At 72.5% G+C, this 225,962-nt stretch carries 228 protein-coding genes, 1 tRNA gene, 3 pseudogenes and 1 riboswitch (1 of these 233 running past the window's edge); of the genes and pseudogenes, 143 read left to right on the plus strand and 89 right to left on the minus strand.

The features are described 5' to 3' along the window. Positions 1-750 (plus strand): class I SAM-dependent methyltransferase (locus ETU37_RS12435; protein WP_206053909.1); only part of this gene is annotated, 750 nt, incomplete at its 5' end. Then, a complete protein-coding gene (locus ETU37_RS12440) occupies positions 740-1,828 on the plus strand; it encodes a glycoside hydrolase family 15 protein (RefSeq protein WP_129987664.1) in 1,089 nt (362 codons plus the stop codon). The genes ETU37_RS12435 and ETU37_RS12440, both read left to right, overlap by 11 nt. 15 nt (positions 1,829-1,843) lie before the next feature. Here the strand turns inward: ETU37_RS12440 and ETU37_RS12445 are convergent, their stop codons facing one another. Genes ETU37_RS12445 through ETU37_RS12460 form a run of 4 tightly spaced genes read right to left on the minus strand, consistent with a single transcriptional unit; the run spans position 1,844 to position 5,779 of the window. Then, positions 1,844-2,248 carry a hypothetical protein gene (locus ETU37_RS12445; protein WP_129987665.1) on the minus strand — a complete coding sequence of 135 codons (405 nt, stop codon included), beginning with the start codon at positions 2,246-2,248 and terminating at the stop codon, positions 1,844-1,846. Between the two features lie 30 nt (positions 2,249-2,278). Further along, positions 2,279-2,935, minus strand: a complete 657-nt coding sequence (locus ETU37_RS12450; protein ID WP_129987666.1) for a class I SAM-dependent methyltransferase — start codon at positions 2,933-2,935, stop codon at positions 2,279-2,281. Then, positions 2,932-4,218: an alpha/beta hydrolase gene (locus tag ETU37_RS12455; protein ID WP_129987667.1), complete on the minus strand. Its 1,287-nt coding sequence runs from the start codon at positions 4,216-4,218 to the stop codon at positions 2,932-2,934. The genes ETU37_RS12450 and ETU37_RS12455 overlap by 4 nt, the downstream gene beginning before the upstream one ends. 52 nt (positions 4,219-4,270) lie before the next feature. Next, complete coding sequence (locus ETU37_RS12460; RefSeq protein WP_240755699.1) at positions 4,271-5,779, minus strand: cation:proton antiporter domain-containing protein; 1,509 nt, start codon at positions 5,777-5,779, stop codon at positions 4,271-4,273. 280 nt (positions 5,780-6,059) lie between these two features. Between ETU37_RS12460 and ETU37_RS12465 the strand changes: the two genes are divergently transcribed. From ETU37_RS12465 to ETU37_RS12485, 5 genes are read left to right on the plus strand one after another with little or no spacing between them, the layout of a single operon-like run. Next, the gene (locus ETU37_RS12465; protein WP_206053910.1) at positions 6,060-7,037 is read left to right on the plus strand and encodes a sensor histidine kinase; all 978 of its coding nucleotides are present in this window, start codon (positions 6,060-6,062) and stop codon (positions 7,035-7,037) included. Then, a complete protein-coding gene (locus ETU37_RS12470; protein ID WP_129987669.1) occupies positions 7,030-7,683 on the plus strand; it encodes a response regulator in 654 nt (217 codons plus the stop codon). The genes ETU37_RS12465 and ETU37_RS12470 overlap by 8 nt, the downstream gene beginning before the upstream one ends. A gap of 50 nt (positions 7,684-7,733) precedes the next feature. Further along, positions 7,734-8,723, plus strand: coding sequence for a GNAT family N-acetyltransferase (locus tag ETU37_RS12475; protein WP_129987670.1), 990 nt, complete (start codon positions 7,734-7,736; stop codon positions 8,721-8,723). 39 nt (positions 8,724-8,762) lie between these two features. Then, complete coding sequence (locus ETU37_RS12480) at positions 8,763-9,851, plus strand: PP2C family protein-serine/threonine phosphatase (RefSeq protein ID WP_129987671.1); 1,089 nt, start codon at positions 8,763-8,765, stop codon at positions 9,849-9,851. A gap of 13 nt (positions 9,852-9,864) precedes the next feature. After that, on the plus strand, positions 9,865-10,254 hold the full coding sequence (locus tag ETU37_RS12485; RefSeq protein ID WP_129987672.1) for a hypothetical protein: 390 nt from the start codon (positions 9,865-9,867) through the stop codon (positions 10,252-10,254). Here ETU37_RS12485 and map read toward each other — a convergent pair. Then, on the minus strand, positions 10,214-10,981 hold the full coding sequence (map, locus tag ETU37_RS12490) for a type I methionyl aminopeptidase (RefSeq protein WP_129987673.1): 768 nt from the start codon (positions 10,979-10,981) through the stop codon (positions 10,214-10,216). The two genes, ETU37_RS12485 and map, sit on opposite strands and share 41 nt — an antisense overlap. Before the next feature lie 21 nt (positions 10,982-11,002). Then, entirely contained in the window at positions 11,003-11,359 is a 357-nt protein-coding gene (locus ETU37_RS12495) for a collagen-like protein (protein WP_129987674.1), read from the minus strand. A gap of 259 nt (positions 11,360-11,618) precedes the next feature. On the opposite strand from ETU37_RS12495, the gene ETU37_RS12500 reads away from it, so the two are divergent. Further along, positions 11,619-12,806, plus strand: coding sequence for a phospholipase D-like domain-containing protein (locus ETU37_RS12500; protein WP_165372512.1), 1,188 nt, complete (start codon positions 11,619-11,621; stop codon positions 12,804-12,806). 1 nt (position 12,807) lies between these two features. On the opposite strand, the gene ETU37_RS12505 is transcribed toward ETU37_RS12500, so the two are convergent. Then, on the minus strand, positions 12,808-13,398 hold the full coding sequence (locus ETU37_RS12505) for an MBL fold metallo-hydrolase (RefSeq protein ID WP_206053923.1): 591 nt from the start codon (positions 13,396-13,398) through the stop codon (positions 12,808-12,810). Positions 13,399-13,463: 65 nt separating this feature from the next. After that, on the minus strand, positions 13,464-14,189 hold the full coding sequence (locus ETU37_RS12510) for a maleylpyruvate isomerase family mycothiol-dependent enzyme (RefSeq protein ID WP_129987676.1): 726 nt from the start codon (positions 14,187-14,189) through the stop codon (positions 13,464-13,466). 92 nt (positions 14,190-14,281) lie between these two features. Between ETU37_RS12510 and uvrA the strand changes: the two genes are divergently transcribed. The 11 genes from uvrA (at position 14,282) to ETU37_RS12565 (ending at position 26,809) form a co-directional block, all read left to right on the plus strand. Further along, the gene (uvrA, locus tag ETU37_RS12515) at positions 14,282-17,308 is read left to right on the plus strand and encodes an excinuclease ABC subunit UvrA (RefSeq protein ID WP_129987677.1); all 3,027 of its coding nucleotides are present in this window, start codon (positions 14,282-14,284) and stop codon (positions 17,306-17,308) included. A 90-nt stretch (positions 17,309-17,398) separates the two neighbouring features. Beyond that, positions 17,399-17,896, plus strand: coding sequence for a Rieske (2Fe-2S) protein (locus ETU37_RS12520; RefSeq protein WP_206053911.1), 498 nt, complete (start codon positions 17,399-17,401; stop codon positions 17,894-17,896). 64 nt (positions 17,897-17,960) lie between these two features. After that, positions 17,961-19,946 (plus strand): excinuclease ABC subunit UvrC, encoded by a 1,986-nt coding sequence (uvrC, locus tag ETU37_RS12525; protein WP_129987678.1) that lies wholly within the window; start codon positions 17,961-17,963, stop codon positions 19,944-19,946. A 2-nt stretch (positions 19,947-19,948) separates the two neighbouring features. After that, positions 19,949-20,854, plus strand: coding sequence for an RNase adapter RapZ (gene rapZ / locus ETU37_RS12530; protein WP_129987679.1), 906 nt, complete (start codon positions 19,949-19,951; stop codon positions 20,852-20,854). 1 nt (position 20,855) lies between these two features. Further along, positions 20,856-21,839: a gluconeogenesis factor YvcK family protein gene (locus ETU37_RS12535; protein ID WP_129987680.1), complete on the plus strand. Its 984-nt coding sequence runs from the start codon at positions 20,856-20,858 to the stop codon at positions 21,837-21,839. An 88-nt stretch (positions 21,840-21,927) separates the two neighbouring features. Then, positions 21,928-22,914 carry a DNA-binding protein WhiA gene (gene whiA / locus ETU37_RS12540; RefSeq protein WP_129987681.1) on the plus strand — a complete coding sequence of 329 codons (987 nt, stop codon included), beginning with the start codon at positions 21,928-21,930 and terminating at the stop codon, positions 22,912-22,914. Between the two features lie 130 nt (positions 22,915-23,044). Further along, complete coding sequence (gene gap, locus ETU37_RS12545; RefSeq protein WP_129987682.1) at positions 23,045-24,049, plus strand: type I glyceraldehyde-3-phosphate dehydrogenase; 1,005 nt, start codon at positions 23,045-23,047, stop codon at positions 24,047-24,049. A 14-nt stretch (positions 24,050-24,063) separates the two neighbouring features. Beyond that, positions 24,064-25,251, plus strand: coding sequence for a phosphoglycerate kinase (locus ETU37_RS12550; protein ID WP_129987683.1), 1,188 nt, complete (start codon positions 24,064-24,066; stop codon positions 25,249-25,251). A 57-nt stretch (positions 25,252-25,308) separates the two neighbouring features. Beyond that, on the plus strand, positions 25,309-26,106 hold the full coding sequence (gene tpiA, locus ETU37_RS12555) for a triose-phosphate isomerase (RefSeq protein WP_129987684.1): 798 nt from the start codon (positions 25,309-25,311) through the stop codon (positions 26,104-26,106). 55 nt (positions 26,107-26,161) lie between these two features. Continuing rightward, on the plus strand, positions 26,162-26,398 hold the full coding sequence (gene secG, locus ETU37_RS12560; RefSeq protein WP_129987685.1) for a preprotein translocase subunit SecG: 237 nt from the start codon (positions 26,162-26,164) through the stop codon (positions 26,396-26,398). Positions 26,399-26,449: 51 nt separating this feature from the next. After that, positions 26,450-26,809 (plus strand): RNA polymerase-binding protein RbpA, encoded by a 360-nt coding sequence (locus tag ETU37_RS12565; RefSeq protein WP_129987686.1) that lies wholly within the window; start codon positions 26,450-26,452, stop codon positions 26,807-26,809. A 136-nt stretch (positions 26,810-26,945) separates the two neighbouring features. Here ETU37_RS12565 and pgl read toward each other — a convergent pair whose 3' ends face one another. The 6 genes from pgl to tkt all read right to left on the minus strand — a co-directional run bounded on the left by pgl (position 26,946) and on the right by tkt (position 35,025). Continuing rightward, positions 26,946-27,683, minus strand: coding sequence for a 6-phosphogluconolactonase (gene pgl, locus ETU37_RS12570; protein ID WP_129987687.1), 738 nt, complete (start codon positions 27,681-27,683; stop codon positions 26,946-26,948). After that, positions 27,680-28,588 carry a glucose-6-phosphate dehydrogenase assembly protein OpcA gene (locus tag ETU37_RS12575; protein ID WP_129987688.1) on the minus strand — a complete coding sequence of 303 codons (909 nt, stop codon included), beginning with the start codon at positions 28,586-28,588 and terminating at the stop codon, positions 27,680-27,682. The genes pgl and ETU37_RS12575 overlap by 4 nt, the downstream gene beginning before the upstream one ends. Positions 28,589-28,591: 3 nt before the next feature. Beyond that, positions 28,592-30,133 carry a glucose-6-phosphate dehydrogenase gene (gene zwf / locus ETU37_RS12580; RefSeq protein ID WP_129987689.1) on the minus strand — a complete coding sequence of 514 codons (1,542 nt, stop codon included), beginning with the start codon at positions 30,131-30,133 and terminating at the stop codon, positions 28,592-28,594. After that, positions 30,130-31,767: a glucose-6-phosphate isomerase gene (locus ETU37_RS12585; protein ID WP_240755700.1), complete on the minus strand. Its 1,638-nt coding sequence runs from the start codon at positions 31,765-31,767 to the stop codon at positions 30,130-30,132. The genes zwf and ETU37_RS12585 overlap by 4 nt, the downstream gene beginning before the upstream one ends. Further along, positions 31,764-32,864, minus strand: coding sequence for a transaldolase (gene tal, locus ETU37_RS12590; protein ID WP_129987690.1), 1,101 nt, complete (start codon positions 32,862-32,864; stop codon positions 31,764-31,766). The genes ETU37_RS12585 and tal overlap by 4 nt, the downstream gene beginning before the upstream one ends. Before the next feature lie 61 nt (positions 32,865-32,925). After that, positions 32,926-35,025: a transketolase gene (tkt, locus tag ETU37_RS12595; protein WP_129987691.1), complete on the minus strand. Its 2,100-nt coding sequence runs from the start codon at positions 35,023-35,025 to the stop codon at positions 32,926-32,928. A 236-nt stretch (positions 35,026-35,261) separates the two neighbouring features. On the opposite strand from tkt, the gene ETU37_RS12600 reads away from it, so the two are divergent. Both ETU37_RS12600 and ETU37_RS12605 read left to right on the plus strand, forming a co-directional pair. Further along, positions 35,262-36,185 (plus strand): heme o synthase, encoded by a 924-nt coding sequence (locus ETU37_RS12600; RefSeq protein ID WP_240755701.1) that lies wholly within the window; start codon positions 35,262-35,264, stop codon positions 36,183-36,185. Continuing rightward, positions 36,182-36,685 carry an NUDIX domain-containing protein gene (locus tag ETU37_RS12605; RefSeq protein WP_129987693.1) on the plus strand — a complete coding sequence of 168 codons (504 nt, stop codon included), beginning with the start codon at positions 36,182-36,184 and terminating at the stop codon, positions 36,683-36,685. Before ETU37_RS12600 ends, ETU37_RS12605 begins: the two co-directional genes overlap by 4 nt. Positions 36,686-36,885: 200 nt before the next feature. On the opposite strand, the gene ETU37_RS23485 is transcribed toward ETU37_RS12605, so the two are convergent. The 4 genes and pseudogenes from ETU37_RS23485 to ETU37_RS12620 all read right to left on the minus strand — a co-directional run bounded on the left by ETU37_RS23485 (position 36,886) and on the right by ETU37_RS12620 (position 38,741). Beyond that, positions 36,886-37,092 carry a hypothetical protein gene (locus tag ETU37_RS23485; RefSeq protein ID WP_206053940.1) on the minus strand — a complete coding sequence of 69 codons (207 nt, stop codon included), beginning with the start codon at positions 37,090-37,092 and terminating at the stop codon, positions 36,886-36,888. Between the two features lie 141 nt (positions 37,093-37,233). Beyond that, a pseudogene (locus tag ETU37_RS23960) lies at positions 37,234-37,293 on the minus strand (hypothetical protein); the annotation flags it as partial. 59 nt (positions 37,294-37,352) lie between these two features. Next, positions 37,353-37,838: pseudogene (locus tag ETU37_RS23965) on the minus strand (AAA family ATPase); the annotation flags it as partial. A gap of 588 nt (positions 37,839-38,426) precedes the next feature. Beyond that, positions 38,427-38,741 carry a DMT family transporter gene (locus ETU37_RS12620; protein ID WP_129987696.1) on the minus strand — a complete coding sequence of 105 codons (315 nt, stop codon included), beginning with the start codon at positions 38,739-38,741 and terminating at the stop codon, positions 38,427-38,429. Between the two features lie 11 nt (positions 38,742-38,752). Next, a riboswitch (guanidine-III (ykkC-III) riboswitch) is annotated at positions 38,753-38,816 on the minus strand. A 46-nt stretch (positions 38,817-38,862) separates the two neighbouring features. Between ETU37_RS12620 and mug the strand changes: the two genes are divergently transcribed. After that, positions 38,863-39,462, plus strand: coding sequence for a G/U mismatch-specific DNA glycosylase (gene mug / locus ETU37_RS12625; protein ID WP_206053912.1), 600 nt, complete (start codon positions 38,863-38,865; stop codon positions 39,460-39,462). 39 nt (positions 39,463-39,501) lie between these two features. Next, on the plus strand, positions 39,502-40,410 hold the full coding sequence (locus tag ETU37_RS12630) for an AraC family transcriptional regulator (RefSeq protein WP_129987698.1): 909 nt from the start codon (positions 39,502-39,504) through the stop codon (positions 40,408-40,410). Between the two features lie 125 nt (positions 40,411-40,535). Here the strand turns inward: ETU37_RS12630 and ETU37_RS12635 are convergent, their stop codons facing one another. The 3 genes from ETU37_RS12635 to ETU37_RS12645 are packed head-to-tail and all read right to left on the minus strand — an operon-like array spanning position 40,536 to position 43,197. Then, a complete protein-coding gene (locus ETU37_RS12635; RefSeq protein ID WP_240755702.1) occupies positions 40,536-41,450 on the minus strand; it encodes a COX15/CtaA family protein in 915 nt (304 codons plus the stop codon). 2 nt (positions 41,451-41,452) lie between these two features. Continuing rightward, on the minus strand, positions 41,453-42,241 hold the full coding sequence (locus ETU37_RS12640) for an ABC transporter permease (RefSeq protein ID WP_338068613.1): 789 nt from the start codon (positions 42,239-42,241) through the stop codon (positions 41,453-41,455). Beyond that, complete coding sequence (locus tag ETU37_RS12645; protein ID WP_240755703.1) at positions 42,238-43,197, minus strand: ABC transporter ATP-binding protein; 960 nt, start codon at positions 43,195-43,197, stop codon at positions 42,238-42,240. Before ETU37_RS12645 ends, ETU37_RS12640 begins: the two co-directional genes overlap by 4 nt. A 142-nt stretch (positions 43,198-43,339) precedes the next feature. Between ETU37_RS12645 and ETU37_RS12650 the strand changes: the two genes are divergently transcribed. From ETU37_RS12650 to ETU37_RS12695, 10 genes are all read left to right on the plus strand, one after another. Next, positions 43,340-44,029 (plus strand): helix-turn-helix transcriptional regulator, encoded by a 690-nt coding sequence (locus tag ETU37_RS12650; protein ID WP_129987700.1) that lies wholly within the window; start codon positions 43,340-43,342, stop codon positions 44,027-44,029. Positions 44,030-44,054: 25 nt separating this feature from the next. Next, a complete protein-coding gene (gene sufB / locus ETU37_RS12655) occupies positions 44,055-45,455 on the plus strand; it encodes a Fe-S cluster assembly protein SufB (RefSeq protein ID WP_129987924.1) in 1,401 nt (466 codons plus the stop codon). Between the two features lie 101 nt (positions 45,456-45,556). Next, positions 45,557-46,738, plus strand: a complete 1,182-nt coding sequence (gene sufD, locus ETU37_RS12660) for a Fe-S cluster assembly protein SufD (protein WP_206053913.1) — start codon at positions 45,557-45,559, stop codon at positions 46,736-46,738. Further along, positions 46,735-47,070 carry a non-heme iron oxygenase ferredoxin subunit gene (locus ETU37_RS12665; protein ID WP_129987701.1) on the plus strand — a complete coding sequence of 112 codons (336 nt, stop codon included), beginning with the start codon at positions 46,735-46,737 and terminating at the stop codon, positions 47,068-47,070. The genes sufD and ETU37_RS12665 overlap by 4 nt, the downstream gene beginning before the upstream one ends. Then, a complete protein-coding gene (gene sufC / locus ETU37_RS12670) occupies positions 47,067-47,819 on the plus strand; it encodes a Fe-S cluster assembly ATPase SufC (protein WP_129987702.1) in 753 nt (250 codons plus the stop codon). The genes ETU37_RS12665 and sufC overlap by 4 nt, the downstream gene beginning before the upstream one ends. Before the next feature lie 7 nt (positions 47,820-47,826). Next, positions 47,827-49,107 (plus strand): SufS family cysteine desulfurase, encoded by a 1,281-nt coding sequence (locus tag ETU37_RS12675; RefSeq protein WP_276319688.1) that lies wholly within the window; start codon positions 47,827-47,829, stop codon positions 49,105-49,107. Further along, complete coding sequence (sufU, locus tag ETU37_RS12680; RefSeq protein WP_129987704.1) at positions 49,108-49,578, plus strand: Fe-S cluster assembly sulfur transfer protein SufU; 471 nt, start codon at positions 49,108-49,110, stop codon at positions 49,576-49,578. Further along, positions 49,575-49,949: a metal-sulfur cluster assembly factor gene (locus ETU37_RS12685; RefSeq protein ID WP_129987705.1), complete on the plus strand. Its 375-nt coding sequence runs from the start codon at positions 49,575-49,577 to the stop codon at positions 49,947-49,949. The genes sufU and ETU37_RS12685 overlap by 4 nt, the downstream gene beginning before the upstream one ends. A gap of 23 nt (positions 49,950-49,972) precedes the next feature. After that, the gene (locus ETU37_RS12690) at positions 49,973-50,635 is read left to right on the plus strand and encodes an acVLRF1 family peptidyl-tRNA hydrolase (RefSeq protein WP_129987706.1); all 663 of its coding nucleotides are present in this window, start codon (positions 49,973-49,975) and stop codon (positions 50,633-50,635) included. 94 nt (positions 50,636-50,729) lie between these two features. Beyond that, a complete protein-coding gene (locus tag ETU37_RS12695) occupies positions 50,730-51,212 on the plus strand; it encodes a GNAT family N-acetyltransferase (RefSeq protein ID WP_206053914.1) in 483 nt (160 codons plus the stop codon). A 127-nt stretch (positions 51,213-51,339) separates the two neighbouring features. Here ETU37_RS12695 and ETU37_RS12700 read toward each other — a convergent pair whose 3' ends face one another. From ETU37_RS12700 to ypfJ, 8 genes are all read right to left on the minus strand, one after another. Beyond that, entirely contained in the window at positions 51,340-51,696 is a 357-nt protein-coding gene (locus ETU37_RS12700) for a hypothetical protein (RefSeq protein WP_129987707.1), read from the minus strand. Positions 51,697-51,724: 28 nt separating this feature from the next. Further along, the gene (locus ETU37_RS12705) at positions 51,725-52,345 is read right to left on the minus strand and encodes an energy-coupling factor transporter transmembrane component T family protein (protein ID WP_129987708.1); all 621 of its coding nucleotides are present in this window, start codon (positions 52,343-52,345) and stop codon (positions 51,725-51,727) included. Continuing rightward, a complete protein-coding gene (locus ETU37_RS12710) occupies positions 52,342-53,043 on the minus strand; it encodes an energy-coupling factor ABC transporter ATP-binding protein (protein WP_129987709.1) in 702 nt (233 codons plus the stop codon). Before ETU37_RS12710 ends, ETU37_RS12705 begins: the two co-directional genes overlap by 4 nt. Then, positions 53,034-54,176 carry a thiolase family protein gene (locus ETU37_RS12715; protein ID WP_240755704.1) on the minus strand — a complete coding sequence of 381 codons (1,143 nt, stop codon included), beginning with the start codon at positions 54,174-54,176 and terminating at the stop codon, positions 53,034-53,036. Before ETU37_RS12715 ends, ETU37_RS12710 begins: the two co-directional genes overlap by 10 nt. A gap of 9 nt (positions 54,177-54,185) precedes the next feature. Beyond that, a complete protein-coding gene (locus ETU37_RS12720; protein WP_129987710.1) occupies positions 54,186-55,007 on the minus strand; it encodes an AMP-binding enzyme in 822 nt (273 codons plus the stop codon). A 133-nt stretch (positions 55,008-55,140) separates the two neighbouring features. Further along, positions 55,141-55,770 (minus strand): biotin transporter BioY, encoded by a 630-nt coding sequence (locus ETU37_RS12725; protein ID WP_240755705.1) that lies wholly within the window; start codon positions 55,768-55,770, stop codon positions 55,141-55,143. 55 nt (positions 55,771-55,825) lie between these two features. Next, positions 55,826-56,461, minus strand: a complete 636-nt coding sequence (locus ETU37_RS12730) for a transcriptional regulator (protein WP_129987711.1) — start codon at positions 56,459-56,461, stop codon at positions 55,826-55,828. A 29-nt stretch (positions 56,462-56,490) separates the two neighbouring features. Beyond that, positions 56,491-57,426, minus strand: a complete 936-nt coding sequence (gene ypfJ, locus ETU37_RS12735; protein WP_129987712.1) for a KPN_02809 family neutral zinc metallopeptidase — start codon at positions 57,424-57,426, stop codon at positions 56,491-56,493. 278 nt (positions 57,427-57,704) lie between these two features. Between ypfJ and ETU37_RS12740 the strand changes: the two genes are divergently transcribed. Further along, on the plus strand, positions 57,705-59,303 hold the full coding sequence (locus tag ETU37_RS12740) for an ABC-F family ATP-binding cassette domain-containing protein (protein ID WP_129987713.1): 1,599 nt from the start codon (positions 57,705-57,707) through the stop codon (positions 59,301-59,303). 8 nt (positions 59,304-59,311) lie between these two features. Here ETU37_RS12740 and ETU37_RS12745 read toward each other — a convergent pair whose 3' ends face one another. Further along, on the minus strand, positions 59,312-60,226 hold the full coding sequence (locus tag ETU37_RS12745) for an alpha/beta hydrolase family protein (protein ID WP_129987714.1): 915 nt from the start codon (positions 60,224-60,226) through the stop codon (positions 59,312-59,314). Positions 60,227-60,466: 240 nt separating this feature from the next. Here ETU37_RS12745 and ETU37_RS12750 point away from each other — a divergent pair, with 240 nt between their 5' ends. The 3 genes from ETU37_RS12750 to ETU37_RS12760 all read left to right on the plus strand — a co-directional run bounded on the left by ETU37_RS12750 (position 60,467) and on the right by ETU37_RS12760 (position 66,369). After that, positions 60,467-61,267 carry an enoyl-CoA hydratase/isomerase family protein gene (locus ETU37_RS12750; protein WP_129987715.1) on the plus strand — a complete coding sequence of 267 codons (801 nt, stop codon included), beginning with the start codon at positions 60,467-60,469 and terminating at the stop codon, positions 61,265-61,267. A 64-nt stretch (positions 61,268-61,331) separates the two neighbouring features. After that, positions 61,332-63,200: an ABC transporter ATP-binding protein gene (locus ETU37_RS12755; protein WP_129987716.1), complete on the plus strand. Its 1,869-nt coding sequence runs from the start codon at positions 61,332-61,334 to the stop codon at positions 63,198-63,200. 100 nt (positions 63,201-63,300) lie between these two features. Continuing rightward, the gene (locus ETU37_RS12760) at positions 63,301-66,369 is read left to right on the plus strand and encodes a S8 family serine peptidase (protein ID WP_129987717.1); all 3,069 of its coding nucleotides are present in this window, start codon (positions 63,301-63,303) and stop codon (positions 66,367-66,369) included. Here the strand turns inward: ETU37_RS12760 and ETU37_RS12765 are convergent, their stop codons facing one another. Beyond that, positions 66,370-67,128 carry an SURF1 family cytochrome oxidase biogenesis protein gene (locus ETU37_RS12765; protein ID WP_240755736.1) on the minus strand — a complete coding sequence of 253 codons (759 nt, stop codon included), beginning with the start codon at positions 67,126-67,128 and terminating at the stop codon, positions 66,370-66,372. Between the two features lie 99 nt (positions 67,129-67,227). Between ETU37_RS12765 and moaA the strand changes: the two genes are divergently transcribed. The 3 genes from moaA (at position 67,228) to ETU37_RS12780 (ending at position 69,345) form a co-directional block, all read left to right on the plus strand. After that, positions 67,228-68,232: a GTP 3',8-cyclase MoaA gene (gene moaA / locus ETU37_RS12770; RefSeq protein ID WP_240755706.1), complete on the plus strand. Its 1,005-nt coding sequence runs from the start codon at positions 67,228-67,230 to the stop codon at positions 68,230-68,232. Between the two features lie 123 nt (positions 68,233-68,355). Beyond that, entirely contained in the window at positions 68,356-68,928 is a 573-nt protein-coding gene (locus ETU37_RS12775; RefSeq protein ID WP_129987719.1) for a 2'-5' RNA ligase family protein, read from the plus strand. A gap of 75 nt (positions 68,929-69,003) precedes the next feature. After that, positions 69,004-69,345, plus strand: a complete 342-nt coding sequence (locus ETU37_RS12780; RefSeq protein WP_129987720.1) for a hypothetical protein — start codon at positions 69,004-69,006, stop codon at positions 69,343-69,345. A gap of 304 nt (positions 69,346-69,649) precedes the next feature. On the opposite strand, the gene ETU37_RS12785 is transcribed toward ETU37_RS12780, so the two are convergent. From ETU37_RS12785 to ETU37_RS12795, 3 genes are all read right to left on the minus strand, one after another. Next, entirely contained in the window at positions 69,650-72,013 is a 2,364-nt protein-coding gene (locus ETU37_RS12785; RefSeq protein ID WP_129987721.1) for a putative bifunctional diguanylate cyclase/phosphodiesterase, read from the minus strand. Between the two features lie 88 nt (positions 72,014-72,101). Further along, positions 72,102-72,305 (minus strand): hypothetical protein, encoded by a 204-nt coding sequence (locus tag ETU37_RS12790; RefSeq protein ID WP_129987722.1) that lies wholly within the window; start codon positions 72,303-72,305, stop codon positions 72,102-72,104. 246 nt (positions 72,306-72,551) lie between these two features. After that, positions 72,552-72,851 (minus strand): DUF3099 domain-containing protein, encoded by a 300-nt coding sequence (locus ETU37_RS12795; RefSeq protein WP_129987723.1) that lies wholly within the window; start codon positions 72,849-72,851, stop codon positions 72,552-72,554. Between the two features lie 65 nt (positions 72,852-72,916). Here ETU37_RS12795 and ETU37_RS12800 point away from each other — a divergent pair, with 65 nt between their 5' ends. The 4 genes from ETU37_RS12800 to ETU37_RS12815 all read left to right on the plus strand — a co-directional run bounded on the left by ETU37_RS12800 (position 72,917) and on the right by ETU37_RS12815 (position 76,504). Continuing rightward, on the plus strand, positions 72,917-73,129 hold the full coding sequence (locus tag ETU37_RS12800) for a dodecin (protein ID WP_129987724.1): 213 nt from the start codon (positions 72,917-72,919) through the stop codon (positions 73,127-73,129). Between the two features lie 84 nt (positions 73,130-73,213). Then, positions 73,214-73,918 (plus strand): 3-oxoacyl-[acyl-carrier-protein] reductase, encoded by a 705-nt coding sequence (gene fabG, locus ETU37_RS12805; protein ID WP_129987725.1) that lies wholly within the window; start codon positions 73,214-73,216, stop codon positions 73,916-73,918. Positions 73,919-74,017: 99 nt separating this feature from the next. After that, positions 74,018-74,788 (plus strand): enoyl-ACP reductase FabI, encoded by a 771-nt coding sequence (fabI, locus tag ETU37_RS12810; RefSeq protein WP_129987726.1) that lies wholly within the window; start codon positions 74,018-74,020, stop codon positions 74,786-74,788. Positions 74,789-74,815: 27 nt separating this feature from the next. Beyond that, a complete protein-coding gene (locus tag ETU37_RS12815) occupies positions 74,816-76,504 on the plus strand; it encodes a Mur ligase family protein (protein WP_129987727.1) in 1,689 nt (562 codons plus the stop codon). 13 nt (positions 76,505-76,517) lie between these two features. Here the strand turns inward: ETU37_RS12815 and cphA are convergent, their stop codons facing one another. Both cphA and ETU37_RS12825 read right to left on the minus strand, forming a co-directional pair. Then, the gene (gene cphA, locus ETU37_RS12820; protein WP_240755707.1) at positions 76,518-79,298 is read right to left on the minus strand and encodes a cyanophycin synthetase; all 2,781 of its coding nucleotides are present in this window, start codon (positions 79,296-79,298) and stop codon (positions 76,518-76,520) included. Continuing rightward, entirely contained in the window at positions 79,291-80,298 is a 1,008-nt protein-coding gene (locus ETU37_RS12825; RefSeq protein ID WP_129987729.1) for a cyanophycinase, read from the minus strand. Before ETU37_RS12825 ends, cphA begins: the two co-directional genes overlap by 8 nt. Before the next feature lie 61 nt (positions 80,299-80,359). Here ETU37_RS12825 and ETU37_RS12830 point away from each other — a divergent pair, with 61 nt between their 5' ends. Next, a complete protein-coding gene (locus tag ETU37_RS12830; RefSeq protein WP_276319689.1) occupies positions 80,360-80,839 on the plus strand; it encodes a SixA phosphatase family protein in 480 nt (159 codons plus the stop codon). A gap of 9 nt (positions 80,840-80,848) precedes the next feature. Here the strand turns inward: ETU37_RS12830 and serB are convergent, their stop codons facing one another. Together serB and ETU37_RS12840 are read right to left on the minus strand one after the other, a co-directional pair. Beyond that, the gene (gene serB / locus ETU37_RS12835; protein WP_129987731.1) at positions 80,849-82,060 is read right to left on the minus strand and encodes a phosphoserine phosphatase SerB; all 1,212 of its coding nucleotides are present in this window, start codon (positions 82,058-82,060) and stop codon (positions 80,849-80,851) included. Positions 82,061-82,070: 10 nt separating this feature from the next. Further along, complete coding sequence (locus ETU37_RS12840) at positions 82,071-82,802, minus strand: hypothetical protein (protein WP_129987732.1); 732 nt, start codon at positions 82,800-82,802, stop codon at positions 82,071-82,073. A 596-nt stretch (positions 82,803-83,398) separates the two neighbouring features. Here ETU37_RS12840 and ETU37_RS12845 point away from each other — a divergent pair. From ETU37_RS12845 to ETU37_RS12865, 5 genes are all read left to right on the plus strand, one after another. Then, positions 83,399-83,944 carry a hypothetical protein gene (locus tag ETU37_RS12845; protein ID WP_129987733.1) on the plus strand — a complete coding sequence of 182 codons (546 nt, stop codon included), beginning with the start codon at positions 83,399-83,401 and terminating at the stop codon, positions 83,942-83,944. Between the two features lie 174 nt (positions 83,945-84,118). Further along, positions 84,119-84,931, plus strand: coding sequence for an ABC transporter ATP-binding protein (locus ETU37_RS12850; protein WP_129987734.1), 813 nt, complete (start codon positions 84,119-84,121; stop codon positions 84,929-84,931). Positions 84,932-84,940: 9 nt separating this feature from the next. Next, complete coding sequence (locus ETU37_RS12855) at positions 84,941-85,408, plus strand: NfeD family protein (RefSeq protein ID WP_129987735.1); 468 nt, start codon at positions 84,941-84,943, stop codon at positions 85,406-85,408. Positions 85,409-85,420: 12 nt separating this feature from the next. After that, a complete protein-coding gene (locus ETU37_RS12860) occupies positions 85,421-86,572 on the plus strand; it encodes an SPFH domain-containing protein (RefSeq protein ID WP_129987736.1) in 1,152 nt (383 codons plus the stop codon). After that, the gene (locus ETU37_RS12865) at positions 86,569-87,336 is read left to right on the plus strand and encodes a sulfite exporter TauE/SafE family protein (protein ID WP_129987737.1); all 768 of its coding nucleotides are present in this window, start codon (positions 86,569-86,571) and stop codon (positions 87,334-87,336) included. The genes ETU37_RS12860 and ETU37_RS12865 overlap by 4 nt, the downstream gene beginning before the upstream one ends. Before the next feature lie 22 nt (positions 87,337-87,358). On the opposite strand, the gene ETU37_RS12870 is transcribed toward ETU37_RS12865, so the two are convergent. The 4 genes from ETU37_RS12870 to ETU37_RS12885 all read right to left on the minus strand — a co-directional run bounded on the left by ETU37_RS12870 (position 87,359) and on the right by ETU37_RS12885 (position 90,406). Next, complete coding sequence (locus ETU37_RS12870) at positions 87,359-87,706, minus strand: COG4315 family predicted lipoprotein (protein WP_240755709.1); 348 nt, start codon at positions 87,704-87,706, stop codon at positions 87,359-87,361. A 194-nt stretch (positions 87,707-87,900) separates the two neighbouring features. Beyond that, positions 87,901-88,509: a hypothetical protein gene (locus ETU37_RS12875; RefSeq protein WP_129987738.1), complete on the minus strand. Its 609-nt coding sequence runs from the start codon at positions 88,507-88,509 to the stop codon at positions 87,901-87,903. Positions 88,510-88,605: 96 nt separating this feature from the next. Further along, entirely contained in the window at positions 88,606-89,352 is a 747-nt protein-coding gene (locus ETU37_RS12880; RefSeq protein ID WP_129987739.1) for a maleylpyruvate isomerase family mycothiol-dependent enzyme, read from the minus strand. Positions 89,353-89,440: 88 nt separating this feature from the next. Continuing rightward, on the minus strand, positions 89,441-90,406 hold the full coding sequence (locus tag ETU37_RS12885; RefSeq protein ID WP_129987740.1) for an alpha/beta hydrolase: 966 nt from the start codon (positions 90,404-90,406) through the stop codon (positions 89,441-89,443). 51 nt (positions 90,407-90,457) lie between these two features. On the opposite strand from ETU37_RS12885, the gene ETU37_RS12890 reads away from it, so the two are divergent. The 3 genes from ETU37_RS12890 to ETU37_RS12900 all read left to right on the plus strand — a co-directional run bounded on the left by ETU37_RS12890 (position 90,458) and on the right by ETU37_RS12900 (position 92,171). Continuing rightward, positions 90,458-90,850 carry a nuclear transport factor 2 family protein gene (locus ETU37_RS12890; protein WP_165372514.1) on the plus strand — a complete coding sequence of 131 codons (393 nt, stop codon included), beginning with the start codon at positions 90,458-90,460 and terminating at the stop codon, positions 90,848-90,850. Position 90,851: 1 nt separating this feature from the next. After that, positions 90,852-91,262, plus strand: a complete 411-nt coding sequence (locus ETU37_RS12895; RefSeq protein ID WP_129987742.1) for a hypothetical protein — start codon at positions 90,852-90,854, stop codon at positions 91,260-91,262. A gap of 69 nt (positions 91,263-91,331) precedes the next feature. Next, on the plus strand, positions 91,332-92,171 hold the full coding sequence (locus tag ETU37_RS12900) for an SDR family oxidoreductase (protein ID WP_129987743.1): 840 nt from the start codon (positions 91,332-91,334) through the stop codon (positions 92,169-92,171). A gap of 7 nt (positions 92,172-92,178) precedes the next feature. Here the strand turns inward: ETU37_RS12900 and ETU37_RS12905 are convergent, their stop codons facing one another. Genes ETU37_RS12905 through ETU37_RS12915 form a run of 3 tightly spaced genes read right to left on the minus strand, consistent with a single transcriptional unit; the run spans position 92,179 to position 94,758 of the window. Beyond that, positions 92,179-93,138: an ABC transporter ATP-binding protein gene (locus ETU37_RS12905; protein WP_206053916.1), complete on the minus strand. Its 960-nt coding sequence runs from the start codon at positions 93,136-93,138 to the stop codon at positions 92,179-92,181. Between the two features lie 5 nt (positions 93,139-93,143). Continuing rightward, positions 93,144-93,968 (minus strand): ABC transporter permease, encoded by an 825-nt coding sequence (locus tag ETU37_RS12910; RefSeq protein WP_240755710.1) that lies wholly within the window; start codon positions 93,966-93,968, stop codon positions 93,144-93,146. After that, positions 93,961-94,758: an ABC transporter permease gene (locus ETU37_RS12915; RefSeq protein WP_129987744.1), complete on the minus strand. Its 798-nt coding sequence runs from the start codon at positions 94,756-94,758 to the stop codon at positions 93,961-93,963. Before ETU37_RS12915 ends, ETU37_RS12910 begins: the two co-directional genes overlap by 8 nt. Positions 94,759-94,902: 144 nt before the next feature. On the opposite strand from ETU37_RS12915, the gene ETU37_RS12920 reads away from it, so the two are divergent. Then, positions 94,903-95,415, plus strand: coding sequence for an NUDIX domain-containing protein (locus ETU37_RS12920; RefSeq protein ID WP_240755711.1), 513 nt, complete (start codon positions 94,903-94,905; stop codon positions 95,413-95,415). 63 nt (positions 95,416-95,478) lie between these two features. Here ETU37_RS12920 and ETU37_RS12925 read toward each other — a convergent pair whose 3' ends face one another. Then, on the minus strand, positions 95,479-96,003 hold the full coding sequence (locus tag ETU37_RS12925; protein ID WP_129987745.1) for a YbhB/YbcL family Raf kinase inhibitor-like protein: 525 nt from the start codon (positions 96,001-96,003) through the stop codon (positions 95,479-95,481). Between the two features lie 111 nt (positions 96,004-96,114). Between ETU37_RS12925 and cobT the strand changes: the two genes are divergently transcribed. Genes cobT through ETU37_RS12945 form a run of 4 tightly spaced genes read left to right on the plus strand, consistent with a single transcriptional unit; the run spans position 96,115 to position 100,841 of the window. Next, positions 96,115-97,194 carry a nicotinate-nucleotide--dimethylbenzimidazole phosphoribosyltransferase gene (gene cobT, locus ETU37_RS12930; RefSeq protein ID WP_206053917.1) on the plus strand — a complete coding sequence of 360 codons (1,080 nt, stop codon included), beginning with the start codon at positions 96,115-96,117 and terminating at the stop codon, positions 97,192-97,194. After that, entirely contained in the window at positions 97,191-98,444 is a 1,254-nt protein-coding gene (cobA, locus tag ETU37_RS12935; protein WP_129987747.1) for a uroporphyrinogen-III C-methyltransferase, read from the plus strand. Before cobT ends, cobA begins: the two co-directional genes overlap by 4 nt. Further along, entirely contained in the window at positions 98,444-99,247 is an 804-nt protein-coding gene (locus ETU37_RS12940) for a TrmH family RNA methyltransferase (protein ID WP_129987748.1), read from the plus strand. Before cobA ends, ETU37_RS12940 begins: the two co-directional genes overlap by 1 nt. A gap of 52 nt (positions 99,248-99,299) precedes the next feature. Further along, a complete protein-coding gene (locus ETU37_RS12945; protein ID WP_129987749.1) occupies positions 99,300-100,841 on the plus strand; it encodes a SpoIIE family protein phosphatase in 1,542 nt (513 codons plus the stop codon). On the opposite strand, the gene ETU37_RS12950 is transcribed toward ETU37_RS12945, so the two are convergent. Continuing rightward, on the minus strand, positions 100,831-101,433 hold the full coding sequence (locus tag ETU37_RS12950) for a TetR/AcrR family transcriptional regulator (protein ID WP_165372515.1): 603 nt from the start codon (positions 101,431-101,433) through the stop codon (positions 100,831-100,833). The genes ETU37_RS12945 and ETU37_RS12950 overlap by 11 nt on opposite strands. A gap of 72 nt (positions 101,434-101,505) precedes the next feature. Here ETU37_RS12950 and ETU37_RS12955 point away from each other — a divergent pair, with 72 nt between their 5' ends. After that, positions 101,506-102,021: a cupin domain-containing protein gene (locus ETU37_RS12955; RefSeq protein ID WP_129987751.1), complete on the plus strand. Its 516-nt coding sequence runs from the start codon at positions 101,506-101,508 to the stop codon at positions 102,019-102,021. A gap of 139 nt (positions 102,022-102,160) precedes the next feature. Here ETU37_RS12955 and def read toward each other — a convergent pair whose 3' ends face one another. After that, positions 102,161-102,775: a peptide deformylase gene (def, locus tag ETU37_RS12960; RefSeq protein ID WP_240755712.1), complete on the minus strand. Its 615-nt coding sequence runs from the start codon at positions 102,773-102,775 to the stop codon at positions 102,161-102,163. A 105-nt stretch (positions 102,776-102,880) separates the two neighbouring features. Between def and ETU37_RS12965 the strand changes: the two genes are divergently transcribed. From ETU37_RS12965 to ETU37_RS12990, 6 genes are all read left to right on the plus strand, one after another. Next, entirely contained in the window at positions 102,881-104,239 is a 1,359-nt protein-coding gene (locus ETU37_RS12965) for an acyl-CoA dehydrogenase family protein (RefSeq protein WP_129987753.1), read from the plus strand. Continuing rightward, complete coding sequence (locus ETU37_RS12970; RefSeq protein WP_129987754.1) at positions 104,239-105,459, plus strand: acyl-CoA dehydrogenase family protein; 1,221 nt, start codon at positions 104,239-104,241, stop codon at positions 105,457-105,459. Before ETU37_RS12965 ends, ETU37_RS12970 begins: the two co-directional genes overlap by 1 nt. Positions 105,460-105,513: 54 nt before the next feature. Then, positions 105,514-105,714, plus strand: coding sequence for a hypothetical protein (locus ETU37_RS12975; RefSeq protein WP_129987755.1), 201 nt, complete (start codon positions 105,514-105,516; stop codon positions 105,712-105,714). Between the two features lie 49 nt (positions 105,715-105,763). After that, complete coding sequence (locus ETU37_RS12980; protein ID WP_129987756.1) at positions 105,764-106,393, plus strand: hypothetical protein; 630 nt, start codon at positions 105,764-105,766, stop codon at positions 106,391-106,393. A gap of 98 nt (positions 106,394-106,491) precedes the next feature. After that, complete coding sequence (locus ETU37_RS12985) at positions 106,492-107,694, plus strand: EAL domain-containing protein (RefSeq protein ID WP_129987757.1); 1,203 nt, start codon at positions 106,492-106,494, stop codon at positions 107,692-107,694. Between the two features lie 36 nt (positions 107,695-107,730). Beyond that, a complete protein-coding gene (locus ETU37_RS12990; RefSeq protein ID WP_129987758.1) occupies positions 107,731-109,053 on the plus strand; it encodes a DUF2252 domain-containing protein in 1,323 nt (440 codons plus the stop codon). Here the strand turns inward: ETU37_RS12990 and ETU37_RS12995 are convergent. Continuing rightward, positions 109,040-109,996, minus strand: a complete 957-nt coding sequence (locus ETU37_RS12995) for a LysR family transcriptional regulator (RefSeq protein ID WP_129987759.1) — start codon at positions 109,994-109,996, stop codon at positions 109,040-109,042. The two genes, ETU37_RS12990 and ETU37_RS12995, sit on opposite strands and share 14 nt — an antisense overlap. Before the next feature lie 72 nt (positions 109,997-110,068). Between ETU37_RS12995 and ETU37_RS13000 the strand changes: the two genes are divergently transcribed. Next, on the plus strand, positions 110,069-110,671 hold the full coding sequence (locus ETU37_RS13000) for a LysE family translocator (RefSeq protein ID WP_165372516.1): 603 nt from the start codon (positions 110,069-110,071) through the stop codon (positions 110,669-110,671). A 69-nt stretch (positions 110,672-110,740) separates the two neighbouring features. Here ETU37_RS13000 and galK read toward each other — a convergent pair whose 3' ends face one another. Then, a complete protein-coding gene (gene galK / locus ETU37_RS13005) occupies positions 110,741-111,916 on the minus strand; it encodes a galactokinase (RefSeq protein ID WP_129987761.1) in 1,176 nt (391 codons plus the stop codon). Between the two features lie 104 nt (positions 111,917-112,020). On the opposite strand from galK, the gene ETU37_RS13010 reads away from it, so the two are divergent. The 6 genes from ETU37_RS13010 to ETU37_RS13035 all read left to right on the plus strand — a co-directional run bounded on the left by ETU37_RS13010 (position 112,021) and on the right by ETU37_RS13035 (position 119,419). Next, positions 112,021-113,484: a S8 family peptidase gene (locus ETU37_RS13010; protein ID WP_129987762.1), complete on the plus strand. Its 1,464-nt coding sequence runs from the start codon at positions 112,021-112,023 to the stop codon at positions 113,482-113,484. Positions 113,485-113,617: 133 nt separating this feature from the next. Continuing rightward, the gene (locus tag ETU37_RS13015) at positions 113,618-114,925 is read left to right on the plus strand and encodes an SAM-dependent methyltransferase (protein WP_129987763.1); all 1,308 of its coding nucleotides are present in this window, start codon (positions 113,618-113,620) and stop codon (positions 114,923-114,925) included. Then, entirely contained in the window at positions 114,925-115,728 is an 804-nt protein-coding gene (locus ETU37_RS13020; RefSeq protein WP_129987764.1) for a DUF1295 domain-containing protein, read from the plus strand. Before ETU37_RS13015 ends, ETU37_RS13020 begins: the two co-directional genes overlap by 1 nt. Before the next feature lie 37 nt (positions 115,729-115,765). Beyond that, on the plus strand, positions 115,766-116,215 hold the full coding sequence (locus ETU37_RS13025) for a peroxiredoxin (protein ID WP_129987765.1): 450 nt from the start codon (positions 115,766-115,768) through the stop codon (positions 116,213-116,215). A gap of 79 nt (positions 116,216-116,294) precedes the next feature. Continuing rightward, positions 116,295-117,947, plus strand: a complete 1,653-nt coding sequence (locus ETU37_RS13030; protein ID WP_129987766.1) for a sulfatase family protein — start codon at positions 116,295-116,297, stop codon at positions 117,945-117,947. A 32-nt stretch (positions 117,948-117,979) separates the two neighbouring features. Further along, positions 117,980-119,419 carry a GuaB1 family IMP dehydrogenase-related protein gene (locus tag ETU37_RS13035; protein WP_129987767.1) on the plus strand — a complete coding sequence of 480 codons (1,440 nt, stop codon included), beginning with the start codon at positions 117,980-117,982 and terminating at the stop codon, positions 119,417-119,419. A gap of 41 nt (positions 119,420-119,460) precedes the next feature. Here ETU37_RS13035 and ETU37_RS13040 read toward each other — a convergent pair whose 3' ends face one another. The 8 genes from ETU37_RS13040 to ETU37_RS13075 form a co-directional block, all read right to left on the minus strand. Further along, on the minus strand, positions 119,461-121,239 hold the full coding sequence (locus ETU37_RS13040; protein WP_129987768.1) for a BCCT family transporter: 1,779 nt from the start codon (positions 121,237-121,239) through the stop codon (positions 119,461-119,463). 114 nt (positions 121,240-121,353) lie between these two features. Then, on the minus strand, positions 121,354-121,977 hold the full coding sequence (locus ETU37_RS13045; RefSeq protein ID WP_129987769.1) for a LysR substrate-binding domain-containing protein: 624 nt from the start codon (positions 121,975-121,977) through the stop codon (positions 121,354-121,356). Continuing rightward, positions 121,974-122,483, minus strand: a complete 510-nt coding sequence (locus tag ETU37_RS13050; RefSeq protein WP_129987770.1) for a mycothiol transferase — start codon at positions 122,481-122,483, stop codon at positions 121,974-121,976. The genes ETU37_RS13045 and ETU37_RS13050 overlap by 4 nt, the downstream gene beginning before the upstream one ends. 241 nt (positions 122,484-122,724) lie before the next feature. Further along, positions 122,725-123,735, minus strand: coding sequence for a zinc-dependent alcohol dehydrogenase (locus ETU37_RS13055; protein ID WP_129987771.1), 1,011 nt, complete (start codon positions 123,733-123,735; stop codon positions 122,725-122,727). A 130-nt stretch (positions 123,736-123,865) separates the two neighbouring features. Then, positions 123,866-124,183, minus strand: coding sequence for a 2TM domain-containing protein (locus ETU37_RS13060; RefSeq protein WP_240755713.1), 318 nt, complete (start codon positions 124,181-124,183; stop codon positions 123,866-123,868). Positions 124,184-124,262: 79 nt separating this feature from the next. After that, positions 124,263-125,486 carry an MgtC/SapB family protein gene (locus ETU37_RS13065; protein ID WP_129987772.1) on the minus strand — a complete coding sequence of 408 codons (1,224 nt, stop codon included), beginning with the start codon at positions 125,484-125,486 and terminating at the stop codon, positions 124,263-124,265. Positions 125,487-125,504: 18 nt separating this feature from the next. After that, positions 125,505-125,777, minus strand: coding sequence for an SHOCT domain-containing protein (locus tag ETU37_RS13070; protein ID WP_129987773.1), 273 nt, complete (start codon positions 125,775-125,777; stop codon positions 125,505-125,507). A gap of 46 nt (positions 125,778-125,823) precedes the next feature. Beyond that, a complete protein-coding gene (locus ETU37_RS13075) occupies positions 125,824-126,327 on the minus strand; it encodes a flavodoxin family protein (RefSeq protein WP_129987774.1) in 504 nt (167 codons plus the stop codon). A 213-nt stretch (positions 126,328-126,540) separates the two neighbouring features. Here ETU37_RS13075 and ETU37_RS13080 point away from each other — a divergent pair, with 213 nt between their 5' ends. Beyond that, a complete protein-coding gene (locus tag ETU37_RS13080) occupies positions 126,541-126,951 on the plus strand; it encodes a pyridoxamine 5'-phosphate oxidase family protein (protein ID WP_129987775.1) in 411 nt (136 codons plus the stop codon). A 20-nt stretch (positions 126,952-126,971) separates the two neighbouring features. On the opposite strand, the gene ETU37_RS13085 is transcribed toward ETU37_RS13080, so the two are convergent. The 5 genes from ETU37_RS13085 to ETU37_RS13105 all read right to left on the minus strand — a co-directional run bounded on the left by ETU37_RS13085 (position 126,972) and on the right by ETU37_RS13105 (position 130,905). Next, on the minus strand, positions 126,972-127,562 hold the full coding sequence (locus tag ETU37_RS13085) for a CBS domain-containing protein (protein WP_129987776.1): 591 nt from the start codon (positions 127,560-127,562) through the stop codon (positions 126,972-126,974). Positions 127,563-127,611: 49 nt separating this feature from the next. After that, the gene (locus ETU37_RS13090; protein WP_129987777.1) at positions 127,612-129,132 is read right to left on the minus strand and encodes a DUF4389 domain-containing protein; all 1,521 of its coding nucleotides are present in this window, start codon (positions 129,130-129,132) and stop codon (positions 127,612-127,614) included. Positions 129,133-129,164: 32 nt separating this feature from the next. After that, positions 129,165-129,443 carry a DUF1876 domain-containing protein gene (locus tag ETU37_RS13095; protein ID WP_129987778.1) on the minus strand — a complete coding sequence of 93 codons (279 nt, stop codon included), beginning with the start codon at positions 129,441-129,443 and terminating at the stop codon, positions 129,165-129,167. Positions 129,444-129,573: 130 nt separating this feature from the next. Continuing rightward, on the minus strand, positions 129,574-130,377 hold the full coding sequence (locus ETU37_RS13100; RefSeq protein ID WP_129987779.1) for a hypothetical protein: 804 nt from the start codon (positions 130,375-130,377) through the stop codon (positions 129,574-129,576). A 105-nt stretch (positions 130,378-130,482) separates the two neighbouring features. Beyond that, the gene (locus ETU37_RS13105) at positions 130,483-130,905 is read right to left on the minus strand and encodes a hypothetical protein (RefSeq protein ID WP_129987780.1); all 423 of its coding nucleotides are present in this window, start codon (positions 130,903-130,905) and stop codon (positions 130,483-130,485) included. A gap of 449 nt (positions 130,906-131,354) precedes the next feature. Between ETU37_RS13105 and ETU37_RS13110 the strand changes: the two genes are divergently transcribed. Both ETU37_RS13110 and ETU37_RS13115 read left to right on the plus strand, forming a co-directional pair. Next, positions 131,355-132,806, plus strand: a complete 1,452-nt coding sequence (locus tag ETU37_RS13110) for an MBL fold metallo-hydrolase RNA specificity domain-containing protein (RefSeq protein ID WP_129987781.1) — start codon at positions 131,355-131,357, stop codon at positions 132,804-132,806. 109 nt (positions 132,807-132,915) lie between these two features. Then, positions 132,916-133,878 carry a universal stress protein gene (locus ETU37_RS13115; RefSeq protein ID WP_129987782.1) on the plus strand — a complete coding sequence of 321 codons (963 nt, stop codon included), beginning with the start codon at positions 132,916-132,918 and terminating at the stop codon, positions 133,876-133,878. On the opposite strand, the gene ETU37_RS13120 is transcribed toward ETU37_RS13115, so the two are convergent. Genes ETU37_RS13120 through ETU37_RS13130 form a run of 3 tightly spaced genes read right to left on the minus strand, consistent with a single transcriptional unit; the run spans position 133,791 to position 136,741 of the window. Beyond that, positions 133,791-134,795 (minus strand): zinc-dependent alcohol dehydrogenase family protein, encoded by a 1,005-nt coding sequence (locus ETU37_RS13120; protein WP_129987783.1) that lies wholly within the window; start codon positions 134,793-134,795, stop codon positions 133,791-133,793. The genes ETU37_RS13115 and ETU37_RS13120 overlap by 88 nt on opposite strands. 3 nt (positions 134,796-134,798) lie before the next feature. Beyond that, positions 134,799-135,842 (minus strand): Acg family FMN-binding oxidoreductase, encoded by a 1,044-nt coding sequence (locus tag ETU37_RS13125; protein WP_129987784.1) that lies wholly within the window; start codon positions 135,840-135,842, stop codon positions 134,799-134,801. Then, positions 135,839-136,741 (minus strand): universal stress protein, encoded by a 903-nt coding sequence (locus ETU37_RS13130; protein ID WP_129987785.1) that lies wholly within the window; start codon positions 136,739-136,741, stop codon positions 135,839-135,841. The genes ETU37_RS13125 and ETU37_RS13130 overlap by 4 nt, the downstream gene beginning before the upstream one ends. Positions 136,742-136,866: 125 nt before the next feature. Here ETU37_RS13130 and ETU37_RS13135 point away from each other — a divergent pair, with 125 nt between their 5' ends. From ETU37_RS13135 to ETU37_RS13155, 5 genes are all read left to right on the plus strand, one after another. Continuing rightward, positions 136,867-138,657 carry a sensor histidine kinase gene (locus ETU37_RS13135; protein WP_240755714.1) on the plus strand — a complete coding sequence of 597 codons (1,791 nt, stop codon included), beginning with the start codon at positions 136,867-136,869 and terminating at the stop codon, positions 138,655-138,657. A gap of 63 nt (positions 138,658-138,720) precedes the next feature. Then, the gene (locus ETU37_RS13140; RefSeq protein ID WP_129987786.1) at positions 138,721-139,374 is read left to right on the plus strand and encodes a response regulator; all 654 of its coding nucleotides are present in this window, start codon (positions 138,721-138,723) and stop codon (positions 139,372-139,374) included. Positions 139,375-139,407: 33 nt separating this feature from the next. Continuing rightward, entirely contained in the window at positions 139,408-139,848 is a 441-nt protein-coding gene (locus tag ETU37_RS13145) for a pyridoxamine 5'-phosphate oxidase family protein (RefSeq protein ID WP_129987787.1), read from the plus strand. A 72-nt stretch (positions 139,849-139,920) separates the two neighbouring features. Beyond that, a complete protein-coding gene (ppk2, locus tag ETU37_RS13150; RefSeq protein ID WP_129987788.1) occupies positions 139,921-140,889 on the plus strand; it encodes a polyphosphate kinase 2 in 969 nt (322 codons plus the stop codon). Positions 140,890-140,911: 22 nt separating this feature from the next. Next, a complete protein-coding gene (locus tag ETU37_RS13155) occupies positions 140,912-141,214 on the plus strand; it encodes a hypothetical protein (RefSeq protein WP_129987789.1) in 303 nt (100 codons plus the stop codon). Here ETU37_RS13155 and ETU37_RS13160 read toward each other — a convergent pair. Beyond that, entirely contained in the window at positions 141,159-143,807 is a 2,649-nt protein-coding gene (locus ETU37_RS13160) for a cation-translocating P-type ATPase (RefSeq protein WP_129987790.1), read from the minus strand. The genes ETU37_RS13155 and ETU37_RS13160 overlap by 56 nt on opposite strands. Positions 143,808-143,955: 148 nt before the next feature. On the opposite strand from ETU37_RS13160, the gene ETU37_RS13165 reads away from it, so the two are divergent. Further along, complete coding sequence (locus ETU37_RS13165) at positions 143,956-144,330, plus strand: hypothetical protein (RefSeq protein ID WP_129987791.1); 375 nt, start codon at positions 143,956-143,958, stop codon at positions 144,328-144,330. A gap of 49 nt (positions 144,331-144,379) precedes the next feature. Here the strand turns inward: ETU37_RS13165 and ETU37_RS13170 are convergent, their stop codons facing one another. After that, on the minus strand, positions 144,380-144,856 hold the full coding sequence (locus ETU37_RS13170) for a GyrI-like domain-containing protein (RefSeq protein WP_129987792.1): 477 nt from the start codon (positions 144,854-144,856) through the stop codon (positions 144,380-144,382). A gap of 173 nt (positions 144,857-145,029) precedes the next feature. On the opposite strand from ETU37_RS13170, the gene ETU37_RS13175 reads away from it, so the two are divergent. From ETU37_RS13175 to ETU37_RS13200, 6 genes are all read left to right on the plus strand, one after another. Beyond that, a complete protein-coding gene (locus ETU37_RS13175) occupies positions 145,030-145,263 on the plus strand; it encodes a DUF1918 domain-containing protein (protein WP_129987793.1) in 234 nt (77 codons plus the stop codon). A gap of 12 nt (positions 145,264-145,275) precedes the next feature. Then, a complete protein-coding gene (locus ETU37_RS13180) occupies positions 145,276-147,762 on the plus strand; it encodes a cation-translocating P-type ATPase (protein ID WP_129987794.1) in 2,487 nt (828 codons plus the stop codon). A 292-nt stretch (positions 147,763-148,054) separates the two neighbouring features. Beyond that, complete coding sequence (locus ETU37_RS13185) at positions 148,055-149,077, plus strand: thiamine pyrophosphate-dependent dehydrogenase E1 component subunit alpha (protein ID WP_129987795.1); 1,023 nt, start codon at positions 148,055-148,057, stop codon at positions 149,075-149,077. A gap of 9 nt (positions 149,078-149,086) precedes the next feature. After that, positions 149,087-150,130, plus strand: a complete 1,044-nt coding sequence (locus ETU37_RS13190; RefSeq protein ID WP_129987796.1) for an alpha-ketoacid dehydrogenase subunit beta — start codon at positions 149,087-149,089, stop codon at positions 150,128-150,130. Further along, a complete protein-coding gene (locus tag ETU37_RS13195; protein ID WP_240755715.1) occupies positions 150,127-150,363 on the plus strand; it encodes a lipoyl domain-containing protein in 237 nt (78 codons plus the stop codon). The genes ETU37_RS13190 and ETU37_RS13195 overlap by 4 nt, the downstream gene beginning before the upstream one ends. Before the next feature lie 74 nt (positions 150,364-150,437). Continuing rightward, a complete protein-coding gene (locus tag ETU37_RS13200) occupies positions 150,438-151,280 on the plus strand; it encodes a universal stress protein (protein WP_129987797.1) in 843 nt (280 codons plus the stop codon). 12 nt (positions 151,281-151,292) lie between these two features. Here ETU37_RS13200 and ETU37_RS13205 read toward each other — a convergent pair whose 3' ends face one another. Continuing rightward, on the minus strand, positions 151,293-151,859 hold the full coding sequence (locus ETU37_RS13205) for a GAF domain-containing protein (protein WP_129987798.1): 567 nt from the start codon (positions 151,857-151,859) through the stop codon (positions 151,293-151,295). A 112-nt stretch (positions 151,860-151,971) separates the two neighbouring features. Continuing rightward, positions 151,972-153,018, minus strand: a complete 1,047-nt coding sequence (locus ETU37_RS13210) for an alcohol dehydrogenase catalytic domain-containing protein (RefSeq protein ID WP_129987799.1) — start codon at positions 153,016-153,018, stop codon at positions 151,972-151,974. Between the two features lie 173 nt (positions 153,019-153,191). Here ETU37_RS13210 and ETU37_RS13215 point away from each other — a divergent pair, with 173 nt between their 5' ends. Both ETU37_RS13215 and ETU37_RS13220 read left to right on the plus strand, forming a co-directional pair. Further along, positions 153,192-154,640 carry a glycosyltransferase gene (locus tag ETU37_RS13215; RefSeq protein ID WP_129987800.1) on the plus strand — a complete coding sequence of 483 codons (1,449 nt, stop codon included), beginning with the start codon at positions 153,192-153,194 and terminating at the stop codon, positions 154,638-154,640. Between the two features lie 99 nt (positions 154,641-154,739). Beyond that, positions 154,740-154,976, plus strand: a complete 237-nt coding sequence (locus ETU37_RS13220) for a hypothetical protein (protein WP_129987801.1) — start codon at positions 154,740-154,742, stop codon at positions 154,974-154,976. A gap of 16 nt (positions 154,977-154,992) precedes the next feature. Here the strand turns inward: ETU37_RS13220 and arcA are convergent, their stop codons facing one another. After that, on the minus strand, positions 154,993-156,294 hold the full coding sequence (gene arcA / locus ETU37_RS13225; protein WP_129987802.1) for an arginine deiminase: 1,302 nt from the start codon (positions 156,292-156,294) through the stop codon (positions 154,993-154,995). After that, positions 156,291-157,772: an arginine-ornithine antiporter gene (gene arcD / locus ETU37_RS13230; protein WP_129987803.1), complete on the minus strand. Its 1,482-nt coding sequence runs from the start codon at positions 157,770-157,772 to the stop codon at positions 156,291-156,293. The genes arcA and arcD overlap by 4 nt, the downstream gene beginning before the upstream one ends. 177 nt (positions 157,773-157,949) lie before the next feature. On the opposite strand from arcD, the pseudogene ETU37_RS13235 reads away from it, so the two are divergent. Beyond that, positions 157,950-158,633: pseudogene (locus ETU37_RS13235) on the plus strand (ABC transporter ATP-binding protein); the annotation flags it as partial. A gap of 50 nt (positions 158,634-158,683) precedes the next feature. After that, a complete protein-coding gene (locus ETU37_RS13240) occupies positions 158,684-160,243 on the plus strand; it encodes an ABC transporter permease (protein ID WP_129987804.1) in 1,560 nt (519 codons plus the stop codon). A gap of 4 nt (positions 160,244-160,247) precedes the next feature. Here the strand turns inward: ETU37_RS13240 and ETU37_RS13245 are convergent, their stop codons facing one another. Next, positions 160,248-160,841 (minus strand): C40 family peptidase, encoded by a 594-nt coding sequence (locus ETU37_RS13245; RefSeq protein ID WP_129987805.1) that lies wholly within the window; start codon positions 160,839-160,841, stop codon positions 160,248-160,250. A gap of 804 nt (positions 160,842-161,645) precedes the next feature. On the opposite strand from ETU37_RS13245, the gene ETU37_RS13250 reads away from it, so the two are divergent. From ETU37_RS13250 to ETU37_RS13260, 3 genes are read left to right on the plus strand one after another with little or no spacing between them, the layout of a single operon-like run. Further along, positions 161,646-162,494 (plus strand): CPBP family intramembrane glutamic endopeptidase, encoded by an 849-nt coding sequence (locus ETU37_RS13250; protein WP_240755716.1) that lies wholly within the window; start codon positions 161,646-161,648, stop codon positions 162,492-162,494. Positions 162,495-162,506: 12 nt separating this feature from the next. Further along, positions 162,507-163,073 carry a hypothetical protein gene (locus tag ETU37_RS13255; RefSeq protein WP_129987806.1) on the plus strand — a complete coding sequence of 189 codons (567 nt, stop codon included), beginning with the start codon at positions 162,507-162,509 and terminating at the stop codon, positions 163,071-163,073. Between the two features lie 58 nt (positions 163,074-163,131). Further along, complete coding sequence (locus tag ETU37_RS13260) at positions 163,132-164,034, plus strand: hypothetical protein (protein WP_129987807.1); 903 nt, start codon at positions 163,132-163,134, stop codon at positions 164,032-164,034. Positions 164,035-164,097: 63 nt separating this feature from the next. Here ETU37_RS13260 and ETU37_RS13265 read toward each other — a convergent pair. Further along, positions 164,098-164,185: transfer RNA gene (locus tag ETU37_RS13265), tRNA-Leu, on the minus strand. Between the two features lie 124 nt (positions 164,186-164,309). Between ETU37_RS13265 and ETU37_RS13270 the strand changes: the two genes are divergently transcribed. Further along, positions 164,310-165,653: a M20/M25/M40 family metallo-hydrolase gene (locus ETU37_RS13270; RefSeq protein WP_129987808.1), complete on the plus strand. Its 1,344-nt coding sequence runs from the start codon at positions 164,310-164,312 to the stop codon at positions 165,651-165,653. Between the two features lie 20 nt (positions 165,654-165,673). Here ETU37_RS13270 and ETU37_RS13275 read toward each other — a convergent pair whose 3' ends face one another. Next, on the minus strand, positions 165,674-165,916 hold the full coding sequence (locus ETU37_RS13275) for a DUF5703 family protein (RefSeq protein WP_129987809.1): 243 nt from the start codon (positions 165,914-165,916) through the stop codon (positions 165,674-165,676). A gap of 48 nt (positions 165,917-165,964) precedes the next feature. Then, complete coding sequence (locus ETU37_RS13280) at positions 165,965-166,912, minus strand: aldo/keto reductase (protein WP_129987810.1); 948 nt, start codon at positions 166,910-166,912, stop codon at positions 165,965-165,967. 92 nt (positions 166,913-167,004) lie between these two features. On the opposite strand from ETU37_RS13280, the gene ETU37_RS13285 reads away from it, so the two are divergent. After that, complete coding sequence (locus ETU37_RS13285; RefSeq protein ID WP_129987811.1) at positions 167,005-167,829, plus strand: undecaprenyl-diphosphate phosphatase; 825 nt, start codon at positions 167,005-167,007, stop codon at positions 167,827-167,829. Positions 167,830-167,841: 12 nt separating this feature from the next. Here ETU37_RS13285 and corA read toward each other — a convergent pair whose 3' ends face one another. Then, positions 167,842-168,822, minus strand: a complete 981-nt coding sequence (corA, locus tag ETU37_RS13290) for a magnesium/cobalt transporter CorA (RefSeq protein ID WP_129987812.1) — start codon at positions 168,820-168,822, stop codon at positions 167,842-167,844. 33 nt (positions 168,823-168,855) lie between these two features. Here corA and ETU37_RS13295 point away from each other — a divergent pair, with 33 nt between their 5' ends. The 4 genes from ETU37_RS13295 to mshC are packed head-to-tail and all read left to right on the plus strand — an operon-like array spanning position 168,856 to position 172,295. Next, positions 168,856-169,605, plus strand: coding sequence for a histidine phosphatase family protein (locus tag ETU37_RS13295; RefSeq protein WP_129987813.1), 750 nt, complete (start codon positions 168,856-168,858; stop codon positions 169,603-169,605). Positions 169,606-169,615: 10 nt separating this feature from the next. Continuing rightward, complete coding sequence (locus tag ETU37_RS13300; protein ID WP_129987814.1) at positions 169,616-170,197, plus strand: DUF3090 domain-containing protein; 582 nt, start codon at positions 169,616-169,618, stop codon at positions 170,195-170,197. A 10-nt stretch (positions 170,198-170,207) separates the two neighbouring features. Continuing rightward, entirely contained in the window at positions 170,208-171,011 is an 804-nt protein-coding gene (locus ETU37_RS13305; protein WP_129987815.1) for an SCO1664 family protein, read from the plus strand. 48 nt (positions 171,012-171,059) lie between these two features. Next, complete coding sequence (gene mshC, locus ETU37_RS13310; RefSeq protein WP_129987816.1) at positions 171,060-172,295, plus strand: cysteine--1-D-myo-inosityl 2-amino-2-deoxy-alpha-D-glucopyranoside ligase; 1,236 nt, start codon at positions 171,060-171,062, stop codon at positions 172,293-172,295. 93 nt (positions 172,296-172,388) lie between these two features. Here mshC and ETU37_RS13315 read toward each other — a convergent pair whose 3' ends face one another. Continuing rightward, positions 172,389-173,240 carry a PAC2 family protein gene (locus ETU37_RS13315; protein WP_129987817.1) on the minus strand — a complete coding sequence of 284 codons (852 nt, stop codon included), beginning with the start codon at positions 173,238-173,240 and terminating at the stop codon, positions 172,389-172,391. 165 nt (positions 173,241-173,405) lie between these two features. Between ETU37_RS13315 and metH the strand changes: the two genes are divergently transcribed. The 6 genes from metH to ETU37_RS23220 all read left to right on the plus strand — a co-directional run bounded on the left by metH (position 173,406) and on the right by ETU37_RS23220 (position 181,702). Further along, positions 173,406-177,131 (plus strand): methionine synthase, encoded by a 3,726-nt coding sequence (gene metH / locus ETU37_RS13320; protein ID WP_165372517.1) that lies wholly within the window; start codon positions 173,406-173,408, stop codon positions 177,129-177,131. A 7-nt stretch (positions 177,132-177,138) separates the two neighbouring features. Then, positions 177,139-177,831, plus strand: coding sequence for an HAD family hydrolase (locus ETU37_RS13325; protein WP_129987818.1), 693 nt, complete (start codon positions 177,139-177,141; stop codon positions 177,829-177,831). 79 nt (positions 177,832-177,910) lie between these two features. After that, a complete protein-coding gene (locus tag ETU37_RS13330; RefSeq protein WP_129987819.1) occupies positions 177,911-178,312 on the plus strand; it encodes a hypothetical protein in 402 nt (133 codons plus the stop codon). An 88-nt stretch (positions 178,313-178,400) separates the two neighbouring features. Further along, positions 178,401-179,678, plus strand: coding sequence for a sensor histidine kinase (locus ETU37_RS13335; protein ID WP_129987820.1), 1,278 nt, complete (start codon positions 178,401-178,403; stop codon positions 179,676-179,678). Then, positions 179,675-180,334, plus strand: a complete 660-nt coding sequence (locus tag ETU37_RS13340; RefSeq protein ID WP_129987821.1) for a response regulator — start codon at positions 179,675-179,677, stop codon at positions 180,332-180,334. The genes ETU37_RS13335 and ETU37_RS13340 overlap by 4 nt, the downstream gene beginning before the upstream one ends. Before the next feature lie 90 nt (positions 180,335-180,424). After that, positions 180,425-181,702, plus strand: coding sequence for a sensor histidine kinase (locus ETU37_RS23220; RefSeq protein WP_165372518.1), 1,278 nt, complete (start codon positions 180,425-180,427; stop codon positions 181,700-181,702). 39 nt (positions 181,703-181,741) lie between these two features. Here the strand turns inward: ETU37_RS23220 and ETU37_RS13350 are convergent, their stop codons facing one another. Next, complete coding sequence (locus tag ETU37_RS13350; RefSeq protein ID WP_129987822.1) at positions 181,742-182,668, minus strand: RecB family exonuclease; 927 nt, start codon at positions 182,666-182,668, stop codon at positions 181,742-181,744. 62 nt (positions 182,669-182,730) lie between these two features. Here ETU37_RS13350 and ETU37_RS13355 point away from each other — a divergent pair, with 62 nt between their 5' ends. From ETU37_RS13355 to ETU37_RS13370, 4 genes are all read left to right on the plus strand, one after another. Next, entirely contained in the window at positions 182,731-183,864 is a 1,134-nt protein-coding gene (locus tag ETU37_RS13355; protein WP_129987823.1) for a site-2 protease family protein, read from the plus strand. Between the two features lie 34 nt (positions 183,865-183,898). After that, positions 183,899-184,849, plus strand: coding sequence for a tRNA (adenine-N1)-methyltransferase (locus ETU37_RS13360; protein WP_129987824.1), 951 nt, complete (start codon positions 183,899-183,901; stop codon positions 184,847-184,849). 133 nt (positions 184,850-184,982) lie between these two features. Beyond that, a complete protein-coding gene (arc, locus tag ETU37_RS13365) occupies positions 184,983-186,734 on the plus strand; it encodes a proteasome ATPase (RefSeq protein ID WP_129987825.1) in 1,752 nt (583 codons plus the stop codon). 29 nt (positions 186,735-186,763) lie between these two features. Next, positions 186,764-187,141 carry a hypothetical protein gene (locus ETU37_RS13370; RefSeq protein ID WP_129987826.1) on the plus strand — a complete coding sequence of 126 codons (378 nt, stop codon included), beginning with the start codon at positions 186,764-186,766 and terminating at the stop codon, positions 187,139-187,141. Here ETU37_RS13370 and ETU37_RS13375 read toward each other — a convergent pair. Continuing rightward, positions 187,101-187,604: an aminoacyl-tRNA deacylase gene (locus tag ETU37_RS13375; RefSeq protein ID WP_129987827.1), complete on the minus strand. Its 504-nt coding sequence runs from the start codon at positions 187,602-187,604 to the stop codon at positions 187,101-187,103. The genes ETU37_RS13370 and ETU37_RS13375 overlap by 41 nt on opposite strands. Positions 187,605-187,907: 303 nt before the next feature. On the opposite strand from ETU37_RS13375, the gene ETU37_RS13380 reads away from it, so the two are divergent. Then, entirely contained in the window at positions 187,908-188,138 is a 231-nt protein-coding gene (locus ETU37_RS13380; protein WP_129987828.1) for a hypothetical protein, read from the plus strand. Between the two features lie 10 nt (positions 188,139-188,148). Here ETU37_RS13380 and ETU37_RS13385 read toward each other — a convergent pair whose 3' ends face one another. After that, a complete protein-coding gene (locus ETU37_RS13385; protein ID WP_129987829.1) occupies positions 188,149-188,700 on the minus strand; it encodes a hypothetical protein in 552 nt (183 codons plus the stop codon). A 188-nt stretch (positions 188,701-188,888) separates the two neighbouring features. Here ETU37_RS13385 and dop point away from each other — a divergent pair, with 188 nt between their 5' ends. The 11 genes from dop (at position 188,889) to ETU37_RS13440 (ending at position 198,716) form a co-directional block, all read left to right on the plus strand. Further along, on the plus strand, positions 188,889-190,397 hold the full coding sequence (gene dop / locus ETU37_RS13390; RefSeq protein ID WP_129987830.1) for a depupylase/deamidase Dop: 1,509 nt from the start codon (positions 188,889-188,891) through the stop codon (positions 190,395-190,397). A gap of 63 nt (positions 190,398-190,460) precedes the next feature. Further along, positions 190,461-190,658 (plus strand): ubiquitin-like protein Pup, encoded by a 198-nt coding sequence (locus ETU37_RS13395; RefSeq protein WP_129987831.1) that lies wholly within the window; start codon positions 190,461-190,463, stop codon positions 190,656-190,658. A gap of 7 nt (positions 190,659-190,665) precedes the next feature. After that, positions 190,666-191,508 (plus strand): proteasome subunit beta, encoded by an 843-nt coding sequence (gene prcB / locus ETU37_RS13400; RefSeq protein ID WP_129987832.1) that lies wholly within the window; start codon positions 190,666-190,668, stop codon positions 191,506-191,508. Positions 191,509-191,604: 96 nt separating this feature from the next. Further along, on the plus strand, positions 191,605-192,477 hold the full coding sequence (prcA, locus tag ETU37_RS13405) for a proteasome subunit alpha (RefSeq protein WP_129987833.1): 873 nt from the start codon (positions 191,605-191,607) through the stop codon (positions 192,475-192,477). Between the two features lie 94 nt (positions 192,478-192,571). Beyond that, positions 192,572-193,933, plus strand: coding sequence for a Pup--protein ligase (gene pafA, locus ETU37_RS13410; protein WP_129987834.1), 1,362 nt, complete (start codon positions 192,572-192,574; stop codon positions 193,931-193,933). Between the two features lie 122 nt (positions 193,934-194,055). Next, on the plus strand, positions 194,056-195,006 hold the full coding sequence (locus tag ETU37_RS13415) for an FKBP-type peptidyl-prolyl cis-trans isomerase (protein WP_129987835.1): 951 nt from the start codon (positions 194,056-194,058) through the stop codon (positions 195,004-195,006). Positions 195,007-195,038: 32 nt separating this feature from the next. Further along, positions 195,039-196,004 (plus strand): helix-turn-helix transcriptional regulator, encoded by a 966-nt coding sequence (locus ETU37_RS13420; RefSeq protein ID WP_129987836.1) that lies wholly within the window; start codon positions 195,039-195,041, stop codon positions 196,002-196,004. Between the two features lie 73 nt (positions 196,005-196,077). Next, the gene (locus tag ETU37_RS13425; RefSeq protein ID WP_129987837.1) at positions 196,078-197,049 is read left to right on the plus strand and encodes a helix-turn-helix transcriptional regulator; all 972 of its coding nucleotides are present in this window, start codon (positions 196,078-196,080) and stop codon (positions 197,047-197,049) included. A gap of 52 nt (positions 197,050-197,101) precedes the next feature. Beyond that, positions 197,102-197,383: a Sec-independent protein translocase subunit TatA gene (gene tatA / locus ETU37_RS13430; protein ID WP_129987838.1), complete on the plus strand. Its 282-nt coding sequence runs from the start codon at positions 197,102-197,104 to the stop codon at positions 197,381-197,383. Between the two features lie 89 nt (positions 197,384-197,472). After that, positions 197,473-198,315, plus strand: a complete 843-nt coding sequence (gene tatC / locus ETU37_RS13435) for a twin-arginine translocase subunit TatC (protein WP_240755717.1) — start codon at positions 197,473-197,475, stop codon at positions 198,313-198,315. Between the two features lie 2 nt (positions 198,316-198,317). Then, a complete protein-coding gene (locus tag ETU37_RS13440; RefSeq protein ID WP_129987840.1) occupies positions 198,318-198,716 on the plus strand; it encodes a hypothetical protein in 399 nt (132 codons plus the stop codon). A gap of 6 nt (positions 198,717-198,722) precedes the next feature. Here the strand turns inward: ETU37_RS13440 and ETU37_RS13445 are convergent, their stop codons facing one another. Further along, positions 198,723-199,613, minus strand: coding sequence for an alpha/beta fold hydrolase (locus ETU37_RS13445; RefSeq protein ID WP_129987841.1), 891 nt, complete (start codon positions 199,611-199,613; stop codon positions 198,723-198,725). A gap of 81 nt (positions 199,614-199,694) precedes the next feature. Here ETU37_RS13445 and ETU37_RS13450 point away from each other — a divergent pair, with 81 nt between their 5' ends. The 3 genes from ETU37_RS13450 to ETU37_RS13460 all read left to right on the plus strand — a co-directional run bounded on the left by ETU37_RS13450 (position 199,695) and on the right by ETU37_RS13460 (position 204,163). Beyond that, positions 199,695-200,570, plus strand: coding sequence for a diacylglycerol kinase (locus ETU37_RS13450; RefSeq protein WP_129987842.1), 876 nt, complete (start codon positions 199,695-199,697; stop codon positions 200,568-200,570). After that, the gene (locus tag ETU37_RS13455; RefSeq protein WP_129987843.1) at positions 200,570-203,377 is read left to right on the plus strand and encodes a DEAD/DEAH box helicase; all 2,808 of its coding nucleotides are present in this window, start codon (positions 200,570-200,572) and stop codon (positions 203,375-203,377) included. The genes ETU37_RS13450 and ETU37_RS13455 overlap by 1 nt, the downstream gene beginning before the upstream one ends. Before the next feature lie 153 nt (positions 203,378-203,530). Continuing rightward, positions 203,531-204,163, plus strand: coding sequence for a cyclodeaminase/cyclohydrolase family protein (locus tag ETU37_RS13460; RefSeq protein ID WP_129987844.1), 633 nt, complete (start codon positions 203,531-203,533; stop codon positions 204,161-204,163). 63 nt (positions 204,164-204,226) lie between these two features. Here ETU37_RS13460 and ETU37_RS13465 read toward each other — a convergent pair whose 3' ends face one another. After that, complete coding sequence (locus ETU37_RS13465; protein ID WP_129987845.1) at positions 204,227-204,664, minus strand: Lrp/AsnC family transcriptional regulator; 438 nt, start codon at positions 204,662-204,664, stop codon at positions 204,227-204,229. Between the two features lie 75 nt (positions 204,665-204,739). On the opposite strand from ETU37_RS13465, the gene ETU37_RS13470 reads away from it, so the two are divergent. The 4 genes from ETU37_RS13470 to ETU37_RS13485 all read left to right on the plus strand — a co-directional run bounded on the left by ETU37_RS13470 (position 204,740) and on the right by ETU37_RS13485 (position 207,762). Then, a complete protein-coding gene (locus ETU37_RS13470; RefSeq protein WP_338068614.1) occupies positions 204,740-205,693 on the plus strand; it encodes a 5'-3' exonuclease in 954 nt (317 codons plus the stop codon). 93 nt (positions 205,694-205,786) lie between these two features. After that, positions 205,787-206,323: an RNA polymerase sigma factor gene (locus tag ETU37_RS13475; RefSeq protein ID WP_240755719.1), complete on the plus strand. Its 537-nt coding sequence runs from the start codon at positions 205,787-205,789 to the stop codon at positions 206,321-206,323. Next, a complete protein-coding gene (locus ETU37_RS23225; protein WP_165372519.1) occupies positions 206,316-207,023 on the plus strand; it encodes a hypothetical protein in 708 nt (235 codons plus the stop codon). The genes ETU37_RS13475 and ETU37_RS23225 overlap by 8 nt, the downstream gene beginning before the upstream one ends. A 40-nt stretch (positions 207,024-207,063) precedes the next feature. Continuing rightward, entirely contained in the window at positions 207,064-207,762 is a 699-nt protein-coding gene (locus tag ETU37_RS13485; RefSeq protein WP_129987847.1) for a hypothetical protein, read from the plus strand. Here ETU37_RS13485 and ETU37_RS13490 read toward each other — a convergent pair. Next, entirely contained in the window at positions 207,724-209,187 is a 1,464-nt protein-coding gene (locus tag ETU37_RS13490; protein ID WP_129987848.1) for a KamA family radical SAM protein, read from the minus strand. The two genes, ETU37_RS13485 and ETU37_RS13490, sit on opposite strands and share 39 nt — an antisense overlap. Before the next feature lie 165 nt (positions 209,188-209,352). Between ETU37_RS13490 and kdd the strand changes: the two genes are divergently transcribed. The 8 genes from kdd to ETU37_RS13530 all read left to right on the plus strand — a co-directional run bounded on the left by kdd (position 209,353) and on the right by ETU37_RS13530 (position 218,237). Further along, positions 209,353-210,423, plus strand: coding sequence for an L-erythro-3,5-diaminohexanoate dehydrogenase (kdd, locus tag ETU37_RS13495; RefSeq protein ID WP_240755720.1), 1,071 nt, complete (start codon positions 209,353-209,355; stop codon positions 210,421-210,423). A gap of 15 nt (positions 210,424-210,438) precedes the next feature. After that, a complete protein-coding gene (locus ETU37_RS13500) occupies positions 210,439-212,100 on the plus strand; it encodes an amidohydrolase (protein ID WP_129987849.1) in 1,662 nt (553 codons plus the stop codon). Next, positions 212,100-213,701, plus strand: a complete 1,602-nt coding sequence (kamD, locus tag ETU37_RS13505; protein ID WP_129987850.1) for a lysine 5,6-aminomutase subunit alpha — start codon at positions 212,100-212,102, stop codon at positions 213,699-213,701. Before ETU37_RS13500 ends, kamD begins: the two co-directional genes overlap by 1 nt. Continuing rightward, a complete protein-coding gene (gene kamE / locus ETU37_RS13510; RefSeq protein ID WP_129987851.1) occupies positions 213,698-214,495 on the plus strand; it encodes a lysine 5,6-aminomutase subunit beta in 798 nt (265 codons plus the stop codon). Before kamD ends, kamE begins: the two co-directional genes overlap by 4 nt. Beyond that, entirely contained in the window at positions 214,492-214,911 is a 420-nt protein-coding gene (kal, locus tag ETU37_RS13515; RefSeq protein ID WP_129987852.1) for a 3-aminobutyryl-CoA ammonia lyase, read from the plus strand. Before kamE ends, kal begins: the two co-directional genes overlap by 4 nt. A gap of 515 nt (positions 214,912-215,426) precedes the next feature. Continuing rightward, the gene (lnt, locus tag ETU37_RS13520) at positions 215,427-216,965 is read left to right on the plus strand and encodes an apolipoprotein N-acyltransferase (RefSeq protein ID WP_129987853.1); all 1,539 of its coding nucleotides are present in this window, start codon (positions 215,427-215,429) and stop codon (positions 216,963-216,965) included. Further along, a complete protein-coding gene (locus ETU37_RS13525; RefSeq protein WP_206053918.1) occupies positions 216,952-217,737 on the plus strand; it encodes a polyprenol monophosphomannose synthase in 786 nt (261 codons plus the stop codon). Before lnt ends, ETU37_RS13525 begins: the two co-directional genes overlap by 14 nt. Positions 217,738-217,763: 26 nt before the next feature. Continuing rightward, complete coding sequence (locus ETU37_RS13530) at positions 217,764-218,237, plus strand: FxsA family protein (protein ID WP_129987854.1); 474 nt, start codon at positions 217,764-217,766, stop codon at positions 218,235-218,237. Positions 218,238-218,250: 13 nt separating this feature from the next. Here ETU37_RS13530 and ETU37_RS13535 read toward each other — a convergent pair whose 3' ends face one another. Further along, a complete protein-coding gene (locus tag ETU37_RS13535; protein ID WP_129987855.1) occupies positions 218,251-218,634 on the minus strand; it encodes an RNA polymerase-binding protein RbpA in 384 nt (127 codons plus the stop codon). 276 nt (positions 218,635-218,910) lie between these two features. Between ETU37_RS13535 and ETU37_RS13540 the strand changes: the two genes are divergently transcribed. After that, complete coding sequence (locus ETU37_RS13540) at positions 218,911-219,225, plus strand: DUF2087 domain-containing protein (RefSeq protein ID WP_129987856.1); 315 nt, start codon at positions 218,911-218,913, stop codon at positions 219,223-219,225. Here ETU37_RS13540 and ETU37_RS13545 read toward each other — a convergent pair. Both ETU37_RS13545 and ETU37_RS13550 read right to left on the minus strand, forming a co-directional pair. Next, positions 219,218-220,579: an MFS transporter gene (locus tag ETU37_RS13545; RefSeq protein ID WP_129987857.1), complete on the minus strand. Its 1,362-nt coding sequence runs from the start codon at positions 220,577-220,579 to the stop codon at positions 219,218-219,220. The genes ETU37_RS13540 and ETU37_RS13545 overlap by 8 nt on opposite strands. Beyond that, positions 220,576-221,388 carry a glycerophosphodiester phosphodiesterase family protein gene (locus ETU37_RS13550; RefSeq protein WP_129987858.1) on the minus strand — a complete coding sequence of 271 codons (813 nt, stop codon included), beginning with the start codon at positions 221,386-221,388 and terminating at the stop codon, positions 220,576-220,578. The genes ETU37_RS13545 and ETU37_RS13550 overlap by 4 nt, the downstream gene beginning before the upstream one ends. A 122-nt stretch (positions 221,389-221,510) precedes the next feature. On the opposite strand from ETU37_RS13550, the gene ETU37_RS13555 reads away from it, so the two are divergent. Continuing rightward, positions 221,511-221,789: a TFIIB-type zinc ribbon-containing protein gene (locus ETU37_RS13555; RefSeq protein WP_129987859.1), complete on the plus strand. Its 279-nt coding sequence runs from the start codon at positions 221,511-221,513 to the stop codon at positions 221,787-221,789. A gap of 6 nt (positions 221,790-221,795) precedes the next feature. Here ETU37_RS13555 and ETU37_RS13560 read toward each other — a convergent pair whose 3' ends face one another. Further along, positions 221,796-223,322, minus strand: coding sequence for a helix-turn-helix domain-containing protein (locus tag ETU37_RS13560; protein ID WP_129987860.1), 1,527 nt, complete (start codon positions 223,320-223,322; stop codon positions 221,796-221,798). Positions 223,323-223,384: 62 nt separating this feature from the next. Beyond that, positions 223,385-223,819, minus strand: coding sequence for a hypothetical protein (locus ETU37_RS13565; RefSeq protein ID WP_129987861.1), 435 nt, complete (start codon positions 223,817-223,819; stop codon positions 223,385-223,387). 48 nt (positions 223,820-223,867) lie between these two features. On the opposite strand from ETU37_RS13565, the gene ETU37_RS13570 reads away from it, so the two are divergent. The 4 genes in view from ETU37_RS13570 to ETU37_RS13585 are tightly spaced (at most 52 nt apart) and all read left to right on the plus strand, a layout consistent with a single transcriptional unit that may run on beyond the window. Next, entirely contained in the window at positions 223,868-224,884 is a 1,017-nt protein-coding gene (locus ETU37_RS13570; RefSeq protein WP_129987862.1) for a zinc-dependent alcohol dehydrogenase family protein, read from the plus strand. Positions 224,885-224,936: 52 nt separating this feature from the next. Continuing rightward, positions 224,937-225,461 carry a pyridoxamine 5'-phosphate oxidase family protein gene (locus ETU37_RS13575; protein ID WP_129987863.1) on the plus strand — a complete coding sequence of 175 codons (525 nt, stop codon included), beginning with the start codon at positions 224,937-224,939 and terminating at the stop codon, positions 225,459-225,461. Continuing rightward, a complete protein-coding gene (locus ETU37_RS13580; protein ID WP_129987864.1) occupies positions 225,458-225,868 on the plus strand; it encodes an MmcQ/YjbR family DNA-binding protein in 411 nt (136 codons plus the stop codon). Before ETU37_RS13575 ends, ETU37_RS13580 begins: the two co-directional genes overlap by 4 nt. Before the next feature lie 9 nt (positions 225,869-225,877). Continuing rightward, positions 225,878-225,962 carry the start of an HAD family hydrolase gene (locus tag ETU37_RS13585; protein WP_129987865.1) on the plus strand. The gene runs 548 nt beyond the window's last position, so 85 of the gene's 633 nt are visible here — the first part of the coding sequence; its start codon is at positions 225,878-225,880; the stop codon falls past the right edge of the window.

The following is a 225,962-nucleotide window of genomic DNA, read 5'->3' on the forward strand; positions in this document are numbered from 1 at the left end:
ACCGTCGACTTCGACCGTCTGGGCCTGCGCGCCGGCGAGCGCGTGCTCGACATGGGCTGCGGCGCGGGCCGTCACGCCTACGAGATGTACCGGCGCGGCGCCGACGTGATCGCCTTCGACCAGGACGGCGACGAGCTGGCCCAGGTGCTGGAGGTGTTCGGCGCGATGAAGGTCGCCGGCGAGGTCCCCGCCGGCGCCGAGGCCGACATCAAGCAGGGCGACGCGCTGGCGATGCCGTTCGCCGACGAGGAGTTCGACCGCGTCGTCGCGGCCGAGGTCCTCGAGCACATCCCCGACGACGAGCAGGCGATCTCCGAGCTGGTCCGGGTGCTCCGGCCGGGTGGCACCATCGCGGTGACGGTGCCGCGCTGGCTGCCCGAGAAGGTGTGCTGGGCGCTGTCCGACGCCTACCACGAGGTCGAGGGCGGCCACGTCCGCATCTACACCGGGCACGAGCTGGTCGGGAAGCTCGAGGCGGCCGGCCTGGAGTACGTCGGCCGGGCCCACGCGCACGCGCTGCACGCGCCGTACTGGTGGCTCAAGTGCGCGGTCGGGGTCGACGACGACCGCCACCCGCTGGTGAAGGCGTACCACCAGGTGCTCGTCTGGGACATCATGAAGCGGCCCGGCTACAGCACCGCGACCCGGCTGGCCGAGCGGGCGCTCAACCCGCTGATCGGCAAGAGCCTGGTGCTCTACCTGCGCAAGCCCGCTGGAGACCGGAACGACGGGGCCGCCCATGGCGGCTGAGCTGCCCGCTCTCCCCGGCCTGCTGGACCGCGACCAGGTCGCCGCGTCCGTCGCGGTCATCGCCGCCCAGCAGGAGCCCGACGGCGCGCTGCCCTGGACCACCGGACAGCACACCGACACCTGGAACCACGTCGAGTCCGCGATGGCCCTGCTCGTCGGCGGCCGCGCCGACGCCGCCCACCGGGCCTACGACTGGTGCCTGGCCACGCAGCGCGCGGACGGCTCCTGGCCGATGCGCACGGTCGCCGGGACGGTCGAGGACGCGTCGGCGGAGAGCAACATGAGCGCCTACCTCGCGGTCGGCGTCTGGCACCACTGGCTGGTGCGCCGCGACGAGCGGTTCGTCCGGCGGACCTGGCCGGCGGTGCGCGCCGCACTCGACTTCGTCGTCGGGCTGCAGCTGCCGTTCGGTGGCATCTCCTGGGTGCGCGGCGAGGCGGGCGTCGTCGACGACGGGGCGCTGCTCGCCAGCAGCTCCAGCATCTTCCACGCGCTCCGCGCCGGTCTCGCGCTGTCGGAGCTGATGGGCGAGCCGCAGCCCGACTGGGAGCTCGCCGCGGGCCGCCTGCGGCACGCGCTCCGGCACCACCGCGACACCTTCCTGGACAAGTCGACGTTCTCGATGGACTGGTACTACCCGGTGCTGGGGGGTGCCGTCGTCGGAGCCGAGGGCGACGCCCTGGTCGACGCGCGCTGGGACGACTTCGTCGTGCCCGGTCTCGGCGTGCGTTGCGTCGACACCAACCCTTGGGTCACCGCCGCGGAGACGTGCGAGCTCGCGATGGCGCTCGACGCGCTCGGCCGGCGCGACGAGGCGCTCGCGCTGCTGCGCGACGTCCAGCACCTGCGGTCGGCGCGGGGCGGCTACTGGACCGGCTACGTGTGGCCGGACGACGCGGTCTGGCCGCGCGAGGAGACGACCTGGACCGCGGCGGCGATGGTGCTGGCCGTCGACGCGCTGTCCGGGACGACGCCCGGGTCGGACCTGTTCCGTGGCTCGACGCTGCCACGGGAGTTCCCGGAGATCGGCCTGGAGTGCGGCTGCGCCGACCGCACGGTCCGGCAGCGCGTCGGATAAGGCCGACGCCCGCGGTCACGGACCGCAGGCGCCGCCGGGAAGGTCGTCGAAGGGGCGGTCGCCGTCGGCCGAGTCGTAGGTCCACGACCGGATCTCCGGGTCGACGTTGTGCACCCGGATGCAGATCCCGTCCGGCTTCACCTGGCTCACCACGTGGTTGCCGGCGCTGGCGCGGAACGTCTCGTCACCGATCTGCACCGGTTCGCCCGGCCCGCTCTCGAAGGCGACGGGCTGCTTGTCCTCCTCGACGAGGACGTTCTGCATCCGCGCGAGGGTGGAGGCGTCGTTGTACCCCGATCGCTGCTTGTCGATGCTGTTGTCGTACGCGAGTGCGAACGGGAAGCTCAGCGCGATCAGCAGCCCGACGCCGACGAGGACGGCGACGAGGACGCGGTGGGTGCCGAAGCGGGGGGACGCCATGAGGGCAATTCTGCGTGGGTGGCCGCCCGCTCAGTCCACCGGGTCGCCGGCGTCGCCGGCCACCCGCCGCAGCACCCGCAGCGACCCGAGCGCGTCGACCTCCTCGAACCCCGAGGCCAGCGCGCGCCGGTAGACCCGGTACGGCGCCTGGCCGCCGTCGGCCGGGTCGGGGAACACGTCGTGGACCGCCATCAGTGCGCCTCGGGCGACCCAGCGACCGAAGCCCGTGTAGTCGTTGCCGGCGTGCTCGTCGGTATGGCCGCCGTCGACGAACAGCAGCGACAACGGGGTGCGCCAGTGCGCGCTGATCACGGTGGAGCGCCCGACGACCGCGACGACCTGCTCCTCGAGGCCGGCGTCGGCGAGCGTGCGCCGGAAGGTCGGCAACGTGTCGAGGCGGCCGAACACGGGGTCGGCCAGGTCGGGGTCGTGGTACTCCCAGCCGACCTGGTTCTCCTCGGAGCCGCGGAAGTGGTCGACGCTGAACACGGTGCCGCCGACGGCCAGCGCGGCGGCGCCGAGGTAGACGGCGGACTTGCCGCAGTAGGCGCCGACCTCGAGCACCGGGCCGTGCGGCAGCCGCTCGACCGCCAGCCGGTGCAGCAGCTCGCCCTCGTCGTCGGGCATGAAGCCCTTGGCCGCGCGGGCCTTGGCGAGCAGGTCGGCCGGCATGGTGACCGCGGTCATCGGGCCGCCACCCCCTCGACCGGCTCCGCGACGGGCTCCTGGGCGGCGGCCGCACGCGTGGCGGCGTCGTACGTCCAGCGGAGGAAGCGGTCGACGCCACGGACGACCGCCGCGCTGCGGATCGAGGGGAACACGTCGAAGGCGTGCTGGGTCCCGGGCAGCTCGGCGTAGGCGACCGGCTGGCGCGACACCGCGCGGAGCGCGCGCACGAAGTGCCGGGCCTGCTCGACCTCGACGAGGGAGTCCCGGGCGCCGTGGATGACGAGCATCGGGGGCGCATCGGCGTTCACACGGGCCAGGGGAGAGGCCTCCTCGAACGGCGTGAGGCAGTCGCTGGGGTCGGCGAACATCACTCGTCCGGCCAGGAACTTGTCCCGCAGGTCGGCCGAGCGCCGGGTGCCGATCGCGCCGGCGAAGTCGTAGACGCCGTAGAACGGGACGGCCGCCTGGACGGTCGTGTCGGCGTCCTCGAAGCCGGGCTGGTACGTCGGGTCGTTCGGCGTGAGCGCGGCGAGCGCCGTGAGGTGGCCGCCGGCCGACCCGCCGGTGATCGTGACGTAGCCGGGGTCGCCGCCGTACTCCGCGGCGTGCTCCTTGACCCAGGCGAGGGCGCGCTTGACGTCGACGATGTGGGCCGGGAACGGGTCGCGCGGGCTGAGCCGGTAGTTGATCGCGAAGCACACCCAGCCGCGCGCCGCCATGTGCCGCATCAGCGGGACGCCCTGCTCGTCCTTGCTGCCGACCGACCAGGCGCCGCCGTGCACCTGCACGAGCACCGGCGCGTCGCGCACGTCGGTGCCCCGGCGCCGGTAGACGTCGAGCAGGCCGCGCTTGCCGTGCCGCGGCTCGTAGGGCACGTCCTTGACGACCTCGACCTCGTCGTCCCGCTGCCGGAACGGCCAGACGAGCTGGGAGAGCGGGGTGGACAGGTCCAGGTCGGTGTACGTCGCGCGCAGCCGGTCGAGGTAGTCGTCGCCGAGGGTCTCGCGCAGCGCGGCGTCGACGTGACGGTGCGCCTGCGCCGACTCCGCGACGAGCGCGCCGAGGCCGGCCGCGCTGCCCGCGGCGAGGGCCAGACCGGCCCGGCTGCGGCGGGACGGTCGGCGGGCGAGCTCGACGGCGGCGTCGGCGGCGGTGAGCGCGAGCAGGTGCGGGGCGAGCTCGCTGGTGAGCCAGCCGGCCGCGAACGACGGCACCTGGGCCCGGAAGCCGGGGAACGGCCGCACCGCGTTGGCGGTGAGCGCCGCGGTCAGGACCTGGCGGAGCAGGAAGAGGCGGGACACGCTGCCACCCTAGACACTCAACTGGAACGTGTTGCAGTGAGGGTGACGCGGCTCACGTCCCGGTGTCGCCCTCCCAGGTCGCGAGCCGGCCGCTGCGGTGGACGGCCCGGATCCGCTGCTCGGCGGCGTTGCGCTGCTCGGGGTCGGTGAACACGAGCAGCACGTCGTCGGTCTGCATCTGGGTGGACGCGGTGAGCGCGCTGGTGGCGCCGTTACGGGAGAGCAGCCCGAGGGTCGAGCCGGACGGCAGCCGCAGCTCGCCGACGAAGACGCCGTGCAGCCTGCTGCCCGGCGCCACCCGGATCTGCAGGAGGTCGGCGCCGAGCCGGTACAGCGAGCCCGTCCCGACCGAGAGGTCCAGCGGGGTCGCTGTGGCGTACCGCCGCGTCGGCGGGAACAGCGCCCGCGGCAGCAGCCGGGCGACCGGGCCGGACTGGGCGACGGCCAGCGGGCCGATCACGCCGAGCACCAGGACGTATCCGGCGGCCAGTGACGCGACCCGCTGGTCGAGCCCGGCCCCGAGGGCGAGGCTGGCCAGCACGAGGGAGAACTCGCCGCGGGTGAGGACGGTGAGGCCGATGTTGGCGCCCGCCGTACGCCCGAAGCCGTGGATGCGCGCGGCGACCACGCCCGCGCTGACGCAGAGAACGATGGTCATGGCCACGGCGAACGCCACCGCACCGGCGACGTCGAGCAGGGCGCGCGGGTCGATGCTGAGCCCGAAGTGGAAGAAGAAGATCGCACCGAAAGCGTCACGCAGCGGGTGGGTGAGGTCGCGCAGGCGCTGGGACTTCTTCGTGGAGCCGAGGATGAGGCCGACCATGAACGCGCCGATGGCGTCGGAGACCCCGAGCGTCTCGGCGATGCCGGCGGTGATGATCGCGAGGCCGACGAACACAACCACGACGATCTCCTCGTCCTGGGTGTCGATCACCTTGCCGACCCAGCGCGCACCGTGCCGCGCGACCAGCGCCAGGCCGAAGAGGAACGTGAACGCCGTCGCGATGCCGGTCACCGCCTCGACGGGCCCGTCCGCGCCGCCGAGCACCGGCTGCAGCAGCGCGAGGTAGAAGGCCAGGAACAGGTCCTCCATCACGGTGATGCCGAGGATCACCCGGGTCTCGGGGTTGCCGAGGCGGCCGGTCTCGACGAGCAGCTTGGTGACGATTGCGGACGACGAGATGCCGACGACCGCGGCGACCACGAGCGCCTCCGCCACGCCCCAGCCGAGCGCGAAGCCGAGCGCCAGGCCGCCCCCGACGTTCAGGGCCAGGTACACCCCGGCCGCGGACAGCAGCCGCCGGCCACCCGAGGTCAGGTCCTCGAGGGAGAACTCCAGGCCGAGGTAGAAGAGCAGGAACACCAGCCCGAGCCGGGCCACGAGAGCGAGGTCGTCGGGGTCGGCGACGATGTCCAGCCCCGGGGTGTCCGGGCCGAGCAGCACGCCGGCGATCATGAACAGCGGGATCGTGGGGAGCCCGACGGGCACGCCGACGCGCGCGAGCAGGCCGCACACGAGGAACGCCGCTCCGAGGGCGATCAGGCTCTCCGCGGCGTGCACGGTCGGCACCTCCTGCGGGGGTGTCGTTCGGCGTGGGGTGGTCGAGGTTGGCGCGACGGCCCACGCCGCACTTTGGGTCGCCCGAAGTCCGCCACCTGTCCCGTGAGTGCGATGCACTCGTGGCGCCCGGTCGTCAGTCCGGAGGGCTCCGGCGTGGGCCCGTCGCTCGTCCAGTGTTGCGGGACCAGGGGGGCCGGAGAATGGGTGGCAGCACCCATCTTCGCGTCGTCGGCCCCGGTCCCGCGTGCGCCCGTGCGCAGGTGTGGGCGAGGGTGGACCCGTGGAAGCCCGGAACATGCCGCTGTACTGGCGGGTCTGCCTGACCAACGCGCTGGTCTTCCTGCTGGGCACGGTCGCGCTCGCCGTGTCGCCCGCCACCGTGTCGGTGCACCTGCTCGTGTCCGAGGCGGTGATCCTCGGGATCGGGGCGCTGCTGATCGTCGTGCTCAACGCCGTCCTGCTGCGCGGCACCCTCGTCCCGCTCGACCGGCTGGTCGGCGCGATGGAGTCCGTGGACCACCCGGGGGAGCGGCCGGTGCTGCCGACCTCCGGTCCGAGCACGGTACGGCGTCTGGTGGCGAGCTTCGAGGCGATGCTGGGCCGTCTCGACCACGAGCGCAGCCGGTCCGCGGCCCAGGCGCTGGCCGCGCAGGAGGCGGAGCGGCACCGGATCGCGCAGGAGCTGCACGACGAGGTCGGGCAGAGCCTGACGGTGGTGCTGCTCCAGCTCAAGCACCTGCGCGACGGGCTCCCGGACTCCGACGCCGCGGCGGTCGTCGCGGTGGACGGTGTCCGCGAGTCCGCCCGGGCCGCGCTCGACGAGGTGCGCGAGGTCGCCCGCCGGCTGCGGCCCGGGGTGCTCGAGGACCTCGGGCTGCTCAGCGCGCTGGCCGCGCTCGCGACGGACTACTCGCAGCGCACCGGGGTGCACGTCAGCCGCACGTTCGCCCCCGGCCTGCCGGACGCGACGGCGGAGGTCGAGCTGGTGGTCTACCGGGTCGCCCAGGAGGCGCTCACCAACGTCGCCCGGCACGCCCGCGCGAGCGCGGTCGACCTGTCGCTCACCGTGCAAGGCGGTGACCTGGTGCTGACCGTGGCCGACGACGGCGCGGGCGTGCGCGGCGCCTCGGAGGGCACGGGCGTCGCCGGCATGCGGGAACGGGCCGGCATGGTCGGCGGCCGGCTCGCCTTCGACCGTCGCGACGGCGGCGGCACCGAGGTGCGGCTCGTCGTACCGACGGAAGGCCACCGTGCCTGATCCCGTGCGGATCCTGCTCGCCGACGACCACGCGCTCGTGCGCCAGGGCGTCCGGATGATCCTCGACGCCCAGCCGGACCTGCGCGTCGTGGCCGAGGCCGGTGACGGTGCCGAGGCCGTCGAGCTGGTGCGGACAGAGGAGGTCGACCTGGCCGTGCTCGACGTGGCGATGCCACGGATGACCGGGCTGCAGGCGGCACGCGAGATCGCCCGACGCCGCGAGAACCTGCCGATCCTGATGCTGTCGATGCACGACAACGAGCAGTACTTCTTCGAGTCGCTCAAGGCCGGCGCCTCCGGCTACGTGCTCAAGTCCGTCGCCGACCAGGACCTCGTCGCGGCCGTGCGGGCGGCGATGCGCGGGGAGCCGTTCGTCTACCCGGGCGTGATGAGCACGCTGGTGCGCTCGTACCTCGACCGGCTCAAGCGCGGCGAACGGATGCCGGAGACCGTGCTGACCAGCCGCGAGGACGAGGTGCTCAAGCTGATCGCCGAGGGCCAGTCCACGCGTGAGATCGCGCAGGCGCTCACGATCAGCCCCAAGACCGTGGAGCGGCACCGCGCGAACATCCTGGCCAAGCTCGGGATGCGGGACCGCACGCAGCTGACCCGCTACGCGATCCGCGCCGGTCTGGTCGAGCCGTAGCCCCGATTAATTCGGTCGCGCTCGTGCGACCACCGGAGCACCCTGGTCGCATGCAGATCGAGCAGCTCCGGGCCGACGACATCGCCGCCGTCGAGGAGGCCGTCGCCCTCCAGCGCGCCGTGCAGGAGGCCGACTCGCCGTGGACGCACCCGACCACCACGACGACCTTCACCGGCATGCTGCGGCACGGCTGGGACGGCGAGGCGCCCCGGGGCTACCTCGCGCGTGGCGACGCCGGCACGATGGTCGCGGTCGCGCTCTACTGGACCAGCGAGTGGGACAACCAGGACTTCGCCTGGCTCGACCTCGCGGTGCACCCCGACCACCGCCGGCAGGGCATCGGCAGCACGCTGTTCCGGGCGCTGTGCGACGTCGCCCGCGAGGAGGGCCGCACCAAGGTCGGCACCGACGGCTGGGAGAGCGACGCGGCCCGCGGCTTCGCCGACGCGATGGGGTTGACCCTCGGCTCCCAGGCCATCAACCGGCGCCAGTACCTCGCCCGGACCGACCGCGTCCTCGTCGCCAAGCTGTACGACGAGGCGTCGGACGCCGCTGCCGGGTACGAGCTGCTCCGCGTGGTCGGTGCCGTGCCCGACGAGCTGATCGACGCCGTGGTCGTGATGACCGCGGCCATCAACGACGCCCCGACCGACGACCTCGAGATCGAGGACGAGGTGTTCACCGCCGAGCGGGTGCGCGGCTACGAGCGCGCCGTCGCCGCCAAGAAGCAGCGGGCGTACCACCTGATCGCGCGGCACCGGGAGACCGGCGAGCTGGCCGGGCACACGATCGTGGCGGTCGAGGCCGAGCGGCCGACGATCGGCCACCAGCACGACACCAGCGTCGTCCGCGCGCACCGCGGCCACCGCCTCGGTCTGCTGCTCAAGACCGCGATGATCCAGTGGCTGGCCGACGAGGAGCCGCAGCTGGAGTCGATCGACACCTGGAACACCGAGTCCAACGACCACATGATCGGCGTCAACGAGCAGCTCGGCTACACGGTCCTCGGGCGCGGCCTGGAGTATCAGCGCCGGCTCTGACCTTCACCTTGCGGCGACGGCGTGTGAATACTGGGAGTCGTGCTCGGCCGGCGACGGAAGGACGGGGAGGGGCGGGGTCTCCGCGCCCTCTGGCTCGAGCTCGGCATCCCGCTGGGGGTGCTGCTGGCTGCCGTCGTCGCGGACTCACTGCTGCCGCGCGACATCATCATCACGGCTGTCTTCGCCATCGCGCCGTTCGTGGCCAGCGCGCTGACCAGTCCGGCGCGCACGGCGGCGATCGGGGCGCTCTCGGTGGTGGCCGTGGGTGTCTCGGCCCTGTGGAACCACGACGTCGGGACGGCGGAGTGGTGGATCCGACTGCTCGGCGGCGTCCTGTTCGCCGTGATCGCGGTCTTGGTGGCACGCATGCGGGTCCGGCGGGAGCAGGCCCTGCAGCACATGACGGTCGTCGCGGAGACCGCCCAGAGGGCACTGTTGCGGGGGGTTCCGGCGCGGGTCGGCTCCGTCGGCCTGGCCGCGCGGTACGTCTCGGCCACGGAGGCTGCCCTGGTGGGCGGTGACCTCTACGAGGTCGCGGACACGCCGTACGGCGTGCGGGTCGTGATCGGCGACGTCCGGGGGAAGGGTCTCGACGCGGTGCACCTGGCCTCCACCGTCCTGGCGGCGTTCCGGAGGGCGGCGTTCGTCAACCGGGTCCTCGCCGGCGTGACGAGGGACCTGGACGACGCGGTGAGCGCGGTCTGCGGCGACGAGGACTTCGTGACGGCGCTGGTCGCGGAGTTCCGTCACGACGGGACCGGGGCCGTCGTGAACTGCGGCCATCTCCCGCCGCTGCTGCTGAGGTCGGGGCGGCGACCCAGCCGCCTGGACGGCGCCGAGCCCACCCCGCCGCTGGGTCTGGGCGGCCGACCCGCGGAGGAGCCGTTCGACTGGCCGGGGGGCAGCCGGATCCTGCTCTACACCGACGGGCTCGTGGAGGCGCGGAACCGCCAGGGCGCCTTCTTCCCGCTCGACGACCACGTCGCGGAGCTCTGCACGGGGACCGTCGACGAGGCGCTGGACCGCCTGCTCGGGCTCCTCCGTGCCTTCTCCGCGGGGCAGGGCGACGACCTGGCGCTCGTGCTGGCCGAGCGGAGCCGGCCCGTGCCTGGTGCGGAGGACCAGTGAGAGGGTTGGTCCCGTGCGGACCAGCGTGCTTCCGGTCGTCCTCGCCGGCGTCGTGGGGTTCTCGACCGTCGGCCTCTACCTCGTGGCGTGGGACCTCTTCGTCACGCAGTCGTCGTGCCAGGGCTTCGAGTACGACAGCTGCACCGGCGCGCCGCTGGCGATGACGCTGGTCGGCATCCCGCTGGTGTACGTCGTCGGGGCGGTCGGGCTGCGGGCGACGGGTGCGCGCCACGCCGGGCTCGCGCCGCTCGCGCTGGGCATCGCGCTGTTCGTCACGGCCCGGATCGTGGTGCCCTACGACACCTCGCTCTGGCTCTGGCCGACGATCACCGGCGTGCTGTCGGCGGCGTGGCGGTGGCGGTTCAGTCCCGAGCCGTCAGCACCAGCGGGCCGTCGGGCGTGACCGCGACGGTGTGCTCGGAGTGCGCGCCGCGCGACCCGTCGACGCTGCGCAGCGTCCAGCCGTCGCGGTCGGTGTAGATCTGGTCCGTGGAGTGCAGGAACCACGGCTCGATGGCGATCACCAGGCCGGGCTTCAGCGGCAGGCCGCGGCCGGGCCGGCCGTCGTTGGAGACGTGCGGGTCGCCGTGCATCGTCCGCCCGACCCCGTGGCCGCCGAACTCGGTGTTGATCGACAGCCCGGCGCCGTGGGCGACGGCCGCGATCGCGGCGGAGATGTCGCCGATCCGGTTGCCGACCGTCGCGGCCTCGATGCCCGCGGCGAGCGCCCGCTCGGAGACGTCGATCAGCCGGAGGTCCTCCTCGCGCGGCGTCCCGACGACCACGCTGACGGCCGAGTCGGACACCCAGCCGTCCACGGAGGCGGCGAAGTCGAGGCTGAGCAGGTCGCCGTCCTCGAGCACGTAGTCGAACGGCAGCCCGTGCAGCACGGCGTCGTTGACCGAGGTGCACAGCACCTTGCCGAACGGCATCGCGCCGAACGACGGGTGGTAGTCGATGTAGCAGGACTCCGCGCCGCGCTCCTTGACCATCCGGTGCGCCAGGGCGTCGAGGTCGAGCAGGTTCACGCCGACGTCGGCCGCCGCGGACACGGCGGTCAGCACCTCCGCCACGAACTGCCCGGCGGGGCGCATCTGCTCGATCTCGGTCGGCGTCCTCAGCTCGATCACGGGTCGAGCCTACGGACACCGTCAGCCGGTGACGCAGACGGTCTCGCGCTCGACCTGGATCTTCTCGCCGTCGCTCGACACGTCGGTCACGACCCGCACGGACGTGCCGGCGCAGCCCTCGGTGCCGAGGTCGACCGGTTGCTCCTCGGCCGCCTGCCCGGATCGGCCGCGGGGGCCGCGTTCGCCGTCGACCCCGTCCACGCCGTCGGAGCCGTCGGCCCCGGGTGGGCCTTCCTCGCCGGGCAGGCCCTGGAGACCGGTCGGGCCCTGCGGGCCGACCAGCTCGTCGTTCAGGACGGCGATGCCCCCGAGGGCACCCAGGAAGCCGCAGACGACCGCGATCAACGCGGTGAGCAGCAGGTTGTCTCGGGTGCGCACGGGCTCACGCTAGGCGGTCGACAGGTCACGAATGCGTGAGACGCGCGGGCCCGGTGTTGCCGGGCGTGCGGGGCGCTTGGTCTGATGAAGCCCGCTCGAGGCTTCCGTCGAGACGTGGCGGATGTGACACTTGATGCTCATGTGAAGGATGTGGCGGTGCCTCGGGGGTGCCGTCCGAGGGACAGGGAGACGGGGAATGGCCCGCAGGGTGCGTTTCAGCACGAGAGTGGTCAGGTCGGTCGGGACGCGGCGCGCGCTGGTGGGGGCGGTCGTCGCCACGCTCGCGGTGGGGGTGCTCGTGCAGCGCGGGCCCGACGCCGGGTCGCCCGGCGCCACGTCCGCCGTACAGCCGGCGGCGCGGAAGGTCGGCAGCTACACACCGGTCACCGGCGCGATCTTCAACCGGCCGATCGGGTCGCGGTGGCAGCAGTACGCGATCTTCCGGCACGTGAACCGCACGATCGACTCGACGCCGTCCGGCGCGACGATCCGGATGGCGGTCTACTCCTTCTCGCACGCCGCCACGGCGGACCGGCTGGTCAAGGCCTACAAGCGCGGCGTGAAGGTGCAGGCCATCTTCAACGACCACAAGAGCTACGGCCCGGAGCGGCGGCTGGTGCGGGTGCTCGGCAGCAAGACCTCGAAGGGCTCGTTCGCGAAGTTCTGCTCCGACTCGTGCCGCGGCTACAAGGGCAACATGCACCAGAAGGTGTTCCTGTTCAGCAAGGCCGGCTCCGCGCAGAACGTCGTCATGGTCGGGTCCAACAACATGACCGCCAACAACGCCGTCAACCAGTGGAGCGACATCTACACGTCCGCCGGCGACCCGGCGCTCTACTGGACCTACGCGGGCGTCTTCGACCAGATGAAGCAGGACGTCATCCAGTCCCAGCAGTTCATCACCGCGCGGATCAACAGCTACCAGACGGACTTCTACCCGAACCCGTCGGTGGTGAGCCAGGAGACCGACCCGGTGTGGAACGACCTCTCGCAGATCTCCTGCGGCGTCCCGGCGCCCGGCTACGGCGTCTCGGTGACCGACCCTGACGGCACGGTCCGCCAGACGACCGCCGTACGCCTGTCGCACCACGCGTGGAACGGCGACCGCGGGATCTGGCTCGCCCGCAAGGTGGCCGAGCTGAAGCGGAGCGGCTGTGACGTGCGGGTCGTGTACGGCGTCGGCATCGGCGGTGCGGTGAAGGCGATCCTCGAGAACAACGCGATCCCGCTGAAGGCCAACGCCGTGCCCGGCAAGCGCACGCACCAGAAGGTGCTGACCGTCAACGGCACCTACGCCGGCAACCCGGCCTCGAAGATCGTCTGGAACGGCTCGCAGAACTGGTCCGACGGTGCGCTCAAGCGCGACGACACGACGCTGCGCGTGGACGACCCGACGGTCTACGACCAGTACAACGCCAACTTCGAGGACATGTGGGCCAACGGCTGACCTACCAGCCGCGGGCCCGCCACTCGGCCAGGTGGGGACGCTCGGCGCCCAGCGTCGAGTCGTCCCCGTGGCCGGGGTAGAACCAGGTCTCGTCGGGCAGCCGCCCGAACACCTTCGCCTCGACGTCGTCGATCAGCGAGGCGAAGTTCTCGGGCGATCCCGTCTTGCCGACCCCTCCGGGGAACAGCGAGTCGCCGGTGAACAGGTGCGGCGTGCCGTGCGGGTCGTCGTACAGCAGCGCGATCGAGCCGGGGGTGTGCCCGACGAGGTGGATCACCTCGAGCGTCGAGCGGCCGACCGTGACCGTGTCGCCGTCGGAGACCGGCCGGTCGACCTTCACCGGCAGGGCGTCGGCGTCCTCCTCCCCGGCGACCGTCTCGGCGTTGGTGGCCGCGACGACCTGGGGGAGCGCCCGGTGGTGGTCCCAGTGCTGGTGGGTGGTCACCACCGTCGACAGCCCGTCGTCGCCGATCATCCCCAGGATCCGCTCGGGCTCGTCGGCGGCGTCGATGAGGACCTGCTCGTCGGTGTGCCGGCAGCGCAGCAGGTAGACGTTGTTGGCCATCTCGCTCACCGCGAGCTTGGTGATCATGAGGTCCGTCAGCTCGCGAACCTCGCTCGGACCGCCGGGCTTGACCTTGCCGCGGTATGTCACGGTCACCTCCACCTCGGGATCGTGGGCAGCTCTCCTGTCGAGGACACTAGTCCGCTCCCGCCGCCCCGCCCGACGAGCCACCAGGCCAGGTCGCCGGCGGTGCCCTTCACCTCGGGGCCGGCGCCCGAGCCGAGCTTCCAGAGGCCGTCCACGTCGGTCGAGGACAGCACCATGGAGGGCCCGTCCAGCCCGAGCTCGGCCTGGCGGCGGCCGATCAGGCCGCGGCTGAAGTCCTCGGGCCACCCCGCCGCCGCGTAGTCGAGCAGCAGGTCCGCGTGGTGGACCTCGACCTCGGTACGGCGCATCCCGCCGACGTCGGCGACCGTGCCCTGCGCCGGGCCGCCGACGACCCTGGAGAAGGGCACGTCGAGCGGCCCGCCGTACGACGCCGCCGCCTGCTCGAACGTCGCGGCCGACTCCTGCGCGTCCGCCACGAGCCCGCCGGCGTCGAGCTCGGCCACCGTGGTGTCGATGTCCCGGTCGCGGACCTCGGCGGTCTCGTACATCGACGCGGCCTCGCCCTCGGCCGCCTGCGCCAGCACCCGGGTCATCGCGTCCGCGTTGCGGGAGAGGTGGGCGACGACGTGCGCCCGGGTCCATCCGGGGAGGGCGGAGGGGGCGGCCAGCGCCCGGTCGTCCAGAACTGTCAGTGCCCCCAGATAGCGTGCCGTGGCGTGGACTATCTCGGCGAGCAGGGGGAAGGGAGAGGATGTGACGTCAGGTCCCATGGCCCCATCCAACACCGGCTATCATGGCGAACACTTGTTCGAACGCCGACCGGTCCGTTCCATCCACCCACGTCACCAGCAGAGGATCTTGCGTGGCTGACCAGCTGATCATCCGCGGCGCCCGGGAGCACAACCTCAAGGACGTCTCACTCGACCTCCCGCGCGACGCCCTGATCGTCTTCACCGGGCTCTCGGGCTCCGGGAAGTCGAGCCTCGCGTTCGACACGATCTTCGCCGAGGGCCAGCGCCGCTACGTCGAGTCGCTGTCGGCGTACGCCCGCCAGTTCCTCGGCCAGATGGACAAGCCCGACGTCGACTTCATCGAGGGCCTGTCGCCGGCGGTGTCGATCGACCAGAAGTCCACGTCGAAGAACCCCCGCTCGACCGTCGGCACCATCACCGAGGTCTACGACTACCTCCGCCTGCTCTACGCCCGCGCCGGCCGGCCGCACTGCCCGACCTGTGGCGCGCCGATCTCGCGGCAGACGCCGCAGCAGATCGTCGACCGGATCCTGTCGCTCGACGAGGGCGCCCGCTTCCAGGTGCTGGCCCCGGTGATCCGTGGCCGCAAGGGCGAGTACGTCGACCTCTTCCGCCAGCTGCAGACCCAGGGCTTCTCCCGCGCCCGGGTCAACGGCGAGACCTACCCCCTCACCGAGCCGCCCAAGCTCGACAAGCAGAAGAAGCACACGATCGAGGTGGTCGTCGACCGGCTCGCGGTCAAGGCGTCCTCCAAGCGACGGCTGACCGACTCGGTCGAGACCGCGCTCGGCCTCGCGAGCGGCCTGGTCGTCTTCGACTTCGTCGACCTGCCCGACAAGGACCCGGGCCGCGAGCTGCGGTTCTCCGAGAAGATGGCCTGCCCCAACGAGCATGCCATCGACACCGACGACCTGGAGCCCCGGTCGTTCTCGTTCAACAGCCCCTTCGGCGCCTGCCCGGCCTGCCACGGCCTCGGCACCCGCATGGAGGTCGACCCCGAGCTGGTCATCAGCGACCCCAGCCAGTCGCTGGGCGAGGGCGTGATCGGCCCGTGGTCGGGCGCGCACGTCTCGGAGTACTTCTCCCGCATCCTCGCCGCGCTCGGGACCGAGCTCGGCTTCGACCTGGACACGCCCTGGCAGGACCTCCCGGCCAAGGCCAAGAAGTCCATCCTCGACGGCCACCCGACCAAGGTGCACGTCCGCCACACCAACCGCTACGGCCGCGAGCGGGCCTACTACACCTCGTTCGAGGGCGTCCGGCCGTACGTCGAGCGCCGGCACCGCGAGGCCGAGTCCGACACGAGCCGCGAGCGGTTCGAGGGCTTCATGCGCGAGGTGCCCTGCCCGACGTGTCGGGGCTCGCGGCTCAAGCCGGTGTCGATGGCCGTGACCATCGGCGGCAAGAACATCGCCGAGGTCTGCGCCCTGGCGATCAACGAGACCGCCGACTTCCTGCGCGACCTCGAGCTCTCCACCCGCGAGAAGCAGATCGCCGAGCGGGTGCTCAAGGAGATCCAGGAGCGGCTCAACTTCCTCCTCGACGTCGGCCTCGACTACCTCTCGCTCGACCGGCCCTCCGGGTCGCTGTCCGGAGGTGAGGCGCAGCGCATCCGGCTCGCCACCCAGATCGGCGCCGGCCTCGTCGGCGTCCTCTACGTCCTCGACGAGCCCTCGATCGGCCTCCACCAGCGCGACAACCACCGCCTGATCGAGACGCTGGTCCGGCTCAAGGACCTCGGCAACACCCTCATCGTCGTCGAGCACGACGAGGACACCATCCGGGTCGCCGACTGGGTCGTCGACATCGGCCCCGGCGCGGGCGAGCACGGCGGCCAGGTCGTCGTGTCCGGCACGGTCGACGAGCTGCTCGGCCACCACGACTCGATGACCGGCCTCTACCTCTCCGGCCGCAAGCAGATCCCGGTCCCCGAGGTACGCCGCCCCCGCACGCCGGGACGCGACCTCGTCGTGCGCGGCGCCAAGGAGCACAACCTCCGCGACATCGACGTGACGTTCCCGCTCGGCGTGTTCACCGCCGTCACCGGCGTCTCCGGGTCCGGCAAGTCGACGCTCGTCAACGACATCCTCTACACCTCGCTGGCCAAGCAGATCTACAACGCCCGCACCGTGCCCGGCCGGCACCGTCGCATCGAGGGCCTCGACAACGTCGACAAGGTGATCCACGTCGACCAGGGCCCGATCGGCCGCACCCCGCGGTCCAACCCGGCGACGTACACCGGTGTGTTCGACCACATCCGCAAGCTCTTCGCCACCACGCCCGAGGCGAAGGTCCGCGGCTACCAGCAGGGCCGGTTCTCGTTCAACGTCAAGGGAGGCCGCTGCGAGGCGTGCTCCGGTGACGGCACGATCAAGATCGAGATGAACTTCCTGCCGGACGTCTACGTCCCGTGCGAGGTGTGCCACGGCGCCCGCTACAACCGCGAGACGCTCGAGGTGCACTACAAGGGCAAGACCATCGCCGAGGTCCTCGACATGCCGATCGAGGAGGCTGTCGACTTCTTCGCCGCCATCCCCGCGATCTCACGGCACATGCAGACCTTGTGCGACGTCGGTCTCGGCTACGTCCGGCTGGGCCAGCCCGCGCCGACGCTCTCCGGCGGCGAGGCCCAGCGGGTCAAGCTGTCGACCGAGCTGCAGAAGCGCTCGACCGGCCGCACCGTCTACGTCCTCGACGAGCCGACCACCGGCCTCCACTTCGAGGACATCCGCAAGCTCCTGATCGTGCTGGGCCGCCTCGTCGACCAGGGCAACACCGTGCTGGTGATCGAGCACAACCTCGACGTCATCAAGACGGCCGACTGGATCATCGACATGGGTCCCGAGGGCGGCAGCCGGGGCGGCATGGTCGTCGCCGAGGGCACGCCGGAGCAGATCGCGGCGTCGCCGGACAGCTTCACCGGAGAGTTCCTGGCGCCGCTGCTGGAGGGCACGTCCGCGCGCGTCGCCACGCCGCCTCGCAAGCGCACCGCGGCCGCCAAGGCGCCCGCCACGAAGAAGTCGGCGACGAAGAAGACCGCGGCCACGAAGACGACCGCGGCGACGAAGAAGACGGCCACCACGAAGAAGACGGCCACCAGGAAGACCGCGCGCAAGACGACCCGCCGCTCCTCCTGACGGGCCAACACACAGGCAGCTCTCAGGTCGGTGCCGGGCACGCGTGGTTAGGGTGAACGTTCAAGCGACCCCTCTCGGAGGAGCCCCGGCATGACTGTCCACCACGACGCGCACGACGACGCCCCGACCGGCCCCGGCGGGGAGGCGCACGACCTCAGCCGCCGCGGCATGCTCCGTGGCACCGCGGTCGGCGCGCTCGCGCTTCCGGTGCTCGCGGCGTGCGGCAGCGACGGCGGGAGCGGCGGCGGTGACGGGAGTGGCGGCACCGACGGTGCCGCGGGTGGCAGCGGCGGCAGCGCGGGGGACACGCTCGTCCCCACGAGCGACGTGCCGGTCGACGGCGGCACCATCCTGCCCGACCAGCAGGTCGTGGTGACCCAGCCGAGCGACGGCGACTTCAAGGCGTTCACCGCGATCTGCACCCACCAGGGCTGCATCGTCGCCTCCGTCTCCGGCGGCACCATCAACTGCGACTGCCACGGCAGCAAGTTCTCGATCGAGGACGGCTCCGTCGTCAACGGGCCGGCCACCGCCCCGCTCGACGCGGTCGAGATCGCGGTCAAGGGCGACGAGGTCACCCGCGCCTGAGGCCTCGCCCACACGGGCGCCCCGGCGCCGAGGATGTGTCCCCGCCCATGCGTAGGGTTGGCACGTGGCTGACCCGTCGACCTACCGCCCCGCGACGGGCTCGATCCCGACCTCGCCGGGTGTCTACCGCTTCCGCGACGAGCACCGCCGCGTCATCTACGTCGGCAAGGCCGTCAACCTGCGGTCCCGGCTGACGTCGTACTTCCAGGACCTCTCCGCGCTGCACGCCCGCACCCAGACGATGGTGACGACGGCGGCGAGCGTCGAGTGGACGGTGGTCGGCACCGAGGTCGAGGCACTGCAGCTGGAGTACTCCTGGATCAAGGAGTACGACCCGCGGTTCAACATCAAGTACCGCGACGACAAGTCCTACCCGTGGCTCGCGGTGACGCTCAGCGACGAGTTCCCGCGCGTGATGGTGGGGCGCGGCGCGAAGCGCAAGGGCACCCGCTACTTCGGCCCCTACTCCCACGCCTGGGCGATCCGCGAGACCGTCGACCTGCTGCTGCGGGTGTTCCCGATGCGGTCGTGCTCCAACGGCGTCTTCAAGCGGTCGGGGCAGATCGGCCGGCCGTGCCTGCTCGGCTACATCGGCAAGTGCTCCGCACCGTGCGTCGGCCGGGTCAGTGCCGAGGAGCACCGCGAGATCGTCGAGGACTTCTGCGACTTCATGGCCGGCAACACGACGTCGTTCGTGAAGCGCCTCGAGAAGGAGATGTACGCCGCGTCGGCGGAGCAGGACTACGAGCGCGCTGCCCGGCTCCGCGACGACGTCGGCGCCCTCAACCGCGCGCTCGAGAAGCAGGCCGTGGTGCTCGGCGACGGCACCGACGCCGACGTCATCGCCGTGTCGGAGGACCCGCTCGAGGTCGCCGTGCAGATCTTCATCGTCCGCGGCGGCCGGGTGAAGGGTCAGCGCGGCTGGGTCGCCGACAAGGTCGACGACTCCGACACCGGCCGGCTCGTCGAGGGCTTCCTCCAGCAGCTGTACGCCGACGAGACGGGTGACGCGATCCCGCGCGAGGTGCTGGTGCCGGCCCTGCCGCCCGACCAGGAGGCGCTCGAGCACTGGCTAACCGACAAGCGCGGCGCCAAGGTGCAGATCCGGGTGCCGCAGCGCGGCGACAAGAAGGCCCTGCAGGAGACCGTGGCCCGCAACGCGCTCCAGGCGCTCGGGCTGCACAAGACCAAGCGCGCCAGCGACCTGACCACCCGCAACCGGGCGCTGGAGGAGATCCAGGCGGCGCTCGAGCTGCCCGGGGCGCCGCTGCGCATCGAGTGCTACGACATCTCCAACCTGCAGGGCACCGAGGTGGTCGGCTCGATGGTGGTGTTCGAGGACGGCCTGGCCCGCAAGTCGGAGTACCGCCGCTTCGTGGTCCGCGGCGTCGACGGCCAGAACGACGTCGCCTCCATGCACGAGGTGATCACCCGGCGGTTCCGTCGGCTGCTCGACGAGCGGGCCGATGCCCCTGACCTCGACGGGCTGTCCGAGGGCGACAGCGACGGCCCCATGCTGGTCGACCCCGACACCGGGCGACCGCGCAAGTTCGCCTACGCCCCGGGACTCGTGGTGGTCGACGGTGGCCCGCCCCAGGTCGCGGCCGCGCAGCGGGCGCTCGACGAGCTCGGCATCGACGACGTCCCGGTGTGCGGGCTCGCCAAGCGGCTCGAGGAGGTGTGGCTGCCCGGGCAGGAGGACCCGGTCATCCTGCCGCGCACGAGCGAGGGCCTGTACCTCCTGCAGCGCATCCGCGACGAGGCGCACCGCTTCGCGATCACCCACCACCGCTCACGCCGGTCCAAGAGCATGGTCGAGAGCCTGCTCGACGACGTGCCGGGCCTGGGCGAGGTGCGTCGCAAGAGCCTGCTCAAGCAGTTCGGCTCTCTGAAGAAGCTGCGGGCTGCCACAGTGGACGAGATCGCCGTCGTCCCGGGCATCGGCCCGCGCACGGCCGAGGCGATCGTGGCCGCGCTCGCCGACCAGGCGGGCCGGTCCGGCAAGACCGTCAGCGTCAACACCGCCACCGGCGAGATCGAGGAGTCCTGACCATGGGTGCGTCCCCGTCGCAGACCCCGCCCTCCGGGCCGCCGCCGGAGGAGCGAGGCGAGCTGGTCGTCGTCACCGGCATGACCGGTGCCGGCCGCAGCACGGCCGCCAAGGAGCTCGAGGACCTCGGCTACTTCGTGGTCGACAACCTGCCGCCGCAGCTCGTGCGTGACGTCGTCGAGCTCGTCGACGCCTCCCGCGGGGTGCAGCAGCCCATCGCGGTCGTCGTCGACGTGCGCTCCGGGTCGTTCTTCGGCGGCCTCCAGGAGGTGCTGGCCACCGGGCAGACGGGGCGTCGTACCACGCTGCTGTACCTCGACTGCTCCGACGACATCCTGGTCCGCCGCCAGGAGGCCGCGCGCCGGCCGCACCCGCTGCAGGAGGGCGGCCGCCTGCTCGACGGCCTCGCCCGGGAGCGTGACGTGCTCGCGGACCTGCGCGCCGACGCCGACCTGGTCATCGACACCACCGCGCTCAACGTGCACCAGCTCACCGACAAGGTCGCCGAGGCGTTCGGCACCGAGCAGACCACCTCGATGAAGGTCACGGTCGTGAGCTTCGGCTTCAAGTACGGCATCCCCGCCGACGCCGACCTCGTCGCCGACATGCGCTTCCTGCCCAACCCGCACTGGGTGGAGGAGCTGCGGCCGCTGACCGGCCGCGACAGCTCGGTGGCCGACTACGTCAAGAAGCAGCCCGATGCCGAGGAGTTCCTCACCGAGTACGTCGCGCTCGTCCGGACCCTGATGGCCGGCTACCTGCGCGAGGGCAAGCGGTTCATGACCATCGCCATCGGCTGCACCGGCGGCAAGCACCGCAGCGTCGCGATGACCGAGGAGATCGCCGCACGGCTGCGCGGCTACGGCATCGACGCGCGCGGGGTCCACCGGGACCTCGGGCGGGAGTGAGATGACGGCCGCCCCCTCGCCGGAGCCTGTTCGGCCCGACCGGCTCGACGTGCGCGCCGTCGCCCTCGGCGGCGGTCACGGCCTGGCCGCCTCGCTGTCCGCGCTGCGCCACGTGGTGCGCGACCTGACCGCCGTCGTCACCGTGGCCGACAACGGCGGCTCGTCGGGCAGGCTACGGCACGAGTTCGGGGCGCTGCCCCCCGGCGACCTGCGGATGGCGCTCGCGGCCCTCTGCGGCGACGACGAGTGGGGCCAGACCTGGGCGCGCGTGCTGCAGCACCGCTTCCGCAGCGAGGGGGAGATGCACGACCACGCGGTCGGCAACCTCCTGATCGTGGCGCTGTGGGAGCTGCTCGGCGGCCACGTGCAGGGCCTCGACTGGGTCGGGCGTCTCCTCGGCGCCCAGGGCCGGGTGCTGCCGATGGCGATCACCCCGATCGACATCGCCGCCGACGTCGAGGGTCTCGACCCCGCCGACCCGACCGCCACGGTGCGGGTGCGCGGCCAGGTCGAGGTGGCGTCGACCGACGGCCGGGTCGACGCGGTCGTGCTCGAGCCGCACGACCCGCCGGCCTGCCCCGAGGCGCTCGCGGCGATCGCGGTGGCCGACTGGGTCGTCCTCGGCCCGGGCTCGTGGTTCACCAGCGTGATCCCGCACCTGCTGGTGCCCGACCTGCGCACGGCGCTCACCTCGACCCGGGCCCGCGTGGCGGTGACGCTGAACCTCGAGCCGCAGACGGGGGAGACCGACGGCTTCACCCCCGAGCAGCACCTCGAGGTGCTGTCCGCGCACGCCCCCGACCTGCGGGTCGACGTCGTGCTCGCCGACCGCCGTTCGGTGGACGACGAGGCCGGGCTGCGCCACGCAGCGAAGGCGCTCGGCGCCGAGCTCGTGGTCGCCGACGTGGCCGCCGGGGACGGCACTCCCCGGCACGATCCAGACAAGTTGGCGGATGCGTATGCACAGGTGATGAAGCAGGCTTAGGGTGCAGTCTTGGCCGGGTCGCGAGGGCGGTCGTGACGTCAACAGCACGGTTCGGGGAAAGAAGGAACGACGTGGCAGGATCGGACGCATGGCGATGACGGCACAGGTCAAGGCAGAGCTGGCCAGCACCCAAGTCACCAAGTCGTGCTGTCGCAAGTCCGAGGTCTCGTCGATGCTCCGCTTCGCCGGCGGGCTGCACATCGTCAGCGGCCGCATCGTCGTCGAGGCCGAGCTCGACACCGGCGCCGCCGCCCGGCGCCTCCGCAAGGACATCGCCGAGATCTACGGCCACTCCTCGGACGTCGTCATGGTGTCCGGCAACGGCATCCGCAAGGGCAGCCGCTACGTCGTCCGCGTCGTCAAGGACGGTGAGGCGCTCGCGCGCCAGACCGGTCTCCTCGACACCCGCGGCCGTCCGGTCCGCGGCCTCCCGCCGCAGGTCGTGTCCGGCGCCGGCTGTGACGCCGTCGCCGCGTGGCGAGGTGCCTTCCTCGCCCACGGCTCGCTGACGGAGCCCGGCCGCTCGTCGGCCCTCGAGGTCACCTGCCCGGGGCCCGAGGCCGCCCTCGCGCTCGTCGGCGCGGCCCGCCGGCTCGGGATCTCCGCCAAGGCCCGCGAGGTCCGCGGCGTCGACCGCGTGGTCATCCGCGACGGCGACGCCATCGGTGCGCTGCTCACCCGCCTCGGCGCCCACGAGTCGCTGATGGCCTGGGAGGAGCGCCGGATGCGCCGCGAGGTGCGTGCGACCGCCAACCGGCTCGCCAACTTCGACGACGCCAACCTCCGCCGCTCCGCCCGCGCGGCCGTCGCTGCCGGCGCCCGCGTCGAGCGCGCGCTCGAGATCCTCGGCGACGACGTGCCCGACCACCTCAAGCTCGCCGGCGACCTCCGCCTCGAGCACAAGCAGGCGTCCCTCGAGGAGCTCGGCCAGCTGCACGAGCCGGCCCTCACCAAGGACGCCATCGCCGGCCGGATCCGTCGGCTCCTCGCGATGGCCGACAAGAAGGCGCAGGAGACCGGTGTCCCCGACACGGAGTCGAGCCTGACCCCGGAGATGCTCGCCGAGCAGCAGTAGCCGCAGGCTCCCCACGGCCCCCGTTTCGTTACCCGCACGTACCTCGGACCGAGGGTGCGGGCACCCCGCGCGCTGGGGGTAGGGTCGGCCGTGACGTGACGCAGCCCCGAACTAGCCAACAGGAGTCCTCGTGACCGTTCGCGTGGGTATCAACGGATTCGGCCGGATCGGCCGCAACTTCTTCCGGGCCGTCCAGGCCTCCGGAGCCGACATCGAGATCGTCGCCGCCAACGACCTTGGCGACCTCAAGACGATGGCCCACCTGCTGAAGTACGACTCGATCCTCGGTCGCTTCCCGACCGACGTCTCGGTCGTCGACGGCGGCATCCGGTACGGCGACAAGACCCTCCAGATCCTCGCCGAGCGCGAGCCGGGCAACCTGCCCTGGAAGGACCTGAACGTCGACGTGGTCGTCGAGTCCACCGGGTTCTTCACCGACGCGACCAAGGCGAAGGCGCACGTCGACGGCGGCGCCAAGAAGGTCATCATCTCCGCGCCGGCCTCCAACGAGGACATCACGATCGTGATGGGCGTGAACCACCAGGACTACGACGCCGAGAAGCACACGATCATCTCCAACGCGTCGTGCACCACCAACTGCCTCGCGCCGATGGCGAAGGCCCTTCACGACGAGTTCGGCATCGTCAAGGGCCTCATGACGACCATCCACGCCTACACGCAGGACCAGAACCTCCAGGACGCGCCGCACAAGGACCTGCGCCGGGCCCGGGCCGCCGCGCTGAACATCGTGCCGACGTCGACCGGCGCCGCGAAGGCGATCGGGCTGGTCATGCCCGAGCTCAAGGGCAAGCTCGACGGCTACGCCCTCCGCGTCCCGATCCCGACCGGCTCCGCCACCGACCTCTCCTTCGAGGCCGGCCGCGAGACCACCGTCGACGAGGTCAACGCCGCGGTGAAGGCCGCCGCCGAGGGCCCGCTCAAGGGCTTCCTCAAGTACACCGAGGACCCGATCGTGTCCGCCGACATCGTCACCGACCCGTCGTCCTGCATCTTCGACGCCGGCCTGACCAAGGTGATCGGCAACCAGGTCAAGGTCGTCGGCTGGTACGACAACGAGTGGGGCTACTCCAACCGCCTCGCCGACCTGATCACCCACGTCGGCGCCGGCCTCTGAGGGACGCCCGCTCCATGAAGCAGATCGACGACCTCGGCGACCTGCGCGGCAAGCGCGTCCTCGTCCGGTCCGACCTGAACGTCCCGCTCGACGGCTCCACGATCACCGACGACGGACGGATCCGGGCCTCCGTGCCGACGATCCAGAAGCTCGTCGACGCCGGAGCCCGGGTCGTGGTGACCGCGCACCTCGGCCGGCCGAAGGGCGAGCCCGACGACAAGTACACCCTCGCCCCGGTCGCGAAGCGCCTCGGCGAGCTCCTCGGCCAGGACGTCGCGTTCGCGACCGACACGGTGGGGGAGTCCGCCTCCACCACCGTGGCGGGCCTCGCCGACGGCCAGGTCGCGCTGCTCGAGAACGTCCGGTTCAACGCCGGCGAGACGAGCAAGGACGACGCGGAGCGCGGGGCGTTCGCCGACCGACTCGCCGGGCTGGCCGACGTGTTCGTCAGCGACGGCTTCGGTGTCGTGCACCGCAAGCAGGCGTCGGTGTACGACGTCGCGGAGCGGCTGCCCTCCGCGATGGGCGGTCTGGTCGCGGCCGAGATCGACGTGCTGCGTCGGCTCACCGAGGAGCCCGAGCGGCCCTACGCCGTCGTGCTCGGCGGTTCCAAGGTGTCCGACAAGCTCGGCGTCATCGACAACCTGCTCGGCAAGGCCGACCGGCTGCTGATCGGCGGCGGCATGGTGTTCACCTTCCTCAAGGCCCAGGGTCACGAGGTCGGCACCAGCCTGCTCGAGGCCGACCAGCTCGACACCTGCCGCGACTACATCCGGCGCGCCGAGGAGGCCGGCGTCGACCTGGTCCTGCCGACCGACATCGTCGTCGCGCCGGAGTTCAGGGCCGACTCGCCGCCCACCGTCGTACCCGCCGACGCCATGCCGGCCGACCAGATGGGCCTCGACATCGGCCCCGAGTCCGGCAAGGCCTTCGCCGCGGCGCTCGCCGACGCCAAGACCGTCTTCTGGAACGGCCCGATGGGCGTCTTCGAGTTCGACGCGTTCTCGGGCGGCACCCGCGCGGTGGCGCAGGCGCTGGTCGACGGCGACGGCCTGACCGTCGTCGGCGGTGGCGACTCCGCGGCCGCGGTCCGCCAGCTCGGCTTCGACGAGGGCGCCTTCGGCCACATCTCGACCGGCGGCGGCGCCAGCCTGGAGTACCTCGAGGGCAAGCCGCTCCCGGGCATCGACGTCCTGTCCTGACGCACCTCTCGGGTGGTCGAGCCTGTCGAGACCACACCGTCGACACGAAGGAATCTCATGGCCAAGCACGCGCGCATCCCGCTCATGGCGGGCAACTGGAAGAGCAACCTCAACCACCAGGAGGCGGTCGTCCTGGTGCAGAAGCTCGCCTGGACGCTGTCGGACAAGAAGCACGACTACGGCAAGGTCGAGGTCGTCGTGGTGCCGCCGTTCACCGACCTGCGCAGCGTGCAGACGCTGGTCGACGGCGACCGGCTGGAGATCAAGTACGGCGCGCAGGACGTCTCCACCCACGACGGTGGCGCCTACACCGGTGAGATCTCCGCCGCGATGCTGGCGAAGCTCGGCTGCTCCTACGTCGTCGTCGGTCACTCCGAGCGCCGCGAGTACCACGCCGAGGCCGACGAGGTCGTCAACGAGAAGGCGAAGAAGGCCATCGCCGGCGAGATGACCCCGATCGTCTGCGTGGGCGAGGGTCTCGACGTCCGCAAGGAGGGCCGCCACGTCGAGCACACGCTCGCGCAGGTCGACGGCTCGCTGGCCGGGATCGGCGCCGAGCAGGTCGGTGACCTGGTCATCGCCTACGAGCCGGTCTGGGCGATCGGCACCGGCGAGGTGGCCACGCCCGACGACGCGCAGGAGGTGTGCGCCGCGATCCGCGGCCGCATCGAGGAGGTGCACGGCGAGGAGGTCGCCGCCAAGGTGCGCATCCTGTACGGCGGGTCGGTGAAGGCCGCCAACGTCGCCGGGATCATGGAGAAGGCCGACGTCGACGGCTGCCTGGTCGGCGGCGCGTCGCTGCAGGCCGACGAGTTCGGCGGGATCTGCCGGTTCTACGACATGCCGGTCATCTGACCGCCCGTCCCACCGTCGTACGACTCCCCGCACCCGTGAGTTAGGCTTTCCCACCGTGGTCATCACCTTCACCGTTCTGCTGATCCTCTCCAGCCTGCTGCTGATCCTGCTCGTGCTGCTGCACAAGGGCCGGGGCGGCGGGCTCTCCGACATGTTCGGTGGAGGCGTCTCGAGCGGCCTCGGCGGCTCCTCGGTGGCGGAGCGCAACCTCGACCGGATCACGGTCGGGACGGCGCTGATCTGGACCGCCTGCATCATCGCCCTCGGCCTCCTGCTGAAGGCCGGCAGCTAGCAGCACCCCGCAACACCAGTCGAGCCCCCCGAACCGACAGGAGTCAGTAGCGTGGCAGGTGGTGGCAACGCCATTCGCGGCAGCCGGGTAGGCGCCGGCCCGATGGGCGAGGCGGAGCGTGGGGAGGCCGCGCCGCGTCAGCGGGTGGTCTACTTCTGCGCCCACGAGCACGAGTCCGTGATCACCTTCGCCGTGGAGGCGGCCGTGCCCGACTCGTGGGACTGCCCGCGCTGCGGCCTGCCGGCGAGCCTCGACGCGGAGAACCCGCCCCCGCCGCCGAAGATCGAGCCCTACAAGACGCACCTGGCGTACGTGAAGGAGCGGCGCTCCGACAAGGAGGCGCAGGCGATCCTCGACGAGGCGATCCAGCTCCTGCGCGACCGCCGCAAGAAGGGCGAGATCGTCTTCTGACGCTCCGCGTCATCCCGCGAGTCGGCGCATCTTGCCCCTCCGGGGCCGTCGAGTCGGCGCATCTTGCCCTGCACGTGCGGGGCAACTAGCGCCGACTCGAGGCGTCTCCAGGGGCAACTAGCGCCGACTCGACGGGTCAGCGGGCCGAGGCGGAGTCGTCGTCGAGCCACCAGACGGTGCGCTCGACGCCGGTGACCCCGGCTGCCGGGATGTCGTGCGGGTCGGCGCCGCCCAGCGCGCGGGCGACCGCGTCGGCCTTGCCGTCGCCTGAGGCGACGAACCAGACCTGCCGGTTGCGGTTCAGTGCGGGGAAGGTGAACGTGATGCGCTCGGGCGGCGGCTTGGGGGAGTCGGTGACAGGGAGGGCGATCGCGTCGACGTCGAGCTGCGGGTAGCCCGGGAACAGCGACGCGACGTGCCCGTCGGGGCCGACGCCCAGCATCACCAGGTCGAAGCCGCCGCGGCCGTGGCTGCGGACGTCGGCGGAGAACGCGTCGGCGGCGGCCGCCACGTCGGTGTGCCCGGCGTCCGACGCCGGCATCTCGTGGACCAGGGCCGGGTCGAGGTCGACGTGGTCGAGCAGCGCGGCGCGGGCCTGCGCGGCGTTGCGGTCGGGGCTGTCGGCCGGGACGTAGCGCTCGTCGCCCCACCACAGCTCGACCTGGCGCCAGTCGACGTTGCGGGACACGGTCTGCCGGGCGACCTCGCGGTGGATCGCGTCGGCGATGGTGCCGCCGGTCAGGCAGATGCCGGGGATCTCGCCGGCCGCCTGCGCGTGCTCCACCAGGTCGAGCAGGGCGCCGGCGACGGTGCGGGCGAGGTCGGCGGCGTCGGGCCGGACGACCACCTCGGGCTGCTGCGCGGCGGCCGTCACTTCGCGTCCTCCTTCACCATCCGCTTCACGGTGCGGGCATAGACCTCGTCGGGGTCGAGCCGGCGCAGCTCCTCGGAGAGCAGCTCGTCGAGCTCCCGCCGCTTCAGCGCCACCGGCCGGTCGGGCTCGCCGGGGGCGGACAGCGTGGCGAGCTTGCCGTCGGGGCGCGCGATCACGATGTCGCCCTGCTTGGTGGTCAGCACGACGCGGGTGATTCCGGGGCCCTCGGAGCCTCGGCGCGCGACCTTCACCTTGAGCCGGTCGCTGAGCCAGGCGGACAGCAGGTCGGCGCTCGGGCTGATCCGCTCGGCACTGACCGACGCGGCGGTGACCTTCGACTGCGCCTGCTCGAGCGCGGCGGCGAGCAGGGCGCGCCAGCCGGTGAGCCGGGTCCAGGCGAGGTCGGTGTTGCCCGGCGCGTAGGCGCGGCACTGGGTGAGCATCGCCTTGGCCTTCCCTGTCCGTACGGCGGCCGCGTCGGTGATCCGGCGTCGGGCCAGCCGGCCGAGCGGGTCGGCCGCGGGATCGGCAGGGGCCCGCGAGGGCCACCAGACGACGACGGGTGAGTCGGGGAGGAGCAGCGGCAGCACGACCGACTCGGGGTGCTTGGTGACCGCGCCGCTGAGCGTGATGAGGGCCGTCTCGCCGGTCCAGCCGGAGCCGATGCCGACCTTCGCGTCGACCCGGGCGGCGCCGCGGCCGTCGCCGAGGATCATGCCGAGGACCCGGGCGGGGTGCTCGCGCGAGGCGGAGCGGGCGATGTCCATCGCCGTCTCGGCGTCCTCCTCCTCGACGACGAACACGAGGGTCATGACCATGCCCATCGCCGGGCTGCCCGCACGGCGGCGGGCCCGCACGAACTCGGCCGCGATCGCGCTGCTGGTGGTGTCGTTGAGCTCGATCATCGTTTACGGCCTCCTCCAGACCCGCCCGTCGCGGGCGAGCATCTTGTCGGCCGAGGCGGGGCCCCAGGTGCCGGCTTCGTAGGTGTCGGGCTTCCCGTGCTCCGCCCAGTAGTCGACGATCGGGTCGAGGATCTTCCAGGACTGCTCGACCTCCTCGTGCCGCGGGAACAGCGGTGGCTCACCGAGGAGCACGTCGAGGATGAGGCGTTCGTAGGCCTCCGGGCTGGACTCGGTGAACGACCCGCCGTACGCGAAGTCCATGTTGACGTCGCGGATCTCCATCGCGGTGCCGGGCACCTTCGAGCCGAACCGCATCGTCACGCCCTCGTCGGGCTGCACCCGGATGACCAGGGCGTTCTGGGTGAGCTCCTCGGTCGCGGTGGCGCTGAACGGCAGGTGCGGCGCCCGCTTGAACACCACTGCCACCTCGGTGACGCGGCGGCCCAGCCGCTTGCCGTGGCGCAGGTAGAACGGCACGCCGGCCCACCGCCGGGTCTCCACGCCCAGGGTGATCGCGGCGTAGGTCTCGGTGTGCGAGGACCCCGGGATGTCCTCCTCCTCGAGGTAGCCGGGCACCTTGACGCCGCCGGACCAGCCCTCGGTGTACTGCCCCCGGGCCGTGGCGAGGTCGAGGCGGCGGGGGAGCACCACGGACTCGAGCACCTTCTGCTTCTCGATCCGCAGGCTCTTGGCGTCGAACGACGTCGGCTCCTCCATCGCGGTGAGCGCCAGGAGCTGGAGGAGGTGGTTCTGGATCACGTCGCGGGCGGCGCCGATGCCGTCGTAGTAGCCCGCCCGGCCGCCGATGCCGATGTCCTCGGCCATCGTGATCTGGACGTGGTCGACGTAGTTGGCGTTCCAGACGGGCTCGAACATCGCGTTGGCGAACCGCATCGCCAGGATGTTCTGCACCGTCTCCTTGCCGAGGTAGTGGTCGATCCGGAACACCGAGTCGGGCGGGAACACCTCGGACACGATCGCGTTGAGCTCGCGGGCCGTCTCCAGGTTGGAACCGAACGGCTTCTCGACCACGACGCGTCGCCACGCCCCCGGCTTCGGATCGGTGAGCCCGTGCTCCTTGAGCTGGCCGATCACGTCGGAGAAGAACCGCGGCGGGATGGACAGGTAGAACGCGTGGTTGCCGCGTGTGCCGCGCACCCGGTCGAGGTCGAGGATCGTCTGCCTCAGCTGGTCGAACGCGACGTCGTCGCTGAAGTCGCCCTGCACGAACCGGATGCCCTCCGCCAGCTGCTTCCAGACCTCCTCCCGGAACTCCGTGCGGGCGTGCTCCTTGACCGAGTCGTGCACGACCTGGGCGAAGTCCTGGTCGGCCCAGTCGCGGCGGGCGTACCCGACGAGCGAGAAGCCGGGCGGCAGCAGGCCGCGGCTGGCGAGGTCGTAGACGGCCGGCATCAGCTTCTTGCGGGACAGGTCGCCGGTGACCCCGAAGATCACCAGGCCGCAGGGGCCGGCGATCCGGGGCAGGCGGCGGTCCTGCGGGTCGCGGAGCGGGTTGACGAAGACGCTGGTGGCGTCATCGCTCATGAAAGCGCCTCCTGGAGGGCGTCGAGCCCCGCCGGTACGTCGGTCAGGTGCACCCGCAGCACGGGCCGGTCGTGCTCGGCGAGCACGCGGGCGTCGCCGGCGGCCTGGGCCGCGATCAGCTGGCCGAAGGTGTAGTCGCGGCCCGGCACGGCGAGGTCCTCGGCGTGTGCGCCGGTGACCTGGAGGTACACGCCGACGGCCGGGCCGCCCTTGTGCAGCTGCCCGGTCGAGTGCAGGAAGCGCGGCCCCCAGCCGAACGTCGCGGGCCGGCCGGTGCGGGCGGCGACCGTGCGGCGGACACGCGCGAGGTCGGCGTGCCGGAGCCGGTCGAGGTAGGCCATCACCGCGACGTACCCCTGCTGCGGGTCCAGCTGGGCGAGGAGCGCGTCGACGGCCTCCTTCAGGGTGGTGGCGCTGCCGGCCCAGTCGCCGCCGAGCGCGCGGACCTCGACCGGACCGTCGACGAACAACGGCGGGGTCTGGTCGGGCTCCCCCTCGAGCATGGAGCGCGCGGCCTTCTTGGCGCTCTCGACGTCGGGCTGGTCGAACGGGTTGATGCCGAGGATCCGGCCGGCGACGGCCGTGGCGGCCTCCCACAGCAGCATCTGCGCCCCGAGCGAGCCGGTGACGGACACCTCGGAGCCGGAGGAGCTGCCCGTGCCGTCGCCGTCGTCGTCGGGGTCGGCGACCAGGCGGGCGACCGTGACGTCGCCGGGCTGGGCGGCGACCTCCGGGTCGGTCTCGTCGGCGACGACGACCGGGAGGATGCCGGTGCCGTCCTTGCCGGTGCTCTCGGCGACGAGCTGCTCGGCCCAGTCGCCGAAGCCGACCAGGCCGGAGCCCTCGTCGACGACCACGAGCTTGTCGCGCAGCGGGGAGGTGCCGGCCATGGCGGCGCCGAGCCGGAGCGCCGGGTTGGCCTCGTCGTCGTCGGCGAGCAGGTCGGCGACGGCGTCGGCCTCGTCGAGCAGGGCCTCGATGTCGGCGCCGGCGAGCCCGGAGGGCACCAGCCCGAACGCGGTCATGGCCGAGAAGCGGCCGCCGACCTCGGGGTCGGCGTTGACGACGCGGTAGCCGTCGGCTCGGGACTGCGCGTCGAGCGGCGAGCCGGGGTCGGTCACGATGACGATCCGCCGGGTCGGGTCGAGTCCGGCTCGGTTGAACGCGTCGACGAAGGCGCGGCGCTGGGAGTCGGTCTCGACGGTCGAGCCGGACTTGCTGGAGACCACCACGACCGTGCGGTCCAGGCGGTCCTCGAGCGCCGAGGACACCTGGCCGGGGTCGCTGGAGTCGAGCACGGTGAGCTCGACGCCCGCGGTCGCGCAGATGACCTCCGGGGCGAGCGACGACCCGCCCATCCCGCACAGCGCGACGTGGTCGACGCCCTCGCCGGCGAGCTCCTCGCGCAGCGCGGCGATCTCACCGAGCAACGGTCGTGAGGTGCGGTGCAGCCCGGTCCAGCCGAGGCGCTTGCCGGACTCGTCCTCGGCGGCCTCGCCCCAGAGCGTGGCGTCCTTCTGGAACAGCCGGCTGGCGAACTTGTCGGCCACCAGGGCCGGCACGTGGGCCGAGATCGCGTCGGCGGCGGCCCCGTGGGCGGCGAGCTCCAGCGGGGCCTCGGGCCCGCTGCTCACTTCGCGGAGCCCATCTGGCCGCGGACGGTCTCGACCAGCTCGTCCCAGGACTTCACGAACTTGTCGACGCCCTCCTGCTCGAGGGTGGCGATCACGTCGTCGTAGTCGATGCCGGCGTCCTTCAGTGCCGCCATCACCTGGCGTGCGTCGTCATAGCGCGTGGTGACCTGGTCACCGTCGACCTCGCCGTGCTCGGCAAACGCCTGCAGCGTCTTCTCCGGCATCGTGTTGACCGTGTTGGCGACCACGAGGTCGGTCACGTAGAGGGTGTCGGGGTAGTCGGGGTTCTTGACGCCGGTCGACGCCCAGAGCGGACGCTGCGTGTTGGCGCCGTCGGCCTTGAGTGCGGCGAACCGCTCGCCGCCGAACTTCTCGACGTACGCCTCGAACGCCAGCCGGGCGTTGGCCACCGCGGCCTTGCCCTTGAGCGCCGGGTCGGCGTTGCCGTCGTCGAGCCGCTTGTCGATCTCGGTGTCGACGCGGGAGACGAAGAACGACGCGACCGAGTGGATGTGGGAGAGGTCGCGCCCGGCCTCCTTGGCCTGCTCGAGGCCGGCGAGGTAGGCGTCCATCACCGCGTCGTAGCGGTCGAGCCCGAAGATCAGCGTCACGTTGACGCTGATGCCCTCGCCCAGCACCGACGTGATCGCGGGGCCGCCCTCGGTCGTGGCCGGGATCTTGATGAACAGGTTGGGTCGGTCGACCGCCGCCCAGAGCTTCTTCGCCGCGGCGATCGTGGCCTCGGTGTCGAAGGCGAGGCCGGGGGCCACCTCGATCGAGACCCGGCCGTCGACGCCGCCGGTTGCCTCGAAGGTCGGCTTCAGGACGTCGCAGGCGTTGCGGACGTCGGTCGTCGTGAGCTCGAAGATCGCGTCGTCGACCGATGCGCCCGCGTCGACGAGCTGCTTGACCTGGTCGTCGTAGCGCTCGCCGTCGGAGAGGGCGCCGGCGAAGATCGTCGGGTTCGTGGTCACGCCGACCACCGAGCTCTCCTTGACGAGGTCGGCGAGGTTGCCGGTCTCGATGCGCTCGCGGGACAGGTCGTCCAGCCAGATCGACACACCCGCGTCGGCGAGTGCGGTGAGACGTTCAGACATCGGATCCTCCCGTGGGTCGGTATTCAGTTCGTGGTGCCTGGGGCGTGCTGAGCGTGCGGGGTCAGGCGTCGCTCGCCTGGGCCGCGCGGATGCTGTCCTCGGCCGCGAGCGCGACCGCCTCGGCGGTGATGCCGAACTCGCGGTAGATCGTGGCGTAGTCGGCCGAGGCGCCGAAGTGGTCGAGCGAGACGATCCGGCCGTGCGGGCCGACGACCTCGCGCCAGCCCAGCGCGATGCCGGCCTCGACACTGACCCGGGCCTTGACGATCGGCGGGATCACCGAGTCGCGGTAGGCCTGGTCCTGGGCGTCGAACCACTCGCGGCACGGCATCGACACGACCCGGGCGCGCACGCCCTTCGCGCCCAGTGCCTCGCGGGCCTGGACGGCGAGCTGGACCTCGGACCCGGTGCCGATGAGCACGACGTCGGGGACGCCGCCGTCGGCGTCGACGAGGACGTAACCGCCCTTGGCGACGCCCTCGGTCGTCGCCCAGCCGTCGCGGCCGCGGGGGAACGTCGGGACGTTCTGCCGGGTGAGCGCGAGGCCGGCCGGGCGGTCGGTGTGCTCGAGCACGGTGCGCCAGGCGGCGACGGTCTCGTTGGCGTCGGCGGGGCGGACCACGTCGAGCCCCGGGATCGCCCGGAGCGCGGCGAGGTGCTCGACCGGCTGGTGCGTCGGGCCGTCCTCGCCGAGGCCGATCGAGTCGTGGGTCCAGACGTAGGTGACCGGCAGCTGCATCAGCGCGGCCAGCCGGACGGCCGGACGCATGTAGTCGGAGAAGACGAGGAAGGTGCCGCCGTACACGCGGGTGCCGCCGTGCAGGGCGATGCCGTTCATCACCGAGCCCATCGCGTGCTCGCGGATGCCGAAGTGCAGGACGCGGCCGTAGAGGCCGCCCTGGAAGTCCTTGGTGGAGCGCTCCTCGGGGATGAACGACGGCTCGCCCTTGGGCGTGGTGTTGTTGGACTCGGCCAGGTCGGCCGAGCCACCCCACAGCTCGGGCAGCACCGGGGCGAGCGCGCTGAGCACCTCCCCGGAGGCCTTGCGGGTGGCGACGCCCTTGTCGTCGGCGTCGAACGTCGGCAGCGCGGCGTCCCACCCGGCGGGCAGGGCCCGGCTGCGGAGCCGGTCGAGCAGCTCGGCGCGCTGGCGGTAGCGCGTGGCCCAGGCGTCGAAGCCCTCCTGCCAGGCGGCCTGGGCGGCCTGGCCGCGCTCGACGAGCGCGCGGGTGTGCGCGAGCACCTCGTCGGTGACCTCGAAGGTCAGGTTCGGGTCGAACCCGAGCACCTTCTTGGTCGCGGCGACCTCCGCCTCGCCCAGCGCCGAGCCGTGCGCCTTGCCGGTGCCCTGCGCGTTGGGGGCGGGCCAGGCGATGATCGTGCGCAGGTTGATGAAGCTGGGCCGGTCGGTGACCCGCTTGGCCTTCTCGATCGCCTCCCAGAGGGTCTGGAGGTCCTCCTCGTAGCGGGTGCCGTCGTTGGTCCAGTCGACGTTCTGCACGTGCCAGCCGTAGGCGCGGTAGCGGGCCGACACGTCCTCGGAGAAGGCGATGTCGGTGTCGCCTTCGATCGAGATCCTGTTGTCGTCGTAGATCAGGACCAGGTTGCCGAGCTGCTGGTGGCCGGCGAGCGAGGAGGCCTCGGAGGAGACGCCCTCCTCCAGGTCGCCGTCGCTGCACAGGGCGAAGACGAAGTGGTCGAACGGGCTCTCACCGGCCGGTGCCTCGGCGTCGAACAGGCCGCGCTCGCGGCGGGCCGCCATCGCCATGCCGACCGCGTTGGCGACGCCCTGGCCCAGCGGGCCGGTGGTGGTCTCGACGCCGGCGGTGTGGCCGTGCTCGGGGTGGCCAGGGGTCTTGCTGCCCCAGGTGCGCAGCGACTTGAGGTCGTCGATCTCCAGTCCGAAGCCGCCGAGGAAGAGCTGGGTGTAGAGCGTGATGCTGCTGTGGCCGCAGGACAGCACGAACCGGTCGCGGCCGACCCAGTCGGGGTCGGCGGGGTTGTGGCGCATCACCTTCTGGAAGAGCGTGTACGCCACCGGCGCGAGCGACATCGCCGTACCGGGGTGTCCGTTGCCGACCTTCTGGACGGCGTCCATCGCCAGCACCCGGGCCGTGTCGACGGCTCGCTGGTCGAGATCGGTCCACTCGAGCTTGCTCACGGGGCTGGGGTCCTTCCGACGGGTCCTGACGACTGCTGCGGTGCCGGGTCGGGCACCGGGTTGAGCCTACTCAGCAGCGGTGATGGATGGCACAGGGTGTCCGTGCCCGCCCGGTACCCGGGAAACGGGGCGGACACACTAGACTCGGCGACGCTCGTCAGCCGTTCCCTCCCATTTCCGAGGTGTGTGTGACCGCCGTCGATCCCGACGTCTCGGTGGCCCGTCATGGGCGCGCCGTGGCGGACGCGACGACCTCTGCCGCCGGCCTCACGCGGGTCAAGGACGTGCTCGCGGCGTACGTCGGGCTGACGAAGCCGCGCATCATCGAGCTCCTGCTGCTGACCACGGTGCCGGTGATGTTCCTCGCCGAGCGCGGTGTGCCGCCGCTCGGCCTGGTCGTCGCCACGGTCGTGGGCGGCACCCTGTCGGCCGGCAGCGCCAACGCGCTGAACTGCGTGTACGACGCCGACATCGACGAGCGGATGCGCCGCACCCGCCGGCGGGCGCTCCCTCGGCACGTCGTGTCGACCCGGGCCGCCCTGGTCTTCGGCCTGGCGCTCGGCGTCGTCTCGACGCTGTGGCTGGGCCTCCTCGTCAACTGGCTCTCGGCCTGGCTGGCGCTGGCCGCCAACGTGTTCTACGTCGTCGGCTACACGATGATCCTCAAGCGCCGCACCACCCAGAACATCGTCTGGGGCGGGGCCGCCGGCTGCTTCCCGGCGCTGATCGGCTGGACCGCCGTCACCGGCGAGCTCGCCTGGGCGCCGGTGGTGCTCTTCCTCGTCGTGTTCTTCTGGACGCCGCCGCACTTCTGGGCGCTGGCGATCCGCTACCGCGAGGACTACGCCGCCGCCGACGTGCCGATGCTGCCGGTGGTCGCCGGTGCGCGGGTGGTGGCCCGGCAGATCGTCGCCTACTCCTACGTGATGGTCGCGACCTCGCTCGCGCTGTGGCCGGTCGCGCCGACCGGCTGGTTCTACCCCGCGGTCGCGACCGTGCTGGGCGCCGCGTTCCTCGTCGAGGCGCACCTGCTGCTCGGCCGCGCCCGGCGCAGCGACGACGTCGTCGACCTCAGGCCGATGCGGCTGTTCCACTGGTCGAACATGTACCTCTCGCTGCTCTTCGTCGGCGTCGCGCTCGACCCGCTGCTGACTCGGTGACGCCGTTCGACCTGACCCTCGTCCACGACGAGGGCCTCGACCCGTCCCTGCGCGCCCTCGAGCGGCACGCCGTCCGCGCCGTCGTCGTGCGTGACGGCGCGCTCCTGCTGATGCGCACCGCCGACGGCGCGCTGAAGCTCCCCGGCGGCGGCGTCGACGACGGCGAGTCCGACGAGACCGCCCTGCGCCGTGAGGTCGACGAGGAGACCGGCCTCGCGGTCACCGCCGTCGACGGGTGCGCCGGCGTCGTCACCGAGCACTCCGCTTCCCGTCCCGACGACGCACAGCCGGCGTTCGTGCAGGTCTCGCGCTACTACCGCTGCCGCGTCGGCCCCGGGTCGGGACGCACCGCCCTGTCCGCCGGTGAGCGGGAGCTGGGCCTCGGCGCCGTCTGGCTGCCGCTGCCTGAGGCCGTCGCCGCCAACCGCGCCCGGGCCGACGGCCCGCACCGCTTCGTCCGCCGCGAGCTCGCCGTGCTGGAGCTGCTCAGCCAGCTGTAACGCGGGGTTATCGACGCTTCACAAGGCGCATGCGCCTGGGGAAGCGTCCGTATGCCTAGGGAAGTGCCCCCGGGTACGGCGGTCGGCGCGGCGAGCCGCGAGGGGCAAGTCGCGCCGACTCGGCACGTCCGGGAGGGCAAGACGCGCCGACTCGGCACGTCTCGGAGGGCAAGACGCGCCGACTCGACGGAGCGTCGGCCCTAGCCGGACCCCGCTCCCGGGGAGCCGAGCAGCGCCCGGGTCATCGCGTTCCGGGTGTGCAGCAGCTCGTCCAGCGCCTCGTCCAGGTGGTCAGCCGAGACCCGGAGCCCGTCCCCGTCCGGCTGGTCGGCCGCCGCGATGAGGGCCGCCCGGCGCAGCAGCTCCTTGAGGAACGACGCGGTCACTCCCTCGAGCCGGTCCAGCACGGTGTCGAGCCGCGAGTCGTCGACGTCGAGATCGCCCCGGTAGAGCGCGAACAGCCGGCGCCGCGCGTCGGTGTCCGGCAGGTCGATCGCCACCGCCTGGTCGACCCGGCCCGGACGCTGCGCCAGCGCCGGCTCCAGCACGTCGGCGCGGTTGGTGGTGAGCAGGAACACCACGTCGGCGTCGTCGGCCAGTCCGTCCATCTCGTTGAGCAGCTGGAACAGCAGCGGTGATGGCCGGGGTGCCGGCCGCGGTCCTCGGCGATCAGGTCGACGTCCTCCACGACGATCATCGCCGGCTGGAGCGCCCGCGCGACCGAGCAGGCCACACCGATCATGCCCAGGCTCTCGCCGGACAGGATCACGATGGTGGTGTCGTCGAGCGCGCTGGTCAGGTAGCGCACCGTGTGGGTCTTGCCGACGCCCGGCGGGCCGAACAGCAGCAGGCCGCGCTTGAGGTGCTGGCCGGCGGCCCGCAGCCGGTCGCGCTGCTCGCGCACCCCCACCACCTGCCGGGTGACGGCGGCGAGCGCGTCGGGCGGCAGGACCAGGTCGTCGGCGGTCATCGCGGGACGCTCGTGGAACGTCAGCGCGCCCCGGGGCTCGCCGAACATGTGCTGCGCGAACGACACGACCTGGCCGCGGTAGACGTTGTGCTCCAGCGCCAGCCGCCGCACGTCGGCGGCGACCCGGGTGACGGTCTCCTCGTCGGCGGCCGCCACCTCCAGGGTGGTCGCGCTCTGCCCCATCTCGGGGTCGCCGAGCCGGAACAGCAGCACGACGGGGGTGCCGCCGTCGTCGACGAGGTACGCCGCGCAGACCACGCACGCGCGCACCTGGCCACCGGGCCCGCACGGAAGGTTGACCCGCGCGACGTTGCCCGGCGCGGGGCCGAAGTGCTCGACCGGCAGGCTGCGCACCAGCTCGGAGAAGCCGATCTCGTGGTGCCGGCTGTTGGTGACGCCGACGACCCGGTGCGTGCGACCGGCCTCAGCCAGCCAGGCGTCGAGCCCGGCCTGGACGTTGACGTGGTCGTAGGCCGCCCACGACTCCTTCACCAGCGTCGCGCTTTCGCCGTCGACGCCGAGGTGCTCGGCGAACAGCCGCCGGAACGTCTCTCGGTCGTCGGCGCGCGCCGTCGCGACCACCCGCCGCTGCGCACGGCGCGCGAGCTTGGCGACGTCGGAGAACCGCAGCCGTTCGTCCTCGGCCTCGCCGCCGCCACCGGTGGCTGGCTCGTCGTACCCGATGCTCAGCCTGCTCTCGTACGCCGCCACGGCGCCTCCCCGTCCCCTCCCCGGACTGCCCGGGTGCGCCGACGGTACGCCACGGCGCGGTCAGTGCAGCAGCTTCAGGCCCACGACACAGCCGACGATCCCGAGCACCAGCAGCACCTTCAGCGCCGAGCCCGCCTCGTCGCCCGTGGCCATCGACCACGTGACCGTGAGGGCGGCACCGATGCCGACCCACACGGCGTACGACGTGCCCGTCGGCAGCGTGCGCATGGCGTACGCGAGGCCGGCCATGGAGGCCGCGCAGGCGACCAGGAAGGTGAGGCTGGGTCCGAGCCTGGTGAAGCCCTCGGAGCGGCCGAGCGCGACCGCCCAGACCGACTCGAGGACACCGGAGAGGACCAGCACGAGCCACGACATCGGATGTCTCCTTGGCGCCGTCTTGTCGCAAGCCGGGTACGGCACCGCTCGTCCGGGAGCCCGTCGGGGCTCTGCCCCCAGGCTCTCACACCGGCCACGCGGTCGGCCTAGGCTCGTCCCCGTGGTGAGCCGCCCGAGCAAGGACGACCTCGAGGCGGCGCGCGACCGGGTGCTGCCGGACCTGCTCGGCCCCGGCCTGCGGATCGTCTTCTGCGGCATCAACCCCGGCCTCTGGTCCGCGGCGACCGGCCACCACTTCGCCCGGCCGGGCAACCGGTTCTGGCCGGCCCTGCACGACGCCGGGCTCACCCCGCGGCGGCTGGACCCCGCGGAGCAGGCCGAGCTGCTCCCGCTCGGCCTCGGACTCACCAACGTCGTGCCGCGGGCGAGCGCGCGCGCCGACGAGCTGACCAGGCAGGAGTATGTCGACGGCGGCGCCGCCCTCCGGGCCAAGGTCGAGCGGCACGCGCCCGCCTGGCTCGCGGTGCTCGGCGTGACGGCGTATCGCGCTGCCTTCGGCGACCGGACCGCCCAGGTGGGGGAGCAGGCCGTCACCTGGGGACCGACCCGGCTCTGGGTGCTGCCCAACCCGTCGGGGCTCAACGCCCACTGGTCGGCCACAGCTCTCGCGGGCGAGTTCCACCGCCTCGGCGAGGCCGCCGGCGTCGTCCGACCGGATCGGGCAGGAGGCGTCGGGTCCGCGACCGCTCCCGGCTCCTAGCGTCGGAAGCGTCAGGTCCAACGACGGGAGGATGACGGGGTGCTGGACCGGTTCAACGAGGCGATGGCGTACGTCGAGGCCCACCTGGAGGTGGCCCGCGACGGCGACGTCGACCCCCGCGAGCTGGCCCGGGTCGCGGCGACGTCGGAGTACCACTTCCGGCGGATGTTCTCGGCGCTCGCCGGGATGCCGCTGTCGGAGTACGTGCGCCGCCGGCGGATGACGCTCGCCGGCCCCGCGGTCGTCGGCGGCGACGAGACGTTGCTCGACATCGCGGTGCGCTACGGCTACGAGTCCGGCGAGGGCTTCGCGCGGGCGTTCCGGGCGGTGCACGGCGTCGGGCCGGGGGAGGCCCGCCGCGAGGGAGCGGCGCTCGTCTCGCAGCCACCCATCTCCTTCCGTCTCGTCGTGGAGGGAAGCAGCAGCATGCGGTACCGCATCGTGGAGAAGCCGGCGTTCGGGCTCGTGGGGTTCAGGGCACGCGTGCCCCTGGTCCACGAAGGGCCCAACGCCGCGATCATGGAGTTCGTCCGGGGTCTCGACCCCGCCGCCCGCGCCCGCGTCGAGGCGCTCGCCGACCAGGAGCCGGCCGGCCTGGTGAGCGTCAGCGACGGCATCGCGGACGACCGGGCCGAGGGCTCGGAGCTCGACTACTGGCAGGCCGTCGTCACCGGCGCGGAGGCTCCCGACGGGGTGCCCGGCGTCGAACGGCTGGAGGTGCCGGCCGGGACCTGGGTGGTGTTCGAGGGGGAGGGGCCGGTGCCGGAGGCGTTCCAGCACCTGTGGCGCGACGCGTACGTCGAGTGGTTCCCGTCCCATCCCTACCGGACCCGGCCCGGGCCGGAGCTGCTGAGCACCCGGCTGGACCCGGACGGCACCCGGGGCACGGCGGCGCTGTGGCTGCCGGTCGAGCCCACGGACGGGCCGCCCGAGACGTCCGGAAAGTAGTCAAGAAATCAACTTGACTCCTTTTGCAACCTTTCCCGGAGACGACGCGTCTAGGAAAAGTAGACGGGCCGTCATCGGAGCCACGGGGGTGCCGATGAAGGCCCGTCTTGTCATGCCCGGCTCCGTCACGCCCGGAGCGCGGGTTCCGCCGCGGGCTCGGCGACGGCACGCCGCTCGCGCAGGTTGACCAGCACCCAGGCCAGCCCGGCCGACGTCAGCGCGGCCCCCAGCAGGTGGAACGCGACCAGCACGATCGGGAGGTCGGTGAAGTACTGCACGAACCCGACCAGGCCCTGGGCCAGCTCCACGGCCAGCAGCAGGACCGCGGCCCGCTGTGCGCGCTGCGGGGCCGAGACGGCCCGGAGCGCGAACACCAGCGCTACGGTCAGGCCGAGCAGCAGGAACACCGCGTCGGTGTGCAGCTGGCTCACGCTGCGCGGGTCGAGCCCGTTGCGCGGGGACGACAGGTCGCCGGCGTGCGGGCCGCTGCCGGTCACCACGGTGCCGAGGTACAGCACCGCCCAGCCGACGACGAAGGTGAGCCGGGCCAGGTGCGTGATCGCCGGCGGCACCGTGGGTACGGCGGGGCCGTCCCCCTCGTCGACGCGGCGCAGGAGCGTCACGGCCACGGCGATCATCGCCAGCGACACCAGCAGGTGGAACGCGACGATCCACGGGTTGAGGTCGGTCAGCACGGTGATCCCGCCGATCACGGCCTGGGCAGGGACGCCGAGGCCGAGCACGACCGACAGCTTCACGAGCGACGAGCGCCCCGAGCGCAGCGCGACGAGGAACGTCGCGACGGCGATCGCGGCCAGCAGGAAGGTGACCATCCGGTTGCCGAACTCGATCGCGCCGTGGATCCCGAGCGCGCCGTGCGGCACGAACGACTCGTCGGTGCAGCGCGGCCAGGTCGGGCAGCCGAGACCGGAGCCGGTCAGCCGGACGACGCCGCCGGTGAGCACGATCGCGATGTTGCCGAGGACGCTCGCGATCGCGGCCGGGCGCAGCCACCGGTTCGCGGCAGGGCTGGAGGTCACGGTCACTCCCATCGGAAGGTGCGGGCGGTGAGGAGGGTGCCGGCGACGGCCCACGCCGCCAGCACGAGGAGGTCGCGGACGGGGAGGGCGCCGTCGATGAAGGCGGTGCGCAGCCCCTCGCCGAGCGCTCCCGACGGCAGCCAGGCCAGGGAGCCGCCGGCGCCGCCGTAGGCGGACGCGGGCAGCACGACGGCACCGCCGGCGAGCAGCAAGAGGTAGACGAGGTTGGCGGCGGCGAGCGTGGCCTCGGCCCGGAGCGTGCCCGCGAGCAGCAGTCCGAGCGAGGCGAACGCCGCGGTGCCGAGCAGGGCGACCAGCAGGGCGCCGACCACCCCGGCGGCGGTGAGGTTCGGCTGCCAGCCGAGCAGCAGCCCGGTGCCGCCGAGGACGACGAGCTGGAGCAGCTCGACGACGAGCAGGGCGCCGACCTTGCCGAGCAGCAGGCCGGACCGCGGCAGCGGCGACGAGCCCAGCCGCTTCAGCACGCCGTACCGGCGCTCGAAGCCGGTCGCGATCGCCAGCGACGTGAAGCTCGTCGACATCACCGCCAGCGCGAGCACGCCCGGGACGAGCAGGTCGATGGGGTGACCCTCGATCCCGAGGTCGAAGCGGCGGCTCGCGAGCAGGCCGCCGATCAGCACGATCAGCGGGATGACCACGGCCAGCAGCAGCTGCTCGCCGTTGCGGAGCAGGAGCTTGGTCTCCATGCGCGCTTGCGCGGTGACCATCCGCGGGTACGGCGCGGCACCAGGGCGCGGGGTGAAGGTGCCGCTGCTCACCGGGGCGGTCACGACGCCAGCTCCCGACCGGTGATCTGGAGGAACACGTCCTCCAGGGTGCGCTGCCCGAGCGTCAGGGACTCCGGCAGCACCCCGTGCTGCTCGCACCACGCGGACACCTTCGCGAGCGTGCTCGCGTCGGCCGGTCCCGTGATCAGCAGGCTCTGGGCGTTGACCGGGCGGACGTCGGTGTCCGGGCCCAGCGTCGCCTGCAGCGAGGCGGGCGCGCCGGGCGGGAACGGCTCGGTCACGACCAGCCGGATCGTGCTGTTCCCGGTGCCGCGGGTCAGCTCGAACGGCGTCCCGCTCGCGATCAGCCGGCCGTGGTCGATGACGTGCACGGTGTCGGCGAGCCGCTCGGCCTCGTCCATGTAGTGCGTGGTCAGCACGACGGTCACGCCGTCGCCGCGCATCTCCTCGAGCAGCTGCCACGTCGCGCGCCGCAGCTGCGGGTCCATCCCGGCCGTCGGCTCGTCGACGAACACCAGCTCCGGACGGCCGACGACCGCCATCGCGAGGCCGAGGCGCTGCTGCTGGCCGCCCGAGAGCCGCCGGTACGGCGTCCGGCCGCACTCGTCGAGGCCGAGCCGGTCGACCAGCAGGCCGACGTCGAGCGGGTGCGCGTGCAGGGACGCGACGTGCCGGAGCATCTCGACCGCGCGAACGCCGGACCAGGCGCCGCCGCTCTGCAGCATCACGCCGATCCGGGGCAGCAGCGCGGTCCGGTCGGCCTGCGGGTCGAGGCCCAGCACGCGGACCGTGCCGGCCTGCGGGCGGCGGTACCCCTCGCAGGTCTCGAGCGTCGTTGTCTTGCCGGCCCCGTTGGGGCCCAGGACGGCGGTGATGGTGCCGCGCTCGACGGTCAGGTCGAGGCCGTCGACGGCGACGGTGTCGCCGTACGCCATTCGGAGACCCTCGACCACGACGGCAGCCCCGGACGGGGCCGGCGCGGCAGGGGTCGTAGGCACGGGGGAGAGTGTAGGAAGGCGCCGGCCGCGGCGGGCGCGACCGGGGTCTGCTGTGGGACGGGTCACGCGGCCCGCGGGGCAGGCGGACAGGTTAGGTGGACCTTATTTGAAGCCGACCCACCATTAACGACACAATGTTGTTGTGGAATTCGAGAGCAACGCCCCCGGCGACGCTCCCACCCGGGAGCGCGTGGCCCGGTCGATCCTCGAGCTCGGGCCCAGCACGGCCGCCGTCCTCGCGGAGCGGCTGGACCTCACGCCTGCCGCCGTGCGCCGGCACCTCGACCACCTGACCGACGAGGGCGTCGTCGAGCCGCGCGAGCCACGGGTGTACGGCGCCCGGGGCCGGGGCCGCCCGGCGAAGCTCTTCGCGCTGACCGAGGTGGGCCGGGACCGGTTCGACCAGCAGTACGACGACCTGGCCGTCCAGGCGCTGCGGTTCCTGTCGGAGACCGGCGGCGACGACGCGGTCCTCGCGTTCGCTCGCCGGCGGATCGAGACGCTGGAGTCCCGCTACGACGAGATCCTGGCCGCTCGCCCCGACGTCGAGCCGGCCGTCGCGCTGGCCGAGGCGCTCACCCAGAGCGGCTACGCCGCGTCGGTGCGCGAGAGCCCGGTCGGGCAGCAGCTGTGCCAGCAGCACTGCCCGGTCTCGCACGTCGCCCACGAGTTCCCGCAGCTGTGCGAGGCCGAGACCGAGTTCTTCAGCAAGGTGCTCGGCCGCCACGTCCAGCGCCTTGCGACCATCGCCCACGGCGACGGCGTCTGCACCACCTGCATCCCCGAAGTGCCCCGCACCCGCACGAGCACTGTCTCCGCTACGAGAGGTTGAGCTGACTGTGACCACCATCGAGCAGATGAACCCCGAGCTCGCCGGCCTCGGCCGATACGAGTACGGCTGGGCCGACAAGGACGACGCCGGCTCCATCGCCCAGCGCGGTCTCAACGAGGCGGTTGTGCGCGACATCTCGGGCAAGAAGAGCGAGCCGCAGTGGATGCTCGACCTGCGCCTGAAGGGCCTCAAGCTCTTCGACCGCAAGCCGATGCCGACCTGGGGCGCGGAGCTCGACGCGATCGACTTCGACAACATCAAGTACTTCGTCCGGTCCACCGAGAAGCAGGCCGCGTCCTGGGACGACCTGCCCGAGGACATCAAGAACACCTACGACAGGCTCGGCATCCCCGAGGCGGAGAAGCAGCGCCTCGTCGCCGGCGTCGCCGCGCAGTACGAGTCCGAGGTCGTCTACCACCAGATCCGCGAGGACCTGGAGGAGCAGGGCGTCATCTTCGTCGACACCGACACCGCGCTGAAGGAGCACGAGGAGCTCTTCAAGGAGTACTTCGGCACCGTCATCCCGGTCGGCGACAACAAGTTCGCCGCGCTCAACACCTCGGTGTGGTCCGGCGGCTCGTTCATCTACGTGCCCAAGGGCGTCCACGTGGACATCCCGCTGCAGGCCTACTTCCGGATCAACACCGAGAACATGGGCCAGTTCGAGCGCACGCTGATCATCGTCGACGAGGACGCCTACGTGCACTACGTCGAGGGCTGCACCGCCCCGATCTACTCCTCCGACTCGCTGCACTCCGCGGTCGTGGAGATCGTCGTGAAGAAGGGCGGCCGCTGCCGCTACACGACCATCCAGAACTGGTCGAACAACGTCTACAACCTCGTCACCAAGCGCGCGACCTGCGAGGCCGGCGCGACGATGGAGTGGGTCGACGGCAACATCGGCTCCAAGGTGACGATGAAGTACCCCGCCGTCTACCTCATGGGCGAGCACGCCAAGGGCGAGACGCTGTCGATCGCGTTCGCCGGCGAGGGCCAGCACCAGGACGCCGGCGCCAAGATGGTGCACGCCGCGCCGCACACCTCGTCCTCGATCCTGTCGAAGTCGGTGGCCCGCGGCGGTGGGCGTACGTCGTACCGCGGCCTGATCCAGGTCAACGAGGGCGCGCACGGCTCGAAGTCCAACGTGCTGTGCGACGCGCTGCTGGTCGACCAGATCAGCCGGTCCGACACCTACCCCTACGTCGACATCCGCGAGGACGACGTGTCGATGGGTCACGAGGCGTCGGTCTCCAAGGTCTCCGACGACCAGCTCTTCTACCTCATGTCGCGCGGCATGGAGCAGGACGAGGCGATGGCGATGATCGTGCGCGGCTTCATCGAGCCGATCGCCAAGGAGCTCCCGATGGAGTACGCCCTCGAGCTGAACCGCCTGATCGAGCTGCAGATGGAGGGCGCGGTCGGCTGACGCCTGCCCGCTGCCCTGCCCACTCGGGCGGTCGAACCCTTCGACAAGCTCAGGAACCACCCGTCGCGACCCCCCGACCCGAGAGAAAGTGACGCTGAGAAGTGACCCTGACCGACGCCCGCGAGAGCGTGGAGTCCGCCCTCGAAGTAGCTCCGGTGCAGTCCCACCTGCACCCGGTGTCCTCCTTCGACCTCGCCGACCACCCGATGCCCACCGGGCGCGAGGAGATCTGGCGGTTCACCCCGCTCAAGCGCCTCGCCGGTGCGCTCGACGACGCGCCGACCGACGAGGGTGCCGCGACCTACGAGACGACCGGTCCGGAGGAGTTCTTCCCCGGCACGCTCGCCGTCGGCCAGGCCCCGCGCGGCCGCGCGCTGGTGCCCGACGACCGCGCCTCCGCGGTGGCGTCGAGCAACACCGCCGACGCCCTCCACGTGAAGGTGCCGGCCGACACGATTCTTGACGAACCGCTCGGCCTGACCGTCACCGGGGCCGCCGGCCGGCGCAGCAACGCGCACTACGTCGTCGAGGCCGGCGCACACTCCACGTTCACCTTCGTGCTCGACCACCGCGGCTCCGGCGTCCACGCCGGTAACCTCGAGGTCGTCGTCGGCGACGGTGCCGACGTCACGGTCGTCTCCGTGCAGGACTGGGACGACGACGCGGTCCACGTCGGCACCCACGAGGCGCTCGTCGGCCGCGACGCACGCTTCAAGCACGTGATGATCTCGTTCGGCGGCTCCGTCGTGCGGGTCAACGCCAACGCGTCGTACTCCGGTCCCGGCGGCGAGGCCGAGCTGCTCGGCCTGTACTTCGCCGACGAGGGCCAGCACCTCGAGCACCGCCTGTTCGTCGACCACGACGCGCCGCGCACGAAGAGCCGCGTCACCTACAAGGGCGCGCTCCAGGGCGACAAGGCGCACACGGTCTGGGTCGGCAACGTGCTGATCCGCAAGGTCGCCGAGGGCATCGACACCTACGAGGAGAACCGCAACCTCGTCCTCACCGACGGCTGCCAGGCCGACTCGATCCCCAACCTGGAGATCGAGACCGGCGAGATCGCGGGCGCCGGTCACGCGTCGGCGACCGCGCGGTTCGACGACGAGCAGCTGTTCTACCTGCGCTCGCGCGGCGTGCCGGAGGAGGAGGCCCAGCGCCTCGTCGTGCACGGCTTCTTCAACGACCTGATCCGCAAGATCGGCATCCCGGCCCTCGAGCAGAAGCTGATGGCGACGGTCGAGACCGAGCTGGCCAAGAACGTCCTGAAGGACGTCGCGCTGTGACCTTCGAACGCGTCTGCTCGGTCAGCGAGGTCCCGGCGGACACCCCGCTGGGGGTCCTCGCCGGCCCGCTCGAGCTCGCGATCGCCCGCGACGGCGACGAGTTCTTCGCGATCCAGGACCTCTGCTCGCACGCGGCGATCGCGCTCTCCGAGGGCGACGTCGAGGACTGCACGGTCGAGTGCTGGCTGCACGGCTCGCGCTTCGACCTGCGCACCGGCAAGCCCACCGGACTTCCCGCGACCGAGCCGGTCGCGACCTTCCCCATCGAGGTACGCGGACAGGACGTGTACGTCGACACCGAGACCCCCCTGAACGGAGTAACCCCTTCATGAGCACCCTCGAGATCAAGAACCTCCAGGTCAGCGTCGACACCGAGGACGGACCGAAGGAGATCCTCAAGGGCGTCGACCTCACCATCCGGGGCGGCGAGACCCACGCGATCATGGGCCCCAACGGCTCGGGCAAGTCGACCCTGGCGTACTCCATCGCCGGTCACCCGAAGTACCAGGTCACCGGCGGCACCGTCACCCTCGACGGCGCCGACGTCCTCGCGATGACCGTCGACGAGCGCGCCCGTGCCGGCCTGTTCCTCGCGATGCAGTATCCCGTCGAGGTCCCCGGCGTCTCGGTCGCCAACTTCCTGCGCACCGCCAAGACCGCCATCGACGGCGAGGCGCCGAAGCTGCGCACCTGGGTCAAGGACGTCAACGGCGCGATGGAGCAGATGAAGCTCGACGCGTCGTTCTCGCAGCGCTCGGTCAACGAGGGCTTCTCCGGTGGCGAGAAGAAGCGCCACGAGATCGTGCAGCTCGAGCTGCTGAACCCCAAGGTCGCGGTGCTCGACGAGACCGACTCCGGTCTCGACATCGACGCGCTGAAGATCGTGTCCGAGGGCGTCAACCGGTACGTCGAGCAGGGCGACCGCGGCGTCCTCCTGATCACGCACTACACGCGCATCCTGCGCTACATCAAGCCGGACTTCGTGCACGTCTTCGTCGACGGAAGGATCGCCGAGGAGGGCGGCCCGGAGCTCGCCGAGCAGCTGGAGGCCGAGGGCTATGAGCGTTACGTCAACGCCTGATTCGCAGGTGGCCGCCGGGCTGTCGGGGCTGTTGCCCGGGCTCGACCTCATCCGCGCGGACTTCCCGATCCTGTCGCGCACGCTGGCCGACGGGAAGGCGCTGGTCTACCTCGACAGCGCCAACACCTCGCAGAAGCCGCAGGTGGTGATCGACGCGATGGTCGACCACCTCGAGCGGCACAACGCCAACGTCGCGCGCGCCATGCACCAGCTGGGCGCGGAGTCGACGGCGGCGTTCGAGGGCGCGCGCGACATGGTCGCGGCGTTCATCGGTGCCCCGTCGCGCGACGAGGTGATCTTCACCAAGAACGCCTCCGAGGCGCTCAACCTCGTCGCCAACACGTTCGCGTGGGCGCGCGGTGACCTGCAGCTCGGTGCCGGCGACGAGGTCGTCATCACCGAGATGGAGCACCACTCCAACATCGTGCCGTGGCAGCTGCTCACCGAGCGCACCGGCGCGACGCTGCGCTGGTTCTCCGTCACCGACGACGGCCTGCTCGACCTCTCGCGGCTCGACCAGCTGATCACCGAGCGGACGAAGATCGTGTCGCTCACCTGGGTGTCCAACGCCCTCGGCACGGTCAACCCGATCGCCGCGATCGCGCGCCGCGCCCACGAGGTCGGCGCCGTGGTCGTGGTCGACGCCGCCCAGGCGGTGCCGCAGATGCCGGTCGACCTGGCCGCGATGGACGACGTCGAGCGCCCGGACTTCCTGGCGTTCACCGGCCACAAGGTCACCGGCCCGACCGGGATCGGCGTGCTGTGGGGCCGCGGCTCGCTGCTGGAGCAGCTGCCGCCGTTCCTCGGGGGCGGCGAGATGATCGCGACCGTGTCGATGGAGAAGTCGACGTACGCCCCGATCCCGCACAAGTTCGAGGCCGGCACCCCGCCGATCGTCGAGGCCGTGGGTCTCGGCGCGGCGGTCGACTACCTCGCCGCCGTGGGCATGGACGCCGTCCGCGCCCACGAGGAGGCGATCACCGGCTACGCCCTGGCCGGGCTCGGCTCGGTCTCGGGGCTCACGATCCTCGGCCCGACCGACGCGGCGCTGCGCGGCGGGGCGATCTCGTTCGAGCTCGACGGCGTGCACCCGCACGACGTGGCCCAGGTGCTCGACTCGCGCGGCGTGGCCGTGCGCGCGGGGCACCACTGCGCGAAGCCGGCGCACAAGCGCTTCGGCGTGCAGAGCTCGACCCGGATGTCGTCGTACCTCTACACGAAGCCGGCCGAGATCGACGCGCTGGTCGAGGGCCTGGAGTACACCAAGCACTACTTCAAGGTGGGCTGAGTGGACCTCGACACCCTGTACCAGGAGATCATCCTGGACCACTACAAGAACCCCCACCACGCAGGGCTCCGCGAGCCCTACGAGGCGGAGGTGCACCACGTGAACCCCACGTGCGGCGACGAGGTGACGCTCCGCGTCCACCTGTCCGGCGACGGCGCCGAGGCCGTCGTCGAGGACGTGTCGTACGCCGCGGAGGGGTGCTCGATCAGCCAGGCCTCGGCCTCGGTGATGACCGACCTGGTCATCGGCAGGACCGTGGCGGAGGCGGCGTCGCTGCACGAGGAGTTCCTGACCCTCATGCAGGGCCGCGGCACCGTCGAGCCCGACGAGGACCGGCTGGAGGACGGCATCGCCTTCGCGGGCGTCGCCAAGTTCCCGGCCCGCGTGAAGTGCGCCCTGCTCTCGTGGATGGCGTGGAAGGACGCGACCGCGCAGGCGGTCGCGACGGACGACAAGGAGGCGCACCGATGACCGACGCCCAGACCGACCCGCACGCCGACCTGCCCGAGGTCGACACCACCGGCGGCGGCACCACGACGACCGTCGAGGACGTCACCGAGGCGATGAAGGACGTCGTCGACCCCGAGCTCGGCATCAACGTCGTCGACCTCGGCCTCGTCTACGACGTGCACCTCGACGAGGGGGCCAACGTCGTGCTCGACATGACGCTGACCTCGGCGGCCTGCCCGCTGACCGACGTGATCACCGACCAGACCGAGCAGGCGCTCGAGGGCCTGGTCAACGACGTCGCGATCAACTGGGTCTGGATGCCGCCGTGGGGCCCGGACAAGATCACCGACGACGGCCGCGAGCAGCTCCGCGCGCTCGGGTTCAACGTCTGACCGTCCCGACCCCGAGCCGGCGCATGTCCACGCGCACCGTCGCGGTGCCGCCCGAACGGCTCGCGCGCTGGTGCGACAACTTCACCACCCGGCACGGCCCGACCACGCTCGACGTGGTGGACGGCAGGTTGCTGCTCACGGCCGACGACGGCGAGTCCGCGTCGGCCGTGCTGCCGTTCGGGAGGCGGTACGACGGGGCGCCCGACCCGGCTGTCGTCGCCGACGCGGCCGCGGCGCCGCTGACCTGGGGAGTCCTGCTCGTGCGCAAGGGCGGCTTCGCCGTCGCGCTGCTCGACACGACCGACCACGTCGTCGCGTCCAAGGTCGGGCAGCGGCACGTCCAGGGCCGCACCAAGGCCGGCGGCCAGTCCCAGCAGCGGTTCGCGCGACGCCGGGACAACCAGGCCCGCCAGGCCTACGAGGCCGCCGCCGACCACGCCGCACGCATCCTCGGTGAGGGGCCACATCACGCACGACACACCGACCAGCACGGTGGGAATGTGGCCTCTCGCGCCCTGGTCGTGGGTGGGGACCGCCAGGCGGTCGACGCCGTGCTCGACGACCGGCGGCTCGCAACGTGGCGCGACGTGATCGTCGACCCGTGGCTGCCGGTACCCGATCCCCGCCGGTCCGTCCTCGACGACGCCATCGCCACCGCCCGGTCGGTGCAGATCACCCTGGGCTAGCGCGAGAGGCCAGTTTCCCACCGGGTCTGCGGGTGTGTCGCGCGCCGAGTGGCCTGTCGGTCCGTCGGGGGCGGGCAGCCACTAGGTTTCCTCCGTGGCGAGCGAGCTCGAGATGGTGGTGACCGACCCGGGGGATCCGGACGTGGTGGCGCTGCTGGAGGGTCACCTGTCGTTCGCGGCCGAGCACAGCCCGCCGGAGGACGTGCACGCGCTGGACCTCGACGGCCTTCGGGACCCGAGCATCACGTTCCTCGCGGCCCGGCGTGACGGCGTGCTGCTCGGGGTCGGTGCGCTGAAGGTCCTGGACCCGACGCACGGTGAGCTGAAGTCCATGCACACGCTGGCCGCGTCGCGGGGGAGCGGCGTCGGCGCCGCGCTGGTGCGGCGGCTGCTCGACGAGGCCCGCGCGCTCGGGCTGGAGCGGGTGAGCCTCGAGACCGGGTCGATGGAGGCGTTCGCGCCGGCCCGGCGGATGTACGCGCGAGCCGGGTTCGTCGCGTGCGAGCCGTTCGGCGACTACAACCCGAGCCGCAACAGCACGTTCATGACACTCGACCTGTCGCCCGACGCCCGGTGATCACCGCCGGCAACAGCACCCGCCACCGGACCAGGACGGCACGGCGCTTTTGGCCGCCCCGCGACGCGGGCGTCCCGCCGGAGCGCTTCTACGGCGTGACGCCGGCGTTCGAGGAGTGGGGCCACGACTAGCGGATCCCGGCGACCTCGTCGAGCTCCTGCAGCAAGTCGTGCGCGGCGAGCTCGACCTGCTTGTGCCGCCACTCGGACGCGCGGTACACGCAGGCGATCAGGCCGGTGCGGTGGACGCGCCGCAGGTCGCCGTACACGAAGGCGCAGCGGCCCTTCGTCCGGTCCTTCGCGCCGACGGTGAGGCCGAGGTGCCAGGCGGCGTACTCCTCCCACGAGTGCCGCTCGAGGTAGGCGTTCTGGGCGTCGGCCGCGGGCTGGACGGCGCCCCAGTCGCTGTCGAGGACGTACTGCCTCGCCCGGATCAGCTTGCGCGCGTGGGCGACGGCGTCGGGGTTGACCTCGTACTTCGCCATGCCTCCTGGTGCCCGCTCGCGCCCCGGCTCATCCCTCGTCGGGCACCGGGTCCTCGGCGCCGCGTGCGACCAGGGCCTCGCCGAGCGCGTCGGCGTGCCGGAGCGACCGCACGATCAGCGGTACGACGAACGCCCGGGGGCTGGCCCCGAGCCCCCGCGCCCGCTGCGCGTCGCGGACCTCCTGCGCCAGCCCCACCACGACCGGGACGCACCGGATGCCGAGCGCCAGCAGCAGCCCGACCCGGTCGGGGTCGACGCCGACCCGGCGCAGCGGCCGGCAGACCGCGACGATGGCGTCGACCAGGTCGGTGGTGCGGGTGCTGAGCGTGACCAGCGCAGCGAGCAGGACCAGCACGGCGAGCACGCCGACGACCACGAACGCCCGGGCCGGCCCGTTGACCAGGACGTGGAAGACCGCGGTGCCGAGCGCGATCCAGAGCAGCGGGCGCACCTGCGCGACGGCGACGCGCAGCGAGATCCCGGCGACGCCGTACAGCACCGTGACGACGCCGAGGGCGACCAGCACCTGCCACGGCTCGTCGAGCAGCACCGAGACCACGCCGGCGGCGACGAGCCCCAGCAGCTTCAGCCCCGCCGGAGCCCGGTGCAGCGGCGAGGTGCCGGGGAGGAACAGCCCGAGCGGTGTCACGGCGTGGCCGCCATCAGGGACCGGTAGTGCGCGACCGCCGCACCGGGCGCGTCGTCGCAGACCAGCCGGCCCTCGTCGAACACCAGCACCCGGTCGAAGTCGTCCAGCAGGTCGAGGTGGTGGGTCACCAGCAGGACCTGCTCGGGCAGCCCGGCGACCACCTCGGCGATCCGGGCGGCGTTGCGCAGGTCGAGCAGCGTCGTCGGCTCGTCCATCACCAGCACCGCCGGCTCGGTCACCATCACCGACGCCAGCGCGAGCAGCTGCTTCTGGCCGCCGGACAGCAGGTGCGCGGGGTGGTCGGCGTGGCCGTCGAGGCCGTACGCCGCCAGCACGCTCGCCACGCGGGCGGCGACCTCGTCCTTGGGGACGCCGCGCCGGCGCAGCCCGAACGCGACGTCCTCGGCCACGGTCGGCATCACGATCTGGGCGTCGGGGTCGGTGAAGCAGAATCCCACCAGCCGGCGCACCCCGCGACCCTGCGAGCGGGTGTCGAGGCCGTCGACGCGGACCCGCCCCGACGTCGGAAGCACGAGCCCGTTGAGCAGCCGGGCGAACGTCGACTTGCCGGACCCGTTGGCGCCGATCACCCCGACCCGCTGCTCGGAGAGCGTCACCGTCACGTCGGCCAGCACGGTCCGCGCGGCGGCGCCCGCGCCGTACACGTGGCCGACGCCCTCCACCTCGATCAGCGGCACGCCTGCACCACCATCGCGACCCCCTGGCCGCCGCCGACGGCGATCCCGGCCAGGCCGATCTCGCCCCGGTCCTGGTGCACGAGCCGGCTGAACAGCCGCACCGCGAGCACGGCGCCGGACGCACCCCACGGGTGGCCGAGCGCGAGCGCGCCGCCGTCGGGGCAGACCCGCTCCTCGTCGAGCCCGAGGTCGTCGCAGCAGGCGAGCACCTGGCCGGCGAACGCCTCGTTGAGCTCGACCGCGTCGACGTCGTCGAGGGTCAGCCCGGCCTCGTCGAGCGCGGCGCGGACGGCGGGCACCAGGCCGAGCCCGGGCAGCTGCGGGTCGACGCCCGCGGTGGCGGTGGCGAGCACACGGAGGCCGGGGAGGCCCAGCTCGGCGTGGGTGGCGGCGTCGACGATCGCCACGGCGGCCGCGCCGTCGTTGACGCCGCAGGCGTTGCCGGCCGTGACGGTCCCGCCGTCCACGAACGCGGGCCGCAGCCGGGCCAGCCGCTCGACGGTCAGCCCGGCGCGGACCCGCTCGTCGCGGGCGAGGCCGGCCACGGGCAGCACCTCGGCGCCGAACGTGCCGGCCTCCCAGGCGGCGGCGGCGCGGGCGTGGGAGCGCGCGGAGTAGGCGTCCTGCCGCTCCCGGGTGACGCCGTACTTCGCGGCGAGCTGGTCCGCGGCCACGCCCATGTCGGGGTCGCCGAGCGTGGCCGGCGCGAACGGCGCGCGGGTGTAGCGCACCGGGTCCGCGCCGTCGGCCGGCGGCCGGAAACGCCACGGCGCCGTCGACGCCGACTCGACGCCACCCGCCAGCACCAGTCCCGGACGCGCGCGCACCAGCGCGGTCGCGACGTCGATCGCGGCCAGGCCGCTGCCGCACTGGCGGTCGACCGTCAGGGCGGGTACGGCGACCGGCAGACCCGCGGCGAGCGAGGCGACCCGCGCCACGTCGCCGCCGGGACCCGTGCAGTTGCCGAGCACGACGTCGTGGGGGAGCAGCCCGTCGAGCGAGCCCGCGAGCGCGGCGAGCACCGGCGCAGCGAGGTCGGCCGCGGTGACGTCGCGCAGCGCCCGGCCGGCGGTGCCGATCGGCGTGCGCAGCGCGGCGACGACGACCGGGGCGTCGGCGGCGGTCAGGGTCACGGTCCCAACCTAGAGCCCGGTCAGCGGCCGCAGCGTCGGCGCCCGCTCCGCGACCGCGTCCCGGTCGACCTTGCCGGCGGCGGTCAGCGGCAGGGCGTCGACATGCCACCAGCGGCGCGGCCGGGCGGCGTCGACGAGCTCCTCACGGGCGGCGGCGACGAGACGGCCGTGGTCGTCGGCGTCGGTGAGGACCACCGCGAGCACCTCGCCGAGCGTCGGGTGCGGGACGCCGAGGACGATGAGCTCGCCGCGAGCGTGCGCGCGCAGCACCGCCTCGACCTCGCTGATCCGCACCGTCACGCCGCCGGTGGTCACGGCGTCCGCGCGGCCGTGCAGCACCAGGACGCCATCGGCGAACGTGCCGAGGTCGCCGACCGTCGCCCAGCCCTCGGCGTCGGCCCGACCGAGGGCGAGGTACGGCGAGCAGACCCACACCTCGCCGTCGCGCACGTCGACCTCGACGCCGGGGAACGGGCGCAGCGACGCGGCGTGCCGGCCCCACGCGACGAACGACAGCTCGGCCGCCCCGTAGTAGTGGTGCACCACCAGGCCCGCGCCCTCGGCACGCGTCGCGAGCCCGGGCCCGAGCGGGGCACCCGCGACCACCACGGTGAGCCCGTCGGGCACGGTGCGGTCGAGCAGCACGTCGAGCGCGGTCGGGGTGAGCACGGCATGGCTCGCGTCGGCGACGTCGTCGACCAGCACGGCGCCGGTCCAGGCGGCGTGCACCCGCGCGAAGACGTTCATCGACCCGGTCGACGGGCCGGGTACCCACAGGCGCGTCCCCGGGCCGATCCCGGACAGGTCGGTGACCGCGTCGAACGACACCACCCACGACGTCGTCGTGCGGGTGACGGTCCGCGGCCGGGTCGTCGATCCGGCGGTGCGGAGCGTGACCGGTTCCCCGCGCGCGTGCGCGTCCCGGAAGGCGGCGACCGGGTCGGCCGCCGTCGTCAGGTCGTGCTCAGACAGCCTGCTGCTCCGACGCCTCGGCCGACTCGCGGGCGGCGCGGCCCTCGCCGAGCAGCCCCGGGTACGCCGCGTGCACGCCGCGCGCGACGACGGCCGCGACGACCACCTTCACCAGGTCGCCGGGCAGGTAGATCCAGCTGGCCACGGTCGCCGCCCACGGCGTGATGCCGAGGACGACCGCCATCCCGGCGATGCCGAGGAGGTAGAGCACCACGACGCCGCCGACGAAGTTGGCGACGATCCCCCAGTGCAGCTTGTACGTCGGACCGGCGCGCTCGGTGAGCCACCCCACGACGTACGCGGCGACGGGATAGCCGATCAGGAAGCCGACCGACGGCCCGGCGAACACGCCCAGGCCGCCGCGGCCGCCGGCCAGCAACGGCAGGCCGACGGCGACCAGGGCGAGGAACAGGACGAGCGCCAGCCCGCCGCGACGGGCGCCGAGGATCGCGCCGGCCAGCATCACGCCGAGCGACTGCGCGGTGATCGGCACGCTGAAGCCGGGTGGGGTGAAGGCGGGCACCAGCCCGAGGGCGGCGACGACCCCGGCGAACATCGCGACGAGCGCGAGGTCGCGGGACGTGAAGCGCGGGGAGGGGGACGGGGCGGAGGCGCGGGTCACGCGCCGCAGTCTAGGAGGCCCGATCCGAGACGCATCAGCGCGGTCCAGTCCGCGATCAGTGGTCCCCGCCGCGCTCGAGGCCGAGCGTGCCGAGCAGGTCCTCGTGCAGCTCGAACCAGACCGTGTGGCAGGAGTCGATCCGGGGCTCGTCGACGTACCTGCGCTCGCCGGCGTCGACCCGGACGAGCGCGGCGGCGAACCGCTCCGGGTAGCCGGCGAACCGGTCGAGCGCCCCGGCGAGGGCGTCGCCCACCGGCTGCAGCCGGCGACCGAGGGACGTCAGGTCGTCGAGGACCCGCTCGTCCCAGGACCAGTCGTCGTGGTCGTTGGCGGCCATCCGGTCCCACGGGGTCGGCCGGATCTGCCAACGGGTGGTCGCGTCGAGGAATCGGGCGTTGAGCCGCGCGAAGGTCGCGTGGGCGTCGGTCACCACGTCCCGCGCGCCGGCCTCGTCGAGCTCGGCGGCGAGCCGCCGGTCGTCCTCGGCGCGGCCGCGGTCGGTCAGCCCCCAACCGGTGAGGTCGGCGAAGGACGCCCGCGAGACCTGGCCGAACGCCTCCGCGTCGAGCAGCAGCTCCTCCACCTCGTCGGCGTCGAGGCCGAACCGGCGCGCGATGTGCGAGGCCTGGGCCATTCCGAGGAGCCGGACCCCGTGCAGGGTGAGCAGCTCGGGGGTGGAGGTCGCGGCCATGCCGCGAACGTACAGGGACGGGAAGCGGGTCAGAGCCGGGACGCGGAGAACGTGTCGCACGCCTGCAGCGAGCCGGTGCGCATGCCCGTGCTGAACCACCGCATCCGCTGCTCGGCCGAGCCGTGCGTCCAACGGTCGGGGTCGACCCGGCCGGAGGTGCGCTTCTGGATCCGGTCGTCACCGACGGCCCGGGCCGCGTCGAGGGCGTCGGCGATGTCCTGGTCGGTGAGGTCGAGGATGAACGGCTCGCCGCTCTCGTCGGGGACCTCGGTGGCGTGCTTGGTCCAGACGCCGGCGTAGCAGTCGGCCTGCAGCTCCAGCCGCACGGCGTCGCTGGTCGGGCCCTGCTGGGTGCGGACCTGGCCCATCGTGCCGAGGAGGTCCTGGATGTGGTGGCCGTACTCGTGGGCGAGGACGTAGGCCTCGCTGAACGGTCCGCCGCGCGCGCCGAGCTGACCCTCGAGCATCTCGTCGAAGAACGCCGGGTCGAGGTAGACCTGCTCGTCGGCCGAGCAGTAGAACGGCCCGACGTCGGAGGTCGCGTTGCCGCAGCCGGTGCTCACGGCGCCCTCGGGGAACAGGATGGTCGTCGCCTTCCGGTAGCGCACCCCGGCCTGTTCCGGCAACGCCTCGGCCCAGAACGCCTGGATCGAGTTGACGTCGGCGAGGAGCGCGCAGTTGCGGTCCTGGTTGGCGTCGGCGCCGCTCTCGCACTGGTCGAGGGACGTCTCGCTGCCGGCACCGCCGCCGCCCTCGCCGGGACCGATCGAGGGGGAGCCGCCGAGCTGGCTCTGCAGCAGGAAGATGATGACGAGGATGATCAGGCCGCCGATGCCGCCACCGACCTTGAGGCCGCGGCCGCCACCGCCACCGATCGGGAGTCCGCCCATGCCGCCGCCGCTGCCGCCGCCCCGGCGTACCTGCACCTGGCTGCGGTCCAGCTTCGCCTTCGGGTTGTAACGCACAGTCCGACCTCCCGTTGGGTGTCCGTAGACTAGGGCACGTACCCGCGCCCCTGCCCCGCTACGCGGCCCCCGGCCGGGCCCTCGCGGCGATGTCGTCGGTCAACGGGGCTTCGCCCCGCCTCTCCTCCGCCTGGCGAGGACCTCGCCCGGCAGCCGCTCGCAACGGCCAGGGGCACCGGCACGTACCCTGGGCCCATGCCACGTGTGACGCACTGACCGGCGCGCCCGCTCTCTCGACGCCCGTCCTGTTCCCCGACCCGTCCACGAGGTAACCACCCATGATCACCGCCCACCAGATCGAAGTGCGCGCGGGCGCGCGCCTGCTGATGCAGGACGTGTCGTTCCGCGTCGCGGCCGGCGACAAGGTCGGCCTGGTGGGGCGCAACGGCGCGGGCAAGACCACGCTCACCCGGATCCTCGCCGGCGAGGGCCTCCCGGCCGGAGGCCAGGTCACCGCGACCGGGTCGGTCGGCTACCTGCCGCAGGACCCGCGCACCGGCGACCCCGAGGTCGCCGCGCTCGACCGGATCCTGTCCGCGCGCGGTCTCGACGACGTCGTACGGCGCCTGCGGGAGGCCGAGCGGGAGATGGCCTCCGACGACGAGACCGTCCGCGAGCGGGGGATGCGGCGGTACGCCAACGCCGACAACGAGCTGCACGCGGGCGGCGGGTACGCCGCCGAGGCCGAGGCCAAGCAGATCGCGTCGAGCCTCGGCATCGAGGACCGGATCCTGACCCAGCCGCTGCGGACGCTCTCGGGTGGCCAGCGCCGCCGGGTGGAGCTCGCGAGGATCCTGTTCTCCGGCGCGGAGACGCTGCTGCTCGACGAGCCGACCAACCACCTCGACGCCGACTCGATCGTGTGGCTGCGCGAGTTCCTGCGCACCCACCGGGGCGGGCTCATCGTGATCAGCCACGACGTCGGGCTGCTCGAGGCGTGCGTGACGAAGGTGCTGCACCTCGACGCCAACCGCGCCGAGGTCGACGTCTACAACATGGGCTGGAAGGCGTACCTCGAGCAGCGCGAGACCGACGAGAAGCGCCGCAAGCGCGAGCGGCTCAACGCCGAGAACAAGGCCAAGACGCTCACCGACCAGGCCAACAAGATGCGCGCGAAGGCGACCAAGGCGCAGGCCGCGCAGTCGATGCTCAAGCGCGCCGAGAAGCTGCTCGCCGGCGTCGAGTCCGAGCGCCAGAGCGACAAGGTCGCCCGGATCGCGTTCCCCAAGCCCGCGCCGTGCGGGAAGACGCCGCTCACCGCCGCCGAGCTGTCGAAGTCCTACGGCTCGCTGGAGGTCTTCACCGACGTCGACCTGGCGATCGACCGGGGGAGCCGCGTCGTCGTGCTGGGCCTGAACGGCGCCGGCAAGACCACGCTGCTGCGGATCCTCGGTGGCCTCGACCGGCCCGACACCGGCGAGGTGCAGCCCGGGCACGGGCTCAAGCTCGGCTACTACGCCCAGGAGCACGAGACCCTCGACACCGGCCGCACCGTGCTGGAGAACATGCGCTCGGCCGCGCCCGACCTGACCGACACCGAGGCGCGCAGCGTGCTCGGGTCGTTCCTGTTCTCCGGCGACGACGCGCACAAGCCGGCCAAGGTGCTGTCCGGTGGTGAGAAGACCAGGCTCGCGCTGGCGACGCTGGTGGTCTCGACGGCCAACGTGCTGCTGCTCGACGAGCCGACCAACAACCTCGACCCGGCCTCCCGCGAGGAGGTGCTGGCGGCGATCCGGTCCTACGAGGGCGCGATCGTGCTGGTCACCCACGACGAGGGTGCCGTGCACGCGCTCGAGCCCGACCGGGTGCTGATCCTGCCCGACGGCGTCGAGGACCTCTGGACCGAGGACTACGCCGACCTGATCTCGCTCGCCTGACCTCCGCGTCAGCGGTACCGGTCGAAGAACGCCACGATCGCGTCGAGCGCCTCGCGCTGCACGTCGTCGACCTGCGGGACGCCCGCCGCGTCGACCTCCGGGTAGATGTAGCCGTGCACGTCGTGGCTCCACGACCGCCACTCGACGTCGTCGCGCCTGTCGGCGAGCAGGTCGTAGGTCAGCCGGAACACGCCCTGCAGCTCGTCCTCCTCCCGTCCGAGCACCAGCACCGGGATGCGCACGCCGTCGACGCGCGCCGACACCTCCGCGGGGTCGGCGACCCGGCTCCGGGCGTGCTCGACGTCGCGCATCAGCAGGCGCTCGATGTCGCGCATGCCGCCGTCGTTCGCGACGGTCGGCTCGTCGTCCAGCCGCAGCGTCAGCACCTCGTGGGACGCCGGTTCCGCCGCCACCGCGGCCCGCAGCGGTACGTCGTACTGCGAGCAGAGCTTGAGCAGCATCTCGCCGGCGTGGCTCACCCCGAGGTGGAACAGCCGGTCGCCGTCGACCGCGGGATGGCGAGCCACGTGGCGGAGGATCGCGAGCTCGTCCTCGTACTCCAGCGGCGCTCGGTTCATCAGCTCCATGCCCTGGCGGCCGTGCACCCGCAGCCGGCCGCCGTGCTGGTAGCCGAGCTCCACCTCGGTCCGGTAGCGCATCCACGCGCTCGCGTAGCCCGCCTCCAGCAGCCGGTCCTGGACGTGCCGGAAGCGGTGCACCCGGTCCTGCAGCCAGCCGATCCCGCCGCCGCCGTTGCCGTAGGCCACGAGCACGCACGGGTGCGGCCCCTCGCCCTCCGGCAGCCGCAGGGCGTACGGCGTGTAGAGGCCGTCGAGCGTCTCGGCGAGGAGGTAGTGCGCCGGCCGGTCGGACCCTGCGACCTCCTCGGTCATCAGCACTTGGTGCGGCTCCCACGCGGTCACGCGCCGCACCGTAGCGGCGTGCTGCACACGTTTGCAACAGGCGTGCCCGCCACGACGCCGGCGGCCAGCGCCACCCAGCCCTGCCACCGTGTCCACGTCCGCATGTGAGCCTCCCTTGGAACCGGGACCCGTCGCGCACGAGGCGGATCGACTCCTCCGGTCGTTCGCCCGGGCCCAGCGGCGGGTCCAGAGCCCGTGCCGACGGCCGGGACCGGGGGTGGCTGCCCCTACGCTCTCCCCATGAATCCCACCGTGGACCCGGAGGTCCTGGAGCGCGGCGGCGTCCGGCTCGAGGAGAACGGCCTCGTCGCGACCATCACGCTCAACCGGCCCGCCACCAAGAACTCCCAGACCCCCTCCACGTGGATGGCGTTGCGGGCGATCGGCGCCAGCCTCGACCCCGCCGTCCGCGTCGTCGTGGTCCAGGGCGAGGGGGACACCTTCTCCTCCGGGCTCGACCGGCGGATGCTCAGCGCCGAGGGCGTCGAGGGCGAGTCGTCGATCATGAACCTCCTCGACATCCCCGACGCCGAGCTGGCCGAGTCGATCGCGGGCTGGCAGGAGGGCTTCACCTGGCTGCGCCGCAGCGACATCGTGAGCGTCGCCGCGGTGCGCGGCTCCGCCGTCGGCGCCGGCTTCCAGCTGGCTCTGGCGTGCGATCTCCGGGTGCTGGCCGACGACGCGCGGTTCTCCATGCGCGAGCCGATCCTCGGCCTCGTCCCCGACCTCACGGGAACAAAACCCCTGGTCGAGCTGGTTGGTTACTCCAGGGCACTGGAGATCTGCGCGACCACGCGCTGGGTGTCCGCCGAGGAGGCCCACGCGATCGGCCTGGCGACCGCGGTGGTCCCCGCGGAGGAGCTGTCCGACGCGGTGGCCGACCTGGTCGCGGCGCTGACCGCACCGCTGTACGGCGCGGTCACGGAGACCAAGGCACTGCTGCAGAGCGCGCACAAGCTCGACCTGGAGGAGCAGCGCAGGCTGGAGCGCGAGGCCCAGGTCCGCCGCTTCCGGGAGCTGGCCGCACTGATGGGGGAGTAGCCGAGACCGCAGCCCTGGGCGCGCGGGTCGGGAGACGGACGGATCGGGAGAGGAGGAGCCGAGCATGTCGATGGGTTCCGGCATGGGACCGGTCTGGCGCCACCTGCGCACCGACCGCAGCATCACCGAGCAGCGGCTCGCCAAGGACACCGTCCGCCGCGTGGCCGCCTTCGCCAAGCCGCACCGCGGGCTGATCGCGGTCTTCCTCGTGCTGACCGTCATCGACGCGGCCCTCGTCGTGGTCACCCCGCTGCTGGTCAAGCACCTCGTCGACGACGGCATCCTCAAGCAGGACGGCAGCGTGGTCACGACGACCGCGCTGGCGATCGCCGGTGTCGCGCTCGTCGACGCCGCGCTCGCGGTCGGCCAGGGCTACCTGTCGTCCCGCATCGGCGAGGGCCTGATCTACGACCTCCGCACGTCGGTGTTCGCCCACGTGCAGCGGATGTCGGTCGCGTTCTTCACGCGCGCCCAGACCGGGGCGCTCGTGTCCCGGCTCAACAACGACGTGATCGGCGCCCAGCGTGCGTTCACCTCGACCCTGTCGAGCACCGTCTCCAACAGCATCAGCGTGGTCGTCGTCGGCATCGCGATGCTCGCGTTGTCCTGGCAGGTCACGCTGCTCTGCCTCGCGCTGTTCCCGTTCCTCTGGCTCGCCTCCCGCTGGGTCGGCCGCAACCTGGCCGGTCTCACCCGCGAGCAGATGCAGGGCAACGCCGACCTCGGCAACACGATGACCGAGCGGTTCAACGTCGGCGGCGCGCTGCTGCTCAAGCTGTTCGGTCGTCGCGGCGAGGAGGACGCCCTCTTCGCGCGCAAGGCCGGCGTCGTCCGTGACCTCGGCGTGCGCATCGCGCTGATCACGCGGATCTTCGGCGCCAGCCTGATGCTGCTGCCCGCACTCGCCACCGCCCTCGTCTACGGCGTCGGCGGCCACCTCGCGATCCAGCAGACCCTGACGGTCGGCACCCTCCTCGCGCTCGCCACGCTGCTGCTGCGCCTGCTCGGCCCGCTGCAGGGCCTGTCCAACGTGCGCATCGACGTGATGACCGCGCTGGTCAGCTTCGAGCGCGTCTTCGAGGTGCTCGACCTGCCCTCGATGGTCCAGGAGAAGCCCGACGCCGTCGCGCTGCCCGCGAGCACCGGGCGGGTGGAGTTCGACCACGTCGCCTTCCGCTACCCGCGCGCCGACGAGGTGTCGCTGGCCAGCCTCGAGTCGGTCGCGCGCACCGAGTCGCGCGACACCGGCGAGGTGCTGCGCGACGTCTCGTTCGTCGCGGAGCCCGGCCAGATGGTGGCGCTCGTCGGCCCGTCCGGTGCCGGCAAGACGACGATGACCCACCTCGTCGCCCGGTTGTACGACGTCACCGGGGGAGCGGTCCGCGTCGGCGGTCACGACGTCCGCGACGTCACGCTCGAGTCGCTGGAGGACGCGGTCGGCTACGTCACCCAGGACGCGCACATGTTCCACGACACCATCGGCGCCAACCTCGCCTACGCCCGTCCCGCCGCCACTGACGACGAGATCTGGGCCGCGCTCGAGGCCGCGCAGATCGCCCGCCTCGTGCGCAGCCTGCCCGACGGCCTCGACACCGTCGTCGGCGACCGGGGCTACCGCCTCTCCGGCGGCGAGCGCCAACGGCTCGCGATCGCCCGGCTGCTGCTCAAGGCGCCCGGCATCGTGGTGCTCGACGAGGCCACCGCACACCTGGACTCCGAGTCCGAGGTGGCGGTCCAGCGCGCGCTCGACCAGGCGCTCGAGGGCCGCACCTCGCTGGTCATCGCGCACCGGCTCTCCACCATCCGCAGCGCCGACCTGATCCTCGTCGTCGACGACGGCCGGGTCGTGCAGTCCGGCAGCCACACGGCGCTCCTGGCCGAGGGCGGGCTCTACGCCGACCTCTACGCCACCCAGTTCAGCCGCACGGCCTGACGCGTCGGGGGCGCAACCCCGCCGTACCGATTACGCGGAAGTGCTTGACCGGACCCCGTCGGTGGGGTGGGGTGTTCGCACCGACCATCTGGGAGAGCACATGCCTGGTTCGCAGCCCCTCCGTCGCGCGCTCGCCGTGCTGGCGACGGCCGCCCTCGCCGCCGGCGCCCTGACCGGCGTCCCGGCGGCCACCGCCGCCGGAGGCGACGACAGCCTCGCGCGGGTCAGCCCGCGCGCGTCCGGCTTCGCGGCCGGCCGCTACATCGTCCTCCTGCGGGCGCCCGCCGCCACCCAGTACGACGGCTCCGACCCGCGCTTCCCCGCCACCCGGATGGCCCCCGGCGGCCGCTACCTCGCGCGCTCCGCGGCGGTCGCCCGCTACCGCGCGCACCTGGTCACGACGCAGGACGCGCTGGCCCGGTCGGTCGGCGCCACCCCGGCGGAGCACTACACCGTCGCGGCCAACGGCTTCCTCGCCCAGCTGACCGGCGCGCAGGCCCTCGACCTGGCCTCCGACCGCAACGTGCTGCTGCTCAGCAAGGAGGCGCGGCTCAGCCTCGACACCTGGCAGACCCCTGACTTCCTCGGGCTGACCGGCCGCAACGGAGCCTGGCAGCGCCAGGCCGGCGGGCGCGACAACGCCGGCGACGGCGTCGTGGTGGGCTCGATCGACTCCGGCATCTGGCCCGAGTCGAAGTCGTTCCGCGGCCAGCGCCTGACCCGCGCTCCGAAGACCCGCTGGAAGATCTCCCGCGTCGGAGAGAACACCCGCATGGAGAAGGCCGACGGCGGCGTCTTCGAGGGCCGCTGCCAGCTCAGCCACAGCTTCGCCGGCACCCGCACGAAGGCCAAGGGCTGGAAGGCCTCCGACTGCTCCACCAAGATCATCGGCGCGCGCTACTACCCCGACGCGTTCCTCGCCCAGGTGCCGCGGGGGCAGCGCTCCCCGGACGAGTTCCTCTCCACCCGCGACGGTGACGGCCACGGCAGCCACACCGCCAGCACCGCCGCGGGCGACCACGTCGACCACGTCACCACCGAGGACGTCGACTTCGGCGACGTCAGCGGCATGGCACCCGCCGCCCGCATCGCGTCGTACAAGGTCTGCTTCAGCGACCGCGACGAGGACACGGGCGACTGCTTCAACTCCTCGATCCTGTCCGCGCTCGACGACGCGGTGACCGACGGCGTCGACGTCATCAACTTCTCGATCTCCGGTGAGCTCGACACGGTCGTCGACCCGGTCGAGATCGGGTTCGAGGGCGCCGCCGAGGCGGGGATCTTCGTCGCCACCTCCGCGGGCAACAACGGCCCGGGCGCCTCGACCGTCGCGCACAACAGCCCGTGGCTGACCACCGTCGCGGGCTCGACGCACTACAACTTCGAGAACACCGTGGTGCTCGGCAACGGCCGCAAGATCCGCGGCGCCTCGATCTCGCAGAAGACGCTGCCGCAGACCCGGCTGATCGACGCCGCCAAGGCGGCCGCACCGGGCGCCGAGCCCGACGCGGCGGCGCTCTGCTTCCTCGGTGGCGTGCTCGACCCGGCGAAGGTCAAGGGCAGGATCGTCGTCTGCGAGCGCGGCATCAACGACCGCGTCGACAAGAGCAAGGCGGTCAAGAAGGCCGGCGGTGTCGGCATGATCCTCGCCAACGTCGCGCCCGGCAGCCTCGACGCCGACTTCCACTCGGTGCCGACGATCCACATCGCCGACGACGAGTCGCCGAAGGTCTACCGCTACCTCGCCAAGGCCGGCCCCAAGGCCACCGCGGCGTTCCAGCTCGGCGACACCACCGGCAAGAAGCCGACCCCGATCCCGCAGATCGCCGGTTTCTCGTCCCGCGGTCCCGCCCTCGCCAACGACAGCGACCTGCTCAAGCCCGACATCGCGGCACCGGGCGTCAGCGTCCTCGCCGCCGTCGCGCCGCCGGCCAACGAGGACCGCAAGTACGACCTCTACTCCGGTACGTCGATGGCGAGCCCGCACATCGCCGGCCTGGCCGCCTTCATCATGGGCGAGCACACCAGCTGGTCGCCGATGCAGGTGAAGTCGGCCATGATGACGACGGCCACGAGCCTCAAGGGCGCCAACGGCGGCACGGTCCGCGACCCGTTCGCGCAGGGCGCCGGCCAGGTCCAGATCAAGAAGGCCTTCGACCCGGGCCTGTTCGTCACCTCCGGCACGGTCGACTGGCGCGGCTTCCTCGCCGCGCAGGGCCTGCCCACGGGCTACGAGCCGGTGGCCGCCAAGGACTTCAACGGTCCCTCGATGGCGCAGGGTCAGGTCACCTCGTCGACGTCGTTCAAGCGCAAGTTCAGCGCCGACCGCGCCGGCACCTGGAAGGTCTCGGTGAACGTCCGCGGCTTCAAGGCGCACGCGCCGAAGAAGCTGGTGTCCCAGGGCCGGGGCGACAAGGTCAACCTGCGGGTCGACCTGCTCCGCACGTCGGCCCCGCTCGGCCGCTGGGCGACCGGCTTCCTCACGCTCGACGGCCCGACCCGGCTCCGCCTGCCGATCGCCGTACGCCCGGTCGCGGTGACCGCGCCGGCCGAGGTCCAGGGCGCCGGCGTGACCGGGGCGGTGGACGTGCCGATCAAGGCCGGCTTCACCGGCAACCTGCCCGTCCAGGTCAACGGACTGGCCAAGGCGCAGTCGACCAACGGCACCAGCAGCAACATCACGACCAGCCCCGACGACGCGCAGTTCTTCTGCGTGCAGGTCCAGGCCGGGTCCAAGCTGGCGCGGTTCACGCTCGACGCGGCCAACGACGCGGCCGACATGGACCTGTTCGTCTACTCTGCCGAGGACGCCGCGTGCGAGGTCCTCACCGATGTGGTGGGGCAGTCCGCCACCGGCTCGGCCGACGAGCAGGTCACCCTCGAGGAGCCGGCTGCCGGCTACTACCTCGTGGAGGTCGACCCGTTCTCGGCCGCACCGGGCGAGCCGACGCTGGCCTGGCGGCTCGACTTCTACGACGTGAACGCGGCGGCCACGGCCGGCGGCTTCCAGGCGGTGCCGAACCCGGTGCCGGTCGTGGAGAACCAGCGCACGACGTTCCAGGCGCGCTGGTCCGGGCTCGAGCCCAACGCCCGCTACCTCGGCGTGCTCGGCTACGACGGCGCACTGGCCCCGACCGTGGTCGCGGTCGACACCACCGTCGTGCCGTAGTCAGCGTCGCACGGGCTCCGGGGCGTCGTCCTTCGCGGCGGCGGCGCTCCGGAGCTTGCGGCGCTCGTCGAAGGCGAGGTAACCGAACCCGAACACCGCCAGCGCGGCGAAGAACCACCACTGCAGGCCGTAGAAGAAGTGCGGCCCGTTGCCCAGGTCGGGCGTCTCGGTCAGGGTGAGCGGCCGGGCCGCCTCGGGCTGCTCGGAGACGAGGTCGACGAAGCCGGTGAGCACCTCGCCGTCCAGCGTCGGCCCGATGGTCGCGCTCGAGATCGCCCGGGTGGAGCCGTGGTCCACGGCCGTCGAGTCGCCGGTCGCGTCGGCACGCACCCAGCCGACCACGTCCACGGTGCCCGTCGGTGGCGCCGGGACGTCGGGCGAGGCGTCGCCGCGGTTCTCGGTGGCCACCCAGCCGCGGTCGACGAGCAGCAGCCGGCCGCTGTCCTGGAGCCGTAGCGGGGTCACGACGTCGACACCCGAGGCCCCGTCGCGCGTCTGGTACCGGACGATGACGGTCTGGCTGTCGTCGTACTCGCCCCTGGCCCGCACCCGCAGCCACTCCTCGTCGGAGCCGACGGGCTCGCCCACGGCCAGCACGTCCTCGACCGGCTGCGGGTCCGCGACGATGTTGTGCTCGGTGACCGCGTTGCTCTCCTTGCGGTCCTCGAGGCGGTGGAACTGCCACTCGCCCAGCCACCAGCAGCCGTACGCCAGCACGGCGACGGCCAGCGCGAACAGCACCCACCGGCGGCTGAGCATGAACCTCACGGCGACGACAGTAGTCCGGGCCGTCGGTCGATCCCCCTACCCTGCCCGCCGGTGTGGGTGGAGTCACCACGGAGTCACTAGAGTGGGGGGATGGGGATGGACACCGGAGCACTCGTCGACAGGTTCGGCCGTACGGCGACCGACCTGCGCGTCTCGCTGACCGACCGGTGCAACCTGCGCTGCAGCTACTGCATGCCGGCCGAGGGCCTCGACTGGCTGCCCACCGACGACGTGCTCACCGACGACGAGGTGGTCCGGCTGGTCCGGATCGCCGTCGAGCAGCTCGGCGTGCGTGAGGTCCGCTTCACCGGCGGCGAGCCGCTCGTGCGGCGCGGGCTGGTCGACATCGTCCGCCGCACCACCGCCCTCCGGCCGCGCCCCGAGACCTCGCTGACCACCAACGCGCTCGGCCTCCAGCGGACCGCCGCGGCCCTGGCCGAGGCCGGGCTCGACCGGGTCAACGTCAGCCTCGACACCATCCGCCGCGACGACTTCCTGACGATCACCCGGCGCGACCGGCTCGACGACGTGATCGCCGGGCTGGCCGCCGCCAAGGAGGCCGGCCTCGGCCCGGTCAAGGTCAACGCCGTCCTGCTGCGCGGGATCAACGACGCCCACGCGCCCGAGCTGCTGCGCTGGTGCATCGAGCAGGGCTACGAGCTGCGGTTCATCGAGCAGATGCCGCTCGACGCCCAGCACGGCTGGAGCCGGACCGAGATGATCACGGCCGACGAGATCTTCGCGACGCTGGAGCGGGAGTTCGTGCTGACGCCCGCCGAGGAGCCGCGGGGGAGCGCCCCGGCCGAGCTGTTCGCCGTGGACGGCGGCCCCGCGACCGTCGGCGTGATCGCCTCGGTGACCCGGCCGTTCTGCGGTGACTGCGACCGGGTGCGGCTGACCGCCGACGGGCAGGTTCGCAACTGCCTGTTCGCCCGCGAGGAGTCCGACCTCCGCGGCGCCCTGCGCGCGGGAGCCTCCGACGAGGAGCTCGCCGACCGCTGGCGGGTCGCCATGCTGGGCAAGCGCCCCGGGCACGGGATCGACGACGTGAGCTTCCTCCAGCCGAGTCGCCCGATGAGTGCTATCGGCGGCTGAGCGCCCGACTTGATGGCCGGTTGGGATGATTTCTCGCGACCGATCGTCCGGTTCCTCTTCCGTGCGGACGATTGATGGGCGAGGTTCCCGCAGACCGGGGGCGCGCTGGCCGATCATGTGCACATGCGTCTGTTCGCCGCGATCGTGCCACCGGAGCTGGCACGCAAGGAGCTCGCCGAGGCCGTGCGCGCCGCGGGGCCCGACAGCCCCGAGCTGGCCACCGTCCCGGTCGAGGACATGCGCATCCCCGTCACCGGCTTCGGCAACGTGTCGCAGCGCGACGCGCTGCAGCTGATCAGCACCCTCGCGCGCACGGCGGCGGCCTGGCCGCGCCCCGAGCTGCGCTTCGCGGGCAGCGCCGCGCTGGAGTGGCCGGGCGACGAGAACGTCTGGGCCCGCCTCGACGGTGACGTCGACGGCGCCCTCACCATCGGCCGCGGTGTGCCGCCGGCCGTGAAGCGCCTCGGCTTCCTCGTGGACCGTCGCGCGTTCCGCCCGTGGATGGCCGTGGGCGCGATCACCGACCACACCACGGCGCCGTACCTCGAGAAGCTGGTCGGGGACCTCGACGAGTTCAAGGGCTCGCTGTGGACCCTCGAGACGCTCACGATCGTCCGCAAGGTCCCGCTCGACCAGTCGGGGAAGGTCGAGGAGATCGTCCTCGACGAGATCCCCCTCGGCAGCTCGGGCAGCTGACACCCCGCGGGCGGGATTTCTGCGCCCCGCGCCATCATCGAGCGGAGCCGCGGACCTCGGCTAGCATCCTGCAGCATGATGACGATCCGGCATGAGGCGCGTCCCATGCCGGTCATGGCCATCGTTTCGCTGGGGCTGGCCGGGTGCGCCGCCGTGTCACTCGTCCTGAGTGATGCGGTCCTCCGTGCTGTTCCGGATTCCGATGGGCTCGTCATCCTCTTCTTCGTGCTCGGCTGGGTGCTCATGGCCTGGGCGACCATCGGCGTCGTCGTCGCGCTCGTGCATCTCCTCCGAGCAGGGGACCTCCGCCGGAGGCCGGCGCTCCTCGAATGGGCGTTCGTGCTGGCGGCGGCGGTGGTCATCGTCGGCACGGCCTGCACCTACCCGCTCATCGGAGCCGGTTCCGGCGCCGCATGACGACCCGCACCGCCGAGGCGTTGCTCTGAAGCGGCAACCAGGGCGGTGAGTCATGCCGCGGCCGCTGGACGGCGGGCTGGTTCCCGGGACAGGTGGCGCAGTCGTGGCGATGCACGCGACCTGGAGCCAGCCGAGGGCTGCTTGTCGGTCCCACCCGACTCGGCGGACCTCGACGTCGTGGTCCCGTCTGGACCGGCTCCGCGACGCGGGGCAGGATGCGCCGACTCGGCGGGTCCGCGAGGGCAGGATGCGCCGACTCGGCAGGCCCGCGAGGGCAGGATGCGCCGACTCGGCGGGCTCGCCGTCAGGCGGGCATGGTCTCCGCGTCGATGTCGACGAGGCCGTGGTTCGCACGCAGCACGCGGGCGACGGCGTCCGGGGACATCGGGCGGTGCAGCAGGTAGCCCTGGGCGAACGGCGCGTGCACGTGGTCGCGCAGGTGCTCGAGCTGGGAGCTGCGCTCGATGCCCTCGATGACGACGTCGAGGCCGAGGGCCTGGCCCATCATCGTGATCGAGCAGAGCAGCGCGCACGAGCGCTCGTCGCGGTCGATCGCGTCGGAGAACGACGCGTCGGTCTTGATGATCCGGACCGGCATGTCCTGCAGGTAGCCGATCGAGGAGAAGCCGACGCCGAAGTCGTCGATCGCGAAGTGCACGCCGAGGTCGGCGATCTGGGCCATCGCCTCGATGGACTCCAGGTCGTCGCCGATCATGTCGCGCTCGGTGATCTCGAGGACCAGGGTGGCGCCCTGCATCCGGTCGCGCGTCCAGCGCACCCGGTCGACGAAGTCCGGCTCGCGCAGCTGCTTGGCGGAGATGTTCACGGCGATGGTGAGGTCGCCGCCGGCCGCCTCGAGCAGCGCCGGGGCGTCCTTCGCCGCGCGCTCCAGGATCGCGTCGCCGAGCGGCACGATCAGGCCGCTCTCCTCGGCGACCTTGATGAAGACGTCCGGGGGTACGTCGACGCCGTTGGAGTTCCAGCGGGCCAGCGCCTCGACGCCGGTGATCCGACCCGTCGACGCCCGGACGACCGGCTGGTAGACGAGCGTGAGCTCGCCCGCGGCGACCGAGGCGCGCAGCGACTCGACGAGCTCGAGGCGCTGCAGGCGGGTGCGGCCGAGGGCACCTTCGTAGGTGACGAACTGGTTCTTGCCGCGTGCCTTCGCCTCGTACATCGCGAGGTCGGCGTTGCGGAGCAGGCTCTCGGACGTGTCGCCGGGCTCGCCGAACGCGACGCCGACGCTGGCGCTGAGCGAGAGCCGGTGGCCGGCGACGTGGGCTCCGGAGGACAGCGCGGTGAGGATCCGCTCGCAGGCCGAGTCGACCTCGATGGGGCGGACGTCCTCGAGCAGGATGGCGAACTCGTCGCCGCCGAGGCGGGCGACGGTGTCGCTGGCGCGCACGCACGACGTGAGCCGCTGCGCGAAGTCGATCAGGACGGCGTCGCCGGCGGCGTGGCCGAACCGGTCGTTGACCGGCTTGAACCCGTCGAGGTCGACGAACAGGAGCGCGATGCGGGTGCCCCGGCGGCGCGAGAGCTGCAGCGCGTGCTCGACGCGGTCGAGCAGCAGGCCGCGGTTGGGCAGGTTGGTGAGCAGGTCGTGCCGAGCCAGGTGGGTCATGTCCTGGGTCAGCCGCAGCCGGGCGAACGCGTCGGAGGAGACCGCGACGAGGGCCTCCAGCGCCTGCTGGTCCGCGGTCGTGGTCGAGCGGGCGCGGTGCTTGCCGGGCGCGACCAGCCAGCGGTCGCGGTGACCGTCCTGGAGCTGCGCGCCGATCTCGTGCGAGGTCGGAGGAGTCGAGCGGACCTCGACCTCGGAGGCGGTGAGCCGGAGCAGGCGCCGGGCGTCCTCGAGGAGCGCGTCGACGACCTGGCGGGTGTCGGAGAGCGTCTGGGCGCGCACCGCGGCGTCGAAGAGCACCTGCAGGCGGCGGGCGTTCTCGGTGCCTCGGGTGACCGAGCGTGTGGCGATGAGCAGGGTGACCAGAGGTACGGCGAGCGGGATCAGGGTGAAGGCGTCGGTCTCGCGCACGACGACCGCGGCGAGGTAGCCGAGCGAGTCGAACGGCACGAAGCAGGACACCGCGATGAGCGTGCCGCGCTGGAGCACCTGCTCGCGGATCGGGGCGCTCTCCTCGAGCGCGACCGAGACCGCGGAAACCAGGAAGTCGAGGCTGAAGTAGACCGTCGCGGCGACCAGCACGCCGACCATCTCGAGCCAGGAGCCCTCGTCGGCGCCGATCCCTGTGAAGACCAGCGCCGCCGCGGCACCGCCGAGCGTGCCGACCCCGATGTTGAAGAACTTGATGACCGTGCGCTTGTCGTTGGTCAGCTGGGTGGCGACCACACCGAGGCCCCAGAGGACCAGCGACTCCTCGGGCCTCACGGTGCACAGCAGGAACATCAGCACGCACGAGTCGAAGCCGACCTCGATGCCGCCATCGGCGCGGTCGAGCACCAGGGGGAACCGCGCGATGACCATGATCAGCGGCACGGTGAGCAGCGAGAGGACCCCGAGCTTCAGGTCCGGGGGACCCATCGTCACGAGGGCATAGAGCACCGACCCGACGCCCAGGACGAGGACGCCGAGGTCGAACAGGCGGCTCTGCAACGGCACCGACGGGGTCGGCGGCGCAGGCGGCTGCAGCGACTCTGACTGAGACATGGCTTTACCAGTATCGGCCAGCACCCGGCCGACAAGCGGTGTTTTGTCCGACTTCCCGACGGGATGCCCCACGGGGGTCACGCCGGGGTCAGGCCGGTGGCGTGAGCGGCACGACCTCGCGGAGGAAGGACCGGGCCGCCAGGAAGTCGCCCAGCGACTCCTTGTGCTCGTCGCAGGCCAGCCAGACCTTGCGTCGCTCCGGCTCGTGCAGCCGCGGGTTGTTCCAGCGCAGCTCCCAGGCCGCCGCGGCCCGGCAGCCCTTCGACGAGCAGGTCGGCGGCTCGTCGGTCACGACGGGGCTCCTCGCTCAGGCTCGGGGACGAAAACGGCGGTGCCGGACGACCACGGGGGAAGCCGTCCGGCACCGCCAGAACGCGAGCTCAGACGGGGGAGGCTGAGCTCGCGCCGATGGATTCTTGCACGCTCAATCAGGCAAATCCACCAGCAGGCGAACCCGCTGGTCGGCGAGTCGGCAACTGTCTGGACCAGTGTCCGCGTCCCGACCATCGGGACGAATTCCGCGGGCGTGCGGGGCCGCTCAGGCGTGGTCCGGCCCCTCGAGCGACCGGGTCGTGAAGTCCGGCAGCACCTCGTCGGGACCGCCCGGGTCGGGGCTCACACCGGCGTTGGCGATCACCACGGCGACGTACGGCAGGACGAAGGAGGCGACCAGGAACACCCACATGAACCAGTGGCCCATGCTCACCACGGCGAGCAGGAAGCAGATCGTCCGGATCGTCATGGAGATGACGTAGCGGCGCTGACGCCCGGCGATGTCGTCGCTGTGGCTGCGCGTCGCGGTGGTGATCCGGATCGGCTCCGGCTCCTTGCGGGCCATGTCTCCACCGTACGCCGCTCGGTCGGGGCGTCCCAGGTCGGCGGCGGCGGGTCTAGGTTGGGGGCATGTCGAACCGTGTCTACCGCGTCACCGAGATCGTCGGCACCTCGCCCGACGGGATCGACCAGGCCATCCGCAACGGCATCGAGCGCGCGTCGCGCACGCTGCGCCACCTCGACTGGTTCGAGGTCACCCAGATCCGCGGGCAGGTCAAGGACGAGGCCGTCGAGCACTTCCAGGTGGGCCTGAAGCTGGGCTTCCGCCTCGAGGACGACTGACCGGGTCGGGCGCCGGACCCTCCTGTCGCGGAGGACGCCGCGGGGGATTCTGCCTACCCCCCGGTAGCCGATAGCGTCGCGGCCGTGAGCAGATCCGTACTCGTCACCGGAGGCAACCGCGGCATCGGCCGCGCCATCGCCGTCGCCTTCCTCGCCGCGGGCGACAAGGTCGCGGTCACCACCCGCAACGGGGAGGCCCCCGAGGGCGCCCTCGGGGTGCGCTGCGACGTCACCGACCCCGACTCCGTCGAGGCGGCGTTCGCGGAGGTCGAGGAGAAGCACGGGCCTGTCGAGGTGCTCGTCGCCAACGCCGGCATCACCCGCGACACGCTGCTGCTCCGGATGAGCGAGGACGACTGGTCGTCGGTCATCGACACCAACCTGACCGGCACGTTCCGGGTGGCCAAGCGCGCGGCCAAGGGCATGCTGCGGCTGCGCCGCGGACGGATCGTGCTGATCTCGTCCGTGGTCGGCCTGCTCGGCTCGGCCGGCCAAGTCAACTACGCCGCCAGCAAGGCCGGCCTCGTCGGCATGGCCCGGTCGCTCGCCCGCGAGCTCGGCAGCCGCTCGATCACCACCAACGTGGTGGCGCCCGGGTTCGTCGAGACCGAGATGACCGCGGTGCTGCCGGAGGAGAAGCAGGCGGAGTACAAGGCGCAGATCCCGCTCGGCCGGTACGCCGACGTCGACGAGGTCGCCGCGGTGGTGCGCTGGCTCGCCTCCGACGAGGCGGCGTACATCACCGGCGCCGTCATCCCGGTGGACGGCGGCCTCGGCATGGGTCACTGACCCCACAGTCCGGGTGGTCGAGCCTGTCGACACCACCCCCACAGTCCGGGTGGTCGAGCCTGTCGAGACCACCTCTCATCTCGTCCCTGGAGGAGCAGCATGGGCATTCTCGACGGCAAGCGGATCCTGGTCGCCGGCGTCACGATGGACAGCTCGATCGGCTTCGCGGTGGCGCGGGTCGCGCAGCAGGAGGGCGCCACCGTGCTGGTGTCGAACTTCGGCCGCGCGCTGAGCATCACGAAGCGGATCGTGAACCGCCTGCCCGAGCCGGCGCCGGTGATCGAGCTCGACGTGACGGACCAGGAGCACCTCGACCGGCTGCCCGACCTGGTCCGCGAGCACGTGGACGGGCTCGACGGCGTGGTGCACTCGGTGGCGTACGGCAACCCCGAGACGCTGCTCGGCGGCAAGTTCCTCGACGGGCCGTGGGACGACGTCGCCCAGGCCGTCCAGGTGTCGGCCTACTCGCTGAAGTCGCTGTCGACCGCCTGCCTGCCGCTGATGGGCGGGGGCGGGTCGGTCGTCGGGATGACGTTCGACGCGACCGTGGCGTGGCCGGCCTACGACTGGATGGGCTTCTCGAAGGCGGCGCTGGAGTCCTGCTCGCGCTACCTCGCCCGCGACCTCGGTCCGAAGGGGATCCGGGTCAACCTGGTCTCCGCCGGGCCGCTCAAGACGCTTGCCGCCAAGGCGATCCCGGGCTTCGAGGAGCTCGAGTCGATGTGGAGCGACCGCTCGCCGCTGGGTTGGGACGAGAAGGACACCGAGCCGACCGCCCGCGCCGTGGTCGCGATGCTCTCCGACTGGTTCCCGGCGACGACCGGCGAGATCGTGCACGTCGACGGCGGGTACCACGCGATGGGCGCGTGACCGCCCGGCTTCGCTAACGTCACCACCGTGACGTCCTCCCTCGTCGAGCTCCGGGTCCTCGAAGGCCCCAACCTGTACTTCCCGCGTGCGGCCATCAAGCTGACGCTTGACCTCACCGGCCTCATCGAGGCGCCGACCGACCGGGCGCTGCGGTTCGCGTCCCGGATCGGGCTTCCTCGGGCGCGTCCGGGCGAGCCGGGCAGCGGCTTCCGGCAACGGTTCGCCGCCCGCGCGGTGGGGCGTCTGGTGCGGCACGTCGCGGGCGAGGCCGGCGCCACCCGGCTCGCCGTACGCGTGCGGCCGACGAACGACGTGCACCGGATCGTGGTCGCGTACCCGTGGCGCAACCGGACCCGCGCGCAGGCCCTGGGCCGGGCTGTGGCAGCGGTGCTGGACGCGCTGCCGAGCGCGGACCTCGACGAGCTGGTGAGCGACGAGGCGGCCCGGGTGCGCGCCGCGGAGAAGGGCCCCGGCCCCACCACCATCAAGCCGAAGATCCCGATCGTCGCGGTGACCGGCACCAACGGCAAGACCACGACCTCCCGCATGGTGGCGCACATCGCGCGCACGCACGGGATGCACGTCGGGTGGTCCAGCACCGACGGCATCTACATCGACGGCGAGCTGGTGGAGCCGGGCGACTACTCCGGTCCGAGCGGCGCGGGCCGGGTGCTCGCGCACAAGGAGGTGCAGCTGGCGGTCACCGAGACCGCCCGCGGCGGGATCCTGCTCAAGGGCATCGGGCTGGCCTTCAACCACGTCTCGGTCTTCACCAACGTCTCCGCCGACCACCTCGGCCTGCACGGGATCGACACCGTCGACCAGCTGGCCGAGGTCAAGAGCGTCGTCTGCCGGATCACCCGACCGGACGGCTGGGTGGTGCTCAACGCCGACGACCCGCGCGTGCTGGCGACCCGCACCAACATCCGCGCGCGTCCCTGGGTGTTCTCCCGCGACCCGGACTCACCGGCGCTGCGCGAGGTGCTCTCCGAAGGCGGCCGGGCGACGACGGTGATCGACGGCTGGGTGTGCGTCATGGAGGCCAACAACGACCCCGACCCGCTCGTCGAGGTCGTGGACGTCCCGATGACGCTGGCAGGGCTGTCGCGGTTCAACGTCGAGAACGCGCTGGGCGCTGCCTCGGCCGCGCTCGGCGTCGGGCTGCCCCGTCAGGCCGTGGTCGACGGGCTGACGTCGTTCCGGCCCGACCCCGAGCACAACCCCGGGCGGATGAACTTCTTCACCCACGACGACATCAGCGTCGTCATCGACCTCGCCCACAACGAGGCCGGCCTCGAGGCGCTGCTCGAGATCATGAACGGGGTACGGCGACCCGGGGCACGTCTGCTGCTCGGGCTCGGCGCCGTGGGCGACCGGCAGGACGAGATCGTCGGCAGCCTCGGCGAGATGGGCGCGCGGGACGCCGACGTCGCGGTGATCGCGCACAAGGCGGGCTACCTCCGTGGCCGCACCACCGACGAGCTCGACGTGCTGTTCCGGCAGGGCGCGGCAAGGGTGGGCGTCGACGACCTCCCGTCGTACCCGACCGAGGTCGCCGGCCTCGCGGCTCTCGTCGACCAGGCGAAGCCCGGTGACGTCGTCGGGCTGATGTGCCACGAGGACCGGCAGGGCGTGTACGACTGGCTGGCCGACAACGGCTTCAGCACGGACACCCCCGAGACGCTGCGCGACAAGGTGCGGGCCGCGCGCGCCTGATCCGGGGTGCTGGTCAGCCGGCCGGCGTGAAGTCCGGGTCGCCGACCGGGTCGTCGGGGGTCCCGGAGCCGGCCTGGGCCTGGTTGGACCAGTTCTCCAGCTCGGCCATCACGAGCGGGTGCTTGTCGACGCACACGACCACGAGATCGCCGGCGTTGGCGCGTGACATGGCGTGCCGGACCGCCTCGATCTCCTCGAGGATGACCTCCACCTGCTTGCAGCGCGCCCCGGCGGCCATGCTCGCCCGGACCCCCTCGGCGACCAGGTCGGCGGTGGCGCCGCGCTCCCGCCCGCGGAGCGCGACGTCCTCGCGGACGACGACGACGTCGAAGTGCTGGGCCGCGATCGCGCCGAGCTCGCGCATGTCGTCGTCGCGCCGGTCGCCCGCGGTGGCGATGACGCCGATGCGCGACGGCTTGCCGAGCTCGCTGGTCGTGGCCAGGCCGTCGCCGACGCGGTCCACGAAGTCGCCCAGCATCCGCATGCCGGGTGCGTTGTGGCAGTAGTCGACTATGACGTGGCGGCCGTTGACCTCGACCTCGTTGAGCCGGCCGGGCGACAGGTAGTAGTTGGTCGAGAACGTCCGCAGCCCCTGCCGGATGTCGTGCAGCGGGGCGCCGGCGGCGAAGGCCGCGGCGGCCGCGGCGAGGGCGTTCTGGACGTTCATCCGGGCCCGGCCGTTGAAGGTGGCCGGCAGGAGGTGGGTCCAGGCGAGCTGCATGTCGCGCCGGCCGTGCCGGACCACGATCATCTCGCCCCGCTCGCTGGGCTCGAGGACGATCGCCTTGCCGCCGCGGCGGCAGTGCGCGTCGATCATGTCGCGGACCTCGGTGCCGGGCTCTTCCATCGAGAACCACACGACCTGGCCGGAGCAGCGCCGGCGCATCTCGCGCACCAGCGGGTCGTCGGCGTTGAGCACGGCGTGCCCGTCGCGGGGCACGGCCTCGACGAGCACGGCCTTGACGTCGGCGAGCTGCTCGACGGTGTCGATGCCGCGCAGGCCGAGGTGGTCGGGCTGCACGTTGAGGACCACGGCGACGTCGTTGCGCTCGTAGCCGAGGCCCTCGCGCAGGATGCCGCCGCGGGCGACCTCGAAGACGGCGAAGTCGACGCGGGGGTTCTGCAGCACCATCCGCGCGGACTTGGGGCCCGAGGCGTCGGCCCGGATGACCAGCCGCTCGTCGATGACGACGCCGTCGGTCGAGGTCATGCCGACCTTGCGGCCGAGGCCCTTGAAGATGTGGCTGATCATCCGCGACGTCGTCGTCTTGCCGTTGGTGCCGGTGACGGCGACGATCGGGATCCGGCTCGGCGCGCCGGGCGGGAAGAGCATGTCGACGACCGGCTTGGAGATGAACTGCGGGTCGCCGATCGTCGGGTGGGTGTGCATCCGGAAGCCAGGGGCGGCGTTGACCTCGCAGATCGCGCCGCCGGTCTCGCGGACGGGCTCGGTGATGTCGGGGCAGATGAAGTCGATGCCGGCGATGTCGAGGCCGACCATGCGGGCGGCCTCCTCGGCGATCTCGACGTTCTCGGGGTGCGCCTCGAAGGTGCGGTCGATCGAGATGCCGCCGGTCGACATGTTGCCGGTCAGGGTCAGCTTGACCATCTCGCCGGCGGGCGGGACGTCCTCCAGCCCGTAGCCCTGTTCCTTGAGGAGGGCAAGCGCAGCGTCGTCGACCTTGATCCGGGTCAGCACCTTCTCGTGGCCGACGCCGCGCCGCGGGTCGGCGTTGGTCTCCTCGACGAGCTGCTCGATCGTGGTCTGCCCGTCGCCGATGACGTGCGCCGGCACGCGCTCGGCCACGGCCGCGAGCCGGCCGTCGATGATCAGGCAGCGGTAGTCGCGGCCGGTGATGTAGGACTCGACGATCACCCAGCCGCGCCGCGACTGCTCCTTGGCGATCGGGAACGCCGCGCGCACGTCGTCCTCGTTCTGCAGGTCGAGGCAGACGCCGCGGCCGTGGTTTCCGTCGAGCGGCTTGACGACGACGGGGTAGCCGATCCGGTTGGCGACGGTGACCGCCTGGTCCGCCGTGCGGATGGACTCCTGCTTGGGCACCGGCAGGCCGGCCGCGCCCAGGAGGCGGGTGGTGAGGTCCTTGTCGGAGGCGACGTCGACGGCGATCGCGCTGGTGGCCGAGGTCATGGTGGCGCGGATGCGCTTCTGGTGGACGCCCTGGCCGAGCTGCACGAGGGAGTACTGGTTGAGCCGGATCCAGGGGATGTCGCGGGAGACCGCCTCGTCGAGGATCGCCTGGGTGGACGGGCCGAAGGCGGTGCGCTCGGCGCGCAGGATGAAGGCCTCGAGCTCCTTCTCCCAGTCGAACTCCGGATCGGCCTCGACGAGGTGGTTCACCAGCCGGACGGCGAGACGGGCGGCCGCGAGACCGACCTGCTCGTCGACGTACCCGTAGACGATGTTGTAGTGCCCCCGCTTGCCCTTGACCTGGCGGGTCTTGCCGCGGCGGATGTCGTGGCCGACGACCTGCTGCAGCGCGAGCGCGCAGTGCTCGGCGACGTGGCCGAGCCAGGTGCCCTCGTTGAGCCGCTCCACGAACCCGCCGCGCCGGCCGCGGGAGCAGGAGTGCTCGCGCAGCCCGGGCAGCATCTGCAGCAGCTCGTCGGTGAACCCGGGGAGGTTGTTGGTGGGGAAGTCCTCCAGGGACCCGAGGTCGACGACCAGGTGGATCGCCTTGTCGTAGGACCAGACGTTCGCGCCGCGGTAGACGCGGGTCTCAAGGATCGCGAGGTCGGGGGAGGGGCGGGTGGCCGGACGGGGCTGCTCAGTCACTCGGGAGGTCTCCTTCGGAATGCTGTCGGGCGCGGCGGCGTCGGAGCACCGTCGGCGACACGTCATCGGCGGCGATGTCCCGAGCCAATCGCTTCAGGTCGCGTCCCGCAACCGCGAGCTCCTCGGCCTCGCCGGGATCGACGACCGGGGCCTGGCGGACCAGCGCCTTGTCGGTGAGGTCGAACGCCGAGCCGGCGGGGAGCACGTGCAGGACCACGCCGGACGCGAGGAGGGGAGCGGTACGGCGGGCCTCGTGCGCGTTGGACACGATGGCGCGGCCGTCGAAGATCGTCACGACGCCCCGGCCGAGCACGCGCAGCCGGGTGTGGCCGTCGTCGTCATCGGTGATCAGCGCGCCGGTGTCCTCGTCGACGCCGATGCCGAGCAGGTGCGGGCTCTGCGCGACCAGCATGAGCAGCCGGCCGTAGCGGTTGCGCTGGCCGAAGTGCTGGTCGATGACGACGTCGCGGATCAGGCCGAGGCCGCCGGCGAGCTGGGTCATCCGCTGCTTGGGGGTGGCGCCGCCGGTGCCGAACGCGACCATGTGCGAGGACTGGATGCTGGCGCCCGCGCTCGTGCCGCCGACGACGACGCCGCGCTCATGGGCGGCCTTGATCTCCTCGCCGAAAGCGGTGCCGTTCACGATCGCGGACAGCTTGAGCTGGTTGCCGCCCGTCATGAAGATGCCGGTCGCGTCGGCGAGCCGCCCGACCACCTCCGGGTCCTCGGCCTGCTCCCGCGACTCGGGGCGCACGCCCCACACGTCGGCCGCGCCGATCTTGCGGAAGAGGGCGTCGTACACGTCGACGATCTCGTCACCGAGCGAGGACGCGGTCGGGATCACGGCGATCCGGGCGTCGGGTCCGCCGGCGAGCCGGACGAACTCACTGAGCACGGACCGCTTGCCCAGCTTGTCCTCGGCTCCGCCGATCGCGAGGAGCGGACCCCGCCCCGGCGCCGGTGGTGTGGTCGACTGGGTCGGTTCTGGCCCGTTCGGCATGCACGGCAGCCTACGGGGTGGCAGGGTGGGGCCCGTGGGTGGTGGCCGGCGACTCATTGTGATGAGGCATGCGAAGGCGGAGCCTTTCGCGTCGACAGACCATGCCCGCGTGCTGACCGATCGTGGTCACGCCGACGCCGCCGAGGCGGGTCGCTGGCTGGCCGGACTGGGCGCGCTGCCCACCCATGTCCTGGTCTCGACGGCCGCCCGCACCCGCGAGACCTGGGCCGCCGTCGCGGAGTCCGCAGGAGCCAAGGCCGAGGTGTCGTTCGACGAGGCGCTGTACCACGGCGGCGTCGACGCGGCGGTCGAGGCGATCCAGGTGGTCGACCCCGAGGCGGAGACGGTGATGTTCATCGGGCACAACCCCACGGCGGCGTACCTCAGCCACTTTCTCGACGACGGCGACGGCGACGAGGAGGCGATCAGCGGGATGCTGCGCGGCTTCCCGGCCTGCGCCGTCGTGGTGTTCGAGCTGACCGGCAGCTGGGCGGACGTCCGCCCGGAGGCGGGGCGGGTCGTCGCCTTCCACGCCCCCTGACCGCGCGAGTCAGACCGGGGGAGACGGGGTGGTGTAGCCGGCCTCCGCGTCGGCGGCCTCCACCTCCTCGCGGGAGATGCCGAGGAGGTACATGATCGCGTCGAGGTACGGCACGTTGACCGACGTGTCGGCGGCCTTCTGCACGACCGGCTTGGCGTTGAACGCGATGCCCAGGCCTGCCGCGGACAGCATGTCGAGGTCGTTGGCGCCGTCGCCGATCGCGACCGTGGCCGCCGTCGTGACCCCCGCCTGCTCGGCGAACCGGCGCAGCGCCGCGGCCTTGCCGGCACGGTCGACGACGTCACCGACGATCCGGCCCGTGAGCCGGCCGTCGACGACCTCGAGGTCGTTGGCGGCGGCGAAGTCGATGCCGAGGTCGGCCGCGATCCGGTCGGTCACCTGGCTGAACCCGCCGGACACGATGGCGAACCGGTAGCCGAGCCGCTTGAGGGTGCGGACCATCGTCCGCGCGCCCGGGGACAGCACGATGTCGTCGTAGACGCGGTCCAGCGCCGACGCTTCGAGCCCCTTGAGCAGCGCGACCCGCTCGCGCAGTGACTGCTCGAAGTCGAGCTCGCCCCGCATCGCCGCCTCGGTCACCCGGGCAACGTCGTCGAGGCAGCCGGCGTGCTCGGCGAGCATCTCGATGACCTCGCCCTGCACGAGCGTGGAGTCGACGTCCATGACGACCAGGCGCATGCCGTGCCGCAGCAGGTTGGCGGGCTGGACCGCGACGTCGACCTCCTGGACGGCGGCCTCCTCGGCGAGGATCAGCCGCAGCGAGTCGGGGTCCGCGCCGGAGACGTGCAGCTCGATCGCGGTGACGGGGTAGCGCGCCATCCGCTCGATCCGGTCGATGTTCGCGCCGACGTCGGCGATCCGGCCCGCGATCGCCGCGACCGCCTTCGCCTTGAGCGGCATGCCGAGCACCGTGACGTGGCTGCGCCCGCCGCCGCGGCTCCGGTTGTCGCCGGTGCCGGACTCGACCTCGACGTGCATGTCGAGCTCGCCGGCGACGCGCTCCACCGCCTTGCGTAGCGCTTTGGGGTCGCGGGGGGCCGTGACCAGCACGCCGAGCACGAGCCTGCGCCTCAGCACGATCTGCTCGATGTCGAGCACGGCTCCGCCGTACGCCGCGAGCGTGGAGAACAGTGTCGACGTCACGCCGGGCCGGTCCTTGCCGGTCAGCGTGATGAGCAGTGTCTGGGGGTGGTCGGACACGCGCGTCACCCTATGCGTCGAACGGATACGCGCACGCCGCCACCAGTCCCCGTCTCGCAGCGTGGTCGAGCGGGAGCAGCGCCTCGCGGCGGGCGTCGATCTCGGTCGCGGTGACCGCGCCGCCGTCGTCCTCGAGCGCGAGCTCGACGATCACCCGGCAGCGCGCCGCCAGCCCCGCGAGGCGGACCGCGCGCGGCGCCATGGCGTGCGGCAGCACGAGGTCGGTGCTCTTGCGTAGCGCCATCAGCTCGTCGGCCACCTCCGGCCTCCAGCGCGCGACGTCGAGGTCGACCAGCGCCTCGGTCGTGCCGAGCAGGCTGTGCCGCAGCGCCGCCTCCGCCTCCGACGGGTCCGGCACCTGCCGGTGCGTCGCCGCCGGCAGCGCCAGCCACTGCACGCCGGCGCCGGCCCGGTGCGGCACCAGCCCGAGCTCCCCGCCGTCGAGCACCACGCCCTCGCCGTACTCCAGCACCTCGTTGTTGAACGCCGCCGGCCCGGCCAGCCCCAGCGGGTCGCCCGCGACGGGCAGCGCCAGCCCGGCCGCTCTGGCCCCTTCGGCCCTCAGCAGCCCGAGCCCGAGGATCAGCGGCACCGGCTCGTCCTGCTCCGGCAGCCCGACGACGTCGTGCGCCGCGTCGTCCTCGACGATCCGGTCCCGCGCCTCGTCCAGCGACGCCCGCCCCGCCGCGAACGCCGTGAACCACAGCGCGAACCGCGCGGACACGGGCAGGGATGCGCTCACGACCGTGGACGTTACGCCGAGCCTGGCGGCTTCCCACCAGATGGTGGGGTTCCCGTGCAACCGGGCCGAAACTTCGCACGGGATGCGCCAGTAAACGCAGGGCGTCTTGTGGACGATCAACGTCATCCACAGGGTGCACGATTGCCAACACCGCCGCAGCGCTCGCCCGGCACCGTCGAGGCATGCACCTGCCGCCACCCCGTGATCCAAACGATCTCCGCTGCACTCCGCTCCTCCTGAGGCGCGACTTGATCGGCCTCGGATGGAACGACCGGATGATCCGGCGAGCCGTAGGCGCTCGGGAGCTCGCGCGCGTCCGACATGGTGCGTACGTCGCGGCACCCGCTTGGAGCGCGTTGGACGAGGGCGGACGCTTCATCCTTCGAGGACGAGCGGTCGTACGTCAGAGTCGTACGGGCGCGGTCCTTTCGCACACGTCGGCGATCGCTGAGTACGACGCTCCACTCTGGGGCGTTGACCCCACCACGGTGCACGTCACGCGCACAGACGGCCTGACCGGGCGCCGAGCCGCGGACGTGCGGCAGCACGAAAGTCGGCTACCAAGCGAAGCGCTCGTGATCATTGAGGATCGCTTGGTGACTGCCCCGGCCCGCGCGGTCCTCGAGACAATCACCGTTGTGCCGCCCGAGGCAGGTCTTTGCATCGCGAACTTCATGCTGCACCAGGGGTACACGACGGTGCCCGAGCTGCAGCGGGAATTTGTCGGCAAGGAGAACTGGTCCAACGCGCGTAGCGCCGAGATGGTGCTGCGTCTCGCTGACCCGCGCCCAGAAAGCGTGGGTGAGTCGCGCGCCCTGTGGGTGTGCTTCCAGGCCGGGCTTCCCCGGCCGGTTCCGCAGTACGAGGTCCGAGACCCGAGCGGGCGGGTCGTGGCGCGCGTCGACTTCGCCTGGCCCGACCTCGGTGTGTTCCTCGAGTTCGACGGCCGAGTGAAGTACGAAGGACTCCTCCGGGAAGGGGAGCGCGCCAGCGACGTCGTGCTCCGGGAACGTGACCGTGAACGGCTCATCTGCCGACTGACGGGGTGGAGTTGTGTCAGGGCGACATGGGCAGACGTCGATCGGCCGGCGCGCATCGTGCGTGAGCTGAACCACGCCCTGTTCGGTCAGCGGTCGGCATGAGCGACGTACCTGCAAAACCTGTCGCGCCCCGTGCGAAGTTTCGGCCCGGGAGCGACGGCATCCCAACAGGTGGTGGTAAACCGACGGGCTTCCTAAGGCCGAGTCGCGGGGCGGTGGGAGGGGGTGGGTGTCGTAGGTTGGAGCCCGCCGACCGCCCAGCAACGTGAGGGAGACATGGACCCCGTTCTCGAGCTCGCCGACGTCTCGGTGCGGCGTGGTGAGGCCACGCTGATCGAAGGCATCGACTGGACGGTCGAGGAGGACGAGCGCTGGGTCGTGCTCGGGCCGAACGGGGCGGGCAAGACGACGTTGCTGCAGGTCGTGTCGGCGCAGATCCACCCGACCGACGGGGTTGTCGGGATCCTCGGCGAGGTGCTCGGGACGGTCGACGTGTTCGAGCTGCGGCCGCGGATCGGGCTGACCAGCGCGGCGCTGGCGGAGCGGATCCCGCGCGACGAGCGGGTGCACGACGTGGTGGTGTCGGCCTCGTACGCCGTGATCGGCCGGTGGCGCGAGCACTACGACGACCTCGACCACGCGCGGGCCGACGAGCTGCTCACCGAGCTGGGCGTGCTGCACCTGGCCGACCGGACGTTCGGCACCCTGAGCGAGGGGGAGCGCAAGCGCGTGCAGATCGCGCGGTCGCTGATGACCGACCCGGAGCTGCTGCTGCTCGACGAGCCGGCGGCGGGGCTCGACCTGGGCGGCCGGGAGGACCTCGTCTCCACGCTGTCCGTGCTGGCCATGGACGAGATGTCGCCGGCCACGGTGCTGGTCTCGCACCACGTCGAGGAGATCCCGCCCGGGTTCACCCATGCGCTGATGCTGCGCGAGGGGAGGATCGTCGCGTCCGGTCCGCTGGAGCACGTGATGACGGAGGACAACGTGTCCTCGACGTTCGGGATGCCGATCCTGCTCGAGCACAGCGACGGCCGCTGGTCGGCGCGTCGGCGCGCGCGGCACCGGGTCCCGGCGCAGCCCGGATAGGCTGGACGCATGGAGTGGTTCAAGGATCACGCGTGGGAGACCTGGACGGCTCTCGCGATCCTTCTGGCCCTCGCCGAGCTGCTCAGCCTCGACCTGGTCCTGCTCATGCTCGCGGTCGGCGCCGGGGTCGGTGTCCTGACCGCGCTGATCGGGCTGCCGGTCGCCGCCCAGATCCTGGCCGCGGTCGGCGCGGCCACAGCGATGCTGCTGTTCGTCCGGCCGGGCATCGTCAAGAGACTCCATTCCGGGCCCGAGCTCCGGCTCGGCCACGACGCCCTGGTCGGACGCCAGGGCGTCGTCGTCTCCGAGGTCTCCGCCGACGCCGGGCAGATCAAGATCGGCGGCGAGCTGTGGACGGCCCGTCCGTACGACGAGACCGTCACCATCCACGAAGGCGCCCGCGTGGACGTCTTCCAGATCAAGGGCGCCACCGCCTACGTGCACCCGGTGCCCGCGATCGAGTCCGACAACGACTGAGAGGGGACTGTTGTGGACGGCTTTCCGATCGGCCTGGTGCTGTTCGCGCTGCTGGTGGTGTTCGTCATCGCCGGGCTCGGCAAGACCATCAGGATCGTGCCGCAGGCACGCGCCGGGATCGTCGAACGCTTCGGCAAGTACAAGGCGACGCTGCCCGCAGGCCTCAACGTCGTGGTGCCGTTCGTCGACAAGGTGCGCTACATGATCGACCTGCGCGAGCAGGTCGTGTCCTTCCCGCCGCAGCCGGTGATCACCGAGGACAACCTGGTGGTGTCGATCGACACGGTCATCTACTTCCAGGTCACCGACCCGATCGCGGCGACGTACGAGATCGCCAACTACATCCAGGCCGTCGAGCAGCTCACGATGACCACGCTGCGAAACATCGTCGGCGGCATGGACCTCGAGCAGACGCTGACCAGCCGCGAGGAGATCAACAGCGGCCTCCGCGGCGTCCTCGACGAAGCCACCGGCAAGTGGGGCATCCGCGTGAACCGCGTCGAGATCAAGGGCATCGACCCGCCGCCGTCCATCAAGGACGCGATGGAGAAGCAGATGCGCGCCGACCGCGACAAGCGCGCGCTGATCCTCACCGCCGAGGGCCAGCGGCAGTCCGCGATCCTCACCGCCGAGGGCAACAAGCAGTCGGCGATCCTCAACGCCGAGGGTGACCGCGAGTCGCAGATCCTCCGGGCCCAGGCCGACCGGGAGTCGCAGATCCTCCGGGCGCAGGGTGAGGGCCAGGCCATCCAGACGGTCTTCCAGGCCATCCACGACGGCCGTCCCGACCAGTCGCTGCTGGCCTACCAGTACCTCCAGATGATGCCGCAGATCGCGAAGGGCGACGCCAACAAGGTCTGGATCGTGCCGAGCGAGATCGGCAAGGCGCTCGAGGGCCTCGGCTCCACGATGAACAGCCTCAAGGGCATCCCCGACGACGTCGACGGCCCCGCCAAGCGCGTCGACATGGGCCCCGCGAGCCTGGATGTCGCGGAGATCGAGAGCGAGCAGAAGGAAGCGCTCGCCAGGGCGCACGACGAGGTCGCCGCGGCCATCGCTGCGGCCGAGGCCTCCACCACCACGCCGACCGGCACGCCCGTCACGAGGAACGCACCGGGTGACACGCCGCCGGCCGGCGACCCGGGGGAGCCGCCCGCCCAGTGACACCTCTCGAGATGGTCGCCGTGCTCCTCGCGGGTACGGCGGCCGGCACCATCAACTCCGTCGTCGGGTCGGGGACGCTGATCACGTTCCCGACCCTGCTCGCGATGGGAATGCCCCCTGTCCTGGCCAACGTGTCCAACAACGTCGGTCTGGTGCCCGGGGCGGTCGCCGGAGCGTTCGGCTACCGCCGCGAGCTCACCGGCCAGAGGCCGCGCCTGATCCGGCTCGGCATCGCGTCGATCCTGGGCAGCTTCGTCGGCGCCGCCGCGCTGCTGCTGTTGCCCGAGGCGGTCTTCGACGCCGTCGTACCCGTGCTGATCGCGCTGGGCTGCGTGCTCGTCGTGCTGCAGCCGCGGATCTCCAAGGCGGTCGCGGCCCGCGCCGAGGCGCTGGGCAAGGTGCGCCCCGAGCACGGCGCTCTGTGGGTCTGGGTGCTGGTGCTCCTGTGCGGCGTGTACGGCGGCTACTTCGGCGCCGCGCAGGGCGTGCTGCTCATCGCCGTGCTCGGCGTCGGGCTGAACCAGTCCCTGCAGCGCAACAACGCTGCCAAGAACGTGCTCGCCAGCCTCAACAACGGGGTGGCCGCGCTGGTCTTCATCGCCGTCACCGACGTCGACTGGCTGGTCGCCGGCCTGATCGCCGTCGGCTCGACGATCGGCGGCCTCCTGGGGGCGCACGTGGGGCGTCGGCTCCACCCGGTCGTGCTGCGCGGCGTGATCGTCACGGTGGGCGTCGTCGCGATCACGATGTTCGCCCTCGGCTAGTTGTGATGTCCAGGCACGTTGGTCAGGCGGGTGCCGCACGGCCGGCCGGCGTGACCACCAGCCAGGTGCCGCCGTACTCCGCGACGTCGTGGCACAGCACCTGCCCAGGCCCCTCGTGGGCGTAGTAGTAGAGCGGGTGGCCGCCGTAGGTCACCTGCCGACGCCCGTCGCGACGGCGGACGGTGCCGAGCAGCTCGTCGCGCACCGACCCGCGCACCCGGGGCAGCCCGCGGGCGAGTACCGGCGGCCACGCCGCGGCGCACGCGCCGTAGCAGCGCGGCCGTGACGACGTCTCGCGGTCGAACAGGTAGATCGCCTGGCCGCGCCCGTCGAACAGCATGGTGCCGTACGCGCTCGCGCCGGTCTTCACGACGAGACCCGTGGCCGAAGCCGGCGACGGCGAGCGCGACGACCCGGCATCGGACGGCGCACCGGCGTCCGGACCGGCGGACCCCGGAACCGACGTGGACGCTCCGGGCGAGGGAGCGGGCGTCGCCTCGCGTGCCGGGCCCCCGCCGCAGGCGGCGACGAGGGCACCAGTCACGGCGGCGACGGCGATGCGAGTCACCCGGGGGCGTGCAGCCACGGGTCCCTCAGGTCGAGGAAGGTCGTCTCCCCGACGCTGAGCGCGTCCATCTCCTTCATCATGGCGGCCATCTCGGGCGGCGGCTCCTTCTTCTCGCCCTCGCGCGCGTCGGCCTCGGACGTGAAGTAGATCGCCATCGTCCACGCGCCGCCCTCGTGCGCGGCGGTCACGCTGCCGAGGACGTCGGGACGGAAGTCGGAGAAGTCCGCCGGTTCCTCGGCCATCAGCTCGCGGGCGCGGTCGGGGTCGCTCGTGCGGCCCTGCATCACCTGCACGAACGTGGCCGCTCCCGGGTCGCCCGGCGTGTCGACGTCGACCTCGGTGCTGTCGAGGAAGGTGGGCTCGCCCGTGAACAGCCGGGCCGTCTCCTCCCACCACGCGGACTGCTCCGGCCGGTCGCTGTTGCGCTGCGCGGCCTCGGCCGACTCGAAGCGGGCCAGCACGACGAGGTCACCGTCGTCCGTGACGCCGGCGGTGCTGCCCAGCCAGCCCTCGGCACCGGGCGCGAGGTCCGACATCCAGGTGTCGAACCGGGCGCGGACCGCGTCGGGGTCGGACACCTTCCCCTGGATCACCTGTACGAACACGGCACACCTCCTGGATCCCCGCCGCCCATCCCGGGCGGTCCCCTCGACGCTAGGCCGGGGCGGGCCGCCGGGGCAGACCCGTTCGGGCCAGCCCGGTCAGTCGGTGCCGCTGAGCCGGCGGAACCGGTCGACCACGTCGGCGGGGACGTCGCCCGGCACCGCGTCGCGCCGCTGGTAGATCCACAGCAGCAGGTCGCCGGCCGGTGCCGTGAGGGTGGGCACGCCCTCGGTGCCGCCCCGGATCATCACCAACGAGCCGGGCACGCCGCCGTCGGTGAGCGTCCACGCGTCACCGGTGTCGGTCGCGCGGAGGCAGATCGTGGCCTCGAACGGCGGGAAGTCGCCGGAGCGGGCGTCGTCCTCCTCGGCGAGGGAGGTGGTGAGGAACTCGTCGATGCTGTCGGCCGCCAGCCGGGGCTCGAGGTCGAGGGGACGGCCGGCCGCGTTGGCGGCGTCCCAGGCGTGCACCATCGCCTCCTGCACCTGGTGGCGGGTGATGAAGGCGACGTCCTGCTGGCTGGGGTACCAGGTCCAGCAGGCGGCGGACTGGTCGGCGCCGGCGAGCACGTCGACGATCTCGCGGGCACCTGCCTCGAAGACGTTGACGAGGCGGTCGTCCTCGGCGCGCGGAGGATGGCTGTCGTCCTCGGGTGGCGCGTCGAGCGTCTCGGCGGCGATCGTGCGCCAGAACCAGTGCACGTCGGTCACGTGATGGACGAGGTCGGCCACGCTCCACTCGGGGCAGTGCTCGACCCGGGCATCGAGGTTGCCGCGGGCGGCGTCGCCCAGCGCGGTGGAGTAGCGCGCGATCGCGGAGGTGCAGTCGTCGACGGAGAGGCTCATGGCCGCAGGCTAGGCGGCCGTACCGACAGTGTCGCGCGAGTTTCCGGCGCGGTACGACTCCGGAAGACCGCACTGCCTCATGACGGGCTCAGCGGCCGTCGACGTACGCGTCGTGCCACCGGGTGATCTGGTCGAACGCCTCCTCGCGGACCTCCTTGCGGGAGAGCGTGACGTCGTGCAGCGCCCCCGCCAGGCTGACCAGGGTGACGTGCGGGGCGAGCTTGTGCGCCCACTTCCGGATCTGCCGGACGTCGAGCACGATGTCGGTGCTCGCGCACGACTCGTCCCACTCGCGCGGGTGGCCCGACTCCGACGACGTGAGCACCAGCACCGGCGCGTCGAGGTCGAGGCCGCGGTGGATCCGCGCATGCCCCCGTCGTACGGCGCGCAGCCACCCGGCGTACACCGGCCAGCTCTCCAGGGGCTTCCACGCCAGGTCGAACGGCCACTCGCCGTCGTGCTCGTGGTGCAGGCTCCGGGCGTAGAAGCCGGACACCTCCCGCGGGATCACCATGTAGGGCCGGCGGGCGCCGATCTGGTCGATCGCCTTGGTGCCCGCGGTGCGCAGCAGCAGGCTGCCCTGGAGGTCGAGCCACGGCGCGTTGAGCACGAGGCCCGCAGCCGGCACCTCGTGGTCGTGCAGCCACAGCGGCACGACCAGGCCGCCGGTGGAGTGACCCGACATGATCACGTGGTCGTGCCCGTCGCGCACCGTCACCCGCCGGAACGCCTCGTCGAGCTCGGCGTAGTACGCAGTCAGGTCGGTGACGAAGTTGGGGGTCTGGTGCGGGCGCAGCGAGCGACCGTACTTGCGCAGGTCGAGGGCGTAGAAGTCGTAGCCGCGGGACAGCCAGTAGTCGGCCTGCGGGGTCTGGAAGAAGTAGTCGGCGAACCCGTGCACGTGCAGCACGGCCTTCGTGCTGCGCGACCGCCCGCGGCGGCGCACCAGGGTCGCGACGACCTCGCCCTCGTCGTCGGCGGGCAGCTCGATCGTCTCGGCGTAGTAGGGCTTGCCGAGGACGTCGGGCTGCCAGTCGCCTCCACTGCGTGCCATGGCGTCATCTTCCCCTACCCCCGGTCGCCGGCCGGTGCGATACTCCCGCTCGTGGACGACCTGTCCTGGCGGGTGGAGGACTTCGACCGGTCGGTGATCGAGCGCGACGCGGACCTGGCCGGGTCGCTGCTGTCCGACGACTTCGCCCTGGTCGTGACCGAGCCGGCGCCGCGGACGATGTCGCGCGAGCGGTGGCTGGCGGTGCTGCGCGACTACGCCGTCACCGAGTGGACGGTGCTCGACCGGGAGACGTACGTCGCCGGGGCGTGCGCGCTGGTGCTGAGCCGGGTCGACATGGTGGCGACGGTGCTGGGCGCCGACCGGAGCGGGCTGTTCACGACGTCCGACCTGTGGCTGCGGCACAGCGACGGCGGCTGGTACGCCCACCGCCGCATCTCCACGCCCGGGTCCGCCGGACACATCGCCGGCATGGTGCCGGGCTGACGTGGCCCGCTCGCGGAAGGCCCGGCTCGCCGACGTCGCGGAGGCCGCGCTCGCCCTGCCCGACGTCGTGCGCGGCGGCGACGACGACCTCCCGTCGTACGCCGTGGACGGGAAGACGTTCCTGTTCCACCGCGAGCCGCGCAAGGACGCTGTCGACCCGGAGACGGGGGAGTGGTACGAGGACGTGATCGCGTTCTGGGTCGCCGACCTCGACACCAAGGACGCGCTGGTCAACGACGTCGGCACGCCCTGGTTCACCACCCCGCACTGGAACGGCTACCGGGCGGTGCTGCTGCGCGGCTCCCGGATCGGCGAGCTCACGCACGACGAGCTGGTCGAGCAGGTCCAGGACGCCTGGCTGGCGCGCGTGGGCAGGCGGAAGGCGAAGGCCTGGCTGGCCGAACGCAGCTGAGCACGAGCATGCGCGCGCACGGGCGGGGTACCGGCGCGGTCGGACCGCACTCGAGGGAGAGGACCGCGCATGACGCAGCTCCGCCAGCAGCAGACCCCGCCCGGCTCGCAGGCCGCCATGGAACCGGTACCGGACTGCGGCGAGGCCAGCTACGTCGGCGCCGGCCGCCTCGAGGGCAAGATCGCCCTCGTGACCGGCGGCGACTCCGGCATCGGGCGGGCGGTCGCCATCGCCTACGCCCGGGAGGGCGCCCACGTCGCGGTCTCCTACCTCTCCGAGCACGAGGACGCCGAGGACACTGCCGGCTGGGTGGAGAAGGCCGGCCGGAAGGCGCTGCTCCTGCCCGGCGACGTGTCCGACCCCGAGCACTGCCGGGAGATCGTGCGGCGCACGGTCGACGAGCTCGGCGGGCTCGACGTGCTGGTCAGCAACGCGGCGTTCCAGATGAACCACGAGACGATCGAGGAGGTCACGGACGAGGAGTGGCAGCACACCTTCGCCACCAACATCCACGCGATGTTCTACCTCGTGAAGGCCGCGCTCCCGCACCTCGGCAAGGGCTCGAGCATCATCGGCAGCTCGTCGGTGAACTCCGACATGCCGTCGGCCCAGCTGGCGCCGTACGCCGCCACCAAGGCCGCGATCGCGAACTTCTGCGCCAGCCTCGCGCAGATGCTCGGCCCGCGCGGGATCCGCGTGAACAGCGTCGCGCCCGGACCGATCTGGACGCCGCTGATCCCGTCGACCATGCCGGAGGCGAAGGTCGAGGCGTTCGGCGACGACACTCCGCTCGGCCGGCCCGGCCAGCCGGCGGAGCTCGCCGGGGCGTACGTGCTGCTGGCGTCCGGCGAGGGCAGCTACATGTCCGGCGCCCGGATCGCCGTGACCGGCGGCCGGCCGATCCTCTGACGCCGGGTCAGCGCCGCGAGTAGAGCTCCGCGATCACGTCCTCGATCGCGGGCTCGAGGATCGACAGGTCGGCGACGTCGTACGACGCCGCGACGGCCGCGACCAACGGAGCGGCGGACGCGTCGGTGGGGAAGCTCAGCCACTGCCGCGGCCCCTCGACCTTGTGCACGCTGGCGCCCTCCACCCGGATCCGGCCCTCGTCCGGCAGCGGGTCCACCAGGTCCACCACGAGGGTGCGGGTGGACCCGCCCTGGGTGTGCAGACCGGCCAGCGAGCCGTCGTACACCAACGAGCCGTGGTCGATCACCATGACCCGGGAGCAGAGCTGCTCGATGTCCTGGAGGTCGTGCGTGGTCAGCAGCAGGGTCACGTCGCGGGCGGCGTTCACCTCGCGGAGGAACGCGCGCAGCCGGCTCTTGCTGACCACGTCGAGCCCGATGGTCGGCTCGTCGAGGTACAGGATCTCCGGGTCGTGCAGCAGCGCCGCGGCGATGTCGCCGCGCATCCGCTGGCCGAGCGAGAGCTGGCGCACGGGGGTGTCGAGCAGGTCGCCGAGGTCGAGCAGCTCGCAGAACTCGGCGAGGTTCTGCCGGAAGCGGGTGCCGTCGATGCGGTAGATGCGGCGCAGCAGCTCGAACGAGTCCCGCAGCGGCAGGTCCCACCACAGCGTGGTGCGCTGGCCGAAGACCACGCCGATCCGCCGCGTGAGGTCGACCCGGTTGCGTGACGGGTCGACGCCGGCGACGCTGAGCCGACCCGACGTCGGCACCAGGATGCCGGTCAGCATCTTCACGGTCGTCGACTTGCCCGCGCCGTTGGGACCGATGTAGCCGACCATCTCGCCGCGCTCGACCTCGAAGGACAGGTGGTCGACCGCGCGCACCTCCGTGGCGGTACGGCGGACGCGGCCGGTGCGGCGGCGTACGACGAACGTGCGGCTGAGGTCCTCGACCTCGATCAGCGCCATGGCGGTCAGCTCCCTGTCGATCGGTAGCGGCGGACGCCCGCGCGCCACGCCCACGCGGCCACCAGGCCGAGGACGACGGCGGCGACGGGCGAGGCGAACTGCAGCCACTCGGGCAGACCGAAGGGGTCGGGCCGGCCGAGGACGTAGAGCGAGGGGTACCAGTTGACGAACCCGATCGGCACCAGGAACGTCAGCGCCTTCACGATCTCGCGCGGGTAGATGGTCATCGGGTACTGCGCGAACGTGTTGCCGCCGTAGGTGAACGCGTTGGCGACCTCGGCCGCGTCGATGGTGAGGAACTGCATCGCACCGCCGAGGGTGAAGAACGCCGTGAAGATCGCCGTGCCGCACGCGACCAGGTAGCCGATCATCAGCACCTTCGACGGGGTCCAGTCGAGGTCGAGCGCGACGATCGACCAGAGCAGCACGACCGCGGCCTGGGTGATCCGGCCCAGCCTGCGCAGCGCGAACTGGTCGGAGGCGACCTGCGCGAACAGCGACACCGGCCGCACCATCATCGCGTCGAACGTGCCCATCCGGATCCGCGTGCCGAGCCGCTCGATGTTGCCCAGCAGGAGGTCGGCGATGCCGAGGCACAACCCCGCCCCGCCGTACAGGAAGGCGACCTCGGCGAGCGAGAACCCGCCGAGCGCGTCGACGTTGGCGAACATGATCACGATCGCGACGAAGTCGAGGCCGGTCACCACGAACTGCGCGACGGTCATCATCCAGAACGACGCCCGGTAGGCCATCGAGACGCGGACCCAGGCCGCGGCCAGCAGCAGGTAGGCGCGCAGCGCCCAGGACAGGCGGGTCAGGACCTCAGCCACCCTGCACCACCACCTTGCGGCGCGCCCGCTGCAGCACGACCTGGCAGACGCCGAGGAGCGCCGCCGCCCACGCCGCCTGGAAGATCAGGCCCCACCACGCCTCGTCACCGGCGCGGCGGCCGAGCCAGATGTCGGCCGGCACCTGGAGGAACGCCGCCCAGGGCAGCGCCATCGCCAGGTCGCGGGTCCAGCCCGGGAAGAGCACCAGCGGCACGACGAGCCCGGAGAAGAACATCGCCACGACGATCTGCAGCTGCTTGACGCCGGTGTCGTCGAGCAGCCAGAAGGCGCTGGCGGTGACGAGCATCCGGATGCCGAACGACACCACCACGGCGAGCACCGTCGACACCGCGAACAGCAGCCAGGTCACCGGGCCGTCGGGGTAGCGCAGGTCGAACAGGACGGCGCCGACGAGCGTCGGCGCGAGCCCGCGGGTGAGGAGGTGGTACGCCGCGCGGCCGAGGTCGGTCGCGAGCCACCAGCCCAGCAGGCCGACGGGTCGGTACAGGTCGAGCGCGACGTCGCCGGTGCGGATCCGGGCCGCGAGGTCGTCGGTCGCGCCGCCGCCCCACACCGCGACGGTCATGATCATCGCCTGGCCCAGCCACGCGTAGGTGACCGCGTCGGAGACGTCGTACCCTCCGGCGCTGGGGTTGTGCGTCCACACCGCGATGTAGGTGTAGCTGATGATCACGCCGAACACCGAGTTGGTGAAGATGCCGGCGAGGGTCGCCGCGGTGTAGGTCGCGTAGCGGCGGAACGCGCGCACGGCGACCGCGACGTAGAGCACCGAGACCTCCTGGAGCGCGCGGCAAGACCCCTGAACCGCGCCGGCCAGGGGGGTGGGAGTGCCGCTGTGAGATTGTGGGGAGGGTCAGTGTGCAGCACGCCGACCCGCCCGATCAATCACGATCCTTCTCGAGGGGACCTGCCCGTGACCGACACGCCCGTCCGGACCGGCACCACCGCCACGACCGTCGTCGAGGACGCGACGCCGTGCGCGGAGCGCAACTGCCGCATCGTGTCGGTGATCCTCGTCGACGACCGTGGCTGGCTGCTGCTGCAGGAGCGCGACGCGGCTGCGCCGGTCGCCCCGGAGCAGTGGGGCCTGGTCGGCGGGCACGTCGAGGAGGGCGAGACGTTCGACGAGGCGCTGGTGCGTGAGCTGGCCGAGGAGACCGGGCTCGCCGTCGACGGCCTCGAGCTGTGGTTCGACGAGGTCGTTCAGCACTCGCCGAAGGTGTCCTCCCACCTCGCCGACCACTGGCAGATCCACGTCGGCCGGGCCGACGTCAGCGACGCCGACATCGTGCTCGGCGAGGGGCGGCAGATCGTGTTCGTCGACCCGGCACGGATCCGGGCCGGCGAGCTCGACCTGGCGATCGCGTCGTCGTTCGCGCTGCCGCGCTTCCTGGAGTCGGAGACCTACCGCCGCCTGGCCGGCTGAGGCGCCCCGGTGGTCGACCCGTCGAGACCCTGGTCTCGACAGGCTCGACCAACCGAGTGGCGGTCAGTGCTGGTAGGTGCCGTGCAGGATCGCGCGGCCCAGCGTCTTGAACGCCAGGTTGAACGACACCACCGCCGGGGACGCGGACGCGTCGACGCCGAGCGTCTCCTCACCGACGGCGTGCACGACGAAGAAGTACCGGTGCACCTGGTCGCCCTCCGGGGGAGCCGCGCCCATGAAGCCGTGCTCGCCGCCGTCGTTGCGGGCGTGGAAGGCGCTGCCCGGCAGGTCGCCCGCCGCCGCTCCCGTGTCGAGTGACGTCACGTCGGCCGGCAGGTCGACGAGCACCCAGTGCCAGAAGCCCGACGGCGTCGGGGCGTCCGGGTCGAAACAGGTGACGACGAAGCTCTTGGTGCCCTCGGGGGCGCCCGACCACGACAGCTGCGGCGACGTGTTGCCCTTCGCCGCGACCTGGTCGTCCTTCAGCGGCGCGCCGTCGGTCACGTCGTCGCTGGTGACCGTGAAGGACGCCGTGGCGGGCAGCAGGTCGTAGGGGTTCGGGGTGACGGGACGGTCGAGGGTGCTCACTTCGGCGGCCTCCTGCGGGTCGGTCTGGTGCGGACGGTTACCACGAAGGGACAGTAGTCCGGCCCCTGGGCGGGTTCCAGACTTCGCCGTACGGCGGGGACAATGGCGGCCATGTCCTCGACGTCACCGGGCTACTCGGACCCGCTGCTGCACCACCTCCTCACCGCCGTCGCGCCGCTCGACGCGCGGGCGATGCAGGAGGCCGAGGCGCGGCAGGCGCAGCTGACCAAGCCCGCCGGCGCGCTCGGCGTGCTGGAGGAGACCTCCGTCCGGCTCTGCGGCATCCAGCGCACCTGCCCGCCGCGTCCGCTGGCGAAGCCCGTCGTCGCGGTGTTCGCCGCCGACCACGGCGTGCACGCTCGCGGCGTGACCCCCTGGCCGCAGGAGGTGACGGCGTCGATGATCGAGAACTTCCGCGCCGGCGGCGCGGCCGTCAACGTGCTGGCCCGGCAGGTGGGGGCCGAGGTGTACGTCGTCGACATGGGCGTCAACGCCGACGTGGCCGCCGACGACCGGGTGCTCGACCGCAAGATCCGCCGCGGTACGTCGGACCTCGCGGCCGGTCCCGCGATGACGCGCGACGAGGCCGCCGCCGGTGTGTTCCTCGGCGCCGACGTGGCCCAGCAGCTGGTCGCCGCCGGGCACGACTGCCTGCTCACCGGCGACATGGGCATCGCCAACACCACGGCGTCCGCGGCCCTGATCGCCGCCCTCACCGGTGCCGAGGCCGCCGACGTGACCGGCCGGGGGACCGGCATCGACGACCCGACCCACGCCCACAAGATCTCGATCGTCAAGGTCGTTCTGGAGCGCCGCCCGGCGAGCGAAGACCCGCTGGAGACGCTGGCGTCGGTGGGCGGTTTCGAGCACGCCGGCCTCGTCGGCTTCGTGCTCGCGGCCGCGGCCATGGGCGTCCCGGTGGTGCTCGACGGGCTGATCGCCGGCGCCGCCGCGCTGGTCGTGCAGGCGATCGCGCCCGGCGCCCTCGACTACTGCTTCGCGGGCCACCGCAGCGCGGAGCCGGGCCACCGCGTCGCCCTGCAGCACCTCGGCCTGCGGCCGCTCGTCGACCTCGACCTCCGCCTGGGCGAGGGGACGGGCGCGACGCTCGCGTTCCCGCTCGTCGAGGCGGCCGGCGCGACCCTGCGCGAGATGGCGACGTTCGACGCGGCCGGGGTGGCCCGGAAGTGACCGGACCCGCCGCCGACCAGGACGAGTTCCCGCCGTACCCCTCGGGGCTGCGGCTGGCGGGCCGCCGGGTGGTCGTCGTCGGCGGCGGGCACGTCGCCCAGCGCCGGGTGCCCGGCCTGATCGCCGTGGGCGCCGACGTGGTCGTCGTGTCGCCCGAGGTGACCCCGGCGGTCGAGGGCCTGGTGGGCGGCGGCGAGATCACCTGGCACCAGCGCGGCTTCGCGGAGGGCGACCTGGACGACGCCTGGTACGTCATCGCCGCGACCGACGACGCGGCCGTCAACGAGCGCGTCAGCGCAGCAGCCGAGGAACGCCGGATCTTCTGCGTGCGCAGCGACGACGCGCCCAAGGCCACCGCGTGGACGCCGGCGGTCGGCCGGCACGCCGGGGTGACCGTGGCGGTCGTCGGCAACCGCGAGCCGCGGCGCTCCGCCTCGATCCGCGACGCCATCGTCGCCGGGCTGCGCGACGGCGCGATCGCCGCCCCGCACGACCACGAGCGCACCGCCGAGGTGGTGCTCGTCGGCGGTGGGCCGGGTGACCCGGAGCTGGTCACCGTCGCCGCCCGCCGGGCGCTGACCGAGGCCGACGTCGTGGTCGCCGACCGGCTCGCCCCGCGCGAGCTGCTCGACGAGCTGTCGCCCGACGTCGAGCTGATCGACGTCGCCAAGCTGCCCCGCGGCCGCTCCGCCGCCCAGGAGGAGATCAACCGGGTCATCGTCGACCGTGCCCTCGCCGGGAAGCGGGTGGTGCGGTTCAAGGGCGGCGACTCGTTCGTGTTCGGCCGCGGCTACGAGGAGGCGATCGCCTGCGCCGAGGCCGGCGTCCCCTGCCGCGTCGTCCCCGGCCTCACCAGCGCGATCTCCGTGCCGGCGGTCGCCGGCATCCCGGTCACGCACCGCGGCGTCGCCCACGAGTTCACCGTCATCTCCGGCCACCTCCCGCCCGGGCACCCCGAGTCGCTGGTCGAGTGGCCCGCGGTCGCGCGGCTGCGCGGCACCGTCGTGCTGCTGATGGCCGTGCAGAACCTCCCGGCGATCGCCGCCGCCCTGCTCGACGGCGGCCGCGACGCCGCCACCCCGGTGGCGATCGTGTCCGAGGGCACGATGCCGGGGGAGCGCACCGTGCTCTCCACGCTGGGCGAGGTCGGCGAGGCGGTCGTCGCCCAGGACGTCCGGCCCCCGGCGATCGTGGTCGTCGGCGACGTGGTGGCGGTCGCCAACCCGGCGACGTACGCCGGCCGCGACTGATGGCGGCCCGCGTCGAGGTCGCCGACCCTGCCGACCCGCGGCTCGCCGACTACCGCGACCTGCGCGACGTCGAGCTGCGCAAGAGCCTGGAGGCCGAGCACGGGCTGTTCCTCGCCGAGGGCGAGAAGGTGGTACGGCGGGCCGTCGAGGCCGGCTACGCGCCCCGGTCGTTCCTGATGGCCGAGCGCTGGCTCGACGGTCTGTCCGACGTGCTGGCGACGACCGAGGCGCCCTGCTTCGTGGTCACCGAGGCACTGGCGGAGGAGGTGACGGGCTTCCACGTGCACCGCGGCGCGCTTGCGTCGCTGGAGCGCCGGCCGCTGCCGTCCGTCGACGCGGTGCTCGACGGCGCGCGCACCGTGCTGGTGCTCGAGGACATCGTGGACCACACCAACGTCGGCGCGATCCTCCGCTCCGGCGCGGCCCTGGGCGTCGACGCCGTCCTGCTGTCGCCGCGCTGCGCCGACCCGCTCTACCGGCGGTCCGTGAAGGTGGCGATGGGTGCGGTGTTCTCGATGCCGTGGACCCGGCTGGACGAGTGGTACGACGCGCTCCCGGCCCTCACCGCCCGTGGCTTCACGACGGTCGCGATGACGCTCGCGCCGGACGCCGTACCGCTGGAGGAGGCGGTGCGCGGTCTGGACCGGGTCGCCCTCGTGCTCGGCGGCGAGGGGCACGGGCTCTCCCCTCGCTGGGAGCAGTCGGCCGACCGGCGCGCGATCATCCCGATGCGGCCGGGCATCGACAGCCTCAACGTGGCCGCGGCGACCGCGGTCGCCTGCTACGCGATGGAGCGGCGCTGAGGCCGGCCGCGATCCCGTGCAGCGTCGGGAGCGCCACGGGCTAACCTTCGGCGTGCCTTCCTTCGCGGCGTTCGGTGAGATCGGCCGTCTCTACGACGAGACCGACTGGTCCAGCACGCCCGTGGGCGACCCGTCGCAGTGGTCGGACACGCTGCGCGGCGTCGTCGACCGGATGCTGCACACGCAGTTCGTGGTGACGCTGCTGTGGGGTCCCGAGCTCGTGCTCGTGTACAACGCGGCGTACGCGGCGCTGATCGGCGACAAGCACCCGGCCGCCCTCGGCGCGAGGACGCGGGACGTCTTCCCGGAGGCCTGGGACCTGATCGGCCCCATGCTCGAGGGCGTCGGGGCGACCTCGCACTCGACGTACGTCGAGGACACCCTGCTCCCGCTGGAGCGGCACGGCTTCCTCGAGGAGTGCTACTTCACGTTCTCCTACTCCCCGGTGCGCAACCTCGACGGCGAGGTCGAGGGCATCGTCGACATCACCACCGAGACGACCGCTCAGGTGCTCGCGCGCCGGCGGCTCTGGCTGCTCACCCAGCTCAACGAGGCGCTCGCCGACGTCCACGACATCGCCGCCGTGCGCGAGCTCGCCCTGCCCGTGCTGCGCGCCGAGGCCCGCGACCTGCCCGAGGTCGACATCGTGCTCGGCACCCAGCTGCCGGGTGGGGACGGGAAGATCGAGCGGGGCGGCTTGGCGACGTTCCCGCTGCAGACGGCCGAGTCCGGCGACGCCGCCACGCTCGTCGTACGCCTGAGCGACATGCTGCACCCCGACGAGAACTACGTCGGCTTCCTGCGCCTGATCTCGGCCGCGCTGCGGCAGTCGATCGACCGGGCCCGGTCGCGCCAGGCCGAGCTGCGGGAGGTTGCGGCGCAGCGCGACATGGCCGAGGCCTTCCAGCGTTCGCTGCTGCCGATCCCGGCCGCAGGCAACCGGCCCGACGTCGCCGTGCGCTACCGCCCGGCGGCCGAGCAGGCCCAGGTCGGCGGCGACTGGTACGACCTCTTCCGCATCCCCGACGGCTCGCTGATGGTGGTCATCGGCGACGTCGCCGGCCACGACCAGCAGTCGGCGGCCGCGATGGCGCAGGTACGGAACATGACCCGCGGGGTGGCCTACACCCTCGACGCGGCGACGCCGGCGCCGGTCCTGCGCGGCATCGACCGGGCGATGGCCGGCTCGGCCGCCGACGTGGTCGCCACCGGCGTGGTCGCCCAGGTGTCCGGCGAGGCGGACAACGGAGCCCTGCTGCTCCGCTGGTCCAACGCCGGCCACCCGCCGCCGGTGCTCCTCGCGGCGGACGGCACCGCGACGCTGCTCGAGCGGCCCGCGGATCTGCTGCTCGGCCTCGACGTCGACGCGCGGCGCGACGACCACGAGATCGAGCTGCCGCCGGGGGCGTCCGTGCTGCTCTACACCGACGGGCTCGTCGAGCGGCGCGGCGTCCCGATCGCCGACGGCCTGGCCTGGCTCGTGCAGACGCTGACCGGCCAGCACGGCCGGAGCCCGGACGAGCTGTGCGACTACCTGCTGGACACCGCCTCGGCCACCGAGGACGACGTGGCGCTGCTGGTGCTCAGGGCCTGAGCCCGGCCTCGCGCACCATCGCGGTCATCAGCGCGACCGCGGAGCGGTCCGACAGCCCGCCGTCGACGCAGAGCGACTGCCACGTCGCGAAGGACACCGCGTGCGTCACCGCGGTCCGGCGGACCCTGCTGCGGCCGGGGAACGGCTCGAGCATCGTCTCCACCCAGGCGCGCTCCGCCCCCAGGCGCGCCGCCCGGACGGCCTCTGGCACCACCTCCGCGTCGCGGATGACGAGGCGCAGCATCGCCGCGCCCTCGCGGTAGTAGCGGTAGACGTCCGTCAGACCGGCCGTCAGGCGTTCCTCGGCGTCCGGATGGACGGTCCACCGGTCCGGGTCCGGCCGTCGCTGCCGGGCGAGCCACTGGGCCGAGCACGCCTGGAACAGCGACTCGTCGTCGGGGAAGTGCCGGTAGACCGTGGCGCGCGTGACCCCCGCCGTACGGGCGACGGCCGCGATGCTCGCGTGCGCAGGGCCGACGGAGCCGTGCAAGGTCTCGGCGGCGTCGACGATCCGTGCCCGCGTACGCCGTTCGTCGTCGGCGCGTCGGGTCTTCCGGTAGGGCCGTCTGGTCGACCCGACCTGCTGGTCCATAGATCTTGACACCGCTCCCGTGCAGGCAGACATTGAGAGAACACCAGTGTACGACGAAAGTGGAGGTGGAACATGGAGCTGACCCAGGCGCCCGAGCTCACGGTCGTCCGCCCCGGAGTGGGAGAGCAGGTCGACCTCGGCACGATCGGAGTGGTCTTCAAGCTCGACGGCGAGCAGACCAACGGGCAGGTGTCGCTCGTCGAGCACCCGTTCCCGGTCGGCGCCTGCGTGCCTCCGCACCGGCACACGCGGGAGGACGAGTACTCCGTCGTCACCGAGGGCGAGATCGGGTTCCGCTCCGGTGACCGCGAGGTCGTGCTCGGCGCCGGCGGCTACATCACCAAGCCGCGCGGCGAGACGCACACGATGTGGAACGCCGGGGACGTCCCGGCGCGCATGATCGAGGTGATCTCCCCGGCCGGGTTCGAGCACTTCTTCCGCCGGATGGGCGGCCTGGTGGCGTCCGGCCCGCCCGACCCCGAGGAGGTCAGGGCGCTCGCCGAGCGCTACGGGCTCGTGCTGGAACGGCCGGACTGGCTCGACGACGTGGTCGAGCGGTACCACCTGACACCGCCGCCGGGTCGCTGACCTCGCGCGTGCGCACGACAGCGCATGTGCGTGGTTGTGACACCCGGGCGGGCTCGGAACGTGTCACAACGGCGCACGTGCTCGGTTGGTGCGCCGACGATGCCGCCCGCACGGTGGCTGAAGGGGTTCCGCTGACGGGCTACTCCGCCCCGGCGCCCCAGCCCTCACCCACGACCGGCCACTCCGCGGGAAAGTCGGCGGCCGTCTCGTCGTGCTCCTTGAACAGCTTCTTGCGGGCCCGGCGGTTGAGCCGGTCGCCGAACACGGTGCCGCGGCAGTGGTCCGTCTCGTGCTGCAGGCACCGCGCGAGCAGGCCGTTGCCGGCGTAGCGCACGGGGCCGCCCTGCTCGTCCTGGCCCTCGACGGCCGCGAAGTCGGGCCGGGCGAGCGGGACGAACGCGCCGGGCAGCGACAGGCAGCCCTCGTCGCCGTCGTCGAGCTTGCGGCTGCGCCCCTCCGGCAGGAACAGCTCGGGGTTGCAGACCACGCCGCGGTGGTGCACGCCCTGGTCGTCGGGGCAGTCGAACACGAACACCGACCGGTCCACGCCGATCTGGCAGGCCGCCAGCCCGACCCCGTCGGCGGCGTACATCGTCGCGACCATGTCGGCGACCAGCGCCCGCAGGCTGTCGTCGAACTCCGTGACCGGCTCCTGCATCCGGTGCATCACGTCCTCGCCCCAGCGCGTGATCGGGCGGACCGTGCCGCCGTCGGGCAGCGTGGGGGAGTCGGGCGAGACCGGTACGTCGGACATGGCGGCCATCCTAGGGAGCGGCCGAACGGGCCCGGGCAGGCGCGTGACCCGCGCCACGACGGCCGATGGTGGCGCTGTGTGTAACTCGCAGTTACAGTTTCTGGCATGACCGCCCCGACCCCCACCCCGAGCCGCAGCCGGCACGGCCTGACGGCGAAGGACAAGGCCGACCCGATCGGCGTCGCCGTCTCCCTGCTGAACCGGCTCGCCCAGCTCCCGGCCCTCGACCGGCTCGGTCTCCGCCGGCCGACCGAGCGGGTCGTCTTCGAGGCCACCCGCTCCGGCTTCCGCACCGTCGGCGCCGTCAACCGGCAGTTCGCCCGCGCCGGCAAGCGCCGCGGGAAGCCGACCCGGGTGCCGAGCGCGCCGGGCACGAGCCGGTTCGACCTCACGCCGACCGAGGACGAGCAGATGCTCGTCGACGTCGTGCGCGAGCTCGCCGACGAGGTGCTGCGCCCCGCCGCGGCGGAGGCCGACGAAGCCGGCGCGACGCCCGACAAGGTGCTGGCCGCCGGCCGCGAGCTCGGCCTGCCGCTGCTCGGCGTCCCCGAGTCGCTCGGCGGCATCTCGGCCGAACGCTCCGCGATGGCCGGCGCGCTCGTCGCCGAGGCGCTCGCCCGCGGCGACATGGGCCTCGCCGTCGCCTCGCTCGCCCCGGGTGCGGTCGCCACGGCGCTCTCCCTGTGGGGCACGCAGGAGCAGCAGGCGACGTACCTCCCCGCCTTCACCGGCGACGACGTCCCCGCCGCCGCGCTCGCGCTCACCGAGCCGCGGCCGCTGTTCGACCCGCTCGCCCCCGCCACGACCGCCACCAGGGACGGCGACGGCTACGTCCTCGACGGGGTGAAGTCGATGGTGCCGCGCGGCGCCGACGCCGAGCTGTTCGTGGTCGGCGCGATGCTCGACGGCGCGCCTCGGATGTTCCTCGTCGAGTCCGGTACGGCGGGCGTCCAGATCGAGGCGGAGCCGGCGATGGGCCTGCGTGCCGCCGCCCTGACCCGGGTCGTGCTCGACGGCGTCCGTGTCGAGGAGATCGCGCTGCTCGGCACCACCGACGACCACGTCGAGTGCGTCCGCCTGGCGCGGATCGCCTGGAGCGCGCTGGCCGTCGGCACCGCGCAGGCCGTCCTCGACTACGTCGTCCCGTACGTGAACGAGCGGCAGGCGTTCGGCGAGCCGGTCAGCCACCGGCAGAGCGTCGCGTTCATGGTCGCCAACATCGGCATCGAGCTGCAGGGCATGCGGCTGGTCACCTACCGCGCCGCCTCGCGGGCAGCGCAGGGCAAGGACTTCGCCCGCGAGGCCGCGCTGGCCCGCCGGCTGTGCGCCGAGCGCGGCATGCAGATCGGCAACGACGGCGTGCAGCTGCTCGGCGGTCATGGGTTCGTCAAGGAGCACCCGGTGGAGCGGTGGTACCGCGACCTCCGGGCCGTCGGCGTCATGGAAGGCACGGTGCTGATCTGATGATCAACCTCGAGACCCCCAAGAAGTTCCGGCCGCTCATCGGCAACGCCCACCAGGTCGCGATGAACCTGCTGCGGCCCAACTCCCGCAAGTACGACACCGCCGAGCACGAGTACCCCAAGGAGCTCGACATGCTCGCCGCGATGATCGACGGGCTGTCGGAGTCCGGCCAGGCGAGCGGTGCGGGCGCGTCCGGAGTACGCCGCGGCGAGGACGACCCGGCCACGAACGACGGTGGCACCAAGAACGGCGCCAACCTGGCCTCCGTGCTCTCCGTGATGGAGATGTGCTGGGGCGACGTCGGCCTCCTCCTCTCGATGCCGCGGCAGGGCCTCGGCAACTCCGCGATCGCCTCGGTCGCCGACGACGAGCAGGCGGAGCGGTTCAAGGGCGTCTGGGCGTCCATGGCGATCACCGAGCCCGGCACCGGATCCGACTCGGCCAACATCACGACGACCGCGCGCCTCGACGGCGACGAGTACGTCCTCGACGGCGAGAAGATCTTCGTCACCTCGGGGGAGCGGTCCGACCACGTCGTGGTCTGGGCGACCCTCGACAAGTCCAAGGGCCGCGCCGCGATCAAGTCGTTCGTGGTGCCCAAGGGCACGCCCGGCCTGACCGTCGGGCGACTGGAGCACAAGCTCGGCATCCGCGCCTCCGACACCGCGACGATCCGGTTCGAGAACTGCCGGGTGCCGAAGGAGAACCTCCTCGGCTCGCCCGAGATCGACGTCAAGCAGGGCTTCGCCGGGGCGATGGCGACCTTCGACAACACCCGCCCGCTGGTCGCCGCGATGGCACTCGGCTGCGCCCGCGCGTCGCTGGAGCTGACCCGCGAGCTGCTCGAGCAGGCCGGCGTGACGGTCGACTACGACCGGCCGGCGCTGACCCAGCCGGCCGCCGCGGCGACGTACCTCCAGCTGGAGAGCGACTGGGAGGCGGCGTACCTGCTCACCCTCCAGGCGGCCTGGATGGCCGACAACCGCGAGCCCAACTCGCTCGAGGCGTCGATGGCCAAGGCCAAGGCCGGCCGGGTCGGCAGCGACGTCACGCTGCGCTGCGTCGAGCTGGCCGGCAGCCTCGGGTACGGCGAGCACGAGCTGCTCGAGAAATGGGCCCGCGACTCCAAGATCCTCGACATCTTCGAAGGCACCCAGCAGATCCAGCAGCTGATCGTCGCGCGCCGCCTGCTCGGCAAGACCTCCGCCGAGCTGAAGTAGCGCTCACCGTTTGAACCCACCCGAAGCGGGGCACTTCGGGCCCAGGAGGTCAACATGCGTATCGGTGGAATCGTGGTCGTGGTGTGGCTGCTGATCGGACTGCTCGCGGCGTTCCAGCGCGGCTACCTCGGCGGCGAGAACAAGAGCTGTGCCGACGCGGGGACCATCGCGGTCAACATCGTCGCCGGACCGCTGAACTATGTCGGCGTCAACCCCAAGATCGAGGACTGCAAGACGCCCCAGCCGTCCAAGTGACGGTCCCCGGGTCGGCGTAGCCCGGCTCCGGTCGGGGGACGATGCCCCCATGAAGCTCTACGCGGACGCTCCCGGTCGCCAGGCCCGGCAGGTCATCGGCGACCTCCTCCTCGTGCTCTGGGTCGCCCTCTGGGTGCGGCTCGCCACGGTCGTGCGCGACGCGACGCTCGCGCTCGCGGCCCCGGGGGAGCAGATCGAGGACGCCGGCAACGGCCTGGCCGGGAAGCTCCGCGACGCGGGCGCGACCGTCGGCGACCTGCCGCTGGTCGGCGACCAGGCCCGCGCGCCGTTCGACGGGGCCGGCTCGGCCGCCGACAAGATCGCCGCGGCCGGAGCCGCGCAGGTCGAGGCCGTGCACACCCTGGCGTTCTGGCTGTCGCTCGCGGTGGGGGCGATCCCGATCCTGATCGTCCTCGCCGTCTACGTCCCGCTCCGGTGGCGCTTCGTCCGCCAGGCCACCGCGGGCCGGCGCTTCATCGACGCCAGCGCCGACCTCGACCTGTTCGCCCTGCGGGCCATGAGCAACCAGCCGATGCACCGGATCGCAAGGATCAGCGACGACCCGGTCCGCGCCTGGCGCGACGGCGACCCCGAGGTCGTCCGCGCGCTCGCCGCCCTCGAGCTGCGCGACACCGGGCTCGGCCTGCCCCGTCTGGAACGACCCTCGCGTCCGCGCTGAGGGCTGCTTTGGTCGCATAATTTTTACCGACGGGCCGATCGACTGCACGGCTCGCGTGCGTATCGTGAAAGGGACCTTCGGGGGAAGGAGCCAGTGCGATGTCGCTGACTGCTGGCTGGGCGGCCGACGTGCTGCAGCCCGCCGGGGAGGCCACCGCGTCCCGGGACCTGGTGGCCAAGAGCCTGACCGCCGTGCGCGTCCACCTCGGCATGGAGGTCGCCTTCGTCGGCCGCTTCCAGGACGGCCGCCGGCACTTCGCGTTCGTCGACAGCGACCCCGGCTTCGTGCCGATCCGGGCCGGGGAGAGCGACGAGATCGAGGCGACCTACTGCGCCCGCGTGGTCGACGGCCGGCTCCCCGAGCTGATCCCGGATGCCGGCGCGCTCCGTGACACGGGCGACCTGCCGGTCATGCCGTTCCCGGTGGGTGCGCAGCTGTCGGTTCCCCTGCGCCGCCTCGACGGTACGGCGTTCGGCACGCTCTGCTGCTTCAGCCGGACGCCCGACGACCGGCTCCGCCGGCGCGACCTGAACCTGCTGCGCCTGGTCGCCGACGTCATCGAGCCGCACGTCCGGTTCCTGATCAGCCGCGAGGAGTCCGCGGACCTCGCGAGCAGCCGCGTGGTCGGCGTGCTCTCCAGCGGCGGGCCGCAGATCGCGCTCCAGCCGATCGTCGACCTGCGCACCGACCGCGTCGCCGGCTTCGAGGCGCTCGCCCGGTTCCCCGACGACGTGGGCTGGACGCCCGACCAGTGGTTCGCCGAGGCGCACGGTGTCCGGTACGGCGTCACACTCGAGTCGGCAGCCGTCGCCGCCGCGCTGCGCACGATCGACCGGCTGCCCGAGGACGCGATGCTGGCGGTGAACGTGTCGGCGGAGGCGCTGTGTGCCGACGAGGCGATCGCCGCGATGGTCGCCGACGGACCGGCTGCGCGGGTGGTCGTCGAGCTCACGGAGCACCAGCGCGTGCCCCGGTCGGACCTGCTCGACGCCCGGCTGGCGGCGCTCCGAGAAGCGGGCGCGCGCATCGCGGTCGACGACGCCGGCTCCGGCTACGCCGGGCTCGAGCACATCCTGCACCTGCGACCCGAGGTGCTGAAGCTGGACCGCGTCCTCGTCCAGGGCGTCGCCCACCACGCCGGGCGGCGGGCGATGTGCGAGGCGATGGTCCAGTTCACCCGCAGCACCGGGGTCTTGCTCGTCGCGGAAGGTGTGGAGACCGAGCCGAACCTCGAGGTGCTGCGGGCGCTCGGCGTCGACCTGGCCCAGGGCTTCCTGCTCGGCCGGCCCACGGTCTGGTAGCGCTTCACCCGCCCGCGCCCTGGGTACGTTCGGGCCATGGCTCGCACCACCCGCAAGGCCCGGCAGCAGCTCATCGTCGACGTGCTCGAGGACGCGTTCGCCGATCTGATGACGGCCGACCCCAGGGCCTTCCGCGGGAAGTTCCGCAAGATGGCCGCCGACCCGTTCGCCTTCTACCGCGGCTCGGCCTGCCTGTTCTACGCCGACATGACCAAGGCCGCGGACACGTGGGCCGACGAGCGCGCCGGCGCGGTGTGGATCCACGGCGACCTGCACGCCGAGAACTTCGGCACCTACATGGACTCCGACGGCCGGCTCGTGTTCGACGTGAACGACTTCGACGAGGCCTACATCGGGCACTTCTCATGGGACCTGCGCCGGTTCGTGGCGAGCCTGGCCCTGCTCGGCTGGCAGAAGGCACTGCCCGAGGAGGCGATCCGGCGGCTGGTCGGCACCTACCTGCGGGCCTACCTCGCGCAGGTCAACCACTACCTCGAGAGCGAGGACGACGACGACTTCGCGCTGCACCTCGGCAACACCGACGGTCCGGTGCACGACATCCTCGTCGCCGCCCGGCTGTCCAGCCGGGTCGCGCTGCTCGACGGGATCACCCGCATCGAGGGCGGCGTCCGCGCGTTCCGCGACGACGTCTCGGTGCGACGGCTGGGCAAGGCCGAGCGCCGCAAGGTCGATGAGGCGTTCGCGTCGTACCTCGACAGCATCCCGGAGTCCAAGCGCTTCGACCGCGAGCTCTTCTACGACGTGCGCGACGTCGTGGGCAAGTCCGGCTTCGGGATCGGCAGCGCCGGGCTGCCCGCGTACAACGTGCTGGTCGAGGGCTACAACCAGTCGCTCGACAACGACGTCATCCTGTCGATGAAGCAGGCCAACGTCCCCGCCGTCAGCCGCTTCGTCGACAGCGGCGAGGTCGAGAGGTACTTCGACCACGAGGGACACCGCACGGTCGTCAGCCAGCGCGCCCTGCAGGTGCACACCGACCCGCTGCTCGGCTACACCAGCCTCGACGGCGTCGGGTACGTCGTCGCCGAGGTGTCGCCCTACGAGGCCGACCTCGACTGGTCCTCGTTCACCGAGCCCGACGAGATGAACGCCGTCGTCAAGGCGCTCGGCGCCGCGACGGCCAAGGTGCACTGCGCCTCCGACGAGGACAGCGAGCAGGACCTGGTGACCTTCCAGACGGAGGAGGCGATCGCGACGGTGCTGGAGGGCCGGCGCAAGGAGTTCGTCGCCGACCTCACCGACTTCGCCGTCGCCTACGCCGACACGGTGAAGGCCGACCACGCGCTGTTCGTCGACGCGTTCCGGGAGGGCCGGATCGGCGGGGTCAGCGCGACCTGACCGCCTCCTGCAGCGTGCTGGTCGCCCACCGCTCCTCGAGCTCGGCGGAGGTCTCGCGCAGCAGCCCCACGAACTCGCCGGCCAGGGGAGTGAGCCGCAGGTCGCGCTGGTGCAGCGCCCACAGCCGCCGGTGCAGCCGCGGCCGCTCCAGCTCTCGGTAGACCACGCCGTCCGCCGACCGCGCGCCAAGCTGCGACAGCACCGCGACGCCGAGCCCGGTGCCCACCAGCGACTGCGCGACGTCGTACATCTCGGTCTCGAACTGCACCTGCGGCTGCAGGTCCACCGCCTCCGCGGCCCGGTCGAACTGCAGCCGCGCGTTGTCGCCGCGACGGACCGCCACCCAGCGCTCGCCGCGCAGCTGGGCGAGGCGGATCCGCCGGTGCGGGTCGCCCTGGGACAGCCGGTGCTCGACGGGGAGGGCGACCACCAGCGGGTCCTTCAGCAGGGGTACGGCGGTCAGCCAGGCCGGCCAGTCGGGCTCGTTGTCGTAGGTCGCGACGACCGCGACGTCCAGGTCGCCGGACGCCACCTTGGCGCCGCCGACGGGGCTGCTCACCTCCTCGATCGAGAGGTCGCTGCCCGGGTGCCGGTGCCGCAGCGCGGTCATCGCCTCCGGGAGCAGCCGGATCGCGGCGGTGCTGAACGTGCCGATCCGCAGCCGCAGCGACACGCGGCCCAGCGTCTCCTCCAGGTCCCGGCGGGCGGCGACGCAGGCGTCGTCCACCAGTTCGCCGTACCGCGCGAGCACCCGGCCGGCCTCGGTCAGGTGCGCACCGCGAGCGGTGCGGACAACGAGCGGGTAGCCCCAGTGCTCCTCGGCCCGGGCCACCTGGCCCGACAGTGCGGCCGGGGTGAGCCGTAGCTCGGCGGCGGCGCCGGAGAGCGAGCCGTGCGCGGCGACCAGCGCGAGCAGGCGGAGCTGGGCGGCCTCGTGCTGCATGCAAGGAATCTTAATACTGGCTGCCACCAGACTCAGTTCCGTTACGTCATGTCGACAACCAGAGTCGTACCTGTGAACGCCTCGCTCCTCGCCTTCCTCCCGGTCGCGGTCTTCCTCGTCGTGACGCCCGGGGTCAACAACCTGGTCGTGATCGGCAGCACCGTGGGCGGCGGCGTCCGCGGCGGTGCGCTGGCGACCGCGGGCACGAGCCTCGGCGTGCTCGCCTGGGCGGTCGCCGTCGCGCTCGGCCTCGGGGCGCTCGTCACCGCCAGCGCGACGCTGTGGGTCGCCGTCCAGTGGGCGGGAGCCGGCTGGCTCGTCGTCCTCGGCGCCCGCTCGCTGCTGAAGGCCCGGCGACCTACGGCGGACGAGGGCGTCACGGACCGGCGGAGCTTCGCCGGCGCGCTCGCGACCGGGCTGCTCAACCCGCGCGCCGGGGTCGTCGCGGTCGCCGTGCTGCCGCAGTTCGTGGTTCCCGGCGCGCCGGTCGCGACGACGACGCTCGTCCTCGGCCTCGTGTGGGCCGGCCTCGCCACGCTCTGGAACCTCGTCGGCGTAGCCCTCGTCGCCCGCGGCCGCCGGCTCTTCACCGGTCCGGTCGGCCGCCGTGTCGTCGAGGTGGTCGCCGGGCTGGTGATGGTGCTGACCGGCGTCTCCGTCGTGCTGGGTGCGTAGGCGCCGCCACCACCGAAATCGGTAGTCCGAGCGTGACCCATGGGTCACGCTCGGACTACCGAAATCGGTCTACCGGAGCCGGTCGGCCGCCCCCGAGGCGGGCGCCTCGAGCACCGCCGGAAGGTCCCAGCCCCGGTCCGCGAACGCGGCAGCCACCGCCCGCTCGACCAGGCCGAGCCGGTCGGACGGCACCAACGCGATCGCCGAGCCGCCGAAGCCGCCGCCGGTCATCCGCGCGCCGACCGCGCCGGCGGCCAGGGCGGTCTCGACGACGACGTCGAGCTCGTCGCAGGAGATCTGGTAGTCGTCGCGCATCGACGCGTGCGAGGCGGTGAACAGCGTGCCGACCGTGGTGTAGTCGCCCGCCTCCAGCGCGTCGACCGCGGCGCCGACCCGCGCGTCCTCGGTGACCACGTGCCGCGCCCGGCGGCGCAACGTGTCGTCGTCGAGCGCCTCCACCGCGTCGCGGGACGCCTCGGCGAGCGAGCCGACGCCGAGTGCCTCGGCCGCCGCCGAGGACTCGGACCGGCGGTCGCCGTACGAGCCGTCGGAGAGCGAGTGCTGCACCCGGGTGTCGAGCACGAGGAGTGACATCCCGGCCGACGCCGGGTCCCACGGCACGTCGCGCCGCTCGCGGGTCGCGAAGTCGATCAGCAACGCGTGGTCGGGCGTCGCGAACGCCGCGATCGCCTGGTCCATGCCGCCGGTCGGCGCGCCGACGATGTCGTTCTCGGCCCGCATGCACGCGGACACGAGCCGCTCGCGCACATCGGGGGAGCGCGGCACGCCCGCGGCCAGCGCGACCGAGACCTCGAGCGCCGCCGACGAGGACAGCCCGGCACCCAGCGGCACCCGGCCGTCGATGACCAGGTCGAGGCCGGGGACGTCGAAACCGTCCTCGCGCAGCGCCCACAGCACGCCCGCGACGTAGGCGACGAAGCCCGTGACCGACGACGGCGTCACCTCGTCGAGCCGGCCCTCCCAGACCTCGTCGGCCTGCAGGCTCCGCACCGTCACCAGGTCGTCCTCACGGAGTCCGGAGGCGACGTAGCAGGCGTGCGGCAGCGCGATCGGCAGCACCCGGCCGCCGTTGTAGTCGAGGTGCTCCCCGATGAGGTTCACCCGCCCGGGGGCCGCGTACACGCCGTCGGGGGAGCGGTCGTGCTCGGCCGCGAACGCGGTCGACAGCGCCTGGGCGATCTGCTGCGGGTCACCGGGCTCGACGGGGAGAGGGCGGGTCGGCATGGCGCCAACCCTAGGACCCGGCTCGCAGGGCGTGACCTCAGCCACTGTCAGGCGTTGTACCTGGTACGCCGGGCGACCCCCTCCCGGCCGGAACAGGAGGATCCATGCGTCGCTCGGTACGCACGTGTCTCGGGATCGGCGTCGCCGCCGTCACCGCGATCACCACCGCCGCACTCCCCGCCACCGCCTCGACGCCGGCCCCGGCACGCGGGCTGCTCGGCGGCACCACCCTCGCCCCGGTGCAGGACTTCCTGAAGGGCCAGCTCGCCGACCTGGTGTCCGGCGAGCGCACCACGGTGCTCGTGCACGGGACCGACCTGGCGGCCGCGAACAACGCTGTGCGGGTCGCGGGCCTGACGAGGTCGACGAGCTTTGACCAGATCGGCGTGGTCGTGGCCCGCGGCACCAAGGCGCAGATCGCCGCGGCGCGCGCTGTCCCCGGTGTCACCTACCTCGAGGGCAACGCACCGATCGAGCTGACCCAGACCACCTCCAACACCGCCACCCGCGGCGACGAGGCCTACCGCACCCTCACCGGCGCCGACGGCACCGCGCTCAGCGGCCGGGGCGTGTCCGTCGGGCTCATCGACTCCGGCGTCGACCCGACCCACCCCTACCTCACCGAGGCCGACGGCTCCTCGGTCGTGGTGTCGAACCACAAGGTGCTGTGCGACCCGTTCGAGGCCGCCTGCCAGGTGCTCGACGTGCCCAACACCGTGGACACCGACACGCTGTCCGTCGGCGGCCACGGCACGCACGTCGCCGGCATCATCGCGGGCCGCGAGACCACCCTGTCCGACGGCAAGACCCTCCACGGTGCCGCGCCGGGCGCCAAGCTCGTGTCGCTGTCGACCGGTGCCGCCCTCGTGATCGTCGGCGCCGACACCGCGCTCAACTGGGTGCTGGAGAACCACGACGCACCGTGCGGCGAGGGCGTGCCCGCGGCCGAGTGCCCGCCGATCAAGGTCACCAACAACTCCTACGGCCCCTCCGGTGGCGGCGAGTTCGACCCCGACAGCGCCACGGTCAAGCTGCAGCGAGCCCTCGCCGCCGAAGGTGTCGCGACCGTCTGGGCGGCCGGCAACGACGGCGGCGACGGCTCGGAGAGCCTGACCAACCCGCCCGGCCAGGACCCGACCGGTGGCGTGATCTCGGTGGCGTCCTACAACGACCTCGAGACCGGCACCCGCGACGGCGAGCTCTCCGACTTCTCCTCGCGCGGCCTCGAGTCCGACCGGTCCACCTGGCCCGACATCTCGGCCCCCGGTGACACGATCACCTCGTCGTGCCGGATCTACCTGCCGATCTGCAGCACCGGCCTCGACCCCCAGGAGAACGGCGACTTCAACACGATCAGCGGCACCTCGATGGCGGCCCCGCACATCGCCGGCATCGTCGCGCAGCTGTTCCAGGCCAACCCGTCGGCGACGCCCGGCCAGGTCGAGGACGCGATCACCTCGACCGCCTACCAGTTCTCCTTCGGTGCGCCGTACGTCGGCGGCTCGTCGTACGACAAGGGCCACGGCCTCGTCGACGTCGTCGCGGCGGCGGGCGCGATCGCACCCTGACGCGGGGGGGATGAAGCGGCCCCGCCCGGAACCACCCAGCGGGCGGGGCCGTCCCTTGTTTCCGGGACGACCCATCCGGGCAGACCAGGGGTGCGAACCACCGACGGACCGCACTCTCCTGGGAAGGGACCCGATGACGCTCTCCGAGTCCGTCACCGCCGCGCCGGACGCCGTGGACGGGGTCGCGGCGCAGCTCGCGGCCGTCGTCGCGCCGTTGTTCTCCGGTCGGCTGCCGGTGCGGCTGCGGGCCTGGGACGGCAGCGAGGCAGGTCCCGACGGGGCTCCCGTCGTCGTGGTCCGCGACCCGGCGGCGCTGCGCCGTCTCGTGCGCCGGCCCGGCGAGCTGGGACTGGCCCAGGCGTACGTCACCGGTGAGATCGACGTCGAGGGCGACCTCCTCGACGGCTTCCGGCGCGTGTGGCGTGCGGTCCGCGACGACGGTGCATCCCGCCGGCTGTCGCCCGCGAACCTCGCCGACGGGCTGCGCACCGCGCGCCGACTCGGCGCCCTCGGTCGCCCCCCGGAGCCGCCGGCCTCGCAGGCCCGGCTCCGGGGGAGCCTGCACTCCCTGCGCCGCGACCGCGACGCCATCAGCCACCACTACGACCTGTCCAACGAGTTCTACTCGCTGATCCTCGACCCGCACATGGCGTACTCCTGCGCCTACTTCACCAGCGACGACCCCGGCTACACGCTCGAGGACGCGCAGCGCGACAAGCTCGACCTCGTCGCCCGCAAGCTCGGCCTCGCCGACGCCGGTCCGAACCACCGGCACCTCGACATCGGCTGCGGGTGGGGGTCGATGTCGCTCCACCTCGCCGAGCGGTACGGCGTGCGTGTCGTCGGTGTCACGATCGCCGCCGAGCAGAAGGCGTTCGTCGACCGGCGGATCGAGGAGCGCGGCCTGCGGGACCGGGTCGAGATCCGGCTCCAGGACTACCGCGACGTCGACGACGGCCCGTTCGACACCGTCACGTCCATCGAGATGGGCGAGCACGTCGGCCGGCGCAACTACCCGCTGTTCGCCGGCGGCATCCACCGGCTGCTCCGCGAGGGCGGCCGGGCGGTCGTGCAGCAGATGTCGCGCCGCACCCGGCCGGGCGGCGGTCCGTTCATCGAGGCGTTCATCGCCCCCGACATGCACATGCGGCCGGTCGGCGAGACCGTCGAGCTGTTCGAGGCGGCCGGGCTGGAGGTTCGCGACGTGCACGCGCTGCGCGAGCACTACGTCCGCACCGTCGACCACTGGTACGCCACGTTCGAGGACAGCTGGGACCGGGCCGTCGCGATGGTCGGCGAGGAGGTCGCCCGGGTGTGGCGGCTGTACCTCGTCGGCGGCGCGCTCGCGTTCGAGGAGGGCCGGATGGGCGTCGACCAGGTCCTCATGGTCAAGCCGACCCGCGACGGACGGAGCGGCCTGCCCCCGGTGCGCGACTTCTGATGGCCGCCTACCCCTGGGCAGCCTTCGCGGCGTCGCTGCCGTTCACGCTGCTGGCCGTCCTCCTCGTGCTCGGCACCACCTTCGCCGTCGCGCTGCGCGTGGGCCGGCACGCGGTCGTCGACGTCGCCTGGGGCCTCGGCTTCGTGGCGATCGCGGTCGCCTCCTACCTCGCCTCCGCCGACGACGGCGACCCCACCCGCCGGCTGCTGCTCCTCGTCCTGCCGGGGCTGTGGGGACTCCGGCTCGGGCTGCACATCGCCCGCCGCTCGCGCGGGCACGGCGAGGACCCGCGCTACGAGGCGCTGATGTCGAGGGCGACCGGCAACAAGGCCTGGTTCGCCTTCCGCCGGGTCTACCTGACCCAGGGCGCCGTCATGTGGTTCGTGTCGCTGCCGATCCAGGTCGGGATGTTCTCGACCCCGGGCCCGACCTGGCTGACCTGGCTGGGCGTGCTGGTCTGGGCGGTCGGGCTGTTCTTCGAGGCCGTCGGCGACGCCCAGCTGCAGCGGTTCCGCGACGACCCCGCCTCGAACGGCCAGGTGCTCGACACCGGCCTCTGGCGCTACACGCGACACCCCAACTACTTCGGCGACGCCTGCGTGTGGTGGGGGATCGCCCTGGTCGCGGTCAGCGCGTGGCCCGGGATCCTCACGATCGCGTCGCCGGTCCTGATGACCTGGTTCCTCGCACGCGGCACCGGCAAGCCGCTGCTGGAGAAGGGGATGGCCGACCGGCGGCCAGGCTACGCCGACTACGTCCGCCGTACCTCCGGCTTCTTCCCGCTCCCGCCCCGCAAGACCTGACCCGCCCGTCGCACACCCGCACCCAGGAGGAACGCACATGAAGACCATCTCGGAGGGCTCCACCGCGCCCGACTTCGAGCTGCCCGACGAGAACGGCGACCTCGTCCGGCTCAGCGACAAGGTCAGGGAGGGACCGGTCGTGCTGTTCTTCTACCCGGCGGCGATGACCGGCGGCTGCACCCGGGAGGCGTGCACGTTCCGGGACCTCGGTCAGGACTTCGCCGACGCGGGCGCCCAGCGGCTGGGCATCAGCGCCGACCCGGTGGGTCGGCAGAAGGAGTTCTCCGAGCAGCACTCCTTCGACTACCCGCTGCTGTCCGACCGGGACCGCGAGGTGGCAACGGCGTACGGCGTGAAGCGGCGGTTCGTCACGCCGGTCAAGCGCGCGACGTTCGTGATCGACCGCGACCTGACGATCCGCAAGGTGATCGCGTCGGAGCTCGACATGCAGGTGCACGCCCAGGAGGCGCTCGCCGCGCTGGCCTGAGACGGGTGCGCGGCTGCCCGTCCAATGTGTAGTAGGTTGCTCGACAATTCGCCGACCGACCCACTCTCTCGGGGGAACGATGCGCCGCGCCCTGTCCCTGCTCGCCCTGCTGACGGCAGCCGTCCTGCTGCCCGTCGGTGTGCTCGACGTCCGTACGCCGGCGGCCGGCACGACCACCGACGGGGGTGACGGTCCGCCCACCTCGGCCTCACTCGCCGCGGGGCAGCCCAACGTCCTCGTCATCACCCTCGACGACATGCGCGAGGACGAGCTCGCCTTCATGCCGCGCACCCGGGCGCTGCTCGCCGACCAGGGCGTCACGTTCGAGAACTCCTTCTCGCCGTACCCGCTGTGCTGCCCGGCGCGCTCGTCGTTCCTGACCGGCCTCTACACGCACAACCACGAGGTGTGGTCGCACGAGGATCCGTGGGGCTTCCACAGCCTGAAGGACCGGCAGACGCTGCCCGTGTGGCTCCAGGCCGCCGGCTACGACACGCTCTTCCTCGGCAAGTACCTCAACGGCTACGGCAGCCAGCCGGCACCGGACGGCAGCGCGCCCACGTCCACGACCTACGTCCCGCCGGGCTGGACCGACTGGCGCGGCGCCATCGACGGCGGCCCGGGGCCCGGTCACCCGCAGGACGGCGGCACCTACCGGTTCTTCAACACCACGCTGAACGCCAACGGCCAGTACTACCTCGAGCCGGGCCGCTACCAGACCGAGGTGTTCGGCGACCTGACCGCGCGCATGGTCACCGAGCGCGCCGGCGACGACAAGCCGTTCTTCCTCTGGGCCAACTACGTCGCGCCGCACCACGGCAAGCCCGACGAGGCCGACGACCCGAAGCCGATCACCCGGTCCGACGGTGAGAAGACCCGGTTCGTGACGACGGCGCGCCCGCCGCGCGTCCGGGGGATCTTCGACGGCGTGATCACGAAGGCGCCCGGCGCGTCCGGCGAGGACGACGTGTCGGACAAGCCGTTCTTCATCCGGGACCTGCCGCCGCTCAACCAGGCGGAGCTCGACGGGCTGCTCGAGGTCACCCGGCAGCGGGCGGAGGCGCTCGCGGTCGTCGACGAGCAGGTCGAGAAGACGATCGCCGCGCTCCAGGCCACCGGCGAGCTCGACCGGACGATGGTGATGTTCACCTCCGACAACGGCTACTTCCTCGGCGAGCACAGGATCCGGCAGGGCAAGATCCTGCCGTACGAGCCGGCGCTCGCGGTGCCGTTGCTGGTGCGCGGCCCCGGCATCCCTGCCGGCCAGGTGCGCCGCGACCCGTACACCTCGATCGACTTCGCGCCGACCATCCTGCAGGCCGCCGGCGTCAGCCTCGACACGGTCGACTGGCCGCTCAACGGTCAGTCCCTGCTCGACGTCGCGCGGTACGGCGACCGGGGCTGGCGCCGCGCGGTCCTCACCGAGACCGGTCCGCGCGACATCGTCGCGGATGTCGACGAGGCCGGGCCGGGCTCGCGCCCGCAGGACATCGGTCCCGCCGTGCGGAGCTTCTCGCAGGGCATCCGGACCGCCCGCTACCTCTACGTCGAGCACGCCAGCGACGAGGTCGAGCTCTATGACATGCGCGAGGACCCGGGACAGCTCGTGAACGTCGCCGGCCGGCCGGCGTACCGCGAGGACGAGGAGGCGCTCGCCGCCACCCTGGCCCGGCTGCGCGACTGCAAGGGCGGGTCGTGCTCGGCCCCGATGCCCCGGCGGCTGCAGGGATAGGAGGTCTTGGCCGCATGTAGGATCGTGGACTCGTGCGCTTCGTCAACGAGTCCTCGCCCGGTTACGACCTGACCTACAACGACGTCTTCATGGTCCCGCGGCGGTCCGACGTCGCCTCCCGCTACGACGTCGACCTGGCCTCCCACGACGGCACCGGCACGACCCTGCCGCTCGTCGTCGCCAACATGACCGCGGTGTCCGGGCGGCGGATGGCCGAGACGATCGCCCGGCGCGGCGGTCTCGCCGTCATCCCGCAGGACATCCCGCTGCCGGTCGTCCACGAGGTGATCGACTGGGTCAAGCAGCGGCACCTGGTCTTCGACACCCCCATCACGCTCCAGCCCACGATGACCGTCGGCGACGCGATGGCGCTGCTTCCGAAGCGGGCCCACCGGGCGGCGTTCGTCGTCGACGAGCAGGGCCGCCCGGTCGGCGTGGTGACCGAGGAGGACTGCTCCGGCGTGGACCGGTTCACCCAGGTCTCGCAGGTGATGAGCGCCAACCCGTTGACCCTGCCCGACACCGTGGACCCGCGCGAGGCGTTCGACCGGCTCGACCAGGCCCGCCGCCGGGTCGCCCCGGTCGTGGATCCTGACGGTCGCCTCGTCGGGGTGCTGACCCGGCTCGCGGCCCTCCGCGCGACGCTCTACACGCCCGCCGTCGACGATGCCGGACGGCTGCGCGTGGCCGCCGCGATCGGGGTCAACGGCGACGTCGCGGCCAAGGCCGCCGGGCTGGTCGACGCCGGCGCGGACACCCTCGTCGTCGACACCGCCCACGGCCACCAGCACCGGATGCTCGACGCGCTCAAGGCGGTGCGGTCGCTGGACCCGGGGGTCCCGGTCGTCGCCGGCAACGTGGTGTCCGCCGAGGGCGTCCGCGAGCTCGTCGGCGCCGGGGCCGACATCGTCAAGGTCGGCGTCGGACCGGGCGCGATGTGCACGACCCGGATGATGACCGGCGTCGGCCGGCCGCAGTTCTCCGCCGTGCTGGAGTGCGCGGAAGCGGCGCGTGAGATCGGCGCCCACGTCTGGGCCGACGGGGGAGTGCGGTACCCGCGCGACGTCGCCCTCGCGCTCGCGGCCGGCGCCTCGCAAGTGATGATCGGCTCCTGGTTCGCCGGCACCCACGAGTCGCCGGGCGACCTGCACGTCGACGCCGACGGCCGGGCCTACAAGGAGAGCTTCGGGATGGCGTCGGCGCGGGCGGTGGCCAACCGCACGAGCGCGGACACGTCGTTCGACCGGGCCCGCAAGGGGCTCTACGAGGAGGGCATCTCCTCCAGCCGGATGTTCCTGGAGAAGGACCGCCCCGGCGTGGAGGACCTCATCGACCAGATCTGCGCGGGCGTCCGCTCGGCCTGCACCTACGCCGGTGCGCGCACGCTCGAGGAGCTGCACGACAAGGCGTGGGTGGGCATCCAGTCCGCCGCGGGCTTCCACGAAGGACGCCCGCTCCCCACCGGCTGGTGAGGAACGGGCGTCCGTGAGGGCGTGCGGGCAGCGCTGCCGCGTCAGCGGGTGACGGCGTCCTCCTGCTGCGCGGCGTCGGCACCCTCGGTGAGCAGCGGCTGCTCTGCCTTGCGCACCGAGAGCTCGAAGTCGTCGCCGTGCTCGGTGGCGCCGTACACGACGGCCTTCTCGACGGCGGCCTCCGCGTACCGGCGGCGCACCATCAGCGGGTCGTCGCGAAGGTCCTTGACCAGCGCCCAGGCCAGGCCGACCATCACGACGGCGAACGGCAGGGCCGCGACGATCGTGATGTTCTGGAGCCCGGTCAGGGCGTCGTCGCCACCGACGAGCAGCATGACCGCGGCGACCGCCCCGGTCACGACGCCCCAGAAGATGACGTTGCCCTTGCTCGGCTCGAGCGTGCCGCGCTGCGACAGCGTGCCCATGACGATCGAGGCCGCGTCGGCACCGGACACGAAGAAGATCGCGACCAGGATCATCACCACGATCGTGGTGACGCCGGCCAGCGGCATCGTGTCGAGCAGGCCGAAGAGCTGGCCCTCGGTCGTCGCCGCGCCGGCCAGGTCGGCACCGCCCTGCTCGGCGCGGATCGCCGCGCCGCCGAAGATCGCGAACCAGACCAGGCTCACCAGCGACGGCACCAGCAGCACGCCGGTGACGAACTGGCGGATGGTGCGGCCGCGCGAGATGCGGGCGATGAACATGCCGACGAACGGCGTCCACGAGAGCCACCAGGCCCAGTAGAAGACGGTCCAGCCGGAGAGCCAGGTGGCCATGCCCTCGCCGCCCGCGGCGTCGGTGCGCGCGGACATCATCGCGAGGTCCTGGAAGTAGGAGCCGACCGCGGTGGGGATCAGGTCGAGCATGAACACGGTCGGGCCGACGACGAAGACGAAGACGGCCAGGCCGAGGGCCAGCACCATGTTGATGTTGGACAGCCACTGGATGCCCTTGGCGACTCCGGACACGGCGCTGAGGATGAACGCGACGGTGAGCAGCGCGATGACGCCGACGAGGACGCCGTTGCCGACCTCGCCGATGCCGGCGACGATCTGCACACCGCTGCCGATCTGCAGGGCGCCGAGGCCGAGCGAGGCGGCCGAGCCGAAGAGGGTCGCGAAGATCGCGAGCATGTCGATCACGCGGCCGGCGGTGCCGGTGGCGCGCCGCTCGCCGATGATCGGGATGAACGCGGAGCTGATCAGCTGCGACCGGCCCTTGCGGAAGACGCCGTACGCGATGGCGATGCCGACGACGGCGTAGATCGCCCACGGGTGCAGCGTCCAGTGGAACAGCGTGGTGGCCATGGCGTTCTGCACGGCCTCGGGGTTGCCGGCCGGGCCCGTTCCCGGGGGAGGCGTCACGAAGTGGGAGAGCGGCTCGGAGACGCCGTAGAACATCAGGCCGATGCCCATGCCGGCGCTGAACATCATCGCGATCCACGAGACTGTCTTGAACTCCGGCTCCTCGTCGTCGCTGCCCAGCGGGATGTTGCCGAAGCGGCCCATCGCCAGCCAGATCACGAAGACCACGAACGCCGACGCGAGGACGACGAACATCCAGCCCATGTTCTTCACGGTCCAGTCGAGCGCGGTGCCGGACGCGCTGCCCAGGGTGTCGGTGCTCAGGAAGCCCCACGCGACGAAGGCGAGGGCGATCGCGGCGCTGACGCCGAAGACGACCTTGTCGATCTTGCTGCCACGGGCGTTCTCGTCGAGCACGACCGGGGTCTCCAGGGCCGGGTGCACCGGCTCCGCGGTCGCGGTCGCGTCGACGGACGCGGGTGGCGTGGCTCGTTCTGCACGGGTGTCGGTACTCACAGGTGTACGCCGCCCGGAGCGGCGACCCTCCTCAACGTCACGATGGGGGTCAGGACAGGGAGCGGGCCACACGGGCCCGTCTGTTCCCTACCCGTGCAAACGGGGGTTACACCCCTAGCGACGGTGACGCCGACCACCCGAGCGGCGCGGGGCCCGGTCCCGGCCGGGCTTCGCGCGAGGCGCCGCCGGCGGTGTCTCGCCCCGCGAGGAGCGCTCGGTGCGGCCGCGCACGATGCCGACGAAGGTCTCCACCAGCGGGTCCTCGGTGTCGGTCCGCCAGGCAAGGCCGACCTGCGACTCGGGCAGCCCGTCGACGGGCACGGCCACGACGTCCTTGCGGTGGTGCACCCGAGCGACCGACATCGGCAGGAAGGCCACGCCGGTGCCCGCGGCGACGGTCTCGACCTTGAGCCGGGTCTCCAGGTCGGGGTCGTCGAGCACGATCTCGTCGCCGAGGTCGGCCAGGGGGATCTCGTCGTACGCCGCGACGGGGTGCTCACGGTTGACGACGACGACGGGCACCTCGCGGTACAGCGGGATGTGGTGCAGCCCGTCGCGCTGGTCCTCGGCGAGGTCGCGGACGAACGCCATCGCGGCCGTCCCGTCCCGGACCCCGTCGAGCTGCGCCGCGACGTCGACGAGGCGGAGGTCGAGCCGGGTGCCGGAGACGCGTTCCTCCCAGCGCCGGCGCCACTTGTCGAGGGTCACGCCCTCGACGAACGTGAGGGTGAAGCTCACCGGCGCTCGAGGATCCCGCGCACGAAGGCCGCCTGGCCGACGTGCTGCGCGCAGTCGTCGACGACGCTGACGAGGCGGACGGCGAGCGTGACCGGCGGGTCCCAGCGCAGGTCGACGACCCTGGCGAGGTCCACGTCGCCGAGGCCCTGCACGTAGTCGACGGTGCGGGCGTGGACGGCGTCGTGGTACCAGACCAGCATCTCGGCGTCGGCGACGACCTGCGCCACCTGCTTCGGCGTGTGCCCGAACCCGTGGTCGTGGTTGTCGAGGGGCAGCGCGAACCGGCCGGCCCAGCCGTCGGTGATCCACACCTGCGTCGTACCGGCGACGTCCGCGACATGGTCGTCCTGGATGCGGGTCAGGTGCCAGACGAGCCAGGCGATGGAGTTGGCCTCGGGGTCGAGCCGTTCGGCGAGCTGCGTGCGGGACAGGCCCTCGACGGCGGCGTGCACGTTGTCCTTGACCCGGTTCAGGCCGTCGATGATCACGTCGGTGGCAGCGGTCATGCGGCGAGTCTTGCACGCGGCGCTCGTGGCGCGGGCCCGGCCGGGAGTCCGGGTGTGGGGAGGTCGGACACCGCCGCGGTCGCGGCGACGAGTCGCGATGCCGGTCGGCGGCGTCACCGCTCGCGGCAACCGCGCCGGCTGCGTGCCCTCCGCCCTGGGGGCGATGCCTGGCCGGCTGCGTGTCGTGATGTCCGTCCGTCCTTCTCTCGTCCTCCCGGCCGGGTGGTCCGACCGTCTCGCGTCAGCTCATGTCGAAGACCAGCCGCGCCGGAACCTGCCCGGCGAGCACCTGCGCGAAGCTCTCGTTGACCTGCTCGAGCCGCCGTGTCTCGGCGATCACCCGGGTGTGGCCGTGCGCGTGCAGCGCGAAGCAGTCGGCGAGGTCGTTGCGGGTGCCGACCAGCGACCCGATCACCGAGATGCCCTTGAGCACCGTCTCGAAGACCGGCAGCTCCAGCCGGTTGTCCGCCGGCAGCCCGACCAGGACCAGGCGTCCGTTCGGGTTCAGCGCCTCGTGCGCGGCCCGCATCGCCGCGGGCGACGGCACGGTCACGACGGCGATGTCCACACCGCCGAGCGCCGCGAGGGCGGACGCCTGGTCGCCACGCCCGTCCACGACGTGGTCGGCGCCGAGCTGCTTGGCAAGGTCGAGCTTGGCGTCCTCGACGTCGACGGCGACCGTGGTCGTGCCGAAGATCCGGGCGTACTGCAGGGCTAGGTGGCCGAGCCCCCCGACACCGACGACCATCGCCGTCTCGTTCGGCTGCGGGTGCGCGACCTTGACCGCCTTGTACGTCGTCACGCCCGCGCAGGTCAGCGGCGCGGCGTCGAGCGGGGTGACCCCAGCGGGCACCGGGACGACGTGGCTGGCGTAGCCGACGGCGTACTCGGCGTACGACCCGTCCATGGTGTAGCCGGTGTACGACGGGCTGGTGCAGTAGGTCTCCCAGCCGCCGACGCAGTAGCGGCACCGGCCGCAGGCGTGCCCGAGCCAGGGAAGTGCGACCCGCGTGCCGACCAGTGCGGCGTTCACGTCGTCCGCGACGGCCTCGACGAGGCCGACGCCCTCGTGACCGGGGATGAGCGGGATCTTCGGCTTCACCGGCCAGTCGCCGCGCGCGGCGTGGATGTCGGTGTGGCACAGCCCGCTGGCCTCGATCTTCACGAGGACCTGCCCGGGACCGGGCTGCGGTACCGCGACGTCGCGGATCTCCAGGTCCGCACCGAGGGCGGGGACGACGGCTGCTCTCATCTGTCTCTCCTGACGGGTGGGGGTTCTTCCTGCCCCCAGCCAACGCGCCGGCGAACGGCGAGGGCAGGAGCGAACGTCCCCGGTCCGCGGGGGCGAAGGACCCGGGTCCAGCCGAGAGCGCTGCGTGGCGTCACCGGCGCAGCCGGTCCATCTCCGCCGCCACCTGCTCGGGTGTCGCGGGCTTGGAGTAGACGTCCCAGGCGTGGAAGACCAGGCCGATGCCCCAACCGAAGAGCGGGAAGACCGGCCAGAAGAAGCCCGCCGTGGTCGCTGCCCAGATGGCCACGAACAGCAGGTTCACCATCAGGTAGGCGAGCAGGTGCGCCTTGAGGTCACGCTTGTCCTTGAGCCGCTTCACCGCTGCCGCGCGGAGCTCCTCGTCGGACCGGTACGTGCCGAGCATCGTGTCGTCCTGCATGTCGATCCCTCCTTCCACCTCCAGCGTCACGCGCGCGACGGTGCGGCTGAAGGGTGTTTCGTCACCGGGTCCAGAGCCCTTGGTCCGTGCTCGTGCTCACGTCCGGGGCTCACCCGAACGCGAGCAGGACCGCCGCGATCGCCAGCGCGGGCGGCAGGTGCCAGAGCAGGACGCTCCCGGCGAACGAGCGGCCGCCGGTGACCGCGGCCGCGGCGACCTTGCTGCCGGTGTTGGTGGCCAGGCCGACGGCGACGGCGGTGACCGCGAGGGACACGGTCACCGTGCCCTGGCGGGCCAGCGTCGAGACGGCCACGGCCGAGGCGTGCGTGTCGGCCAGGCTGCCGGCGGCGGCCGCGATGAGCGCACCCGACGCGCCGTACCGCTGGTTGAGCCAGGTGGCGAGGAGCAGCACCAGGGAGATGACGGCGGCCAGGACAAGGGCGGGCACCAGCGCGAAGGGCCGCCCGGCCGCGGCCTGGTCGCCGATGCCCTTCTGGTGGCGGGACAGGATCACCGCCTCGAGCACGAGCACCACCATGCCCGCGGCGAGCGGCAGGTAGAGCCGGGCCGCCACCGCGGGATCGGCGATTGTGACGAGCACCGCGATCTGGACGAGCGTGGCGGCGCTCGCCATCAGCGACCCGGCCAGGGTGGCCCTGCGGAGCTCGTGCGCCTCGCGGTACCGCGCACCCATCGTCCCGATCGTGGCGGTGCCGGAGACGAACCCGCCGGCGAGGCCGGCCACCAGCAGCCCGCGGCGGGCGCCGAACGCTCGCGTCGCCGCGTAGCCGGCCCAGCCGATGCCGGTGATCAGCACGACGAGCAGCCACACCCGGCGCGGCACCCACACGTCGTACGGGCCGACCGCGGTGGTCGGGAGCAGTGGCAGCACGATGAAGGCGACGACGAAGAACTTCAGCGCGTCCGTGCTCTCCTGCTCGGTCACGGTGTGCCGCACGAAGCGGTGCATACGTTCCTTCGAGGCGAGCAGCACGGCGGTGGCGACCGCCGCGGCCACGGCCAGGCTGGCCTCGTAGCGGGTCAGGGCGCCGAGCGCCGTCGTGACCAGCAGCGCGAGCTCGCTGGTCAGACCCCGGTCCTCCTCGCGACCGCCGACGTACCCCGCCGCGACGACGACGACCACCCCACCCAGCGCGAGCGCTGCGACGACGACGGGGACGAGGGTCGCAACATTCCCGAGCAATGCTGCCAGTGCGAACGTGCGGATGCCCGGGCTGCCGTGCTCGCGCTTCGCGCGCTCCCTCTCGGCGCCGACGAGCAGGCCGATCGCCAACGCGACGCCCGCGGACTGGAACAGCTCGAGGGTCGTCATCGCCGGCGGGCCGGACGCTCAGCCCGTGATGCCGGGGTGGCCGACCTGCTGCAGCGCCGCCGTCCTGCGCAGGTACTCGTCCTCGTCGATCTCACCCTCGGCGAACCGGCGGTCGAGCACCGCCTGCGCGTCGGGGGCAGCGCCCTCGCCGAGCCGGCCGGCGCGGCCGCCGCGTCCGGACAGCAGCAGGAACCCGGCCGTAGCGAGCAGCGCGCCGAGCAGCACGAGCGCCATCAGGACCGCGGTCATCGCTTCCCAGTGCAGACCGCTCTGGTAGCCGTCCCACATCATCGTCCTGCTCCTTCCCGCTTCGGCTCGTGCGCGCGGCGGGCGACGTTCACGACGCCGGTACGACGTGCGCGGCCAGGTCGGTCGCCCACGCGCGGGCACGGGTCAGCTCGCCCTCGGAGAGTGGCCCCTCCGTGCCCTCGACGTAGAAGCTCGCGCTGGCCAGGACCCGGCCGTGGTGGTGCTTCCGGAGCTCCTTGCCGGCACTCTTGGCGGCCGACCCCGGCAGGTGCCGTGCCTGCTTCGCGCGGGTGTCGAACGTGGCGACCGGGGCGCGCAGGTCCGCCGGCAGCTCCGCGAGCCACTCGCGGATCCCGCGGTCCTCGGCGCCGGAGGTCGCGCCCTGCTCGAGCGCGTCGTGCCGGGTCTTCGGACGGGTCATCGAGAGCGCGTGGGTGGGGCCTCCGACGACGAGCAGGTCGAGCTCGGCCAGGTCGGTGCCGGCCGCGTCGTGCACCTCGACCATCGGCACGCCCCCGAGACCTTCAGCCACGGCCTCGGCCACCTGCCGGGTGTTGCCCCACATCGACTCGTACACGACCAGCGCCTTCATGACGCACCTCTCTCCGTTGATTCGTTTCTCGACTCCAGGGTCGGAGCGCGGTCGCGGCAGTCCCAGGGTCGAAGGACCCAGCCGGGGGCGACCTTGGTCGGCGGTTGGAGGCCGGTCGCGACCAGGAACCGACACGGCCGGGACCAAGGGCCCTGCCCGCCCGCACCCGCCGCTCCTAGCGTGGAAGCACGACTCGACACACGGGAGGTCACCATGCAGACCCTGGACGACGAGCACCCGGTGCTCGACCTCTCCGTCGAGGAGTGCTGGGCCCTGTTGCGGACCCAGGAGTTCGGACGCGTGGCCTACCGGCTCGTCGACGAGGTCCACATCGTGCCGATCAACTACCTCGTCGACCGCGGACGGCTGATCGTCCGGACCGGGTCGGGGAACAAGCTGCTGGCCGCGGCGCTCCAGTCCGACGCGGCCCTGGAGATCGACTGGGTCGACGACACCAACGCCTGGTCGGTCGTGGTGCGCGGGCGGTTCCACCGGCTGTCCGAGGACGAGCAGGCCGAGGTCGACGACAGCCGGCTGCACAGCTGGGTGCCCACGCTGAAGTACGAGATGCTCGCGCTGCTGCCCGCCGAGGTGACCGGCCGGCGCTTCCTGCTCCAGCGCTGAGGCGCCGGCCGGCGGCGTGCTCAGCCGTTGACGCAGCGGACGGCGACCACGCCGGCCACGGAACCGGCGAGCACCTCCGCGACGCGTCGCTCCGGCTCGCTCCGCGGCCCGGCGACCTCGACCACGCCGTTGTCGACGGTGGCCCACCAGTCCGTGCCGTCCGCGCGCAGGAGGGCGTTGACCTCCGTCTCGATCATGTCGTCGGCACGGGCGAGCGCGCGCAGCACGTCGCGTCGGCTGAGGACGCCCAGCAGCCGCCCGTGCTCCAGCACGGGCAGCGACTTGACGGTCGTCGACGTCATCAGGTCGACGGCCACGCTGAGGTCCTCGGCCGGTCCGACGACCACGGGCATCCGGGTCATCACCTCGCCGACCCGCCCGGCGCGCGGCGGGTCGACGGTCGGTGCCGTCTCCACGTGCACCCGTGGGTCGGGCAGGAGCATCTCTCGGATCAGGTCGGCCTCGCTGAGCACGCCGACCACGGTGCCGGAGCCGTCGACCACGGGGACGGCCGTGACGGCGTGGGCGTCCAGCACCCGCGCGGCCTCACGGATCGTCGTGCCCTCGGTCACCGTGACGGCGGGACTCGTCATCACGTCTCGCACCAGCATGGTCGCTCACTCCTTCGGTCGGGTCGGCTCCATCCTGGGCAGGCGACGCTCAGCCTGACAGTGCCGATGGTCCCGTCGTCGTACGGCGGGTGGCGACGGCCAGCACCACGATCACGGCGCCGACGAGGATGAGGCCGGCGGTGGTCCACCACAGCGCCGCGGTCGCCCAGCCGAACACCGGGAGCGTGGCCCCGGCCCGGACCTGTGCATTGACACCGGAGGCGCCGTCGGCGTTCATCACGACGACCGTCCAGTCGCCGTTGCTGAGCGGCCACGTCACGCTCTGCCGACCGGGGCCCTGCTGGGACGCGACCCAGAAGCCCTGGTCAGCCGGCAGCCCGTCGAGCTTGCCGGAGCCCTCCGCGCGGTAGCGGACCACTCCGCTGAGGTCGTCGACGACGACCCGGGAGGTGTCCCCGAACCAGGCGTTCACGTCGGAGGTCGGCGCCACGCCGACGAACAGGTCGTGGTCGCCCTGCGGGTCGGCGACGACCCGGCCGTCGCCGAACAGCGACTCCGGGGCCCAGCTCGGCGCGCCCTCGTCGACGCTCAGCTCCATGCGGTCCGAGCTGATCGCGTACGTCGACGTGTCGAGGGTCTTGGCGGGCGTCATGAGGAAGCCGTCCTGGTCGCGCGCGACCTCGTTCGTGAGGGACATCGCGAGCGCGGCGGCGCCGGTCGCCAGCCCCGAGAAGAGCAGCAGGCAACCGACGACGAGCGCGATGACGCGACCGACACCCCAGCCCGACGACGTCGGCGGCGTGGCCGGTGGTGTGGCCGGGCGTGCCTCCATCGGCGGCAGCGGTGGTGGTGGGGCGTCGCCCCGGGTGGGCTCCGAAGGGCCTGCCTGCGCGGGCACGTCCGGCCGCGGCGGGGTCAGCACGAGATGGCCGTCGGGGTCGTCGCCGCCCATGTCGAGACGGAACGGCGGGTAGCGGTCGGTCATGAGGCCGGCGTACGCGGCGACCCGCAGGACCCATCGGTTCAGGCCGAGCAGCAGGTCGAACACCGACCGCGGGTAGGTCCCGGTCACGAGCAGCACGATCGACGCGACGAGGACCAGCACGCCGATCAGACCGGTGCTCAGCACCGGATCGCCGTTACCGCCGTCCAGCTCGGACACCGTGTAGCTCGCGCCGCCGACGAAGAAGCCGATCACGATGTAGTGAGGGATGGCCAGCAGCCACCACTTGACGAGCACGAGACCGCGCGAGAGCCGTTCGGGGTAGTCCACCGTGAGGTGGGTCGGGTAGTCGGGCCGTTCTTCGAGGGAGAACGGCGGGTAGCGGTCGGTGCCGAGCGCGCCGTACGAGTAGTACGACACGCGCCAGCTCCAGCGCAGCACCCCGACGTTGAACTCGAAGATCGCGCGGGGGTAGCGGCCGGTGAAGAGGATCGCGAAGAACGCGAACAGGCTGCACACGGCGAAGGCGAGCCAGAGGAAGGCCAGCACGATGTAGTGAGGGATGAGCAGCAGCCACTTGACCAGCCAGCGCCAGCGGCTGAGGTCGGTCTCGAGGCGCGCGTCGAGGTGCACGGGGTACGCGGTGGGATACGCGGTGGTGGTCATGGAGGAGCTCCTTTTCGTTGCCGAGTGCCCGGTCAGCCGCCGAGGCGCACCGGACCGTGCGTGACCTGGGCGATGTCGGCGATGGCCAGCTCGAGCAGCTCGTGGCCGAGGCTCGAGAGGGCGCGTGACGTGGCGAGCTCGGCGCCGATCTCGGGGACGTCGCCGTCCACCGGGTTCAACCGGGCCTCGCCGACGGCGACGACCTCGGCCGCCTCGCCGGTCGTCAGGACCGCGCGGGCGCGGGTCCGGCCGTCGTCCTCGCTGATGTGGATCGCCACGTCCCATCGGCGTGTGATCGGCTGGTCGGTCATCGCGGGCTCCTCCCCGTGTCGCACGACCGGGTGCCGTGTCGCCTCGAGCGTCACCCGGGCAGCGGGGCGGCCGACACGGCCGAACGGCCGCACGGCGGGAGGACGTTGGTCCCTGCCGGGGATGGCTCCTTCAGGCCAGTGCGCCGCCGGCGTCGCCGTGGAAGAAGTCCTTCAGGTCGCTCGTCGGGGTCGCGCCCGACTCGATCAGCTGCCGGTACGCCCGCGGTTCGCGGACCTCCAGCTCCTGCAGGCACTGGTCCCGGACGGCGAGCAGCTCCAGCACGGAGCGCGGCGGCAGCTCCTGGGCCAGCAGCACGAAGGTCCGCCGCCACAGCAGGCACACCTCGTCCGTGGGCAGGTCGCGCAGCGGCGACGACGCGTGGTCGGTCCCGGCCGGGTCGGCAGAGTCAGCTGGGTCCGCGGTCCCGTTGCCGGTGTCCACGAGCATCGCCTCGTAGTCGGACATGTCGGCCGTGCCGGGCACGCGCGCGGGGGCGGCAACCGCCGTACCGGAGGAGGCGGGACTGCCGGCCTTGTCGCGACCGCCCACCTCGTCGAGGGCCGCGCGGCCCCGGGTGAGCAGGGCGGGCCAGCCGGGCCACAGCAGGCAGACCAGCGTCGTGGGCAGCAGGCCGACCGGACCGGCGACGCCGACCAGTGCGGCGCCCGCGATGACCAGGGCCGGGACGAACGCGCCGACGCGCAGTGCGAGCAGGTACGACGCGGGCCGTTCCGGTCCGGCGAACGTGACGATGCAGGCGCCGATCGAGATGATCCCGAACGCCAGCCCCATCACGACGGGCGCCCACCCCAGCTCGCGCACCGCCACGAAGCCTCCGGCGGCGAGGACCGCTCCGGTCAGGACGGCCCAGCCGCGTTCGTAGACGGCGCCGACACGGGGACGGTGCCACCAGGGCGTCGCTCGTCCAGTCATGTGCCCAGCGTCGGCCGACGCCCGGGCCCGTGGGCAGGGCGCAAGGGCGCGTCGGGACCGGGACCAAGGTCCCGACCTGGATGGTCCCTCTCGGCTGACCTGTGCTCAGACCACGGTGAGCCGGGTCCGCGCGAGCCACGCCAGCGCCGGGTCGGCGTCGATCCGCGCCATCGCCTCGCGGCTGCACACGACCAGCCGGAGCCGGGCCTCGCCGAGCTCCTCGAGCTCGCCGGCGTGCTCGTCGCCGAACGGCCCGGACACCTGCACCTGCAGCTCCGGGCTGGAGGAGCGGGCCACCGTCAGCGCGTGGTCCATCTCCACCATGCTGTGCGCGACGGTGGTGCCGGCGTCGGCCAGGAGGGCGAGGTGCAGCGGCAGGTCCTGGCCCTCCGCGGCGCGCGCCGCCAGCCGGACGACCCCCTCGTACGGCGCGTCCGCCACGAGCAGCGCGAGCACGATCTGCTCGGCCGTCCGTTGCCGGGGCAGGGCCAGCCCCGCCGCCTTCCGCCTCGTCCCGTGCGACGCCATCCGCCTGCTCCCTTCCTCCTCGCCGAGCCTCGCACCGGGCCCCAACCCGAACCAGGGACCTCCGGCCCACGACGCAGCTGTAACGCGGGGTTATGGACGCTCCACAAGGCGCATGCCGCTGGGGAAGCGTCCACATGCCTGGGGAAGTGCCGCCGGTACGGCGGTCGGCGCGGCCGGCCGGGAGGGGCAAGATGCGCCGACTCGGCGGGTCTGCGGGGGCAAGACGCGCCGACTCGCGCCCTGCCGGCGGGAGGTTCGAGCCGGGTCGGCGGTGTCGGGCGGGAGGTTCGAGCCGGGTCGGCGGTGTCGGGCGGGAGGTTCGGGCCGGGTCGGCGGTGTCGGGCGGGAGGTTCGAGCCGGGTCGGCGAGGGAGGGACGAAGTCCCCTGGTCGGACCCGGCACGACCGTTCGATGCTCGGGTCCACCCAGCAGCCCGGGGGAGGGCCACCATGACGACGCCGACCCAGGTCCAGCCGACCACCCGACCCACCACGCGGCCGAGTCCAGACCGCGCGAAGCAGCCGACGCCGACGCTGACGTTCCTCGGCGCGGCGGGGACCGTGACGGGGAGCCGGTTCCTCGTCGGCCGCCCGGAGCCCCTGCTGCTGGTGGACGCCGGGCTGTACCAGGGTCCCAGCGACCTGCGGCGCCGCAACTGGGAGCCGCTGCCGCTCGACGCGTCCCGCCTCGCCGCGGTCGTGCTGACGCACGCGCACCTGGACCACTGCGGCTACCTGCCACGGCTGGTCCGCGACGGCTTCCGCGGCCCGGTGGTGTGCACGCCCCAGACCGCCGACCTCGCCGAGATCGTGCTGCGCGACAGCGCGCACCTGCAGGAGGAGGACGCGGAGTACGCCAACCGGGCCGGCTGGTCGCGGCACGACCCGGCGCTGCCGCTCTACGACACCGCCGACGCCGAGGCATCCATCCGGCTCTTCTCCCCGGTCGACTACCGCTGGCCGGTGCCGCTCGGCGACGGGGTGGAGGTCACGCTGCACCCGGCCGGCCACATCCTCGGCTCCGCCGTCGTCGACCTGCACGTGGACGGCCGGCACGTCGCGTTCAGCGGGGACCTGGGCCGTCCCGGGCACCCGCTGCTGCGCCCGCCGGGCCCGCCCCCGACGGCCGGGACGCTGGTGCTCGAGTCGACGTACGGCGACCGCAGCCACCCGGCCGCCGGCCCCGCGCTGCTCGCCGGGGCGGTGCGCCGGACGATCGGGCGCGGCGGGTCGGTGCTGATCCCGGCGTTCGCGGTGGACCGCACCGAGCTGGTCCTCCTCGAGCTGGCCCGGCTCACCGAGGAGGGCCGCATCCCGCGCGTGCCGGTGTACGTCGACAGCCCGATGGCGCTGCGCGCGCTGGACGTCTACCGCCGCTCGCTGAGGGAGGGCTCGATCCAGTTCGACGAGGGAGCGGCGGCGCTGCTGACCCTCGACGACGTGCTCGACCTGCACCGGGTGAGCGACGTCGCCGGGTCGCAGGAGCTGAACAGTCCGACGTACCCGAGTATCGTCGTCTCCGCCTCCGGCATGGCCACCGGCGGTCGCGTCGTGCACCACCTCAAGCACCAGCTCGACGACTCGCGCAACTGCGTCGTGCTCGCGGGCTACCAGGCGGAGGGCACCCGCGGCCGGCAGCTCCTCGACGGTGCCGGGCACCTCAAGATGCACGGCCGCTACGTGCAGGTCCGGGCGGACATCGTCCAGGTGCCGTACTTCTCGGTGCACGCGGACTCCGACGACCTCGTCGCGTGGGTCGCCTCCGCGGAGGAGCCGCCCCGGACGGTCTACGTCGTGCACGGCGAGGCCGACGCCTCGCGCGTCCTGGCCCGGCGGCTCGAGGACGAGCTCGGCATCTGCGCGGTCGTGCCGGGGCTGGGGGAGCGGGTCCGGCTCGACTGACGCAGCGGCACGGGCCGAAGGTCCCGGCGCCGACCGGACCCTCTGCCCTGGCCGGTCCGGCGTGTCCGACCGACTCTGGCACCGACCACCCACCGGAGGGAGCAGGACCATGAACGGGAACACGCGAGCCGTCGTCGTCGCGGTCGACGGGACCGCCGGCAGCGCAGGAGCGCTGCGGTACGCCGCCGACGAGGCCGGGCGACGCGGAGCGCCGCTGCGGATCGTGCACGTGAGCCCGACGTACGTCCCACTCACCCCGATGCTTCCCTACGTTCCGGACGACCTGACGGCGGCCGGACGTGCCGTCCTCAGCGAGGCGGAGGCGGCGGTGTCGGAGTCGTCGGAGCCGGGCGCGCTGAGGGTCGAGACGGCCCTCCTGTCCGGCGGACGGGTGAGCGAGATCGTCACCGCCGGCGACGGCGCCGGGCTCCTGGTGCTCGGCCGCGAGACCCGCCACGGCCTCGACCGGTGGCTCCTGGGGGCGACCACCGCGGCGGTCGCCGCGCACGCCTCGGTCCCGGCGGTGGCCGTGCCGGCCGACTGGACGCCGACGACGACACGCGGCATGGTCGTCGTGGGCGTCAAGTCCTCCCACGGCGCCGCGACGCTGCTGGAGCACGCGTTCGCGGCGGCGTCGGCCCGCGGCGCCACCCTGCGGGTCGTGCACGCCTGGTCGCTGCCGGACCCGTACGGCGACCGCATCGAGCAGCGCACGCACGCGGCCCAGTGGCTGACGGCCAGCCGGATGCAGATCGACCGGCTGCTCGACCCGCTGAGGGACCGGTACGCCGACGTCCCCGTCGAGGTGGTCGTGCTGCACGAGCAGCCGGCCCGGGCGCTGCTCGGCCAGGCGGACCACGCGGACCTCGTCGTGCTGCTCCGGTCGCCGAGCACGCTCGTCCCGGTCCGGCACCTCGGGACGACCGCACGGGCGCTCCTCGCCCACGCGACCGCCCCCGTCGAGATCGTCCCGGCCGTCGGCGTTCAGCCCGCGACCCGGAGCACGGCCGACCCCGTCGCGCGTCCGGTAGCCACGTCGACGAGTGCGCCGTCGAGCTCCTCGAACGGGTAGCCGACCACGTGGGCGGACACCCCCAGGCGGTGCGCCAGTCGCAGGAAGTCGGCGCCGTCGGCCCGGGTGTTGGCGGTCACCGAGCGGAGGTCCTTCTCCAGGAACAGGTGCCGGTCGTAGACCAGTGAGGGCACGTCGCTGAGGTGGATCCCGGCGACCGCGACAGTGCCGCCGCGGCCGATCGCCTCGAGCGCGCTCGGCACGAGCTCACCGGCCGGCGCGAAGATGATCGCGGAGTCGAGCGGCACCGGCGGTCGCGCGTCGGCCGCCCCGGTCCAGACGGCCCCGAGCTCGCTCGCCAGCCGCCGGCCGCCCTCGTCCCGGGTGACGACGTACAGCTCCGCGCCCTGCGCCAGCGCGAGCTGGGCCGTCAGGTGCGCGCTCGAGCCGAAGCCGTAGAGACCGAGCCGTCCTCCGGGCGGGAGGGCGGCGCGGCGCAGGGCCCGGTAGCCGATGATCCCCGCGCACAGCAGCGGCGCCAGGGACTCGGCCGGGACGTCGGTGGGGAGCCGGTAGGTGAACGCGGCCGGCGCGACCGCGTACTCCGCGAACCCGCCGTCGGCGTCCCACCCGGTGAACGACGGGGTGGGACAGAGGTTCTCCGCGCCGCGCCGGCACCAGCGGCAGGCACCGCAGGTGCGGCGCAGCCAGGCGATCCCGACCCGGTCGCCCGGCGCGAGGTCACCGACGTCCTCCCCGGCACGCACGACCTCGCCGACCGCCTGGTGGCCGGGCGTCACGCCGGGACGCCGCGGTGGCAGGTCGCCCTCCGCCAGGTGCAGGTCCGTCCGGCAGACGCCGCAGCAGACGACCCGCACGAGGATCTCGTCGCGCGCGGGCTCCGGCACCGGCCGCTCCACCAGCCGCAGGGGACCGGAGGCGATCGGTCCCGGGGACTCGACGATCCAGGCCCGCACGGGTCAGGCGCCCGGGACGTCCGCGTCGACCAGCAGGTCGCTCAGCGGCCGGCGGGGCGAGGGCGGCAGGGGAGTGGCGTCCAGGGCTGGCCAGCCCACGCGCACCAGCAGCTGGGGTACGGCGAGCCGCCCGAGCACGTCCTCGTGCACAGCCGCCCGGGTCCGCTCCACCTCGAACACCTGGCTGAGCGGCAGCAGCGCCATCCCGTCCTGGGTGGCGCGCAGCCACACCGCGCTGAGCGACTCGCCGCAGCGGAGCCAGGCGAGCGTGTCGTCGGACCAGCTGCAGATCAGGAGCAGCCCGCCCACGGTCGTGTCGGGCTCGCGGCGCGGGTCCGCGAGCGTGCCGCCCTCGAACCGCCGGGAGAGGCGGTCCGCCGGCTCCATGGCCGAGGCCGCGGTCGGCACGTGGTCGGACGGGACGCCGTCGGCGGAGCCGTCGCGCCACTGTGCCGTCTCCACCCGCGCCGCCTCGTCCAGGCTCTGCAGGCGGTCGGCCTCGTAGGCGAGCCGGAGCAGGTCCCGCCGTACGGCGAGGCTGTTGACCGGGAAGACCTGGGCGCCCCAGAGGGTCCCCTCCGCCGCGAGCCGGTTGACGCGACCCTCCGGGACCGGCCAGGACGTGAACCGGCGCCGGTCGGTGCGGCGCTGCCAGATGGTCTGGGCGTCGACCGTTCCCAGGTCCGCCGTCGGACCCGGGGCCAGCCGGACCGTCGCCACGTGCCACGGGTTCTCCGGGTCGGGGACCCGTCGGACCCGGGGCAGCCACCCGTGGCTCGCGGCGGCCACCTGGAGGTGGTGCAGCGCGGCGCCGCAGCTGATCACCAGGTTGCGACCCTCGGGGTCCTGGACGGGCAGCCGCCGGTTCGGGTCGCCGAACAGGTCGACCGTGGTCCCGCGCACGCGCCACAGCCAGGGCTGCGTGTTGTGCACGCTCGGTGCCCGGCCGGCCAGGGTCAGGATGTCCTCGACCGGCGGCCGACTCTCTGCTCGTGCTCCCTCGGAGACCGTCCGGTCACCCGACCGCGGCCGCGCCGGGGCGGTCATGACGACTCACGCTCCCGGTGCACGGGCACGATCTCGACCGGGCAGGCCGACTCGCGCAGGACCGCGCGGGCGACCGACCCGAGGTGGTGACCCGGGACGCGGTGGTGGGCGTGGCCGACGAGCAGCAGGTCGCAGTCGTGCGAGACCGCGGTCAGCACCTCGGCGGGGCGGCCCCGGGTGACGCGCGCGTCGACGCCGACGTCCGGCGCCTTGTCGCGCCACAGTGCCGCAAGTCCCTCGAGCGCCTGGGTCGTCTCGGCGCGCCACGTGTCCATGTGCTCGGGGTCCAGCAGGGACAGCTCGTAGGCGGTCGGCACGTCCCAGGCATGCAGCAGCGTCAGGTCGGCGTGCGTCCGGGTGGCGAGGTCGACGGCGTGGGCCATCAGGTCGTCGGCGCCGTCGAGGTCCTCGATCCCGACGACGACGCGAGACCGGACCCCGTTGCCGGCCGGGGCGGGGCCGGACCAGCCGTCCGGGACGGACACGACCGGCACCGCGGCGCGCGCGGCCACCGCGGAGGTCACGGACCCGGCGAGCACCTGGCCGACCCGGGTGCGCCGGCGGTGCTGCAGTACGACGCCGGCATGGGAGCCGGCGAGGTCGGTGAGCACGGAGACGATGCCGCCGACGGGCACGTCGACGTCGACCTCGAAGCGCCCCTCGGCCGCGTCGAGTGCGCGCTCCTGCGCCGCCCTCACGATCTGGCGGCCGGCGAGCTCTGCGGCCTCGAAGCTCAGCAGGAGCGACTCGGGCCCGGCGAGCCCGTGGGTGCCGTGCGCGACGTGGACGAGCCGCAGGTCCTGTCCGGACCGGGCGGCGCGGTCGACGGCCCAGGCGAGCGCGGCGGAGGAGTCGTCGTCGCCGATGGCGACGAGCAGGGTGGTTCGCAAGTCGGTCATCGGTGCCCCTTTCGTCCGCTCCAGCGTCGCGGGCGGCGCCGCCCGCGGCTTAGGGCAGAAGGGCCCGGGAAATTGGGACGTCCGGGCCAGTACGCCGGGTGTGGGGTGTTACCTACGATCAAGGTGTGGCACCCGGCGACGGTCCCTCGCGACGACGGCTCCGGGTCGCGGAGAGCGACGCGGGCTCGCTGGCGGCCACGTCGTCGCCGGAGCCCTCGGCCGCCCTCGCGGCGCTGGCCGACGCCGGTCTCGACGACCTGCTGGCCGAGCTCCGTCAACGGGTGGGGCGACTGGGGGTCGAGCAGCGACGGATGCACCTGCTGCTGGACGCCGTCGTGGCGCTGACGGGCGACCACTCGCTCGAGAGCGTGCTCCGCAGGATCACCGAGACGGCGGCGCAGCTGGTCGGGGCACGGTACGTCGCGCTCGGCGTGCTCGGCTCGGCCACCGACCGGCGCCTGGAGGCCTTCGTCACCTACGGACTCGACCACGAGGAGCGCGCGGCCATCGGCGACCTGCCCCGCGGACGGGGCCTGCTCGGCCTGATCATCGACCGTCCGGAGCCCGTGCGGCTGCACGACATCGCCGACGACCCACGGTCGTTCGGTTTCCCGGCGCACCACCCGCCGATGCACTCGTTCCTCGGTGTCCCGATCCGGATCCGCGACAAGGTCTACGGCAACCTGTACCTCACCGAGAAGCTGGACGGCTGCGACTTCACCGAGCAGGACGAGGCGGTCGTGGTCGCGCTCGCGGCCGCCGCCGGCGTCGCGATCGACAACGCGCGGCTGCACGAGGACGGCGCCCGACGGGAGCGCTGGCTGGAGGCCACCGCCGAGATCACCGCCAGGGTGGTCCGGCCCGACGGCCACGAGACCGCGCTGCAGACGGTCGCCGACCGCGCTCGCGAGCTCGCCGGGGCCGCGGTGGCGAGCGTGGTGCTGGCGGCCGCGGACGACCGGCTCGAGCTCGACGTGATCTCGGGGATCGAGGACCGCTTCAAGCCCACCGGGCGCCTGACCACCAAGAGCTCGCTGACCCGGTTCGTGATCGAGACCGGCCAGAGCCTCGTCGTGGAGGATCTCCGCGACGACCCGCGTGTGGACCCGGACCTGCTCGACCGCGAGGGCTGGCCGTCGCTCGGACCGGCGATCGTCGTACCCCTGCGCGCCGCCGAGGGGGTCGTCGGGGCGCTCTTCCTGGCCTGGGCCCCGGGAGGGATGGCGGACCTGCAGGCGGTCGACATCCGGCTGCCTCAGGCGTTCGCCGAGCAGGCGGCGCTCGCGCTGGAGGTCGCCCGTGCGCGCAAGGTGCACGAGCGGCTGGCCGTGTTCGAGGACCGTGACCGCATCGCCCGCGACCTCCACGACCTGGTGATCCAGCGCCTGTTCGCGATCGGCCTCGGGCTCGAGGGCAGCATCCGGATGGTCCGTGAGCCCGAGGTGGCCCAGCGGATCACGCGGGCGGTGGACGACGTCGACGCCACGATCAAGGAGATCCGGCACTCGATCTTCGCGCTCGGCGCGCCGTCCACGTCGCCCGACGTCCGACAGACCTGCCAGGACCTGGTCGACCGGGCCGCCGCCTCGCTGAAGTTCCGCCCCACGCTGGAGTTCAGCGGGCCGGTGCAGTCCGTCATCGACGACGCCGTGTCCGGCCAGGTCGCGGCCGTCCTCGGCGAGGCGCTCTCCAACGTCGTCCGGCACGCCCAGGCATCGTCCGTCCGGGTGACCCTCGCGGTCGACGACGACCGGGTCGAGCTGGTGGTGGTCGACGACGGGTGCGGGTTCGACGCCGTGGACATCAGCAGCGGGCTCGGCAACCTGCGCGAGCGCGCGGAGGCCCTGGGCGGCCGCTGCACGGTCCAGTCGGTCCCCGGCCGCGGCACCGCGGTGCGCTGGAGCGTGCCCCGCTGAGTCCCGGTCGCGGCGTGACTTTCGGCCCGTGTCCTCGCGCCGTCACCGACCTACGTTGGCGCCATGAGCGACCCCGACAAGGCTCCCGTCCGCGTGTACCTGCTCGACGACCACGAGGTGGTCCGCCGCGGCCTGAAGGAGCTGCTCGAGAGCGAGGGCGACATCGTCGTGGTCGGAGAGTCGGCCTCGGCCGCTGAGGCGACCCGCCGGATCCCCGCGCTGCGCCCGGACGTCGCGATCCTCGACGGCCGGCTGCCGGACGGGTCGGGCATCGACGTCTGCCGCGACGTCCGGTCGGTGGACCCGAGCATCGCTGCGCTGATCCTGACGTCGTACGACGACGACGAGGCGCTGTTCGCGGCGATCATGGCGGGCGCGTCCGGCTACGTGCTCAAGCAGGTGCGCGGCAACGACCTCGTGGAGACCGTACGACGCGTCGCCGGCGGACAGTCGATGCTGGACCCGGCGGTCACCCGCCAGGTGCTCGAGCGGCTGCGCCGGGGGCCCGACGTCGACCCGGCGATCGCGCCGCTGACCCCGCAGGAGACCCGGCTGCTGGAGCTGATCGGGCAGGGCATGACCAACCGGCAGATCGCCGAGGCCATGCACCTGGCCGAGAAGACGGTCAAGAACTACGTCTCGGCCGTGCTCGCCAAGCTCGGTCTCGAGCGCCGCACGCAGGCGGCCGTGTTCGCCGCCAAGCACCTGCACGTCTGACCTGGCTGACAGAACCATCGGAACGGAGAAGTGATGACGCACGACGTCGTACGGATGGAGCCCCTCACCGTCAGCGAGTGCTGGGACCGGCTGAGGGAGCACCGCGTGGGCCGGGTCGGCTTCGACCGGGGGCGTGGCCCGCGGATCCACCCGGTCAGCTACGCGGTGCGCGGCGGTGACCTGTTCGTCACGACGTCGCGCGACTCGGAGCTCGGCATGTTCGCCGCGCTGTTCGCCGACGGCGGGACCGTGTCGTTCGAGCTGGACGAGATCGCCGACGGGGCCGTCGAGCAGTGGAGCGTCCTCGTGGGCGCCCGCGTCGGCGGGTCGGAGCCGGCGCCCGGCACCCCGCCGGTCCCCGCGGCCGGTGCGCCGCGCGACGCGGTGCCACCGCCGGACGGTCACGACGAGCTGGTGCTGCGCCTGGTGCCCGTCGAGGTCACCGGCCGTCGGCGCGTCCTCGAACGCCGCTGAGGCGGGCCGTCCGGCATGGTCACGGCTGCAGAGGGGTCACGAGATCGGTCTCCGCGAAGTACCTTGACGGACATGACGGCTGAGAGGGAGTCGGCGGTCGCCGCCGAACCAGCGGGCCCGGGTCGGCCCGGCCACGCCGAGGAGCTCGACGAGATCGCCGAGATCATCGACGCCCTGCGCAAGGAGGGCGCCGAGTTCGACGACACGCTGGCCGCGGACGGGCTGCCGCCGTGGCGTCAGGGCTACCCGTACGACACCAAGATGCGCCGGGCGAAGTACGAGCGGACCAAACGCCTGCTCCAGATCGAGCTGCTCAAGCTGCAGGCCCACGTCAAGGACAGCGGCCGCAAGGTGGTCTGCCTCTTCGAGGGCCGCGACGCCGCGGGCAAGGGCGGCGCCATCAAGCGGTTCACCGAGCACCTCAACCCGCGGGGTGCGCGCGTGGTCGCGCTGAGCGTCCCCACCGAGCGGGAGCAGAGCCAGTGGTACTTCCAGCGCTACGTCGAGCACCTGCCCAGTGCCGGCGAGATCGTGCTGTTCGACCGGTCCTGGTACAACCGCGCCGGGGTCGAGCGGGTGATGGGCTACTGCTCCCCGGCGGAGTACCTCGACTTCATGCGCGAGGTCCCGGACTTCGAGCGGATGCTGGTGCGCTCGGGCACCCACCTGTTCAAGCTCTGGTTCTCGGTCACCCGTGCCGAGCAGCTGGCCCGGTTCGACGCCCGGTCGCACGACCCCGTGAAGCAGTGGAAGCTGTCGCCGACCGACCTCGCCAGCCTCGACAAGTGGGACGAGTACACCCACGCGAAGGAGGCGATGTTCTTCTACACCGACACCGCTGACGCCCCGTGGACGGTGGTGAAGTCCAACGACAAGAAGCGCGCGCGGATCGAGGCGATGCGCGTCCTGCTCAGCGCGTTCGACTACCCCGAGAAGGACCACGACCTGGTCGGCGAGCCGGACCCCCTGCTGGTCGGCCGGGCATCGACGCTCCGCGACGAGGCACCGGTGAACCACCTCTTCCCGCGGCTCGAGGCCTGAGCACCAACGGGGGCCCGACGAGATGATGAACGCCGTGTACGTCCTGCCGCGCACCCCCTCCGGGCGACGCGCGCTGTGGCTGCTGCTGCCCGTGGTCCTCTACCCGTTCTACTGGTCCGTCCTCACGCTCGTCCCCGACTCGTGGCGGGTCGTCACCTTCGCGGTGGTCGTCGCGCTCGCCGTGCTCGCCGTGGTGGCCCTGGCGACCACCGGCGTTGCCGTCGTCCGGGACCACGAGCGGTCGCTGCTCCTGCTCGTCGTGGCGGCGCTCACGTCGTCGCTCGTCCTGGCCCTCGGGATCGGCGAGGCCCTGGGCGGTCACTGACGCCGGCTGACGCCTCGACGGTACGGCGGTGCCGCAGCCGCTTGTGGGTCGCGTCGGCGACCAGCAGGGCGAGGGCGGTCGCGGCGGCGCCGGCCCAGCCGAGGGTCAAGGGCCAGGTGCCGCCGAGCACGTCGGCGAGTGCTGGTACGCCGAGGAACGTGACGAGCAGGACCGCCTCGGCACCGACCGCCCAGAGCACCGCCGGGTTCCCGGTCACCCGCAGCCGCCACGGCGGGAGGGTGTCGCTGCGGCACGCGAAGGCGTTGGCCATCTGGGCCAGCGCGATCGCCGCGAAGGTCGAGCCCGACGCGACCCCGAGCAACGCGGGCGACGGAATCGTGCCCCAGGTCCATCCCCCGGTGAGCAGCACGGGGACGAAGACGCCCAGCGAGGCGACTGCCTCGACGGGGCCGAGCACACCGAAGCTGCGCCACAGCAGGGACCGGTCCACGACCGAGCGGCTGGTGAGGGGGCCCTGCATCACCCGGCGCCCCGGAGGCTCCGTCCCGAGCGCCAGTGCGGGCAGCATGTCGGTGCCGATGTCGAGGGCGAGCACCTGGAGCACCGTGATGGCCAGGGGCACCTGGCCCGCGGTCATCGCCCAGACCACGAACGGAGCGAGCTCCGCGACGTTGTCGGTCAGGTGGTAGGTGAGGAAGCGCCGGACGTTGGCGAAGGTCGCTCGGCCGAGCTCCACGGCGTGCACGATCGTGGCGAAGTGGTCGTCGAGCAGGACGAGGTCGGCGGCCTCCCGCGCCACGTCGCTGCCCGAGGCCCCCATCGCCACCCCGACGTCCGCCTCGCGCAGGGCGGGCACGTCGTTGACCCCGTCGCCGGTCATGGCCACCACGTGGCCGCGGCCGCGGAGGGCGCGGGCGATCCGCAGCTTGTCCGCGGGCGTCACCCGGGCCACGACGGCGCCGTCGGCACTGTCGAGCAGGGAGCCCAGCGACGCGTCGTCCTCCGGGAGACCGCGCCCGTCGACGACCAGGCCACCGGGCTGCAGCAGGCCCACCTCGCGCGCGATCGCCTCTGCCGTGCGCGGGTGGTCGCCGGTCAGCATCGCGACCCGGATGCCCGCCGCGCGGCACCGGGCCAGGGCGACGCCGACGTCGGGGCGCGGCGGGTCCTCCAGGCCGAGCAGGGCGACCAGGTCCAGCCCGGTCTCGGCGGCTGGCGTGAGGCTGCCTCCTGGCCAGGTGCGTCGAGCCACGGCCAGCACCCGCAGCCCGCGGCCGGTCATCTCCGACAACGGACCTGACGCAGCCTCGGGCCGCCCGACGCACCGGGCGAGGACCTGCTCGGGAGCGCCGAGCACGACGAGGGCGTCCTCGACCACGACGGAGGTCAGCATGCGGTCCCGGCTGAACGGCGCGCCTGCGAGCACGCGCGGAGGCTCGTCGCCGCCGAGCCGGAGCAGCAGGGCGTGCACCGCCGCGTCCATCGGGTCGCCGTCGGCCACCCAGCGGTCCGCGTGCAGCCGTGCCCGCCCGTGCACGCACGCCGCCGCCCAGCGAGCCACCGCGGGCAACCGACCGAGGGCGTCCGGGTCGCCGCTGACCCGGGCCTCGGGCGTGTAGCCCTCACCCTCGACACGGACCCACCCCGACGGTTGCCAGACCGACACGACCGCCATCCGGTTCTGCGTGATCGTGCCGGTCTTGTCGGTGCACACGTAGGTCGTCGCCCCGAGGGTCTCGACGGCGTCGAGGCGCCTGACCAGGGCGTGCCGTCCGGCCATCTGCTGGGCGCCGTGGGCCAACGACAGCGTCACGGTCGGCAGCAGACCTTCCGGCACGAGTGCGACGGCGACCCCGACGCCGAACAGGAACGCCGCGGTGGCGTCGAGGCCGAGCAGCAGCGCCCCGGCGCCGAGCAGCACGCCGGTGCCCACGGCCGTCAGGGCCACGAACCGCACCACCCGCCGCAGCGCGACGGACAACGGGCTCGACGGCCGGTGCGCCGACGCGGCGAGCTCGCTGATCCGGGCGAGGGTGGTCGCCGTGCCGGTGGCCGTGACCTCCGCCTCCGCGGCACCCTGCACGACGAAGGTCCCCGCGAGCAGGTCCTCGCCGGCCTCGTGCGGCACGGCGACGCTCTCGCCCGTCACCAGGGACTCGTCGACCGTCAGGGCGTCGGTACGTCGCACGACGGCATCGGCGCACACCCGGTCGCCCTCCTCGAGGAGCAGCACGTCGCCCGTCACCACGTCGGCGGCCGGGACGACCAGGGCCGTGCCGTCCCGCCTTACCCGGGTGCCGGAGGGCAGCAGCTCGCGCAACCGCTCGGCGGACCGGTCGGCGCGGTACTCCTGCCAGAAGGCGAAGGCGGCGTTGAGCACCACCACGACAGCGATCGCCAGGGTCAGCGCTGGCATCCCGGCCAGCAGGGCCAGGAGCGCGGCGACGACGAGCAGCACGGCGAGCAGGTGCGTGAACTGCTTGAGCAGGGCCCGCCACGCGGGGACCGCGTCCACCCGCGGCACGAGGTTCGGTCCGCCGGCCGCGAGCCGCCGGCGCGCCTCGGCCGAGCTCAGGCCCGCAGGCACCGGGCTCGCCTCGGCCGCTGCCGGGACGGTGGTCGGCTCGGGCATGGGGCCAGCGTGCGCGAGCGGGGCGTGAGCCGAGCAGGGCCCAACGTCCTCAGGTCCCCGCGTCGACGGTGGCCGCCCGGGACCTTCGCCCCTGACCCGGGCGGTGCCCGCGGGCGACCCTGTCCTCGCAGGCGGAGGGAGGACGGACGTGACCACGCAGGGCGCACCGCGGCTGGAGGTCCACCTCGAGGAGCTCGGCCGACGGTCCTGGGTCGCGGCGCTCATGAGCACGCTCACCGGCTCGTTCGGCACCGCCCAGTACCGGTTCGTGGCCCGCCCGCCCGACGACGCGCCGGACGACGCGACCATCGTCCTCGGAGCCACGTTCCCGGTCCTGCGCGCACAGGACCTCGATGACCTGGTCGAGCCGCACGCCTGGCTGGACCTGGCCCGCGCCCGCCTCGACGAGCTGGAGGCGCGGCTACGAGTCGAGGGGTGGTCGCCGGCGGGCACGACCGGGCGGCACTGGTGGTCCCGCACCTACGTCCGTACGGGTGGGCTACCAATGTCGGTGGCTCGGTAGTGGCCCAGGAGCCACGTCACGACGACCGATATCGGTATCGAGCCGACGCTCAGGGGGCGGTCGCGTGCGGCCGGACGGGATGGCAGGCGACGAGCACCTCGGTGCGGGGAGCCGGGACGTCGGGGGTGTCGAGGTAGCGCTCCCACCAGCCGTCCTCGCAGGCGAAGCCGTTCTCGAGCGCGTAGTCACGGACCGCCGCGTAGGCCGCGACCAGCCCGTCGTACGGCCCGGTGTGGGTGACCAGGGCGAAACGGCCGCCCGGCAGGGTCGCGGCGTGCACGCGGCCCTCGGGGCTGACGACCCCCGCGACCGGGAACCCGACGGTCACCCGCCAGCCGTCGGCGCCGGGCAGGTAGCCGGCCACCGGCGGACCCGTGAGGGCGATGCCCTGGCGCGAGGCTGCTCCGGACGCCTCGTCGAAGGCGGGGCCGATCAGGTCCGCGATCCGCTCGGGGGCGGGGACGTCCAGGTCGACGGCCGCGAGGGGCTGGACCTGCAGGTCTGCGAAGGAGACGTCGTACCTCATGCGGCCACGATCGGACGACGGCGACGGTCGCGGGAGAGCCGAAGGTCACCTGTCCCGGCCCGGACCCCGGGGACGTCCGGCGCGACCGACGAGTGACCAAGGGCCCTGCCCTGGCCTCTCCGCGCGAACCAGGGTGGAACCGACCTGACCACCAGCGCAGGAGGAGCGCGAACATGCTGCACGCACACAAGGGCGATCGCCTGGTCATCCGCAGTCGGCACATCGGGGAACCGGAGCGGGACGCCGAGGTCCTCGAGGTCGAGCACGACGACGGTTCGCCGCCATACCGCGTCCGGTGGTCCGACACCGGCCACGAGGCGCTGTTCTTCCCCGGGCCGGACGCGTACGTCGACCACGCCGGCCCGGCGTACCCGCCGGAGTACGACCAGGACCGGACGCGCCGCTGAGGCCGGACGGCCGTGAGCCCGCCGACGGTGACGACGCCCGGGCTGACCGAGGAGGAGGCGACCCGGAGGCTCGACGAGCTCGGTCCCAACGCCGTGCCGCAAGCCCCGCCGCCGGGCGTGCTGAAGCGTGTCCTCGTCCAGCTGCGGGACCCGATGATCCTGCTGCTCTGCGGCGCCCTCACCGTCGTGGTCCTGATCGGCGACCGGTCGGACTCCCTGATCATCGCGGCCGTCGTCGTGCTGAACACCACGATCGGGGTGGTGCAGGAGCTCCGGGCCGAGCACGCCATCGCCGCGCTCCACCGGCTGGCCGCCCCGCGGGCCCGGGTCGTGCGCGACGGGCAGGTGCGCGAGGTGGACGCCGCCGCCCTGGTGGTCGGCGACGTGGTGCGCCTGGACGCCGGCGACGTGGTGCCCGCGGACCTCGTGCTGCGCGAGGCCGTCGCGGTGGAGGTGGACGAGGCCGCGATGACCGGCGAGTCCGTACCGGTGACCCGTCGGCTGGGCGAGGAGGTCCTCGCCGGCACGGTCGTCACGCGGGGGCGCGCGGTGGGGGAGGTCGCGCGGACCGGCGCCGACAGCGGCCTGGGACGGATCGCGGCGCTCATCGCCGGCACCGAGAAGCGCCCGACGCCGCTGCAACGGCGGCTGAACCGGCTCTCCCGCGAGCTCGTGGTGGGCACGACCGTGCTCTGCGTGGCCGTCGCGGTGCTCAGCCTGGTGCGCGGCGGCGGGCTCGTCGAGAGCGTGATCCTCGCGGTCAGCCTCGCGGTGGCGGCCATCCCGGAGTCGCTCCCCGCGGTGGTGTCGGTGGCGCTCGCGCTCGGCGCACACCGGATGGCGCGGCACTCCGCCCTGGTGCGCTGGCTGCCGGCGGTGGAGACGCTCGGGTCGGTGACCGTGCTCGCCTCCGACAAGACCGGCACGCTCACCGAGGGCCGGATGACGGCCCAGGTGCTCTGGGCCGAGGGCACGACGCGGCGGCTGGACGGTCCGCCGGAGGACGCCGACCCCCGATGGCAGCGACTCCTGCGCGACCTCGTCCTGTGCAACGACGCCGTGCTGCCCGCGGAGGGCACCGGTCCTCCGGTGGGCGACCCGCTCGAGGTCGCCCTGCTGGTGGCGGCGTCGCAGGACGGGGTCACCGGCGCCGACCTGCGCCGCCGCTGGACGCGCGTCGCGGAGACCCCGTTCTCCAGCGAGCGGCAGTGGATGTCCACCACCGACCAGGACGGCGCGGGTGCCCGGCTCGAGGTCGTCAAGGGCGCACCCGAGGCGGTCTGGCGGCTGCTGGCGGAGGGGGCTCCGGGGCTGCCGGAGGTGGTCGCGTACGACGGTCGGGCGGCGGCCGAGCGGCTGGCGGCGAACGGCTTCCGGGTGCTCGCGGTCGCGGACCGCGACGACCCACGATCGCCGTACGCGCTCGCGGGGCTGGTCGGCGTCGCGGACCCGCCGCGGCCGGGCGCGCGCGAGGTCGTCACCGCCTGCGCCGACGCCGGCATCCGGGTCATCCTCGTGACCGGCGACCACCCGGCGACGGCCCGCGCGGTCGCGGGCGCGGTCGGCATCGCGACCGCCGACGACGGCGTCGTCGACGGCGCCGCGGTGGAGCGGGGCGAGCACGTCGACCGGGTGGCGGAGATCGGGGTCTACGCCCGGACCCGGCCCGAGCAGAAGGTCGACATCGTTGCGGCGTGGCAGGCCCGCGGGGACGTCGTCGCGATGACCGGCGACGGCGTCAACGACGCTCCGGCCCTGCGACGTGCCGACATCGGCGTGGCGATGGGGGACCGCGGCACCGAGGTGGCGCGGCAGGCCGCCGACCTGGTCCTGGCCGACGACGAGCTCCGCACCGTGGTGCGGGCGGTGGCGGAGGGCCGCCGGATCTACGCGAACATCCGGGCGTTCCTGCGCTACGGGCTGTCCGGGGGGCTGGCCGAGGTCCTCGTCATCCTCGTCGCCCCGTTCCTGGGGCTCCCGCTCCCGCTCACGCCCGCCCAGATTCTCTGGATCAACATGCTCACCCACGGGGTCCCGGGCGTCGCGTTCGGCGGGGAGCCGCTGGACCCGGTCCTCATGCGGCGACCCTCACCCTCGCCGGAGCGCTCGGTCCTCGGGTTGGGGCTCGCCCGGCAGGTCGGGTGGACCGCCCTGCTGATCGCCGTCGTCAGCCTGGGTCCGGGGCTCGCCGTCGCCGGGGCCGGCACGGCCTCGGTGCAGACGGCCGTGTTCTTCACCTTGGGGTGCGCCCAGCTCGCCCTGGCCCTCGCGCTGCGCGCGCCCCGCGACGGCGCCGACCTCGCGCACCGGGGTCTCGAGGCGGCCGTGCTGGCGTCGCTCGCCGGCCAGGTGCTCGCCGTGACGTGGGGACCGCTGCGGACCGTGCTCGGCACCGACGCGCTCCCGTGGTCGACGCAGGCGACGCTGCTGGCCGTCGCGGTGGTGCCCGCCGCGGTCACGGTCGTCGTCCGCCAGGTGGCCGCCCGGCGCCGGGACTGAGGTCCCAGGACTGGTGACGTCGTACCCTGCCGCGGCTCGTGCCGCCACGGTGGAATGGCAGTGGCGGCGGGGACCGCCGGCAAGAAGGAGGGCCGTCACGACGGGAGACCGTCGATCAGGCCTCGACCGCACGCCGTGTCAGACGGCTGGCGCCCCGCCGCCTCTGCTGCCGTGCCCGGCCGTTCGGGTGGCCGGGCGCCAGGGACCTTGGTCCCTCGACCGGTCGACCTTGCGCCCTGCGCGGCCCCGACGGGGGTTCCTAGCGTGGGTGCTCTCGACCCCAGGAGGGCCCATGACCACCAGCACCCCTGCGCCGACGCCCGCGGCGGCCGCCTCCGCGCCCGACGACCCGACGCGTCTCGCCCTGTACGAGACCATGCAGCTGTGCCGCACCTTCGAGGAAGCGGTGCTGCGGGAGTACCACGCCGACAAAGGTCCCGGCTTCGACATCGGCCGCGGTCTGATCCCGGGCGAGATGCACCTGGCCGCCGGGCAGGAGCCCGTCGCCGCCGGTGTCTGCGCGCACCTCACCGCCGAGGACGCGGTGACGGCGACGCACCGGCCGCACCACCTCGCGATCGCGCACGGCGTGGACATGCGCCGGATGGCCGCCGAGATCTTCGGTCGGGCGACGGGCCTCGGCCACGGCCGGGGCGGCCACATGCACCTGTTCGACCCGGCCACCCACTTCTCCTGCTCGGGCATCATCGCCGAGGGGCTCCCGCCGGCGCTCGGCCAGGCGTTCGCGTTCCAGCGCCGCGGCACCGACCGTGTCGCCGTCGCGGTCACCGGCGAGGGTGCGGCCAACCAGGGCGCCTTCCACGAGTCGCTCAACCTGGCCGCGCTGTGGCAGCTGCCCGTGATCTTCGTGGTGGAGGACAACGACTGGGCGATCTCGGTCCACCGCCAGGCATCGACGGCCGTCCCGTCCAACGCCGACCGCGCGGCGGCGTACGGCATGCCCGGCACCCGGATCGAGGACAACGACGTCGAGGCCGTCTGGGCGGCGGCCGGTGAGGCCGTGGCGCGCGCCCGTGGTGGCGGTGGCCCCTCGCTGATCGAGGTGCACACGGTCCGGATGTGGGGCCACTTCGAGGGTGACGCGCAGGGCTACCGCGACGACCTCGGTGAGGCCGCGGCCCGCGACCCCCTGCACCGCTACCGGACGCGGCTGCTCGAGCGCGGCGTGCTCGACGACGTCCGGGTCCGCCACGTGACCGAGGAGTGCGAAGGCCTCGTGGCCGAGGCGATCGCCTACGCCAAGGACAGCCCGCTGCCCGAGCCCGTCACCGCCACCAGCTTCGTCTTCGCCTGAGGAGCGACCATGACCATCACCGAACCCGCCCTGCCCGTCGGGACGCCGACCCACCGCACTACGACCGCGAAGGCGATGGTCGAGGCCATCGCCCTGGAGATGGAGCGCGACCCCGGTGTCGTCTACCTCGGCGAGGACGTCGGGAAGTACGGCGGCATCTTCTCCTCGACCGCGGGGCTGCTCGACCGCTTCGGGCCCGCTCGCGTCATCGACACCCCGATCTCCGAGACCGCCTTCATCGGGCTGGGCATCGGGGCGGCGGTCGAAGGGATGCGGCCCGTCGTCGAGCTGATGTTCGCCGACTTCATGGGCGTCTGCCTCGACCAGATCTACAACCACATGGCCAAGATCCACTTCGAGTCCGGCGGCAACGTGCGCGTGCCGATGGTGCTCACCATGGCCGCCGGCGGCGGGTACTCCGACGGCGCCCAGCACTCGCAGTGCCTGTGGGGCACGTTCGCGCACCTGCCCGGGATGAAGGTCGTCGTCCCCAGCAGCCCCGCGGACGCGAAGGGCCTGATGGCCGCGGCGATCCGCGACGACAACCCGGTCGTCTACGTCTTCCACAAGGGCGTCATGGGCCTGCCGTGGATGACCCGCAGCGAGCGGACGCTCGACGAGGTCCCCGACGGCGAGCACGTGGTGCCGATCGGGAAGGCGAACGTGGTGCGGTCCGGCTCCGACGTCACCGTCGTGACGGTGTCGCTGTCGGTGCACCACGCCGTCGACGTGGCCGAGCGGCTGGCCGAGGACGGGATCGAGGCGGAGGTGCTCGACCTTCGCTCGCTGGTGCCCCTGGACCGGGACGCGATCATCGCGTCGGTCTCCAAGACGCACCGGCTCGTGGTCGTCGACGAGGACTACCTGTCGTTCGGGCTGTCGGGTGAGGTCGTCGCCACGGTGGCCGAGCACGACCCGCGGCTGCTCGCCGTACCGCCGCAGCGCGTCGCCGTCCCCGACGTACCGATCCCGTACGCGCGTCCGCTGGAGCAGGCGGTCCTCCCCGGACCGGCCCGGATCGAGGCCGCGATCCGGACGGTGATGCGCGGGTGAGCGCCGACGTCCGCTTCCCGTTGATGTCGCACGACGCGCCGGACGCCCAGGGAGTCGTCGCCCGCTGGTACGTCCGGGAGGGCGAGGACGTGCTCGTCGACCAGGTCGTGGCCGAGGTGCAGCTCGACAAGGTCGACGTCGAGGTGCTGGCGCCCGCCGCCGGACGGATCCACCTGACGGTGCCGGAGGGTGCGGAGGTGGGGCAGGGCGCCACGATCGCCACGGTGGCGTGAGGGGCCTAAAGTCAGCCGGAAGTCATGGTCCTTCGGCCCTGCCCGGGCGTCGCGACCGGGAGCAGCGTCGAGGCATGACGACGACAGAGGTCGCGGGGACGGTGGCGATCGGGTACGACGGCCGGCCGCAGGGTGACGTGGCGCTGGCCTGGGCCGTGCGCTACGCGGGCAGGAGCGGGCGGCCGGTGACGGTCGTGCACGCGGGCGGACTGCCGGTCGGGTACGCCGGGACGGCGGACGGCGCGGCACTGACCGCGAACCGCCAGGACCTGCACGTGGCGGGCCGCCGGGTGCTGGACGCCGGGTGCGCACGGGCGCGCGAGCTCGACGCGACCGTGGAGGTGCGCGAGCACCTGGTCGTCGAGGAGCCCCGCGTCGTGCTCGCCGACGTCGCCGCCGCGGGCGCGCACCTGCTCGTGCTCGGCACCCGCGGGCACGGTCGGCTGGTGTCCTACCTGCTCGGCTCGGTGAGCGAGGGGACCTCGGCAGTCGCGACCTGTCCGGTCGTCGTCGCCCGCGAGCCCGAGGTGCCGGACCGGCACAGCCTGTACTTCGACAAGGTCGTGGTCGGCGTCGACGGGGCCGACACCTCGGAGGCCGCGCTGAGCGAGGCGTTCGAGATGGCCTCGCTGGAGGGCCGCTCGCTGATGGTGCTGCACGCGCGTGACGACCGGGGACGGTGGCACGACCTGCCACCGGGCTTCGCCGAGAAGTACCCCGACGTACCGGTGTCCGTGCACGAGATCGAGGCCGATCCGCGCTGGGTGCTCGTCGACGCCTCACGGCACGCGCACCTCGTCGCGGTCGGGTCCCGCGGGCTCGGGGACACCGAGGCGCTCGTCCGGGGCTCGGTCAGCCGCTACCTCATCGAGCACGCCCACGGTCCCGTGATGGTGGCCCACCCGGGCCCGCGCTGAGGCCGCCGGCGGTCAGGGCTCGACCGGCGCCGTCGACTCGAGCCGCTCGCGCAGGACGGCGACCAGCGGCGCGATGCGCGCCGCGCACGCGACCACCAGCTGCTCGTCGGCGTCGTCGAACGGCCGGTCGGTGACGAACCGGACGAGCGACACGCCCCCGAGGACCTCGTCGCCGTGCAGCAACGGGACGCCGAGGACGGCACGCACCGGGAACCGGGACAGGAAGTCGGCCTGCCGCTCGGACGCCTCCGCGACCGGCCGCCCCTCGGGCACCAGCCAGCGTCGTGGCCGGCGCTCCGCGATGACCGGGCGCCACAGTCCCACGTCCGCCGGCTGGTCCGTGCGTCGCATGACGGCGACCAGCTCGTCGGCGATGCCGGCGTCGGGGTGGTGAGCCGTCAGGGCCCGCAGGGTGAGCCCGTCGCTCGACAGCATCCGCACGGTGACGGCGTCGGACGTCGCGGTGGCGACGTACTCGGTGACGGCCTGGAGGACGCCGGTGAGCGCCTCGACGACCGCCCGGTCCACCCGGGACAGCAGCCAGTCCCGTCGGGTGGTGTCTCCGGCCGCGAGGTCCATGCCGAGAGTCTGCGCCGAGCGCAGGGGCGGGCGCCAGGTCCCGTCCGGCGCCTCCGGCTCGCGGGCGGCGCTGAGCGCCTGAGCGCGCCTGAGCGCGCCCAGGCGCTCCGGCTCAGGTGGCGTCGCCGAACAGCACGACCTTCAACGAGCCCGACTCGTCGGGCCGGGAGAACGCGTCGTACGCGTCCTGCATCTCGTGCAGGCCGAAGCGGTGCGTGCACAGCCCCTCCACCGAGATCTTGCCCTCGCTGAGGAGGCGCATGAGCAGGGGAGTGGTGCGGGTGTCCACGAGCCCGGTGGTGATGGTGACGTCGCGGATCCAGAGCCGCTCGAGGTGCAAGGTCGCCGGAGCACCGTGGACGCCGACGTTCGCCACGTGCCCGCCGGGACGCACCAGCTCGGTGCAGAGCTCGAACGTCGACGGGATGCCGACCGCCTCGATCGCGACGTCGGCACCGCGGCCGCCGGTGAGCGCCTCGACGGCCGCGGGCACGTCCTCCTCGGGAGACAGCGCACGGTCCGCACCCGCGGCCAGCGCCTGCTCCCGGCGGCTCGCCGCGGGATCGACCACGACGATCCTCGACGGGCTGTAGAGCCGGGCCGTCGTGATCGCGGCGAGACCGATCGGACCGGCACCGACGATGACGACCGTGTCACCGGGCGAGACCGCCCCGGCGAGGACCCCGACCTCGTACGCCGTCGGCAGGATGTCCGCCAGCATGGCGGCGTCCTCACTGCTCACGTTCTCGGGTACGGCGTGCAGCGAGTGGTCCGCGAATGGCACGCGCACCATCTCCGCCTGGGTGCCGTCGATCAGGTGGCCCAGCACCCAGCCGCCGCCGCCCAGGCACTGCCCCTGCCGGCCCTCGCGGCAGGGGGCGCAGCGCCCGCAGGACGAGATGCACGAGACGAGGACGCGCTGCCCGGGCTCGACGGTGCGCACGTTGCTGCCGACGTCGAGGACCGTGCCCACGGCCTCGTGCCCCAGGACGCGGCCGTGCTCGACCTCGGGCACGTCGCCGCGGAGGATGTGCAGGTCCGTCCCGCAGATCGTCACGGCGTCGACCCTGACGATGGCGTCCTCTGGGTCCTTGACCGCCGGGTCGGGCACGTCCCGCCACGACCGCGACTCCGGTCCGCCGTACACCAGTGCCTTCATGGCGGGTCCTCTCGCTCGTGCACCTCGGCCGTCCGAGCGTGCTCGTCTCTCATGACACCGCCACGACGCCGCGGGCGTGAGGGCCCTTCTTCCGTGGACGCGGGTGACTTACGGCCCACGTCCGGTCGAGCCTGGCCTGGTGAGACGCACCCGCCGCGAAGAGAATGCGACACATGGAGGAGGTGCATGTCCGGCCCGTTGGCCTGGGGCCGCTCGAGACGATGCTTCCGACCCCACGGGTCGAGCGGTTCCTCGCGGCGGCGAAGCGGGCACGCGCGGTCTTCGGCGACCGGACCGTGTGGCACGTGAACGCCACCGCCCACGGGGGTGGGGTCGCCGAGCTGCTGCAGACCCTGCTCGCCTACGCCAACGGGGCCGGGGTCGAGAACCGCTGGCTGGTGCTCGACGCGGAGCCACGCTTCTTCGCGCTCACCAAGCGGCTGCACAACATGCTGCACGGCGAACCGGGCGACGGCGGTCCGCTCGGCGACGACGAGCACGCCCTCTACGAAGACGTCCTGCGCACCAACCTGGCAGACCTCGCCGGACGGGTCTCCGCCCGCGACATCGTCGTGCTCCACGACCCGCAGACCGCCGGGCTCGCCGCCGGCCTGCGCGCGACCGGTGCCCTCGTGGTGTGGCGGTGCCACGTGGGACGGGACCACCCGAACGCGGTCAGCGAGGCGGCCTGGGCCTTCTTGCGCGGGTACGTCGAGCAGGCGCACGCCTTCGTGTTCACGCGGAACGCGTACGTCCCGGACTGGGCGCGCACCGGACTCGTCGCCATCATCCCTCCGTCCATCGACCCGCTCTCGGTCAAGAACATGCCGCTGTCTCCCGGACAGGTCCACGCGGTCCTGGCGCAGGTGGGCCTGGTCTCCGGCGGCGACCCGGACGGGGGGATCTCCTTCGTCCGCCGGGACGGCACGACCGGCGCACTGCGGCCGCACTGGCGGACGGGCGGGCTCCTCGTCGACGACGGTCCACCTCCGCCGTCCGCCCCGCTCGTGGTGCAGGTGAGCCGCTGGGACCGGCTGAAGGACATGGCCGGCGTGATGGAGGGCTTCGCACGCGCGGTCGACGACGACGGCCTGGACGGTGTGGAGCTGATGCTCGCGGGCCCCGAGGTCTCGGGAGTCGCCGACGACCCCGAGGGTGCCGAGGTGCTCGGCGAGTGCCGGGAGGCGTGGCGGAGGCTGCCGCCGGTGGTCCGGCGCCGGGTCCACCTGGTCACGGTGCCGATGGACGACCCGGACGAGAACGCCCTCGTCGTCAACGCTCTGCAACGCCACGCGGCCGTGGTGGTGCAGAAGAGCCTGGTGGAGGGGTTCGGGTTGACGGTCACCGAGGCCATGTGGAAGGCACGGCCCGTCGTGGCCAGCAGGCTGGGCGGGATCCAGGACCAGATCACCGACGGCCGCGACGGTCTGCTCCTGCAGGACCCGCAGGACCTCGACGACTTCGCGACGGTGCTGCGCCGCCCGCTCGCGGATGCCGGGCTGGCTGCCCGGCTCGGGGCCGCGGCGCACGCCCGGGTGCTGGGGGAGTACCTCGGGGACCGTCACCTCGAGCAGTACGTCGATCTCCTGGCGGCGCTGGCGTCCGGCGCCGACGCCCCGTGACGGGACGAACGTCCCCGCTCGACGTGGACGTTCGGCACTGAGCCCGCTCGTGCCAGACCGACACCCTGGGCACGGGAGCCGAGCCGACAGGAGCACGCCATGGCACAGGAACGACGGGACCGGACGAGAGGCCCGGTGTCGGTCGAGCACGAGCTGGCCCGGCTCGGCCGCGACGAGGTGCACCACCGGCAGGGAGAGCCGCCCGTGACGTGCCGCCACTGTGGTGAGCCCCTGGTCTGGGTGCCGGACGTGGGCTGGGTCGTCGACGAGCCGGCCGGCAGCTACGACCTGTGCGAGGGCGATCCCCTCGGCCTCCACGACCCGGGACCGGCCTGACGCCGGGCCGGCTCCGTCACTCCAGGGGGTCGCGCAGGATCGGGCAGGTCATGCAGCGCCCGCCGCCCCGGCCGCGACCGAGCTCGCTGGCGTCGATCGTGATCACCTCGATGCCCGCCTTGCGGAGCAGGGTGTTGGTGTGGGTGTTCCGGTCGTAGCCGATGACCACGCCGGGCTCCAGAGCCACCACGTTGTTGCCGTCGTCCCACTGCTCGCGGCGGGCTCCGAACCCGTCGCCGCCGGTGGGGACCACGTGCAGCTCGACGCCGAGGGCGTCGCCCACGACGTCCACGAACGGCCGCCGCTCGACGGTGACGTTCATCCCGACCGGGCTCGCGTCGTCGCGACGGATGGTGAGGGTCCGGATCCGGTCGACCACGGGCGTGAAGGCGGTGACGACGTCGCGGTCGCAGAACGTGAACACGGTGTCCAGGTGCATGGCCGACCGCGCCCGGGGGAGGCCCGCGACCACGACCCGCTCCGCGGCGTCGGCCTTGAACAGGCGACTGGCGAGCTGGGTGATCGCCTGCTGCGAGGAGCGTTCGCCCATACCGACCACGAGAGTGCCGTGGCCGACGGGCATGACGTCCCCGCCCTCGAGGGTCGCCGCCCCGTAGTCGAGCGGCTGCTGGTCGGGGTCGCCGAACCAGATCTCGAGGTCGTCGTGCGGGAACGCCGGGTGGAACCGGTAGACCGCGGCCGTGAGCAGGGTCTCCTGGCGGCGTGCCGGCCAGTACATCGGGTTGAGGGTGACCCCGCCGAACACCCACGAGGAGTTGTCCCGGGTGAACTGGGTGTTGGGCAGCGGTGCGAGCAGGAACGGGTGCTCCTCCTGCCCCCGCAGCGCGGCGAGGAACGTCCCACCGGCCTCGGCCGGAACCTCGGCGAAGGTGAGCCCGCCGATCAGGTGCTCGGCCAGCTGCGCCGGAGTGAGATCGTCCAGCCAGTGGCGGACCGGTTCCACGAGTCCGGCGCCGACCTGGTGCGCGGTGATCCTCCGGTCGAGGAGCCAGGCCCGCGCGGCCGGCTGGGCGACCACCTCGGTCAGCAGGTCCGACAGCTCCAGGACCTCGACGCCGCGCTCGCGCATCTTGTCGACGAAGTCGAAGTGGTCGCGCCTGGCCTGGCTGACCCAGATCACGTCGTCGAACAGCAGGTCGTCGCAGTTGTCGGGCGTCAGCCGCAGGTGAGCCAGCCCGGGGGAGCACACCAGGACGCGACGGAGCCGCCCGGCCTCGGACCAGACGCCCACCCGCGGGGCGGTGGTCGACGCGGGGGCGACCGGCGTCCCCGCCGTACGGACCTCGGCGGTGCTCATACCGTCACGAACCCTTGGACGAGGCCGACGACCGCCGTGACCGCCAGGCCCACGACGACGAGGACCGGCCCGAGCTCGCGCCGGGTGAACGGCTGCTGACCGGTCTCGCGACGCGCCCAGACGAACAGAGCGGTGCCGACGAGGTAGAACAGCCCGGCCACCAGGACGTACTGCCAGCCGCCGGCGTAGACGAGCCAGACGGCGTAGGCGAGGGCCAGCCCACCGATGGCGATGTCGCGCCCGCGACCGGTGCCGTCGTCGTAGGTCTCGCCGGTCACGGCGAGCTTCACCTGGTAGGCGGCCGACCACAGGTAGGGGAGCAGGATCAGCGAGGTGGCCAGGTAGACGAGGTCGGTGTAGGTGTTCTCGTTGACCAGCGTCCACAGCAGCAGCACCTGGATGCAGAGGTTCGTCAGCCACAACGCGTTCGCCGGTGCGCCGCGACCGTTCTCCCGACCGAGCGCCCGGGGCAGGACCCGGTCCAGGGCCGGCAGCCGCAGGATCTCCACCGCGAGCAGGACCCAGGCGAGGAGCGCGCCCAGCAGCGAGACGATCAGGCCGGCGGAGATGAACCCGGCGCCCCAGCTGCCGACCTCGTGCTCGAGCAGCCCGGCCATCGAGGGGTCGCTCAGAGCGGCGACGTCGGCCTGGGCGAGGAGCCCGTACGACAGCAGGTTGACGGCGAGCAGGAGGGCGAGCACGGCGAGGAACCCCACGACGGTCGCGCGGCCGACGTCGCGGCGACGACGCGCGCGCTGGGAGTAGACCGCGGCGCCCTCGATGCCGATGAACACCCAGACGGTCACCAGCATCATGTTCCTGACCTGGTCCCACGTGCCGCCCAGGTCGCTCCCGGTGCCCCAGAAGTCCGCGGTGAACAGGCCTGCCTCGAACCCGACCGCGGCGATCGCGATGAAGGTGACGATGGGGACGACCTTGGCGATGGTCACGACGACGTTCGCGAACGCCGCGTTGCGGACCCCGCTGAGGGTCAGGCCGTGGACGACCCACAGCAGGACCGAGGCGCCGATGATCGCCGGCGCGGTGGTGCCGCCCTCGAAGCCGCCGAACCAGTAGCCGAGCGTGGCCATCAGCAGCACCAGGTACGCGACGTTCCCGACCCACGCACTGACCCAGTACCCCCACGCGGAGGTGAAGCCGATGTACTCACCGAAACCGGCGCGGGCGTACCCGTAGACACCGCCGTCGACGTCCGGCTTGCGCCGCGCGAGGGTCTGGAAGACGAAGGCGAGCATGAGCATGCCGACCCCGGTGACCAGCCAGCCGATCAGCAAGGGCCCGGGGGCGGCGCTCCCCGCCATCTGCGAGGGCAGCGCGAAGATGCCGCTCCCGATCATCGAGCCGACCACGATGGCGATGAGTGCCGGAAGGGCGAGGCCGGTCGGCGGGGCGTCGGTACGGTCCTGGCGGGATCGGCGTGCCGTGCCGCGTCCGGGTCGGACGGCGTGCTGGGTCATGACGGCCTCCTCAGGTCTGGTCACCTCACCCTGGGACGGCGAGCTCGCCCCGGAGCAGGGCCGCTTGGCCGCGCCGTGCGGGACCTTCGGCACTGAGCGGGCCCGCGCGCCCCCTCGGATGCTGGGCCTGGAGAGCCGTGGAAGGAGCGCACGTTGACCGAGTCGCTGCAGTCACAGGTGCCCGTCGACGCCGATGTCTCGCCGGTGGTGTCCGCCCAGGGTCTGGTCAAGAGCTTCCGGCACGTGCGCGCTCTCGACGGCCTGGACCTGACCGTCCTGCCCGGGGAGGTGCACGGTTTCCTGGGTCCCAACGGGGCCGGCAAGACCACGACCCTGCGGACCCTGCTCGGGCTCCTCCGTGCCGACGCCGGCGAGGTGCGCCTGTTCGGCGAGGACCCGTGGCGGGATCCCGTGGGGCTCCACCGGCGGCTCGCCTACGTGCCCGGCGACGTCAGCCTGTGGCCCAACCTCTCCGGCGGGGAGACCGTCGACCTGCTGCTGCGGATGCGCGGCCTCGACCCGGCCGCCGGCCGCAAGGACGAGCTGGTGGAGCGCTTCCGGCTGGACCTGACCACCCGGGCCCGGGCGTACTCGCGCGGCAACCGGCAGAAGGTCGCCCTGGTGGCTGCGCTGGCCGCGGACACCGACCTCCTGGTCCTCGACGAGCCGACCAGCGGCCTCGACCCGCTGATGGAGGAGGTCTTCCGCGAGTGCCTGGCCGAGCACCGGGCCCGCGGCGCCACCGTGCTGCTGTCCAGCCACATCCTCAGCGAGGTCGAACGTCTCGCCGACCGCGTCACGATCATCCGGGACGGCCGGACCGTCGAGTCGGGGACCCTCGCGAACCTCCGGCTGACCCGGCACGCGACGCCGGACGCGTCGCTGGAGGACTTGTTCCTGGCGGCGTACCGGTGACCGCGGCGACGGGCAGCGTGCTGCTGCTGCGGCAGCACCTCCGGCGCGACCGGATCATCGTGCCCGTCTGGATGGGCGCCCTGGTCCTGATGGCGTTCGCCTCCGCCAGCGCGACGGAGACCCTGTTCGGCACCGTGCAGGACCGGGTGCGGATCGCGGCCCTGGTCAACGACCAGGCGGGGCTCGTGGCGCTGTACGGACCGATCCTCGACCCGCGCAGCGTCGGCGAGCTGGCGATGTCGAAGCTCACGGTGCTGTACGCGCTGTTCAGCTGCGTCTTGTACGTCGTCGTCGTGCGTCGGCACACGCGGGTCGAGGAGGAGTCCGGTCGGGCCGAGCTCGTCGCCGGCACGAGCACGGGTCGCAGCGCCCCGCTCGTCGCCGCCGTCGCCGAGGGTGCCGGTGTCGCGGTCGTCCTGGGGATGCTCGTCGCCGCGGCGGACGCGCTGGGTGGCCTGCCGGTCGCCGGGTCGCTGTGGTTCGGTCTCGCCTGGGCCGGCACGGGACTGGTGGCCACGGGAACGGCGGCGGTGGCGTGCCAGCTGTCGCCCAGCGCCCGCACCTGCGGGGCGATCGCCGCGGCCCTGCTGACGGGGGCGTTCGTCGTCCGCGCGCTGGGAGACGCCGTGGACCGCCTGCACTGGCTCTCCTGGTTCTCACCGCTGGGCTGGAACACTCAGCTCCGGGCCTGGTCGGACCCGCGCTGGTGGGTGCCGCTCCTGCACGTCGGCGTCGCCGCGGCCCTGGTGCTGGCCGCGCAGGGCATGCGGGCACACCGGGACCTCGGGTCCGGGCTGGTCGAGGCCCGACCGGGCCGTCCGGGCAGCACGATGGCGAGCCCGTGGAGCCTGGCCGTCCGGCTGCACCGCACCTCCCTGGTCCTGTGGACCGTGGGCGCCGCGACCATGAGCCTGCTGTTCGGAGCGATGGCCCCCGGGTTCGACGACCTGCTGAGCACCGGCGCCGGCCGCGAGCTGGTCGACCGGCTGGGCGGGGCGTTCATCGCGGCGCTGCTGCCGATCGCCGCGATGGCCGTGACCGCGTTCCCGATCTCCGTCGTCACGCGCGTGACGCGCGACGAGGCCGAGGGCCGCGCGGAGCTCGCGCTCACGTCCGGCGCGTCGCGCGCCCAGTGGTTCGCCGCGCCCGCCGTGCTCGGTGCCCTCGCGGCGACCTGGCTGCTGGCGGTCTGCGGCGTCTCGCTCTGGGCGGGGTACCGCGCGGCCGGTGGCGGCGCGACCACGCCGGCGCTCGCCGCGGCGCTCGGCTGGGCGCCGGCGGTCTGGGTGGTCGTGGGCGTCGCCCTCGTCGGCCTGGCCGCACGCGCGGGCTGGGTGGGGTGGGCCGCCCTCGTCGGCTTCGTGACGCTGACCCTGGTCGGTGAGCTCCTCGAGCTGCCCGACTGGCTGGTCCGGCTCTCGCCGTACTCCGCCCTCCCGGCGTACCCCGTCGTCGCCTGGGACTGGACGCCGTTCGCCGTCCTGGTCCTGGTCGCGGCGGCGCTGACCGCCGGTGCGGGCCGGTGGTTCGGCCACCGCGACGTGTCCGTCGGCTGACCGGCTACCGGACCCGACCGTAGGAGACCGCCGAGGTCCAGATCCGCTCCTTGCGGACCCGGGTGCCGGAGTACGGCGAGTGCAGGACCTGGTGGTGCCCCGCGTAGAACCCGACGTGGTAGACGCTTCCGCCGCTCTGGAAGAAGACCAGGTCGCCGGGGCGGGCGGCCCGCGCCGGGATGGGCCGGGTGGCGCCGCGCTGGGCGGACGAGGTACGCGGGATCGGTACGCCGGCGCGGCGGAAGGCGTACGACGTCAGGCCCGAGCAGTCGAAGGCGTTCGGCCCGGCGGCGCCGTAGCGGTACGGGTCGCCCTTCTGGGCGGCGGCGACGCGGAAGGCGCGGATCGCGGCGCCTCCGGCGTGCTTGGCGCGGTGGTGACGCTTCGCACGGTGCTGCTTGTGGTGGTGCTTGTGGTAGTGCTTGCGGTGGTGCGAGTCGGTGCCGGCCCGGGAGTCGCTGTGGCTCGCCCGGGTGGAGGCGGGCTCGTCGGCGATGGACGGCGCGGCGCTCAGACCGGTGACGGCCACGGCGACGGCCGTGGCGATGGTGAGCAGGACGGATCGGACGGCCCGCGGGCGGGCAGGGGTGATGGGCATGAGTGATGTTTCCGGCGCACGCCTACGAGAGATGACCTGTCGGATTCGAGGCGCCGTGCCTCGGCCGACCGGACCGTGCCGGTCCGGTCGTGCTTCACCCCGAGCCGCCGGCCACCGTGAGGAGGTGCTGACGACGTGCTGCCGGGTCTCCCGCGCTCGTCACCACCACGAGGATCTCGTGGAACATCCGGCGACGTGACGAGCTTCGGCGCGGTCCGGACGGGCGCCAACCTGAACGGTGGACGCCTCGTGCTCCTAGGGTGTGGACAGCCGGCCGGGATCCCAAACGCCGTCTGGACCACGTGAACGGGGACTTGCGCGTCTCGTCCTGGTGCCGCCACGACGTCGTGCACGAGCGAACCCCACCTCCGAGAGACTCGGGAGTGGGGTTCTCGATGGTGTCGTCCGGGTCAACCGTCGCGCCCGATTCCGGACGCGGGTGGAGTCCCAAGCGTGACGAGCGACCCGCCCGGGGAACAACAGCATCGACGACGACTATCGGGACGCTCTGATCGAGGCATCCGTCACGGAAGGCCTCGCCGGGGCGAGACCGTGCGCGATGGCGGACCCCGACCTGGACAGGTGGCTGGCTGCCCACCTGTGAACCCGGACGGGCCCCTTCAGCGCCGCCGGAGATCTGATGCGGACACCTCGTCACGATCCCGCGCCCTCCGCTCGCGCGATCCGGCAGTCAGACGACAAGGCGGGAACACCTCGAGGGCCGAGGGGCATGTCATCCGGTGACCTTGCGCCCTGCCGAGCGGCCCCGCGCTGCGGTGGACTGGGTCCTGAAGGTGATGCGCGATGATGCCCGGCCCGACCACCGACTCCTCCGAACGCGCGCGGACGAACGTCCTTGCGGCCCGCACGGGACGCTGGCTCACGGCCCATCCGGTGCTCGGGTACGTCCTCCTCGCCTACCTGTTGTCGTGGCCGGTGTGGGTCCTCGCCCACGCGACGGGGTCGTTCGCGCTGGTGGTGCTCGGCGGGTTCGGCCCGGCCGGAGCCGCAGCCGTGACTCTCCGCCTGACGGGGCGACCGCTGCGCCCTTGGCTCCGTGGACTCCTGGCGTGGCGGGTTCGACCGCGCTTCTACGCCTACGCGCTCCTGCTCCCTGCGGCCGTCTACGGAGTCGTGAACCTCACCATGCAGGCGCTCGGAGCGGACGTGAACTGGTCGCTCCTGCCCGCCCGGGTTCCCGGCTATCTGGTCAACCTGGTGCTCACCGCCGCGTTGCTCGGCGGGCTGGAGGAACCCGGGTGGCGCGGATACGCGCTGCCCCGTCTGCAGGAGCGGCACACGCCGTTCGTGGCCACGACGCTCCTCGGACTCGCCTGGGGTGTGTGGCACGTCCCCCTCTACGGGCCGGCCGGCTTCGTCGTACCCCTGGTGCTGGCGTTCTTCTACACCTGGCTCTTCAACCGCACGGGCAGCGTCTTGATGTGCGTCCTCCTGCACGGCAGCTTCACCGCAGCCCAGGACGGCCTGCTGCTGACCCCTGACTCGATGACCGTCGATGCGGTCATCCTCGGCACCTACCTCCTGGCCGCCGGCGCCGTGCTGGTGCTCACCAGGGGCCGCCTCGGCGCTCCTGTGCCGCAGGCCGAGGCGCCGCCCACGATCGATCCCATCACCGGGACGAGGACGCCCTGAGAGGAGCGCGTCATGGAGAAGATCATGTGGCTCGTGCTGGGTGGTGTCGCCTTCGTTGCGGCGCTGCGCGCCGGCGACAGCCAGCGCGCCAGGCTGGTCGGTCGCTGGGCAGTGGGTGTCCTCTTCATCGCGTTCGGCGCGGCCGTGAACGCGATCTACGTGACGGTGGGCACGGACGCGTACGCCTCCTTCGCCGACGCGTCGCCGTTCGCGTTCGTCCGGGACACCTGGGAGTCGCTGGTGGTGCCCCACCAGGGGTTCTTCATCACGGTGCTGATCGTCGCGGAGGCGACGGCGGGCTTGCTCGTCCTGGCCGGGGGACGGATGACCCAGCTCGGCCTGGTGTCCTTGATGGCGTTCCACGTCGGACAGCTCGCGTTCGGCGGGGTGCTGTGGGTGTGGGCCCCGTTCATGCTGGTCACGCTCGGCCTGCTCCTGCGCGCCGAACGCTGTGCCGCGGAAGCAGAGCTCGCGCGCCCGCGTCCCGAGCAGGGGTTGCCCGGGCCGACCGAGCTGGTGGCCGACGACGGACCGCTGCCGCTCCCGGGAAGGACCGGTCATGTCGATCGACACGCGTGACCCGCGTCCGCGTACCAACCCGGGGCGTGCCGCTCGAGGCCTGAGCCCGCTCATACAGGTGCTGGCGTGGTCGCTGGCGGTGCTCGTGCTTGTTGCCTCGCTGATGGGCGTTCTTGTCGACGGCGTCTACGCCGGCGCCGAGTCCACGTCGGCCATGCTGCGCGCGTACGACCTGGTGAGCCTGGCGCTTGTGGTCCCGGCCCTCGCGCTGGCAACGGTCGGAGCACGGCGCGGTTCGATGCGCTCCCGGTTGAACGTCGCCGGGCTGGCTGCCTACGTCGTCTACACCTACGCCTACTACCTGTTCGGCACCGGGTTCAACGACCTCTTCCTTCTCCACACAGCAGTCTTCGGCGCGGCGTTCTGGCTGCTCGTGCTCACGCTGACCGGAGTGGACGGCGCGGCGTTGGCGGGTCGCTCCGGATCACAGAAACACCGGCGCGCGGCCGCGGCCATCCTCGCGCTGCTCGCCGCGGCCCTCGGTGGCATGTGGGTCTACTGGGCGGTGGACAACGCCGTGACCAACGTGGTGCCGGTCGGCAGCCAGCTGGTCGAGACCGGCCTCGTCGTCCACCTGGGCATGGCGTTGGACCTGGCGCTGCTGGTGCCGTTGTACGCTGCCGCCGCGGTCCTGCTGTGGAGGCGCCTGGCGTGGGGCTACATCCTCGCCTGCCTGGCGCTGCTGCCCGGCATCCTGCACCAGGTCAGCTACCTGGTGGCCATGCCGATCCAGGTCGCCGAGGACGTGCCCGGTGCGGTCGGGACCGACGGGGCAGAGCCGATCATCGTGCTGCTCTACCTGGCTGCGACGGCCCTCCTCCTGGGCGGCACGCGGGACGCGACCGTTGAGGACGAGAAGAGGACGCGACTCGCGGGCGAGACTTCCGGTCCACGCGGAGCCTCCGGGGCGTCCGGTGCATCCGGCGGTGCGGGATGGTGGCGGCGGGGACGCCGGCCCTGACCGTCTGGTCCCGCTCCCCGACGGGGATCCCGCCCGCCGGGGCGTGGGACGAGTCCCACGATGTGGTGTCCGAGGGGGGACTTGAACCCCCACCCTCTATACGAGGACTAGCACCTCAAGCTAGCGCGTCTGCCTATTCCGCCACCCGGACAAAGGTGATGTTTCGCGCCCTGCGACGTGCCGGGCACGGCGTCGAGCGCGGCGGTAACTGTAGCAAAGGAAGCCCCGGAACCTCGCATCGGGCGCCCCTGTCGGGCAAGTGCCAGGATGGGGAGATGAGCACCCACGACGGCACGGACACCGGTACGGACGCACGCGGGTACGACCCGGCCGCAGAGGTCGTCGACATCTGCCGCGACCTGATCCGGATCGACACCACCAACTTCGGTGACGGATCCGGGCCGGGGGAGCGCAAGGCGGCCGAGCACGTCGCGGCGCTCCTCGAAGAGGTCGGGATCGAGGCCGAGCTGTTCGAGGGCAAGCCGGGGCGCACCAACGTCATCGCCCGCTGGGGCGGTACGGCGAACGGGCGGCAGGACCCGCTGCTCCTGCACGGCCACCTCGACGTCGTACCGGCGGAGGCCGACGACTGGCAGGTGCACCCGTTCAGCGGCGAGATCCAGGACGGCTACCTGTGGGGCCGGGGCGCGGTGGACATGAAGGACTTCGACGCCATGCTGCTCAGCCTGGTGCGCGCCCGCGCCCGGGCCGGCCGCGAGCCCGACCGCCCGACGGTGCTCTGCTTCACCGCCGACGAGGAGGCCGGCGGCCACGACGGCGCCGAGCAGGTCGTCCTGCAGCGTCCCGACCTGCTCGAGGGGTGCCGCGAAGCGATCGGCGAGGTCGGCGGGTTCAGCACCACCATCCGTGGCCGGCGGTTCTACCTCGTGGAGGCGGCCGAGAAGGGCATGGCCTGGATGAGGCTCACCGCGACCGGCAACGCCGGCCACGGCTCGATGCGGCACCCGGACAACGCGGTGACCCGCCTGGCCCAGGCCGTCGGCCGGATCGGCACCCACGAGTGGCCGGTGCGGCTGACCCCGTCGATGCAGGTGCTGCTCGCGGCGGTCGGCGACGTGGCCGGCACCGAGGCGACGCCGGAGAACGCCGAGGTGCTCGTCGAGGAGTTCGGCTCGGCCGCGCGGATGCTCGGCGCGGTGATCCGCAACACGACCAACCCGACGATGCTCGGCGCCGGCTACAAGGTGAACGTCGTGCCCGGCGAGGCGACCGCCCACGTCGACGGCCGCTTCCTGCCCGGCCACGAGGACGAGTTCTTCGCCACCCTGCAGGAGCTCGTCGGCGACGGGATCGACATCGACTTCGTCAGCAAGCAGTCCGGCCTGGAGACGACGTTCGACGGCGACCTGGTCGATGCGATGACCGCGTCGATCCTCGCCGAGGACCCCGGCGCCACGGTCGCGCCGTACCTCATGTCCGGCGGCACCGACGCCAAGCACTGGGACAAGCTCGGGATCCGCTGCTTCGGGTTCAGCCCGCTGCGGCTGCCGGCCGACCTCGACTTCACCGCGCTGTTCCACGGCGTCGACGAGCGGGTGCCGACCGACGCGCTGGAGTTCGGCGCGCGGGTGCTCGACCGGTTCCTCGACCAGGTCTGAGCCGGGTCCGAGCCGGGGGGTCAGACCAGCGTCGTCCGGCGCTGGCGGATGATCTTGCGCTTCAGCACGACCCGGCGGGTGCCGTCGTGGCCGATGCGCACCCGGTCGAGGACCCAGCCGCCGTGCTCGGCGCGCTCGACCAGCAGCCTGGTGACGAAGCTGCGCGAGAAGTCGCGGGGGATGGTCAGCCGCTCGAACTCGTACTCCACACCGGGACCGGTGGCCCGCCGCTGGGCGGTGGTGTGGAGCGCCGAGTGGGACATGCCCTTCATCGTGGCACGTCGGCCCCAGCCCTGTCCGCGAATCGCCCGTCAGTCGGACGACACGTCGTCGAGGGCTGCCACGAGCTCGTCGGGCAGCGTGCACTGCTCGGCGGTCAGCGACCCCTTCAGCTGGGCGGCCGTGCGGGCGCCGACGATCGGCGCGACCACCCCGGGGCGGTCGCGCACCCACGCCAGGGCGACCTCGAGCGGGGTCCACTCCAGGCCGTCGGCGGCGCGGGCGACGGCCTCGACGATGCGCTTGCTGCGGTCGCCGAGGTAGCCGGCGACGAACCCCTGGAAGTGCGGGGAGGCGGCGCGGGAGTCGGCGGGGGTGCCGGTCCGGTACTTCCCGGTCAGCACGCCCCGGCCCAGCGGCGACCAGGGCAGCAGGCCCAGCCCCATCGCCCGAGCCGCGGGCAGCACGTCCTGCTCGGCCCGGCGGTTGAGCAGGGAGTACTCCACCTGGTGCGAGGCCAGCTGCGCCCGCCCGGGCACCGCCCGCTGCCAGGTCGCGGCCTGCGCGCTCTGCCAGCCGGTGTAGTTGGAGATGCCGACGTACGCCGCCCGTCCCGTCGAGACCGCGTAGTCCAGCGCCGACAGCGTCTCCTCCAGCGGGGTGTCGTCGGACCAGGCGTGCACCTGCCACAGGTCGATGTGGTCGACCCCGAGCCGGCGCAGCGACGCGTCGAGCGTGGCGACCAGGGCCCGGCGTGAGGTGTCGGTGCGGCGCTCGCCGCGGGCGCGGCCGATGCCGGCCTTGGTGGCGATCACCACGTCGTCGCGTCGCACGACGTCACCGACGAGCGCGCCGATCAGCTCCTCCGCGGCGCCGTCGCCGTACCCGGCAGCCGTGTCCAGCAGGTTGCCGCCGGCGTCGACGAACGCCACGAGCTGGTCGCGGGCCTCGTGCTCGTCGGTGTCGCGCCCCCACGTGAGCGTGCCGAGGCCCATCCGGGAGACCTGGAGGCCGGTGTTGCCCAGGAAGCGCTGCTGCATGGGCAGAACTCTATTTGGCGTCCGCCGCGCCCGGCCGCCGCCTCGCCGGGGGTGCCACGGGTCGGCACGCGGCGGGATCTAGGGTGTGGGCCGTGGCCGACTTCCTCAAAGCCGTCTTCCTCGGTCTGCTCCAGGGCCTCACGGAGTTCCTGCCGATCTCCAGCTCCGCCCACCTGCGGATCTTCCCGGAGCTGTTCGGCTGGGGCGACCCCGGCGCCGCGTTCACCGCCGTGATCCAGATCGGCACCGAGATCGCGGTGCTCCTGTACTTCCGCAAGGACATCTGGCGGATCGGCTCGTCCTGGGTGCGGTCGCTGTACAAGCCGGAGCTGCGCGGCGAGCTCGACAGCCGGATGGGCTGGTTCATCATCATCGGCTCGCTGCCGATCGTGGTCCTCGGCGTGATCCTCAAGGACTACATCGAGACGCACTTCCGCAACCTGTGGGTGATCGGCACCACCCTGATCGTGCTCGGCATCATCCTCGGCATCGCCGACCGCGTCGGCCGCACCGACCGCACCATCGAGCGGATGACGCTCAGGCACTCGGTCCTCATGGGCCTCGCCCAGGCCGCAGCGCTGGTGCCGGGCGTCTCGCGCTCGGGCGCGACGATCAGCATGGGCCGGTTCCTCGGCTACGACCGGGAGGCGGCCACCCGGTTCGCGTTCCTGCTGGCTATCCCCGCCGTCGTCGGCGCCGGGCTCTTCGAGCTCCCGGAGATCCCGCACGGGGACAACGCCTACGGCCCCTGGCCGACGCTGGTGGCGACGATCGTGTCCTTCGTGGTCGGGTACGCCGCCATCGCGTGGCTGCTCCGCTACGTCAGCACGCGGTCGTACCTGCCGTTCGTCATCTACCGGATCCTGCTCGGCGGCGGCACTCTGCTGCTGCTGTCCGCCGGCGTCCTGGCCGCCTGACCGCCGCGCGCGCTAGAGCCAGCCGGACTTCTTGAACATCCGGTACAGCACGACCGACGCGACGATCATCAGCGCCAGCGCGTAGCCGTAGCCGAACCGCCAGTGCAGCTCGGGCATGTGCACGAAGTTCATGCCGTAGATGCCGGCGACCAGCGTGCCGACCGCGGCGATCGCGACCCAGGCGGAGATCTTCCGCATGTCCTCGTTCTGCTCGACGCTGATCCGGGCGAGGTGCGCGTCGAACGCCGTCGACAGCAGCGAGTCGAGCGTCTCCACCGACTCCGACACCCGCACCAGGTGGTCGGCCACGTCCCGGAAGAACGGCGCGGCCTCCTGGCTCACCGCCGGGACCGAGCCGGTTGCGAAGCGCTTCATCGGCTCCCTGAGCGGGTTGACGGCCCGCCGTACCTCCGCGAGCTCGCGCTTGAGGATGTAGATCCGTCGGGAGTCCTGGGTGCGCTGCGGCGAGAACACCGAGGCCTCGACCTCGTCGACGTCGATCTCGAGCTGGGTGGCGACCTCCTCGTAGGTGTCGACGACATGGTCGACGATCGCGTAGACGACCGCCGACGGACCGTGCCCCAGCACCCCCTCGCGCGCCTCCAGTTGGAGCCGGGTGGTGTCCAGCGCGGTGCCCTCGCCGTGCCGGACGCTGATCACGAAGTCGCGGCCGACGAACACGTTGATCTCGCCGGTCTCGACGGCGTCCTCCTCGTCGACGTACCAGAGCGTCTTGAGGACCAGGAAGATGCCGTCGTCGTAGCGCTCGAGCTTGGGCCGCTGGTGCGCGTGCAGCGCGTCCTCGACGGCGAGCGGGTGCAGCGAGAAGGCCGCGGCCACCTGCTCGAGCTCGTCGCCGGACGGTTCGTGCATGCCCACCCAGACGAAGTCGTGCGGCCCCGTCGTCGCGGCCCGCACCTCGTGCAGGTCCGCCTTGTCGCAGGACAGGGGGATGCGGACACCGTCGCGGTAGAGCGCGCTGTCGACGATCATGCTCCCGACCCTAGGCCCAGTAGCCTCGTCGCCATGGCAACTGTGATCCTGGCGCGACACGGCCGCACCACCGCCAACACCGGCGGCGTGCTGGCCGGGCGGAGCGCCGGGGTGCACCTCGACGACCTCGGCGCCGAGCAGGCCCGCGCGGCCGGGGAGCGGCTCGCGGTGCTGACGGTCGCCGCCGTGGTGACCAGCCCGCTCGAGCGCACCCGTGAGACGGCCAAGGCGATCGCGGCCGCGCAGCAGCCGGCGCTGAGGCCGGTCGCCGAGAAGGGCCTGCTCGAGTGCGACTACGGCGCGTGGACCGGTCGCGAGCTCAAGACGCTGGCCAAGGAGGAGCTCTGGCGGACGGTGCAGGCGCACCCGAGCGCCGCGGTCTTCCCCGAGGGCGAGTCGATGGCCGGCATGGCGGCCCGCGCCGTCTCCGCCGTACGACGCTGGGACGCGAAGGTCACCGAGGAGCACGGCCCCGACGCCGTGTGGGTCGCGGTCAGCCACGCCGACGTCATCAAGGCGATCCTGGCCGACGCGCTCGGCATGCACCTCGACGGGTTCCAGCGGCTCGTCGTGGACCCGGCGTCGCTGTCGGTGGTGCGCTACACGCCCCTGCGGCCGTTCGTCGTCGCCATGAACTCCACCGAGGGCGACCTGTCGCACCTGAAGCCTCCGGCAAGGAAGGCGCGCCGGCGCAAGGTCAGCAGCGACGCGGCCGTCGGCGGCGGGGCGGGCGCCGGCTCGGTGCCCGGGCGGGGCGCCGGGGCCACTGGGCGGCGGGCATAGGCTCGGCGCCATGGCATCGGTGATCCACAGCTTCGACCCGCCGGAGCGGTTCGTGGCCGGCACGGTCGGCCCGCCCGGCCAGCGCACCTTCTTCCTGCAGGCGCGCACCGGTGCCCGCGTCACGAGCGTGGCGCTGGAGAAGCAGCAGGTGCAGGTGCTGGCCGAGCGCATCGACGAGCTGCTCGACGAGCTGATCCGCGCCGACGAGGGCAGCGCCACCATCCCGGCCGTCTCGCCGGTCGCGCTGGAGGACAACGCCCCGCTGGAGCAGCCGATCGACGAGGAGTTCCGCGCGGGCACGATGACGCTGTCCTGGGACTCCGACGACGAGCGGATCGTGGTCGAGGTGTTCCCGTTCACCGAGGAGTCGGTGGTCGAGCCCGGCACGCCCGAGGAGGAGATCGAGGAGCCGGAGCCCGACGAGATCCTCGTCGTGCGGATGCCCGCGGGGATGGCCCGCGCGTTCTGCAAGCGCGCGCAGGCCGTCGTCGGCGCCGGCCGGCCGTCCTGCCCGTTCTGCGGCGGGCCCGTCGACCCGGCGGGGCACCTGTGCCCGCGCGCCAACGGCTTCCGTCGTACGACGCCCGACTGACCCAGCCCGCATGGACACCTCACCGGACACCGGCACCGTCGCCCTGCTCGACGGCGAGGTCGCGATCGAGGGCCGGATCATGCCGGCGTCGAACGCCACCTTCTTCGGCCGGGTGATGGCCTCGACCGGACCGGTGCCGTGCGTCTACAAGCCGGTGTCGGGGGAGCGGCCGCTGTGGGACTTCCCCGACGGGACGCTGGCCCGCCGCGAGGTGGCGGCGTACGCCGTCTCCGAGGCGCTGGGCTGGGACGTCGTCCCGCCCACGGTGCTGCGCGACGGTCCGGCCGGTGTCGGGATGGTCCAGGCGTGGTGCGAGACCGATGGCTCGCAGGACGCGGTCGACCTGGTCCCGGCCGGCACCTGCCCCGAGGGCTTCCTGCACGTGCTGGACGCCTTCGACCAGCGCGACCGGCCGATCTCGCTGGTGCACGAGGACTCCGCCGCGCTACGGCGGATGGCGGTCTTCGACGTGCTGGTCAACAACGCCGACCGCAAGGGCGGCCACGTGCTCGCGATGCCCGACGGCCACCGCTACGGCGTCGACCACGGTGTGAGCTTCCACGTCGACGACAAGCTCCGCACCGTGCTGTGGGGCTGGGCCGAGCAGCCGCTGCGCGACGAGGACGCCGACGGCGTGCGCCGCGTGCTCGACGCCGCAGGGACCGCGGGCAGCCCGCTGCGCACCCGGCTGGTCGACCTGCTCGCCGGCCACGAGGTCGACGCCTTCATCGGGCGCTGCGAGTGGCTGCTGGCATTCGGCCGGATGCCGCTGCCGTCGGGGGACTGGCCCGCGATCCCCTGGCCGGCGTTCTGACCGGACGGGCTCCGGAGTCGGGCGAAGGCGTTGGTTACGCTTCCCGACATGCGTGCGTGGAGCAGTCCGGACCTGCCTGACCCCGCCGGCCTCCCGCCGGCGCCGTCCGTCCGGATCCACGACACCGCCACCGGTGCGCTCGCCACGACCGACCCCGCCGGCGGCACCGCGCGCATGTACGTCTGCGGCATCACGCCGTACGACGCCACGCACCTCGGGCACGCCGCGACGTACGTCGCCTTCGACCTGCTCAACCGCGCTTGGCGCGCCGCGGGCCTCGACGTCCGCTACGTCCAGAACGTCACCGACGTCGACGACCCGCTGCTGGAGCGGGCCGACGCGACCGGCGTCGACTGGGTCGAGCTGGCCGAGCGCGAGACGGAGCTGTTCCGCGCCGACATGGCTGCGCTCCGGGTGCTGCCGCCGGCGGAGTACGTCGGGGCGGTGGAGTCGATCCCGCTCGTCGTCGAGCTGGTTCAGCAGCTGCGCGACCGTGGCTTCGTCTACGACGTCGACGGCGACCTCTACTTCGCCGTGCACTCCGACCCGCGGTTCGGCCAGGTCTCGGGGCTCGACGAGGAGCGCATGGTCGCGCTGTTTGGCGAGCGCGGCGGCGACCCGGACCGTCCCGGCAAGAAGCACCCGCTCGACTGCCTGCTGTGGCAGGCCGAGCGCCCCGGCGAGCCCGCATGGGACACCGACCTCGGCCGCGGCCGGCCCGGCTGGCACGTCGAGTGCAGCGCGATCGCGCTGACCAACCTCGGCGAGGCGTTCGACGTGCAGGGCGGGGGCAGCGACCTGATCTTCCCGCACCACGAGATGAGCGCGTCCGAGGCGCAGGCGGCGTTCACCGGCCTCACCTTCGCGCAGGCCTACGCCCACGTCGGGATGGTCGGCTACGACGGCGAGAAGATGTCGAAGTCCAAGGGCAACCTGGTCCTCGTCTCCAAGCTCCGTGAGGCCGGCGTCGACCCGATGGCCATCCGCCTCGCGCTGCTGCGGCACCACTACCGCGGCGACTGGGAGTGGACCGACGCCGACCTGTCGTCGGCCGAGGACCTGCTCGCCACGCTGCGGGAGGCGGTGGCCGCCGGAGCCGGTGCCCCGACCGCCCCGGTCGTCGAGAAGGTGCACGCCGCCCTGGCGTCCGACCTCGACGCGCCCACGGCCGTCACCGCCCTGCGGGACTGGGCCTGGGCGACCCGTGAGGGAGACCGTTCCGAGGACGGCGCCGGCGACGTCGTACGGCGTCTTGCCGACGCCTCGCTGGGTCTCCTGCTCTAGCTGTAACGCGGGGTTATGGACGCTTCACAAGGCATATGCCGCTTGTGGAGCGTCCATAACCCCGCGTTACAAGTGGTGTGCTGAAGCGGGCGGTCAGTCGTTGCCGGAGTCGCGCCGCTTGAGGTAGCGCTCGAACTCCCGCGCGATCGCCTCGCCGCTCGCCTCGGGCAGCTCCGCGGTGTCGCGGGTCTCCTCGAGCGCGCGGACGTAGTCGCCGATCTCCTCGTCCTCCTCGGCGAGCTCGTCGACCCCGCGCTCCCACGCGCGGGACTCCTCGGGGAGGTCGCCGAGCGGGATGCTGATCTCCAGCAGGTCCTCGAGCTGCCCGACGAGGGCGAGCGTCGCCTTGGGGCATGGCGGCTGCGCGACGTAGTGGGGCACGGCGGCCCAGTAGGACACCGCCGGGATGTCGAGCTGCGTGCACGCGTCCTGGAAGACCCCGACGATGCCGGTCGGGCCCTCGTAGTTGGACTGCTCGAGCTTGAGCTTGTCGATCAGCTCGGGCTCGGTCGCCGTACCCGTCACGGGGATCGGGCGGGTGTGCGGCGTGTCGGCGAGCAGCGCGCCGAGCGTCACGACGATCTCGGCGCCGAGCTCGTCGGCAGCGGCCAGCAGTTCGGCGCAGAACTGCCGCCAGCGCATGTTGGGCTCGATGCCGCGCAGCAGGATCACGTCGCGCAGGGCTCCGGGAGGCGAGGCGACGGCCAGCTGGGTCGACGGCCAGGTGATCCGGCGGTGCCCCTCCTCGTTGGTGCCGACGACCGGACGGTTCATCTGGAAGTCGTAGAACTCCTCGGGGTCGATCGCGGCGACCACCCGGGCGTTCCAGACGCGCATGAGGTGGTCGATCACCGACGAGGCGGCGTCCGCGGCGTCGTTCCAGCCCTCGAACGCGGCGACGAGGATGGGGGAGCGGAGCTCCGGCACCTCTTCGATCTCGATCACCCGATCAGCGTAGACCGGGTCACACCGCGGGCGGGGGAGGTCCGGCGACCTTCCCCGACCTGACAGAATGTGAGACGGCGATATCAGCCTGCGGTATGTCCACCGGCGCTCCGCACGCGCGCGCCTAGGCTGACTGACCGTCTTGTCCCTGTCTCGAGGAGTCCCGTGCCCCCCACCGACGCCGTCCGGCCCGACGCCACCGAGGAGCTCACCTCGGTGCTGCGCGAGCGGATCCTGGTGATGGACGGCGCGATGGGCACCCTGATCCAGAGCCACGGGCTCGGCGAGGACGACTACCGCGGGGAGCGGTACGCCGGGCACGCCCACGACCTCAAGGGCGACTCCGACATCCTGTCGGTGACCCGGCCGGACGTGATCTCCGACATCCACCGCACCTACCTCGCCGCGGGTGCGGACATCGTCTGCACCAACACGTTCACGGCGTCCTCGATCAGCCAGCTCGACTACGGCCTGCAGGACGACTGCTACGAGATCAACCGCTCCGCGGCCGCGCTGGCCAGGACCGCGGCCGACGAGGCGAGCACCCCCGACCGGCCGCGGTACGTCGCCGGCTCGATCGGGCCGACGAACCGGACCGCGTCGATCTCGCCCGACGTCAACGACCCCGGCGCGCGCAACGTGTCGTTCGAGGAGCTCGTGGAGTCCTACCTCGAGGAGGCCCGCGGCCTCGTCGACGGCGGCGCCGACATCCTGCTCGTCGAGACCATCTTCGACACCCTCAACGCCAAGGCCGCGATCTTCGCGCTCGAGACGCTGTTCGACGAGCGTGGCCGGCGCTGGCCGGTGATCATCTCCGGCACGATCACCGACGCCAGCGGCCGCACCCTGTCGGGGCAGACCACCGAGGCGTTCTGGAACTCCGTGCGCCACGTGCGCCCCGTCGCGGTCGGGCTCAACTGCGCGCTCGGCGCGAGTGACCTGCGCCCGTACGTCCAGGAGCTCTCGCGGCTGGCTGACTGCTTCGTGTCGTGCCACCCCAACGCCGGCCTGCCCAACGCGTTCGGCGAGTACGACGAGACACCCGACGACATGGCCCAGGTGCTCGGCCAGTTCGCGGCCGACGGTCTCGTGAACATCATGGGCGGCTGCTGCGGCACCACGCCCGACCACATCGCGGCCATCGCGACCGCGGCCAAGGGCGTCGAGCCCCGCTCGACCCAGGACGTGGGCGCGACGGCGCTCCGGCTCTCCGGTCTCGAGCCGCTCAACGTCACCGACGAGTCGCTGTTCGTCAACGTCGGCGAGCGCACGAACATCACCGGGTCGGCGCGGTTCCGCCGGCTGATCAAGGAGGGCGACTACGCGACCGCCCTCTCGGTCGCCCGCCAGCAGGTGGAGAGCGGCGCGCAGGTCATCGACGTCAACATGGACGAGGGCATGATCGACGGCGTCGCGGCGATGGACCGCTTCGTCAAGCTGATCGCGTCCGAGCCCGACATCTCGCGGGTGCCGCTGATGATCGACTCCTCCAAGTGGGAGGTGATCGAGGCCGGCCTGCGCTGCGTGCAGGGCAAGGCGATCGTCAACTCGATCTCGATGAAGGAGGGCGAGGAGAAGTTCGTCGAGCAGGCCCGCCTGTGCCGCCGCTACGGCGCCGCGGTCGTGGTGATGGCGTTCGACGAGGACGGTCAGGCCGACAACCTCGAGCGTCGCAAGGCGATCTGCAAGCGCGCCTACGACATCCTCGTCGACCAGGTCGGCTTCCCGCCCGAGGACATCATCTTCGACCCCAACATCTTCGCGGTCGCGACCGGCATCGAGGAGCACGCGGAGTACGGCGTCGACTACATCGAGGCGACCCGCTGGATCAAGCAGAACCTGCCCGGCGCGCTGGTCTCCGGTGGCGTCTCGAACGTGTCGTTCTCGTTCCGCGGCAACAACCCCGTGCGCGAGGCGATCCACGCGGTCTTCCTGTACCACGCGATCAAGGCCGGCATGGACATGGGCATCGTCAACGCCGGCGCCCTCGTCGTCTACGACGAGATCGACGAGCGGCTGCGCGAGCGCATCGAGGACGTGGTGCTCAACCGCCGGCCGGACAGCACCGAGCGGCTGCTGGAGATCGCGCCGGAGTACGCCGGCGACGGGGCCCAGCAGGAGGCCGTCGACGAGGAGTGGCGCAGCCTGCCGGTCGCGGAGCGCATCACCCACGCGCTGGTGAAGGGCATCGACGAGTTCGCCGAGGCCGACACCGAGGAGCTGCGCCAGGAGATCGCCGCCCGCGGCGGCCGGCCGATCGAGGTCATCGAGGGTCCGCTGATGGACGGCATGAACGTCGTCGGCGACCTGTTCGGCGACGGCAGGATGTTCCTGCCCCAGGTCGTGAAGAGCGCCCGCGTCATGAAGAAGGCGGTCGCCTACCTGATCCCCTTCATCGAGGCCGAGAAGCGGCCCGGTGACGCCGTGGAGAAGAAGGGCACGATCGTCATGGCGACGGTCAAGGGCGACGTCCACGACATCGGCAAGAACATCGTCGGCGTCGTGCTCCAGTGCAACAACTACGACGTCGTCGACCTCGGCGTGATGGTGCCGGCACAGAAGATCCTCGACACCGCCCGCGAGATCGACGCCGACATCATCGGCCTGTCCGGGCTCATCACGCCGTCGCTCGACGAGATGGTGAACCTCGCCACCGAGATGGAGCGCCAGGGCTTCGACGTACCCCTGCTGATCGGCGGCGCCACCACGTCCCGCGCGCACACCGCGGTCAAGGTCGACCCGAAGTACCACGGCCCGGTCGTGTGGGTGAAGGACGCCAGCCGGTCGGTGCCGATCGCCTCCACGCTGCTCTCCGCCGAGCGGCGGCAGGGCCTGCTCGACGACGTGCGCGCCGACTTCGACTCGATCCGGACCCGGCACGCGGCGAAGAACCAGGAGCGGCCGCTCGTCGCGCTCGACGCGGCGCGGGCCAACCGCACCCCGGTCGAGTGGGAGGGCTACCAGCCGCCGCCACCGCGCGCGCCGGGCGTGCACGTGTTCACCGAGTACGACCTCAGCGAGCTCCGCGACTACATCGACTGGCAGCCCTTCTTCAACGCCTGGGAGATGAAGGGCCGGTTCCCCGACATCCTCAACAACCCCTCGACCGGCGAGGCGGCCCGCAAGCTGTACGACGACGCGCAGGAGATGCTCGACCGGCTGGTCGCCGAGCGGTGGCTGGAGGCACGGGCCGCGGTCGGCCTGTTCCCGGCCAACACCGTCGGCGACGACATCGAGGTCTACACCGACGACACGCGCTCCGAGGTCCGCACCACCCTGGTCAACCTGCGGCAGCAGGGCCAGCACCGCGAGGGCGTGCCCAACCGGTCCAACGGCGACTTCGTGGCGCCCAAGGACTCCGGGCTGGCCGACCACGTCGGCGCGTTCGCGGTCACCGCCGGCCTCGGCTCCGGCGAGAAGGTCAAGGAGTTCAAGGAGCAGCTCGACGACTACTCCGCGATCCTGCTGGAGTCGCTGGCCGACCGGCTCGCCGAGGCGTTCGCCGAGCGGATGCACGAGCGGGTGCGCACCGAGCTGTGGGGCTACGCCGCCGGCGAGGACCTCGCCAACGCGGACCTCATCAAGGAGTCCTACCAGGGCGTGCGGCCGGCGCCGGGCTACCCGTCCTGCCCGGACCACACCGAGAAGCTGAAGCTGTGGGACCTGCTCGGCGTCGAGGAGGCCACCGGCATCGCGCTCACCGAGTCGATGGCGATGTGGCCCGGTGCGTCGGTCAGCGGCTGGTACTTCAGCCACCCCCAGTCGCAGTACTTCGTCGTCGGCCGGGTCGGCAAGGACCAGGTCGAGGAGTACGCCGCCCGCAAGGGCCAGAGCCTCGCCGAGACGGAGCGGTGGCTGGCCCCCAACCTCGGATACGAACCGGAGGACTGACCCGCCCGTGAACGCACCCACCCCGCTGCCGGACGCCGTGCTGTGGGACATGGACGGAACCCTGGTCGACACCGAGCCCTACTGGGTCGAGTCCGAGCACGAGGTCGTCGAGAAGTACGGCGGCACCTGGAGCCACGAGCTCGCGATGCAGGTCGTCGGGTTCGACCTGCTCGACTCCGGCCGGTTCATCCGTGAGCAATCCGGCATCGACGTCGAGCCGTCGGTCATCGTCGAGGAGCTGCTCGACCTCGTCGTACGGCGGGTCGAGGAGGAGGTCCCCTTCCGGCCCGGTGCCCTGGAGCTGCTGGCGGACCTGCGCGCCCACGGCGTGCGGTGCGCGCTCGTCACGATGTCCTACCGGCGCTTCGTCGCCCCGATCCTGGCCGGCCTGCCCGACGACACCTTCGAGGTGGTCGTCACCGGCGACGCCGTCTCGCAGGGCAAGCCGCACCCGGAGCCGTACCTCAAGGCCGCAGCCATCCTGGGCGTCGAGCCGTCGCGGACACTCGCGATCGAGGACTCCAACACCGGCACCCGCTCGGCCGAGTCGGCCGGCTGCACCGTGCTGGTCGTGCCCAACCACGTCCCGGTGCTCGAGGGGGAGCGGCGGGTGTTCGTCGACTCGCTCGCGGACCTGTCCGCGCGCACCCTGCCCGCCCTGGTCGGCGTCGACGGGCTGTCGGGGGCCCGGAGGTCGTAGGACCACCGTCCAATGGCGGGCGCCCGCGCGGCCGGGCGACGCTGGTGCTCCCACCAGGACGAGGACACCGGAGGACCCCATGTCGCACACCCGCTCCACGCTTCGCATCGCCGCCACCGCGCTCACCGCGGCCGTCACCGTGCCGCTGCTGGTCGCCGGGCCGGCCCTGGCCAACGACGACGACGTGATCCGTCGTGGCGGCTGCAGCGGCGGCACCGACTGGAAGGTCAAGGCCAGCCCCGAGGACGGCCGGATCGAGGTCGAGGGCGAGATCGACAGCAACAACAACGGCCAGACCTGGCGCTGGCGGCTCAGGCACAACGGCAGCCTGTCCGCCAAGGGCACCGCGACGACGGGCGGCCGCAGCGGGTCGTTCGAGGTGCGCCGGGTGCTCGTCGACCTGAGCGGGCCCGACACTTTCGTGTTCCGTGCGCGCAACGTCGGCAGCGGCGAGGTCTGCCGCGGCACGGTCACCTTCTGAGCCGGAACACCGGTCGCGGCGCGGCCGGGCCGCGATACTGGCTGCTGCCCGGCCACCCGACGGGCTCGAGAGGGGAGGGCAGCAGCCGGTGCGGCTCCTGAGGTCACCCCTCGCGCAGTTCCTGCTCGCGGGCGCCGTGGTGGTCGTGGTGGTGTTCGTGGCCACCGGCCGGCTGAGCGGGTCCGCGGCGTCGGAGGAGGCGATCGACGACGCCATCGCGACCACGCGACTGCTCGCCCGCTCGGTGGCCGAGCCGGAGCTTCCGCGCGGCCTCGTCGACGGCGACGCCGCCGCGATCGACCGCTTCGACCGGGCCGTCCTCCGCAGGCTGCTCGTCGACGACGTGCAGCGGATCAAGATCTGGGACGAGGGCGGCACGGTCGTGTACTCCGACGCCACCCGGCTCATCGGCCAGAAGTTCGAGCTGGACGAGGACGAGTGGGCGGTGCTCACCGGCGGGGGCGACGACGCCGAGGAGTCCGACCTGACCAAGCCCGAGAACCGGTTCGAGCAGGGCCACGGTGGCCTGCTCGAGGTCTACACCCGGATCGAGTCGCCGGAGGGGAAGCCGCTGCTGTTCGAGGTCTACTACTCCGCCGCCGACATCGAGGCCCGGCGGGCGGCCGTGTTCGCGGCGTTCCGGCCCATCACGCTCGGCGGGATCGCCGCGCTCGTGCTCGCCGCCGTACCGCTGCTCTGGGTTCTGACCCGACGCCTCGACCGGGGCGCCCGCGAACGGGAACGCCTGCTCCGCGCCGCCGTCGACGCCTCCGACGCCGAACGGCGCCGGATCGCGCGCGACCTGCACGACTCCGTGGTGCAGGACCTCGCCGGTACGGCGTTCTCGCTGTCCGCCGCGGCCAAGGCCGGGGGAGCCCCGCCGGAGGAGCTCGCCCGGCTCGGCGGCTCCGTCCGCGGCTCGCTGCGCGGGCTGCGGTCGCTGCTCGTCGAGATCCACCCGCCCGAGCTCACCACGTCCGGGCTGCACGCCGCGCTGGAGGACCTCGTCGCCGGCGGTGACGCCCGCGACGTCACCGGCGAGGTCGAGACCGGCGACCTGTCCGGGCTCGACGACCGGGGTGCCGCCCTGGTCTGGCGGGTCGCGCAGGAGGCCGTGCGCAACGCCCTCCGGCACGCCGACGCCACCCACGTCCGGGTGCGCGTCGACCGGGAGGGCGCCGCCACGGTGCTGGAGGTGGTCGACGACGGCCGCGGCTTCGACCCCGCGGCGGTCGCGCGAGCGGACGCCGACGGCAGCCACTTCGGCCTCCGCGGCCTCGAGAGCCTGGTCCGCGACGCCGGCGGCCGGGTCGAGGTTCGCTCCCGGCCGGGTGCCGGCACCACCGTCCGGATGGAGCTGGCATGAGCGGTCGTTCGTCCCCGTCCGGGCACCCCATCCGGGTCGTGCTGGTCGACGACCACGCCGTCGTGCGCACCGGCCTCGCGCAGCTGCTCTCCGGCACCGACGGCATCGAGGTGGTCGGCACCGCCGGCGACGGCGCGGAGGCTCTCGAGGTCGTCCGGGAGACCGGTCCCGACGTGGTGCTGATGGACCTGCAGATGCCGGGCACCGACGGGGTCGCCGCGACCCGCGCGCTCCGGGCCGAGGGGCTGCCGGCCCAGGTCCTGGTGCTGACGTCGTACTCCGACGGCGACCGGATCATCGCCGCCCTCGACGCCGGCGCGGTCGGGTACCTCCTCAAGGACGCCGAACCCGACGAGGTCCTCGCCGGCATCCGCGCCGTCGCCCGCGGCGAGTCTCCGCTGCACCCCCGCGCCGCCCGCGCCCTGCTGAGCGCCCGCCGGCCGACCCCCGCCGAGGCCGAGGACGCGTCCGTCCTCACCGTGCGCGAGGTCGAGGTGCTGCGTCTGGTGCGGCAGGGGCTCGCCAACAAGCAGATCGCCCGACGCCTGGGCATCACCGAGCGCACGGTCAAGGCGCACCTGACGTCGGTCTTCCAGCGCCTCGGCGTGGCCGACCGGACCCAGGCGGCGCTGTGGGCGGAGCGGCACGGGCTGTAGGGCGCATGGGCGGTAAGGCGTCTTTACCCGTTTTGCTCCGCAGACCCCGTCCCAGCCGTCACACTCGTCACGTCTGGGAGGAGGCGAGTGGTGCGCGTGCTCAAGAACCCGGTGGCGCAGTTCCTCGCCGCCGGGATCGTCATCGTGACGGCGGTCGTGTTCGTCTCTGACGCGCTCAGTCACCGGGCTGCCGAGCGGGAGGCCATCGCCGACGCGCGCGCCACGACCGAGCTGATGGCCAAGGCCATCGCCGAACCGCTCGTCCCGCCTGGCCTGGCCTATGGCAGCCACAGCTCCGCACGATGGTTCGGCGCCCAGATTGGCGACCGCCTGAAGGTCGACAACGTCGAGCGGGTCAAGATCTGGAACTCCTCGGGCAAGATCGTCTGGTCCGACCAGGCCGAGCTGATCGGAGACGAGTTCACGCTGAGCGAGAGCGCCCGCGAGGTGCTGGCCAGCGGCCGTTCGGAGGGCGAGCTCTCCGACCTGCGGCGACCGGAGAACCACTACGAGGTCGAGGACAACGGACTGCTGGAGGTCTACACGAGGATCGACGCCCTCGGTGAGCCACTGCTCTTCGAGGTCTACTACTCCGAGCAGGACCTCGAACGGACCACCGCGGTCGTCCTCGACGCCTTCCGGCCGATCACCGTCGGTGGCGCGCTGGCCGTCGGGCTGCTGACCATCCCGCTGCTGATCGGCCTCAACCGCCGGCTCGGCCGCGCGTCCGATGCCCGCGAGAGGCTGCTCCGGGCCGCCGTCGACGCGTCGGAGGAGGAGCGCCGCCGGATCGCCCGCGACCTGCACGACGGCGTCGGCCACCGGATCCGCGAGGCCGCCGACGCGGTCGCCGCCGAGGCGGTCGACCTGACCACGCCGCCGCGGACGGCCCGCAGGCTGCAGGACGTCGACGACCGGCTGCGCGCGACCGCGGAGTCGGTGCGCTCGCTCGTGCTCGACATCTACCCGCCGGACCTCGACGCGTCCCGGCTCGGCGACGCCCTCGACGACCTGGTCGCCCCGGCCGCGGACGCCGGGCTGGTGGTCAAGGTCGAGGTCGACGACCTCGGCACGACCTCCGACGACGCCGTGGCGCTGGTCTGGCGGGTGGCCCGCGAGGGCGTGCGCAACGCCCTCCGGCACGCCCGCAGCACGTCACTCGCCGTCAGCGTGCACCGTTCGCGCTCGGCCCTGGAGCTGCGCGTGGTGGACGACGGGGTGGGCTTCGTGCCGGGAGCGTTCCGGCAGGCGGACCGGTTCGGGCTGCGCGGCCTGGAGGACCTCGCCGCCGAGGCGGGCGGCAGCCTCTCGGTGTCGTCCGGCCCGGGTCGCGGGACCGTGCTGACCCTCCAGGTGCCCACCGCCTGACGCGCTGCGTCGTGACGGCGGAGGGCACCGTGGCCACGTCTAGTCCAGGTCCTCGGCGGTGAGGCCGTCGCCGGCCTCCTCGAGCACCGCGCTCGGCTCCGGCGGCAGCGGCGGGGGCGTGCCGCCCCAGGCCGGGCAGATCGCCTGGTGGGAGCAGTAACCGCACATCGCGCTGCGGTTGGGCCGCCAGTCGCCGGTCTCGCGCGCCAGCGCGATGGCGGCCCAGATCGCCTCCACCTTGCGCTCGGTGGCGAGCAGGTCCTGCTCGTCGGGGGAGTAGCGGAGCACCTCGCCGTTGCCGAGGTAGATCAGCTGCAGCATCGACGGGATCACCCCGCGGGTGCGCCACACGACGAGGGCGTAGAACTTCATCTGGAACAGCGCACGCGCCTCGTAGCCCTCGTGCGGCGAGCGGCCGGTCTTGTAGTCGACGACCCGGATCCGCCCGTCCGGCGCGACGTCGAGCCGGTCGATGAAGCCCCGCAGGAGCAGCTTGGAGTCGAGCAGGCTCTCGACGTACAGCTCCCGCTCGGCCGGCTCGAGGTTGGTCGGGTCCTCGAGGGTGAAGTAGGCGTCGAGCGACGTCCGGCAGGACGCCAGCCAGGCGCCGACGTCGGGCCCCTCTGCCCCGAACATCTCGGCGATGTCGGGCTCGACCTCCAGGACCTTCTCCCACGAGGGCTGGACCAGGTCGGCGGCGCGCGCGGGCGTGCGCTCCGCCGCGGGCAGGTCGAAGAGGTCCTCGAGCACCTTGTGCACCACGGTGCCCCGCACCGCGTCGGGGCTCGGCCGCTCCGGCAGCCGGTCGATGGTGCGGAACCGGTAGAGCAGGGGACAGGTCACGAAGTCGCCCGCCCGGCTCGGCGACAGCGAGCCGAGCACGTCGACACCGTCGACGACGGTGCGCTCGGGGCGCTCGGGGCGCTCCGTGTGCTCGGCGTCGCGCGGCTCGACCTCGGTCTCCATGGCGCCGACCCTAGGCGACGGCACGGACAGTTCCGGGCGGTGCGTCGCGATAGTTTGGGGCCGTGACGGAGAGCCAGCAACGTTCCCGCCCGCCCGGGACCCTGAAGATCGGCGAGATCGGTGGCGTCGACGTGCTGGTGCGGTCGTCCTGGCTGGTGGTGGCCGCGCTGATCGCGTTCATGCTCGCCCCGGCGATCGAGGCGGTCGAGCCCGGCATCGGCAACGGCAAGTACGTCGCGGGGGTCGCGTTCGCGGTGCTGCTGTACCTGTCCGTGCTGCTCCACGAGATGTCGCACGCGCTGATGGCCAAGCGCTTCGGGCTGCCGGTCCGGTCGATCACCCTGCACTTCCTCGGCGGCGTCACCGAGATCGAGGGGGAGCCCGACACCCCGGCCCGCGAGTTCGTCGTGTCAGTGGTCGGCCCGATCACCTCCATCGGCGTCGGCGTGGTGTTCCTCCTGCTGCACCCGGTCGTCCCAGACGGCCTGCTGCGGCTCGCCGTCGACGCGCTCGCCGGCGCCAACCTGGTGGTCGGCGTGCTCAACCTCGTGCCGGGGCTCCCGCTCGACGGTGGCCGCGTCCTGCGCGCCGCCGTCTGGGGCATCACCGGCAACCCGCACCGCGGCACGATCGTCGCGGGCTGGTGCGGCCGCGTCGCCGCCGTGCTCGTGTTCCTGTTCCCGCTGGTCCAGCAGCCCGTCACCGGCCGGCCGGCGATCCCCACCGACTACATCCTGGCGTTCGTCATCGCGTTCTTCCTGTGGAGCGGCGCCACCCAGGCGATCCTCTCGGCGCAGGTACGCCGCCGCCTGCCCGCGCTGCGCGCCCGCCAGCTCGCCCGCCGGGCGCTCGCCGTACCCCACGACCTGCCGCTGTCCGAGGCGGTGCGCCAGGCGCAGGAGGCGCAGGCCGGCAGCCTCGTCGTGCTCGACGTCGACGGCCACGTGTCGGGCATCGTCAACGAGGCCGCCGTGCTCGCGACGCCCGAGGACCGACGCCCCTGGGTGGCGGTCAGCACGGTCGCACGCACGGTCGAGCCCGGGCTGCAGCTCGACGCCGACATTGCCGGCGAGCCGCTGATACGGGCGATGCAGCGCACCCCCGCGTCGGAGTACCTCCTGCGCGAGCGCGACGGCGCGATCTTCGGCGTGCTGGTCACCGACGACGTCGACCGCGCGTTCGCCGCGACCACCTGAGGCCGGCCGGCCGAGCCCTTTGTAGGGTCGGCGCGTGCCCCCTCTCGACGACACCGACGCGCCCGCCTGGTCCGGCGTCCACCGCGGCCCGCTGCGGGCGGGCGAGTGGGTCCGCCTCACCGACCAGAAGGGCCGCCGGCACAACATCTGCCTCGAGCCGGGCAAGCGCTTCTTCTCCAACAAGGGCCACCTCGACCACGACGAGCTGATCGGCCGCGAGGAGGGGTTCAGCGTCACGTCCTCGGCGGGCGGGGAGTACCTCGTGTTCCGGCCGCTGCTCAGCGAGTTCGTCGTCTCGATGCCGCGCGGCGCGGCGGTGGTCTACCCCAAGGACGCCGCGCAGATCGTGGCGATGGCCGACGTGTTCCCCGGCGCCCGGGTGGTCGAGGCCGGGGTCGGCTCCGGCGCGCTGACCTGCTCCCTGCTCCGCGCCGTCGGACCCCAGGGGTCCGTGTCGTCGTACGAGCGCCGGCAGGAGTTCGCCGACGTGGCCGGCCGCAACGTCACCCAGTTCTTCGGAGGCGACCACCCCGCCTGGCGGCTGACCGTCGGCGACCTGGTCGAGGCGATGAGCGAGGAGGACGGCACCGTCGACCGCGTCGTCCTCGACATGCTCGCCCCCTGGGAGTGCGTCGACCGCGTCGGCCGCGCGCTCGCCCCGGGCGGCATCCTCTGCGCGTACGTCGCGACCACCACCCAGCTCGGCCGCACCGTCGAGACGGTCCGCGCGCACGGCGGCTTCACCGAGCCGCAGCCGTGGGAGACGCTCGTCCGCGACTGGCACGTCGAGGGGCTCGCCGTGCGTCCCGGGCACAAGATGATCGGCCACACCGGCTTCCTGGTGACCGCCCGGCGGATGGCGGCGGGCGAGACCGCGCCGGTGAAGAAGCGGCGCCCGGCCCCGGGTGCCTACGGGGTGGACTACACCGGTCCCCGTCCCGCGGGGCTCCCGCCCACGATCGCCGACGAGCCGTACGACGACTGAAACAAGTTGGTCACGAGGTGCTTGGAACCGCAACGAAAAGGTAACCGACACAACCACCCAAGCGCCTTCAAAAGCTTCGGCCCCCGAGTAGGGTCGAAAGCGTCACGAAACCTAACTTTGCGGAGGTGAGGTCGTGGCCGGATCGGAGAGCTCGGACCGCGGGCGTCGCACGCCCGAGGAGCTGGAGACACAGGTCGGGTACCTCGAGGCCGAGGTCGGAGACCTGCGTCGCCGCCTGGCGGACAGCCCGGTCCACTCCCGCGCGCTGGAGCAGCGCCTCGCCGAGACGCAGCGCTCGCTGGCCGGTGTCACCGCCCAGAACGAGCGCCTCGCCCAGACGCTGCGCGAGGCCCGTGACCAGATCATGACGCTCAAGGAGGAGGTCGACCGGCTCGCCCAGCCGCCGGCCGGTTTCGGCACCTTCCTGAGCCGCAACGAGGACGACTCGATCGACGTGTTCACCGGCGGCCGCAAGCTGCGGGTCAACGTCAGCCCGTCGGTCGACCTCGACGAGCTCCAGCGTGGCCAGGAGGTCATGCTCAACGAGGCCCTCAACGTCGTCGCCGCCCTGCGCTTCGAGCAGGTCGGTGAGGTGGTGATGCTCAAGGAGGTCCTCGCCGACGGCGAGCGCGTCCTGGTCATCGCCAACGCCGACGAGGAGCGCGTCGTACGCCTCGCGGAGCCGCTGCTGCGCGAGCAGCTGCGCGCCGGCGACTCGCTGCTGCTCGACACCCGCTCCGGCTACGCCTACGAGCGGGTCCCGAAGTCCGAGGTCGAGGAGCTCGTCCTCGAAGAGGTCCCGGACATCGACTACGCCAGCATCGGCGGGCTGAAGGGCCAGATCGACCAGATCCAGGACGCCGTCGAGCTGCCGTACCTCTACCCCGAGCTGTTCAAGGAGCACGAGCTCAAGCCGCCCAAGGGCGTGCTGCTCTACGGCCCGCCCGGCTGCGGCAAGACGCTGATCGCGAAGGCCGTCGCCAACAGCCTCGCCAAGAAGGTCGCCGCCCGGACCGGCCAGGAGGGGAAGTCCTACTTCCTCAACATCAAGGGCCCCGAGCTGCTCAACAAGTACGTCGGCGAGACCGAGCGGCACATCCGGCTGGTGTTCCAGCGGGCCCGTGAGAAGGCCTCGCAGGGCACGCCGGTGATCGTGTTCTTCGACGAGATGGACTCGCTGTTCCGCACCCGCGGCTCCGGCGTCTCCTCCGACGTCGAGAACACCATCGTCCCGCAGCTGCTCAGCGAGATCGACGGTGTCGAGACGCTCGAGAACGTCCTGGTCATCGGCGCCTCCAACCGCGAGGACATGATCGACCCCGCGATCCTGCGGCCCGGCCGGCTCGACGTGAAGATCAAGATCGAGCGTCCCGACGCGGAGTCCGCGCGCGACATCTTCTCGAAGTACCTCACCAAGACGCTGCCGCTGCACGCCGAGGACCTCGCGGAGTTCGGTGGCGACACCGAGGCGTGCGTCAACGGGATGATCCAGCGCACCGTCGAGCGCATGTACACCGAGAGCGAGGAGAACCGCTTCCTCGAGGTCACCTACGCCAACGGTGACAAGGAGATCCTGTACTTCAAGGACTTCAACTCCGGCGCGATGATCCAGAACATCGTCGACCGGGCCAAGAAGATGGCGATCAAGGACCTCCTGGACAACGACCAGAAGGGCATCCGGGTCACCCACCTGCTGCAGGCCTGCGTCGACGAGTTCAAGGAGAACGAAGACCTGCCCAACACCACCAACCCCGACGACTGGGCGCGGATCTCCGGCAAGAAGGGTGAGCGGATCGTGTTCATCCGCACGCTCATCACCGGCAAGCAGGGCACCGAGCCGGGCCGCTCGATCGACACGGTCTCCAACACCGGTCAGTACCTCTAGGCAGCCCCGCCCCGGCATAGGGTTCCGGGGTGGAGCACAGGGACGACAAGCTGGAGCGCCAGGAGATCGAGGCGTTCCTGGAGACTCGCCGCGAGCTCGGGCCGAGCTACGAGCGCGAGGTGGTGGACGCGTTCGCCGAGCGGATCGAGCGCGCCGTCGAGACGCGCGTGGGGTCCACCGGGTGGGACCTCAAGCAGCAGCGCGACGACGAGCGTGGCGACCGGCAGCGCCAGCTCGCGCTCGGCATCGTCTCCCTCGGCGTCAGCATCCCGATCACGATCCCGCTCGCGCTGACCGACAACATCGGCGCCCTCGCGATCTCGTGGCTGGGCATCGTGGGCGTCAACGCCGCACACGCCAGCGTCGTCAACGCCCGCCGTCGCCGGGACGACCGACGGGGTCGGTGACGTCCGCGACCGTCGCGTCCAGCAGGCGTACGACGTCGTCGGCGCGCACGGTCAGCGCCACGCCGTGCGCGCCTCCGCCGAGCGACACGTCCCCGGTCATCGTCGCGTCGGCGACGACCGGCCAGGCGCTGCTGCTGCCCAGCGGCGTGATCGTGCCGCGCTCGTAGCCGGTGACGTCCCGGGCCACCTCGGCGCTGGGCATCGACAGCCGGTTGACGCCGAGCAGCGCGCGCAGCTTGGGCCAGGAGATCTCGCGGTCGCCCGGCACCAGCACGAACCGGTAGTCGTCGTCGGTGACCCGCACCACCAGCGTCTTCACGACGGCGGCGGGGGAGACGCCCCGGGCCGCGGCGGCCTCCTCCAGCGAGCGCACCGGGCCGTGCCGGGTCGTGCTGTGGTCCAGGCCGAGCGCGTCGGCGGCCTCCTCGGCGCGGGTGCGGCCGGTGCCGCCGTCGTCGGTCATGCCACGACGCTACCCAGTGGCGCGGACCGGCCGGGGTTGGCCGCTGCACGTCACGGGTACGACGCACCGACATCCGAATCCGTGGAAGGTGGACCCGTGAAGACCATCGTCATCCTGATCGTGGTGGTGCTCGTCGTGCTGTTCCTGCTCGGGAAGTTCCGCCCCGGCAAGAAGCTCTGACACCGGACCGGGACGCCGCAGCCGGTCTCGCAGCGTCCCGGATGCCGGTGATCCGGTTGGGAAGTGTCGGTGGTCACTCCTACCGTGGTCGTTGACCGAGTCAACTCATTCTCAGGGGGAGCCATGACCGGCTTGCTGATCGTCCTCGTCCTCGTCCTCGCCGTCGGAGCCGTCATCGGCCTCGTGCTGGCGCTGCGCACGGGCGGGGACAAACCGCGCTACGAACCGCTCGGCGCGCCGCCCGAGCCGCACACCGACCCGCTGATCCGCACCGAGAGCCGGCACCGCGACACCCCGGCCGGCGCCGACCTCGACGTGCCCGGCGGGCGCGACCACGGGGACCGCGAGGGCTGATCGTCCCGGCTCAGGGCACCACCACGCTGAACGAGACGTTGTTCGACAGCGTGTTGTTGCCGCCTGCGGCGAACGTGAAGGTACGGACGCCCACGTCGGTGCCCGCCGGGCACCCGAAGTCGTTCTCGACCCATTGGGCACTCAGGTTGTCGCCCGTGGACCCGATCCACTGCGGCGAGACGGCGACCGACGTCGTGGTGACGTCGATCGAGTCGATGACGTTGAGGCAGTAGATGCCCGTCGCGGGTCGCGAGATGGTCGTGAAGTTCTTGGTCCGGGCGGTCTCGTACGCCGCCCCTGTCGTGACGGTGGCGTAGGCGCGGGCCGTTCCGGCGGGCCCGGCAGGTCCGGCGGGACCCGTCTGGCCCTTGAGACGGGTCACGGCGTCGCTGTTCATGTCCTTGACCTTGATCGTGCCGTCCTTGACCTTCTTGCTCGTGACCGCCTGGTTCGCGATGTCACCCGTGTCGATCTTCCCGGCGGCGTAGCTCACCCCGCTGGTGGCCACGACGAGAGCGGCCACCGCGATGATCGCGGCGGGGGAGGGAAGCTTGATGCCCATGGTGGGCCCCCTGTCTCGGAAGGGCTTTCCCGCAACGTAGGTCGGCCGGTCGTGCGACGTCTGTGCCCCCAACGGGCCCCGGTCCGTGGCACGGACAGGTGTCTGTACCACCCTCCGATGTGCCTGGTCTCGACCACCGGTTTCCGAGGTCGACAGATGCGGCTGAGTCATCCGCGTAGGCTCGGCACATGAGTGTCCGTCGCGTGATGGGGACCGAGACCGAGTTCGGCATCTCGGTGCAAGGCCAGCCCACGGCCAACCCCATGGTCGCGTCGTCGCAGGTGGTCAACGCCTACGCCGGCTCGACGCTCAAAGCGCGCCGGGCGCGGTGGGACTTCGAGGAGGAGTCGCCGCTGCGCGACGCCCGCGGGTTCGACATGAGCCGCGAGGTCGCCGACCCGTCGCAGCTGACCGACGAGGACCTCGGGCTCGCGAACGTCATCCTCACCAACGGCGCCCGGCTGTACGTCGACCACGCCCACCCCGAGTACTCCACGCCCGAGTGCACCACCCCGCGCGACATCGTGCTCTGGGACAAGGCGGGGGAGCAGGTGATGCTCGACGCGAGCCGCTTTGCCGCCGCCGTCCCGGGCGCCCCCACACTGCTGCTCTACAAGAACAACACCGACAACAAGGGCGCGTCCTACGGCGCCCACGAGAACTACCTGATGCGGCGCAGCACGCCGTTCAGCGACATCGTCCGGCACCTGACCCCGTTCTTCGTCAGCCGGCAGGTGGTCTGCGGGGCCGGCCGGGTCGGCATCGGCCAGGACGGCCGCGAGCACGGCTTCCAGGTCAGCCAGCGCGCCGACTACTTCGAGGTCGAGGTCGGCCTCGAGACCACGTTGAAGCGGCCGATCATCAACACCCGCGACGAGCCGCACGCCGACCCGGAGAAGTACCGCCGGCTCCACGTCATCATCGGTGACGCGAACCTCGCCGAGGTGTCGACGTACCTCAAGGTCGGCACCACCGCCCTGGTGCTCGCGATGATCGAGGCCCGCTTCATCGACCGCGACCTGGGCGTCGACCAGCCGGTGCGCACGCTGCGGGCGGTGTCGCACGACCCGACGCTCAAGGAGCTGGTCACCCTCAACGACGGCCGCAAGCTGACCGCCGTGCAGCTGCAGATGGAGTACCTCGAGCTCGCGAAGAAGTTCGTCGAGGACCGGATGGGCTCCGACGTCGACGACCAGACCGCCGACGTCCTGGCTCGCTGGGAGTCCGTGCTGACCCGGCTGGAGACCGACCCGATGCAGTGCGCCCGCGAGCTCGACTGGGTGGCCAAGCTGCAGCTGCTCCAGCAGTACCGCGACCGCGACGGGCTCGCCTGGGACGACGCCAAGCTGCACCTCATCGACCTGCAGTACGCCGACGTCCGGCCCGACAAGGGCCTCTACCACCGGCTGGTCGGCCTGGGCCGGATCGAGCGGCTCCTCGCCGACGACGAGGTCGCCCGGGCGATGCACCACCCGCCCGAGGACACCCGGGCCTACTTCCGCGGCCGCTGCCTGGAGCAGTACGCCGACCGGATCGCCGCGGCCTCGTGGGACTCGGTGATCTTCGACCTGCCCGGCCGCGAGTCGCTGCAGCGAGTGCCGACCGTCGACCCGCTGCGCGGCAGCAAGGCGCACGTCGGCGAACTCCTCGACCGTTGTGACACCGCAGAGGCCTTGTTCGAGGCTCTGACTCGGTAGGGTCGTGATTGGCGGCCGGTCCGCACCTGCACCCGGCCGCCCGACAGCGAGGAGGCGCGGCTCATGGCACAAGAGCACAAGCAGACCAAGAAGTCCTCGGAGACCGAGGAAGCGACCGAGGTCGAGGCGAGCACCGACGTCGCCGAGCGCAAGGAGCAGCTCGACGAGGACATCGACGCGATCCTCGGCGAGATCGACGACGTGCTCGAGACCAACGCCGAGGACTTCGTGAAGTCGTTCATCCAGAAGGGCGGCGAGTGACCTCCCGATGACAGGTTCCTCGCACGGCCCGCGTCTCGACCCTGCCTTCCTGACGCCCGGCACCTCGTCCTTCGCCGAGTTCCTCTCCACCCAGGCGCCCGAGCTGCTGCCGCACCGACGGGCGCTGCCCGACGGGAGCGCCGCCGACCTCGCCCCGCACGGCACGACGATCGTCGCGGCGACGTTTCCCGGCGGCGTGGTGATGGCCGGGGACCGGCGCGCCACGATGGGCAACATCATCGCCCAGCGCGACATCGAGAAGGTCTTCCCCGCCGACGAGTACTCCTGCGTCGGCATCGCCGGCACCGCCGGCCTCGCGGTCGAGATGGTCCGGCTGTTCCAGACCGAGCTCGAGCACTACGAGAAGATCGAGGGCACCACGCTCTCGATGGACGGCAAGGCCAACCGCCTGGCGGCGCTGATCCGGGGCAACCTCGGGATGGCGATGCAGGGGCTGGCCGTCGTACCCCTCTTCGCCGGCTACGACCACACCCAGGAGCAGGGCCGGATCTTCTCCTACGACGTCACCGGCGGCCGCTACGAGGAGACGGCGTTCCACTCCGTCGGCTCCGGGTCGCTGTTCGCGCGCGGGTCGCTGAAGAAGCTGTACCGCGAGGACCTCGACGCCGAGGGCTGCACCACCGCGGTCGTCCAGGCGCTGTACGACGCCGCCGACGACGACTCCGCGACCGGCGGCCCCGACGTCACCCGCCGGATCTTCCCCGTGGTCGGCGTGATCACCGACGAGGGCTACCAGCGGCTCGGCGACACCGAGGTCGCGGGCATCGCCGACCGCGTGATCGCCGCCCGGATGAACCGCCCCGACGGTCCCGCCGCCGCCCTGACGTAACGGGTGATCGAGCTTGTCGAGATCACGCACTCCTGACCCGATCCCCGGGTGGTCGAGCTTGTCGAGACCACGCCCTCCTGACCACGAGGACCACTCATGAGCATGCCGTTCTACGTCTCGCCCGAGCAGCTGATGAAGGACCGGGCCGACTTCGCCCGCAAGGGCATCGCCCGCGGCCGGTCCGTCGCCGTCGTCCAGTACGCCGACGGCATCGTGTTCGTCTCGGAGAACCCGTCCCAGGCGCTCCACAAGGTCAGCGAGATCTACGACCGGATCGCGTTCGCCGCGGTCGGCCGCTACAACGAGTTCGAGAACCTCCGGATCGCCGGCGTCCGGCTCGCCGACATGCGCGGCTACGCCTACGACCGTCGCGACGTCACCGGCCGCGGCCTCGCCAACGCCTACGCTCAGACCCTGGGCACGATCTTCTCAAGCGGCGGCGAGAAGCCCTACGAGGTCGAGATCTTCGTCGCCGAGGTCGGCGACCGGGCCGCCGACGACCAGGTCTACCGGCTCACCTACGACGGCCAGGTGGCCGACGAGCACGACTACGCCGTGATGGGCGGGTCGGCCGAGCAGGCGGCGACGTACCTCAAGGAGCACTGGACCGAAGGTGCCGGCCTCGACGACAGCATCCGCCTCGCGGTCGTCGCGCTCGGCCAGGACGGCAACGGCGGCCGCACCATCAACGCCGGCGACCTCGAGGTGGCCATCCTCGACCGCACCCGCAGCCAGCAGCGGAAGTTCAAGCGGCTCACCGTCGCCCAGCTCCGGCGGATCCTGCCCGACGAGAACGGCGGGGGAGACGGCGGCACCGAGCCGGGTCCCGACGGCCCCGGTCACCCGTCGACCGACCCGTCCGGTCCGGACGACCCGGCCGACCCCACCGACACGATCACCCAGCAGCCGCCGCTGGAGGACCCGACGAGCGGCGAGCCGGAGCCGCCGATCGCGCCGCCGGTCAGCTGACTTCCCCAGGTGTCTGGACGCTTCCCCAGCGGCATGCGCCTTGTGAAGCGTCCATAACCCCGCGTGACAGCCACCCACCGCCTAGGGTGTTCGTGTGGACCGCCGGATCTTCGGGATCGAGAACGAGTACGGCGTCACCTGCACGTTCCGCGGGCAGAGGCGCCTCTCGCCGGACGAGGTTGCGCGCTACCTCTTCCGCAAGGTCGTGTCGTGGGGCCGCAGCAGCAACGTGTTCCTCCGCAACGGCGCCCGGCTGTACCTCGACGTCGGCAGCCACCCGGAGTACGCCACCCCCGAGTGCGACGACATCGTCGACCTCGTCACCCACGACAAGGCGGGGGAGCGGGTCCTCGAGGGGCTGCTGGTCGACGCCGAGCGGCGGCTGCACGACGAGGGCATCGCCGGCGACGTCTACCTGTTCAAGAACAACACCGACTCGGCCGGCAACTCCTACGGCTGCCACGAGAACTACCTCGTGGGCCGGCACGGCGAGTTCTCCAAGCTCGCCGACGTGCTGATCCCGTTCCTGGTGACCCGGCAGATCGTCGTCGGGGCCGGCAAGGTCATCCAGACCCCGCGCGGCGCGATGTACTCCGTCAGCCAGCGCGCCGAGCACATCTGGGAGGGCGTCAGCAGCGCGACCACGCGGTCCCGGCCGATCATCAACACCCGCGACGAGCCGCACGCCGACGCCGAGCGCTACCGCCGGCTGCACGTCATCGTGGGCGACTCCAACATGAGCGAGACCACGACGATGCTCAAGGTCGCCACGTGCGACCTGGTCCTCCGGATGATCGAGGAGGGCGTGGTGATGCGCGACCTCACGATGGAGAACCCCATCCGCGCGATCCGCGAGATCTCCCACGACATGACCGGTCGCCGCAAGGTCCGCCTCGCGAACGGCCGCGAGGCGTCCGCGCTGGACATCCAGCAGGAGTACCTCACCCGGGCCCGCGACTTCGTCGACCGCCGCCAGCTCGACACCCCGGTCATCGCGCGCACGCTCGACCTGTGGGAGCGCGGCCTCAAGGCCGTCGAGTCCGGCGACTTCGGCCTGGTCGAGCGCGAGATCGACTGGGTCATCAAGTGGAAGCTGATCGACCGCTACCGCGCCCAGCACGGCCTGCCGCTGAGCCACCCGCGCGTCGCCCAGCTCGACCTCGCCTACCACGACATCCACCGCGGCCGCGGGCTCTACTACCTGCTGGAGAAGCGTGGTGCGGTCGCGCGGGTCACCGACGACCTCCGCGTCTTCGAGGCCAAGTCCGTGCCCCCGCAGACCACCCGGGCGCGGCTGCGCGGCGAGTTCATCAAGCGCGCGCAGGAGCGCCGTCGTGACTTCACCGTCGACTGGGTGCACCTCAAGCTCAACGACCAGGCGCAGCGCACCGTGCTGTGCAAGGACCCGTTCCGGGCGCACGACGAGCGGGTGCACAAGCTGATCGAGGGGATGTAAGTCTCCTCACGCCTGCCGGGCGGCGTCTCGGTTCGGCGGCTTGGGAGCGTCCCGTTATCGTGACGGTGCCGGTTCTCACCGGTCTTCCCCCCGACCGTCCCCCTTTTCGAGGTGTTCCCCACGTGCGTCGTCTGATCGCGCTGTCCGTCGCGTCCCTGCTGCTGCTCGGCACCGCCGCCTGCGGCAACGACTCGGACGTCAGTACGTCGGAGGCGGACGGCGGCAGCATCCCCGGCCTGACCGTCAAGGGGGAGGTCGGCGACGGCGTCGACGTCACGATGGACGCCCCGCTGAAGAAGACCACCGACTCGCAGGTGATCACGGAGGGCGACGGCAACACGCTCGCCACCAGCGACTACTTCCTGCTGCACCTCTACATCGGCAACGCGACCAGCGGCAAGGACGCGATCAGCACCTACGACCAGGGCAACCCGATCCAGGTCCAGGCCAGCGAGAACCAGCTGTTCAAGGTTGTCCTCGACGCGATCGTCGGCCAGCCCCGCGGCTCCCGGGTCGCGGTCACGGCCCCGGTCAAGGAGGTCTGGGGCGCCCAGGGTGCGCCGCAGCTCGGCCTGAAGGCCTCCGACGAGGCGGTCTTCGTCGCCGACATCATCAGCGTCCAGCCCAAGGAGGTCATCGACGGCCCCTCGGGCGAGGAGGTCGACCCGCCGTCGGATGCCCCCACCGTCGAGGAGAAGGACGGCAAGGTCACCGGTCTGGACTGGTCCTCGGCCCCCAAGAAGGCGCCCAAGGACCTCACCGTGATCCCGCTGGTCGAGGGCGACGGGCCGGTCGCCGAGGCCGAGTCGATGGTGACCTTCAACTACTACGGCGCCGTGTGGGGCGAGGACAAGCCCTTCGACGAGTCCTACAGCCGCGAGCCGCGCCCGTTCGGTGTCGGCGTCGGTGGTCTGATCCCGGCCTGGGACAAGAAGATCCCCGACCTCAAGCGCGGCAGCCGGGTGCTGATCATCGCCCCCGCCGACGAGGCGTACGGCGACCGCGAGCAGCCGAACATCCCGGCCAACTCCACCCTCGCCTTCGTCGTCGACGTGCTCGGCGTGGACGAGTAATCGTCGGCAACGCGCTGAGGTAGGTTCTCCGCGTGACGGCCCGGAAGAGCGAGCGGCTCCTGAACCTGCTCATCACCCTGCTCGTCGCGCGCACCTACGTCGCCAAGGCCCGGATCCGCGAGGTCATCGAGGACTACCAGGACGCCAACGACGAGGCGTTCGAGAAGATGTTCGAGCGCGACAAGGAGGAGCTCCGGTCGCTCGGCATCCCGATCGAGGTCGGCCACGTCGACCGCGCCTTCGAGGACGAGCCGGGCTACCGGATCGAACGGTCCGCGTTCGAGCTGCCCGAGATCGACCTCGAGCCCGAGGAGGCCGCCGTCATCGGCCTGGCCGCCCGGGTCTGGCAGCACGCCGGGCTCGCCTCGGCCACCTCCGACGCGCTGGTCAAGCTCAAGGCGGCCGGCGTGAGCGTCGACCGGGCCGCGCTCGACATGGTGCAGCCGCAGCTGACCGCCGAGGAGCCGGCGTTCGAGCCGTTCTGGGAGGCCACCCGCACCCGCACCGCGGTGACCTTCGGCTACCGCCGCAACAACGAGGCCGAGGTCATCACCCGTCACCTGCAGCCCTGGGGCGTCGTCTCCTACCGCGGCCGCTGGTACGTCGTCGGCCACGACACGGACCGCGAGGCCACCCGGTTGTTCCGGCTCTCCCGCGTCGAGGGCCCGGTGACGCTGGCCCGCCGGCGCGGCACCTACGACGTGCCCGAAGGCACCGACCTGCGCGCGGTCACGTCCACGCTCGCCCCCGCCCGCGCCGACCGGACCGGCGTGGTGCTGGTCCGCCAGGGCGCCGGCTTCGGGCTGCGCCGGCACAGCGACCCGGTCGAGGGCGACGCCCCGGAGGGCTGGGACAGGCTGGCCGTGCGCTACGCCGCGGCCGGCTCGCTCGCCGACGAGATCCTCGGGTACGGCGCCGACGTGGTCGCGCTGGAGCCGCCCGAGGTGCACGGCGAGGTCGTCGCCCGGCTCCGCGCGCTGGCCGAGGTGGCGTCGTGATCACCCCACCCCGCTGGACCCTCCTGAGCCTGTCGAAGGGCTCGCTGCGCTCGCACCGCGTCGGGGGCCCCGAATGAGCGGAGCCCGCGACCAGGTCGGGCGGCTGCTCGCACTGGTGCCCTACATCCAGGCCCGCCAGGAGGTCCCGGTCGAGGAGGCCGCCCGCGAGTTCGGGGTGAAGCCCGCCCAGATCGTCAAGGACCTCAACGTCCTCTGGTTCTGCGGCCTGCCCGGTCTCGGAATGGGCGACCTGATCGACGTCGACATGGACGCCGTCCAGGGCGAGGGCGTCATCCGGGTCTCCAACGTCGACTACCTCCGGCGGCCGCTGCGCCTCGAGAGCTCCGAGGCCGCGGCGCTGATCGTCGCGCTCCGGGCGCTGCGCGACAGCAGCCCGACCGACGTACGCCCGATCGTGGACCGCACCCTCGCCAAGCTCGAGGTCGCCGCCGGCGACGCCGCGTCGGCCGCGGCCCAGGTCGAGGTCCGCACCACCGCCCGCGACGTGGCGCTCGGCCCGCTGCGCACGCGTCTCGCCGACGCGGTGAGCGCCGGCCGGCAGGTCCGGATCGACTACTACGTCCCGGCCCGCGACGAGTCCACCGCCCGGGTCGTCGACCCGATGCGTCTGGTCACGGCGCAGGGCAACGACTACCTCGAGGCCTGGTGCCACCTGGCCGAGGACCAGCGGCTGTTCCGGCTCGACCGCATCTCCCAGGCCGACGTGCTGGACACGCCGGTCGACGACCACGGCGACGTCGCCCCCCGCGACCTCGCCGAGGGCATCTTCCGGCCGTCCGAGCACGACCCGTACGTCGACCTGCTGCTCGAGCCCTACGCGCGCTGGGTCGCGGAGTACTACCCGCCCGAGTCCAGCGAGGAGCTGCCCGGCGGAAGGCTCCGGATGCGGCTGCGGGCCGGCGACGAGGCGTGGCTGGTCCGGCTGCTGATGCGGCTCGGCAGCGAGGTCACCGTGGAGGGGCCACCCGAGATCTCACGGGCCGTTCACCGAGCCGCCACCGCCGCCCTCGCGAACTACATGTGATCGACTGCGTACGATGGGACGTAGTCGCACGACCCGTGTCTGAGAGGACGTCATGAACATCGGTCCCCCCGAGATCATCCTGATCCTGCTTGTCGTCGTGCTGCTGTTCGGCGCGAAGAAGCTCCCCGAGCTCGCACGGGGCAGCGGCCGCGCACTCCGGATCTTCAAGGCCGAGACCAAGGGCCTGATGGACGACGACGACGAGTCCACCAAGACCGAGGCTCAGCGGTCCATCGACGCGCAGCGCTCCACCCCGCCGGCCACCCCGGTCGACGAGACGACGCAGAGCCACGACACCGTCGAGGAGCAGCACCGCCCCGACACCAGCCGCTGACGCGGCTCGACGTACCGCCTCCGAACGGCTGACGAACGATGTCGATCGCCGGTGCCCTGCGCCTGTTCCGGGTCAGGCCCCACAATCCGGTGGGTCCCGAGGGCCAGATGGCCCTGGCCGACCACCTGCGGGAGCTGCGCGCCCGGATGCTGATCATCGCGACCACGCTGGTGGTCGGCATCGTCGTGGCCTGGTTCTTCTACGAGCAGACCTTCGGCCTGCTGCTGCACCCCTACGAAGCCGCCCGGGAGACCTTGGAGGCCCGTGGCGTCGAGACCCAGCCGGTCATCTCCGGCGTGGCGACGTCGCTGCTGCTGCAGCTGAAGATCAGCGCCCTGGCCGCCGTGATCGTCACCTGCCCGATCTGGCTGTACCAGATCTGGGCGTTCATCGTCCCCGGCCTGCACCCGCACGAGCGCCGGTCGACCAAGATGTTCGCGGTCATCGCCGGGCCGCTGTTCGTCGCCGGGGTCGGCGTCGCCTACTACGTGCTCCCCAAGGGCATGGAGGTGCTGATCGGGTTCACCCCGGCCGACATCCAGAGCCTCATCGAGTTCGACAAGTACCTCAGCTTCCTGATCCGGATGATGCTGGTCTTCGGGGTCGCGTTCGAGATCCCGCTGTTCGTGGTGATGCTCAACCTGGCCGGGATCGTCTCCGGGCGCACGCTCGGTGCCTACCGCCCGTGGATCGTGCTCGGCACGTTCGTGTTCGCGGCGGTGGCCACGCCGTCGACCGACCCGTTCTCGATGATCTTCCTCGCGGTCCCGATGTCGGTGCTGTTCCTGCTCTCCGAGCTGGTCGCCCGGGGCGTCGACCGGCGCCGCGCGAGGTCCGGCGGCCGGCTGGCGATGCTCGACGACGACGAGCGTTCCGAGCTCGACGACGAGGTCGAGGACGTCCGACGCTCCGACCTGGACGAGGACGACTGAGGATGAGCCTGCCTCCTCCTCGCGTCGAGCCGGTCGACGCCTTCGACCTGCCCGAGTGGCTCGGCACGGCCGACGTGACCTGGACCGCCACCGCCAGCGTGCACGGCGGTCACCTCGTCCCCGGTGAGCTGTCGGGCGACGACGGGGGGACGCCGCTGCCGTGCGACCTGCTCGGCGCCGACCAGGCCTTCCCGCAGCCCGTCCTCGACGACGAGTGGCGCCGCCGGGTGCACCAGGCCTGGACCCACGGCCAGGTCCTGCTCGTGGAGTACGACGACCGCCTGACCCTGGCCGTACCCGGCACGACGTTCACCGCCGACCGTGCCCTCGAGGCGATCGGCCGGCTCGCCAAGGCCGTCGGCGTCAAGCCCGGCCGGTTCGTGGCCGCGCTCCGCCTCTGAACCGACCTAGGCGCGGCGCTCCAGCAGGTCGTCGAGGATCTCGCCGATCCGCGCCCACAGCGACAGGTGACCCATGCCCTCGTCGAGGTGCACCGTCGCGCCGGACACGTTCGCGGCCAGCCACTTGCCGTGCGCGAAAGGCACCATCCGGTCCTGCGCGCCCTGCCAGACCGACACCGGCACGGTGATCTCGTCGAGCGGGAAGCCCCAGTCGCGGGTGAACGCCAGGTCGTCGTCGCGCCAGCCGTCGACGCCGTTCTCGACGGCCCGGCGGAACACCTTCAGCGTGCGCTCGGCGTGCTCGCCCGTCGCGTAGGCCTTGTCCACCTCGGAGACCAGCCCGCCGAGCGCGTCGGCGATCTGGTCGGCGGTGACGGAGGTCAGCGACGCCGCTTCCTTCTCGAGGTAGGGCACCAGCTTGTCGGGGCCGTCCAGGGCGGCGCCGAACTCCACGTGGTTCTCCGGGCCCATCCCGTCGAGGAAGTCCAGGCCCTTCGCGCCCCACGGGGCCACACCGGCGCCGGTCACCGCGCCCCGGCAGCGCCCGGGCAGGCGTGCGGCGCAGGCCAGCGAGTGCGGCCCGCCGCCGGACCAGCCGACCGTCACGAAGTCGTCGTGGCCGAGGTGGTCGAGGAGGGCGGTCACGTCGTCCGTGATGTCGGCGACCGTCCGGCCGGGACGCGGCGACGACCCGCCGTACCCGGCGCGGGTGTACTGGATCAGCGCGAGCCCGCGCTGCTTCGCGGCGTCGGCGTACTTCGGGAACGGCACGCTCGCGCCCGGCGTGCCGTGGTGGTGGACGAGCGGGTAGCCGTCGGGGTCGCCCTCGACGAGGTACTCGAACGTCCGCCCGTCGGGGAGCGTCATCGTCTGGAGCAGGCCGGTCTGGTCGGTCATGGGATCCCCTCGTCGTCGCCGGGTGTCGCCGGGTCGTGGCGTCGCCGAACATACCCGTCCCCTCCGCGTATCCTCCGGAGCGTGTCCCGAACCATCGCGCTCCTGACGAACCCGACGTCGGGGAAGGGGCGGGGGTCGCGCACCGCGGCGATCGCGCTGCCGCGGCTCCGTGACGCGGGGTTCCGGGTCCTCGAGATGACCGGGCGTGACGCGGACGAGGCGCTCGACCTGGCCTGCCGGGTCGTCGCCGACGGCGTGGAGAGCCTGGTCGTCGTCGGCGGCGACGGGATGGTCCACGTCGGCGTCCAGGCGGTGGCCGGGACCGGCACCAACCTGGGAATCATCCCGTGCGGCACCGGCAACGACGTGGCGCGTTACCTCGACATCCCGCGCACCGACCCGCAGCTCGCCGCCGACGTCGTGGTGGGCTCGCGGGTGCGCACCATCGACCTGGCCAAGGCCGGGCCGACCTACTTCACGACGGTGCTGGCCTCGGGGTTCGACTCCAAGGTCAACGAGCGCGCCAACGCGATGACCTGGCCGCGGGGCCAGATGCGCTACAACCTGGCCACGCTGGCGGAGCTGCGGGTCTTCGAGCCGCTGCCCTACGTGCTCGACCTGGACGGCACCGAGCGGCGGGTCGACGCGATGCTGGTGGCGGTCGGCAACGGCGAGTCGTTCGGTGGCGGGCTGCGGATCACGCACGGCGCCTTGCTCGACGACGGCATGCTGGACGTGGTGATCGTGAAACCGATGAGCAAGCCCCGCCTGCTGCGGGTCTACCCGATGCTGTTCTCCGGCAAGCACGTCGGGATCCCGGAGTACGAGCACCACCGGGTCCGCTCGGTCACCGTCGCCGCGCCCGGCATCGTCGCGTACGCCGACGGCGAGCGGCTCGGCCCGCTGCCGCTGACCGTCGACGTCGCCCCGGGCGCCCTGCGGGTGCTGGTGCCCTGATGGCCGGCCCGACATCGCCCTCGGAGAGGTACGCCGCCTTCCGGCGCGGCCAGGAGACACCGGCGTTCACGGAGTTCGCCCGGCTCTACGACTTCCCGCTCGACGAGTTCCAGGTGCGGGCCTGCCACGAGCTCGAGGCCGGCAACGGCGTGCTCGTCGCGGCCCCGACGGGGTCCGGCAAGACACTGGTCGGCGAGTTCGCGGTCCACCTCGCCCTGGCCCAGGGCCGCAAGTGCTTCTACACGACCCCGATCAAGGCGCTGTCCAACCAGAAGTACAACGACCTCGTCCGCCGGTACGGCGCCGACAAGGTCGGCCTGCTCACCGGCGACAACACCGTCAACGGCGAGGCGCCGGTGGTCGTGATGACCACCGAGGTGCTGCGCAACATGCTCTACGCCGGCTCGCGCACCCTCGACGGGCTCGGCTACGTGGTGATGGACGAGGTGCACTACCTCGCCGACCGGTTCCGTGGCGCGGTCTGGGAGGAGGTCATCATCCACCTGCCCGAGTCGGTGGCGCTGGTGTCGCTGTCGGCGACCGTGTCCAACGCCGAGGAGTTCGGCGAGTGGCTCGAGACCGTCCGCGGCGCGACGACCACCATCGTCGAGGAACGCCGGCCGGTGCCGCTCTACCAGCACGTGATGGTCGGGCGCCGGATGTACGACCTGTTCGCCGACGACACGAGCGGCGGCGGCAGCCTCGGTGGCCCCGACGCCAAGGTCAATCCCGAGCTGTTCCGGGTCGCGCGCGACGACTGGCGGGCCGGCCGCGCCGGCGACCGGCGACGCGGCAAGCAGGGCAAGGGCGGACGCGGCGGGCGCGACGGACAGGGCGGCAACCGGTCGCGGCGCCCGTACCTGCCCAGCCGCTACGACGTCGTGGAGAAGCTCGACGCGCAGGGGCTGCTCCCCGCGATCGTGTTCATCTTCAGCCGGGTCGGCTGCGACGCCGCGGTGCAGCAGTGCCTCAACGCGAACCTCCGGCTGACCAGCCCCGCGGAGCGCGACGAGATCTTCCGGTTCGTCGAGGACCGCTGCCGCGACATCCCCGAGGAGGACCTGCACGTCCTCGGCTACCACGACTTCGTCGACGGCCTGTCCCGCGGCATCGCCGCGCACCACGCCGGCATGCTGCCGCGGTTCAAGGAGTGCGTGGAGGAGCTGTTCGCGACCGGCCGCTGCAAGGTCGTCTTCGCCACCGAGACGCTGGCGCTCGGCATCAACATGCCGGCCCGCAGCGTCGTGCTGGAGAAGCTGTCGAAGTGGAACGGCGAGACGCACGCCGACATCACGCCGGGGGAGTACACCCAGCTCACCGGCCGCGCCGGCCGCCGCGGCATCGACGTCGAGGGCCACGGCGTCGTGCTCTGGCAGCCCGGCCTCGAGCCCAAGTCGGTCGCCGGCCTCGCCTCGACGCGCACCTACCCGCTCAAGTCGTCGTTCCGCCCGTCGTACAACATGGCCGTCAACCTCGTGCACCAGGTCGGCCGCGCCACCGCCCGCGAGCTGCTGGAGTCGTCGTTCGCGCAGTTCCAGGCCGACAAGGCCGTCGTCGGGCTGGCCCGGCAGCTGCGGAAGGCCGAGGAGGCGCTGGCCGGGTACGCCGAGGCCGCCACCTGCGACAAGGGCGACTTCATGGAGTACGCCGGGCTCCGGAGGCGGCTGTCCCAGATCGAGTCCGAGATGGCCAAGGCGCGGCGGGCGGACCGTCGCGAGGAGGTGGTCACGTCGCTGGAGGAGCTGCGGCCGGGCGACGTGATCGAGGTGCCCGCCGGTCGGTTCTCCGGAATGGCCGTGGTGATCGACCCGGGCGTGCGCTCCGACCGCGACGGCCCGCGGCCCTACGTGCTGACCGCCGACCGGCACGCCCGGCGGCTCTCGCTGGCGGACTTCCCCGTCCCGGTGGCGGCGTTCACCCGGCTGCGGATCCCCAAGTCCTTCAACGGCCGCAACCCGCAGGCCCGCCGTGACCTCGCCTCGACGCTGCGGCAGCGCACGCACGGCCTCACCCCGCCTCCGGGCGGCACGTCGGGAGGGTCGCGCGGACGGGGCCGCGGGCCGGAGCAGGCGACCGAGAAGGAGGTCCCGCGCATCCGCGAGCAGCTGCGCGCCCACCCCTGCCACGCCTGCCCCGATCGCGAGGACCACGCCCGCTGGGCCGAGCGGCACGCCAAGCTCGACCGCGACACCAACACGCTGCGGCGCCGGATCGAGCAGCGCACCAACACCATCGCCCGGCAGTTCGACCGGGTGTGCGAGGTGCTGACCGACCTCGGCTACCTCGACGGCGACACCGTCACCGAGGCCGGCGCCCGGCTGCGTCGCATCTACACCGACATGGACCTCGTCGCCGCCGAGTGCCTGCGCAACGGGCTGTGGGACGACCTCGGGCCCAGCGGCCTGGCGGCCGCCCTGTCGGCCCTGGTGTTCGAGGCCCGGCGCCCGGACGACGCCCAGCAGCCGCGGATCCCCGGCGGCCCGGTCAAGCAGGTCCTGGCCGACACGGTGTCGGTGTGGGCCGACCTCGACGCGCTCGAGCGCGAGCACAAGCTCGACTTCCTGCGCGAGCCCGACCTGGGCTTCGCGTGGGCGGCGTACCGCTGGGCCGAGGGCGCCCTGCTCGACGAGGTGCTCAAGGAGACCGACCTCGCGGCGGGCGACTTCGTCCGCTGGATGAAGCAGCTGCTCGACCTCACCGACCAGGTCGCGGACGCCGCCGGGGACAGCGCGCTCCGGAAGACCGCGCGGGCCTCCGCGGCGGCGCTGCGGCGGGGTGTGGTGGCCTACTCGATGCTCGCCGACTGACCGCTCAGCGGACGCTTTCAGGCGGTCTGACCCGGTCGAGACCGGCGGCGTGGGGGCGGTGTCCGTTGGGTAGCATTCGGGGCCTAACCTTCCCTGTTGCGCGTCGTCCTCCTGCGGCGCGCGCCCTTCTGTCGAGCGCCTCGGGAGCAATGGGTGGCCAACCGCCGTCGCACGTCGTGGATCGACCAGTTCGTGCTGCGCGAGGACGTCAACAACCCGTTCGTGCAGGTGATCACGTCCGCGCAGCAGGTGGCCCGGGTCGCCGAGGACCGGGTCGGGCTGACGCGCGCCGAGTACGACGACGTTGCGACCGCCCGCTACCAGGCCCGCGTGCTCGAGGACCTCGCCCGGATGCTCGACGAGGACGTCGTGGCGCACGGCCGCAAGGCCGACGAGGCGCTGGCGGGGGAGACCGACCCGGTCGTCCGGGCCCGCGTGCTCACCAACGCGCTGACCGGCGCCGTCCGCGCCTCGGCGATGCTCGTCGACGCCTGCCACACGCTGCTCGGGCTGTCCGAGAAGCTGCTGGTCATCCGCCGCCCTGGCAGCCGGCTCACCCTGATGGCCGCGGTCGAGCAGACCCGCGCCGCCGCCAGCACCGCGCACCTCACCGTGCTGGTGAACCTGCCGCGGATCACCGACGTCGCGCTCTACGACGAGCTCAACAGCGGCATCGACACCTTCGACGTCACGCTGGCCCGCGCCAACCGCGTCGCCTCCGCCCTGCGCAGCGAGGTCCGCGTCGGCCAGGCGATGCCCGTCCAGCGCGCGACCCAGCTGCGCTGACAACCCCGATTCGTCCGCGAAATTGCGTCCGTCCCACGCGGAGCAGGTGCGGACGAATCGGGTTCAGCTGGTCGGGCGGTGCTCGTACGGCGTGGACAGCACGATCGTGGTCCGCGTGGACACGTTGGCCGCGGCGCGCACCCGCGCGAGCAGGTCCTCGAGGTCGGTCGGAGTCGCGACGCGCACCTTGAGGATGTAGGACTCGTCGCCGGCCACCGACCAGCACGACTCGATCTCGGTGATGTCGCGCAGCCGCTCGGGTGAGTCGTCGGGCTGCGACGGGTCGATCGGCCGGATGCTGATGAACGCCGTGAGCGGCTTGCCGACCTGGTCGTAGTCGATCGACGCGCCGTACCCCTTGATCACGCCGCGCTGCTCCAGCCGCTTCACCCGCTGGTGCACCGCGGACGTCGACAGCCCGGTCGCCTTGCCGAGGTCGGTGAAGGACATCCGGCCGTCGGCGGCGAGGAGCTTGAGGATCTGCGCATCCAGGTCTTCCACGGCCGACACCCTACTGTTCGTCCGGCCCGGAACCTGTCGTCTCGGCATGGAAGACTCGCCCGCGTGACGAGCCCTGTGACTGACTCGGCGACGCGGCTGATGCTGCTGGACACCGCCTCGCTCTACTTCCGCGCGTACTTCGGCGTGCCCGACTCGTTCAAGGCGCCCGACGGCACGCCGGTCAACGCGGTCCGCGGCCTGCTCGACTTCATCAGCCGGCTCGTGGGGGACTACCAGCCCACCCACCTGGCCTGCTGCTGGGACAACGACTGGCGGCCGCAGTGGCGCGTCGACCTGATCCCGTCGTACAAGTCCCACCGGGTCGTCGCCCCGCTCCGCACCGAGGGCGAGGGCGGCAAGCACTGGCTCGAGGAGGTCCCGGACCCGCTCGAGACCCAGATCCCGGTGATCGAGGACGTCCTGGCGGCGTTCGGGATCGCGGTGGTCGGCGCCGACGGCTACGAGGCCGACGACGTGATCGGCACGCTCGCCACCGGGGCCGGCATGCCGGTCGACATCGTCACCGGCGACCGCGACCTGTTCCAGCTCGTCGACGACGACGCCGACGTCCGGGTGCTCTACGTCGCCCGCGGCGTCGGACGGCACGAGCGGATCACCAACGGCGTGGTCAAGGAGAAGTACGGCGTCGACGCGACGCAGTACGCCGACCTCGCCACGCTGCGCGGCGACGCCTCCGACGGCCTGCCTGGCGTCTCCGGCATTGGCGAGAAGATCGCCGCGTCGCTGCTCCGCAAGTTCGGCGACATGGAGAGCCTGCGCGCGGCGGCCGAGGATGACGGGGCGGAGCTGTCGCCGGGGCAGCGCCGCAAGCTCCTCGACGCCGCCGACTACCTCGAGGTCGCGCCCCGCGTCGTGGCGGTCGCCCGTGACCTCGACCTGGGTGCGCCTGACCTCACTCTGCCGCTCACGCCCGTCGACCCCGAGGGCCTGGCCGCGCTGTCGGAGCGCTGGGGCCTCGACAGCCCCGCTGCCCGGCTCGTGGAGACGCTGACGTCGCTGCGCCGTTAGCCGAGGGAACCCCGCGCGCCGCGGCGGTGTAGGACCGTCGACAGGAGGAGGTCAACGACCCTGACCACCGACGACGCGCAGATCCTGGCGCGCGTGCGCGACGGCGACCCCGGCGCGTACGCCGACCTGGTGCGCCGTCATGCCCCGGTCGCGATCCGCACGGCCGCGCTGCTCGGGGCGGGGGCCGACGCCGAGGACGTGGCGCAGGAGGCGTTCGTGAAGGCGTACGCCGCGTTGGGGAGGTTCCGGCCGGACGCGCCGTTCCGACCCTGGCTGCTGCGCATCGTGGCCAACGAGACCCGCAACCTGCACCGCTCCGCCGGCCGCCGCGCCGCCCGCGAGCAGCGGGCCTGGGCGGCGACGGCACCGCTCCTGCTGCACGGCGCCGGACCCGACGGCGGTGACGTCGCGGCCGCGGTGCTCGGCACCGCCCGTCGGGAGGCGCTGGTGGCCGGGCTCGGCCGGCTCTCCGAACCACACCGGCAGGTCGTCACCTGCCGCTACCTGCTCGACCTCGACGAGGCCGAGACCGCCGAGGTCCTGGGCTGGCCGCGCGGCACCGTGAAGTCGCGGCTGCACCGGGCCATCGCCGCCCTGCGCGCCCACCTGGAGGTGGACGTCGATGCCTGAGCCGACCCTGACCGACGACCTGCGCACGCTGGGCCGCGCGGCCCAGCCCGACGTCGACCCCGACCTGTTCACCGCCCGCGTGGTCGGAGGGCTGCCGAGCGCCGCCGCGTCCCGCCCGCGCACCGGCCGACGGGTCGCGCTCGCCGCGCTGGCGGTGCTCGTCGCGCTGGTGGCGACGCCGCCGGTGCGGGCCACGGTGGCGGAGTGGTTCGGGTTCGGTGCGGTCCGGGTCGAACCCGGCGGGCCTCCGCCGCCGGGGGAGCCGGAGGTGCCCCCGGTCGACGGAGGCCTGTCGCTCGCGGACGCGGCTGCCCTCGCGGACTTCGAGGTGGTCGCGCCGACCGCCCTGGGCGACCCCGACGGGGTCGCGGTGGCCGACGACGGCAACCGGGTGTCGATGTCGTGGGGGAGCGGCGACGGGACGGTGCGGGTGGACCAGCTCGCCGGCACCCCGGACTACGCCATGGTCAAGACCGCGCCACGACTGCGGTTCGCCACCGTCGACGGCCGCGACGTGCTGTGGTTCCCGACCGCGCACCGGGTAGCGCTGGTCGACGAGGACGGCGACCCGGCCGCCGCGTTCTGGGTCGCCGACCGCACGATGCTCGTGCCGCTGCCCGACTCGACCTTGCGGTTGGAGGGGCCCCTCACCTACGCGGAGGCGGCCGACCTCGCCCGCTCGCTGCGTCCGGTGCGCTGACGAGCGGGAACCCGCTCGGCCGCGGCGGTGTAGCACCGGCATGCGACGCGCAGCGATCCTCCTCGTGCTGACTCTTTCCGCCCTGCTCGCCGCCGCCCCGGCCTCCGCCGGCGGACCGACCAGCGTGCTGGTCACGGTGCCCGGCGAGGGCCGGTCGACCGCGCTGTACTACACCGACACGGCCTACGAGCGGCTCTCCGAGGCGCTGGGGGTCGGACAGCGGGTCCGCGAGGTGCGAGACGCGCCGAACGACTTCCGCGACGGCCCGCCGGTCATCCTCACCTGGCTGATCCACGACGTGATGGTCTGGCGGGTGGACCAGGTGTACGTGCACGACGGCACCACCTACGTCCTCACCCAGGAGAACGTCGGCGGCGGCCCACTCAGCGAGGGCACCTCGGTGCTGCACAGGGCCGGGCCCGGGCTGACGCGGATCCTCGACCAGCTGCTGCCGACGGGGAACGGCTACCTGCGGGACACCCAGGTCGACACCGACCCGGCGGCGGCCGCGCAGGCCGAGCCCGAGCCGGCGGCCGAGGTCGCCGCCCCCGTGGAGGCCACCTCGCCGCGGCTGCTCGTCGCCGTTGGCGTCGTCGGGCTGCTCGTGGGCGCGGTCGGCACCCTCATCGGGCTCGCCCCCGCCCGATCCGTCCGCGGTCGCCCCGCTCTGGACGGACGCAGCCCCGCTGACGACGCGGGATCAGACGATCGTCAGCGTCTTCTGCGACTCGGCGGCTAGCCGGGACGCGGCGGCCTGACGCTCGGCCTCGACGAGGTCGGGCGCGGTGCCGTGCTCACGCCACCAGGCCTGGCCGGCCTCGGGGAGCGTGTGGATCGGGTCGTAGTACTCGTAGGTCCGCGACATCGCCTCGGGGTCGTGGGCCTCGATGGACGTGCGGTAGTTCTTCGTCCAGAACGAGATGCCGAGCTCGGCGTCGTAGTCGGCGTTCTGGTGCACCCAGCGCTTGCCGACGAACGGCACGTCGCACACGATCCGCGGCGTCGCGAAGCCCGGCAGGTAGCCCATGATGTGGTGCTGCAGCCGCTGCGCGTCGGCGAGCGAGACCCGCCAGTGCTCGCTGAACGGGATCATGTCGCACATGTAGAAGTAGTACGGCATGATCTGCGCGCCATCGAGCAGCGCGAAGCATAGGTCGAGCAGCGCGTGCGGGTCGGCGTTGACGCCGTTCAGCAGCACGCCCTGGTTGCGCACGTCGCGCAGGCCGGCGTCGAGCATCGCCTTCGTCGCCTCGGCCACGATCGGCGTCACGGACTGGGCGTGGTTGACGTGGGTGTGCATCGCGAGCGAGACGCCGCGGTCGCGGGCGATCCGGGCGACCCGCTCGACGCCGGCGCGGACGTCGTCCTGCAGCCAGTGCTGCGGCAGGCCCATGAGCGCCTTGGTGGCGAGCCGGATGTCGCGGATGTTGTCGATCTCGAGCAGCTTGGTGAGGAACTCCTCCAGCCGCGGCCACGGCATGTTGGCGACGTCGCCGCCGGACACCACGACGTCGCGCACGGACGGCGTACGGCGGAGGTAGTCGAGCATCTCGGCGTGCCGGTCGACCGGCTTGCCGAGGAACTTCAGCTTGTCGATCACCGGCGTTGAGTTGCCGACGAGGTCCATCCGGGTGCAGTGGCCGCAGTACTGCGGGCACGTCGGCAGCAGCTCGGCGAGCACCTTGGTGGGGTAGCGGTGGGTCAGGCCCTCGGCGACCCACATGTCGTGCTCGTGCAGCGAGTCGCGGGTGGCGTGCGGGTGCGACGGCCAGTCGGTGCGGCGGTCGGAGAACACCGGCAGCATGTAGCGGCGGACCGGGTCGGCGTACATCGCCTCGGTCAGCGAGCCGGGGCCGTTCGGCGAGACCCGCGGCGCCATGGTGTTCATCATCTGCGGCGGCACCAGCATCGACATCGTGGCGCGCTCGGCCTGGTCGCGCTCGAGGTCGGCGTAGAACGCCTCGTCGACCAGGTCGCCCCAGAGGGCACGCAGCTGCTTGACGTTCTTGATGCAGTGCGCGCGCTGCCACTGGACAGACGCCCAGTCCTCGGCGGTGACGTCCTTCCACCCCGGGAAACGGGTCCAGTCGGGCTCGACCAGCTCGACCCGGTGGTAGGGGTACGGCTGACCGGTCTCGAGGTCGATGGCGGTCTCGATGCTCATGCAAGGTCTCCTGCGGATGTGCGGCGCAACAGTCGGTGCGAGGGCGGGCGCGCCCGTTTGTCGGGATCACGCCCTCCATGCCAGAGTACGCAAAGAATCTCCGGCCCGTCCAATGACCCGCCGTAAGATTTCCCGTGAACACCGCGATAGACCCGAGGACGACCCGTGACCCACCTGCCGCCGACTAGTCCGGTCGGTCTGCACCGCGTGCTCGCCCCCGCGGGCGTGCTCCCGCAGGCCGCCGAGCGCCTCGACACCCGGCGCGAGCTCGCCGACGACGAGGTGCGGGTGCGCGTCGAAAGGCTCAACCTCGACGCGGCGTCGTTCCGCCAGCTCGAGCACAAGCACGGGGGAGACGGCGACAAGGTGCGCGCCGAGGTGCTCGACATCATCGGCACCCGCGGCAAGATGCAGAACCCCGAGACCGGGTCCGGCGGGATGCTCGTCGGCACCGTCGAGGAGGTCGGTCCCGACTCGCCGCTCGGGCTGGCGGTGGGGGACCGGGTCGCCACGCTCGTGTCGCTGACCCTGACCCCGCTCGTGATCGAGGACGACCTGGCCTCCTGGGACGGCCGCAGCGAGCAGGTCCCGGCCGACGGCTACGCGATCCTGTTCGGCCGCTCCATCGCCGCCCGCATCCCCGACGACCTCGCCCCGGAGCTGTCGCTGTCGGTGATGGACGTGTGCGGCGCGCCCGCGCTGACCGCGCGGGTGGTCCGGGAGTACGTCGAGCGCGGGGGAGTGGTCTCAACAGGCTCGACCACGCGGCCCACGGTCGTGGTCATCGGCGGCGCCGGCAAGTCCGGCTCGTTGAGCCTGGCGGCCGCCCGCGACGCCGGCGCGGCCCGCACGATCGGCGTCGTGCCGCACGCCGCCGAGGCCGAGCTGCTCTCCGGCGCCGGTCTGGCCGACGAGATCACGATCGCCGACGCCCGCGACCCGGTGGCGCTGTCCGAGGCCGTGACGGCCGCCGGCGGCCCCGCCGACGTCACCGTCGTGTGCGTTGACGTACCCGGCTGCGAGGGCGGCGCGATCCTCTCCACCCGCGACGGCGGCACGGTCGTCTTCTTCTCCATGGCGACGTCGTTCAGCGCCGCCGCGCTCGGCGCCGAGGGTCTCGCCGCCGACGTCACCATGCTCGTCGGCAACGGCTACGTGCCCGGCCACGCCGACTACGCCCTGTCGCTGCTGCGCGGGCACGACGGGGTGCGGGGTCTCTTCGAGCGGCGGCTCTGACGGAGAATCGCCCTCATGACGACCCCCCTGACGCCGCAGGCGACCCAGCGGACACTCCTGCGCGGCGGCTACGTCCACACACCCGGCTCCAACAGCACCGGACCGCACCCGACCGCCCTGTGCGTCGAGGACGGCCACGTCGTCTGGACCGGTGACGACGACGCGTCCACGCACTTCGCCGACGGCGCCGACCGGGTGATCGAGCTCGACGGGCGCCTCGTCACGCCGGCGTTCGTCGACAGCCACGCGCACCTCGCCCAGACCGGGTTCGCCGCCGCGGGTGTCGACCTGACCACGCCCGCGACGCTGCACGAGGCGCTCGACGCGATCGCCGCGCACGCCCGGGCCACCACCGACGCGGTCGTCGTCGGCCACGGCTGGGACGACACGACCTGGCCCGAGCAGCGCCCGTTCACCCGCGAGGAGCTCGACCGCGCCACCGGTGGACGGCCCGCCTACCTCGCCCGCGTCGACGAGCACTCCGCCGTCGTCTCCACCGCGTTCCTCGACGTCTGCCCCGACGTGGTGCACGCCGACGGCTACGACGTCACCGGCCGGGTCGAGCGCGACGCCCACCACGTCGCCCGCGACGGGCTGGCCCGGCTGCTGACGCCGTCGGCCCGCGAGGACGCCATCCTGCGGGCACTCCGGCTCGCCGCCGCCCAGGGCATCGGCATGGTGCACGAGCTCGGCGCCCCGCACATCTGCCCACCCGAGGACCTCCTCGTCGCCCAGTCGCTCAGCCGCACCGGTGCGCTGCCCGAGGTCGTCGCCTACTGGGGCGAGCTGGCCTCCGACGGCGCCGTGCAGACCGCGCGCGAGCTCGGCGCGGTCGGCCTCGCCGGCGACCTCTGCATGGACGGCTCGCTCGGCTCGTGGACCTCCGCCCTGCGCGCGCCGTACGCCGACCACCCGCACGACCCCGCCCACGCCGGCCACCTGTACGTCGAGGCCGAGCAGGTCACCGACCACGTGCTCGCCTGCACCGAAGCCGGTCTCCAGGCCGGGTTCCACGTCATCGGCGACCGGGCCGTCGACGCCGTCGTGGCCGGGTTCGAGGCGGCCGCCACCAAGATCGGCGACCTCGCGGTCGTCCGCGGCCGGCACCGGCTCGAGCACGTCGAGATGGTCGCGCCCGAGCACATGGCCACGCTCGGCCGGCTCGGCGTGACGGCCAGCCAACAGCCGGTGTTCGACGCGCTGTGGGGCGGCGGCAGCGACATGTACGCCCAGCGCCTCGGTGCCGAGCGCGCCGCCGGCATGAACGCCTTCGCCTCGCTCAACCGAGCCGGCGTCGCCCTCGCGTTCGGCTCCGACAGCCCGGTCACGCCGTTCGGCCCGTGGGCCGCGGTGCGCGCCGCCGCGTGGCACCGCACGCCCTCGGAGCGCGTCACCGTGCGGGCGGCGTTCAACGCCCACACCCGCGGCGGCTGGCGCGCCGCCGCCCGCGACGAGGGCGGCGTCATCGACCTCGGCACGCCCGCGTCGATCGCCGTCTGGGACGTCCCGGGCGACCTCGTCGTGCAGACCCCCGACGCGCGGGTCGCAGCGTGGTCGACCGACCCGCGCGCCGGCGTGCCGCACCTCCCGGACCTCCACCCCGACCAGGACCTGCCCACCTGCGTGCTGACGATGGTGCACGGGCAGGTCGCCTACGAACGAGAAGGGGCCTTGTAGTGGTCTCGACAGGCTCGACCCGGAAGAACAAGCTCGACCTCGACCCGACGACCGTCCGCCAGGCACGCAGCCTCGCGCGCAAGGCCGGCAAGCCGATCGTCGACCTGGCGAAGAAGCACACCACCGTCTCGGTCGAGCGGGCCACCCTGCGCCTCGCCGGGCTCCAGGGCGCCGACGCGGACGGCACCCCGTGGGTCAACCGGCTGCTCGACGCGGTCCGCGCCGACGTCGGCATCGAGCACGGCGTCGCGCTGCCGGTCTGGGACGCGCTGCTGCGCGGCGAGGCCGACGACCTCTCCGTCCTCGCCCAGAAGGCGTCGGCCGGCTCGGTCCGCTTCCGGCTGCCCGAGGGCCGCGACGCCACGCGCGCGCAGTCGGCCGCCCGCCGCTCAGTCGGCGCCGGCGTACGGCGGATCGACGGACGCCGCAAGGAGCGCGAGCGGCTGGTCAAGCGCTGGGGCGACCCGAAACAGAAGCCGTGGATCTACCTGATCGTCGCGACCGGCGACATCTACGAGGACATCCCGCAGGCGCAGCAGGCCGCCCGCGAGGGCGCCGACGTGATCGCGGTGATCCGGTCCACCGGCCAGTCGCTGCTCGACTACGTGCCCGAGGGCGCCACCCGGGAGGGCTTCGCCGGCACCTACGCCACGCAGGAGAACTTCCGGCTCATGCGGGCGGCCCTCGACGAGTCGAGCAAGGAGCTCGGCCGCTACGTCCGGCTCACCAACTACGCCTCGGGCCTCTGCATGCCCGAGATCGCGTCGCTGGCCGGGCTCGAGCGGCTCGACATGATGCTCAACGACTCGATGTACGGGATCCTCTTCCGCGACATCAACCCGATCCGCACGTTCGTGGACCAGCGGTTCAGCCGCCAGGTGCACGCCCGCGCCGGGATCATCATCAACACCGGCGAGGACAACTACCTCACCACCGCCGACGCGGTCGAGGCTGCGCACACGGTGACGGTCAGCCAGCTCCTCAACGAGTACTTCGCCAAGGAGGCCGGCCTCGAGGACTGGCAGCTCGGCCTCGGCCACGCGTTCGAGATCAACCCCGACCTGCCCGACAGCTTCCGGATGGAGCTCGCGCACGCGCTGCTCGCCCGCCAGCTCTTCCCGAACGCGCCGCTGAAGTGGATGCCGCCGACCCGGCACATGACCGGCGACGTGTTCCGCGGCTACATGCTCGACGCGTTCTTCAACCTCGTCGGCGCGCTGACCGGGCAGGGCATCCTGCTCGTCGGAATGATGACCGAGGCCGTCGTCACGCCGTGGCTGTCCGACCGCGACCTCGCGCTGCAGAACGTCCGCTACGTGCTCAACGCCGCCGGCAACCTGCACGAGGACTTCCAGCCGGCGCCCGACGGCTTCATCGTCGAGCGCGCCCGGCAGGTGCTCGCCGAGAGCATCGACCTGCTCGAGCGGATCGTGCACGACAGTGACAAGGCCGGCGACCCGCCGCTGCTGGCGGCGATCGCCGACGGCACGTTCGGCCTGATGAAGCGACCACCGCAGGGTGGCCGCGGCCTCGACGGCGTGGCGAGGAAGTCGGCGGCGTACTACAACCCGGCCAGCGAGATCCTGGAGGACGGACGATGAGTGACGTGGTCTCGACAAGCTCGACCACCCGGGACGGCCACATCCTGCGCCCGTACGGCGACACGACGGGCGACGGCATGGTGCAGCTGTCCTTCACGCTGCCGATGCCGCACTCCAAGGTGGCCGAGGGCGCTGCCGCGCAGCTGGCCAACAAGATGGGCATGGACCCGGCGCTGGTCGTGCACGCCAAGCCGATGGGGCCGGACTTCACGTTCTTCGTCGTCTACGGCCGGGTCAACCACCTCGTCGACACCAGCAAGGTGCAGGTCGTCGAGCGCGACTACCCGCTGCTGTCGCCCAAGGAGGTCAACCTCGCGATCCGCAAGGGCCTGCGCCGGCGCCTGGTCGTCGTGGGCGGCTGCATCGGCACCGACGCGCACACCGTGGGCATCGACGCGATCCTCAACATCAAGGGGTTCGCGGGGGAGAAGGGCCTGGAGTACTACCGCGAGCTCAAGGTCGTGAACCTCGGCGCCCAGGTCTCCGTGCCGCACCTCGTCGAGCGCGCCCGCGCCGAGAAGGCCGACGCGATCCTCGTCTCCCAGGTCGTCACCCAGCGCGACGCGCACATCCTCAACACCAAGGAGATGTCGGCGGCGTTCCGCGAGTCCTACCCGCGCGACAAGCAGCCGCTGCTCATCGTCGGCGGCCCCCGCTTCGACGAGACGATGGCCGCCGAGCTCGGCGTCGACCGGGTGTTCGCCCGCGGTACGACGCCGGGGGAGGTGGCGTCGTACCTCGTCGACCAGCTCGTCACCCACCGCCCGCCCCGCACCGAGAGGAGAGCCTCGTGAGTGGTCTCGACAGGCTCGACCAGCCGAAGGTCGGCCAGACCGTCACGCACCGCCGCTACGTGCCGTACTCCCACGCGCACTACGCCGGCAACCTCGTCGACGGCGCCTACTCGCTCGGTCTGTTCGGCGACGTCGCCACCGAGATGTGCATCGTCACCGACGGCGACGAGGGCCTGTTCGCGTCCTACGCCGACGTGCAGTTCACGGCGCCGGTGCGCGCCGGTGACGTCCTGGAGATCACCGCCGAGCTGGTCAAGGTCGGCACCCGGTCGCGCACGCTCGACCTGCGCTGCCTGGTCGTCGGCCGCGGCCGGCCGGACCTCGGGGAGTCCTCGGCGGAGATGCTGGCCGAGCCGATCGTGGCCACGACGGCGACGGGGGTCGTCGTCGTACCACCACCCACCGACCGGGGCTGACAGCGACACACGTCGACCCGGGACGGCCCGGCGTGTCGTGAGGCGACACGCCGGGAAAGAGCAAAATGGTCGATGAATTCCAGATGTCGCCTACCCCGCGTTGACCTGCAGATTCGTCCGTTCCCGCAGGTCAGCGGCCAGTTGACACACGTGTGCAGGATTCAGCATCGTTCCGGGCGTCCACCAAGCAGGCCGCGGCCGTGAGCTGTCGTCCAGGTGGTCGTGACACCGGGTCGGGTACCACGGCCCGGAGGTGGCGATCCCGGGATGTCGGTTGCATGACGACGGGGTGGTACACGAAGAGAGCCCGAAGCCCAGTAGACAACGGCACCGACTCCCGCAGCCAGCGAGAGCGTGGTCGGTCCGAAGGGTGTCGGGCTCTTTTCGCGTCCGGCTGGTTTCGAGCAAGCTCGAAACCAGCCAGGGACGCGAGATTGAGGAGCCGGGTTGGGCCCGAGCCCGCGAGGGGACAACCGCGGCGTCACGAAATCCGCGCGGCTCGGTAGATTTGAGCGGTGACCAGCCTCCCCGCCCGCCTGCTGCTCGCGGTGGCCGCGGGACTCGTCACCGCGCTGGCCTTCGAGCCGTTCGCGATCGCCTGGCTCGCGCCCCTCGGGGTCGCCGGCGTCACGCTCGCGGCCGTCGGCACGCGCCCGTCGCGCGGCTTCCTCGTCGGCCTGGTGTTCGGCCTGGCGTTCATGGGGCTGCTGCTGCCGTGGCTGCAGATGATCCACCCCGCGGCCTGGCCGGCGCTGGCCGCGCTGGAGGCGCTGTTCTACGGGCTCGGCGGCCTCGCGACCACCGTCGTCGCCCGGCTGCCCCGCTGGCCGCTGTGGGTCGCCGCGGTCTGGGTGCTCGTCGAGCTGCTGCGCAGCAGCGTGCCGTTCGGCGGCTTCCCGTGGGGCCGGCTCGGCTTCGCGGTGGTGGACACGCCGGCGCTGCCGACCACGGCGTACGTCGGCGTCCCGGGGACGACCTTCCTGGTCGCCCTGGTCGGCGCGACCCTGGCCTGGCTGGTGCTGCGGGGGAGGACTCACCTGCTGCGCGGCGTCGGGGTCCTCGCCGCCACCGTCGTGCTTCTCTGCGCGGGTTCCGCGGCGTCACTGCCCGGCGCACCCGGGCCGACCGAGGACCCGGCCATCGTCACGATCGCGTCGGTGCAGGGCGACGTCCCCGGCGTCGGCCTGGACGCGTTCAGCGAGCGCCGGGTGGTGCTCGACAACCACGTCCAGGCGACCCACGACCTGGCCGACCGCGTCGACGCGGGCGAGGCCCCGCAGCCCGACCTCGTCGTGTGGCCGGAGAACTCCTCCGACATCGACCCGTTCGCGGACCCGACCGTCGAGCAGGACGTCGCCGACGCCGCCCGGGCCGTCGGTGCCCCGCTGCTGATGGGCGCGGCCGTGGGCGACCGGGCAGACGACGGATGGTTCAACCGCGCGATCGTGTGGTCGCCGGACGGGCGGCCCGAGGCGTCGTACGACAAGCAGCGACCGGTCCCGTTCGGCGAGTACGTGCCGCTGCGCCCCCTGCTCGCGCCGTACATCTCCGCCCTCGACCAGATCCCGACCGACATGGTCCGGGGCACCGAGCCGGGCGTCCTGGACGTCGGGTTCCAGGCCGGCGTGGCGATGTGCTTCGAGGTGGCCTACGACGACCTCATGCACGCGCTGGTCGACGACGGGGCCAGCGTGATCCTGGTCCCGACGAACAACGCGACCTACACCGGCACCGGCCAGATCGAGCAGCAGTTCGCGATGTCCCGCGTCCGGGCGGTCGAGACGGGCCGGTACGTCGTCGTGGCCTCCACCAACGGCATCTCCGGGATCATCGCCCCCGACGGCTCCGTCGTGCGGCGTGCCCCGGAGCAGGAGACCGTCGTGCTGGAGGAAGGGGTCCAGCTGCGGAGCGTCGTCCTCCCCGCCGTCCGGTTCGGTCGGGGGATCGAGCTGGGGCTCGCCGGCCTGGCCGTTCTGGCCACGCTGGCCGGCCTGGTCGGCTACCGTCGTCGGTCGCCCGTCGCCCAGCCCGAGAAGGTCCATGAGCACTCCTGACGACCGTCGTCCCCCGCGGACGGTCATGGTGGTCCCGACCTACAACGAGGCCGACAACATCGCCTGGATCGTGGGCCGCCTGCGCACCGCCCGGCCGGACGTCGACGTGCTCGTGGTCGACGACGGCTCGCCCGACGGCACCGGCGACGTGGCCGACGAGCTCGCGGCCGACGACCCGGCCGTCACCGTCCTGCACCGCACCGAGAAGGCCGGGTTGGGCGCCGCCTACCTGCACGGCTTCCGGGTCGCGCTCGACCGTGGCTACGACGTCGTCGGCGAGATGGACGCCGACGGCTCCCACCAGCCCGAGCAGCTGCACCGGCTGCTCGACGCGCTGTCCCACGCGGACCTGGTGATCGGCTCGCGCTGGGTGCCGGGCGGCTCGGTGGTCAACTGGCCGCTCACACGCAAGGCGCTGTCCGTGGGCGGCAACATCTACGCCCGGCTCGCGCTGGGCATCCCGGTCCGCGACGTCACCGCCGGCTACCGGGTGTTCCGGCGCGCCACACTCGAGGCGATCGACCTCGCGACCGTCGAGTCGGCCGGCTACTGCTTCCAGGCCGACCTCGCCTGGCGCACCCACAAGGCCGGGCTGCGGGTCGTCGAGGTGCCGATCGAGTTCGTCGAGCGGGTGCGCGGCGAGTCCAAGATGGACCGCGCCGTCGCCACCGAGTCGCTGCGCCGGATCACCCGGTGGGGTCTGGCCGAGCGGGGCCGTCAGGCCCGCGACGTACTCTCGAAGGCACGGGGACGACGGGAACGACCCGCATGACCAGGCCGGCAGCGAGAGGGACGACGATGCGACGACTGGTGCCGTGGTGGCTCCTGGCCCTGCTGTTCGTCGTGGTGCCCGTGCTCGAGATCTACGTGCTGATCCAGGTCGGCCAGGTGATCGGGGCCTGGTGGACGGTGCTACTGCTGATCGCCTCCGGGTTCGCCGGCAGCTGGCTGGTCAAGCGGGAGGGCGGCCGCGCCTGGCGGGCGCTCCAGGAGGCCATCGCCGAGCACCGGGTGCCCGCCAAGGAGCTCGCCGACGGCGCCCTCATCCTGATCGGCGGCACGCTGCTGCTGACGCCCGGATTCCTGTCCGACATCGTCGGCGCGTTCGCGATCCTGCCGTTCACCCGGCCGGTCGCCCGGGCGGCGCTGACCGGGGTGATCACCCGGAAGTTCGTCGCCGGGGCCGACGTCCGCTTCGGCTACTCCGAGGCCCGGGCACGACAAAGCCCCGGCCACGACGGGGTGGTCCGGGGCGAGGTCGTCGACGACTGAGCCGTCGGGACGGTCAGGCCGTCCTGGCCTTCTTCTTGCTCGGGCGGTGCAGATGGGCGGGGCCGATCTCACCACCGCGGAGCAGCTCCAGGCGCTCGGTGAGGATCTCCTCGAGCTCCTTGATGGAGCGCCGCTCGAGCAGCATGTCCCAGTGCGTGCGGGCCGGCTTCTCGTTCTTGGCCTCCGGCGTCTGGCCGTGCTTGCTTAGCGCCTCGGCGCCGCAGCGCGGGCACTCCCAGACCGCGGGCACCTCGGCCTCGACGGACATCGGGATCTCGAACTCGTGCCCCTGCGGGCAGGCGTACCCGATGTTCTGACGAGCCGCGAACTCGATCCCGCGCTCGTCCTCGAAGCTCTGGCCCCCGAGGCGGGCGCCACGCAGTGTCCGCTCTCCCATGAGCGTCCTCCACTCCCTGTTGGTTCCCCGTGTGCATCAGCGGGACGGCCGGCCGTGCTCACGTCGGCACGCGAGGCGGCTCGTGTACGTCGTCCCAAAGGTCCCAACGAACACCCCCGTCGAGAGATTCCCCGAGAGGCGCTGGACCGTGTCCATCCCACGAGCCAAGGTACCCGGATCGGCTCGTCGGCACACCTTGTTCGGGCGGCCCGACGGCGCGCCGGCCGCCTGAAAACCGGTGGTCCACGCCTGCGGGGCGGGCCTACCGTGGCGGGCATGGAGACGGACACCACACCCGCCGGCGTACCCGCCGACGTCGTGGTCGCGCGGTTCATGCCCGACGGGCGGCTGCGCCGGCTGCCGAGCAAGGCGGCCAAGCGGCTCGTCGTGCTCGACCACCTCGCCCAGCGGTTCGAGCCGGGGGTGCGTTACCCCGAGAGCCAGGTCGACGCGGTGCTGCTCGGTGTCCTCGTCGACCGGTCCGAGGGTGGCGACACCGACCACGTGTCGGTCCGCCGCTACCTCGTCGACCACGGCCTGATGACCCGCGAGGCCGGCGTCTACTGGCGCACCGGCGGCAGCGTCAGCTGACGACGCTCGGCACCTCGTTGCCGGCGTCGCGGATGCCCTTCTTCGTGTCCACCTTCAGCAGCAGCCCACCGCCGATGACGAAGAACGCGATCAGCGCGAAGATCGCCGGCCGGTAGGAGTCGGTGAGCTGGTAGACGAGGCCGAACACCAGCGTGCCGAACCACGACGTGCCGCGCTCCATCGCGTGGTAGAAGCTGAAGTACTCCGCCTCGCGACCACGCGGGATCAGCAGGCTGAAGTACGACCGGGCCAGCGCCTGGGTGCCGCCCAGCACGATGCCGATGCCGAACGCCAGCGCGAGGAACGGCGCGACCTGGCCCTCGGGCAGGAAGTAGGCCGAGGTCACGATCAGCATCCAGATGCCGAGCCCGACGAGGATCACCGGGCGGGCGCCGTACCGCTCCGCGGCCTTGCCGAACACCAGCGCGCCGACCATCCCGACGAACTGCACCAGCAGGATCGTCGCGATCAGCACCGACTGGCCGAACCCCAGCTCCTCCGCGCCGTACGTCGAGGACGACGCGATGACGGTCTGGATGCCGTCGTTGAAGAACAGGTAGGCGAGCAGGAACGTCAGCGTGACCGGGTAGTTCCGGATGTCCTTGAGGGTCTGGCCGAGCTGGCCGAACGACTGCTTGAGCGCGTTTCCCGACTCGGGCACCACGTGGGTGGGCGTGTGGTTGCGCAGCCGGAGGAACGGGATCAGCGTGAAGCCCGCCCACCACAGCGCCGCGGACAGCATGCTGATCCGCACCGCGAACCCCTCGGTCATGCCGAACGTGTCGTGCAACGTGACCATCGCGAGGTTGACGGTGAGCAGCAGGCCGCCGCCGAGGTAGCCGAACGCCCAGCCCCGCGACGAGACCCGGTCACGCTCGTCCTCGTTGGCGATCAGGCAGAGGATCGAGTCGTTGATCACCAGGCTGGCGCCGAGGCAGAGGTTCGCGACGAGCACCGCGACCGCGCCGAGCTGCCAGTTGTCGCCGGTGACGAAGAACAGCAGGGCCGCGAAGGCGGCGCCGACCCAAGCGAAGCCGGCGAGCAGCTCCTTCTTCTTCGCGGTGCGGTCCGCCAGCGCGCCGAGCGGCGGCAGGACCAGCGCGGACATCAGGGTGGAGAACGTGATGATGTAGGACGGCAGCGCTCCGGGCGCGACGGACAGACCCAGCACGCTGATCCGGTTGTCGACCGCGGCCTCGCGGGCGATCGCGATCAGGTACGGCGCGAACAGCACCGTGGTCACGGTGGTGACGTAGGCCGAGTTGGCCCAGTCGTACCAGTACCAGGCCCGCTGCTCGCGGCGCCGGGCGATCGGCTCGAGGTCGGCGATCCCCCGGGGTCCGGTGCTGGTCATGGTGCCTCTCCCATCCACTGACCGCGTTGGGTCAGCACGTCGCGGAGCACATCGGTGCGGTCGGTCATGAGCCCGTCGACACCGAGGTCGAGGAGCTGGTGCATCTCGGTCGGGTCGTCCACCGTCCAGACGTGGACGGGCCGGCCCAGCGCGTGCGCGCGGGACACGAGCTCCTCGGTGACGACGGTGACGCGGCCCCGGCGGTGCGGCACCTGCAGTGCGTCGCCGGTGCCGCGCAGCCGGGCGGCCAGCGCGCGCGTCGGGGCGAGGCGGACGCCGGCGGCCGCCCGGGGGCCGCAGACGGTGGCGACGGGCCGGTCGAGCAGCCTGCGGAACGTCCTGAGCCGCGCGTCGGAGAACGACGCGACACACACGCGGTCGTGGGCCTCGGCCCGGCGGACAAGGTCGGCGAGGGGCCCGACCGCTGCGGGTGACTTGAGGTCCACGTTGAAGCGGGCGTCGGGGAACTCCTCGAGCAGCGAGGCGAACGTCGGGATCTCCTCGCGGCCGCCGATGCGCGCCGCGCGGACGTCGACGTACGACATCTTCCCGACGCTGCCCGTCACGCCGGTCACCCGGTCGAGCACGTGGTCGTGGAAGGCCAGCAGGACGCCGTCGCGGGTCGCGTGCACGTCGGTCTCGAGGTAGCGGTAGCCGAGGGCGACGGCGTGCGCGAACGCCGCAAGGCTGTTCTCCAGCCCCTCGATGTCCGGGTGGAACGCCCCACCGCGGTGCGCGAACGCCAGGACCGCCCCGGGCTGGTCGAGGCCGGCGTCGAGGTACGCGAAGCCCGTGCGGGGTCGTGTCACCCAGGCAGTATCGACGTTCACACGGCGATGGTGACGGAGAATCGCGGGTGCCGCATGAGCGGTGCTACTCAGGTCCGCGCGGCGACGGGACCGGCCTGGCCGGGCTGAGTATCGTCGGGTGCATGACCGAGGCGACCGACGCGATGACCTGCCCGAAGTGCCACGCCGAGCTGGCCAGCCGCTCCGTCGGGGACGTGACCGTCCACCAGTGCCCGCGGTGCTCGGGCATCTTCCTCGAGCGCGCGGACCTGTGGAACCTCGTCGACGCCGAGAACGACTGGCACGCCTCGCGCGACGCCGGCCCCGTGACGCAGCCGCTGCCGCGGATCACCGCCGACATGATCGCCCCGCCGCCCTCCGCCCCGAAGGCCCGGTCGTACGTCGAGTCGCTGTTCCTCTGACCGGGCTCAGATGTCGCGGAACGTCTCGATGCTCGCGCCGAGGCTGTTCAGCCGCTCGGCGAGGTCCTCGTAGCCGCGGTTGATGACGTAGACCGAGCGCAGCACGGAGGTGCCCTTCGACGCCAGCATCGCCAGCAGGATCACCACGGCCGGGCGCAGCGCCGGCGGGCAGACGATCTCGGCGCCGGACCAGTGCGTCGGGCCCTCGATCATCACCCGGTGCGGGTCGAGCAGCTTGACCGCGGCGCCGAGCTTGGTGAGCTCGGTGAGGTAGATCGCGCGGTTCTCGTAGACCCAGTCGTGCAGCAGGGTCTGGCCCTGCGCGACCGCGGCGATCACCGCGAAGAACGGCAGGTTGTCGATGTTGAGGCCGGGGAACGGCATCGGGTGGATCTTGTCGATGGGGGAGTGCAGCGCGGAGACCTTGGTGGTGATGTCGACCAGGCGGGTCTGGCCGTTGGCGGCGACGTACTCCTCGCTCCGCTCGTAGACGAACCCCATCTCCTCCAGCAGCGCGAGCTCGATCTCGAGGAACTCGATCGGCACCCGACGGATGGTGATCTCGGACTGGGTGACGATCGCGGCGGCCAGCAGCGACATCGCCTCGATCGGGTCCTCCGACGGGGCGTAGTCGACGTCGACGTCGATCTCGGTGCGGCCGTGCACGGTCAGCGTGGTGGTGCCGATGCCGTCGATGCGCACGCCGAGCTTCTCCAGGAAGAAGCACAGGTCCTGGACCATGTAGTTGGGGCTCGCGTTGCGGATCACGGTCACGCCCGGTTCGAGGGCGGCGGCGAGCAGGGCGTTCTCGGTGACGGTGTCGCCGCGCTCGGTGAGCACGATCGGTCGGGTCGGGGCGACGCTTCGGCTGACCGTGGCGTGGTAGCTGCCCTCGGTCGCCTTGACCTCCAGCCCGAACGGCCGCAGCGCGGCCATGTGCGGCTCGACCGTGCGGGTGCCGAGGTCGCAGCCGCCGGCGTACGGCAGCTCGAACGCGTCGCGACGGTGCATCAGCGGGCCGAGGAACATGATGATCGAGCGGGTACGGCGGGCCGCGGCCACGTCGATCGCGGCGAGGTCGAACTCGGCCGGCGGGACCAGCTCCAGGTCGTTGTCCGCGTTGAGCCACGTGCACTGGACGCCGATGCTGGTGAGCACCTCGAGGAGCCGGTTGACCTCCTCGATCCGGGCCACCTTGCGCAGGGTGGTGCGGCCCTTGTTGAGCAGGGAGGCGGCGAGCAGGGCGACGCCGGCGTTCTTCGACGACTTCACGTCGATCGAGCCGGACAGGGTCGTCGGTCCGGTCACGCGCAGGTGCGTCGGACCGACGGTGCCGAGGGAGACCAGCTCGGAGTCGAGCGCCTCGCCGATCCGGGCGATCATCTCCAGGGAGAGGTTCTGGTGGCCCTTCTCGATGCGGTTGACGGCACTCTGGCTGGTGCTCAGCACGTCGGCGAGCTGGGTCTGGGTCCACCCGCGGTGCTTGCGGGCGTCGCGGATGAGGTTGCCGATCCGAGAGAGGTAGTCCGTCATAGCCGCGACGATATCTCAGATATGAGATAGGTCAACGCAGGCGCGGCGGGACCTTCGTCACGCTAGCCCGAGCCGGGGGAGAGGAGCCGGCGCACCGCGCTGTGGGCACCGATGCCGAGCCCGCCCCCGAGCACGGCCGGCACCAGGCACAGGGGCAGGAGCAGGGCCGCGAACCCGCCGGCGTTGACGATCCCGGCGAGGTCGAGCGATGCGTCCGGCGTGGGGGCGAACGTCGCCACCACCAGCGCCGCGACCACGACGCTGCCGAACCAGCGGGTGGCGATGGCGAGCAGCCCGTCGGCACCGCCCGGTCGCCCGGCGAGCACGCCGTCGACCACGCCCCACGCCAGCGACAGCAGCCCGACGAGGGGGACCAGCACGTACAGGCCGCCGGCGTCGTCGCTGCGAGGGCCCGCGAACTGCCACGCCACAAGGAGCCACGCACCCGCCACGACCAGGCCGCGCACGACGACGTACAGCGCGGACCGGACCCCCATGGGCACCAGTGTGCCGCGTGCTCACCGCCCGGTGGCAGGATCGGCGCCATGCGCGCAACGACGATCCACGCTCCCGGCGACATCCGTCTCGAGGAGCGCCCCGCACCGACGATCACCGCGCCGCACCAGGCCGTGGTGAAGGTCCTGGCCGGATGCATCTGCGGCTCCGACCTGTGGCCCTACCGCGGCGAGAACCCGATCGACGCCGGCGCGACGATCGGCCACGAGTGCGTCGGCGTTATCGAGGAGGTCGGCGCCGACGTGCGGTCCTTCCGGCCCGGTGACTTCGTGATCGTGCCGTTCGTGCACTGCGACAACACTTGCCCGCACTGCGCGGCCGGGATGACGTCGGCCTGCCGGCACCAGGGGTTCACCAGCAGCGGCCAGGCGGAGTACTCCCTGGTGCACCAGGCTGACGGCTCGCTGGTGAAGACCGACGGGATGCCCGACGACTCGCTGATCCCGTCGCTGCTGACGCTCTCCGACGTGATGGCCACCGGCTGGCACGCGGCCGTCGCGGCCGGAGTCACGGAGGGCTCCACCGCGGTCGTCGTCGGGGACGGCGCCGTCGGGCTGTGCGGTGTCCTCGCCGCCGTCGAGCTCGGGGCCGAGCGCGTCGTCGCGATGTCGCGGCACGAGCCGCGGCAGAAGATCGCCGAGCAGTTCGGCGCCACGCACATCGTCGCCGAGCGCGGCGAGGAGGGGGAGCAGGCCGTCCTCGACCTGACCGACGGCGTCGGCGCCGACGCCGTGCTCGAGTGCGTCGGCAACGACCCGGCGATCCAGACGGCGTTCAAGGTCGCCCGGCCCGGCTCGACGGTCGGCTTCGTCGGCGTGCCGCACGGCATCGAGCTGCCGGTCCGGCGGATGTTCGGCAAGAACATCGGCCTCGCCGGCGGGATGGCCCCGGTGCGCACGTACCTCCCGGACCTGCTCGACCGGGTGCTGTCCGGCCGCATCGACCCGGGGCTGGTCTTCGACCTGACCCTGCCGCTGGACGAGGTCGCCGACGGCTACCGCGCCATGGACGAGCGTCGCGCGATCAAGGTGCTGCTGCGGCCCTGAGCCGCAAGGAAGGTCAAGCCGTCCGGCGGCGTACCGGCGTAGCGTCGCGCCCATGAGGGAGACGCCCGACGAGATCACCCGGCTGCAGGACCTGCTCGACCGCTCGCACGCGCAGGCGACCGAGCACCTCCGCGCGATCATCCACGGCGACCGGGTGCTCAGGGCCGACGACCTCGTCGCCCTGCTCACCGGCATGCGGGTGCTGTCGCTGGCCACCGTGACCGCCGAGGGGCACCCGCGGGTCAGCGCCGTCGACGGCCACTTCCTGCACGCCACCTGGTCGTTCAGCACCAGCGGCACCGCGGCCAAGGCCCGGCACATGAAGGCACGGCCGGACGTCAGCGTCGCGCACGTCGACAACGAGAAGCTGGCCGTGTTCAGCCACGGACGCGTCGAGCCGCTGGCCGAGGACGACCCGGAGTGGGACGAGACGCTGGCGTACTGGACCGGCCACTACGGCAGCTCGCCGCTGTCGTGGGGCGACGAGATCGTGCTGTACCGCTACATGCCGCACTGGATGGTCGGCTACGCCTGGAAGCGCGCGGAGCTGATGGCCGAGCGGGGCCTCGACCGGTGACCACCTGGGACGAGCTGGAGCAGGTGGTGCTGGCCTGGCCGGAGACGACGAGCACGCCGTCGTACGGCGGCTTCCCCGCGCTGCGCGTCAACAAGAAGCTCTTCGCCCGGCTGCGCGGCGAGATGGCCGACGACGTCGACGACCTCACCGGGGCGCCGTACGGCGAGGTGCTGATGGTCGGCGTCGGCGACCTGGGCGAGAAGGCGGCGCTGCTCGCCGACGACCCCGAGCAGTTCTTCACCGTGCCGCACTACGACGGCTACCCGGGCGTGCTGGTGCGCCTGGCCCGCGCCGACGACGCCGTCGTGCGAGAGCTGCTGCTCGACAGCTGGTGGCGCACGGCGCCCAAGCGCGCGCAGAAGGCCTACGAGGAGCAGTTCGGACCGCTGCCGTCGCCACCCGGCTAGGGTCGCCGGATGGTGGTGCGTGCGGTGGTGATGGACCTGGGCGACGTGCTCGAACGCGTGGGAGACGACGCCTGGCCGACCCGGTGGGCCGAGC

Origin of the sequence: Nocardioides iriomotensis (genome assembly GCF_004168035.1) — a bacterium.
GTDB classification, from domain to species: Bacteria; Actinomycetota; Actinomycetes; order Propionibacteriales; family Nocardioidaceae; genus Nocardioides_B; species Nocardioides_B iriomotensis.

Bases quoted from the DNA above. Each gene is read 5' to 3' on its own strand.
- ETU37_RS12440 (WP_129987664.1), top strand. From the start codon at position 740: ATGGCGGCTGAGCTGCCCGCTCTCCCCGGCCTGCTGGACCGCGACCAG.
- ETU37_RS12445 (WP_129987665.1), bottom strand. From the start codon at position 2,248: ATGGCGTCCCCCCGCTTCGGCACCCACCGCGTCCTCGTCGCCGTCCTC.
- ETU37_RS12450 (WP_129987666.1), bottom strand. From the start codon at position 2,935: ATGACCGCGGTCACCATGCCGGCCGACCTGCTCGCCAAGGCCCGCGCG.
- ETU37_RS12475 (WP_129987670.1), top strand. From the start codon at position 7,734: ATGCAGATCGAGCAGCTCCGGGCCGACGACATCGCCGCCGTCGAGGAG.
- ETU37_RS12505 (WP_206053923.1), bottom strand. From the start codon at position 13,398: ATGATCACCAAGCTCGCGGTGAGCGAGATGGCCAACAACGTCTACCTG.
- ETU37_RS12510 (WP_129987676.1), bottom strand. From the start codon at position 14,189: ATGGGACCTGACGTCACATCCTCTCCCTTCCCCCTGCTCGCCGAGATA.
- ETU37_RS12520 (WP_206053911.1), top strand. From the start codon at position 17,399: ATGACTGTCCACCACGACGCGCACGACGACGCCCCGACCGGCCCCGGC.
- rapZ (WP_129987679.1), top strand. From the start codon at position 19,949: ATGGGTGCGTCCCCGTCGCAGACCCCGCCCTCCGGGCCGCCGCCGGAG.
- ETU37_RS12535 (WP_129987680.1), top strand. From the start codon at position 20,856: ATGACGGCCGCCCCCTCGCCGGAGCCTGTTCGGCCCGACCGGCTCGAC.
- whiA (WP_129987681.1), top strand. From the start codon at position 21,928: ATGGCGATGACGGCACAGGTCAAGGCAGAGCTGGCCAGCACCCAAGTC.
- ETU37_RS12550 (WP_129987683.1), top strand. From the start codon at position 24,064: ATGAAGCAGATCGACGACCTCGGCGACCTGCGCGGCAAGCGCGTCCTC.
- tpiA (WP_129987684.1), top strand. From the start codon at position 25,309: ATGGCCAAGCACGCGCGCATCCCGCTCATGGCGGGCAACTGGAAGAGC.
- ETU37_RS12575 (WP_129987688.1), bottom strand. From the start codon at position 28,588: ATGATCGAGCTCAACGACACCACCAGCAGCGCGATCGCGGCCGAGTTC.
- zwf (WP_129987689.1), bottom strand. From the start codon at position 30,133: ATGAGCGATGACGCCACCAGCGTCTTCGTCAACCCGCTCCGCGACCCG.
- tal (WP_129987690.1), bottom strand. From the start codon at position 32,864: ATGTCTGAACGTCTCACCGCACTCGCCGACGCGGGTGTGTCGATCTGG.
- ETU37_RS12620 (WP_129987696.1), bottom strand. From the start codon at position 38,741: ATGTCGTGGCTCGTGCTGGTCCTCTCCGGTGTCCTCGAGTCGGTCTGG.
- sufB (WP_129987924.1), top strand. From the start codon at position 44,055: ATGAACCCCGAGCTCGCCGGCCTCGGCCGATACGAGTACGGCTGGGCC.
- sufC (WP_129987702.1), top strand. From the start codon at position 47,067: ATGAGCACCCTCGAGATCAAGAACCTCCAGGTCAGCGTCGACACCGAG.
- ETU37_RS12685 (WP_129987705.1), top strand. From the start codon at position 49,575: ATGACCGACGCCCAGACCGACCCGCACGCCGACCTGCCCGAGGTCGAC.
- ETU37_RS12690 (WP_129987706.1), top strand. From the start codon at position 49,973: ATGTCCACGCGCACCGTCGCGGTGCCGCCCGAACGGCTCGCGCGCTGG.
- ETU37_RS12700 (WP_129987707.1), bottom strand. From the start codon at position 51,696: ATGGCGAAGTACGAGGTCAACCCCGACGCCGTCGCCCACGCGCGCAAG.
- ETU37_RS12730 (WP_129987711.1), bottom strand. From the start codon at position 56,461: ATGGCCGCGACCTCCACCCCCGAGCTGCTCACCCTGCACGGGGTCCGG.
- ETU37_RS12740 (WP_129987713.1), top strand. From the start codon at position 57,705: ATGATCACCGCCCACCAGATCGAAGTGCGCGCGGGCGCGCGCCTGCTG.
- ETU37_RS12750 (WP_129987715.1), top strand. From the start codon at position 60,467: ATGAATCCCACCGTGGACCCGGAGGTCCTGGAGCGCGGCGGCGTCCGG.
- ETU37_RS12755 (WP_129987716.1), top strand. From the start codon at position 61,332: ATGTCGATGGGTTCCGGCATGGGACCGGTCTGGCGCCACCTGCGCACC.
- ETU37_RS12760 (WP_129987717.1), top strand. From the start codon at position 63,301: ATGCCTGGTTCGCAGCCCCTCCGTCGCGCGCTCGCCGTGCTGGCGACG.
- ETU37_RS12765 (WP_240755736.1), bottom strand. From the start codon at position 67,128: ATGCTCAGCCGCCGGTGGGTGCTGTTCGCGCTGGCCGTCGCCGTGCTG.
- moaA (WP_240755706.1), top strand. From the start codon at position 67,228: ATGGGGATGGACACCGGAGCACTCGTCGACAGGTTCGGCCGTACGGCG.
- ETU37_RS12775 (WP_129987719.1), top strand. From the start codon at position 68,356: ATGCGTCTGTTCGCCGCGATCGTGCCACCGGAGCTGGCACGCAAGGAG.
- ETU37_RS12780 (WP_129987720.1), top strand. From the start codon at position 69,004: ATGATGACGATCCGGCATGAGGCGCGTCCCATGCCGGTCATGGCCATC.
- ETU37_RS12785 (WP_129987721.1), bottom strand. From the start codon at position 72,013: ATGTCTCAGTCAGAGTCGCTGCAGCCGCCTGCGCCGCCGACCCCGTCG.
- ETU37_RS12795 (WP_129987723.1), bottom strand. From the start codon at position 72,851: ATGGCCCGCAAGGAGCCGGAGCCGATCCGGATCACCACCGCGACGCGC.
- ETU37_RS12800 (WP_129987724.1), top strand. From the start codon at position 72,917: ATGTCGAACCGTGTCTACCGCGTCACCGAGATCGTCGGCACCTCGCCC.
- fabI (WP_129987726.1), top strand. From the start codon at position 74,018: ATGGGCATTCTCGACGGCAAGCGGATCCTGGTCGCCGGCGTCACGATG.
- ETU37_RS12825 (WP_129987729.1), bottom strand. From the start codon at position 80,298: ATGCCGAACGGGCCAGAACCGACCCAGTCGACCACACCACCGGCGCCG.
- ETU37_RS12830 (WP_276319689.1), top strand. From the start codon at position 80,360: ATGAGGCATGCGAAGGCGGAGCCTTTCGCGTCGACAGACCATGCCCGC.
- ETU37_RS12850 (WP_129987734.1), top strand. From the start codon at position 84,119: ATGGACCCCGTTCTCGAGCTCGCCGACGTCTCGGTGCGGCGTGGTGAG.
- ETU37_RS12855 (WP_129987735.1), top strand. From the start codon at position 84,941: ATGGAGTGGTTCAAGGATCACGCGTGGGAGACCTGGACGGCTCTCGCG.
- ETU37_RS12880 (WP_129987739.1), bottom strand. From the start codon at position 89,352: ATGAGCCTCTCCGTCGACGACTGCACCTCCGCGATCGCGCGCTACTCC.
- ETU37_RS12885 (WP_129987740.1), bottom strand. From the start codon at position 90,406: ATGGCACGCAGTGGAGGCGACTGGCAGCCCGACGTCCTCGGCAAGCCC.
- ETU37_RS12900 (WP_129987743.1), top strand. From the start codon at position 91,332: ATGACGCAGCTCCGCCAGCAGCAGACCCCGCCCGGCTCGCAGGCCGCC.
- ETU37_RS12905 (WP_206053916.1), bottom strand. From the start codon at position 93,138: ATGGCGCTGATCGAGGTCGAGGACCTCAGCCGCACGTTCGTCGTACGC.
- cobT (WP_206053917.1), top strand. From the start codon at position 96,115: ATGTCCTCGACGTCACCGGGCTACTCGGACCCGCTGCTGCACCACCTC.
- ETU37_RS12940 (WP_129987748.1), top strand. From the start codon at position 98,444: ATGGCGGCCCGCGTCGAGGTCGCCGACCCTGCCGACCCGCGGCTCGCC.
- ETU37_RS12950 (WP_165372515.1), bottom strand. From the start codon at position 101,433: ATGGACCAGCAGGTCGGGTCGACCAGACGGCCCTACCGGAAGACCCGA.
- ETU37_RS12955 (WP_129987751.1), top strand. From the start codon at position 101,506: ATGGAGCTGACCCAGGCGCCCGAGCTCACGGTCGTCCGCCCCGGAGTG.
- def (WP_240755712.1), bottom strand. From the start codon at position 102,775: ATGTCCGACGTACCGGTCTCGCCCGACTCCCCCACGCTGCCCGACGGC.
- ETU37_RS12965 (WP_129987753.1), top strand. From the start codon at position 102,881: ATGACCGCCCCGACCCCCACCCCGAGCCGCAGCCGGCACGGCCTGACG.
- ETU37_RS12970 (WP_129987754.1), top strand. From the start codon at position 104,239: ATGATCAACCTCGAGACCCCCAAGAAGTTCCGGCCGCTCATCGGCAAC.
- ETU37_RS12975 (WP_129987755.1), top strand. From the start codon at position 105,514: ATGCGTATCGGTGGAATCGTGGTCGTGGTGTGGCTGCTGATCGGACTG.
- ETU37_RS12980 (WP_129987756.1), top strand. From the start codon at position 105,764: ATGAAGCTCTACGCGGACGCTCCCGGTCGCCAGGCCCGGCAGGTCATC.
- ETU37_RS12985 (WP_129987757.1), top strand. From the start codon at position 106,492: ATGTCGCTGACTGCTGGCTGGGCGGCCGACGTGCTGCAGCCCGCCGGG.
- ETU37_RS12990 (WP_129987758.1), top strand. From the start codon at position 107,731: ATGGCTCGCACCACCCGCAAGGCCCGGCAGCAGCTCATCGTCGACGTG.
- ETU37_RS12995 (WP_129987759.1), bottom strand. From the start codon at position 109,996: ATGCAGCACGAGGCCGCCCAGCTCCGCCTGCTCGCGCTGGTCGCCGCG.
- galK (WP_129987761.1), bottom strand. From the start codon at position 111,916: ATGCCGACCCGCCCTCTCCCCGTCGAGCCCGGTGACCCGCAGCAGATC.
- ETU37_RS13010 (WP_129987762.1), top strand. From the start codon at position 112,021: ATGCGTCGCTCGGTACGCACGTGTCTCGGGATCGGCGTCGCCGCCGTC.
- ETU37_RS13015 (WP_129987763.1), top strand. From the start codon at position 113,618: ATGACGCTCTCCGAGTCCGTCACCGCCGCGCCGGACGCCGTGGACGGG.
- ETU37_RS13020 (WP_129987764.1), top strand. From the start codon at position 114,925: ATGGCCGCCTACCCCTGGGCAGCCTTCGCGGCGTCGCTGCCGTTCACG.
- ETU37_RS13025 (WP_129987765.1), top strand. From the start codon at position 115,766: ATGAAGACCATCTCGGAGGGCTCCACCGCGCCCGACTTCGAGCTGCCC.
- ETU37_RS13030 (WP_129987766.1), top strand. From the start codon at position 116,295: ATGCGCCGCGCCCTGTCCCTGCTCGCCCTGCTGACGGCAGCCGTCCTG.
- ETU37_RS13050 (WP_129987770.1), bottom strand. From the start codon at position 122,483: ATGACCGCTGCCACCGACGTGATCATCGACGGCCTGAACCGGGTCAAG.
- ETU37_RS13055 (WP_129987771.1), bottom strand. From the start codon at position 123,735: ATGAGAGCAGCCGTCGTCCCCGCCCTCGGTGCGGACCTGGAGATCCGC.
- ETU37_RS13065 (WP_129987772.1), bottom strand. From the start codon at position 125,486: ATGACGACCCTCGAGCTGTTCCAGTCCGCGGGCGTCGCGTTGGCGATC.
- ETU37_RS13070 (WP_129987773.1), bottom strand. From the start codon at position 125,777: ATGATGTGGGACGGCTACCAGAGCGGTCTGCACTGGGAAGCGATGACC.
- ETU37_RS13075 (WP_129987774.1), bottom strand. From the start codon at position 126,327: ATGAAGGCGCTGGTCGTGTACGAGTCGATGTGGGGCAACACCCGGCAG.
- ETU37_RS13080 (WP_129987775.1), top strand. From the start codon at position 126,541: ATGCAGACCCTGGACGACGAGCACCCGGTGCTCGACCTCTCCGTCGAG.
- ETU37_RS13085 (WP_129987776.1), bottom strand. From the start codon at position 127,562: ATGCTGGTGCGAGACGTGATGACGAGTCCCGCCGTCACGGTGACCGAG.
- ETU37_RS13090 (WP_129987777.1), bottom strand. From the start codon at position 129,132: ATGACCACCACCGCGTATCCCACCGCGTACCCCGTGCACCTCGACGCG.
- ETU37_RS13095 (WP_129987778.1), bottom strand. From the start codon at position 129,443: ATGACCGACCAGCCGATCACACGCCGATGGGACGTGGCGATCCACATC.
- ETU37_RS13100 (WP_129987779.1), bottom strand. From the start codon at position 130,377: ATGACTGGACGAGCGACGCCCTGGTGGCACCGTCCCCGTGTCGGCGCC.
- ETU37_RS13105 (WP_129987780.1), bottom strand. From the start codon at position 130,905: ATGGCGTCGCACGGGACGAGGCGGAAGGCGGCGGGGCTGGCCCTGCCC.
- ETU37_RS13110 (WP_129987781.1), top strand. From the start codon at position 131,355: ATGACGACGCCGACCCAGGTCCAGCCGACCACCCGACCCACCACGCGG.
- ETU37_RS13115 (WP_129987782.1), top strand. From the start codon at position 132,916: ATGAACGGGAACACGCGAGCCGTCGTCGTCGCGGTCGACGGGACCGCC.
- ETU37_RS13125 (WP_129987784.1), bottom strand. From the start codon at position 135,842: ATGACCGCCCCGGCGCGGCCGCGGTCGGGTGACCGGACGGTCTCCGAG.
- ETU37_RS13130 (WP_129987785.1), bottom strand. From the start codon at position 136,741: ATGACCGACTTGCGAACCACCCTGCTCGTCGCCATCGGCGACGACGAC.
- ETU37_RS13140 (WP_129987786.1), top strand. From the start codon at position 138,721: ATGAGCGACCCCGACAAGGCTCCCGTCCGCGTGTACCTGCTCGACGAC.
- ETU37_RS13145 (WP_129987787.1), top strand. From the start codon at position 139,408: ATGACGCACGACGTCGTACGGATGGAGCCCCTCACCGTCAGCGAGTGC.
- ppk2 (WP_129987788.1), top strand. From the start codon at position 139,921: ATGACGGCTGAGAGGGAGTCGGCGGTCGCCGCCGAACCAGCGGGCCCG.
- ETU37_RS13155 (WP_129987789.1), top strand. From the start codon at position 140,912: ATGATGAACGCCGTGTACGTCCTGCCGCGCACCCCCTCCGGGCGACGC.
- ETU37_RS13160 (WP_129987790.1), bottom strand. From the start codon at position 143,807: ATGCCCGAGCCGACCACCGTCCCGGCAGCGGCCGAGGCGAGCCCGGTG.
- ETU37_RS13170 (WP_129987792.1), bottom strand. From the start codon at position 144,856: ATGAGGTACGACGTCTCCTTCGCAGACCTGCAGGTCCAGCCCCTCGCG.
- ETU37_RS13175 (WP_129987793.1), top strand. From the start codon at position 145,030: ATGCTGCACGCACACAAGGGCGATCGCCTGGTCATCCGCAGTCGGCAC.
- ETU37_RS13185 (WP_129987795.1), top strand. From the start codon at position 148,055: ATGACCACCAGCACCCCTGCGCCGACGCCCGCGGCGGCCGCCTCCGCG.
- ETU37_RS13190 (WP_129987796.1), top strand. From the start codon at position 149,087: ATGACCATCACCGAACCCGCCCTGCCCGTCGGGACGCCGACCCACCGC.
- ETU37_RS13200 (WP_129987797.1), top strand. From the start codon at position 150,438: ATGACGACGACAGAGGTCGCGGGGACGGTGGCGATCGGGTACGACGGC.
- ETU37_RS13205 (WP_129987798.1), bottom strand. From the start codon at position 151,859: ATGGACCTCGCGGCCGGAGACACCACCCGACGGGACTGGCTGCTGTCC.
- ETU37_RS13210 (WP_129987799.1), bottom strand. From the start codon at position 153,018: ATGAAGGCACTGGTGTACGGCGGACCGGAGTCGCGGTCGTGGCGGGAC.
- ETU37_RS13215 (WP_129987800.1), top strand. From the start codon at position 153,192: ATGGAGGAGGTGCATGTCCGGCCCGTTGGCCTGGGGCCGCTCGAGACG.
- ETU37_RS13220 (WP_129987801.1), top strand. From the start codon at position 154,740: ATGGCACAGGAACGACGGGACCGGACGAGAGGCCCGGTGTCGGTCGAG.
- arcA (WP_129987802.1), bottom strand. From the start codon at position 156,294: ATGAGCACCGCCGAGGTCCGTACGGCGGGGACGCCGGTCGCCCCCGCG.
- arcD (WP_129987803.1), bottom strand. From the start codon at position 157,772: ATGACCCAGCACGCCGTCCGACCCGGACGCGGCACGGCACGCCGATCC.
- ETU37_RS13245 (WP_129987805.1), bottom strand. From the start codon at position 160,841: ATGCCCATCACCCCTGCCCGCCCGCGGGCCGTCCGATCCGTCCTGCTC.
- ETU37_RS13250 (WP_240755716.1), top strand. From the start codon at position 161,646: ATGATGCCCGGCCCGACCACCGACTCCTCCGAACGCGCGCGGACGAAC.
- ETU37_RS13255 (WP_129987806.1), top strand. From the start codon at position 162,507: ATGGAGAAGATCATGTGGCTCGTGCTGGGTGGTGTCGCCTTCGTTGCG.
- ETU37_RS13270 (WP_129987808.1), top strand. From the start codon at position 164,310: ATGAGCACCCACGACGGCACGGACACCGGTACGGACGCACGCGGGTAC.
- ETU37_RS13275 (WP_129987809.1), bottom strand. From the start codon at position 165,916: ATGTCCCACTCGGCGCTCCACACCACCGCCCAGCGGCGGGCCACCGGT.
- ETU37_RS13280 (WP_129987810.1), bottom strand. From the start codon at position 166,912: ATGCAGCAGCGCTTCCTGGGCAACACCGGCCTCCAGGTCTCCCGGATG.
- corA (WP_129987812.1), bottom strand. From the start codon at position 168,822: ATGATCGTCGACAGCGCGCTCTACCGCGACGGTGTCCGCATCCCCCTG.
- ETU37_RS13295 (WP_129987813.1), top strand. From the start codon at position 168,856: ATGGCAACTGTGATCCTGGCGCGACACGGCCGCACCACCGCCAACACC.
- ETU37_RS13300 (WP_129987814.1), top strand. From the start codon at position 169,616: ATGGCATCGGTGATCCACAGCTTCGACCCGCCGGAGCGGTTCGTGGCC.
- ETU37_RS13305 (WP_129987815.1), top strand. From the start codon at position 170,208: ATGGACACCTCACCGGACACCGGCACCGTCGCCCTGCTCGACGGCGAG.
- mshC (WP_129987816.1), top strand. From the start codon at position 171,060: ATGCGTGCGTGGAGCAGTCCGGACCTGCCTGACCCCGCCGGCCTCCCG.
- ETU37_RS13330 (WP_129987819.1), top strand. From the start codon at position 177,911: ATGTCGCACACCCGCTCCACGCTTCGCATCGCCGCCACCGCGCTCACC.
- ETU37_RS13340 (WP_129987821.1), top strand. From the start codon at position 179,675: ATGAGCGGTCGTTCGTCCCCGTCCGGGCACCCCATCCGGGTCGTGCTG.
- ETU37_RS13350 (WP_129987822.1), bottom strand. From the start codon at position 182,668: ATGGAGACCGAGGTCGAGCCGCGCGACGCCGAGCACACGGAGCGCCCC.
- ETU37_RS13375 (WP_129987827.1), bottom strand. From the start codon at position 187,604: ATGACCGACGACGGCGGCACCGGCCGCACCCGCGCCGAGGAGGCCGCC.
- ETU37_RS13380 (WP_129987828.1), top strand. From the start codon at position 187,908: ATGACCGGCTTGCTGATCGTCCTCGTCCTCGTCCTCGCCGTCGGAGCC.
- ETU37_RS13385 (WP_129987829.1), bottom strand. From the start codon at position 188,700: ATGGGCATCAAGCTTCCCTCCCCCGCCGCGATCATCGCGGTGGCCGCT.
- dop (WP_129987830.1), top strand. From the start codon at position 188,889: ATGAGTGTCCGTCGCGTGATGGGGACCGAGACCGAGTTCGGCATCTCG.
- ETU37_RS13395 (WP_129987831.1), top strand. From the start codon at position 190,461: ATGGCACAAGAGCACAAGCAGACCAAGAAGTCCTCGGAGACCGAGGAA.
- prcB (WP_129987832.1), top strand. From the start codon at position 190,666: ATGACAGGTTCCTCGCACGGCCCGCGTCTCGACCCTGCCTTCCTGACG.
- prcA (WP_129987833.1), top strand. From the start codon at position 191,605: ATGAGCATGCCGTTCTACGTCTCGCCCGAGCAGCTGATGAAGGACCGG.
- ETU37_RS13425 (WP_129987837.1), top strand. From the start codon at position 196,078: ATGAGCGGAGCCCGCGACCAGGTCGGGCGGCTGCTCGCACTGGTGCCC.
- tatA (WP_129987838.1), top strand. From the start codon at position 197,102: ATGAACATCGGTCCCCCCGAGATCATCCTGATCCTGCTTGTCGTCGTG.
- ETU37_RS13440 (WP_129987840.1), top strand. From the start codon at position 198,318: ATGAGCCTGCCTCCTCCTCGCGTCGAGCCGGTCGACGCCTTCGACCTG.
- ETU37_RS13445 (WP_129987841.1), bottom strand. From the start codon at position 199,613: ATGACCGACCAGACCGGCCTGCTCCAGACGATGACGCTCCCCGACGGG.
- ETU37_RS13455 (WP_129987843.1), top strand. From the start codon at position 200,570: ATGGCCGGCCCGACATCGCCCTCGGAGAGGTACGCCGCCTTCCGGCGC.
- ETU37_RS23225 (WP_165372519.1), top strand. From the start codon at position 206,316: ATGCCTGAGCCGACCCTGACCGACGACCTGCGCACGCTGGGCCGCGCG.
- ETU37_RS13485 (WP_129987847.1), top strand. From the start codon at position 207,064: ATGCGACGCGCAGCGATCCTCCTCGTGCTGACTCTTTCCGCCCTGCTC.
- ETU37_RS13490 (WP_129987848.1), bottom strand. From the start codon at position 209,187: ATGAGCATCGAGACCGCCATCGACCTCGAGACCGGTCAGCCGTACCCC.
- ETU37_RS13500 (WP_129987849.1), top strand. From the start codon at position 210,439: ATGACGACCCCCCTGACGCCGCAGGCGACCCAGCGGACACTCCTGCGC.
- kamE (WP_129987851.1), top strand. From the start codon at position 213,698: ATGAGTGACGTGGTCTCGACAAGCTCGACCACCCGGGACGGCCACATC.
- ETU37_RS13525 (WP_206053918.1), top strand. From the start codon at position 216,952: ATGAGCACTCCTGACGACCGTCGTCCCCCGCGGACGGTCATGGTGGTC.
- ETU37_RS13530 (WP_129987854.1), top strand. From the start codon at position 217,764: ATGCGACGACTGGTGCCGTGGTGGCTCCTGGCCCTGCTGTTCGTCGTG.
- ETU37_RS13535 (WP_129987855.1), bottom strand. From the start codon at position 218,634: ATGGGAGAGCGGACACTGCGTGGCGCCCGCCTCGGGGGCCAGAGCTTC.
- ETU37_RS13540 (WP_129987856.1), top strand. From the start codon at position 218,911: ATGGAGACGGACACCACACCCGCCGGCGTACCCGCCGACGTCGTGGTC.
- ETU37_RS13545 (WP_129987857.1), bottom strand. From the start codon at position 220,579: ATGACCAGCACCGGACCCCGGGGGATCGCCGACCTCGAGCCGATCGCC.
- ETU37_RS13555 (WP_129987859.1), top strand. From the start codon at position 221,511: ATGACCGAGGCGACCGACGCGATGACCTGCCCGAAGTGCCACGCCGAG.
- ETU37_RS13560 (WP_129987860.1), bottom strand. From the start codon at position 223,322: ATGACGGACTACCTCTCTCGGATCGGCAACCTCATCCGCGACGCCCGC.
- ETU37_RS13565 (WP_129987861.1), bottom strand. From the start codon at position 223,819: ATGGGGGTCCGGTCCGCGCTGTACGTCGTCGTGCGCGGCCTGGTCGTG.
- ETU37_RS13570 (WP_129987862.1), top strand. From the start codon at position 223,868: ATGCGCGCAACGACGATCCACGCTCCCGGCGACATCCGTCTCGAGGAG.
- ETU37_RS13575 (WP_129987863.1), top strand. From the start codon at position 224,937: ATGAGGGAGACGCCCGACGAGATCACCCGGCTGCAGGACCTGCTCGAC.